Annotated in this window: 212 protein-coding genes, 1 tRNA gene and 2 pseudogenes (2 of these 215 cut by a window edge); 103 read left to right on the top strand and 112 right to left on the bottom strand. The window is 64.3% G+C overall.

All coding sequences use genetic code 11. The annotated features are described in order from the left end of the window. The 5 genes from AC5WEY_RS02790 to AC5WEY_RS02770 all read left to right on the top strand — a co-directional run. On the top strand, positions 1 to 517 hold the 3' portion of the coding sequence (locus AC5WEY_RS02790) for a L,D-transpeptidase (protein WP_057476893.1). Its footprint begins 392 nt before the window's first position; 517 of the gene's 909 nt are visible here — the last part of the coding sequence; its start codon lies beyond the left edge, outside the window; the stop codon is at positions 515 to 517. A 133-nt stretch (positions 518 to 650) separates the two neighbouring features. Further along, the gene (locus AC5WEY_RS02785) at positions 651 to 1583 is read left to right on the top strand and encodes a carbohydrate ABC transporter permease (protein ID WP_495644597.1); all 933 of its coding nucleotides are present in this window, start codon (positions 651 to 653) and stop codon (positions 1581 to 1583) included. Continuing rightward, positions 1580 to 2464: a carbohydrate ABC transporter permease gene (locus tag AC5WEY_RS02780; RefSeq protein ID WP_495644596.1), complete on the top strand. Its 885-nt coding sequence runs from the start codon at positions 1580 to 1582 to the stop codon at positions 2462 to 2464. Before AC5WEY_RS02785 ends, AC5WEY_RS02780 begins: the two co-directional genes overlap by 4 nt. A gap of 28 nt (positions 2465 to 2492) precedes the next feature. Further along, positions 2493 to 3821: an ABC transporter substrate-binding protein gene (locus AC5WEY_RS02775; protein WP_495644595.1), complete on the top strand. Its 1329-nt coding sequence runs from the start codon at positions 2493 to 2495 to the stop codon at positions 3819 to 3821. Then, the gene (locus AC5WEY_RS02770; RefSeq protein WP_495644594.1) at positions 3821 to 4900 is read left to right on the top strand and encodes an ABC transporter ATP-binding protein; all 1080 of its coding nucleotides are present in this window, start codon (positions 3821 to 3823) and stop codon (positions 4898 to 4900) included. The genes AC5WEY_RS02775 and AC5WEY_RS02770 overlap by 1 nt, the downstream gene beginning before the upstream one ends. On the opposite strand, the gene AC5WEY_RS02765 is transcribed toward AC5WEY_RS02770, so the two are convergent. Both AC5WEY_RS02765 and AC5WEY_RS02760 read right to left on the bottom strand, forming a co-directional pair. After that, on the bottom strand, positions 4878 to 6203 hold the full coding sequence (locus tag AC5WEY_RS02765; RefSeq protein WP_495644593.1) for a cytochrome P450: 1326 nt from the start codon (positions 6201 to 6203) through the stop codon (positions 4878 to 4880). The two genes, AC5WEY_RS02770 and AC5WEY_RS02765, sit on opposite strands and share 23 nt — an antisense overlap. A 31-nt stretch (positions 6204 to 6234) precedes the next feature. Then, positions 6235 to 8193 carry a M13 family metallopeptidase gene (locus AC5WEY_RS02760; RefSeq protein WP_495644592.1) on the bottom strand — a complete coding sequence of 653 codons (1959 nt, stop codon included), beginning with the start codon at positions 8191 to 8193 and terminating at the stop codon, positions 6235 to 6237. Between the two features lie 54 nt (positions 8194 to 8247). On the opposite strand from AC5WEY_RS02760, the gene AC5WEY_RS02755 reads away from it, so the two are divergent. The 4 genes from AC5WEY_RS02755 to AC5WEY_RS02740 all read left to right on the top strand — a co-directional run bounded on the left by AC5WEY_RS02755 (position 8248) and on the right by AC5WEY_RS02740 (position 12505). Further along, positions 8248 to 8862 carry a TetR/AcrR family transcriptional regulator gene (locus AC5WEY_RS02755; RefSeq protein ID WP_495644591.1) on the top strand — a complete coding sequence of 205 codons (615 nt, stop codon included), beginning with the start codon at positions 8248 to 8250 and terminating at the stop codon, positions 8860 to 8862. After that, the gene (locus AC5WEY_RS02750; RefSeq protein ID WP_495644590.1) at positions 8859 to 9737 is read left to right on the top strand and encodes an ABC transporter ATP-binding protein; all 879 of its coding nucleotides are present in this window, start codon (positions 8859 to 8861) and stop codon (positions 9735 to 9737) included. Before AC5WEY_RS02755 ends, AC5WEY_RS02750 begins: the two co-directional genes overlap by 4 nt. Beyond that, on the top strand, positions 9734 to 11308 hold the full coding sequence (locus tag AC5WEY_RS02745) for an ABC transporter permease (RefSeq protein ID WP_495644589.1): 1575 nt from the start codon (positions 9734 to 9736) through the stop codon (positions 11306 to 11308). Before AC5WEY_RS02750 ends, AC5WEY_RS02745 begins: the two co-directional genes overlap by 4 nt. Positions 11309 to 11401: 93 nt before the next feature. Beyond that, positions 11402 to 12505: a GGDEF domain-containing protein gene (locus AC5WEY_RS02740; protein WP_495644588.1), complete on the top strand. Its 1104-nt coding sequence runs from the start codon at positions 11402 to 11404 to the stop codon at positions 12503 to 12505. A gap of 50 nt (positions 12506 to 12555) precedes the next feature. On the opposite strand, the gene AC5WEY_RS02735 is transcribed toward AC5WEY_RS02740, so the two are convergent. Both AC5WEY_RS02735 and AC5WEY_RS02730 read right to left on the bottom strand, forming a co-directional pair. Further along, on the bottom strand, positions 12556 to 13050 hold the full coding sequence (locus AC5WEY_RS02735) for a DUF4190 domain-containing protein (RefSeq protein WP_235581612.1): 495 nt from the start codon (positions 13048 to 13050) through the stop codon (positions 12556 to 12558). 111 nt (positions 13051 to 13161) lie between these two features. Continuing rightward, a complete protein-coding gene (locus AC5WEY_RS02730; protein ID WP_057476902.1) occupies positions 13162 to 13926 on the bottom strand; it encodes a pirin family protein in 765 nt (254 codons plus the stop codon). Between the two features lie 149 nt (positions 13927 to 14075). Here AC5WEY_RS02730 and AC5WEY_RS02725 point away from each other — a divergent pair, with 149 nt between their 5' ends. The 5 genes from AC5WEY_RS02725 (at position 14076) to AC5WEY_RS02705 (ending at position 18114) form a co-directional block, all read left to right on the top strand. Next, entirely contained in the window at positions 14076 to 15461 is a 1386-nt protein-coding gene (locus AC5WEY_RS02725) for a maltokinase N-terminal cap-like domain-containing protein (protein WP_495644587.1), read from the top strand. Positions 15462 to 15535: 74 nt separating this feature from the next. Beyond that, positions 15536 to 15703, top strand: coding sequence for a hypothetical protein (locus AC5WEY_RS02720; RefSeq protein ID WP_155289282.1), 168 nt, complete (start codon positions 15536 to 15538; stop codon positions 15701 to 15703). Positions 15704 to 15867: 164 nt separating this feature from the next. Continuing rightward, a complete protein-coding gene (locus AC5WEY_RS02715; RefSeq protein WP_442970915.1) occupies positions 15868 to 16296 on the top strand; it encodes a GtrA family protein in 429 nt (142 codons plus the stop codon). A 128-nt stretch (positions 16297 to 16424) separates the two neighbouring features. Then, positions 16425 to 17381 carry an acyl-ACP desaturase gene (locus AC5WEY_RS02710; protein WP_495644586.1) on the top strand — a complete coding sequence of 319 codons (957 nt, stop codon included), beginning with the start codon at positions 16425 to 16427 and terminating at the stop codon, positions 17379 to 17381. 28 nt (positions 17382 to 17409) lie between these two features. Further along, positions 17410 to 18114 carry a M50 family metallopeptidase gene (locus tag AC5WEY_RS02705; protein ID WP_495644585.1) on the top strand — a complete coding sequence of 235 codons (705 nt, stop codon included), beginning with the start codon at positions 17410 to 17412 and terminating at the stop codon, positions 18112 to 18114. A gap of 32 nt (positions 18115 to 18146) precedes the next feature. Here the strand turns inward: AC5WEY_RS02705 and AC5WEY_RS02700 are convergent, their stop codons facing one another. Together AC5WEY_RS02700 and AC5WEY_RS02695 are read right to left on the bottom strand one after the other, a co-directional pair. After that, the gene (locus tag AC5WEY_RS02700) at positions 18147 to 19001 is read right to left on the bottom strand and encodes a PDDEXK-like endonuclease domain-containing protein (protein ID WP_495644584.1); all 855 of its coding nucleotides are present in this window, start codon (positions 18999 to 19001) and stop codon (positions 18147 to 18149) included. Positions 19002 to 19100: 99 nt separating this feature from the next. Then, the gene (locus AC5WEY_RS02695; RefSeq protein WP_057479560.1) at positions 19101 to 20504 is read right to left on the bottom strand and encodes a GntP family permease; all 1404 of its coding nucleotides are present in this window, start codon (positions 20502 to 20504) and stop codon (positions 19101 to 19103) included. Positions 20505 to 20641: 137 nt separating this feature from the next. On the opposite strand from AC5WEY_RS02695, the gene AC5WEY_RS02690 reads away from it, so the two are divergent. The 5 genes from AC5WEY_RS02690 (at position 20642) to AC5WEY_RS02670 (ending at position 25022) form a co-directional block, all read left to right on the top strand. Continuing rightward, positions 20642 to 21598 carry a lysophospholipid acyltransferase family protein gene (locus tag AC5WEY_RS02690; protein WP_495645512.1) on the top strand — a complete coding sequence of 319 codons (957 nt, stop codon included), beginning with the start codon at positions 20642 to 20644 and terminating at the stop codon, positions 21596 to 21598. A gap of 96 nt (positions 21599 to 21694) precedes the next feature. Beyond that, on the top strand, positions 21695 to 22690 hold the full coding sequence (locus tag AC5WEY_RS02685) for an ABC transporter ATP-binding protein (protein ID WP_495644583.1): 996 nt from the start codon (positions 21695 to 21697) through the stop codon (positions 22688 to 22690). Beyond that, positions 22687 to 23442 (top strand): ABC transporter permease, encoded by a 756-nt coding sequence (locus AC5WEY_RS02680; protein WP_495644582.1) that lies wholly within the window; start codon positions 22687 to 22689, stop codon positions 23440 to 23442. Before AC5WEY_RS02685 ends, AC5WEY_RS02680 begins: the two co-directional genes overlap by 4 nt. Positions 23443 to 23457: 15 nt before the next feature. Continuing rightward, positions 23458 to 24195 (top strand): lysophospholipid acyltransferase family protein, encoded by a 738-nt coding sequence (locus tag AC5WEY_RS02675; protein ID WP_495644581.1) that lies wholly within the window; start codon positions 23458 to 23460, stop codon positions 24193 to 24195. A gap of 68 nt (positions 24196 to 24263) precedes the next feature. After that, complete coding sequence (locus AC5WEY_RS02670) at positions 24264 to 25022, top strand: SDR family oxidoreductase (RefSeq protein ID WP_027495292.1); 759 nt, start codon at positions 24264 to 24266, stop codon at positions 25020 to 25022. A 77-nt stretch (positions 25023 to 25099) separates the two neighbouring features. On the opposite strand, the gene AC5WEY_RS02665 is transcribed toward AC5WEY_RS02670, so the two are convergent. The 4 genes from AC5WEY_RS02665 to AC5WEY_RS02650 all read right to left on the bottom strand — a co-directional run bounded on the left by AC5WEY_RS02665 (position 25100) and on the right by AC5WEY_RS02650 (position 29011). After that, positions 25100 to 25993, bottom strand: a complete 894-nt coding sequence (locus AC5WEY_RS02665; RefSeq protein WP_495644580.1) for a glucose 1-dehydrogenase — start codon at positions 25991 to 25993, stop codon at positions 25100 to 25102. 211 nt (positions 25994 to 26204) lie between these two features. Continuing rightward, on the bottom strand, positions 26205 to 27053 hold the full coding sequence (locus AC5WEY_RS02660) for a 3-hydroxybutyryl-CoA dehydrogenase (RefSeq protein ID WP_495645511.1): 849 nt from the start codon (positions 27051 to 27053) through the stop codon (positions 26205 to 26207). Positions 27054 to 27058: 5 nt separating this feature from the next. After that, positions 27059 to 28216 (bottom strand): acyl-CoA dehydrogenase, encoded by a 1158-nt coding sequence (locus AC5WEY_RS02655; protein WP_032378347.1) that lies wholly within the window; start codon positions 28214 to 28216, stop codon positions 27059 to 27061. 147 nt (positions 28217 to 28363) lie between these two features. Further along, positions 28364 to 29011, bottom strand: a complete 648-nt coding sequence (locus AC5WEY_RS02650) for a TetR family transcriptional regulator (RefSeq protein WP_495644579.1) — start codon at positions 29009 to 29011, stop codon at positions 28364 to 28366. Positions 29012 to 29125: 114 nt separating this feature from the next. Here AC5WEY_RS02650 and AC5WEY_RS02645 point away from each other — a divergent pair, with 114 nt between their 5' ends. From AC5WEY_RS02645 to AC5WEY_RS02635, 3 genes and pseudogenes are all read left to right on the top strand, one after another. Further along, positions 29126 to 29470, top strand: a complete 345-nt coding sequence (locus AC5WEY_RS02645) for an ArsR/SmtB family transcription factor (protein WP_495644578.1) — start codon at positions 29126 to 29128, stop codon at positions 29468 to 29470. Positions 29471 to 29478: 8 nt separating this feature from the next. Continuing rightward, positions 29479 to 30984, top strand: a pseudogene (locus tag AC5WEY_RS02640) (SulP family inorganic anion transporter); the annotation flags it as partial. A gap of 40 nt (positions 30985 to 31024) precedes the next feature. Continuing rightward, the gene (locus AC5WEY_RS02635) at positions 31025 to 32482 is read left to right on the top strand and encodes a xylulokinase (protein WP_495644577.1); all 1458 of its coding nucleotides are present in this window, start codon (positions 31025 to 31027) and stop codon (positions 32480 to 32482) included. On the opposite strand, the gene AC5WEY_RS02630 is transcribed toward AC5WEY_RS02635, so the two are convergent. Genes AC5WEY_RS02630 through AC5WEY_RS02600 form a run of 7 tightly spaced genes read right to left on the bottom strand, consistent with a single transcriptional unit; the run spans position 32479 to position 39839 of the window. Beyond that, entirely contained in the window at positions 32479 to 33552 is a 1074-nt protein-coding gene (locus tag AC5WEY_RS02630; RefSeq protein ID WP_495644576.1) for an SDR family oxidoreductase, read from the bottom strand. The genes AC5WEY_RS02635 and AC5WEY_RS02630 overlap by 4 nt on opposite strands. Before the next feature lie 46 nt (positions 33553 to 33598). After that, positions 33599 to 34336, bottom strand: coding sequence for a sulfite exporter TauE/SafE family protein (locus AC5WEY_RS02625; protein ID WP_495644575.1), 738 nt, complete (start codon positions 34334 to 34336; stop codon positions 33599 to 33601). Further along, positions 34336 to 35331: an ABC transporter ATP-binding protein gene (locus tag AC5WEY_RS02620; protein WP_495644574.1), complete on the bottom strand. Its 996-nt coding sequence runs from the start codon at positions 35329 to 35331 to the stop codon at positions 34336 to 34338. Before AC5WEY_RS02620 ends, AC5WEY_RS02625 begins: the two co-directional genes overlap by 1 nt. Further along, a complete protein-coding gene (locus AC5WEY_RS02615; protein WP_495644573.1) occupies positions 35324 to 36343 on the bottom strand; it encodes an ABC transporter ATP-binding protein in 1020 nt (339 codons plus the stop codon). Before AC5WEY_RS02615 ends, AC5WEY_RS02620 begins: the two co-directional genes overlap by 8 nt. Next, positions 36340 to 37326 (bottom strand): ABC transporter permease, encoded by a 987-nt coding sequence (locus AC5WEY_RS02610; RefSeq protein ID WP_057479572.1) that lies wholly within the window; start codon positions 37324 to 37326, stop codon positions 36340 to 36342. Before AC5WEY_RS02610 ends, AC5WEY_RS02615 begins: the two co-directional genes overlap by 4 nt. Positions 37327 to 37330: 4 nt before the next feature. Continuing rightward, complete coding sequence (locus tag AC5WEY_RS02605) at positions 37331 to 38260, bottom strand: ABC transporter permease (protein ID WP_495644572.1); 930 nt, start codon at positions 38258 to 38260, stop codon at positions 37331 to 37333. 1 nt (position 38261) lies between these two features. Then, on the bottom strand, positions 38262 to 39839 hold the full coding sequence (locus AC5WEY_RS02600) for an ABC transporter substrate-binding protein (RefSeq protein ID WP_495644571.1): 1578 nt from the start codon (positions 39837 to 39839) through the stop codon (positions 38262 to 38264). A 338-nt stretch (positions 39840 to 40177) separates the two neighbouring features. On the opposite strand from AC5WEY_RS02600, the gene AC5WEY_RS02595 reads away from it, so the two are divergent. The 4 genes from AC5WEY_RS02595 (at position 40178) to AC5WEY_RS02580 (ending at position 42360) form a co-directional block, all read left to right on the top strand. Beyond that, positions 40178 to 41173: a 2-hydroxyacid dehydrogenase gene (locus AC5WEY_RS02595; RefSeq protein WP_495644570.1), complete on the top strand. Its 996-nt coding sequence runs from the start codon at positions 40178 to 40180 to the stop codon at positions 41171 to 41173. Continuing rightward, positions 41170 to 41565, top strand: a complete 396-nt coding sequence (locus AC5WEY_RS02590) for a universal stress protein (RefSeq protein ID WP_495644569.1) — start codon at positions 41170 to 41172, stop codon at positions 41563 to 41565. Before AC5WEY_RS02595 ends, AC5WEY_RS02590 begins: the two co-directional genes overlap by 4 nt. A 298-nt stretch (positions 41566 to 41863) precedes the next feature. After that, on the top strand, positions 41864 to 42199 hold the full coding sequence (locus tag AC5WEY_RS02585) for a hypothetical protein (protein ID WP_057479575.1): 336 nt from the start codon (positions 41864 to 41866) through the stop codon (positions 42197 to 42199). Further along, positions 42196 to 42360: a hypothetical protein gene (locus AC5WEY_RS02580; RefSeq protein WP_156399697.1), complete on the top strand. Its 165-nt coding sequence runs from the start codon at positions 42196 to 42198 to the stop codon at positions 42358 to 42360. Before AC5WEY_RS02585 ends, AC5WEY_RS02580 begins: the two co-directional genes overlap by 4 nt. Positions 42361 to 42501: 141 nt before the next feature. Here the strand turns inward: AC5WEY_RS02580 and AC5WEY_RS02575 are convergent, their stop codons facing one another. Then, positions 42502 to 43395, bottom strand: coding sequence for a LysR family transcriptional regulator (locus tag AC5WEY_RS02575; protein ID WP_495644568.1), 894 nt, complete (start codon positions 43393 to 43395; stop codon positions 42502 to 42504). 170 nt (positions 43396 to 43565) lie between these two features. On the opposite strand from AC5WEY_RS02575, the gene AC5WEY_RS02570 reads away from it, so the two are divergent. Then, positions 43566 to 45074 carry a SulP family inorganic anion transporter gene (locus AC5WEY_RS02570; protein ID WP_495644567.1) on the top strand — a complete coding sequence of 503 codons (1509 nt, stop codon included), beginning with the start codon at positions 43566 to 43568 and terminating at the stop codon, positions 45072 to 45074. Positions 45075 to 45108: 34 nt separating this feature from the next. Beyond that, positions 45109 to 45516 (top strand): MerR family transcriptional regulator, encoded by a 408-nt coding sequence (locus tag AC5WEY_RS02565; protein WP_495644566.1) that lies wholly within the window; start codon positions 45109 to 45111, stop codon positions 45514 to 45516. An 8-nt stretch (positions 45517 to 45524) separates the two neighbouring features. On the opposite strand, the gene AC5WEY_RS02560 is transcribed toward AC5WEY_RS02565, so the two are convergent. The 3 genes from AC5WEY_RS02560 to AC5WEY_RS02550 all read right to left on the bottom strand — a co-directional run bounded on the left by AC5WEY_RS02560 (position 45525) and on the right by AC5WEY_RS02550 (position 49162). Then, positions 45525 to 46781: a lipase family protein gene (locus AC5WEY_RS02560; RefSeq protein WP_495644565.1), complete on the bottom strand. Its 1257-nt coding sequence runs from the start codon at positions 46779 to 46781 to the stop codon at positions 45525 to 45527. A gap of 143 nt (positions 46782 to 46924) precedes the next feature. Continuing rightward, positions 46925 to 48634, bottom strand: a complete 1710-nt coding sequence (locus AC5WEY_RS02555) for a ribonuclease J (protein ID WP_057479580.1) — start codon at positions 48632 to 48634, stop codon at positions 46925 to 46927. A gap of 141 nt (positions 48635 to 48775) precedes the next feature. After that, positions 48776 to 49162 (bottom strand): cupin domain-containing protein, encoded by a 387-nt coding sequence (locus AC5WEY_RS02550; protein WP_495644564.1) that lies wholly within the window; start codon positions 49160 to 49162, stop codon positions 48776 to 48778. Positions 49163 to 49332: 170 nt separating this feature from the next. On the opposite strand from AC5WEY_RS02550, the gene AC5WEY_RS02545 reads away from it, so the two are divergent. From AC5WEY_RS02545 to AC5WEY_RS02535, 3 genes are read left to right on the top strand one after another with little or no spacing between them, the layout of a single operon-like run. Then, positions 49333 to 50823: a flavin-containing monooxygenase gene (locus tag AC5WEY_RS02545; RefSeq protein WP_495644563.1), complete on the top strand. Its 1491-nt coding sequence runs from the start codon at positions 49333 to 49335 to the stop codon at positions 50821 to 50823. Further along, complete coding sequence (locus tag AC5WEY_RS02540; RefSeq protein ID WP_495644562.1) at positions 50820 to 51662, top strand: SDR family NAD(P)-dependent oxidoreductase; 843 nt, start codon at positions 50820 to 50822, stop codon at positions 51660 to 51662. Before AC5WEY_RS02545 ends, AC5WEY_RS02540 begins: the two co-directional genes overlap by 4 nt. Continuing rightward, the gene (locus AC5WEY_RS02535) at positions 51662 to 52309 is read left to right on the top strand and encodes a TetR/AcrR family transcriptional regulator (RefSeq protein WP_495644561.1); all 648 of its coding nucleotides are present in this window, start codon (positions 51662 to 51664) and stop codon (positions 52307 to 52309) included. The genes AC5WEY_RS02540 and AC5WEY_RS02535 overlap by 1 nt, the downstream gene beginning before the upstream one ends. Before the next feature lie 7 nt (positions 52310 to 52316). On the opposite strand, the gene AC5WEY_RS02530 is transcribed toward AC5WEY_RS02535, so the two are convergent. From AC5WEY_RS02530 to AC5WEY_RS02520, 3 genes are read right to left on the bottom strand one after another with little or no spacing between them, the layout of a single operon-like run. Continuing rightward, positions 52317 to 53585 (bottom strand): glucarate dehydratase family protein, encoded by a 1269-nt coding sequence (locus tag AC5WEY_RS02530; protein ID WP_495644560.1) that lies wholly within the window; start codon positions 53583 to 53585, stop codon positions 52317 to 52319. After that, positions 53585 to 54511: a 5-dehydro-4-deoxyglucarate dehydratase gene (locus tag AC5WEY_RS02525; RefSeq protein ID WP_495644559.1), complete on the bottom strand. Its 927-nt coding sequence runs from the start codon at positions 54509 to 54511 to the stop codon at positions 53585 to 53587. The genes AC5WEY_RS02530 and AC5WEY_RS02525 overlap by 1 nt, the downstream gene beginning before the upstream one ends. A gap of 31 nt (positions 54512 to 54542) precedes the next feature. After that, positions 54543 to 56141 (bottom strand): aldehyde dehydrogenase (NADP(+)), encoded by a 1599-nt coding sequence (locus AC5WEY_RS02520; RefSeq protein ID WP_495644558.1) that lies wholly within the window; start codon positions 56139 to 56141, stop codon positions 54543 to 54545. A gap of 286 nt (positions 56142 to 56427) precedes the next feature. Here AC5WEY_RS02520 and AC5WEY_RS02515 point away from each other — a divergent pair, with 286 nt between their 5' ends. From AC5WEY_RS02515 to AC5WEY_RS02505, 3 genes are all read left to right on the top strand, one after another. Then, positions 56428 to 57774 carry an enolase C-terminal domain-like protein gene (locus AC5WEY_RS02515; RefSeq protein ID WP_495644557.1) on the top strand — a complete coding sequence of 449 codons (1347 nt, stop codon included), beginning with the start codon at positions 56428 to 56430 and terminating at the stop codon, positions 57772 to 57774. Continuing rightward, positions 57774 to 58727, top strand: a complete 954-nt coding sequence (locus AC5WEY_RS02510; protein ID WP_495644556.1) for a 2-hydroxyacid dehydrogenase — start codon at positions 57774 to 57776, stop codon at positions 58725 to 58727. The genes AC5WEY_RS02515 and AC5WEY_RS02510 overlap by 1 nt, the downstream gene beginning before the upstream one ends. Before the next feature lie 128 nt (positions 58728 to 58855). Continuing rightward, a complete protein-coding gene (locus AC5WEY_RS02505) occupies positions 58856 to 59998 on the top strand; it encodes an L-talarate/galactarate dehydratase (RefSeq protein WP_495645510.1) in 1143 nt (380 codons plus the stop codon). Between the two features lie 16 nt (positions 59999 to 60014). On the opposite strand, the gene AC5WEY_RS02500 is transcribed toward AC5WEY_RS02505, so the two are convergent. Then, on the bottom strand, positions 60015 to 61283 hold the full coding sequence (locus AC5WEY_RS02500) for a sensor domain-containing phosphodiesterase (protein WP_495644555.1): 1269 nt from the start codon (positions 61281 to 61283) through the stop codon (positions 60015 to 60017). A gap of 287 nt (positions 61284 to 61570) precedes the next feature. Here AC5WEY_RS02500 and AC5WEY_RS02495 point away from each other — a divergent pair, with 287 nt between their 5' ends. Beyond that, positions 61571 to 62884, top strand: a complete 1314-nt coding sequence (locus tag AC5WEY_RS02495) for a TrkH family potassium uptake protein (RefSeq protein WP_495645509.1) — start codon at positions 61571 to 61573, stop codon at positions 62882 to 62884. After that, on the top strand, positions 62877 to 63542 hold the full coding sequence (locus AC5WEY_RS02490; protein ID WP_495644554.1) for a potassium channel family protein: 666 nt from the start codon (positions 62877 to 62879) through the stop codon (positions 63540 to 63542). The genes AC5WEY_RS02495 and AC5WEY_RS02490 overlap by 8 nt, the downstream gene beginning before the upstream one ends. Here the strand turns inward: AC5WEY_RS02490 and AC5WEY_RS02485 are convergent. Both AC5WEY_RS02485 and AC5WEY_RS02480 read right to left on the bottom strand, forming a co-directional pair. Continuing rightward, a complete protein-coding gene (locus AC5WEY_RS02485) occupies positions 63526 to 65001 on the bottom strand; it encodes a mannitol dehydrogenase family protein (RefSeq protein WP_495644553.1) in 1476 nt (491 codons plus the stop codon). The two genes, AC5WEY_RS02490 and AC5WEY_RS02485, sit on opposite strands and share 17 nt — an antisense overlap. Then, positions 64998 to 66020, bottom strand: a complete 1023-nt coding sequence (locus AC5WEY_RS02480; RefSeq protein ID WP_495645508.1) for an NAD(P)-dependent alcohol dehydrogenase — start codon at positions 66018 to 66020, stop codon at positions 64998 to 65000. The genes AC5WEY_RS02485 and AC5WEY_RS02480 overlap by 4 nt, the downstream gene beginning before the upstream one ends. 115 nt (positions 66021 to 66135) lie before the next feature. Here AC5WEY_RS02480 and AC5WEY_RS02475 point away from each other — a divergent pair, with 115 nt between their 5' ends. The 5 genes from AC5WEY_RS02475 to AC5WEY_RS02455 are packed head-to-tail and all read left to right on the top strand — an operon-like array spanning position 66136 to position 71444. Beyond that, positions 66136 to 67161: a sugar-binding transcriptional regulator gene (locus AC5WEY_RS02475; RefSeq protein ID WP_057479595.1), complete on the top strand. Its 1026-nt coding sequence runs from the start codon at positions 66136 to 66138 to the stop codon at positions 67159 to 67161. After that, the gene (locus AC5WEY_RS02470) at positions 67158 to 68510 is read left to right on the top strand and encodes an ABC transporter substrate-binding protein (protein ID WP_442971034.1); all 1353 of its coding nucleotides are present in this window, start codon (positions 67158 to 67160) and stop codon (positions 68508 to 68510) included. The genes AC5WEY_RS02475 and AC5WEY_RS02470 overlap by 4 nt, the downstream gene beginning before the upstream one ends. Next, entirely contained in the window at positions 68507 to 69457 is a 951-nt protein-coding gene (locus AC5WEY_RS02465) for a carbohydrate ABC transporter permease (RefSeq protein WP_057479597.1), read from the top strand. Before AC5WEY_RS02470 ends, AC5WEY_RS02465 begins: the two co-directional genes overlap by 4 nt. After that, complete coding sequence (locus AC5WEY_RS02460) at positions 69457 to 70326, top strand: carbohydrate ABC transporter permease (protein WP_037171082.1); 870 nt, start codon at positions 69457 to 69459, stop codon at positions 70324 to 70326. The genes AC5WEY_RS02465 and AC5WEY_RS02460 overlap by 1 nt, the downstream gene beginning before the upstream one ends. An 11-nt stretch (positions 70327 to 70337) precedes the next feature. After that, positions 70338 to 71444: an ABC transporter ATP-binding protein gene (locus AC5WEY_RS02455; protein WP_032374789.1), complete on the top strand. Its 1107-nt coding sequence runs from the start codon at positions 70338 to 70340 to the stop codon at positions 71442 to 71444. Here AC5WEY_RS02455 and AC5WEY_RS02450 read toward each other — a convergent pair. Further along, positions 71441 to 71914: a DUF3995 domain-containing protein gene (locus AC5WEY_RS02450; RefSeq protein ID WP_200936671.1), complete on the bottom strand. Its 474-nt coding sequence runs from the start codon at positions 71912 to 71914 to the stop codon at positions 71441 to 71443. The genes AC5WEY_RS02455 and AC5WEY_RS02450 overlap by 4 nt on opposite strands. 104 nt (positions 71915 to 72018) lie before the next feature. Between AC5WEY_RS02450 and AC5WEY_RS02445 the strand changes: the two genes are divergently transcribed. Beyond that, positions 72019 to 73707 (top strand): AMP-binding protein, encoded by a 1689-nt coding sequence (locus tag AC5WEY_RS02445; RefSeq protein WP_495644552.1) that lies wholly within the window; start codon positions 72019 to 72021, stop codon positions 73705 to 73707. Between the two features lie 177 nt (positions 73708 to 73884). Here AC5WEY_RS02445 and AC5WEY_RS02440 read toward each other — a convergent pair whose 3' ends face one another. The 3 genes from AC5WEY_RS02440 to abmR form a co-directional block, all read right to left on the bottom strand. Beyond that, complete coding sequence (locus AC5WEY_RS02440) at positions 73885 to 74670, bottom strand: alpha/beta fold hydrolase (protein ID WP_495644551.1); 786 nt, start codon at positions 74668 to 74670, stop codon at positions 73885 to 73887. Between the two features lie 64 nt (positions 74671 to 74734). Further along, complete coding sequence (locus AC5WEY_RS02435; RefSeq protein WP_495644550.1) at positions 74735 to 76309, bottom strand: ABC-F family ATP-binding cassette domain-containing protein; 1575 nt, start codon at positions 76307 to 76309, stop codon at positions 74735 to 74737. 133 nt (positions 76310 to 76442) lie between these two features. Beyond that, complete coding sequence (gene abmR / locus AC5WEY_RS02430) at positions 76443 to 76988, bottom strand: ATP-binding transcription factor AbmR (RefSeq protein WP_057479601.1); 546 nt, start codon at positions 76986 to 76988, stop codon at positions 76443 to 76445. A 91-nt stretch (positions 76989 to 77079) separates the two neighbouring features. On the opposite strand from abmR, the gene AC5WEY_RS02425 reads away from it, so the two are divergent. The 3 genes from AC5WEY_RS02425 (at position 77080) to AC5WEY_RS02415 (ending at position 81459) form a co-directional block, all read left to right on the top strand. Beyond that, entirely contained in the window at positions 77080 to 78909 is a 1830-nt protein-coding gene (locus tag AC5WEY_RS02425; protein WP_495644549.1) for a penicillin-binding transpeptidase domain-containing protein, read from the top strand. A 108-nt stretch (positions 78910 to 79017) separates the two neighbouring features. Next, positions 79018 to 80679 (top strand): NTF2-like N-terminal transpeptidase domain-containing protein, encoded by a 1662-nt coding sequence (locus AC5WEY_RS02420; protein ID WP_495645507.1) that lies wholly within the window; start codon positions 79018 to 79020, stop codon positions 80677 to 80679. 33 nt (positions 80680 to 80712) lie between these two features. Further along, a complete protein-coding gene (locus AC5WEY_RS02415) occupies positions 80713 to 81459 on the top strand; it encodes a sulfite exporter TauE/SafE family protein (RefSeq protein ID WP_495644548.1) in 747 nt (248 codons plus the stop codon). On the opposite strand, the gene AC5WEY_RS02410 is transcribed toward AC5WEY_RS02415, so the two are convergent. Continuing rightward, positions 81444 to 82172, bottom strand: coding sequence for a TetR/AcrR family transcriptional regulator (locus AC5WEY_RS02410; protein WP_495644547.1), 729 nt, complete (start codon positions 82170 to 82172; stop codon positions 81444 to 81446). The two genes, AC5WEY_RS02415 and AC5WEY_RS02410, sit on opposite strands and share 16 nt — an antisense overlap. Continuing rightward, a complete protein-coding gene (locus tag AC5WEY_RS02405; RefSeq protein ID WP_057479605.1) occupies positions 82169 to 83080 on the bottom strand; it encodes a fumarylacetoacetate hydrolase family protein in 912 nt (303 codons plus the stop codon). The genes AC5WEY_RS02410 and AC5WEY_RS02405 overlap by 4 nt, the downstream gene beginning before the upstream one ends. 94 nt (positions 83081 to 83174) lie before the next feature. Here AC5WEY_RS02405 and AC5WEY_RS02400 point away from each other — a divergent pair, with 94 nt between their 5' ends. Beyond that, on the top strand, positions 83175 to 84527 hold the full coding sequence (locus tag AC5WEY_RS02400; protein ID WP_495644546.1) for an alpha/beta hydrolase family protein: 1353 nt from the start codon (positions 83175 to 83177) through the stop codon (positions 84525 to 84527). 30 nt (positions 84528 to 84557) lie between these two features. Here AC5WEY_RS02400 and AC5WEY_RS02395 read toward each other — a convergent pair. The 13 genes and pseudogenes from AC5WEY_RS02395 to AC5WEY_RS02335 all read right to left on the bottom strand — a co-directional run bounded on the left by AC5WEY_RS02395 (position 84558) and on the right by AC5WEY_RS02335 (position 96962). After that, positions 84558 to 85873: pseudogene (locus AC5WEY_RS02395) on the bottom strand (FAD-dependent oxidoreductase). Beyond that, positions 85870 to 86925: an ArsO family NAD(P)H-dependent flavin-containing monooxygenase gene (locus AC5WEY_RS02390; protein WP_495644545.1), complete on the bottom strand. Its 1056-nt coding sequence runs from the start codon at positions 86923 to 86925 to the stop codon at positions 85870 to 85872. The pseudogene AC5WEY_RS02395 and the gene AC5WEY_RS02390 overlap by 4 nt, the downstream one beginning before the upstream one ends. Positions 86926 to 86930: 5 nt before the next feature. Then, positions 86931 to 87347 (bottom strand): arsenate-mycothiol transferase ArsC, encoded by a 417-nt coding sequence (locus tag AC5WEY_RS02385; protein WP_462662047.1) that lies wholly within the window; start codon positions 87345 to 87347, stop codon positions 86931 to 86933. Continuing rightward, positions 87344 to 87766 (bottom strand): arsenate reductase ArsC, encoded by a 423-nt coding sequence (locus tag AC5WEY_RS02380; protein WP_495644544.1) that lies wholly within the window; start codon positions 87764 to 87766, stop codon positions 87344 to 87346. Before AC5WEY_RS02380 ends, AC5WEY_RS02385 begins: the two co-directional genes overlap by 4 nt. Beyond that, a complete protein-coding gene (gene arsB, locus AC5WEY_RS02375) occupies positions 87766 to 88845 on the bottom strand; it encodes an ACR3 family arsenite efflux transporter (protein ID WP_057479611.1) in 1080 nt (359 codons plus the stop codon). Before arsB ends, AC5WEY_RS02380 begins: the two co-directional genes overlap by 1 nt. Beyond that, the gene (locus AC5WEY_RS02370) at positions 88842 to 89192 is read right to left on the bottom strand and encodes an ArsR/SmtB family transcription factor (RefSeq protein ID WP_495644543.1); all 351 of its coding nucleotides are present in this window, start codon (positions 89190 to 89192) and stop codon (positions 88842 to 88844) included. Before AC5WEY_RS02370 ends, arsB begins: the two co-directional genes overlap by 4 nt. Positions 89193 to 89223: 31 nt before the next feature. Then, positions 89224 to 90480: an APC family permease gene (locus AC5WEY_RS02365; RefSeq protein WP_495644542.1), complete on the bottom strand. Its 1257-nt coding sequence runs from the start codon at positions 90478 to 90480 to the stop codon at positions 89224 to 89226. 43 nt (positions 90481 to 90523) lie between these two features. After that, complete coding sequence (locus AC5WEY_RS02360) at positions 90524 to 91621, bottom strand: serine hydrolase domain-containing protein (protein ID WP_495644541.1); 1098 nt, start codon at positions 91619 to 91621, stop codon at positions 90524 to 90526. Positions 91622 to 91662: 41 nt separating this feature from the next. Next, entirely contained in the window at positions 91663 to 92910 is a 1248-nt protein-coding gene (nhaA, locus tag AC5WEY_RS02355) for a Na+/H+ antiporter NhaA (protein ID WP_442971036.1), read from the bottom strand. Positions 92911 to 93131: 221 nt separating this feature from the next. Then, positions 93132 to 93506 (bottom strand): DUF3054 domain-containing protein, encoded by a 375-nt coding sequence (locus AC5WEY_RS02350; RefSeq protein WP_082521226.1) that lies wholly within the window; start codon positions 93504 to 93506, stop codon positions 93132 to 93134. A gap of 179 nt (positions 93507 to 93685) precedes the next feature. After that, positions 93686 to 94237: a YceI family protein gene (locus AC5WEY_RS02345; protein WP_495644540.1), complete on the bottom strand. Its 552-nt coding sequence runs from the start codon at positions 94235 to 94237 to the stop codon at positions 93686 to 93688. Positions 94238 to 94346: 109 nt separating this feature from the next. After that, complete coding sequence (locus tag AC5WEY_RS02340) at positions 94347 to 95477, bottom strand: lysylphosphatidylglycerol synthase transmembrane domain-containing protein (RefSeq protein WP_495644539.1); 1131 nt, start codon at positions 95475 to 95477, stop codon at positions 94347 to 94349. A 9-nt stretch (positions 95478 to 95486) separates the two neighbouring features. After that, positions 95487 to 96962, bottom strand: coding sequence for an adenylate/guanylate cyclase domain-containing protein (locus tag AC5WEY_RS02335; protein WP_495645506.1), 1476 nt, complete (start codon positions 96960 to 96962; stop codon positions 95487 to 95489). A 103-nt stretch (positions 96963 to 97065) separates the two neighbouring features. Here AC5WEY_RS02335 and AC5WEY_RS02330 point away from each other — a divergent pair, with 103 nt between their 5' ends. The 4 genes from AC5WEY_RS02330 to AC5WEY_RS02315 are packed head-to-tail and all read left to right on the top strand — an operon-like array spanning position 97066 to position 100351. Continuing rightward, entirely contained in the window at positions 97066 to 98283 is a 1218-nt protein-coding gene (locus AC5WEY_RS02330) for an AI-2E family transporter (RefSeq protein ID WP_495645505.1), read from the top strand. Continuing rightward, the gene (gene macS / locus AC5WEY_RS02325) at positions 98270 to 99439 is read left to right on the top strand and encodes a MacS family sensor histidine kinase (RefSeq protein WP_495644538.1); all 1170 of its coding nucleotides are present in this window, start codon (positions 98270 to 98272) and stop codon (positions 99437 to 99439) included. The genes AC5WEY_RS02330 and macS overlap by 14 nt, the downstream gene beginning before the upstream one ends. Then, positions 99436 to 100095 (top strand): response regulator, encoded by a 660-nt coding sequence (locus AC5WEY_RS02320; protein WP_057479620.1) that lies wholly within the window; start codon positions 99436 to 99438, stop codon positions 100093 to 100095. Before macS ends, AC5WEY_RS02320 begins: the two co-directional genes overlap by 4 nt. Positions 100096 to 100132: 37 nt before the next feature. Beyond that, on the top strand, positions 100133 to 100351 hold the full coding sequence (locus AC5WEY_RS02315) for an autophagy-related protein 2 (RefSeq protein ID WP_495644537.1): 219 nt from the start codon (positions 100133 to 100135) through the stop codon (positions 100349 to 100351). A 2-nt stretch (positions 100352 to 100353) separates the two neighbouring features. Here the strand turns inward: AC5WEY_RS02315 and AC5WEY_RS02310 are convergent, their stop codons facing one another. Further along, positions 100354 to 100743: a MarR family transcriptional regulator gene (locus AC5WEY_RS02310; RefSeq protein ID WP_495644536.1), complete on the bottom strand. Its 390-nt coding sequence runs from the start codon at positions 100741 to 100743 to the stop codon at positions 100354 to 100356. A 110-nt stretch (positions 100744 to 100853) separates the two neighbouring features. On the opposite strand from AC5WEY_RS02310, the gene AC5WEY_RS02305 reads away from it, so the two are divergent. From AC5WEY_RS02305 to AC5WEY_RS02295, 3 genes are all read left to right on the top strand, one after another. Then, on the top strand, positions 100854 to 101966 hold the full coding sequence (locus AC5WEY_RS02305) for a glycosyltransferase (RefSeq protein WP_495644535.1): 1113 nt from the start codon (positions 100854 to 100856) through the stop codon (positions 101964 to 101966). 21 nt (positions 101967 to 101987) lie between these two features. After that, positions 101988 to 102626 carry a DUF1707 SHOCT-like domain-containing protein gene (locus AC5WEY_RS02300; protein ID WP_495644534.1) on the top strand — a complete coding sequence of 213 codons (639 nt, stop codon included), beginning with the start codon at positions 101988 to 101990 and terminating at the stop codon, positions 102624 to 102626. A 78-nt stretch (positions 102627 to 102704) separates the two neighbouring features. Continuing rightward, positions 102705 to 104600, top strand: a complete 1896-nt coding sequence (locus AC5WEY_RS02295; RefSeq protein WP_495644533.1) for a DUF2339 domain-containing protein — start codon at positions 102705 to 102707, stop codon at positions 104598 to 104600. A 157-nt stretch (positions 104601 to 104757) separates the two neighbouring features. On the opposite strand, the gene AC5WEY_RS02290 is transcribed toward AC5WEY_RS02295, so the two are convergent. From AC5WEY_RS02290 to trmB, 4 genes are all read right to left on the bottom strand, one after another. Next, positions 104758 to 106911, bottom strand: coding sequence for an MMPL family transporter (locus tag AC5WEY_RS02290; RefSeq protein WP_495644532.1), 2154 nt, complete (start codon positions 106909 to 106911; stop codon positions 104758 to 104760). Positions 106912 to 107045: 134 nt separating this feature from the next. Further along, positions 107046 to 110261, bottom strand: a complete 3216-nt coding sequence (locus AC5WEY_RS02285; RefSeq protein ID WP_495644531.1) for an MMPL family transporter — start codon at positions 110259 to 110261, stop codon at positions 107046 to 107048. After that, entirely contained in the window at positions 110262 to 110948 is a 687-nt protein-coding gene (locus tag AC5WEY_RS02280; protein ID WP_495645504.1) for an NYN domain-containing protein, read from the bottom strand. A 14-nt stretch (positions 110949 to 110962) separates the two neighbouring features. Beyond that, entirely contained in the window at positions 110963 to 111721 is a 759-nt protein-coding gene (trmB, locus tag AC5WEY_RS02275) for a tRNA (guanosine(46)-N7)-methyltransferase TrmB (RefSeq protein WP_495644530.1), read from the bottom strand. Positions 111722 to 111929: 208 nt separating this feature from the next. Here trmB and AC5WEY_RS02270 point away from each other — a divergent pair, with 208 nt between their 5' ends. The 4 genes from AC5WEY_RS02270 (at position 111930) to AC5WEY_RS02255 (ending at position 116945) form a co-directional block, all read left to right on the top strand. Continuing rightward, positions 111930 to 112994, top strand: a complete 1065-nt coding sequence (locus tag AC5WEY_RS02270) for a hypothetical protein (RefSeq protein ID WP_495644529.1) — start codon at positions 111930 to 111932, stop codon at positions 112992 to 112994. A 17-nt stretch (positions 112995 to 113011) separates the two neighbouring features. Further along, complete coding sequence (locus AC5WEY_RS02265; protein WP_495644528.1) at positions 113012 to 114469, top strand: P-loop NTPase family protein; 1458 nt, start codon at positions 113012 to 113014, stop codon at positions 114467 to 114469. A gap of 34 nt (positions 114470 to 114503) precedes the next feature. Continuing rightward, positions 114504 to 114806 (top strand): DUF6802 family protein, encoded by a 303-nt coding sequence (locus AC5WEY_RS02260; RefSeq protein WP_495644527.1) that lies wholly within the window; start codon positions 114504 to 114506, stop codon positions 114804 to 114806. A gap of 309 nt (positions 114807 to 115115) precedes the next feature. Continuing rightward, positions 115116 to 116945, top strand: a complete 1830-nt coding sequence (locus tag AC5WEY_RS02255) for a phosphoenolpyruvate carboxykinase (GTP) (protein ID WP_057479631.1) — start codon at positions 115116 to 115118, stop codon at positions 116943 to 116945. A 57-nt stretch (positions 116946 to 117002) separates the two neighbouring features. Here the strand turns inward: AC5WEY_RS02255 and AC5WEY_RS02250 are convergent, their stop codons facing one another. Together AC5WEY_RS02250 and AC5WEY_RS02245 are read right to left on the bottom strand one after the other, a co-directional pair. Further along, positions 117003 to 117881: an ROK family protein gene (locus tag AC5WEY_RS02250; protein ID WP_057479632.1), complete on the bottom strand. Its 879-nt coding sequence runs from the start codon at positions 117879 to 117881 to the stop codon at positions 117003 to 117005. A gap of 9 nt (positions 117882 to 117890) precedes the next feature. Then, the gene (locus AC5WEY_RS02245; RefSeq protein WP_235581834.1) at positions 117891 to 118661 is read right to left on the bottom strand and encodes a class I SAM-dependent methyltransferase; all 771 of its coding nucleotides are present in this window, start codon (positions 118659 to 118661) and stop codon (positions 117891 to 117893) included. 70 nt (positions 118662 to 118731) lie between these two features. Between AC5WEY_RS02245 and AC5WEY_RS02240 the strand changes: the two genes are divergently transcribed. Beyond that, complete coding sequence (locus AC5WEY_RS02240) at positions 118732 to 119946, top strand: glycosyltransferase family 4 protein (RefSeq protein ID WP_495645503.1); 1215 nt, start codon at positions 118732 to 118734, stop codon at positions 119944 to 119946. Here AC5WEY_RS02240 and AC5WEY_RS02235 read toward each other — a convergent pair. Continuing rightward, the gene (locus AC5WEY_RS02235) at positions 119893 to 121629 is read right to left on the bottom strand and encodes an MmpA family trehalose lipid delivery protein (RefSeq protein WP_495644526.1); all 1737 of its coding nucleotides are present in this window, start codon (positions 121627 to 121629) and stop codon (positions 119893 to 119895) included. The two genes, AC5WEY_RS02240 and AC5WEY_RS02235, sit on opposite strands and share 54 nt — an antisense overlap. Positions 121630 to 121654: 25 nt before the next feature. On the opposite strand from AC5WEY_RS02235, the gene AC5WEY_RS02230 reads away from it, so the two are divergent. After that, complete coding sequence (locus AC5WEY_RS02230) at positions 121655 to 122866, top strand: lipopolysaccharide biosynthesis protein (RefSeq protein WP_495644525.1); 1212 nt, start codon at positions 121655 to 121657, stop codon at positions 122864 to 122866. 51 nt (positions 122867 to 122917) lie between these two features. Here the strand turns inward: AC5WEY_RS02230 and AC5WEY_RS02225 are convergent, their stop codons facing one another. Next, positions 122918 to 123361, bottom strand: a complete 444-nt coding sequence (locus AC5WEY_RS02225) for a hypothetical protein (RefSeq protein ID WP_495644524.1) — start codon at positions 123359 to 123361, stop codon at positions 122918 to 122920. A gap of 113 nt (positions 123362 to 123474) precedes the next feature. Then, positions 123475 to 124608 (bottom strand): cell envelope lipid trafficking protein PgfA, encoded by a 1134-nt coding sequence (gene pgfA, locus AC5WEY_RS02220; RefSeq protein ID WP_495644523.1) that lies wholly within the window; start codon positions 124606 to 124608, stop codon positions 123475 to 123477. Between the two features lie 168 nt (positions 124609 to 124776). Here pgfA and AC5WEY_RS02215 point away from each other — a divergent pair, with 168 nt between their 5' ends. Then, positions 124777 to 125925 carry an acyltransferase family protein gene (locus tag AC5WEY_RS02215; RefSeq protein WP_495644522.1) on the top strand — a complete coding sequence of 383 codons (1149 nt, stop codon included), beginning with the start codon at positions 124777 to 124779 and terminating at the stop codon, positions 125923 to 125925. Here AC5WEY_RS02215 and AC5WEY_RS02210 read toward each other — a convergent pair. The 3 genes from AC5WEY_RS02210 to AC5WEY_RS02200 all read right to left on the bottom strand — a co-directional run bounded on the left by AC5WEY_RS02210 (position 125903) and on the right by AC5WEY_RS02200 (position 130914). Continuing rightward, positions 125903 to 130150 carry an alpha-(1->3)-arabinofuranosyltransferase domain-containing protein gene (locus AC5WEY_RS02210; RefSeq protein WP_495644521.1) on the bottom strand — a complete coding sequence of 1416 codons (4248 nt, stop codon included), beginning with the start codon at positions 130148 to 130150 and terminating at the stop codon, positions 125903 to 125905. The two genes, AC5WEY_RS02215 and AC5WEY_RS02210, sit on opposite strands and share 23 nt — an antisense overlap. A 22-nt stretch (positions 130151 to 130172) precedes the next feature. Then, positions 130173 to 130343 carry a DUF2613 domain-containing protein gene (locus tag AC5WEY_RS02205; RefSeq protein ID WP_080730504.1) on the bottom strand — a complete coding sequence of 57 codons (171 nt, stop codon included), beginning with the start codon at positions 130341 to 130343 and terminating at the stop codon, positions 130173 to 130175. A gap of 103 nt (positions 130344 to 130446) precedes the next feature. After that, the gene (locus AC5WEY_RS02200; protein ID WP_057479639.1) at positions 130447 to 130914 is read right to left on the bottom strand and encodes a universal stress protein; all 468 of its coding nucleotides are present in this window, start codon (positions 130912 to 130914) and stop codon (positions 130447 to 130449) included. 153 nt (positions 130915 to 131067) lie between these two features. Here AC5WEY_RS02200 and AC5WEY_RS02195 point away from each other — a divergent pair, with 153 nt between their 5' ends. Together AC5WEY_RS02195 and AC5WEY_RS02190 are read left to right on the top strand one after the other, a co-directional pair. Further along, a complete protein-coding gene (locus tag AC5WEY_RS02195) occupies positions 131068 to 132243 on the top strand; it encodes a glycoside hydrolase family 3 N-terminal domain-containing protein (RefSeq protein ID WP_495644520.1) in 1176 nt (391 codons plus the stop codon). A 62-nt stretch (positions 132244 to 132305) separates the two neighbouring features. Then, positions 132306 to 132908 carry a TetR/AcrR family transcriptional regulator gene (locus tag AC5WEY_RS02190; protein WP_495644519.1) on the top strand — a complete coding sequence of 201 codons (603 nt, stop codon included), beginning with the start codon at positions 132306 to 132308 and terminating at the stop codon, positions 132906 to 132908. A gap of 106 nt (positions 132909 to 133014) precedes the next feature. On the opposite strand, the gene AC5WEY_RS02185 is transcribed toward AC5WEY_RS02190, so the two are convergent. Continuing rightward, positions 133015 to 133872, bottom strand: coding sequence for a MaoC/PaaZ C-terminal domain-containing protein (locus tag AC5WEY_RS02185; protein WP_495644518.1), 858 nt, complete (start codon positions 133870 to 133872; stop codon positions 133015 to 133017). Next, positions 133869 to 135215, bottom strand: coding sequence for a 3-oxoacyl-ACP reductase (locus AC5WEY_RS02180; protein WP_495644517.1), 1347 nt, complete (start codon positions 135213 to 135215; stop codon positions 133869 to 133871). The genes AC5WEY_RS02185 and AC5WEY_RS02180 overlap by 4 nt, the downstream gene beginning before the upstream one ends. A 143-nt stretch (positions 135216 to 135358) precedes the next feature. On the opposite strand from AC5WEY_RS02180, the gene AC5WEY_RS02175 reads away from it, so the two are divergent. Beyond that, positions 135359 to 136657: an acetyl-CoA C-acetyltransferase gene (locus AC5WEY_RS02175; RefSeq protein ID WP_057479642.1), complete on the top strand. Its 1299-nt coding sequence runs from the start codon at positions 135359 to 135361 to the stop codon at positions 136655 to 136657. 134 nt (positions 136658 to 136791) lie between these two features. Here the strand turns inward: AC5WEY_RS02175 and AC5WEY_RS02170 are convergent, their stop codons facing one another. Genes AC5WEY_RS02170 through AC5WEY_RS02150 form a run of 5 tightly spaced genes read right to left on the bottom strand, consistent with a single transcriptional unit; the run spans position 136792 to position 141587 of the window. Continuing rightward, a complete protein-coding gene (locus tag AC5WEY_RS02170) occupies positions 136792 to 138111 on the bottom strand; it encodes an ABC transporter substrate-binding protein (RefSeq protein ID WP_495644516.1) in 1320 nt (439 codons plus the stop codon). Beyond that, entirely contained in the window at positions 138108 to 139151 is a 1044-nt protein-coding gene (locus AC5WEY_RS02165; protein WP_495644515.1) for a branched-chain amino acid ABC transporter permease, read from the bottom strand. Before AC5WEY_RS02165 ends, AC5WEY_RS02170 begins: the two co-directional genes overlap by 4 nt. Position 139152: 1 nt before the next feature. Beyond that, positions 139153 to 140031, bottom strand: a complete 879-nt coding sequence (locus tag AC5WEY_RS02160; protein ID WP_032405283.1) for a branched-chain amino acid ABC transporter permease — start codon at positions 140029 to 140031, stop codon at positions 139153 to 139155. Between the two features lie 22 nt (positions 140032 to 140053). Continuing rightward, positions 140054 to 140776 (bottom strand): ABC transporter ATP-binding protein, encoded by a 723-nt coding sequence (locus tag AC5WEY_RS02155; protein ID WP_057479645.1) that lies wholly within the window; start codon positions 140774 to 140776, stop codon positions 140054 to 140056. Continuing rightward, complete coding sequence (locus AC5WEY_RS02150) at positions 140766 to 141587, bottom strand: ABC transporter ATP-binding protein (protein ID WP_495644514.1); 822 nt, start codon at positions 141585 to 141587, stop codon at positions 140766 to 140768. The genes AC5WEY_RS02155 and AC5WEY_RS02150 overlap by 11 nt, the downstream gene beginning before the upstream one ends. Before the next feature lie 148 nt (positions 141588 to 141735). On the opposite strand from AC5WEY_RS02150, the gene AC5WEY_RS02145 reads away from it, so the two are divergent. From AC5WEY_RS02145 to AC5WEY_RS02135, 3 genes are all read left to right on the top strand, one after another. After that, on the top strand, positions 141736 to 143040 hold the full coding sequence (locus AC5WEY_RS02145) for a PucR family transcriptional regulator (protein WP_495644513.1): 1305 nt from the start codon (positions 141736 to 141738) through the stop codon (positions 143038 to 143040). A 229-nt stretch (positions 143041 to 143269) separates the two neighbouring features. Then, complete coding sequence (locus tag AC5WEY_RS02140) at positions 143270 to 145450, top strand: VanW family protein (RefSeq protein ID WP_495644512.1); 2181 nt, start codon at positions 143270 to 143272, stop codon at positions 145448 to 145450. Positions 145451 to 145610: 160 nt separating this feature from the next. Continuing rightward, positions 145611 to 146102 carry a flavin reductase family protein gene (locus AC5WEY_RS02135; RefSeq protein ID WP_495644511.1) on the top strand — a complete coding sequence of 164 codons (492 nt, stop codon included), beginning with the start codon at positions 145611 to 145613 and terminating at the stop codon, positions 146100 to 146102. A gap of 182 nt (positions 146103 to 146284) precedes the next feature. Here the strand turns inward: AC5WEY_RS02135 and AC5WEY_RS02130 are convergent, their stop codons facing one another. The 3 genes from AC5WEY_RS02130 to AC5WEY_RS02120 form a co-directional block, all read right to left on the bottom strand. Further along, the gene (locus AC5WEY_RS02130) at positions 146285 to 148120 is read right to left on the bottom strand and encodes an acyl-CoA dehydrogenase (RefSeq protein ID WP_495644510.1); all 1836 of its coding nucleotides are present in this window, start codon (positions 148118 to 148120) and stop codon (positions 146285 to 146287) included. A 79-nt stretch (positions 148121 to 148199) separates the two neighbouring features. Further along, on the bottom strand, positions 148200 to 148823 hold the full coding sequence (locus AC5WEY_RS02125; RefSeq protein ID WP_495644509.1) for a class I SAM-dependent methyltransferase: 624 nt from the start codon (positions 148821 to 148823) through the stop codon (positions 148200 to 148202). 23 nt (positions 148824 to 148846) lie between these two features. Further along, entirely contained in the window at positions 148847 to 149911 is a 1065-nt protein-coding gene (locus AC5WEY_RS02120) for a glycoside hydrolase family 183 protein (protein WP_495645502.1), read from the bottom strand. Positions 149912 to 150096: 185 nt separating this feature from the next. On the opposite strand from AC5WEY_RS02120, the gene AC5WEY_RS02115 reads away from it, so the two are divergent. Beyond that, complete coding sequence (locus tag AC5WEY_RS02115; RefSeq protein ID WP_495644508.1) at positions 150097 to 150531, top strand: MarR family winged helix-turn-helix transcriptional regulator; 435 nt, start codon at positions 150097 to 150099, stop codon at positions 150529 to 150531. Between the two features lie 6 nt (positions 150532 to 150537). On the opposite strand, the gene AC5WEY_RS02110 is transcribed toward AC5WEY_RS02115, so the two are convergent. From AC5WEY_RS02110 to AC5WEY_RS02090, 5 genes are all read right to left on the bottom strand, one after another. After that, positions 150538 to 150699, bottom strand: coding sequence for a hypothetical protein (locus tag AC5WEY_RS02110; protein ID WP_200936680.1), 162 nt, complete (start codon positions 150697 to 150699; stop codon positions 150538 to 150540). A gap of 181 nt (positions 150700 to 150880) precedes the next feature. Next, entirely contained in the window at positions 150881 to 151543 is a 663-nt protein-coding gene (locus tag AC5WEY_RS02105) for a TIGR04282 family arsenosugar biosynthesis glycosyltransferase (RefSeq protein ID WP_495644507.1), read from the bottom strand. Further along, positions 151540 to 152193: a glycosyltransferase family 2 protein gene (locus AC5WEY_RS02100; protein WP_495644506.1), complete on the bottom strand. Its 654-nt coding sequence runs from the start codon at positions 152191 to 152193 to the stop codon at positions 151540 to 151542. The genes AC5WEY_RS02105 and AC5WEY_RS02100 overlap by 4 nt, the downstream gene beginning before the upstream one ends. Next, a complete protein-coding gene (locus tag AC5WEY_RS02095) occupies positions 152186 to 153244 on the bottom strand; it encodes an NAD-dependent epimerase/dehydratase family protein (RefSeq protein WP_495644505.1) in 1059 nt (352 codons plus the stop codon). The genes AC5WEY_RS02100 and AC5WEY_RS02095 overlap by 8 nt, the downstream gene beginning before the upstream one ends. Beyond that, complete coding sequence (locus AC5WEY_RS02090) at positions 153241 to 154038, bottom strand: S-methyl-5'-thioadenosine phosphorylase (protein WP_495644504.1); 798 nt, start codon at positions 154036 to 154038, stop codon at positions 153241 to 153243. Before AC5WEY_RS02090 ends, AC5WEY_RS02095 begins: the two co-directional genes overlap by 4 nt. Here AC5WEY_RS02090 and AC5WEY_RS02085 point away from each other — a divergent pair. Further along, on the top strand, positions 153998 to 155434 hold the full coding sequence (locus tag AC5WEY_RS02085) for a hypothetical protein (RefSeq protein WP_495644503.1): 1437 nt from the start codon (positions 153998 to 154000) through the stop codon (positions 155432 to 155434). The genes AC5WEY_RS02090 and AC5WEY_RS02085 overlap by 41 nt on opposite strands. Here AC5WEY_RS02085 and AC5WEY_RS02080 read toward each other — a convergent pair. The 5 genes from AC5WEY_RS02080 to AC5WEY_RS02060 form a co-directional block, all read right to left on the bottom strand. Continuing rightward, positions 155421 to 156086 carry a methyltransferase domain-containing protein gene (locus AC5WEY_RS02080; RefSeq protein WP_495644502.1) on the bottom strand — a complete coding sequence of 222 codons (666 nt, stop codon included), beginning with the start codon at positions 156084 to 156086 and terminating at the stop codon, positions 155421 to 155423. The two genes, AC5WEY_RS02085 and AC5WEY_RS02080, sit on opposite strands and share 14 nt — an antisense overlap. Beyond that, complete coding sequence (locus AC5WEY_RS02075) at positions 156083 to 156553, bottom strand: hypothetical protein (RefSeq protein ID WP_057479656.1); 471 nt, start codon at positions 156551 to 156553, stop codon at positions 156083 to 156085. Before AC5WEY_RS02075 ends, AC5WEY_RS02080 begins: the two co-directional genes overlap by 4 nt. A gap of 89 nt (positions 156554 to 156642) precedes the next feature. After that, a complete protein-coding gene (locus tag AC5WEY_RS02070) occupies positions 156643 to 157338 on the bottom strand; it encodes an ABC transporter substrate-binding protein (RefSeq protein ID WP_057479738.1) in 696 nt (231 codons plus the stop codon). A gap of 160 nt (positions 157339 to 157498) precedes the next feature. Continuing rightward, on the bottom strand, positions 157499 to 159085 hold the full coding sequence (locus AC5WEY_RS02065) for a GMC family oxidoreductase (protein ID WP_495644501.1): 1587 nt from the start codon (positions 159083 to 159085) through the stop codon (positions 157499 to 157501). A 34-nt stretch (positions 159086 to 159119) separates the two neighbouring features. Beyond that, the gene (locus AC5WEY_RS02060; RefSeq protein WP_495645501.1) at positions 159120 to 160844 is read right to left on the bottom strand and encodes an aldehyde dehydrogenase family protein; all 1725 of its coding nucleotides are present in this window, start codon (positions 160842 to 160844) and stop codon (positions 159120 to 159122) included. 210 nt (positions 160845 to 161054) lie between these two features. Between AC5WEY_RS02060 and AC5WEY_RS02055 the strand changes: the two genes are divergently transcribed. After that, positions 161055 to 162230 (top strand): PucR family transcriptional regulator, encoded by a 1176-nt coding sequence (locus AC5WEY_RS02055; RefSeq protein WP_495645500.1) that lies wholly within the window; start codon positions 161055 to 161057, stop codon positions 162228 to 162230. A 4-nt stretch (positions 162231 to 162234) separates the two neighbouring features. Here the strand turns inward: AC5WEY_RS02055 and AC5WEY_RS02050 are convergent, their stop codons facing one another. The 6 genes from AC5WEY_RS02050 to AC5WEY_RS02025 all read right to left on the bottom strand — a co-directional run bounded on the left by AC5WEY_RS02050 (position 162235) and on the right by AC5WEY_RS02025 (position 169334). Next, the gene (locus AC5WEY_RS02050) at positions 162235 to 163194 is read right to left on the bottom strand and encodes an esterase/lipase family protein (RefSeq protein WP_495644500.1); all 960 of its coding nucleotides are present in this window, start codon (positions 163192 to 163194) and stop codon (positions 162235 to 162237) included. Positions 163195 to 163372: 178 nt separating this feature from the next. Then, positions 163373 to 164224, bottom strand: coding sequence for a glycoside hydrolase family 16 protein (locus tag AC5WEY_RS02045; protein WP_495644499.1), 852 nt, complete (start codon positions 164222 to 164224; stop codon positions 163373 to 163375). Between the two features lie 268 nt (positions 164225 to 164492). Further along, a tRNA-Gly gene (locus AC5WEY_RS02040) sits at positions 164493 to 164566 on the bottom strand. A gap of 32 nt (positions 164567 to 164598) precedes the next feature. Beyond that, a complete protein-coding gene (locus AC5WEY_RS02035; RefSeq protein WP_495644498.1) occupies positions 164599 to 166380 on the bottom strand; it encodes a putative bifunctional diguanylate cyclase/phosphodiesterase in 1782 nt (593 codons plus the stop codon). A 117-nt stretch (positions 166381 to 166497) separates the two neighbouring features. Continuing rightward, a complete protein-coding gene (locus AC5WEY_RS02030; protein ID WP_495644497.1) occupies positions 166498 to 168624 on the bottom strand; it encodes an Rv1355c family protein in 2127 nt (708 codons plus the stop codon). Continuing rightward, entirely contained in the window at positions 168621 to 169334 is a 714-nt protein-coding gene (locus tag AC5WEY_RS02025) for a hypothetical protein (protein WP_495644496.1), read from the bottom strand. The genes AC5WEY_RS02030 and AC5WEY_RS02025 overlap by 4 nt, the downstream gene beginning before the upstream one ends. Before the next feature lie 140 nt (positions 169335 to 169474). On the opposite strand from AC5WEY_RS02025, the gene dcd reads away from it, so the two are divergent. From dcd to AC5WEY_RS01990, 7 genes are all read left to right on the top strand, one after another. Next, positions 169475 to 170053, top strand: coding sequence for a dCTP deaminase (gene dcd, locus AC5WEY_RS02020; RefSeq protein WP_495644495.1), 579 nt, complete (start codon positions 169475 to 169477; stop codon positions 170051 to 170053). A 165-nt stretch (positions 170054 to 170218) separates the two neighbouring features. Next, positions 170219 to 171754, top strand: coding sequence for a DUF7159 family protein (locus AC5WEY_RS02015; protein ID WP_495644494.1), 1536 nt, complete (start codon positions 170219 to 170221; stop codon positions 171752 to 171754). Positions 171755 to 171808: 54 nt separating this feature from the next. Further along, on the top strand, positions 171809 to 173251 hold the full coding sequence (locus AC5WEY_RS02010; RefSeq protein WP_495644493.1) for a CYTH and CHAD domain-containing protein: 1443 nt from the start codon (positions 171809 to 171811) through the stop codon (positions 173249 to 173251). Between the two features lie 95 nt (positions 173252 to 173346). After that, positions 173347 to 174447, top strand: a complete 1101-nt coding sequence (locus AC5WEY_RS02005) for a hypothetical protein (RefSeq protein ID WP_495644492.1) — start codon at positions 173347 to 173349, stop codon at positions 174445 to 174447. A gap of 142 nt (positions 174448 to 174589) precedes the next feature. Next, on the top strand, positions 174590 to 174877 hold the full coding sequence (locus tag AC5WEY_RS02000; RefSeq protein WP_495644491.1) for an ANTAR domain-containing protein: 288 nt from the start codon (positions 174590 to 174592) through the stop codon (positions 174875 to 174877). 129 nt (positions 174878 to 175006) lie between these two features. Further along, entirely contained in the window at positions 175007 to 175975 is a 969-nt protein-coding gene (locus AC5WEY_RS01995) for an Hsp70 family protein (RefSeq protein WP_495644490.1), read from the top strand. 50 nt (positions 175976 to 176025) lie between these two features. After that, entirely contained in the window at positions 176026 to 177141 is a 1116-nt protein-coding gene (locus tag AC5WEY_RS01990; protein ID WP_495644489.1) for a fused (3R)-hydroxyacyl-ACP dehydratase subunits HadA/HadB, read from the top strand. Between the two features lie 171 nt (positions 177142 to 177312). Here AC5WEY_RS01990 and AC5WEY_RS01985 read toward each other — a convergent pair whose 3' ends face one another. After that, on the bottom strand, positions 177313 to 177708 hold the full coding sequence (locus AC5WEY_RS01985) for a VOC family protein (RefSeq protein ID WP_495644488.1): 396 nt from the start codon (positions 177706 to 177708) through the stop codon (positions 177313 to 177315). Further along, the gene (locus tag AC5WEY_RS01980) at positions 177705 to 178259 is read right to left on the bottom strand and encodes a CGNR zinc finger domain-containing protein (RefSeq protein WP_495644487.1); all 555 of its coding nucleotides are present in this window, start codon (positions 178257 to 178259) and stop codon (positions 177705 to 177707) included. The genes AC5WEY_RS01985 and AC5WEY_RS01980 overlap by 4 nt, the downstream gene beginning before the upstream one ends. A gap of 52 nt (positions 178260 to 178311) precedes the next feature. Here AC5WEY_RS01980 and AC5WEY_RS01975 point away from each other — a divergent pair, with 52 nt between their 5' ends. Further along, on the top strand, positions 178312 to 178902 hold the full coding sequence (locus tag AC5WEY_RS01975; protein ID WP_495644486.1) for a LysE family translocator: 591 nt from the start codon (positions 178312 to 178314) through the stop codon (positions 178900 to 178902). A gap of 23 nt (positions 178903 to 178925) precedes the next feature. Here AC5WEY_RS01975 and AC5WEY_RS01970 read toward each other — a convergent pair whose 3' ends face one another. Further along, positions 178926 to 179639 carry a GntR family transcriptional regulator gene (locus AC5WEY_RS01970; RefSeq protein ID WP_495644485.1) on the bottom strand — a complete coding sequence of 238 codons (714 nt, stop codon included), beginning with the start codon at positions 179637 to 179639 and terminating at the stop codon, positions 178926 to 178928. Between the two features lie 118 nt (positions 179640 to 179757). Here AC5WEY_RS01970 and AC5WEY_RS01965 point away from each other — a divergent pair, with 118 nt between their 5' ends. The 6 genes from AC5WEY_RS01965 (at position 179758) to AC5WEY_RS01940 (ending at position 186586) form a co-directional block, all read left to right on the top strand. Next, positions 179758 to 180804, top strand: a complete 1047-nt coding sequence (locus tag AC5WEY_RS01965) for an alcohol dehydrogenase catalytic domain-containing protein (RefSeq protein ID WP_495644484.1) — start codon at positions 179758 to 179760, stop codon at positions 180802 to 180804. Then, positions 180801 to 182006 (top strand): D-mannonate dehydratase ManD, encoded by a 1206-nt coding sequence (manD, locus tag AC5WEY_RS01960; RefSeq protein ID WP_495644483.1) that lies wholly within the window; start codon positions 180801 to 180803, stop codon positions 182004 to 182006. Before AC5WEY_RS01965 ends, manD begins: the two co-directional genes overlap by 4 nt. Positions 182007 to 182014: 8 nt before the next feature. Next, positions 182015 to 182965 carry a sugar kinase gene (locus tag AC5WEY_RS01955; RefSeq protein ID WP_495644482.1) on the top strand — a complete coding sequence of 317 codons (951 nt, stop codon included), beginning with the start codon at positions 182015 to 182017 and terminating at the stop codon, positions 182963 to 182965. Beyond that, positions 182962 to 184374 (top strand): mannitol dehydrogenase family protein, encoded by a 1413-nt coding sequence (locus AC5WEY_RS01950; RefSeq protein ID WP_495644481.1) that lies wholly within the window; start codon positions 182962 to 182964, stop codon positions 184372 to 184374. Before AC5WEY_RS01955 ends, AC5WEY_RS01950 begins: the two co-directional genes overlap by 4 nt. Continuing rightward, positions 184371 to 185030, top strand: a complete 660-nt coding sequence (gene eda, locus AC5WEY_RS01945; RefSeq protein ID WP_495644480.1) for a bifunctional 4-hydroxy-2-oxoglutarate aldolase/2-dehydro-3-deoxy-phosphogluconate aldolase — start codon at positions 184371 to 184373, stop codon at positions 185028 to 185030. The genes AC5WEY_RS01950 and eda overlap by 4 nt, the downstream gene beginning before the upstream one ends. Before the next feature lie 158 nt (positions 185031 to 185188). Continuing rightward, complete coding sequence (locus AC5WEY_RS01940; protein WP_495644479.1) at positions 185189 to 186586, top strand: MFS transporter; 1398 nt, start codon at positions 185189 to 185191, stop codon at positions 186584 to 186586. Between the two features lie 49 nt (positions 186587 to 186635). Here the strand turns inward: AC5WEY_RS01940 and AC5WEY_RS01935 are convergent, their stop codons facing one another. After that, on the bottom strand, positions 186636 to 187499 hold the full coding sequence (locus tag AC5WEY_RS01935; protein WP_495644478.1) for an alpha/beta fold hydrolase: 864 nt from the start codon (positions 187497 to 187499) through the stop codon (positions 186636 to 186638). Then, positions 187493 to 188695 carry an alpha/beta hydrolase family protein gene (locus AC5WEY_RS01930; RefSeq protein ID WP_495644477.1) on the bottom strand — a complete coding sequence of 401 codons (1203 nt, stop codon included), beginning with the start codon at positions 188693 to 188695 and terminating at the stop codon, positions 187493 to 187495. The genes AC5WEY_RS01935 and AC5WEY_RS01930 overlap by 7 nt, the downstream gene beginning before the upstream one ends. A 68-nt stretch (positions 188696 to 188763) precedes the next feature. Between AC5WEY_RS01930 and AC5WEY_RS01925 the strand changes: the two genes are divergently transcribed. Continuing rightward, positions 188764 to 189531, top strand: a complete 768-nt coding sequence (locus AC5WEY_RS01925; protein WP_495644476.1) for a TspO/MBR family protein — start codon at positions 188764 to 188766, stop codon at positions 189529 to 189531. Here the strand turns inward: AC5WEY_RS01925 and AC5WEY_RS01920 are convergent. The 6 genes from AC5WEY_RS01920 to AC5WEY_RS01895 all read right to left on the bottom strand — a co-directional run bounded on the left by AC5WEY_RS01920 (position 189513) and on the right by AC5WEY_RS01895 (position 195503). After that, the gene (locus AC5WEY_RS01920; RefSeq protein ID WP_495644475.1) at positions 189513 to 191291 is read right to left on the bottom strand and encodes an FAD-dependent monooxygenase; all 1779 of its coding nucleotides are present in this window, start codon (positions 191289 to 191291) and stop codon (positions 189513 to 189515) included. The genes AC5WEY_RS01925 and AC5WEY_RS01920 overlap by 19 nt on opposite strands. Continuing rightward, a complete protein-coding gene (locus AC5WEY_RS01915) occupies positions 191288 to 192214 on the bottom strand; it encodes a fumarylacetoacetate hydrolase family protein (RefSeq protein ID WP_495644474.1) in 927 nt (308 codons plus the stop codon). The genes AC5WEY_RS01920 and AC5WEY_RS01915 overlap by 4 nt, the downstream gene beginning before the upstream one ends. A gap of 14 nt (positions 192215 to 192228) precedes the next feature. Then, the gene (locus AC5WEY_RS01910; RefSeq protein ID WP_495644473.1) at positions 192229 to 192864 is read right to left on the bottom strand and encodes a VOC family protein; all 636 of its coding nucleotides are present in this window, start codon (positions 192862 to 192864) and stop codon (positions 192229 to 192231) included. A 147-nt stretch (positions 192865 to 193011) separates the two neighbouring features. Continuing rightward, entirely contained in the window at positions 193012 to 193728 is a 717-nt protein-coding gene (locus AC5WEY_RS01905) for a TetR family transcriptional regulator (RefSeq protein WP_495644472.1), read from the bottom strand. Between the two features lie 12 nt (positions 193729 to 193740). Then, positions 193741 to 194526 (bottom strand): SDR family NAD(P)-dependent oxidoreductase, encoded by a 786-nt coding sequence (locus tag AC5WEY_RS01900; protein ID WP_495644471.1) that lies wholly within the window; start codon positions 194524 to 194526, stop codon positions 193741 to 193743. Further along, entirely contained in the window at positions 194523 to 195503 is a 981-nt protein-coding gene (locus AC5WEY_RS01895; RefSeq protein WP_495644470.1) for an SDR family oxidoreductase, read from the bottom strand. Before AC5WEY_RS01895 ends, AC5WEY_RS01900 begins: the two co-directional genes overlap by 4 nt. 118 nt (positions 195504 to 195621) lie before the next feature. On the opposite strand from AC5WEY_RS01895, the gene AC5WEY_RS01890 reads away from it, so the two are divergent. Together AC5WEY_RS01890 and AC5WEY_RS01885 are read left to right on the top strand one after the other, a co-directional pair. Then, the gene (locus tag AC5WEY_RS01890; RefSeq protein ID WP_495644469.1) at positions 195622 to 196248 is read left to right on the top strand and encodes a TetR/AcrR family transcriptional regulator; all 627 of its coding nucleotides are present in this window, start codon (positions 195622 to 195624) and stop codon (positions 196246 to 196248) included. A 233-nt stretch (positions 196249 to 196481) separates the two neighbouring features. Beyond that, positions 196482 to 198839 (top strand): thiamine pyrophosphate-binding protein, encoded by a 2358-nt coding sequence (locus AC5WEY_RS01885; RefSeq protein WP_495644468.1) that lies wholly within the window; start codon positions 196482 to 196484, stop codon positions 198837 to 198839. Here the strand turns inward: AC5WEY_RS01885 and AC5WEY_RS01880 are convergent. Further along, positions 198833 to 199525: a TetR/AcrR family transcriptional regulator gene (locus tag AC5WEY_RS01880; RefSeq protein WP_495644467.1), complete on the bottom strand. Its 693-nt coding sequence runs from the start codon at positions 199523 to 199525 to the stop codon at positions 198833 to 198835. The genes AC5WEY_RS01885 and AC5WEY_RS01880 overlap by 7 nt on opposite strands. Before the next feature lie 164 nt (positions 199526 to 199689). On the opposite strand from AC5WEY_RS01880, the gene AC5WEY_RS01875 reads away from it, so the two are divergent. The 5 genes from AC5WEY_RS01875 to AC5WEY_RS01855 are packed head-to-tail and all read left to right on the top strand — an operon-like array spanning position 199690 to position 203388. Beyond that, a complete protein-coding gene (locus AC5WEY_RS01875) occupies positions 199690 to 200892 on the top strand; it encodes a cytochrome P450 (RefSeq protein WP_495644466.1) in 1203 nt (400 codons plus the stop codon). Continuing rightward, positions 200889 to 201086, top strand: coding sequence for a ferredoxin (locus AC5WEY_RS01870; RefSeq protein WP_037147192.1), 198 nt, complete (start codon positions 200889 to 200891; stop codon positions 201084 to 201086). The genes AC5WEY_RS01875 and AC5WEY_RS01870 overlap by 4 nt, the downstream gene beginning before the upstream one ends. After that, complete coding sequence (locus AC5WEY_RS01865) at positions 201083 to 202225, top strand: NAD(P)/FAD-dependent oxidoreductase (protein WP_495644465.1); 1143 nt, start codon at positions 201083 to 201085, stop codon at positions 202223 to 202225. The genes AC5WEY_RS01870 and AC5WEY_RS01865 overlap by 4 nt, the downstream gene beginning before the upstream one ends. Positions 202226 to 202236: 11 nt before the next feature. After that, positions 202237 to 202623, top strand: a complete 387-nt coding sequence (locus tag AC5WEY_RS01860; RefSeq protein ID WP_057479688.1) for a hypothetical protein — start codon at positions 202237 to 202239, stop codon at positions 202621 to 202623. Positions 202624 to 202629: 6 nt separating this feature from the next. Next, positions 202630 to 203388: a lysophospholipid acyltransferase family protein gene (locus AC5WEY_RS01855; protein ID WP_495644464.1), complete on the top strand. Its 759-nt coding sequence runs from the start codon at positions 202630 to 202632 to the stop codon at positions 203386 to 203388. 43 nt (positions 203389 to 203431) lie between these two features. Here the strand turns inward: AC5WEY_RS01855 and AC5WEY_RS01850 are convergent, their stop codons facing one another. Continuing rightward, the gene (locus AC5WEY_RS01850; RefSeq protein ID WP_495644463.1) at positions 203432 to 205057 is read right to left on the bottom strand and encodes an FAD-dependent monooxygenase; all 1626 of its coding nucleotides are present in this window, start codon (positions 205055 to 205057) and stop codon (positions 203432 to 203434) included. Positions 205058 to 205189: 132 nt separating this feature from the next. Here AC5WEY_RS01850 and AC5WEY_RS01845 point away from each other — a divergent pair, with 132 nt between their 5' ends. Further along, entirely contained in the window at positions 205190 to 206515 is a 1326-nt protein-coding gene (locus tag AC5WEY_RS01845) for an MCE family protein (protein WP_495644462.1), read from the top strand. A 7-nt stretch (positions 206516 to 206522) separates the two neighbouring features. Here AC5WEY_RS01845 and AC5WEY_RS01840 read toward each other — a convergent pair whose 3' ends face one another. Continuing rightward, on the bottom strand, positions 206523 to 207827 hold the full coding sequence (locus tag AC5WEY_RS01840; protein ID WP_495644461.1) for a carboxylesterase family protein: 1305 nt from the start codon (positions 207825 to 207827) through the stop codon (positions 206523 to 206525). 95 nt (positions 207828 to 207922) lie between these two features. On the opposite strand from AC5WEY_RS01840, the gene AC5WEY_RS01835 reads away from it, so the two are divergent. From AC5WEY_RS01835 to AC5WEY_RS01815, 5 genes are all read left to right on the top strand, one after another. Then, on the top strand, positions 207923 to 208474 hold the full coding sequence (locus AC5WEY_RS01835) for a TetR/AcrR family transcriptional regulator (RefSeq protein ID WP_495644460.1): 552 nt from the start codon (positions 207923 to 207925) through the stop codon (positions 208472 to 208474). 100 nt (positions 208475 to 208574) lie between these two features. Further along, positions 208575 to 210164, top strand: coding sequence for a GMC oxidoreductase (locus AC5WEY_RS01830; protein WP_495644459.1), 1590 nt, complete (start codon positions 208575 to 208577; stop codon positions 210162 to 210164). Between the two features lie 17 nt (positions 210165 to 210181). After that, entirely contained in the window at positions 210182 to 211474 is a 1293-nt protein-coding gene (locus tag AC5WEY_RS01825) for a lipase family protein (RefSeq protein WP_495644458.1), read from the top strand. Continuing rightward, on the top strand, positions 211475 to 212221 hold the full coding sequence (locus AC5WEY_RS01820; protein WP_495644457.1) for an EAL domain-containing protein: 747 nt from the start codon (positions 211475 to 211477) through the stop codon (positions 212219 to 212221). It abuts the gene before it with no gap. Positions 212222 to 212465: 244 nt separating this feature from the next. Continuing rightward, entirely contained in the window at positions 212466 to 212846 is a 381-nt protein-coding gene (locus AC5WEY_RS01815; RefSeq protein ID WP_495644456.1) for a VOC family protein, read from the top strand. Here the strand turns inward: AC5WEY_RS01815 and AC5WEY_RS01810 are convergent. Continuing rightward, the gene (locus AC5WEY_RS01810; protein ID WP_495644455.1) at positions 212833 to 213798 is read right to left on the bottom strand and encodes a bile acid:sodium symporter family protein; all 966 of its coding nucleotides are present in this window, start codon (positions 213796 to 213798) and stop codon (positions 212833 to 212835) included. The two genes, AC5WEY_RS01815 and AC5WEY_RS01810, sit on opposite strands and share 14 nt — an antisense overlap. Before the next feature lie 303 nt (positions 213799 to 214101). Between AC5WEY_RS01810 and AC5WEY_RS01805 the strand changes: the two genes are divergently transcribed. Beyond that, positions 214102 to 215172, top strand: coding sequence for an NAD-dependent epimerase/dehydratase family protein (locus AC5WEY_RS01805; protein WP_495644454.1), 1071 nt, complete (start codon positions 214102 to 214104; stop codon positions 215170 to 215172). A gap of 34 nt (positions 215173 to 215206) precedes the next feature. Here the strand turns inward: AC5WEY_RS01805 and AC5WEY_RS01800 are convergent, their stop codons facing one another. Next, positions 215207 to 215920, bottom strand: a complete 714-nt coding sequence (locus AC5WEY_RS01800; protein ID WP_495644453.1) for a GAF and ANTAR domain-containing protein — start codon at positions 215918 to 215920, stop codon at positions 215207 to 215209. 36 nt (positions 215921 to 215956) lie between these two features. Beyond that, on the bottom strand, positions 215957 to 216748 hold the full coding sequence (locus AC5WEY_RS01795) for a GAF domain-containing protein (protein WP_495644452.1): 792 nt from the start codon (positions 216746 to 216748) through the stop codon (positions 215957 to 215959). A 228-nt stretch (positions 216749 to 216976) separates the two neighbouring features. Between AC5WEY_RS01795 and AC5WEY_RS01790 the strand changes: the two genes are divergently transcribed. Then, entirely contained in the window at positions 216977 to 217384 is a 408-nt protein-coding gene (locus tag AC5WEY_RS01790; RefSeq protein ID WP_495644451.1) for a hypothetical protein, read from the top strand. A 251-nt stretch (positions 217385 to 217635) separates the two neighbouring features. Here the strand turns inward: AC5WEY_RS01790 and AC5WEY_RS01785 are convergent, their stop codons facing one another. Next, positions 217636 to 217920 carry a hypothetical protein gene (locus AC5WEY_RS01785; protein WP_495644450.1) on the bottom strand — a complete coding sequence of 95 codons (285 nt, stop codon included), beginning with the start codon at positions 217918 to 217920 and terminating at the stop codon, positions 217636 to 217638. 152 nt (positions 217921 to 218072) lie between these two features. Here AC5WEY_RS01785 and AC5WEY_RS01780 point away from each other — a divergent pair, with 152 nt between their 5' ends. Then, positions 218073 to 219236: a DUF6461 domain-containing protein gene (locus AC5WEY_RS01780; RefSeq protein WP_495644449.1), complete on the top strand. Its 1164-nt coding sequence runs from the start codon at positions 218073 to 218075 to the stop codon at positions 219234 to 219236. A 166-nt stretch (positions 219237 to 219402) separates the two neighbouring features. On the opposite strand, the gene AC5WEY_RS01775 is transcribed toward AC5WEY_RS01780, so the two are convergent. From AC5WEY_RS01775 to AC5WEY_RS01755, 5 genes are all read right to left on the bottom strand, one after another. Beyond that, entirely contained in the window at positions 219403 to 220557 is a 1155-nt protein-coding gene (locus tag AC5WEY_RS01775) for an FAD-dependent oxidoreductase (protein WP_495644448.1), read from the bottom strand. A 92-nt stretch (positions 220558 to 220649) separates the two neighbouring features. Continuing rightward, positions 220650 to 221312 carry a TetR/AcrR family transcriptional regulator gene (locus AC5WEY_RS01770; RefSeq protein WP_495644447.1) on the bottom strand — a complete coding sequence of 221 codons (663 nt, stop codon included), beginning with the start codon at positions 221310 to 221312 and terminating at the stop codon, positions 220650 to 220652. Positions 221313 to 221367: 55 nt separating this feature from the next. Then, positions 221368 to 221952 (bottom strand): TetR/AcrR family transcriptional regulator, encoded by a 585-nt coding sequence (locus AC5WEY_RS01765; RefSeq protein WP_495644446.1) that lies wholly within the window; start codon positions 221950 to 221952, stop codon positions 221368 to 221370. Then, on the bottom strand, positions 221945 to 222781 hold the full coding sequence (locus tag AC5WEY_RS01760) for an alpha/beta fold hydrolase (RefSeq protein WP_495644445.1): 837 nt from the start codon (positions 222779 to 222781) through the stop codon (positions 221945 to 221947). Before AC5WEY_RS01760 ends, AC5WEY_RS01765 begins: the two co-directional genes overlap by 8 nt. 130 nt (positions 222782 to 222911) lie before the next feature. Continuing rightward, positions 222912 to 223763: a CHAD domain-containing protein gene (locus AC5WEY_RS01755; protein WP_495644444.1), complete on the bottom strand. Its 852-nt coding sequence runs from the start codon at positions 223761 to 223763 to the stop codon at positions 222912 to 222914. Positions 223764 to 223921: 158 nt separating this feature from the next. Between AC5WEY_RS01755 and AC5WEY_RS01750 the strand changes: the two genes are divergently transcribed. The 3 genes from AC5WEY_RS01750 (at position 223922) to AC5WEY_RS01740 (ending at position 224802) form a co-directional block, all read left to right on the top strand. Further along, positions 223922 to 224194, top strand: a complete 273-nt coding sequence (locus AC5WEY_RS01750; RefSeq protein ID WP_495644443.1) for a DUF3263 domain-containing protein — start codon at positions 223922 to 223924, stop codon at positions 224192 to 224194. Positions 224195 to 224289: 95 nt separating this feature from the next. Further along, positions 224290 to 224532: a hypothetical protein gene (locus AC5WEY_RS01745; RefSeq protein ID WP_495644442.1), complete on the top strand. Its 243-nt coding sequence runs from the start codon at positions 224290 to 224292 to the stop codon at positions 224530 to 224532. Positions 224533 to 224604: 72 nt separating this feature from the next. Further along, positions 224605 to 224802: a three-helix bundle dimerization domain-containing protein gene (locus AC5WEY_RS01740; protein ID WP_495644441.1), complete on the top strand. Its 198-nt coding sequence runs from the start codon at positions 224605 to 224607 to the stop codon at positions 224800 to 224802. A gap of 304 nt (positions 224803 to 225106) precedes the next feature. Here AC5WEY_RS01740 and AC5WEY_RS01735 read toward each other — a convergent pair whose 3' ends face one another. The 4 genes in view from AC5WEY_RS01735 to AC5WEY_RS01720 are tightly spaced (at most 13 nt apart) and all read right to left on the bottom strand, a layout consistent with a single transcriptional unit that may run on beyond the window. Further along, a complete protein-coding gene (locus AC5WEY_RS01735; protein WP_495644440.1) occupies positions 225107 to 226135 on the bottom strand; it encodes a hypothetical protein in 1029 nt (342 codons plus the stop codon). Between the two features lie 5 nt (positions 226136 to 226140). Then, entirely contained in the window at positions 226141 to 227256 is a 1116-nt protein-coding gene (locus tag AC5WEY_RS01730; protein ID WP_057479707.1) for a glycosyltransferase, read from the bottom strand. Next, the gene (locus AC5WEY_RS01725; protein WP_495644439.1) at positions 227253 to 228398 is read right to left on the bottom strand and encodes a lipopolysaccharide biosynthesis protein; all 1146 of its coding nucleotides are present in this window, start codon (positions 228396 to 228398) and stop codon (positions 227253 to 227255) included. Before AC5WEY_RS01725 ends, AC5WEY_RS01730 begins: the two co-directional genes overlap by 4 nt. A 13-nt stretch (positions 228399 to 228411) precedes the next feature. Continuing rightward, positions 228412 to 228422 carry the final stretch of a glycosyltransferase gene (locus AC5WEY_RS01720; protein WP_495644438.1) on the bottom strand. The gene runs 1057 nt beyond the window's last position, so only the last 11 of its 1068 coding nucleotides appear in the window; the start codon falls outside the window, past its right edge; the stop codon is at positions 228412 to 228414.

Below are 228422 nucleotides of genomic sequence, written 5' to 3'. Positions count from 1 at the left end.
GCCGAACGAGTTCTACCCGGCGCATACCCAGGTGACCGTCGAAGCGGGCGGCGCGAAGGCGGAGTTCTCCACCGGCGACTCGATCATCACCACGGCCGACGACAACACCAAGCAGATCACCGTCACCCGCAACGGCGAGGTCGTCAAGACCATGCCCACCTCGATGGGCAAGGTCGACCACGAAACTCCGAACGGCACCTACATCGTCGGCGAGCGTTTCCGCGACATGTACATGGACTCGTCCACCTACGGCGTCCCGGTGGACTCCGAGGAGGGCTACCGCACGTACGTCGAGTACGCCACGCGCATTTCCTACAGCGGCATCTTCGTGCACGCAGCTCCGTGGTCGGAAGCGCAGCAGGGGTACTCCAACGAATCGCACGGCTGCCTGAACGTCAGCACCGAAGACGGCAAGTGGTTCTTCGAGAACGCCCAGAAGGGCGACCCCGTCATCGTCGTCAACACCGACGGCGGCACCTTGAGCGGATCCGACGGCCTGGGAGACTGGAACCGCTAGAGCGGCTTCGCCGCATGTGACCGGAACTTCGTAGCCCGCTACGAAGTTCCGCTCACATAGGTTGGTCTGCGCGACGGTGAGCGTTGGGGCTCCGTTCACCGTTCGTTAGCCGAGACTCAGCACAGTCCTCGCGGTGAGTGCAACAACCGAACGAGTGCTGCCCACGGCGCAGAAGAAGAGCTTCTTCTCGCGGCCGTGGACCGATTACGCACTGTTCCTGATTCTCGTGGGCCCCAATCTGGCCCTGCTGGCGGTGTTCACGTATCGGCCGCTGGTGGAGAACTTCCAGTTCTCGTTCTTCGACTGGAACCTGTCCTCACCCACGTCCACGTTCGTCGGCTTCGAGAACTACCGCGAGTGGGCCTCCCGCGACGACACCTGGCAGATCGTCGGCAACACCGTCGTGTTCACGGTCGCGGCCGTCGTCGGATCGCTGGTGCTCGGTCTGGTGCTCGCCCTGCTGCTGGATCGAAAGCTCAAGGGCCGCAACTTCGTTCGCTCCGCCGTGTTCGCCCCGTACGTCATCTCCGGTGCCGCCATCGGCATCGCATTCCAGTTCGTCTTCGACCCCAACTTCGGCCTGGTACAGGACCTGATGCGACGCTTCGGCCTCGGCGCGGTCCCGGATTTCTACCAGGACCCCAAGTGGGCGATGGTCATGATCACCGTGACGTACCTGTGGAAGAACTTGGGCTACACCTTCGTCATCTACTTGGCGGCTCTGCAGGGTGTGCGCAAGGAACTGATGGAAGCGGCCGAGATCGATCAGGCGAGCCGCTGGACCACGTTCCGGAAAGTGCTTCTACCGCAACTGCGTCCGACGACGTTCTTCCTGTCGATCACCGTGCTGCTCAACTCACTTCAGGTCTTCGACATCATCAATGTCATGACGCGCGGAGGTCCACTGGGCACCGGCACCACGACGATGGTCTATCAGGTCTACGAGGAGACGTTCCGCAACTTCCGGGCCGGCTACGGCGCGACCGTCGCGACGATCCTGTTCCTCGTGTTGTTGATCGTCACTCTTGTGCAGGTACGAATCATGGATCGGGACGATCAGCGATGACAGTGGTGGACAAGCCCGCGACGGCCACGGCGAAGAAGACCTCCGGCGACCCGCAGCGCACGCGCCGCAGCGCGAACATCCTCGGATACGCGGCCATGGTTGCCGTCCTGCTGATGATCGGGCTGCCGCTCTTCTGGATCCTGATCACCTCGTTCAAGGACCGCCCGGATATCTACGTGCAACCGGTCACCTGGTGGCCCAGCGTCTTTCACCCGCAGAACTACGACGAGGCGACGACGGAGGTGCCGTTCTTCACCTACCTACGTAACTCCATCATCATCACTACGGCCGTATCGTCCATCAAGTTCGTTCTCGGGGTACTCAGTGCCTACGGTCTGGTGTTCCTGCGGTTCCCGGGCAAGAACATCGTCTTTCTCGTCATCATCGCCGCGTTGATGGTGCCCAACCAGATCACCGTCATCTCGAACTACTCGCTCATCTCCGAGCTGGGTTGGCGAAACTCGTTCCAGGGCATCATTATTCCGCTGGCAGGTGTCGCCTTCGGTACCTTCCTGATGCGCAATCACTTCCTGTCGTTGCCGCCGGAGATCATCGAGGCCGCGCGCATGGACGGTGCCGGGCCGGTACGGCTGATGTTCCGGGTGATCCTGCCGTTGTCGGGTCCGACGATGGTTGCCTTCGCGATCATCACGATCGTCACCGAATGGAACGAATATCTCTGGCCGTTCCTGATGTCGGACGATTCGTCGGTCGCGCCGCTCCCGGTCGGCTTGACACTGCTGCAGAACAGCGAGGGCTACACCAACTGGGGCGCGGTCATGGCGGCGACGGTGCTGACCATTCTGCCGATTCTTCTCGTCTTCCTCGTCCTCCAGCGCCACATGATCAAGGGCCTCACCTCCGGTGCGGTCAAGGGCTGATTCACCTCACTATCAGGAGTCGAACACCATGGCACACATCATCAATCGGCGTGGCTTCCTCACGCTCACCGGTGCGGCTGCGGCCGCCGCAGCTCTCGCGGCGTGCAGCGGCCCCGGATCGGGCTCGTCCGGCGGCGGCGGCGGTGTCGAAGGCGATGCGAACACCATCAATTTCTGGTCGAACCACCCAGGCAAGTCGCAGGAGTTCGAGAAGGAACTGATCTCGCGGTTCCAGGCACAGAACCCGGGCCTGACGGTGAACCTCATCGACGGCGGCAAGAACTACGAGGAGGTGTCGCAGAAGTTCAACGCGGCACTCTCGGGCGACGATGTGCCCGACGTCGTCGTGCTCTCGGATGTCTGGTGGTTCAACTACGCGCTCACCGGTGCGATCGAGCCCCTCGACCAGCACTTCTCCGCGGCGGGAGTAGACCAGTCCGACTACGTGGATTCGCTTCTTGCCGACTACAACTGGAACGGCAACCACTGGGCTCTGCCGTATGCGCGCTCGACGCCGCTGTTCTACTACAACAAGGCCGTCTGGTCGGCCGCCGGACTGCCCGATCGCGGACCGGCCACCTGGGCCGAATTCGACGAGTGGGGCCCGCGCATCCAGGCGGTCGTCGGCAACGGCAAGCTCGCGCACGGGTGGGGCAACGCTGTCGACTACCTCGGGTGGACGTTCGAGGGACCGATCTGGACGTTCGACGGGGCGTACTCCGATCAGTTCCAGCTGAAGTTCGACGACCCCAATACCATTGCCGCAGGCAAGTTCCTGCAGGACATGATCCACACCAAGAAGTACGCGGCAGTCTCCAACGACATCGCCAACGACTTCGCCGCCGGTATCCTCGCCTCCACCATCGCGTCCACCGGCGATCTGTCCACGATCAAGGCAGGTGCCGCGTTCGAGTTCGGCACTGCGTTCCTGCCGGCCACCGCGGGAACACCGGGTTGCCCCACCGGTGGTGCGGGTCTGGCCATCCCGGCGAAGATCTCGGAAGAGCGAAAGGTGAACGCACTCAAATTCATCGACTTCGTCACCAACGGTGCCAATACCGCCTACTTCTCGCAGAACACCGGGTACATGCCGGTCCGCAAGTCGGCGCAGCAGGACCCGTCGGAGATCGCATTCCTCGAGGCCAACCCCAACGCCAAGACGGCCGTCGATCAGTTGGCATTGACCCGCTCGCAGGACTACGCCCGCGTCTTCGTTCCCGGTGGGGACAAGATCATCGGTAGTGGACTCGAGCAGATCGCACTGCAGAACGCCGATGTGGCAACGACATTCGCGTCCATCTCGGAGCAGCTGCAGCAGATCATCGACCGCCAGATCACCCCGAAGCTGCCGAAGTAGTGGCCGCCGTTCACTACGCCGGTGTCTCGCATCGGTATCCGGGAGCCGAGTCGCTCGCTGTGGACAGCCTGGAACTCGACATCGCGGACGGTGAATTCATCGTCCTGGTCGGGCCTTCGGGCTGTGGCAAGTCGACGAGTCTGCGGATGCTCGCCGGCCTCGAATCCGTCGAAAGCGGTCACATCGACATCGGCGGAGTGGACGTCACCTCGTTGGCACCGCGGGCCAGGGATGTCGCGATGGTGTTCCAGAACTACGCGCTGTATCCCAACATGACCGTCGGCGACAACATGGGCTTCGCACTGCGCAACGCCGGAATGAGCAAGGCGGACACTGCAGCACGGGTGCTCGACGCGGCGAAGATGCTCGAGCTCGAGCCGCTGCTGAATCGCAAACCCGGCAAGCTCTCCGGTGGCCAGCGCCAGCGAGTAGCGATGGGGCGCGCCATCGTGCGTCAGCCCAAGGTGTTCTGCATGGACGAGCCGCTGTCCAACCTCGATGCCAAGCTGCGCGTGTCGACCAGAGCCCAGATCGCCGGTCTACAGCGGCGATTGGGCACCACCACGGTCTACGTCACCCACGATCAGGTCGAGGCCATGACGATGGGTGACCGGGTCGCGGTGCTGCTCGACGGCACACTGCAGCAGATCGCGGCTCCGCGAGAGCTGTACGACAACCCCGTCAACACGTTCGTCGCGGGGTTCATCGGTTCCCCCGGAATGAACCTCGTCGACGCCCCCGTGCACGACGGCGCTGCCGTACTCGGCGAATTGCGCATCCCGGTCCCGTCCTCGGCACGCGAGCGCGTGGTCGTCGGGATTCGCCCCGAATCGTGGGATCTGGTGGGCGAAGGCAGCGGTCTGAGCCTCACCGTCGAGCTGATCGAGGAACTGGGTGCGGAGTCGTTCGTGTACGCATCCGCACCCAGCCCCGACGGTGGGTGGACGACGCCGTCCGGACGTATCTCGGTTCGCGTCGACCGCAAGCTGTCCATCGCCCTGGCCGAAACCGTTCGACTGGTGCCCAAGCTGGGCGAGTTGTTCTTCTTCGACGCCGCTACCGGCCTGCGGTTGTCGTAGCCGGCTCACCGAGAGCCGGTTCACCGAGATCGATAGGGAGAGTAGCCCATCCGTGTAGGACGCGGGTGTTGCGGCGGGTTCCCTCGCCTGCCGAGCGTAGGTGCGGGAACCTGTCGAACAGCGCTTTGAGGCCTACTTCCGATTCGGCTTTGGCCAGTGCTGCGCCCAGGCAGTAGTGGCGGCCGCCCGAGAACGACAGGTGCTTCCCTGCGTTGGCTCGGGTGACGTCGAATCTGTTCGGGTCCTCGAATACCAGTGGGTCTCGGTTGGCACCGGCGAGCACGAGGATCACCAGCGATCCCTCCCTGATCGGCACACCCTCGACCACGACGTCGTGTTTGGCGGCCCGTGCGGTCAGTTGCACCGGAGATTCCATCCGCAGCATTTCGTCGATGGCGGTGGGCCAGTGCGACGGATCTTCCTGCAGCACAGCGAGCTGATCGGGGTGATCGAGCAACAATCGAATTCCGCTGCCCAGCAGGTTGACGGTCGTCTCGAATCCTGCCGCCAACACCAATCCTGCAGTGGCTCTGAGCTCTTCGTCGTTCAGCCCGATGCCCTCGTCCTTCGCGGCGATCAGCTGACTCATCAGATCGTCGCCAGGATTACGGCGCAACTCGGTGACGTGCTTGGAGAGCCACGCATCGAACCCGATCAGCCCACGCTCGACCTGCTTGAACTGGCTCCAGGACAAGCCGATGTCGAGGCTCGGTGCGGCCATCTCACCGAATTCGAGCACCCGCTGGTTGTCCTCCACCGGAACACCCAGGATCCGCCCGATCACCGCGACCGGCAGGCGCGCGCAATAACGATCGACGATGTCGACAACCGGAGAACCGTCGGACAGCTCGTCGAGCAGTGCATCCGCGGTCTCCTGCACCTGATCACGCATCTGCGCCACGGCCCGAGCGGTGAACACCGAGGACACCAGTTTGCGGTACCGCGTGTGATCGGGCGGTTCGACGGAGAGGAGGGAGGGCGGCAGAATCGGGTGCAGTGCACCGGATCTGGTGTGTCGTTCGATCCACCGCAGCGGTGCGGGCAAGGTACCGCCCAGTTGCGTGACCCGGAAGTCGTCGGAGCGGAGCAAGTCGAATGCCACCCGATGGTGCACGGTGATGTTCGAGATGCGGGTCTTCACCAGCGGCGCCTTACGGCGCAGCATTTCGTAGACCGGCGTGGGATTGGCCCGCGTCGCCGGATCGGCGACCAGCATGGCCTGTGGGTCACCCGCCGCCGCCGCGCGCTTGGCCCCGAACCGGATGACCCCGTGCGCTGCGAGCCATCGTACGAATTCCCTCATCCGAACACCCTCCCCTTGTTCCTACGCGGTACTACCAGATCTTGACGCGCTGCCCCGGCTCCAAGTACAGCGCATCTCCGGGCTGTACGTCGAAGGCTTGGTGAAAACTGTCCAGATTGCGCACGACCCCGTTGCACCGGAACTCCGGCGGCGAGTGCGGATCGACGGCGAGACGACGGATCGCCTCGGCGTCTCGTGCCTTGGTGCGCCACACCTGCGACCAGCCGAAGAATACGCGCTGCAACCCGGTCAGGCCGTCGAGCACCGGTGCTTGTTTGCCTTCGAGCGAGATCTCGTAGGCGGCGACCGCGATGGACAGGCCACCCAGGTCACCGATGTTCTCACCGATGGTGAACTCGCCGTTGACCTTGTGTCCGGGCAGTGCCGCGGGCTCGAACTCGTTGTACTGCTCGATCAGGGCCGTGGTGCGCTTGCCGAACTCGGTTCGGTCGCTGTCGGTCCACCAATCGACCATGTTGCCGTCGCCGTCGTACTTGGCACCCTGGTCGTCGAATCCGTGGCCGATCTCGTGGCCGATCACCGCTCCGATGCCGCCGTAGTTGGCCGCGTCGTCGGCCTCCGGGTCGAAGAACGGTGGCTGCAGAATGGCTGCGGGAAAGACGATTTCGTTCATGCCGGGGTTGTAGTAGGCATTGACGGTCTGCGGCGTCATGAACCACTCGTCGCGATCGACCGGACCGCCGAGCTTGTCGAGATCGCGCTGGTGGTCTGCGGTATAGCCGCGGCGGTAGTTACCGAGCAGGTCATCGGCGCTGATCTCGACGCCCGAGTAGTCGCGCCAGCGATCGGGGTAGCCGATCTTCGGGGTGAACTTGTCGAGCTTGTCCAGAGCCTTCGTGCGTGTCTCCGGACTCATCCATTCGAGCTCGGAGATGTTGCGGCGGTACGCCTCGGTGAGGTTCTCGACCAGCACCTGCATCCGCGCCTTGGAGTCGGCGGGGAAGTGGCGTTCGACGTAGAGCTTGCCGACGGTCTCGCCGAGAACGTCCTGCACCAAGGAGACTCCGCGCTTCCAGCGCTCCCGGTTCTCCTCGGTGCCCGTCAGCGTGGTTCCGTAGAACGCGAAGTTCTCGTCGACGATCGCGCTCGTCAGGAACGGTGCGCGCGAATGGACGACGCGCCAGGCGAGCCACGCCTTCCAGGCCTCGATGTCCTCGGAGGCCCACAGTGCAACGAAAGTGTTGAGGAACGACGGCTGCCGCACGACGATCTCAGCGAACTGCTCGGTCGAGGCTCCGAGGCCGGAAATCCATGCTGCCCAATTGAATCCGGGTTCGTTCTCGACGAGGGTGTCGAATTGGACGAGGTTGTAGCTCTTCTCGGCATCACGCCTGGCGACGACATCCCAGTGGCCTGCCGCGATTTTCTTCTCCAGGTCGAACACCGTCTGGGCGTCGTACTCGATACCGCTGAGCGCGAACATCTTCGAGATGTGCGCGATGTAGCTCGTGCGAATCTCCGCGTAGTCGTCCTGGCGATAGTACGACTCGTCGGGTAGACCGATACCGGACTGGCTGAAGTGCACGAGGTAGCGGTCGGACTGCTTGGCGTCGGTGTCCACGTACTGGCCGATGCCACCGCCCACGCCGGTGCGCTGCAGCGAGCCGAGAACGCCTGCGAGCGTAACCGGATCGGCCGCGTCGGCGATGGCGGTGAGCTCGTCGGCGATAGGCGAGACGCCAAGCTGCTCGGCACGGTCGGCGTCCATGAAGCTAGAGAACAGGTCGCCGATCTTCTGTGCGTCGCTGCCCGCTGGAGGATTCGCGGCGGCGGACTCCTCGATGATGATCTGCACGTCGACCTCGGCGCGGTCGTACAACGTCCGGAAGGCTCCGTCGACGGCGCGGTCCGCGGGGATGTCGTAATCCTCGAGCCACTTGCCGTTGACGTGCACGAAGAGGTCGTCCTGCGCGCGTGTGTTCTCGTCCTGGTAGCTGAGGTCGATGCCCGAGTTCACTACTGAAGTCATGCGTCCATCTTTACACTCTTGCGCTCGATTGAACGGGTGTTTAATCTGCTGTACATGCGTACAGCAACGGAGGACCTCACGACGAGGGCGCGGATCCGCGATACCGCGATCGACGTATTCGGCGCACAGGGCTTCACCGCCGGGTTGCGGTCGATCGCCACGGCGGCAGGCGTCTCACCTGGGCTCGTCAACCATCATTTCGGATCCAAGGAGGGTCTGCGCACGGCTTGTGACGAGCACGTTCTGCGGGTGATCCGGGAGTCGAAGTCTGCGTCGGCCGGTCCCGCCGGGATGATGGAGCAGCTCGCGCGAATAGACGAGTACGCGCCGCTCGTTGCGTACATCGTGCGGAGCTTCTCGGCGGGCGGCGCACTGGCGCGAGAGTTGTTCGAGCACATGGTCGCCGACGCCGTTCGGTACATCGACGACGGTGTCCGCGACGGGCGGTTCACGCCCAGCCGCGACCCTGAGGCACGCGCTCGATTCATGACCCGACAGAACGTGGGCGGCCTACTGCTGTACGCGCAGATGGCCGGCCCCGACGTGGACTTCCGCGAGGCCCTCACTGCGCTGAGCGACGAGATCATGCTCCCTGCCCTCGAGCTATACACCGACGGATTCTTCACCGATTCTCACGCTTTGGACGCGTACCTGGAGGCAAAGAAATGACCGAGGCAATCGAAGTCGACGGATTGACGAAGACGTTCGGGTCGGTCCGGGCACTCGACGGACTCGACCTGCGCGTCGATACCGGCGAGGTACACGGCTTCCTCGGTCCGAACGGAGCCGGGAAATCCACGACGATTCGCGTCCTGCTCGGGCTCGTCCGCGCGACGTCCGGCACCGTGCGACTGCTCGGCGGGGACCCGTGGGCCGACACCGTGGCCTTGCACCGACGTCTGGCCTACGTCCCGGGCGACGTGACGCTGTGGCCGTCGTTGACCGGCGGTGAGGTGATCGATCTTCTCGGCCGGATGCGCGGCGGCATCGACACCACTCGCCGAGCCGAACTGCTCGAACGGTTCTCTCTCGACCCCGGCAAACGCAGCCGAACGTACTCCAAGGGCAATCGGCAGAAGGTTGCACTGATCTCGGCCCTGGCGTCGAACGTCGAGCTGCTGATTCTCGACGAACCCACCTCAGGACTCGATCCGCTGATGGAACAGCACTTCGCCGACTGCGTGAAAGATGCTGCTCGACGCGGAGTCACGGTGCTGCTGTCGTCGCACATCCTGTCCGAGGTCGACGCGCTGTGCAGTTCGGTGACCATCGTCAAGGACGGTCGAACGGTGGATACCGGCACGCTGGCATCGATGCGGCACCTCACCCGAACGACGGTGACCGCCACTGTCGATCGAGTGCCGCAAAATCTCGCAACATTGGCCGGGGTCTCTGCGGTCGACGTGGACGGTTCCACGATCACCTGCACAGTGGAGAACGACGCCCTCGCTGCGGTCATGCACGTCCTGGCCGACGCCGGAGTGCGGAGCTTGGTCAGCAGCGCTCCGACTCTCGAAGAGCTGTTCATGAGGTACTACGCATGAACGGCACGGGAGCACTGCTGCGGTTGTATCTACGCCGTGATCGCCTGGTAGCGCCCATCTGGGTCGTGCTGCTCGGAGCGCTGCCGCTGCTGTATGCGGTCAGCTTCGAGGGCCTGTATCCGACGGCGGCAGACCGACAAGCGTTCTATCTCGGCACCGTGGCGGTGCCGGCACAGGCGGCTCTCGTCGGGCCGATCTTCGGCAGCGACCTGGGTGCCCTGGTGTCCTGGCGCGCCGAACTGATGCTCACCCTCGTTCCGTTGGCCGCGATCCTCACCGTCGTTCGGCACACTCGCGCCGAGGAGGATGCGGGGCGGACCGAGCTGATCGGGTCGACTGCAGTGGGCAGATACGCAGGGCTGAGCGCGGCCGTGCTGCTTGCGGGCGGCAGCGTCGTGGCGACGGGAATGTTGTCGTTCGTTTCGCTGTGGGCATTCGGTCTGCCGGTGACCGGGAGCCTCGCGTTCGGGGCCTCGATTGTCGTCGTCGGCGCGGTGTTCGTCGGCTGCGCGGCGCTGGCGGCCCAGGTGGCGTCGGGGGCTCGGGTGGCTCGCGGCTACGCCCTCGGCGTGTTGGCCGCAGCATTCGTACTCAGGGCGATCGGCGACATCGGCTCGGGGACGCTGTCGTGGTTCTCACCGATCGGCTGGTCGGCGCAGGTGCGGCCGTTCGCCGACGAGAGGTGGTGGCCGCTGCTGCTGTCGCTGGTGACCGCAGCTGCGTTCTGTGCCGCGGCGTTCGTGGCAGCGAATCGACGCGATCTCGGCAGTGGTCTGCGGGCCGATCGCCGCGGCCGGCCGGCTGCCGTGCCGTCACTGTCCGGTCCCGTTGCCCTCGCGTGGCGACTCTCGCGCGGAACCATCGTCGCCTGGACCGTCGGGCTCGCTCTGTTCGGCATCGCGATCGGCTCGTCCACGGACGGGATAGGTGACCAACTCGGCAGCAGCACCGCCATCAGCGAGGCACTCGGAAAATTTGGCGGCACCACTCTCGAACAATCGTTCATTGCTGCCGTGCTGAGCATCGTCGGCATCATGGTGGCGGCCTACTCGGTGGCGGCGCTACTGCGGTTGCACGGCGAAGAAGAGGCAGGACTGGCCGAGATCGTGCTCGCCACCGGCGTCTCGCGTCTCCGATGGCTGGCCGGGCATCTCCTCCTGGCCGTCGTCGGCCCGGCGTGGCTGCTGCTGGTCGTCGGCCTCACCATCGGGCTGACGTACGGGTCGGCGACCGGCGATGTGACGGGCGAACTGTCGTCCGTCGTGGGCGGCGCGCTGGGGCAGCTCCCGGCCGTGTGGGTGGTGACGACCATCGGCGTCGCGCTGTTCGGCGCTGTACCTCGGTTCGCGACTCTTCTGTGGGCGGTCCTCGGCGGCTTCGTCGCCCTGGGCCAGATCGGTTCCGTGGTGGGCCTACCGCAGCCGTTGCTCGATCTCTCGCCCTTCACGCACACACCGCGATTGCCGGGGGATGCTGTGTCCCTTGCGCCGATCGGGTGGCTCGTCGTGATCGCTGCCGTCGTCGGCTTCGCGGGAATCGCAGCGTTCCGCCGAAGGGACATCCGCGGGTGACGTCGGTCGAATAGCATCACTCGTGGCCGATATGTCCGGACCGGTCCGACGAGTCCGGTCCGGCGATTCGGCCGACACGGGCTTGGAGGATACGTGCACTCGATATTTCTGCGCACGTGGTGGAACCAGCCTCACAGCTATGAATCGGTCGTCGATTACCTGCGTCTGCACGGTGCGCTCGCCCCGTATCGCCTCGCTGCAGCTCTGAGTACGTTCTCGTACGGACTCGGCGCGGCTGCGTTGCTGCTGCTCACCGACGCGTCTCCGACCTCGACCCTCGCCGAGCTCGTGTACGTCGTTGCGATCGTGTCGGCGCTCGTCGTCGGTATCGCCTGGCTGATGGCCCCGTGGCCGTCCAAAAGACTGTCTCTGTCGTTCGCTGCGTACGCGGATGTAGGAACAACGTTGGGGCTGCTGGCCTATGGATCACCCCAGACAGTCATCTTGGCGTGCGCCCTGCTCGCAGCCAACAGTGTCTACATACAGCTCTTCCACAGTCCGCGAGTGATGGCCCTGCATCTGCTCTGGGCCGCGGCGACAGTAGGGCTGATGTTCGGGCTCATCCTCTCGGAGCCCGATGCCGATCACGGCCTCGCCGTCGCGCAACTCGTCATGCTGGTACCCATCACCTTCATGGGCCCGACCTTCTTTCAGTACTTTCTGCTCAAACTGCAGGTTCAAGCGCAGGCGGCCAATCTCGACCCGCTCACCCAGATACGCAATCGTCGAGGACTCGAGGAGGCGCTGCCGGTCTATTTTCTCGGAGCCGGCGACATTGCAGTGATGGTGGTCGACGTGGACCGATTCAAGTCGATCAACGACCGATTCGGCCATCACCAGGGGGACGCAGCCCTGCAGCTCGTCGCGCGTCGACTGGAGAAGGACGGTGTGCTGCTGGCGAGGGTGGGCGGCGAGGAGTTTGCGGTGGTGACCAAGTTGGGCGTAGGCGAGGCGCACACACTGGCCGAGGAGTTTCTGGGTGCCGTCTACTCTGTGGGCGACCTCGCACCCCTGACCGTCAGCATCGGTGTGGCGCACTGCATGTACCCGAGTGCTCGCGACATCGGTGTCGACGCAGTCGAACTCACCGATCGACTGTTACGAGAGGCAGACGTGGCGATGTACGAAGCCAAGAAGCAGGGCGGTAATCAGGTGGTGGTGGCGGATCTGTCTGCGCGAGACGACTTGACCGGCTGAGGTGACCGGACCGGCCGATGCACCGAGGCGCCAGTGCATCGGCCGGCGGCTCAGTTCGGTGTCGAGTCGTCGTACTGGTTCTCCACGTTCTGCTGGAATTCGTCGGCGCATTGCTGTTGCGCTGCAGTATCGCTGCCTGCGTTGCTGATGCAGTCGGTGAAGTCCTGTCCACCGACTGCATTGAACAGGCCGACGCCGACGACGACGAGAACGATCGACAATGCTGCGGCCACGAAACCCAGGATGATCGCGATGAGGGACACGGTGCCGTTGGTGGCGACGCGCTTCTTGTACCTCGAGCGTCCTATGAAGCCGAGGACGATGGCGATAAGGCCGAGAACAACTCCACCGACGATGGTCCAGGAGAACAACACACCCAGAATCGCCAGGACCAGAGCAACCGTGCCGATGGTGTTCTTCGGTGCTACCGGCTGTTGCTGGTACCCGCCCTGCTGGGGGTATCCGCCCTGCTGGGGGTATTCACCAGGTGAAGGGTAGTTTCCGGGCGGGGGATAATCCCCGGGCGGCGGGTTCTGATTCGACACGTCGAGTACCTCCGATGTTGGCGTTCGTGAATGCTGGGAGTGTAAGCAGGTGTCTGCCGGGCCCACGCGCCCCACGTCTACCCGTGATCAACTTGTCATCGAACGTACATGTCAGCCGCCGAGCCGCGAATGCATCTCCCAGATCAGTACCTCGGCTGGTTCCGACGCTGTGATCTGTTGTCCGCCAGTCGAACTCAGGCGCACGGCATCGCCCTCGTACAGTTCACCGACGCCCTCCATCGAGACAGTGCCGCGGGCGACGAAAACATGGGCGAAGGGTGCGTCGGGCACCGTTACCGCGTTCCCCGGCAGCAACCTGGCTGCGTGCAGCGCCGCCGACTTCTGCGAGATGCCGATCGCGGCCTCCCCGCGGTGCTTCTCCATCCCCGACGCGACGGTGACCAGCCCACCGCGCAACAACTCGTCGCCGATCTCGAGCTGTTCGTATCCTGGTGTGGTGCCAGGACTGTCCGGCAAAACCCACATCTGCACGAAGCGAACGGGTTCGGTGTGCCGATTGCCGTCGATGCTCCAGGAGTCGTTCTTCTCCGAGTGCATGATGCCCTTGCCCGCGCTCATCCGTTGTGCGAGTCCGGGGTAGATGATTCCGGAGTGGCCGATGGAGTCCTGATGGACGAGTGAACCCTGCACCACCCAGGTGACGATCTCCATGTCTCGATGTGGATGAGTCTCGAAACCTTGACCGGCAGTGACGATGTCGTCGTTGTTGACCAGCAGCAGTCCGTGATGGGTGTTGTCGGGATCGTAGTGCTGGCCGAAGGAGAACGAATGCTTCGAGTCCAGCCAGGACACACGGGTTTTCAGTCGATCGCCGGCGCGGTGCACATCGATGTGGGCGGTCAGTGGAGCGGACATGTGACCACTGTACGAGCATGTCGGTGCACCGGGGCACGACCTCCGATAACGTTCGGGTGTCTTTGCTGTCGGGGTGTGAGCGTCGCTGTGAGTGGGTAGGTTCTGAGTCACTGCTCCGCAAACTCCGAAGAAGGCGGCGAGAGATTTTCATGGTCGGTTCCAGCTCGAGTGCGGCACGCACGGTCGAACCTCTGCTCACGGAGGCTTTGGCAACGTGGCTACCGGCCCAACGGTGGTTCGGTGCAAAGGGGTCGACCGTGGATTCGGTGCAGATCCTCGAACGCCAAGTTCTTCATGACGAACCACATTTCGCGGCCGAGCATGTACTGGTGGAGGTGCACTTGACGCAGGACGGCTCGGTGGTGACGCAGACCTACCAGGTGCCACTCGGCTTTCGCACCGAGCTGACCGACGACCTCCGCCCGTGGGTGCTTCCGGTAGCGGGCGAGGTTGCCGTGTTCGACGGGCTACGAGACCCGGAGATCATCGGCCTGTACGGCGACGCCTTCGCTTCCGGAAATTCCACGGGCAGCATCGAATTCAAGATCGTCGACGGTTCGAGTGTGCCGAGCGGTCTGCCCGGTCGGGTTCTGGGGGCAGAGCAGTCCAACACCTCGGTGATTCTCGGTGATCTGCTGTTACTCAAGCTGTTTCGACAGGTTCCGCCGGGAGTGAGCCCCGATGTGGAACTGCACCGCGCCCTGGCGGCGGCAGGCAGTGTCAATGTCGCACCGCTGCGGGGCTGGTTGGAAGCCGTCGTCGGCGGCGAGCCGACCACACTGGGCATGATTCAGGACTTCGCCGCGAACTCCACCGAGGGCTGGACCGCCGCTCTGGCAAGTGTTCGCGAGGTGTTCGATTCTCCCGATACACCGATCGAGGAACTGCCCGGCGATTTCGCCCGGGATGCTCATCGAATCGGAGCTGCCGTCGCGCACGTGCACCATGACCTGGCCTCGGTGTTGGGCACCGTCGAACGCTCGGTGGAATCGACCGCCGTCGAGGAGATTCTGGCTCGTATCTCGGGGGTAGCGCGGGTGGTGCCGGAGATCGCCCAGTTCATCCCGGCGGCCACGGCGCTCATTTCGCGCGCGGAGGCGTCGACGAGCACTACCGTGCAGCGCATTCACGGCGACCTGCATCTGGGACAGGTGCTGGGGACGCCCGAGCGGTGGCTGCTCATCGACTTCGAGGGTGAGCCCGCCAAGACCCTGGCCGAGCGCCGACAGATGGACAGCCCCTTGCGCGACGTCGCGGGAATGCTGCGCTCGTTCGATTACGCAGCCAACCATCTTTTGGTCGATCAGCCCGAGGACCCCTCGATGCGGGAGCGCGCCGACCAGTGGGCAGCGCGCAGCATCGCCGCGTTCTTCGACGGCTACGCCTCGGTGGCCGGGCACGATCCGCGCGACGAGGCCGATCTGCTGCGCGCCTACGAACTCGACAAGGCCGTCTACGAGGTTCTGTACGAGGCGCGCAACCGGCCGACCTGGTTGTCCTTGCCGATGCGTGCTGTCGAGCGTTTGGTCAGCTGATCGGTGAGCTGGGGGTGCACGTCGACGGGCCTGTCTACGACAAGTACCGTATTGCCTGACACGGGAGGCAGGACATGAACGGTATTTTGGCAATCTTCGGCATCGCGGTGGTCGTCATCACCATCCTCGTTGTGGTGGTGCTCGTTGCGGTGTTGTTCGTCGCGTCGATCAAGCCCAACAGCCTCAACATCGACCTGGACCGCAAGAAGCGTGCTCGGGAAGAAAGTTCCTCCAAAGCCTGAGATGTCCGTCACGTCCGAGACCGATTCGGTCGTGCTCGGAGTTGTATCGGATCGAAGCGCCGACTGACGCTTCCGGTTCTACAACTGGAGATCTCGTGAGTACCTCGCTGAAAGCCGCGGCCACGCCCGGGCCGTCGGGCTGTGCGCCCCGCATCAGGTCGAGGATGCTCGGGGAAAGTGTTCTCGCTCAGTTCACTCGCTTCGTGATCGTCGGCGTATCCAGCAACGGCGTATACGCCCTGCTGTTCGTCGCTCTCGCTTCGCTCGGATCGTTCACCGCCAATCTTGTGGGCGTCGCAGCCAGCACGGTCCTGGCCAACGAGCTGCATCGCCGTCATACCTTCCACGCGGCCGGCCGGGTGGGTTGGTTCCAGACACAGTGGGAAGCCGGTGGACTCGCCCTGATCGGGCTGGGTCTGAGTACCGCATCGCTGGCCGCGGTGCACATCCTGTTTCCAGGAACCGGCACGTACGTTCAGGTGCTCGTCGTCATTGCCGTGGGTGGGATGTTCGGAGCCGCTCGATTCCTCGCCCTCCGTGGTTGGGTGTTTCGTGCGCCAAACTTTTCGGGCCTCGAACCTGCCCAGCAGTGACCTGTGAGTTCGCACCACTCGGTATCGACGTCCGTTGCTACCTCTAACAGAATCTCGGCGAGGCTGCACACCCGTCTCGGTGTTGGCTCTAGGCTTGTCAGCTGACGTCGATGCGAGGAGACAAGCCAATGGCTAGGGATCTGACACAGCTCGAGCTTCTGCAGGAGCTGGCACCCACTGCCGAAGACAACGTGAACCGTCACATCACGATGGCGCGCGAATGGCATCCTCACGACTACGTGCCGTGGGACGAAGGCCGCAACTTCGCCGCCCTCGGCGGCCAGGACTACGACCCCGAGCAGTCCAAGCTCTCCGACGTCGCCCAGGCCGCGATGATCACCAACCTGCTCACCGAGGACAACCTGCCCTCCTACCACCGTGAGATCGCCGAGAACTTCTCTCGCGACGGTGCCTGGGGCACCTGGGTCGGTCGCTGGACCGCCGAAGAGAACCGCCACGGCATCGTCATGCGCGACTACCTCGTCGTCTCCCGCGGCGTCGACCCCGTCGCCCTCGAAGAAGCCCGCATGATCCACATGACCAACGGCTACGCCTCCCCCGCCGGATCACAGGTCGGGCTGCTGCACTCGGTCGCGTACGTCACTTTCCAGGAACTGGCCACCCGCGTCTCGCACCGCAACACCGGCAAGGTCTGCGACGACCCCATCGCCGACCGGATGCTCCAACGCATCGCCGCCGACGAGAACCTGCACATGATGTTCTACCGCAACATCACCGGCGCAGCGATGGACATCTCCCCCGATCAGACACTGCAGGCCGTCTCCGACATCGTCACCAACTTCGTCATGCCCGGTGCCGGGATGCCGAACTTCCGCCGCAACGGTGTGCTCATGGCCAAGCACGGCATCTACGACCTCCGTCAGCACCTCGAAGACGTCGTCTGGCCGGTCCTGCGTAAATGGAACGTCTTCGAGCGCACCGACTTCACCGCCCGCGGCGAGAACACACGCGAAGAACTCGCCGCATTCCTCGAAGACCTCGAACGCCAAGCCACCAAATTCGAGGAAATGCGAGACCGCTCCCTGGCCCGCGAACGCGCCAAGGCCGAAGCACGCGCGTCGTAGTGCCTGCGGCGAAGCCGCATACTTGGGTGTGAACGAATTCTGGGACCGCATCTCCGCGGTGAGTCCTGATCCACCAGTGTGGATCGTCCAAGTTGCGGCTCTGGTTGCGCTCGTCATCGTCGTGTTGCCGCAGACCTGGCGGATCGCGCGCAACGTGGTCACCATTGCGCACGAGGGCGCGCACTTGTTCATCGCGTTGATCACCGGCCGGCAGCTGATGGGGTTGCGTCTGCACTCGGACACCTCCGGCGTCGCGATCTCGAAGGGAAAGCCCACCGGCCTCGGCGTCATCGCGATGACCTTCGCCGGCTATGTGGGGCCGTCGCTACTCGGACTCGGTGCCGCCTTCGTGCTCGGGACTCAGCACGCGGTGGCGGTGCTGTGGATCGGCGTCATCTCGATTGCATTGATGCTGTTGATGATTCGCAACATCTACGGTTTGCTGTCACTCGTCGTCGTCGGTGCTGCCCTGTTCGTCGTGTCCTGGTGGGGCACCGGGGAGCAGCAGGTGGCCGCGGCGTACTTCATCACGTTCTTCCTGCTGATCGCCGGCCCGCGACCCGTTCTCGAACTGCAGAAATCGCGCAGCGCCGGACGGGCGCGGGACTCCGATGCCGATCAACTCGCCCGGCTGACTTTCCTGCCCGGCATCGTGTGGGTCGGGTTGTTCCTGCTGGTCACCGTCGGCTCATTGGCACTGGGCGCGTGGCGGATTCTCGTTCCGGTGCAGTAATTGTCGCGCTGTTCGGGTGCAAAATCCCTCGCTCAGTGAGGGATTCTGCACCGAATCTGGGCCAGGACAGACTCGGGCCGGTCCACCAGATCAGCCCAGGTATACCGCAACACCGTCCAGTCGCGGCTGAGCTCGTTCTGGCGGTGTCGGTCGCTCTGAAACGCGGTTGCGTCGCTGTGGAACGCCCACCCGTCGATCTCGATTGCCAACCGCACGGCGGGGAACGCGACATCGATGACGAAACTGCCATAGCGGAAGTTCGCCACCCAGCCGGTGATACCTGCGTCCGTCAGCAGCCGAACGATAATTCGCTCTGCCTCGGACCGAGCGCCACCTTCGGCTGCCTTCAGCAACCGGCCGGCGGCCGCTGAACCGCGCCGGCCCGAATTGCGAGCATGTGCGGCACGAAGCGCGCCGATGCTCGTGTGACGCCCGAGCGCCCGATCCATGACGCCGACGCCGCCCGCTGCACTGACCGCGGCCTCCAGGACGGTGAGCGCAATTGCCGTGACGCGTACGCCTTTCCGGACGATCACATCGGAGAATGCCAGGTTCCGTCGTCGCAAACAGGTGCCGGGTAGTGCGTGTGACCGTCCCCGACGTGGAGTGGTGACCTCGAGGATTCCGGGCAGTCTCGGTTCGAGGTCGAGCCAGAAGGCTGCGGTCATCCCGGACGCTGCGGCACCTGCTCCGGATCCCCACACCGCGCACCGCACTCGGGCGCGATCACTGAACTCACGATCGCAGACGAAGTAGACGTTCGGGGCTTTGCGTTCCCACGAGCCGGAGCGGACGCGTCGCTCCACCTGCTGCCGTGACAGTCCGCATGCGATCGCCTGGGTGCCGGTGATCACGCCGTCCTGGGCACTGAGAACATCGTTGAGCATGCGAGTATGACGGTGTAGTGGCCGCGACGGTTCCCTGACCGGAATTGGGTGCAGAAACCCTCGTTGATCGAAGGTTTTTGCACCGAAGATCCGAGTGGATTAGAACACCACCCACAGCAGTGATGCTACGGCGAAGATAGCCAGTCCCAGTGTCGTTTCCATGACGGTCCACGTCTTGAGGGTCGTCTTCTCGTCCATGCCGAAGAAGCGGCTGACGAGCCAGAAGCCGGAATCGTTGACGTGGGAGAGCACGGTGGCTCCGGCGGCCAGTGCGAACACCAGCAGCGCAATCTTGAAATTGCTCAGATCCAGTTCGGCCACCTGGGTCGAGATCAGTCCGGCGGTGGTGGTCAATGCGACGGTGGCGGATCCCTGTGCCACGCGCAGTGCAGTGGCAATCAGGAAGGCCTGCAGCAGAATCGGCAGTCCGAGGTCCGACAACGAGGCGGTCAGGGACTGCCCGATGCCGCTGGCCCGCAACACTCCACCGAACATGCCGCCGGCACCGGTGATCAGGATGATCGAGCAGATGGGCCCGAGGGCCTGATCCATGTATTTTGCACCGTCGGCCACCGGGAAGCGTCCGGGCGCGAGGATGAACAAGGCCAGCAGCAGGGTGATGAGCAGGGCGATGGGCGTCTGGCCGATAAGCGTCAGGGCAGCGGCCCAGGTCTCGTCCCCGGTCAGTACACCGGAGGTGGTCAGAGTGTTGACGACGGTGTTGAGCGAGATGAGTACCAGTGGTGTCAGCAGGATGAAGAGCACTGCGGCGAACTTCGGCGCCGGGTCGCGCAAAGCGGCCATCTCTTTGTCGTGTGCCTCGGAATCGGCCGCGCCGTCGGAGAACAGATCGGCGGGTACGGGATTGAATCTCTTCCCGAGTTGGGTACCGACGAGGTACGAGCCGACGAACCAGGACACGATGGCGACGGGAACGCCGACGAGAAGGACCGATCCGATGTCGCCGCCCAGCAATTCGGTGGCAGCGACCGGGCCCGGGTGCGGCGGGACGATGGCGTGCATCGCGGCAAAGGCACCGGCGGTGGGGAGGGCGTACAGCAGAACCGATCCGCCGAATCGTTTGGCAACGGTGAAGATGATCGGCAGAAAGACGACGAGACCGGCATCGAAGAAGATGGGAAAGCCGAAGATGAGCGCGGCCACGCCGAGCGCGAGAGGCGCGCGTTTCGCCCCGAAGCGATTGATCAGGGTATCGGCCAATACTTGAGCGCCACCGGTGATTTCGAGCAGTCTGCCGACCATGACACCGAGGGCGACCAGAAGTGCCACCGACCCGAGCGTGGAACTGAAGCCCGAGAGCAGCGCCGACGGTACATCTGCAAGTGGGATGCCCGCGGCGACGGCGGTGACGGCGCTGACGAGAACAAGCGAGACGAAGGCGTGCAGTTTCACCTTCATGATGAGGAAGAGCAGGATTGCTACGGCAGCGGCGGCGATCAGCAGTAGTGCCGTCGTGCCGTAGGCCGGTTCGATCGGATCCATCGGTGTACCTCGTTCGTTCGGCTCGAATTTCGACCATAACGGACAGGTAAGACGTCGCGTGGGGTAACGAGCGCTGGTTGTCGGTCGCCGGTGGGCGGGTGGAGTACCGTGCGGGTATGAGTGATGGGGATCACGTAATGGGTGGGGACGACACCGGAGGTTCGACGGAGGACCAGGCGAAGGTCCAATTGCGCGAGCAGGCACAGCGCTACGCGGCGGCGGCCCGGCTGAAGATGAAGGAACGTCGCGAGAAGACGTCCGGTGGCCTCGGGGCGGTCGTTGCCGAACGCGCGGGCGGCTGGGACCTCGACGATCAGAACACCGTCGCGATGGACCGTCAGCAAAAGCTCTGGAACGGGGTGATGGACCGTTATTTCCGGATGGAGATCGACGGGTGGGAGACCATTCCCGAGTCGCCGGTTCTCGTCGTCGGTGTGCATTCGGGTGCGCCGTTCGTGTGGGATGCGTGGACCGTCGGCGCGCAGTGGTGGCGACACTTCGGCGAGAAGCGCATTCTGCACGGCACCGCGCACGACGCTCTGATGGCGTTCCCGCTGATCGGCAAAGTCTTTCGATCCATGGGTGTGCTTCCTGCCGCCCCGGACTCGATGTCGACCGCATTGGCCGAGGGCCGGGACGTCATCGTGTGGCCGGGCGGTGAGGTCGATTCACTGCGGCCCTGGAGCAAGCGCGACGAGGCAACGCTCGGCGGGCGAACCGGCTTCATCAAGCTCGCCATTCGGATGGGCGTACCGATCGTGCCGGTGGCAACGGTGGGCGGTGCCGACGCCATGCCGGTACTCATTCGCGGCGACAAGCTGTCGAAAGCGTTGAAGCTGGACAAGATTGCGCGGTTGAAGGTCTTTCCCATCGCGATCTCGCTACCGTGGATCATTGCGCCCGCGGCGCTCCCGCAGATTCCGTTGCCCGCGAAGATCCGTACCCGATTCATGCCACCCGTCGAACTCGACCACGATCCGGCACGATGCGACGACGAGGCCTACATCGACGCGAAGTACGAGGAGGTGCGCGCGAGCATCCAGTCCGGAATGGACGAACTGGCGCGCAAACGTAAGTTCCCCGTCTTCGGCTGATTTCGGGAGTGATGGCAACGCGGACCGAAGCTGACCGCGATCGTTTTTAACGTCTTCGTCGTACGGATTCACCCAGTACGACGAGGGGCGTCACAGATGATCGAAACATCGGAACTGACCAAGACTTTTCGGCAGGGCAAGAAGACCGTCGAGGCGGTGCGCGGCATCGATCTGACGATCGGTGAGGGAGAGCTGGTGGCTCTGCTCGGACCGAACGGGGCCGGCAAGTCGACCACTCTGCGCATGCTGACCACGCTGCTCGAACCGACGTCGGGTTCGGCGCGTATTGCCGGATTCGATGTGGCGAAGGATCGGGACCGTGTTCGACGCAGTCTCGGCTATGTCGGCCAGGGCAACGGTGCGGGCCACAATCAGCGCGTAAGAGACGAACTGGTGGTGCAAGGTCAGTGCTACGGCATGACGCGTCGACGATCACGCACTCGCGCAGACGAATTGATCGAGGCACTCGAACTAGGCGAGCTCGCGGGCCGCACCGTGTCGACACTGTCCGGCGGGCAGCGGCGTCGACTCGACATCGCCTTGGGGTTGGTGCACCGCCCACCGTTGCTGTTTCTCGACGAACCGACCACCGGTATGGACCCGCAGAGCCGAGCGAATCTGTGGGATCACATTCTGCGGCTCAGGCGGGAGATGGGCACCACCATCGTGCTCACCACGCATTACCTCGACGAGGCCGATTCGATGGCCGAGCGGGTGATCGTCGTCGATCGAGGCACCGTCATCGCCGACGACACCGCCACTGCACTCAAATCGGAACTGGCCGGTGACCTGATCGTTCTCACCGTGTCCGACGCGTCGGCGCTGGGTGCGCTCCTCGGTAGTATCGAAGGGGTCAGAGACGTAACGGTTGCGGGTTCGCGATTGAACATTCGGGTCGACCGGGCCGAGGCGGTTCTTCCGGATCTACTGCGGCTGAGCGGGTCCCATGGAATCACGGTGCACACGGCGGACATGACGCGACCGACACTCGACGACGTGTTCCTCGGCCTCACCGGGCGCAGTCTTCGCGAGAGCGCCGCAGCGGACAGCTCTTCCCTCGAAACCGCAAGCGCAGCAGGAGAACTCCGATGAACGTACTCTCGGGGAGCGTTTTGGTGATGGGCCGGGAACTGCGTCCGATGGTGCGCGATCCGTTCACCGTCATATTCAGTCTCGTGCAGCCGCTGATACTGCTGGCCCTGTTCGGCCCGCTTCTCACCGAGGTGCCCGGTCTGGGTAGCGGAAGCGTGTGGGACTGGTTCGTTCCCGGGGTGCTTGCAATGATCACTATCTTCGGAACGTCGATGACGGGCTCGAATTTGCTGGCCGAACTGCAACAGGGTTCCCACGAACGGATGTTGGTGACGCCGTTACCGCGAGCGGCTCTGCTCGTCGGGCGCGCGTTCAAGGAAATGGTGCCGCTGGCTGCTCAGGCCGTCTTGATCATTCTGGTCGCATTGCCGCTCGGTCTGTCGGTGAACGCGATCGGCGCGGTCGTGGGGGTTGTGCTCCTCGGCGTGTTCGGCGTCGGGCTCGGCGCGTTGTCCTACACGCTGGCTTTGGCTGTGCGCGGTCAGGATTGGGTGTTCTGGTCGGTCCAACAGACCCTGATGTTTCCGCTGCTCATACTCTCGGGCACGATGCTTCCGCTCACGACTGCCCCCGGATGGATGCAGTTCTTGGTGAACATCAACCCACTCGGATATCTGGTCGATGCCGAACGTGCCCTGTTCGCGGGCGACTTCACGAGTTCGACGGTGACGGCCGGTGCCACTGCGGCCGTGGCTACCGCGGTGGTCGGACTCTGCGTCGGGATCCGGGCTATGGGATCCTCACGGGCGTGAGGCTAAGCTCGCGTCATGGAGCGGCCTGCGGTAATTCTCGAAAACGACGTGACCGTGTACGACTTCTACCTGCGTCACCAGCAGAATCGTCAGGTCGCGAGGCTGGCGTACGCCGCCCTCGCTCGACGGTTTCGCCCACGCGTGTCGTATCCCGACGGTGCCCGGGAGGAATTGCGTCGTCTGGTGTACGACAACACGCGATTGCTCATCGCGGTCAATCACCTCACCGAGAGTGATCCGTACACCCTCGCAGCGGCGGCCTGGGCATCGCCGCTGCGGCCGGTGATCGGGCGTACGAGGGTATTGGCCAAGGACGAGTTGTTCCAGGAACCCAAGCAGCGCAAGCGAATCGACATGATGGGTGGCATTCCCGTCTTTCGCGGCAAGAATCATGGAATGCGCGCCGTCAGCGCTGCGGGCAACCGCATGATGGATGTCAGTGCCGAGCGCATGAAGCGCGGCGACGACCTCGCAGTGTTCCCCGAGGGCACTTGCAACCTGGAGGACCCGACGACAGTGCAGCACGTCGGTAGCGGAATCGGTCATATCGCGATGCGAGCGCGGAAACTCGGCGTCGAACCGGTGCTGATCTGTATCGGATTGAGCTACGGCCCCGGCTCGGCGAAGGTGAAGCAGGCGAGCGTCTACATCGACACCCCCATCACCGATCTGCCCCAGAAGCCGATCGACATCACCCGGGTAGTGGCGGAAGGAATGCAGAAGGCACTCGACGGGGCGGTGGCTGCGTACTGACCGTGTCTTGTGTGTTGGTAGAAACAGATGACATGTTATTGGGTTCGGCGTCTTTTTAGGAGATATTCGTGAGTGATCAGATCAAGACGGCCATCGTCACCGGTAGTGCGCGTGGAATTGGCGCTGCGGTAGCGAAGCGGCTGGCCAAGGACGGTTTCGGCGTCGCGGTAGTGGATCTCGACGAGGCCGCCTGCAGCGACACCGTCGGCGCGATCGAGTCCGCAGGCGGGCAGGCAGTGGCCATCGGAGCCAACGTCGCCGACGAGGAATCGGTCCAGACCGCGGTCGATCGCATCGCGAGCGAGTTCGGTGCGCCGACAGTGTTGATCAACAACGCCGGCATCACTCGGGACAATCTGCTGTTCAAGATGACGGTGCAGGATTGGGACTCCGTTCTCGGCGTACACCTGCGTGGGTCGTTCCTGATGACCCGCGCGGTGCAGAAGCACATGATCGACGCCAAGTGGGGCCGAATCGTCAACCTGTCGAGCACGTCTGCCCTCGGAAACCGTGGCCAGGCCAACTACTCGGCCGCCAAGGCCGGCATGCAGGGATTCACCAAGACCCTGGCTATCGAACTCGGCAAGTTCGGCGTCACCGCGAATGCCATCGCCCCGGGATTCATCGAGACCGAAATGACGGCGGCGACCGCAGAACGCGTCGGAATGTCGTTCGATGACTTCAAAGCTGCTGCAGCATCACAGATTCCGGTCAATCGTGTCGGACACCCCGACGATATTGCGCACCTCGCCTCGTTCTTCGTGAGCGAGGGAGCCGGCTTCATCTCGGGCCAGGTCGTGTACGCCGCCGGTGGTCCGAAGGACTGATTTCTCCAGATGCGTGAATGGACCATTCACGAGCCCGGACGGGTGTGAACGGTCCATTCACGCAGAACGGGCGCCGACTACGGCGTCGGCATCCCGCCGTTGACGTTCAGTGTCTCGCCGGAGACGTAACCCGATTCGGCCGACGAGAGATACACGTAGGCACCGGCGATCTCGGCGGGTTGCCCCGCGCGTCCGAGCGGTGTCTCCTTGCCGAATTCCGGCAGTGCCGAGGTCGGCTGACCACCGGCTGCCTGCAGTGGCGTCCAGAAGGGGCCCGGCGCAACAACATTGACGCGAATTCCCTTGGGCGCCAATTGCTGCGCAAGGGCCTTGCTGATGGTGTTGATGGCCATCTTTGTCGTCGCATAGTCCACCAGACCGGGCGACGGTGTGTACGCCTGGATGGAACTGGTGTTCACGATCGTCGAACCGGCAGGCATGTGCGGCACAGCTTCCTGGATGATCCAGAACAGCGCGTACACATTGGTTTTGAATGTCTGGTCGAATTGTTCCGACGTCAGATCGGCCAGATCCTCGACGAACTGCTGCTTACCTGCAACGTTGATCAACAGGTCGAGGCCGCCGAGCTCGTCGACAGCGGTGCGCACAAGTCCGCGCGCTGCCTGCTCGTCGGTGATATCTGCCGGAGCCAGGACTGCGGTGCGTCCGGCGTCGCGTACCAGCTGAGCAACTTCCTGAGCGTCTTTTTCCTCCGACGGCAAGTAGTTGAGAACCACGTCTGCACCTTCGCGGGCGATGGCAATTGCAGCTGCTCGACCGATTCCGGAGTCGGCACCCGTGACGAGCGCTTTGCGGCCGGTGAGGCGACCGGAGCCGCGATAGCTGTCCTCACCGTGATCGGCGAGAGGTTGAAGGTCTGCGGCCAAACCGGGTGGATCCTGGTGCTGCTCGGGGAAGCCGTCCTGGCGGTACTGCGTGACGGGGTTGGTGAAAGTGTACTGATCGCTCACTGTCGAATCGTCTCCGAATGCGGTGAAATGCGTGAAGAACCTCTGCTCGATTCCGTGTCCTCCACGCATGCCCCGAACCGGTCGGCCACAAACTGTGACCGATCGAAGCTCCTGTTCACGCCACCCCACCAACGAATGAATGTGGCATTCAGCTTCTCCAAGAAGCTGAATGCCACTTTCATCCAAACGGGGGGGCTGGGGGCTGGGGCTGCTACGAATACGTGTAGAAACCCTTGCCGGTTTTGCGGCCCAGCATTCCTGCGTCCACCATGCGCTGCAGCAGCGGCGGCGGCGCGTAGTGCGGTTCCCGGAACTCGGCGTACAGCGACTCTGCCACCGCGAGGGTGACGTCGAGGCCGACGGTGTCGGTCAGGCGTAGCGGACCCATCGGATGAGCGCAGCCGTTGACCATGCCCTCGTCGATATCCTCTGCGCTGGCGAAGCCGGACTCGAGCATGCGGATGGCCGAGACCATGTACGGGATGAGCAGTGCGTTGACGATGAATCCGGCGCGATCGCCGGCGCGAATCGTCTTCTTGCCCAGGGTGTTGCCCGCGTAATCCGTCACCGCGGATACTGTCTCTTCGCTGGTGAGCAGGCTGACGACGATCTCCACCAACGGAAGCACCGGCACGGGGTTGAAGAAGTGCACGCCGACGACCCTGTCAGGACGCTTCGTCGCGTTGGCCATCTTGATGACCGGAATCGACGAGGTGTTCGTTGCCAGGATTCCCTCGGGTTTGACGATGGAATCGAGCTTGCCGAACAGATCGAGCTTGAGCGACTCGATCTCCGGTGCCGCCTCGACCACGAGGTCGCGGTCTGCGAAATCGTTGATGTCGAGCGTCAACGTGATTGCAGCGCGGGCCTTCTCGGCCGCGTCGGACTCGATGCGGCCGGATTTGACGGCGCGCGCGAACGACTTGTCGAGGCGAGCTTCGGCTGCGTCGGCCGTCGCCTGGCTCGTCTCGAGAATCAGTACGGAACTGCCGGAGCGAGCACACATCTCGGCGATACCGGCACCCATGGTGCCGCCGCCGATGACGCCTAAAAGTTGGATGTCGCTCATTTGAGTAGCGCCCGCGACATGACGACACGCTGAATCTGGTTGGTGCCCTCGTAGATCTGGGTGATCTTGGCGTCGCGCATCATGCGCTCGACCGGGAAGTCGGTGGTGTATCCGGCGCCGCCGAAGAGCTGCACGGCGTCGGTGGTGACCTCCATGGCCACGTCGGAGGCGAAGCACTTCGCTGCCGCGGAGATGAAGCCGAGGTTCTTCTCGCCGCGCTCGGCGCGGGCTGCGGAGCTGTAGACCATCAGGCGTGCGGCTTCGACCTTCATCGCCATGTCGGCGAGCATGAACTGCACGGCCTGGAAGCTCGAGATCGCGGTGCCGAACTGCTTGCGGTCCTTGGTGTACGCGATGGCTGCGTCGAGGGCACCCTGTGCCAGGCCGACGGCCTGCGCGCCGATGGTCGGACGGGTGTGATCAAGGGTTTCGAGAGCGGTCTTGAAGCCGGTGCCGGGCTCGCCGATGATGCGATCGCCGGGGACCTTGCAGTTCTCGAAGTACAGCTCGGCCGTCGGGGAGCCCTTGATGCCGAGCTTCTTCTCCTTGGGGCCGACGACGAATCCCTCGTCGTCCTTGTGCACGATGAATGCAGAGATGCCGTTGGCACCCTTGTCGGGATCGGTCACCGCCATGACGGTGTACCAATCGGACTTCCCGCCGTTGGTGATCCAACACTTGGAGCCGTTGAGGATCCAATCGTCACCGTCGGCCTTGGCGCGGGTACGCATGCCCGCTGCGTCGGATCCCGCTTCGCGCTCGGACAGGGCGTACGACGCCATCGCACCGCCGGCGAGGGACGGCAGGACCTGCTTCTTGAGCTCCTCGGAGCCCTTGAGGATCAGTCCCATGGTGCCGAGCTTGTTGACGGCGGGGATCAGCGAGGACGAGCCGCAGACGCGAGCGACCTCTTCGATGACGATGCAGGCGGCAACCGAGTCGGCACCCTGGCCGTCGTACTCCTCGGGAACGTGGATGGCGTTGAAGCCGGAGGCGTTGAGAGCCTTCAATGCCTCTTCCGGGAAGCGTGAGTCCTCGTCCACCTCTTTGGCGTAGGGAGCGATCTCCTTCTCCGACAGTGCCCGAATGGCTGCGCGCAGTTCGTCGTGCTCCTCGGGCGATTGATACAGATCGAAGTCGGGATTTCCGGCCATGTCGGCCACGCTCCTTGAATGTAGGGGGTTGGCACTACCCAATGAGGGCACTCAGTGCCAAGGATTACCCCATGGTACGTCCGTATCGCTCCTGGTTCAAGAGCGGGTTCTCGGAAAGCGGCACTGAGTGCCACGCCGTCGGGCGGGTCAGTCTGTTGTGTGATCGGCCAAGGCGTCGACGATTTTGGCGACGGACATGCCCCGGGGGAACGACGCGACGACGATCTCGCCGAGGAATTGCGCGCGTACCTGCGCCAACGCAGACCGCAGGTCGCTGACGGACGTGGGCAGGCCGTCACGAATCATCCGTCGGAGGATGTAGTTGTGCGTTGCGGTCACCGACGCCGAGAACTGCAGTATCTCCAGGTGGGAATGATCCGGCCGCACTCGCTGTAGATATTCGACGAAAAGTCGGTCGTACCGAAACACGGTGACGATCTCTCGATCGCGCAGCGCAGGGTTTCGGTGTACCACCTGGTAGCGCAGGCGTGACATCTCTGTCCAGTCGGAGAATCGCTCGTAGACCTGCTGCGCGGCGTCGCACACCGCCTGCCACGGATCGCCGTCGTTCGAGTCGAGAAATGCGCTTGCCTGTTCGAGCAGTATTTCGTGATCGGCGAACACGACGTCTTCCTTGGCGCGGAACTGGCGAAAGAATGTTCGCCGCGAGATTCCGGCTGCTCCGGCGATGTCGTCCACCGTCGTCGACTCGTAGCCCTTGACCGAGAAGAGGTCGAGAGCCGCCGTGGCCACGGTCAGCCGGAAGTCGGTGGATTCGTCGGGTTCTCCGCGCATGCCAGTGAAGGTAGCGGAGTTTCGGCGAGGCAGGGAGGTCACTCGACTCGTCAGCTGATTGCTAGTGTTCGCAAGTAGCCTGCTGCGCAGCGGCGGATGGCACGGAGGTAATTGATGGCCACGGATTCGAGTCGACCGCTGTACCGAATGAAGGCCGACTTCTTCAAGACGTTGGCTCATCCCGCACGCATTCGAGTGCTGGAGTTGTTGAGCGAACGCGAACATGCGGTGTCCGAGATGCTGCTCGAGGTGGGTATCGAACCGGCGAATCTGTCGCAGCAGTTGTCGATTCTGCGACGTGCGGGTCTCATCGAGGGGACGCGAGAGGGGTTGTCCGTGACGTACACGCTGACGTCACCGAAAGTCGCCGACCTGCTGTTGGTGGCCCGAGAGATACTTTCCGGGGTGGTGGCCAACCAGGTCGAACAGCTGGACGGTGAGTCCGGATCGCGTAGCTGACCCGACGGGCGGGATTGACCACCGCGATCATCGCGGGCGTCGTCGCCGCGATATTCGGTGGATCACGGTTCCAGGTGTCGGGTCCCACCGGTGCCATGACGGTGGTGCTGGTCCCGATCGTTGCCGAATACGGTCCGACGGGAGTGCTCGCAGTCGGGTTGATGGCCGGGGTCATCCTGCTGGCGCTCGCGGTAGCAGGCATCGGTAGGGCCGTGCGGTACATGCCGGCACCCGTCATCGAGGGCTTCACCGCAGGAATCGCCGTTGTCATTGCGCTGCAACAGTTTCCGGCAGCTCTGGGCATCGCCGACGCCGAGGGGGAGAAAGTGTGGCAATCGGCGTTCGACGCGGTGCGCTCGTTCGTCTCGCACGCCAGTGTTCTGACTCCCGCTGTCGCAGTCGCAGTAGCGGTTCTCATGCTCGTCGGCGGCCGCCTCGCACCGAAGGTTCCGTTCTCCTTGGTCGCTGTTGCTGCAGCGACGGTGGCTGCCCAACTGTTCGATTTCGATATCGCCCGTATCGGCACGATTCCGTCGTCGTTGTCCGCCCCGAGCCTGAGCTTCTTTCACCTCGGCGACATGACGGCGCTGGTGGCACCGGCGTTCGCCGTCGCTGCGCTGGCGGCCCTGGAATCGCTGCTGTCCGCGACCGCCGCGGACTCGATGGGCGTCGGCGCGCGGCACAACCCCGACCGGGAGTTGTTCGGACAAGGACTGGCAAACATCGCCGCTCCCTTGTTCGGCGGAATTCCCGCCACCGGGGCCATCGCGCGGACTGCGGTCAACGTTCGATCCGGGGCCCGCACCAGGCTCGCCGCCCTCACCCACGCCGTCATTCTCGCGGCGATCATGTACTCCGCTGCGGGCTTGGTGGCCTACATCCCGCTCGCCGCGCTGGCTGGGGTGCTGCTGGCGACCACGGTACGCATGGTCGAGACCGCGTCGATCCGAGCAATCTCCCGGGCCAGTCGAGGCGACACCGTGGTGATGGTGGCAACGTTCCTCGTCACGGTCGTCTTCGATCTGGTGACGGCAGTGGCCGTCGGGGTCGGGTTCGCTGCGGTGCTGGCACTACGGGCTGTTGCGCGATCGGCCAGGGTCGAGCAGGTTCCCCTTGACGCACTCGACGCGGTGTCGATGGAAGAAGAAAGCTTGCTACGCGAACACATCGTCGCTTATCGAATCGACGGAGCGTTGTTCTTCGGTGCCGCGCACAGCTTTCTGCTCGAACTCGCCGACGTCTCGGACGTCAAGGTGGTGATCCTGCGTATGTCACGGGTGACCACGATCGATGCCACCGGGGCCATCGTCCTCAAGGACACGATCACCGAACTCGAACACCGGCACATCACAGTCTTGATCTCCGCAGCGAAGACCGAGCATCTGCGCCCTCTCGAAGCGCTGGGTGTGTTCACCACCAAGGACGACGATGCTCGACGCGTCTTCGACACCACTCCGCAGGCCATCGCCTACGCGCGCACGCTGGTGGCCGAGGTAACCACACCCCGCGGGTAGGGTCGTAGATCACACTTGCGTAGGAAAGGACCAGCTCACCGTGGCTCTCGTTGCCGGAATCGACTCCTCCACTCAGTCGTGCAAAGTTTTCGTTCGTGATGCCGAGTCGGGGGAGTTGGTCCGCCAGGGCCGAGCCGGTCATCCCGACGGCACCGAGATCGATCCGCAGCGCTGGAAAGACGCGCTGGACGAGGCGGTTGCCGATGCAGGCGGGCTCGACGACGTGGACGCTGTGTCGGTCGGTGCGCAGCAGCACGGCATGGTCTGCCTGGACGACGCGGGGGCCGTGGTCCGTAAGGCGCTGCTGTGGAACGATACTCGGTCGGCTCAGGCCGCAGACGACCTGATTGCGGAATTGGGCGAACAGGCCGGCGGCGACGGCGGGCAGGCCTGGGCCGACGCCGTCGGAGTGGTTCCGTTGGCCTCGATCACGATTGCCAAATTGCGGTGGCTGGCCGACAACGAGCCCGACAACGCCGATCGCACTGCGGCAGTATGCCTTCCGCACGATTGGATCGGTTGGCAGCTCGGTGGCGCATCGGGGCTCGACGCGTTGACTACCGACCGCGGCGACGCCAGCGGCACCGGGTATTTCTCGGCGGCGTCCGGTGAGTATCGAACGGATCTGTTGCAGTTGGGCTTTCGTGGGCGTAACCCACTGCTGCCGCGCGTCGCTTCGCCGAACGAGGCGATCGGCCGTACACCGGCCGGGGCACTGATCGGACCCGGGACGGGGGACAACGCCGCGGCGGCGCTGGCTCTCGATGCGCAGCCCGGTGATGTGGTCGTCTCGATCGGTACGTCCGGTGTCGTCTCCGCGGTGACCTCCGTTGCCGCAGCGGATGGTTCGGGACTGGTCGCCGGATTCGCCGACGCCACGGGCCGTCAACTGCCGTTGGTGTGCACCCTCAACGCGGCGCGGGTGTTGGACGCTACGGCGCGTCTGCTCGGCGTCGACCACGACGAGTTGTCTCGGTTGGCACTGTCGACGGCAAGCGAAGGCCTGGTGTTGGTGCCCTACCTCGAAGGTGAGCGCACCCCCAACCGTCCCGATGCTTCCGGTGCGATTCACGGACTGCGGCTGAACAATTCGACGCCGGGTCATCTCGCGCGGGCGGCCGTCGAAGGTCTCCTGTGCGGTTTGGCGGACGGTATCGACCACCTGCGAGCGCAGGGGGTGGAAACGAAGCGGGTGCTGCTCATCGGCGGCGGCGCAAAATCGGCTGCGGTGCGCGAGCTGGCCCCGGCGATTCTCGGAGTTCCGGTAATCGTGCCCGAGCCGGGTGAGTACGTGGCCGACGGCGCAGCGCGTCAGGCGGCGTGGACCCTGGCCGGAACCAGCGAGCCGCCGACCTGGGCGCAGGCAGCGTCGAAGACATACGAGGCAGACCCCACCCCGGCGGTGCGAGAACGCTACGCCGAGGTGCGGGATCTGACCGAGGGCACCACCCCCCATGTGACACTCATAGGAGCATCACATGCGGCGCAGCCGCTCTAGGGAATCAGGCGCGCATCTCGGTACCGCTGAATCACCGAGGCGATGGCATCCGGCGTGGATCGGAAGCCGAGGAAGCCGGCCTTCTTCGACTTGTTCATGTCCGTCAGGCATTCCATGTCGCGGCCGAGGTCGCCGTCGGTGTGCCACCACGATGCCAGGCGGGAGACATCGCTCTCCACCAGATCGTGCTTTTCGGCGATGCGTTTCCACGCGGCAGCCGCGTCGGACATGCGGGGTTCGAGGGGACGCGGTTCGGTGTCGAAGCCCTCGGGCTCGACGCCGAAGTGCGCGGCGAGCTGCGGCCACAGCCAGCGCCAGCGGAAGACGTCACCGTTGGCGATGTTGAACGCTTCGTTGTGCGCATTGTCATCGGTTGCAGCCCAGAGCATCTGCTCGGCGAGCAAGTCGGCGTCGGTGAGATCGGTGAGTCCGTTCCACTGGGTCTCGGAACCGGGGAAGACGAACTTCTCGCCGAGTTCCTTGCAGATCGACGCGTACACGGACAGCGTCAGCATCATGTTCATTGCATTGCCGACTGCGAACCCCGAGATGGTGTGCGCGCGATGCACGCTCCAGCCGAATCCGAACTTCTCGGCACCGGCAAACAGTTCGTCTTCCTGCGCGTAGTAGAAGTTCGGGGTGTCGAGGCGGTCCTCGGTCTCGTGGAAGGGCGTCTCGGCCATCACTGCCTCACCGTAGGCGTCGAACGGCCCGAGGTAGTGCTTGAGTCCGGTCATCAGCGCGACGTGCTTCACCGAATCGAGGGGGCCGAGAACGTCCAACACATTGCGAAGGGTCGCCGAGTTGACCTCGATGTTCTCCTTCTCGGAGTCCTTCTTCATCCACGCCGTGAAGAACACGATCTCGGGTCGAATGTCGGTCAGGGCGTCCTGCAAGGATTTCGGGTCGAGTAGATCCGCAGCTACCGGCAGAACGCCGTCGACGGGGGTACTTCCGCTGCGACTCAGTCCATAGGTGGTCCAGCCTGCTTCGAGTGCGGCGTGGCACAGGGCCTGCCCGGAAATTCCGGTGGCACCGACGACCAACGCGCGCGTGGTGTTCGTAGTCATCGTCACCGTTTACCCATCGCGGCCGATGCAACACGTGACACGGCCCTCACATCAGGGTGAGTAACTGTTGACCGACGAGCACGAGCGCGCCGACGGCGGAGACGGTGATCGCGACGATGCGTAGGCGTCGACGGTCGAGAACGCGATTGACCACTCGCGAGAGCAGGAAACCGAGCACGGTCGCCGGGGCCAGGAACACGAACAGCGTCGCGGTATGGGCGTCCACTGCTCCGGCCACCGCCAGTACCGCCAGCGAGATCAACGAGCCGACGAGGAAGAAGCAACTCATCGTGCTGCGCAGCTCGGCTCCGGTGTTGCGCTGCCACACCAGAGCCATCGGCGGCCCGCCGATGGACGTGGCCGTCCCCAGAATTCCCGACGCGGCCCCGGCCACCACCAGATTTCGTCTGTGCGGCAACGGGACCCAGCCGAAGGAGGTCAGGGCGACGCCGCCCAACACCACGAGCGCGAGCAGGATGGCCAGCCCGCGCTCGGGCAACAGGACCAGCAGCAATGCTCCCACTGCCGAACCGGGTAGGCGACCGGCCAGCGCCCACCCCGCGCCCGAGAGGTCGAGAGCCGTGCGATCACGAACCAGAACGAGCACACTGACGACCACGGCGAGCATGATCAGCGTCGCGGGGATGAGGCCGGGGTCGACGATGGCCACGATGGGTGCGGCGAGCATGCCCATGCCGAATCCGATGGACGCCTGCATCGCCGATGCGAAGAAGATGGCCAGGGCGACGACGACAAATCCGGTGACGCTCAGGTGTGTCGCCATCACGTCCCGGCAGCAACGAGGCCGAGATTGCCTGCGACGAGCGGATAGTGGCATTCGGCGATGTGATCGGCCTCGTCGGCGTCGAGCGCCACCGGGGGTGCCTCACTGGCGCACAGCTCGGTTGCTTTCCAGCAGCGCGTGCGGAACCGGCATCCCGACGGTGGATTCAGCGGCGACGGTACCTCGCCCTTCAGCAGGATCTTCGTCCCGCGGGTCGACGCGTCGAGGGTGGGTGCGGCCGACATCAACGCCGCGGTGTACGGGTGCGCGGGACGGTCGAATACTGCTTCGGTAGCACCGGATTCGACGATCCGGCCAAGGTACATCACCGCGACTCGATCGGCGACGTGCCGCACGACCGACAGATCGTGCGAGATGAACACGTAGGAGATGCCGAGCTGCTTCTGGAGGTCGTTGAGTAGGTTGAGCACCTGCGCCTGAACCGAAAGATCGAGTGCCGACACCGGTTCGTCACAGATGATCACGTCGGGGTTCAATGCCAGGGCCCGGGCAATGCCGAGGCGTTGGCGTTGACCGCCGGAGAATTCCTGCGGGAATCGATTCTCGTCGCTCGGTCGAAGGCCCACCAGATGCAGCAGCTCACGCACTCGTGCGGAGCGATCGCGTCGAGTCTTGTACAGGCTCTTGTGTGTTCGCCACGGTTCGCCGATGATGTCCCCGGCCGTCATCCTCGAGTTCAACGAACCGTACGGGTCCTGGAACACCATCTGCACCCGCCGACGCCACGCGAGGAGTTCCTTGCCGCGCAGGGCGAACGGATCGATGCCGTCGAAGGCCACGGTGCCCGAGTCGGGTCGCTCGAGCATCATCAGCGTGCGTGCGAGAGTGGATTTACCGCACCCGGATTCCCCCACGAGGCCGAGGGTCTCGCCGCGTCGTAGATCGAGGTCGATGGCGTCGAGGGCGCGGAGCTTGCCGCGGCCGACGTCGAAGGTCTTGTTCAGGCCGCGCACGGTCAACAGTTGCTCAGACATGGCTGGATACCTCGTTCGGGAAGTGGCAGGCCGACATCCGGCCGTTGCCGACGGATTCGAGCGGCGGACGAGCACTGATGCAGATGTCGCGGGCGATCGGGCACCGGGCCTGATACACGCATCCGTCGGGGATCGAATGGAGGTCCGGCGGGGTGCCGCCGATCGACTTCAGATCCTCACCGCGGACGGCGTGGACGGGCACCGAGTCGAGCAAGCCCTTGGTGTACGGGTGGCGCGGTGACCCGAACACTTCGGACACCGGTCCGGTTTCCACGACGTTGCCCGCGTACATGATCGCGACCCGATCGGCCTCCTCCGCCACCAGGGCGAGGTCGTGGGTGATCAGGACGACGGCCATGTCGTGTTCGGTGCGTAACTCCTTCAGTAGAGCCATGATCTGGGCCTGCACGGTGACGTCGAGGGCGGTGGTGGGTTCGTCGGCGAGTAGTACCGACGGGCTCAGTGCCACGGCCATCGCGATCAACAGGCGCTGACGCATGCCTCCGGAGAACTGGTGTGGGTACGAGTCGGCTCGCGATTCGGGCTCGGGAATGCCCACTCGGGCCATCAGCGCGATTGCTTCGACTCGCGCCTGTTTCGCAGACATGCCGCGGTGGATCCGAAATGGTTCGGCCAGTTGCGTTCCCACGGTGTAGACGGGATTGAGTGCCGTCAGTGCATCCTGGAAGACGATGGCCAGTTCGGTGGCCGCGATGGTGCGCCGAACCTTGGTCTTGGCGGTGACCAAGTCCACCTCGCCCATTTCGACCGAGCCGCCGGTGATGTCGGCGATCGGTTCGAGCAACCCGACGATGGCCTGTGCCGTCATGGACTTTCCACAGCCGGATTCACCCAGCAACGCAAGGGTTTCCCCGCGACGGGCGCTGAAGGTGACGTTGTCGACGGCGCGGATGACGCCCGACGGCGTCCGCAGATCGACGGTCAGTCCGCGGACGTCCAAGGCGACACTGCCGGTATCGGGACGCTGAGGTGCAGTTGCCGGTGCGCTCATGAGACGACCTTTCGTGCGGGGAGCAGGCGAGACCGCTTGGAGCGGGGGACATTGAGCCGCCACCGCTGTGCCGGATCGGTGGCGATGCGCGCCCAGGCGGCGAGTACGGTGGCCGAGACCGTCGTCAACACGATGGCCAGGCCGGGGAAGAACGAGAGCCACCAGGCGGTCTGCAGGTAGGTACGGCCCTGCGACACCATCAGGCCCCAGGAGACGTCCGGTGGCTGAATGCCGATGCCCAGGAAGCTCAATGACGATTCGGCGAGAATGACGAAGCAGAAGTCGAGGGTGGCAACGGTGAGCAGGGTGGGCAGCAGGATCGGGGCCACGTGGCGTCGGATCACCGAGCCGCTCTTCGCGCCGAACGTACGGGCGGCATCGACGAACAACCGGCTCTGCAGTTCTGCGGACTCGGCGCGGGCGGTACGCAGGTAGATCGGGATGCGCGTGACCGTCAGGACCAGAACGATGTTGGCGGCACTGGGCGAGAAGACATAGAGCACCACGACGGCCATCAGGAGCGACGGGAAGCTGAGGATGACGTCGGCGACGCGCATCGCCGCGGTCTCGCGCCAACCGCGATGGAAGCCGGCCCACATGCCGATGAACGAGCCGATGATCGCCGAGAGGATCACGGCCGGAATGGCTACCGAGAGTGTGGTTCTGCTGGCCACGATCAACCGGGCCAACATGCTGCGACCCAGGGGATCTGTGCCGAGGATGTTCATCCAACCGGTGTCGAGCGTGAACGGCGGCAGGTTGGAGCGGTCGAGGTCCTGATCGGTGGCGGCGTCACCGACCAGCATCGGGCCGAAGATCGCGGTGAGGAAGACCAGCACCAGGATCGCGGCGGCTACGGTGGCCACCCTGTCTCGCAGGAGCAGCTTCCACAGTGGGGCCGACGCCTTGCGGGCTTCCACCGGAACCGTCGGTGGAACATCCTCGGGCTCGGATGTTTTCGGTGCTTCGAAGTCGAGTGACATGTTCTTAGACCTTCACCTTGTCGCGAACCCGGGCGTCGAGCAGTGCATAGCAGGCATCGATGACGATGTTGAGCACGAAGATGCTCACCGCCGTCAACAGCACGGCCGCCTGCAGAACGGCGAAGTCGCGCTGCAGGATGGCGTCGATCATCAGTTTTCCGATACCGGGCCAGCCGAAGATGGCCTCGACGACCACCGCGCCGTTGACGAGTCCGACCATGAGGTCGCCGGCGACGGTCAGCGCCGGTGCGGCGGCGTTGCGCAGAGCGTGGTGGGTGACGACCCGAAGATCGCCTGCCCCTTTGCTTCTCGCGAGTCGAACGTACGGTGCAGACAATGCCGAGACCATCGCACCTCGTACCACCTGGGTGAGGACCCCGAGCGGACGAATGAGCAGCGTGGCGATCGGCAACACCCAGGAGAGCATTCCGCTGTCCACGCCGGAGGTGGGCAGCCAGCCGAAGACGATGGCGAACACGTAGACGCCCATGATGGCGAACCAGAAGTCGGGGATCGATGCGGCCGTCATCGACAGCAGGCTCGAGATGCGATCGGCCATTGAGTTGGGCCGGTACGCAGCCCAGCAGCCGATGATCACGGCACCGAGGATGGCGAGGAACATCGTCGCAAAGGCGAGCTGCAGCGTTGCGGGGAAGGCGCGTAATGCCATCGCCGACGCGTCCTCACCGGTGCGGAGCGACTGCCCGAAGTCGAGTTGGACGACGCCCTTGAAGTAGTCCAGCAGCTGCGTCAGCACCGGCTGATCGAAGCCGTTGGTGGCGCGGAACGCCTCGCGTTGCGCCTGGGTGGCCGACTCGGGGAGGTACAGGCTGGTGGGGTCGCCGGTGAGCCGAGCGAGGAAGAACACGCCCAGCAGGACGACGAACAGCGGAATCAGGCTGGTGTAGATCCGTCGGCGCAGAAATCTGAACATGTCAGGGCCTCTCGGTATCGGCGCGCGTCATCGCGGCCAGGTGCATTTCGTCGACCGTGGCCGAGTCCGGCGTGTAGTCGACCGAGGCGGCCTTGGCGAGCACCCCGTTCATGTGTGCGATGTAGGCCATCTGCATGATGTCTTTCGGTTCGTCCGCGAACACCTGGGCGTACGCAGCCTGCCTGTCTTCACCGGTGAGGGCACCGGCTGCGGCAATCTCCTTGTCGAAGTCCGCTGTGCCGTAGGCACTCTGGAATCCGTCACTGGTGAAGTACTGGTCGACGGTGAACGCGGAGTCGCCGGCCTGGTTGCCGTGCTGAATCACCAGTAGATACGGCCCGACGTTCGGGAACGGACGTTCCTGGTATTCGGCGGTACCTGCGGCGTCCATCATCTCGATCTTGACGTTCATGCCGATCTTGGACAACGAGTTCTGAATGACTTCCACTGTCTCGTTGATCTTGGGGAACTGTCCGGTGCGACCGATCAGACGGATCTCGGTGTCCACCGGTACCCCGTCGGCCCGCGCCTCGTCGATCAGACTGCGGGCCTGGTCCATGTCGTAGGGCCACGGCGTCAGGTCCTCGTTGAATCCCACAACACCCTCGGAGATGAGTTGTGCTGCAGGCGAACCGAGTCCGCGGAAGAGTGCCTTGACGATTCCGTCGCGATTGATCGCGTAGTTGATCGCCTGCCGCACCCGCATATCGTCGAGTGGCGGTTGAGCGGCTTGGATGCGCAGCGCTGTTGTTTCGTTGTTGGGGTACGCCACCCCGAGGTCGCCCGCGCCGTCCTCCGGTCCGACCGACGTAGCGATCTCGGCCTCGCCGTTGGTCACCATCGACGCGCGGACGCTGCCCTCGCTGCGCCACTGGTACTCGGCCCGGGCGTACTCGGGCTTCGGGCCCCAGTAGGTCTCGTTCCGTACCAGGGAAAGCTTCTGGCCGTAGTCCCAGCGCTCTATCGCGAACGGTCCCGTTCCGATGGGCTCCCGTACCCGCTCGGTGTAGCTGGCAGTGCGCGGAACCATCTCCACGAACGACAGGCGAAGCGGCAGAATGGGATCGGGCTCCGGAGACTGCACGGTCAGCGTCATCGGGTCGACCGCCGTGACCACCAGGTTCGCGTCGCCGAACACATACCCCTCGACGTTGCATCCCAGCTCCGAATTGACCGTGCGGTCGATCGAGAACGCAGCGTCCTCCGCTTCGAAGGGGCTCCCATCGCTGAACGTCACGCCGGGTTGAATGGCGAAGGTCCACTCGGTGTCGGAGGTCTGCTCCCAGGCGTCGGCGAGCTTCGGTTCGAGATCACCGGTGCTGGGGTTGCGCTCCATGAGCGGCTCGGTGATGTTGGATCGAGTAACGACCCCGACCGACGTCAACGACACGTCGCAGGCTTCCAGGGTGGGCGGCTCCTGGGGAAGGACGATGCGAAGAGTATCTGCGCGAGCAGCTCCGCCGTTGTTGGAGTTGGCAACGGTGCAACCGCTGGCGATCAGTGAAAGTGACAGTGCGCCAACGGCAATTGCAGCGACGCGGTGGGTCCGTCCCTGCTGCACGGAGAGTGCAGGGCTCATGGTGGCCTCCAGTGGAAAAAGGATCCGCGTCTGCGAGTTGCAGCCGAATCTGTGACGGTAGACACACGGTATGAGCGTGCGATCTCTACCGTCAACCGGACGAAATCGACTTTCGAGCCAGTTTTGTGGGTCACGCCGGGCGCTTTGTTAGGGCTTGGATCACAGACGCAACAGGCTGACCAGGTCCGATGTCGGACGGGAGGGCCGAAGCAGCATCGGCAATGCGTTGTTCATGCCGTTTGGGTATCGGTCCATGTTATTTCCGTGTTGGACAGGTATCCGAGAGGCGGAATACCGTACAGGAAACGCGCACGTTCCACCATCTCGCGAGGAGAACAATGGTCACCGTCAGCTCAGAGAAACCGTCTGTGTCGCAGCAGGATTCGCGCGGGAACGGTCGGGTGCTCCGCGTGGGGCCGCTGAAGCCGTCGCTGACGGAGACCCTGGTCGCGGACTACGACGCGCTGGAACTGCCCGAAGGCGACGAGCGCGAGACCTTCCTCTCCGAGCACGGCGAGTCGATCACCGCGGTTGTCACCTCCGGCCGGACCGGCGTCGACGCCGCGTTGATGGAACGGTTGCCGCAGCTCGGAGCCGTGGTGAACTTCGGTGTCGGATACGACACCACCGATGTCGACGAGGCAGCCCGGCGGGGCATCGCGGTCAGCAACACCCCCGATGTGTTGACCGACTGTGTGGCGGACCTCGCCGTCGGTCTGGTGATCGACACCATGCGTGGGCTGCCGGCCGCCGAGAGATTCGTGCGCGCCGGGCGATGGCCGGCCGAGGGCAATACACCGCTGATGCGTCAGGTCACCGGCAAGCGCGTTGGAATCATCGGACTCGGTCGCATCGGTTCGGCAATTGCCGATCGGCTCAACGGGTTTCGTTGCGAAATCTCGTACCACAATCGCAACGAGATCGACGGTTCGCCGTACGTCTACGCGGCCGGCCCGACAGCGCTCGCCGAGAACGTCGACGTCTTGATCATCGCCGCGTCGGGCGGCTCGGGAACTGCCCATCTGGTCGATCGTGCAGTGCTCGAAGCGCTGGGACCGCAGGGGTATCTGATCAACGTCGCACGCGGAAGCGTCGTCGACGAGGAGGCGTTGATCGAGTTGCTTGCCGCCGGGCAGTTGGCCGGTGCCGGTCTGGACGTGTTCGCCCACGAACCGAACGTGCCCGACGCCCTGCTGGCGATGGACAACGTGGTGCTGCTGCCGCACGTGGGCAGTGCAACGGTGGAGACGCGGGCCGCGATGGAATCTCTCACGCTGGAGAATCTCGATCGCTTCCTGGCCGACGGCACCCTCGTCACTCCGGTGACGAAGTGACCGTCGTCGTCGGCTACTCGCCGACCACCGAAGGAAAAGGCGCGCTGCCCTTCGCTTTTAGCGAGGCCCAGATGCGCGGGACCGACCTGCTCATCGTCGCCGAGGACAACAGCGCGTCCGACGCCGAGTTCGGTGCCACCGTCGAATCTGCTCGCGAGGAGGCATCGGCCGCCGGTGTCACGACGAAGATCCACGACAACGAAGCCGGTCGTTCGCACGCCGACAATCTGATCGACCTGTCGTTCGACGAGCAGGCTCAGCTGGTCGTCATCGGTATCCGACGTCGATCACCCGTCGGAAAGCTGTTCATGGGCAGCATCTCTCAGCGTGTTCTCCTCGAGGCGCACTGCCCGGTGACGGCCGTCAAGCCGCCGGTGGGGACGCCGCGGTAGTTCGGTTGCGTGTGCGGCGGAGGATGTCGTTGAGGACGTTGCAGCACGCCGCCCAGAAACTCGTAGGCACGAAACTTCGGGCGGTTACGCGCTGATCCATCTCTCCAAGAATTTGGCGTAGCGGTTTCTAGAATTCAGTGGTGCTCGAACTGGCATGTCGATTTCGTGTCGGTGGGTCCGGCTACGGTTTCAATACTCGCGGGGGAAAGCATGGCGGGGGTGTCGGGCCGTCTGAGGCCAACCACTCGGCAAGGTCCCCACCCGCATGTCTCGACCGCACCCGAAAGGAACCCGGCCTGTGCCAGCAGAAGCCTGGATCACCCTCATCGTCGGTTTGATTGCCGTCGTCGGCGTTGTGGGAACCGTCAGCCAGCGCACTCGGGCGGACAACCGTTCTCAATCCTGGCAACGCATCACCTGGTGCCTCGAGAGGACCGTCAGCGAGAACGACGACGAAGCCGCACTCGGCTGGAAAGTGTTCGGCACCGTTGCCACGACTCCGTTCATCGCGCGCACCGATCGCGACACGCTGCAGGCGATCGCAGATCTCACCGTGAAGCCACAGGACGACCTGGCGGAACCTGCCGAAACCGGCGACAATGAAAACGACACAGAGACGGAGGACCCCCGATGACCACCACCGAGAACCGCCCCGCGGGCCGTGGACGCTCGATGAAAGTCCGGTCCGCAGCCGCCGAAGCATCCATCAAGCTCCGCGAGTACGACAATAAGCCCGTCCCGCAATGGCTCCGTGACGTCGCAGCTGGCAAAGACACCAAGCCGCCCAAAGATTGAGCAACCCACGAACCCGACAAGGCCCGCTCCCAACCAGGTGCGGGCCTTCGTCGGCCTTCGAGGCGCGCCGTATTCACACGAGCACTCGACCGAGACCGGCTTGGGGCACTGTCGAACCACGGCTCGATCAGCAGGAAAAAATCACGACCACTCCCGCGTCGGCAGCACATCGGTCATGAAGCGGTGCAATGCCGGGTTGTCGTTGTCCACGCGCCAGGCAGCGTCGAGTTCGACGGGGCGTTCCTTCACAGTCCGAACCGGCCGGAACACAACACCTTCCGGCCGCATCGTCGACGACGACTCCGGCACCAACGCCAATCCGATGCCGGAGCGAACGAGCACCAGCATCGTGTGCACCTGGGTCACGTACTGCACGTAACGCGGAGACACCCCGACGATGGTGAAGGTGCTGATCAGCAGCTCGTGGAAGTACCGGGCATCGACGGGTGAGTACATGATGATCGGCTGGTCTTCGAAGTCCTCCACCGACAGCTCGTCCTTCGCGGCCAGCGGGTGATCCTCCGGCATCGCCGCGATCAACGACTCGTGCAGCACTGGCCGCGACGCGATCCCCGGTCGCTTGAGAGGTGGCCTGGCCAACCCGAGATCGAGATCGCCGACGGCCAACGATTCCATCTGTACCGCCGAGACCATCTCGCGCAGAACGAGTTTCACGTCCGGGAGCTTCTCGCGCGCGGCGTCGAGCAACTGTCGCAGCACTGCATGCGCCGATGCGCCGGTGAATCCGACGACCACGGTCCCCAAGTCTCCGGTGGGAACGCGTCGCACCGTCAGCAATGCGCCCTCGGCGAGATCGAGGATGCGTCGGGCCTCGGGAAGGAACGCCAGTCCTGCGGCCGTCAGGGTCACCGACCGACTTGTGCGGTCGATCAGCTGCACGCCGACTTCGCTCTCGAGCTGTTGAATCTGCCTGCTCAGAGGGGGTTGCGTCATATGCAGCCGTTCGGCGGCACGGCCGAAGTGCAGCTCCTCCGCGACGGCGATGAAGCAGGACAATCTGTTGAGCGAGAACATCGATTCATTCCTTGCATCGCACGGACAGTCTCGTTGGCCTTTTGCGTATAAATCTAGCGCACGAGCCACCGCCCGACGATTGACAACCTTCTCTCCGGTAAGAGTAGAGTTGCTCGCGGAGTGGACGCCGCACCGGTCGCAGTCCCTCGCACCCATCGAACGGAGTCCTTGTGTCCAGAGCTGTCCAGGTGCCTGCCACCGCCGTCGAAGACGTCTCGGTGCTGGGTGCGTTGCGCTCGCCGAGGCGGCTCAAGACCGAGGTCCTGGCAGGCCTGGTCGTGGCGCTTGCGCTGATACCGGAGGCCATTTCGTTCTCGATCATCGCCGGAGTCGATCCGCGGGTCGGGCTTTTTGCATCGTTCACGATGGCCGTCACCATCTCCATCGTCGGTGGTCGACCGGCGATGATCTCCGCGGCGACCGGGGCGATCGCCCTGGTGGTCGCTCCCTTGGCGCGCGAGTACGGCCTCGACTACCTCATCGCAGCGGTGATTCTCGGCGGAGTACTACAGGTTGTGCTCAGCCTGTTCGGCGTCGCCAAACTGATGCGTTTCATCCCGCGCAGTGTCATGGTCGGATTCGTCAACGCGCTGGCGATCCTGATCTTCACCTCGCAGGTTCCGTATCTGATCGGGGTGCCGTGGTTGGTCTACCCGATGGTCGCCGTGGGCCTGGCCATCATGTTCTTCTTGCCCAAGCTCACCACCGTCGTGCCGGCTCCGTTGATCGCCATCGTGATACTCACCGGCGTCACACTCGTCTTCGCGCTGGCTGTGCCGGATGTGGGTGACGAAGGCGAACTACCGTCCTCGCTGCCGTCGTTCCTGATCCCGAATGTGCCGTTCACCGTCGACACACTGAGCATCATCGCGCCGTTCGCACTGGCCATTGCTCTGGTCGGTCTGCTCGAATCGCTGATGACCGCCAAGCTCGTCGACGACATCACCGACTCGCACTCCAACAAGACCCGCGAGGGTTGGGGACAGGGCGTGGCGAACCTGGTCACCGGATTCACCGGCGGCATGGGCGGCTGCGCGATGATCGGCCAGACCATGATCAACGTCAAGGTCTCCGGTGCCCGTACTCGAATCTCGACGTTCCTCGCCGGTGTCTTCCTACTGATTCTCGTGGTCGGTCTCGGCGACATCGTCGCGCTTATCCCGATGGCCGCGCTCGTCGCGGTGATGATCATGGTTTCCGTCGGGACGTTCGACTGGCACAGCATCCATCCGAAGACGTTGCGCCGCATGCCCAAGAGTGAAACTCTCGTCATGGTGGCCACGGTTGCGGTCACCGTCGTCACCCACAATCTCGCGTACGGAGTGGTCGTCGGAGTGATCACGGCGATGGTGCTGTTCGCTCGCCGGGTCGCCCATCTGACCGAGGTGATCGACGTGGCTCATCCCGACGACGACACCCGCATCTACGCGGTGAAGGGCGAGTTGTTCTTCGCGTCGAGCAACGACCTGATCTACCAATTCGACTACGTCGGAGACCCGAAGAACATCGTCATCGACATGTCCGAGTCCCACATCTGGGATGCGTCGACAGTGGCAACCCTCGACGCCATCACCACCAAGTACGCGGCCAAGGGAAAGACGGTGGAGATCATCGGCCTGAACGCGCCGTCGACCGAGCGGCACGATCGTCTCAGTGGAAACCTGGGCGGCGAGCACTGACTAGGGTGGTTGGTCGGGCGAAGAGAGGCGGCACATGGCAGACGACGGCGTACACATGCAGATCGGGCAGGTAGCTCAGAAAACCGAGCTGTCCATCCGCACCGTCCGTCATTATGACGACGTAGGCCTGGTCACGCCCTCTGCCCGCTCCGCAGGCGGATTTCGGCTGTACACCGAGAACGACGTCGAACGCCTGCTCGTCATTCGCCGGATGAAGCCACTCGACTTCACCCTGGCCGAGATGAAACAGCTACTGGAATCTCTCGACATTCTCGGCGACGAGAACGCGACCGACGACGCGAGGTCGTCAGCCGCGGCGTTCGTTCGCGAGTGCCACACCAAAGCCGAGGACAGCTGCCGCACGTTGCGGCGGCAGCTCGCCTACGCAGAAGAGCTGACCGAGGTGTTGTCGACTCGCGGAGCCTCAGCCCGGAGCGAGTAGGTTCGGCTCTAGCGGCCGAAGCTACTGCATCCGGGTCGAACCGGAATTCCCGCGAGGCGGTCGTCCAACCACGCGAACGCCGCGGGAGCTCCGCTGGCGGCAACGATGCTGTGCTCACCCAGATATTCCTCGAGGCGGACGTCGGCTCCGCGTGAACACCACTTGTCGAACACGGCCTCGGGACCTTCCTTGGGAATCCAGAACTCCTGCTGTCCGTGATACAGGAACACCGGTGCCGTCGGGGTTCCGCCGTCTCCCAATCGATTCTGATCGGCAACCGCGAGCGCCAGCGACGAATTGAACGCATCGGGAGTGATGGACAGTGACTCGATGCGGATCGGAGCAACCAGTCCGAACGGTGCAATCCCGACGATGCACAGGTCCTTCGACGTCTGTGCGAGCCGCCATCCGTCGTCGTTGTAGAGCGACAGCATCTCCGGGTACTCGCGCGCCACGCCCATCGCTGCCGCGAGGAACACCGCCGACGCCAAGTTGCCGTTCATGGACTGACGTAGCAGCGCGAAGTCGGTGGGCGTCCCGCCGAACGCTGCGCCGACAATGTTCAGTTCGGGGGCGTAGGCCGGAGCCTCCTGCACGGCCCAGCCCGATGCGATCGCCCCACCCGAATAGCCCGTAAGACCCAGGGGCGCAGTCGGATCGAGGCCGACCGCGGCGGTCGTGACCGCGCCGCGCAGACCGTCCAGTACGGCGTGCGCCGCCATCGGTCCGACGGCGTACGCATGGCGTGGCCCCTGATGGTCGGTGACGACGACGGCGTAGCCCCGAGCCAGAAGCAGCTGCACGGGCGCCAATTCCGGAGCGATACCGCGTTGCATGGTCCACGATGGCTCACACGTGGCGCCGAGCGAATCGATGGCCATGTTGTAGGCAACAACAGGGCGCGGACCCGGCGAGGTCCAGGGTGCGGTCGGGACGATGACGCTGGTGACGATGGCAGCGGGGCGGTCCTTCGCGTCGGTCGAGGCAACCAGCAGTTGGGTGGTGGTGACCGGGGTGACAAGTGGTCCGACGGTGACGCTGCGGGTCCGTAGAACTGTTCCGGGAGCGGCTGTTTCGTATCCAGGCGGCGGAACGACCCATGGATCGTCGAGCGGTGTCGCGGCGATCGATTCGGCGGTGCGCGGCGGATTCTGGAAATCGCCGAGTGGATCGGCACCCGCCGACCCCTGCCCGCCCGCCACTACCAATGACACCGCAGCGACCATCGCCGCATACCGACGGCCGAACTTCGCGTACTTCCCCATTTAGACCCCCCGGTCGAAGTTCCGGATCGTTACCGGAGCTTTCCAAACGACTCTAGGGGCCGGAACCATCTACAGGGGCCGAACGCAAAATTTGCTCGGATCGGGCGGGGACTGGCGACCCGGTACGACAAGCAAGCCAGGCTTTAGCCGTCGACGACCACCGGGACGATGAGGGGCTGACGGCCCAGGGTCTGCTTGGCCCAGCGGGCCGATTCCTGCACGATGCGCTTCTCGATGTTCTCGCGAGAAGCAACCTTGACGTCGCTCTCGCGCGTGAGGGTCTTACCGATCGCCTTGGCCAACGAGTCGAAAGCGTTGGCCTCGTGCGCGAATCCGCGTCCGATGAAGTCGACGTCGTCGACCAGCAGGCCGGTGTCGGGATCCACGATCGCAATGACGGTCAGTACACCCTCGTTCGCCAGCAGGCGACGGTCGGCCAGCGAATCCTCGGTAACACCGCCGACGGCACTGCCGTCGACGTAGACGAGCTCGATGGGGACGGAGCCGGTGATCTGCGCGACGCCGTCGAAAAGGTCGATGACGCTTCCGTTCTCGGCGATCAGGACGCGATCACGAGGAACGCCGGTCCTGATGGCCAAGTCGGCGTTGGCGCGCAGGTGTCGCGACTCACCGTGTACGGGAAGCACATTGGCGGGTTCGAGGATGTTGTAGCAGTAGACCAACTCGCCTGCACTGGCGTGGCCGGACACGTGCACCTTCGCATTTCCCTTGTGCACCACGCGTGCACCCTTGTCCACGAGACCGTTGATGACGCGGTAGATCGCGTTCTCGTTTCCGGGAATGAGGCTGCTGGCCATCAGCACGGTGTCGCCGTCGCCCACCTTGATCTGATGCTCACCCGACGCCATCCGCGACAGCGCCGCGAGGGGCTCGCCCTGCGAACCGGTGCAGATCAGCGTGATCTTGTTCGCCGGAAGCCTGTTGAGCTTCGGTAGATCGACCACGAGTCCGTCGGGTACATCGAGGTAGTTCAGATCTGTCGCGATCTTCATGTTGCGCACCATCGACCGCCCGACGAACGCCACTTTGCGTCCCTGCGCATGCGCGGCGTCGAGCACCTGCTGAATGCGGTGGACGTGACTGGCGAAGCTCGAGACGATCACGCGTCCCGTCGTTTCGCGGAACACCTTCTCGATGGCCGGGACCAGATCGCGTTCCGAGACCATGAAGCCGGGAACCTCGGCGTTGGTGGAGTCCACGAGGAGCAGGTCGAGCCCCTCCTCGCCGAGGCGTGCGAAGCTACGGAGGTCGGTGATCCGTCCGTCGAGCGGGAATTGGTCCATCTTGAAGTCGCCGGTGTGCAGCACCAGCCCGGCGTCGGTACGAATGGCGATGGCCAGACCGTCGGGAATCGAGTGGTTGACGGCGATGAACTCGAGCTCGAACGGGCCTTCCTGACGCGTCTGCCCCGCTTCGACCTCGATCAACTTCGTCGAGACCTTGAACTCCTCGAACTTGGCGGCCAGGAAATGCAGAGTCAGCCGCGACGAGATGACGGGAATGTCGCCACGCTCGCGGAGTAGGTACGGGACGCCGCCGATGTGGTCCTCGTGCCCGTGTGTAAGAACGATGGCGACAACGTCGTCGAGGCGATCCCGGATGCAGCTCCAGTCCGGCAGGATGACGTCGACGCCCGGCTGGTGCTCTTCGGGGAACAGCACGCCGCAGTCGACTATGAGCAATTTCCCGTCGAATTCGAAGACGGTCATGTTCCGGCCGATCTCGCCGAGACCGCCGGTTGCGATCACGCGAAGGTGCCCTGCCGACAGCGCTGAGGACGATCTCTTTCGAGGTGCGGCGGGGGATCGGCGTTGGCGCGGTGATCTAGACATGGTGTCAACGCTACGGGGGGTTCCCGACCAGGCATCGACCCGGTAGGAAAGTCTGGACTTCGCGTGGATTTCTTACCGTCCGGACGAGAGGGAAAACGGTCCGCGCGTGCTCGAGTTCCAGGTACCCGGTGCGGCCTGTCCCTATCGATCGGAACTCGCGAGGTATTCGGTTGTCCAGGGACCGATCGCGGTTCCGATAATGACAGTGTCTTCGTCGGCTCCATCGAAATGAGCGGCACCTGCGGGTACCCAGAGAAACGAACCCTGCGGGAAGCGGCGGGTTGCGCTGACATCGAGGGTGAGGCCGTAACCCAATCGCAGTTCTCCGGCCGCAACTACCAAGTGCACGTCCGAACGGTGGAAATGAGCTCCGTCGAACATCCCGGCAGGGACGAAGAATGCGTAGCTGAACATGACTCCGGGCTCTCTGGTGCCGACCAGAGTTGCCGACCGTGTGCCGTCGTCGTGAAAGGTATCCCACGCAATGGCTGCCACGTCGAACGCAATCGGATCGCTCTGAGTCGTCATGGCGACAAAGCTAGACACAATCCTTGGGTGAAGCTGGCGGCTTTCGGACGGAACATGTCGATGCTGGAAGCATGCGCACATACAGAACTCCATTGCGGAATCATGTGTCATCACTTTAAAGTGATGACGCGCGTCATCGGATCGCGTGTCGGCCGGGAGGGGTTCGAGAGATGCACATTCACACCGTGGTGATCATCGGAAGCGGGTTCGGTGGCCAGTGCGCCGCCAAAGCGATGCTCGACCGTGGGATCGAAGATTTCGTCATCCTCGAAAGACGTCCCTTCCTCGGAGGAACGTGGAAGCAAAACCGCTATCCGGGTGCTGCCGTCGACGTTCAGAGTCCGCTGTACTCGATCGCGTCGGAGCCTTTCGAGTGGTCGCGCATGTTCGCCGAACGCGAGGAACTCGAGCGGTACACCGACCACGTGCTCGAGTCGAACGGCCTGCCGGCACGCACTCATCTCGATACCGATGTCCAGAAGATCGAATGGGCCGGAGACCACTGGACCATCACCACCTCGCGGGGTGACTACGCGGCCACCTTCGTCGTCAACGCGTCCGGGCCACTCAGTACGCCGGTCATACCGCCGTTCCCCGGACGCGAGAAATTTCAGGGCACCCAGTTTCACACCAACGACTGGCACACCGATTACGACCACGCGGGTAAGCGCGTCGCCATCGTCGGCAGCGGTGCCAGTGCTGCGCAGGTGATTCCTGCGATCCAACCCGACGTGGAGCAGCTGCACGTCTTTCAGCGCACCCCGCACTGGGTGATGCCCCGACACGATCGCGAGTTCACTCCGCTGCAGCGCAGGCTGCTCCGAATGGAACCGATCCGCAGACTGGTTCGCGCGTGCATCTACTGGAGCCTCGAGACCCGCATCATCGGGTTCAAGTACTCGCGGAGAATGTTGAAGGCGGTGGCGCAGCGAACTGCTGTGAAGCACATCGAGTCTCAGGTGCCGGACGCCGAGCTTCGGGCGAAGGTCACCCCGAACTACACCATCGGATGCAAGCGGGTCCTGCTGTCCAACACGCTCTATCCCGCACTGGGGCAGGCGAATGTCACCCTGCACGACAAGAACGACGGCATCGCCGAGATCACCGAGACCGGAATCGTCACCACCACAGGCGAACACGTCGATGTCGACCTTCTGGTGTGGTCCACCGGATACGACGCGACCGACGGTGTCATCTCGTACCCGGTGATCGGCCGCGACGGCCGAGCACTGTCCGATGTCTGGGATCCCTACCCGCGCGCCTACCTCGGCACCACGATCCCCGGCTTCCCCAACCTGTTCGTCGTCACCGGACCGAACACCGGAATCGGGCACACCTCGGCCATTTTCCTCATCGAGGCGCAGATGGAGTACATCGTGCGAGCCGTGGACGCCGTTCGTAACTCGGGCGGGCTGGCTATCGAAGTCACAGAAGCCGCCGAGCAGGCGTACACCGAGAAGATTCACCGAGATATGGAGGGCACCGTCTGGAAGGACGGCGGCTGCCACAGCTGGTACCAATCGAAATCCGGGCACGTGGTGGCGATGTTCCCGGGATTCAGCTTCACGTTCCGCCGGTGGGCCAAGCGCTTTCGGCCGGAAGCCCATCACATCCACCGGTCATCCACCGAGGTGACGACGAAGAACGAGGTGTCGGCATGAGCAGGCACACCGGACAGGTAGCACTGATCACCGGAGCCGCAGGAGGAATCGGTTCCGCCGTGGCGACCGCACTGCATCGACGCGGTGCGTCGATCGTTCTGGTCGACATGGCGTCGACCGATCTCGAGTCCGTGGCCGCGAAGCTGGGCAACCAGCGTGTGGCGATCGCCTATGCCGACGTCACCGTGCGGGAACAGCTCGATGCGGCCGTCGCCACCGCGATCGACAGTTTCGGCACGCTCGACGTTGTGATGGCCAATGCCGGGATCTCCAGCGGTGCACAGGCATCGACCGTCCGTTCCATCGACGACGGAGTCTTCGAACGCGTCATCGGTGTCAACCTGATCGGCGTGTGGAACACGGTGCGTGCCGCGCTTCCTCACATCGTCGAGTCCGGGGGCTACGTGCTGATCACCTCGTCCACATACGCGTATCTCAACGGACTGGCGAATGCGCCGTACGCGGCATCGAAGGCAGCCGTCGAACAACTCGGCCGTGCACTGCGTTCGGAGCTGGCCGGCACGAAAGCGACTGCGGGAGTGCTGTATCCGGGGTGGGTTGCAACCCCGATCGCCGAAGTCGCATTCGGCGGCGATGACGTCGCGACGGCCATGATCGCCCGCGCCTTTCCCACTCCGCTGCTTCGCCCGATCACACCGGACAAGCTGGCCCGCGTGGCCGTTCGCGGTATCGGACGGCGAGCTGCGCGCATCGCTGTGCCCGGTCGCTGGATTCCGATCTCGATCTTGCGCGGCATCGTCAACCCGATCATGGATGCCATGATGGAGCGCGACGCCGAATTGATCCGGCTCACTGCCGAACTGGATGCCCGACGTTGATGAGTACAGTGTCCGAAGCCGCCGGCCGAGCCTACGGCGGTGAGACCGCGGCGGACCGCGACGACCGCAGGCGGCGGCAGCTGCTGGACGCCGGACTGCGAGTGTTCGGAAGCAGCGGGTACCGCGCCGCGACGGTCCGCGGACTGTGCCGCGAGGCCAAGATCGCCGATCGGCACTTCTATCAGTACTTCGACAAGACCGAAGATCTCCTGCTCGCGGTCTACGCCGAATGTATTGCCCACCTCACCGATTCGGTGTCCGAGGCGATTGTGCATGTGGACCGGGACGTTGATCTCAGGGAGGTTGCGAAGCAGTTGCTCGACCCGTTCTTTCAGGTCATCGAAGATCCGCACCTGGCCCGAGTGGTGTGGATGGAGGTGCTCGGGGTCAGTCCTCGCGTCGAGCAGACATACCTGACGGTGATGCAGGAATTCGGGACACTGCTGCTCGGCTACCTCCGCACGTTCGCCGGCGACGTACCGTCGGGCCCCGATCTGGATGCCGACCTGCTTGCCACCGCCGCGATCGGCGGAATAAGCCACACCGCGATGACCTGGTATCAGAGCGGCTACGCCGCGGAGCGACGCATGGTCGTCGCCACCATCGCGACCATGCTCGCCAACATCGTTGCCCCGCTGAATCCGTAGCGGCGAATCACCAGCGCGGGCAGGTGTTCTCGAAGCTCGGATCTATGCTCTGCATGTACCCCGTGTCGTCACGATCGCGAATACCGCAGTCGAGGTACTGCTGATGCAGCGCCGCGAGCGCGTCCTCGTCGATCTCGACGCCGAGGCCGGGCCCGGTGGGAACTGCCACCGCGCCGTCGACGAAGTTCAACACTCCTGGAACGACGACGTCCTCGTGCTTCCACGGCCAGTGCGTGTCGCAGGCGTAGGTCAGGTTCGGTGTTGCCGCGGCAAGGTGAACCATCGCGGCCAGACTGATGCCGAGGTGGCTGTTCGAGTGCATCGACAGTCCGAGCTCGAATGTGTCACAGATTCCGGCGAGCAACTTCGAGCGCTGCAGGCCGCCCCAGTAGTGATGATCGGACAGCACCACCTGCACCGAGTCCTTCACCACGGCAGGCTTCAGGTGATCGAATGCCACGACGCACATGTTGGTCGCCAGTGGCATCTTCGCCTCGCGCGCGACCTCGGCCATCCCGTCGAGTCCAGGTGTCGGGTCTTCGAGGTATTCCACGATGCCGTCCAGCTCGGAGGCGACTCGGATGGAGGTGTCGACAGTCCACGCGGCGTTGGGGTCGAGCCGCAACGGCAGCTCTGGGAACGCCTCCCGGAGCGCCTTGATTCCGGCGATCTCCTCATCGGGTGGAAAGACGCCACCCTTGACCTTGATGGCCTCGAAGCCGTACTCGTCGATCATCTTTCGGGCCTGCCGTACGAGGCCGGCCGGATCGATCGCCTCGCCCCACTCGTCCGGCTGCGCGCCGGGATGCGCTGCCCACTTGTAGAACAGATACGCACTGAACGGAACCGAATCGCGGACCTTGCCGCCGAGCAGATCCGACACCGGTCGTCCCAGCACTTTGCCCTGAACGTCCAGGCAGGCGATCTCGAAAGGCGAGAACACTCTGTCGGTGGTGCTGGCGGTGGTGATCATTCCTGCCACGCCGTCACCGCCGGTGATCGACAGCGTTCCCAGAACGGTATCGATGGCGTCTCGAATTGCGTTGAGGCCGAATACGTCCAGACCGGTGATGGCCTGAGCTGCCGCGTCGAGGCGTGCCAGATGAGCGGTGTCGGCGTAGGTTTCGCCGAGTCCGACGGCGCCGATAGCGGTGTCCAGTTGGATGATCGCTCTCAGCGCGTAGGGCTGATGCACCCCGACCGTGTTGAGCAACGGGGGATCGACGAAGGCGATCGGAGTGATCCGGGCACCGGTGATCAGAACCGGATCCTGCATCAGTGCACCGCGAGCTCGTCGGCCAGCACGGCCCGGCCGGCAGCAACGATGGCGGTGAGTTCCTCGAGATGCGGTGCGCTGATGTCCACCAGAGGCGGGCGAACAGGCCCTGCCTCGATACCCTCCATTGTCACGCCGGCCTTGATGAGGGAGACGGCGTAACCGGGCACCTTGTCGCGGAGGCGCACGAGCGGGTGGAAGAACTCGCGAAGCAATGCGGCAGTGAGCTTTTCGTTGTCACTGTCGAGAGAGTGGTAGAAGGCCAGTGCCAGTTCGGGTGCGAAGGCGAACGTCGCTGAGGAATACAGTGTGACGCCGATCGCTCGGTACGCCTGCTGCGAGACCTCGGCGGTGGGTAGTCCGTTGAAGAACTGGAAGGGCTTGCCCGACGGCTCCAGAGCATCCAGAACTGCACGGACGATGCGTCCGACCTGGTCGAGATCACCTGTGCCATCCTTGAACCCGACGACGGTGGGCAGCTGCGCCACCTCGACGGCGGACTCCTCGGTGAAGCGTGCGTTGCCGCGGTTGTAGACGATCAACGGCAGATCCGACGCGGCAGCCACGGCCTTGGTGTAGTTGACCAGACCGGCCTGCGGCATCGTCACCAGGTACGGCGGTAGCAACAGGATGCCGTCGGCTCCATTGGCCTTGGCAGCCATAGCGAACGCCTTTGCCTGCGCCACGGATCCGCCCGCACCGGCGTAGACCGGAACACGACCCGCGACGACGTCGACTGCGGTGCGGACGATCTTGCCGAACTCTTCGAGTTCGAGGGCGTGGAATTCGCCGGTGCCGCAGGCGATGAACACTCCACCGGGTCCGGCGTCGACACCCTTCGCGATATGAGCGGCCAGCAGGTCGTAATCGACCTCACCGGAAGCGGTGAACGGGGTGACGGGGAAGAACAGGACTCCGTCGAGCATGGGGATCTCCTCGAAAATTGGGCGGGGTGAGTCAGTCTTGGGTGAGCTGGCCGTCGATGCGGCGGAAGATCCCGTCGGGATTGCCGTCGGCAATTGCGCTGGGTAGCAACGATGTCGGCACGTCCTGGTAGGACACGGGACGCAGGAAGCGTTCGATGGCAAGTGATCCGACCGAGGTCGTGCGGGAGTTGGAGGTGGCGGGGAAGGGGCCGCCGTGCACCATCGCGTGACCGACCTCGACGCCGGTGGGCCAACCGTCGAACAGGATGCGGCCGGCCTTGAGTTCGAGTACCGACAGCAGCTTGCCGGCATCCGCGTGATCGGACTCGTCGGCATGGACGGTGGCGGTCAGCTGCCCTTCCAACAGCGTCGCGACGTCGCGAACCTGCTGTGTGTCGGTGCAGCGAACGATGAGACTCGATGCACCGAACACCTCGGCCTGCGCCGCCTCGGACGTGAGGAACGTATCGGCGTCGGTCTCGAACAACGCTGCGCGGCAGGCGTTCGGGCCCTCGGAGTCGGTGCCTCGGGCGATCTCGGTGACCGCGTCGGACAGCGTGGCGACGCCGTCCGCGTAACTCGACGCGATGTTCGGGGTCAGCATCGTGGTGGGGGCGGATTTCTGTACCGCTGTCGTCGCTGCCTCGGTGAAGGACCGCAGTCCGGGCCCGTCGACGGCGATGACGAGACCGGGGTTGGTGCAGAACTGACCCGAGCCCATCGTCAGCGATGCGACGAAAGCGCGGCCGAGTTCGGCTCCACGGGTGTCGAGAGCGCCGTCCATGACGAACACCGGGTTGATGGAGCTCATCTCCGCATACACCGGGATGGGCTCACGCCGACCGGCTGCTGCGGTGACCAGAGCTGTTCCACCCGAGCGTGATCCGGTGAATCCGACTGCCTTGATGCGAGGGTCGGTGACCAGAGCGGTGCCGAGTCCGCGGCCGGAGCCGAACAGCAGAGAGAATGTGCCCGAGGGCATTCCGGTGGAGGTGACGGCATCGGTGATGGCGCGTCCCACCAGTTCGGACGTTCCTGGATGCGCATCGTGCGCCTTGACGATCACCGGACACCCGGCAGCGAGAGCAGAGGCGGTGTCGCCGCCGGCGACGGAGAAGGCGAGCGGGAAGTTACTGGCTCCGAACACGGCAACCGGTCCCAACGGAATCTGCCGCTGGCGAATGTCGGCGCGGGGGAGTGGCGTGCGCTCGGGCTGGGCCGGATCGATGCGGGCACCGTTCCAACTACCCTCGCGCAGAACCGAAGCGAACAAGCGGAGCTGCCCGGTGGTGCGGCCCACCTCGCCGGTGATGCGAGCCAGCGGCAGTCCCGATTCGGCGACGGTGCGCTCGATCAGCGTGTCGCCGAGGGCCGCGATGTTGTCCGCGATGGTGTCGAGAAACTGTGCCCGGGTCTCCGATGAGGTCGCACGGTAGTCGGCGAATGCTTCGGCTGCGGCGGCGCAGGCCTTCTCGACGTCCGTATTGTCGCCGTGACCGTAGGCGGGTTCGAGCTTCGCGCCGGTGCTGGGGTCGATACCGTGAATCTGCGTGCCGCCACCGAAGACCGGCACACCGGCGATGATCATCCGGCCGGTGAGATTGGTGGACTGTGTCGTCGACGCTGTCATGCGGTCACTCCTAGGGCTGTGATGCGGTGCGTGCACTGACGCCAGGCCGTGACCTGGCTCATAGCTCACCACGGTAGAAGGCCCATCGATACATGTCCAAGTCAAAAGATGTCGCCTTTGATTCAGCATCGGTATCGATCTCACTGCCTGGGTCGATGAGCCCACGCTGACGCCAGCGATACCGTTACTGCATCACTCGATGCGTAGATGGTCTTGGACAGGAATCGACCAGGACTTCTACTGTCGTGTGAGCCGAGTCACCGATGGCGTACGAGAAAGGCCGGACATGAACGTCCACACCAGCACACCCGTCGTCACCGAGATGCGCGTGATTCCGATCGCGGGGCAGGACGACATGTTGCTGAACCTCAGCGGCGCTCACGCCCCGTATTTCACCCGCAACTTGGTGGTGCTCACCGACTCGGACGGGCGCATCGGCGTCGGCGAAGTGCCGGGCGGAGAGGCGATTCGGCAGACTCTCGAGGACGCTCGTTCGTTGGTCGAGGGCCAGGGGATCGGCCGCTACAACGCTGTGTTGGCCGAGATGCGTCGTGCGTTCGCCGACCGTGACTCCGGCGGCCGCGGAGCACAGACCTTCGATCTGCGGGTCGCGATCCATGCGGTGACCGCGGTGGAATCGGCCTTGCTCGACCTGTTGGGTCAACACCTCGGCGTCAGCGTCGCAGCGCTGTTGGGAGACGGTCAGCAGCGCGACAAGGTCCAAGCTCTCGGCTATCTGTTCTTCGTGGCCGATCGGAACAAGACCGACCTCGCCTACCGCGGTGCAGCCGACGAGGCCGCTGGGGCCGATGACTGGATGCGTATCAGGCACGAGGAGGCAATGGATCCCGAGTCGATCGTGCGCCTCGCCGAGGCTGCGCAGGCGCGCTACGGATTCCAGGACTTCAAACTGAAGGGTGGTGCGCTGCCGGCAGCCGAGGAGGCTGCCGCGGTGCGCGCTCTGGCCGAGCGATTCCCGGAGGCCCGAATCACGTTGGATCCCAACGGTGGTTGGCTGCTGAAGGACGCGATCGAGACGTGTCGTGGACTGCGCGACGTGCTGGCCTACGCCGAAGACCCCGTCGGGCCGGAGGGTGGCTTCTCCGGACGTGAGGTGATGACGGAATTCAAGCGCGCCACCGGATTGCAGACCGCCACCAACATGATCGCCACCGACTGGCGCGAGATGGGCCACACCATCCGGTCCGGTGCCGTGGACATCCCACTTGCCGACCCCCACTTCTGGACGATGGCCGGTTCGGTCCGCGTTGCTCAACTATGTGATGCGTGGGGTTTGACGTGGGGTTCGCACTCCAACAACCACTTCGATGTCTCACTGGCCATGTTCACCCACGTTGCGGCAGCCGCGCCCGGGACGATCACCGCCATCGACACTCACTGGATCTGGCAGGACGGGCAGCGAGTGACCAAGGAGCCGTTCGCGATCGAGGACGGCTACCTCACGGTGCCCGACAAACCGGGCCTGGGTGTCGAACTCGACTTCGAGCAGATAGATGCGGCGCACGAGCTTTACCAGAAGGAAGGTCTCGGCTCCCGTGACGATTCCATCGGTATGCAGTACTTGATCGAGGGATGGACGTTCGACAGCAAGCGGCCGGCCCTGGTGCGCTAGTGAAGATAGTCGTCGGAGACCGCAATGTGCTCCCGCATCGGGAGCAGTTCGAGGCGGGCCTGCCCGCCGAGGCTCAGGTGATCTGGTGCGTGCCGTTCGACGAGGGTCGGGTCTTAGAAGAACTTTGTGACGCGGACGTGTACGTCGGCGGCAAATTCAGTGCGGCGATGGGTGCCGCAGCGCCGAAATTGCGTATGGTGCACGTGGCCGGTGCCGGAACGGACAACGTCGATCGTTCTGGATTGGGCCCCGATGTGCAGGTGTGCAACACCTTTCATCACGAGCAGTCGATCGCCGAGTACGTCGTGGCGGCTACGGTCATGTTGCGACGTAAGTTCCTGGAGCAGGATCGCGCGCTCCGTACAGGGCTGTTCGCCACTGCTGTGTACGACCCGAGCATTCCGCAACCGTTGTCGCTGAGTGGTGCTCGCATCGGCTTCGTCGGGTTCGGTCACATAGGCCGGCGAACCTGGCAACTGTTTCAGGCGTACGGGGCCACCGGTGCTGCGGTCACCGGGAGCGGGCGGGCTCCGGACGAAGGGCTCGAGTGGGTCTCGGATACAGGGGATTTGAGGAAACTTGCCGAGTTCGCCGATGTACTGGTGGTGTCCGCGCCGCTGAACGAGCACACCAGCGGCATGATCGGTGCGGAAGAACTGGGCAGGCTCGGCGGCGACGGGGTGCTCGTGAACGTAGGTCGTGGACCCCTGGTGCAGGAACAAGCACTGTTCGACGCGTTGTCGCGCAACGAGATAGCCGCGGCAGCGATCGACGTCTGGTACCGCTACCCAAGCCCGGACGGGGTGGGGGAACCCAGTTCCTTACCCTTCCGCGACCTGGACAACGTGCTGATGACTCCTCACTCGTCGGGCGTCACGCATCACACGTTCGTGGGCCGGGTCGCCGATATTGCGTCGAACATCGATGCACTGGCGGCATCGATTCGCCGGTAAATGGTGTTGGACCGGCATTGGTGATCGAAATAGTCTGGGGGTCAACGTAACCGACGATTCAGGAGTTGCAGATGACCATCGGCACAGACAAACCGACCAGCGGCCTCACTGCCCCGAATGCAGCCATGATGGCACTCTCCCCCGGGGCTGCGAGCACCGACCGTATCGCCGAGGTCACGGTGTCCTCGATCGTGCTACCGCTGAAGAATCCGATCAGCGACGCCAAGGTGCTCACCGGCCGTCAGAAGCCGATGACCGAGGTGGTGTTCCTGTTTGCCGAAATACGTACCGAACAGGGGCATGAGGGAATCGGTTTCGGATACTCCAAGCGCGCAGGCGGTCCGGCTCAGTTCGCTCATGCCCAGGAAGTCGCCCCGGTTCTCATCGGCGAGGACCCGAACGATATCGGCAAGATCTGGACCAAGCTGGTGTGGGCCGGTGCCTCGGTCGGCCGCAGCGGCGTTGCGACGCAGGCGATTGCCGCGATCGACATCGCGCTGTGGGATCTCAAAGCCAAGCGGGCCGGGCTACCACTGGCTAAGCTGATCGGCTCTTCGCGCGATTCGGTGCAGACGTACAACACTTCCGGCGGCTTTCTGCACACCCCGATCGAGGAGGTCATCGAGAACGCTGCGATGTCGCTGTCGAACGGCATCGGGGGCATCAAAATCAAGGTGGGGCAGCCGGATTGGCGAACCGACATCGACCGCGTCACCGCGTTGCGCGAGTTTCTCGGCGACGACGTCCCGCTGATGGTGGACGCCAACCAGCAGTGGGACCGCCCGACGGCCCAGCGCATGGGTCGAATACTGGAGCAATTCGATCTCGTCTGGATCGAAGAACCCCTCGACGCCTACGACGCCGAGGGGCACGCACAGCTCGCTCGCAGCCTCGACACCTCCATCGCGACGGGGGAGATGCTGGCCAGTGTCGGCGAGCACGTGCGGCTCATCGAGGCCGGATCGGTCGACATCCTGCAGCCCGACGCTCCCCGCATCGGCGGCATCACGCAGTTCCTGAAGTTGGCCGCACTCGCCGAGCACCACAACCTGCAACTGGCCCCGCACTTTGCGATGGAAATTCACCTGCACCTCGCCGCGGTGTATCCCCTGCAGACGTGGGTGGAGCACTTCGATTGGTTGGACCCGCTGTTCGACGAGCACCTCGAGACCCGAGACGGCCGGATGCATCTGTCTGCGCGCCCGGGTCTGGGTTTCAGGTTGAGCGAGCAGGGACGTGCCTGGACCGTTGCGAAGGCTGTGGTGCGGTAGCCGATACCAACCCCGGTCACACGGGAATTATGCGGCGCATGAGCGATCTGGCTGCGGCGACGACGAGTTGCCGATTGTGCGTGTGCACGAACTCGAATCGACGGTCCGCGTCGGCGCAGTCCGTATCGCCCAGATCGCGGGCAATGAGCGCCGAGAAGTAGTGCTGACCTACCGCGGTGATCGTCCACTCTCGGGTGAACTCCTCCGTGGGGTCGAGATCTGCTCCGCGCACACCCGGCGCAGGTTCACCTCCCAAACCGACGCCCACGGCCGCGACGAATGCGTGCTTGGTGGCCAGCCGCGCGTACTGCTCGGCGACGGGCGGGCTGAACCATCGCGTGTGCTGGAAGGTGGACATGAGGGCCAGCGAATCGTTGGTATCGCGGGCGTGGTCCTCGATTTGGCGCGAAATGGCGCGGATGAAGGCTTTGGTACCGATCGACGGAGCCACGAGCTCGAACAGATCCGATGGCAGGTTCGGGACCAGACCGGAGTTCGCAACGGGCTCGCTCAGAATCGACAGTGCACCCGGTGCGGTCCGCACCGACTCGGGCAGCGGACCGGGCCTTCCGAACAGCCATCCCTGGCCCAATGCCGCCCCGAGCGAGTGAGCGCGGGCGAGGTGTTCGTCGTTTTCGATGCCCTCTGCCAGAACAGTTGCTCCGGTCGCCTCGGAATGCGCACGTACCGCGGCGATCACGCGCGCCTGCGCGCGATTCGGATCTTGCTGGACCAACGAACGGTCGAGCTTGATGATGTCCGGTGCGACGAACTCGAGCATGGTGACCGTGTCCGGATGCACGCTGATGTCGTCGAGAGCAATGCGGCATCCTGCCCGCCGGCCGTCGGCGACCACGGCCAACAACACTGCGGGATCGGCCAGCAGAGACCTCTCTGTCAACTCGAGCACCACGGAAAATCGGCCTTCGGCTGCTGCGAACGCGCGCTTGGCGGCGTCGGTCGGTCCGGTCGCGGTATGGGGTTCCACGTTGACGAACAAACAGAGTTCCTGTGCCATCCCTGCAGCGAGTGCTGCGTCGACCGCGCCGGTGCGACACGCCCAGTCGAGATCGTCCACCACACCCAGATCTGCGGCCGTCGAAAACACGGAATCCAGGTCCAGTAAGGGCCACTCGGGCCATCGCGCCAGAGCCTCGTATCCGAGGACTGTTCCGGTGCCGAGTTCGATCACGGGTTGGAACACCGGGCGGACGGCGTTCACATCGGCGAGGGCAGAGGAAATCGCCTCGTGCGAGGAACGCTCGCGCACAGCGTCGTCCGGCATGAAGGTGTCCTTCGTCGCGATCGAACAATCAGTTTCAGCTCGATTTCGACGGTACCCGCCTGGTGGCCGTTCGACCCGACGACGTGCAGATCACCACCGGGTGGGCTCGTGCCATAAGCAGTGGCGCGGTTGGGTGACCCTGGCGGCACCTAGGAGTGGAGCTTGCGGAACAACCCGCGGGTTTCGCCACACCACATCGCGGAGCGCACAGTACTGTCTCCCGAGTGACAGACGCTCTCCCGGCATCGCGATGGTCCGCGATCTTCAGACCGACGCCGCTCCGGGTCATGGCGACAGGTTTCGCACTCGCCATGGTCGCCGGTGCAGGCGTGCTGATGATTCCGGCGGCCACCATGCCCGGGTACGACACCGATATTCTGCAGGCGTTGTTCACCTCGACATCGGCCGTCAGTCTGACGGGACTGATCGTGGTGGACACCCCGGTGTACTGGTCGGGCTTCGGGCAGGGAGTGATACTCGGTCTGATTCAGATCGGTGGATTCGGGATCATGACGATCGCGTCGTTGGTCGGACTGATCTTGGCCGATCGAATCGGGTTGCGAGGCAGGCTCAACGCGGCCGCCGAGGTACGCACCTCGGGGCTGGGCGACGTCAGGAGTGTTGTCGTCGGGGTGTTCCGCACCAGTCTGATCATCGAGAGTGTGGTCGCGCTCTGTTTGGCGGCGCGCTTTGTCATCGGCTACGACGAGCCGCCCGGTCGCGCACTGTGGCTGGGGATCTTTCATGCCGTATCGGCGTTCAACAACGCCGGATTCGCTCTGTTCAGCGACAACATGATCGGGTTCGCCACGGACCCGTGGATCTGTGTGCCACTGCTGATCGCGGTCGTGTTGGGCGGCATCGGATTTCCGGTTCTCTTCGAGATCGCGCGTCACCTCCGCGCGCATGCCCGCGGCGTCCGGTCCCGCAAGCGCTGGACGCTGCATACCCGAATGACGCTGTCCGTCACCGGTGTTCTCCTGGTCGTCGGACCGACGGTGGTGCTGCTCTTCGAGTGGTCACGGACGCTGGGCGGATTCGGCTTCTGGGACAAGATGCTCGTCGCGACGTTCCAGGGGATCATGCCGCGCACTGCAGGATTCAACAGTGTCGACTATGCGGATGTGGACAACGCGACCCTGTTGGTCACCGACGTCCTCATGTTCATCGGTGGTGGCAGCGGCGGTACGGCGGGTGGCATCAAGGTCACGACGTTCGCACTGTTGCTGTTCGTCATCCTGGCCGAGATCCGGGGTGACCGGGAGGTGTCGGTGTTCGGTCGCCGAATCGATGCGCGCGTGCAGCGTCAGGCGCTGACCGTCGCATTGATCGGGGTCGCGTTGGTCATGCTGCCGGTGATGGCGCTGTTGGCCGGCACGAACTTCGATCTCGACGTGCTCCTGTTCGAGGTCGTCTCGGCATTCGCGACGGTAGGCCTGTCCACCGGAATCACTGCACAGTTGCCGGGCTGGGGCCAGGTGATTCTGATCGTCCTGATGTACCTGGGCCGCGTCGGTTCCATCACTCTGGTCAGTGCCCTCGCCGCCCGCGATCGCGGACGGCGCTACACGCTCCCCACGGAAAGGCCGTTCATTGGCTAGGAAACCGTCCTCCGATGTCGTCGTCGTACTCGGTCTCGGCCGCTTCGGAAAGTCTCTGGCCCTGGAGCTGATGGACCAGGGAGTCGAGGTGCTCGGTATCGACAGCGACGAGGCCGTCGTGCAGCGCGTCGCAGACCGATTGACGCACGCCGTGGTTGCCGATACCACCGACGAGGAGTCGCTTCGGCAACTGTCGGTGCACGAGTACGACCGCGCCGTCGTGGGTATCGGGTCCAATCTCGAAGCGAGCCTGCTCACCGCATCGGCTCTGGTGAACCTGTCGATGTCGACGATCTGGGCCAAGGCCCTGAGCAACGCGCACGCCAAGATTCTCGACCAGATCGGCGTCCACCACGTTGTCCGGCCCGAGCACGACATGGGTAAGCGAGTAGCTCACCTGGTACGTGGACGGATGATGGACTACATCGAATTCGACGACGGCTTCGCGATGGTCAAGACATCACCGCCCGAGGCGGTCATCGGTAAACCGTTGGGCGAAACGGTGATCCGCACCAAGTATCACGTCACAGTCGTGGCGATCAAACGACCGGGCGAAGGATTCACCTACGCCACGGCCGACACGGTCATCGCCGCGGGAGATACCGTCATCGTCTCCGGCCAAGTCCGCGACACCGAACGATTCAGTGAGCTGACCTGAGCGACTCGAGGGTTGCTCGAGCGCCCTTCTCCTGCAGTGATGCAAGCTGTGTCGTGTACTCGGCGACGAAGCGTTCGTTGTCGATCAGGTCTCCGAACACTGCGCGGTTGGCGATGAACGCCGTGGGGTTCTCGCGCTGACTCTGCGCGATCGGTACCAGTGAATCTTTCAGCTGATCGACGATCTCGATGGGCTCGCCGGACTCGTCGACGGCCTCGGCGTAGCGGGCCCAGCTCGCCACGACAGCGGTGGAGCGGGTGATCTCGCCGCCGGTCTCCAGATTCTTGCGGATGACGGGCAAGAGCCACTTGGGGATTCGATCCGAGGACTCGGCACACAGACGCGCGACGGTATCGCGGATCTCGGGGTTCGAGAACCGCTCGATCAGGGTGCGCTTGTAGTCGCCGAGATCGATGCCGGGGACCGGTTGCAGCGTCGGCGTCGCCTCGTTGTCCATGTATGCGAGCAGGAAATCCGAGAACAGCGAATCCTGGCATACCTCGTGGACGAGGCGATATCCGCTGAGGTAACCGAAGTACGCGAGCGCCTGATGACTGGCATTGAGCAACCGCAGCTTCATCAGCTCGTAGGGGGTGACGTCTTCCACCACCTGCACGCCCACGTCCTCCAACGGCGGACGACCGAGGGTGAAGTTGTCCTCGAGCACCCATTGTGTGAAGGGCTCACCGGCGACGGGCCACTGGTCGTCGATCGCGTATCGCAGTGAAAGCTGTTCGGTCACCTCCGGTGTCGTGACCGGCGTGATGCGATCGACCATCGAATTGGGGAACGCGCCTTCGGTCTCGATCCACTCGGCCAACGCCGGGTCCTTCAGGCGCGCGAACGTCGTGAACGTCGACTGCGCCATATGACCGTTACCCTCGATGTTGTCGCAGGACATGATGGTGAACGGCTTCAGTCCGCGATCCTTGCGTCGAGCCAGCGCCTCGATGACAAGTCCGAAAGTGGTTGCCGGAATGGCTCCGTCGGCAAGATCGGCGACGATGGCCGGATTGTTCGAGTCGAACTCGCCGGTGGTGGCGGAGAAGTTGTAGCCGCCCTCGGTGATGGTGAGCGAGACGATCTTCGTGGTGTCGGCCGCCATCTTCTCGATCACGGCCTCTGCGTCGTCCGGAGCGAAGAGGTACTCGACGATGGAACCGATGACGCGGGTGTCCCAGGTTCCGTCGGAATGCTTGAGCGCCAACGTGTACAGGCAGTCCTGTGCGTGCATGACGTCGTTCATGCGACGGTCTCCGGGCAGTACCCCGACACCACAGATTCCCCAGTCCATCGCTTGCCCTTGCTGCAGCAGACGGTCGACGTACATCGCCTGGTGCGCTCGATGGAAGCCGCCGACACCGAAATGCACTATGCCCACCGTCACCTCGGACCGATCGTACGTCGGAACCGCGACGTCCTCGATGAAGTCTGCGAGGTTCTGCGAGTTCAACTTCATGCGTTCGTCTCCTTCGAAAGTCCTGGAATGACCACGGCTTTGATGCTTCCGGGTTCTCTGTCGGCGTTCAACGCGTCCTCGACGCCGTCGAGTCCGAACCGCGCCGTCACCATCGCGTCGAGATCCACCATGCCCGACGCCACCAGCGACCGTGCGATCGGCCAGGTGTTGGCGTATCGAAATACGCCGGTGAGCACCAGTTCTCGGTTCTGAATCACCGAGATAGGCAGAGGGTAGTCGGATCCGCCCATGCCGACGAGGACGACTGTGCCGGCCGGCCGGACTGCGTGGATGCCGTCGAACACGGCGCGCGCGGCACCGGATGCGTCGACGAAGGCATCGACCGACAGGGCACGGACGTCCTCCGCGGCGGGGTCGACCACGCGCGTCGCTCCGAATCTTGTGGCGTTGGCCCGGCGGGACGCGTCGATGTCGGTGACGATCACCTCGGTGGCACCGAATGCGCGGGCCACCTGCGCAGTGACGATCCCGACGGGACCCGCGCCCGCGATGAGCACGCTCGAACCGGCCGAGATACGCGCCTTCTGCGCCGATGCGATGCCCACGGACAGGGGCTCGAAGAGCGCTGCGGCCTCGTCGGAGATGGTGTCGGGAACGTCGTGGGCGAAGGTCGATTGGATCAATGCGTACTCCGCGAGCGCGCCGTCGATGGGCGGGGTCGCGAAGAACTCCATGGCCGGGCACAGGTTGTAACGGCCTGCGCGGGATGGGGCGCTGGTGGGATCGGGTCGTTGCGGCTCGATGGAGACGCGCCGGCCGACGCGAGTGTCGGAGACGGCGGAGCCCACGGCCACGATGACGCCCGCAGCTTCGTGTCCGAGTACCAGGGGGCCGTTCACGACGTGGTCGCCGATCCGTCCTTCGCGGTAGTAGTGCGCATCGGAACCGCAGACTCCCACCGCCGTGACCTGCACGAGGACCTCGTCGGATGCAGGTGTGGGGACGGGTCGCTGTTCGAGTCGGATCTCGTGCACGCCGGTGAGCACGCTGGCCTGCATGGACTGTGGCACGGGTCGCTGATCGCGAGGGGGTGTTGTGTGGATCACACCTTAATGTTAGCTTAGTGAGCAGATGAACACGAGCTGAGCATCTGCTCACTATTCAGGAGGCGTCATGGACGGATCGGAGCCCGGCGGGGCGAAGTCCGCGCGGTCCGGAGAGGATCTTCGGCTGGCTCTGCGCGCCGCAACCATGTACCACCTCGAAGGTGCCACGCAGGCCGAGATCGCCGTGAAGCTCGGAGTTTCGCGCCCTACGGCAGGACGGCTGGTCGCTCGTGCCCGTTCCCAAGGGCTCGTGACGATCGAGATCAATGTCCCCGACGATCTGCAGGGCACCGTCCATGCTGACATCGAGCGAGAGCTCGAAGCGAAGTTCGGCCTGACCGAGGTTCTTGTCGTCTCGGACGTCATCGACGGTACGGACTCCGGTTATGGATCCCTCGGCCGCGCGGCAGCGACGTTGCTCTCCCGTCGGCTCAAGGATCGTGACGTTCTCGGGTTCACGTGGGGGCCCGAAACGGTGGCCGTCGCGAGTTCACTCAAGACCAGGTCCACCAAATGTGCTGCAGTGGTGCAACTCGACGGTTCCATCACCTCGGCCGACTATCAGACCGGTGTCGAGTACACGCTCGGCCGGTGCGCTGCCTACCTGCAGGCGACGCCGATCAGGCTCAACGCTCCGCTGTACGCCGATCAGGCGACAGTGGTTGCGTTGGAGCAGGATTCGGTGATCTCGCGCGCCCTCAAGTCCGGGACCGATGCCGATGTGATGATGTACGGCATCGGTCCCGTCTCCACGTCCACCACGCTGTTCGAGGGCAGCTTCATCGACCTCGAGGTGCTCGACGAACTGCGCCGCCTCGGTGCGGTCGGCGAGATCGGCGGACGGTTCTACGACGCAGACGGCAAAGACACCGGCGGATCGCTCCCCGGCCGAACCGTGTCGGTAGGACTCGATGCCATCAGAGCCTGCGATCGGGCCGTGCTCGTCACGGGCGGACAACGTAAACACGAAGCGCTGCTCGGTGCGTTGCGCGGTGGCCTGGCGTCGATCTTGGTCACCGATATCGAAAGTGCACGTTGGCTCGTTGCGCACGCTCCTGCAACGGCGACCTCCAATGGAAAGGTATTTCAGTGAGGGTTTTACCGAAAGTGGCTGTCGCGGCGTCGCTCGCGACAACCTTGGTGCTGTCCGGATGTGCCGGTGCCGGCTCGTTCGGTGGTGACGGTGATGGCAAGACGATCACCGTTGCGATCGTCTCGAATTCGCAGATGTCCGATGCCATTTCCCTCGCTCCGGAGTTCGAGGCGGAGAACCCGGGTATCAATCTGAAGTTCGTGTCGCTGTCGGAGAACGAGGCTCGTGCCAAGATCACGGCCTCGGTGGCGACCGGCGGCGGTGAGTTCGACGTGGTCATGATCAGCAACTTCGAGACTCCGCAGTGGGCCGAGAACGGTTGGTTGACCAACCTTTCCGAATATGCCGACGCCACTCCGGGATACGACGAGGACGATTTCATCCCGACGTTGAAGGAATCGCTGTCCTACGAGGGCAGCATGTACTCGGTGCCGTTCTACGGTGAGTCGTCGTTCCTGATGTACCGCAAGGATCTGATGGAGGCCGCAGGCATCACGATGCCCGAGGAGCCCACCTGGCAGCAGGTCGCCGACGCCGCAGCGAAGCTCGACAGCCCGGACGTCTCGGGTATCTGCCTGCGCGGAAAGCCCGGTTGGGGTGAGGTTCTGGCACCACTCGACACCGTCATCAACGCCTTCGGCGGACGGTGGTTCGACGAGAACTGGAACGCGCAGCTGAACAGCCCAGAGGTGGAACAGGCCGTGCAGTTCTACGTCGACCTGGTACGTGAGCACGGTCAAGCCGGTGCAGCGACAAGTGGTTTCAGCGAGTGCGGTACGCAGCTCTCGCAGGGAAACACCGCGATGTGGTACGACGCGACGTCGGCAGTGTCGGTCCTGGAGGACCCCACGTCGAGCAATGTCGTCGGCAAGATCGGCTACGCCAAGGCCCCGTCGGCGGTCAAGGGTGACAACGGGTGGCTGTACTCCTGGGCACTCGGTATCCCGAAGACGTCCGAAAACCCGGACGACGCATGGAAGTTCGTCTCGTGGATGACCAGCAAGGAGTACCTGAACAAGGTTGGCAACGAATTGGGTTGGGAGCGAGTGCCTCCCGGTAGCCGGCTGTCGACCTACGAGATTCCCGAGTACGAGGAAGCCTCCGCGGCCTACGGTCAGGTCACCCTCGATTCCATCAACGGCGCCGATCCCAACAATCCGACGGTCGATCCGGTTCCGTACACCGGAGTGCAGTTCCTGACCATTCCCGAGTTCCAGGACCTGGGGACCCGCGTCAGCCAGCAGATCAGCGCCGCAGTGGCAGGGCGAATCAGCGTCCAGGACGCGCTCGAACAAGCGCAGCAGTACGCCGAAGTGGTCGGCAAGACGTACCAGGAGGGCCAGGGATGACCACCACCGAAACACGATCGGCGCAGACCGATTCCGAGGAATTCGTACCGAGACCGAGAACGATCTCGAAGGCGGAAGGGTGGCGTCGCCGCGGCCCGCTGCTGCCGGCCATGGTGTTCGCCATTCTGGTCACCCAGGTCCCGTTCCTGTTCACGCTGTACTACTCGACGCAGTCGTGGAACCTCGTTCGACCGGGTTCGCAGAAGTTCAACTGGCTCAACAACTACGTCGCGGTATTCCAGGACAGCCAGTTCCGTGAGGTCGCCCTGAACACGGTGATCATGATCGTCGGAACCGTCATCATCTCGGTGGTTCTCGGGTTGTTCCTGGCGCTGCTTCTGGACCGTAAGTTCATCGGCCGCAGTCTGATCCGCACTTTGCTGATCACACCGTTCCTGATCACCCCGGTGGCCGGCGCACTGATCTGGAAGACCACGATGTTCGATCCAGTCTTCGGCCTGATCAACTTTGCGCTGAGCCCGTTCGGTGTCGATCAGATCGACTGGGTCTCGCGTTACCCGCTGCCTGCCGTCATGGCGAACCTTATCTGGCAGTGGACCCCGTTCATGATGCTGCTCATCCTCGCCGGCCTGCAGTCCATGCCGAAAGACATTGCCGAAGCAGCACGGGTCGACGGTGCGGGCCCGATCAAGCTCTTCCGTGAGCTCACCCTCCCGCACCTGCGCCGATTCATCGAGCTCGGTGCCGTTCTCGGGGCCATCTACCTCGTCAACACCTTCGACGCCGTCTACATGATGACCTCGGGCGGACCGGGTGTGGCCAGCGCGAACCTGCCCTTCTACATCTATCAGCGCGCGTTCCTCGGCTTCGACATCGGTCAGGCCGCGGCCATGGGCGTCGTCACTGTGGTCGCCACCATCATCGTCAGCACCCTGGCGCTGAGACTGATCTTCAAGAGCTTCAGCGGAACCGAGGAGGCTGCGTGATGAGCACCGCAACTGTAGACAAGAAGTCGACCGACGCCGCGCCGATCAAGCGCAAGAGCAAGTGGGGACCGGGTTCGATCTGGTCCTTCGTGGCCTGGGTCGCCGGCATAGCGTTCTTCTTCCCGGTGCTGTGGATGGTCCTCACGGGCTTCAAACAGGAGGCCGACGCATACTCCGATCCGCCGAAGCTGTTCTTCACCCCGACCCTCGATCAATACCGCGGGGTCCTCGAGAGCGGCATCGGCACCACGTTGCTGAACTCGGCATTCGCGACGGTCGTCTCGACGATCTTCGTTCTGCTGCTGGGTGTTCCGGCCGCCTTCGCGCTGTCGCTGCGTCCGGTCAAGAAGACGAAGGACGTGCTGTTCTTCTTCATCTCCACCAAGATGCTCCCGGTCGTCGCGGCGATTGTCCCGCTGTACGTCATCGTCGGCGACATCGGAATGTTGGACAACATCTGGACCTTGGTCGTGTTGTATACCGCGATGAATCTTCCCATCGCCGTGTGGATGATGCGCTCGTTCTTCCTCGAGGTGCCGAGCGAGCTGCTCGAGGCCGCGAGCATGGACGGAGCGTCGCTGTGGACCTCGGTGCGTGAGGTGATCCTGCCGCTCGTCTCGCCCGGCATCGCGGCGACGTCGCTCATCTGCGTGATCTTCTCGTGGAACGAGTTCTTCTTCGCCGTCAACCTCACTGCCGTTCAGGCCCAGACGATTCCGGTGTACCTCGTCGGATTCATCACCGGCCAGGGCCTGTACTGGGCCCAGCTTTCCGCTGCTGCGACGTTCGCAGCACTTCCCGTCGTCCTTGCCGGATGGTTCGCGCAGAACAAGCTCGTGCGCGGTCTGTCCTTCGGCGCAATCAAGTAGGAGAAAGTCTCATGGCTGCAATCACGTACAAGAAGGCATCCTGCGTCTACGAAGGTGCCGACAAGCTCGCCGTCGATTCACTCGACCTCGACATCCAGGACGGCGAATTCGTCGTGCTGGTCGGGCCTTCCGGCTCCGGCAAGTCCACCGCACTGCGGATGCTCGCCGGCCTCGAGGAGATCGACGGTGGTGCCATCGAGATCGGTGGCAAGAACATGGTGGGTGTGCCGTCGAAGGACCGCGACATCGCGATGGTGTTCCAGAACTACGCGCTCTACCCCAACAAGACCGTCGGGGAGAACATGGGATTCGCACTGAAGATGCGCGGTGTGTCCCTCGAGGAACGCACCAAGAAGGTGGCCGAGGCCGCGAAGATCCTCGATCTCACCGAGTACCTGGATCGCAAGCCCGGCAAGCTCTCGGGTGGCCAGCGTCAGCGAGTTGCCATGGGGCGCGCCATCGTTCGTGAACCGCAGGTGTTCTGCATGGACGAGCCGCTGTCCAACCTCGACGCGAAACTGCGCGTCCAGACGCGTACGCAGATCGCGGCGTTGCAGCGTCGGCTCGGCACCACGACGGTCTACGTCACTCACGACCAGGTCGAGGCCATGACCATGGGTGATCGAGTTGCCGTGCTGCGCGGCGGCAAATTGCAGCAGTTCGCCTCTCCCACAGACCTGTACGACAACCCCGTCAATGCGTTCGTGGCCGGCTTCATCGGTTCACCGGCAATGAACCTGATGACGGTGCCCATCGGCTCGGGCGGCGTGCAGATCGGCAGCTTCCTGCTGCCTCTCGAACGCGACGAGCTCACCAAGCTCGCGAGCCTCGGCCTCGACAACGTCACCGTCGGGCTACGACCGGAGCAGCTCGGCATCGTGCACGGCGGCGGTGAAGGCTTCGAGGGCAAGGTCGATCTGATCGAGGAACTCGGCAGCGAGTCCTATCTCTACGCCCACCTGGACGACCCGAAGGTCAAGGGTCTCGACGGGGGACCCGTGTCGTTGGTCGCGCGTTCGGCAGTGCGTGCGCCCGCCAAGATCGGCGAGAGCATCGGACTGACGCGACTCGACGGTGCGATCCATCTCTTCCACCCGGAGACGGGCGAACGGATCTAGCGCGGTTGGTACGCGGCTTTTCTGGACAGGATCAGTGCCGTCAGAAGCGCTGCGCCCCAGAGCAAAAAGATGCCGTCGAAGAACAGGTGACCGAATTTGACGCCTCGGTTCTCGTCCGAGACGACCAACCCGATCACCGCCCCGACGAACGATGCTCCGCCCCAGAGAATCAGCAGTACCGAACCGGGCCAGGATATGCCGAGAACCAACGACGGCACCCTGGCCCGGTTCTGTGCTGCCAGCCGTGGGCGGTTCATGTATGCGAGGGCCGGAAGAATGGCCGCGGCGAGTTTGACCAGTGCAAGGACCAGCAGTGCCGTTCGTGCCGTTGCCGGTTCGGAGTCGACCCACTCGGTGGCGAAGGCACCGACGGTGTCGAGCATCCAACGTCCACCTGCGGCCCAATAGCCGGAAAACGCGGCGTGGACTATCCCCAATGCGCATGCGATCGCGAAGTATCTGATGGCCACGGGAATCGAGGCTAGCGGAGTTGTTACCCCCGTTCAGGGGTAGCGATGGATTGTTCATCTCCCCTACCGTGGCGGTGATGGGCATCACAGGCGCAGGAGGAAACATGGCCGACACGGCATACACGGCATTCAGGAACGCTCGCGATCTACTGCTGGACGCGTACGGCGAGTACGACCGAGCCGTGTCGACCTTCGAGTGGCCGTCGTTCGGTGAGACGTTCAACTGGGCGATCGACTGGTTCGACGCGATCGCCCGCGGCAACGACGGCACTGCGCTGTGGATCGTCGAGGAAGACGGCAGCGAGGCCAAATACAGCTTCGACGACATCGCTCGTCGCTCCGACCAGGTGGCGCGATGGCTCGAGCAACAGGGAATCGGTCGCGGCGACTCGGTGATCCTGATGCTCGGTAACCAGGTGGAACTCTGGGAGTCGATGCTCGCAGTGATGAAACTCGGCGCCGTGCTGATGCCGACCACCACGGCCATCGGGCCCGCTGATCTGACCGATCGAGTGGTGCGCGGCACTGCCCGCGCCGTGATCGTGAACCCCTCGGACACCGGCAAATTCGACGGCGTTCCGGGCGACTACCTTCGCATCGCCACGTCGGCCTGTGAAGGTTGGATCGACTATGCCGAGGCTCGTTCTGTCGAGGCTCGGCCGTTCGAGTCCGTCACTGCGCCCGACGACCGCCTGTTGATGTACTTCACCTCCGGCACCACCAGCAAGCCCAAGCTCGTCGAACACACTCAGATCTCGTATCCCGTAGGACATCTGAGCACGATGTACTTCCTCGGGCTTCGCCCCGGCGATGTGCACCTGAACATCAGCTCTCCCGGTTGGGCCAAACACGCGTGGAGCTGCTTCTTTGCGCCGTGGATCGCCGAGGCCACCATCTTCATCTACAACTACGGCAAGTTCGACGCGAAGGCGCTGCTCGAGCAGATCCGCCGCGCCGAGGTGACGACCTTCTGTGCACCACCGACTGTGTGGCGCATGCTGATTCAAGCTGACCTCGCCGGTGGTGGCGGTTCACTCCGCGAGGCAATCGGTGCCGGTGAACCACTCAATCCCGAAGTGATCTCCACGGTGCAACGGGAGTGGGGTCTGAACATTCGCGACGGATTCGGACAGACGGAAACCACTGCGCTGGTGGCCAATACGCCCGGCGCGGTACTCAAGTCCGGTTCGATGGGCCGGCCACTGCCCGGCGTTCCCGTCGTGATCGTCGACCCCACCACCGGCGAACTCGCCGACGAGGGTGAGATCTGCCTCGACCTGGCACAGCGGCCGTTCAACCTGATGACCGGCTACCTCGGTGACCCCGAGCGCAACGCCGCCGTCATGGCCGACGGCTACTACCACACCGGCGACGTCGCCTCACGGGACTCCGAGGGGTACATCACCTACGTCGGCCGCACCGACGACGTCTTTAAAGCCTCCGATTACAAGATCTCGCCGTTCGAGCTCGAAAGTGTGCTCATCGAACACCCCGCAGTGGCCGAGGCGGCCGTCGTGCCGGCTCCCGACGAGACACGACTGGCCGTCCCCAAGGCGTATGTGGCATTGGCGTCGGGCTGGGAACCGAACGAGGACACGGCATTCGAGATCCTGAAGTATGCCCGCGAGCACCTGGCACCGTTCCTGCGCGTTCGGCGTATCGAGTTCTTCGAACTGCCGAAAACCATCTCGGGGAAGATCCGACGCGTCGAGTTGCGCGCCCGTGAGGACGCGGCCGTCGGACCGCTGGAAACCGAGTGGCGTGACGACCAGTTCCCCGCGCTGAAGAAGTGATGTGACTGTCCACTATTTGCCTGCGGAGGCGGGATCCTGCTTTTCGAGGCCAATTGTGGACGCTCAGGTGAGTTGGTGCGGGCGCGCGGGGTTCGGTTGCCGTAGGTGATGTGGCTGTCCACTATTTGCCTGCGGAGGCGGGATCCTGCTTTTCGAGGCGAATAGTGGACACTCAGGTCAGTGGCCCCAGAACCGTTCGAGGTGTGCGAGTACCTCGTCGGACGCAGCCATCGTGGTCGCGTGGTCGAACCCGCGAATGACGTGCAACTCGGAGTTCGGCACCAGAGCTGCGGCGGCTCGGGTGTCGTCGAGCCGGGTTCCGTCCTCGCTGCCGACGTAGAACAGCGACGGCTGAGTGAATCGCTGTAACGCCTCGTCGGGTAGTCCGGGATCGGCGTCGCACGCTCGGATGTACGCGGCCATGGCCTGAGCATCGTTGGCGGAGAACACCGCTCGTGTTCCGGGATCGATCGGGAACATGCGGTGTGCGTTCCACGCGTCGAGGAACCCGTTCATCCCGGCTTGCTCCAACACATCTGCGCACCCGGGAAAGAAGAGCCGGTCGAACGCGCCTGCCTGAGCGCCGTGACTACCGCCGCCGACGGCCAACGATCGCACTCGCTCGGGCGCTGCCGCCGTCAACGCCAACCCGGCCCGTGCCCCGAACGAATAGCCGAGATAGTCGACGGTCTGCGCACCCAACGCATCGAGTACCGCTGACAGATCGCCGACGATGTTGGCCATCGCATAGGCGTCGGGAGTATGTGGCTTGTCGCTGCGGCCGTGCCCGCGACTGTCGATCAGAATCAACTGCCGACTTCCGCGCAACGCCTTGACGTAGCCGAACGTCCGCCAAATCGTGTGCGTCAGAAAACTGCCGTGCACCATCAACAACGGCGGCCCGGACCCCACCACCGTGTATGCGATCCGTGTCCCATCGTCTGCATTCGAGGCGTACTCCACCCTCCGATTCTGACCCTGGAAGTCCACTCGACGTGACATTGACCCCCGAAAGGGCCACCAGATGTCACATTGACTCCCTAGGGGTGGGGGTGAGGTCGATGGTGCGGGTGGGACCGATGGCATCGAGGAACGGCCGATCGTGGCTCGCGACGATCAGTGCACCCTCGAATGTCGTCAGGGCTTCGATGAGGTGTTGGCGGCTGGCGATGTCGAGGTTGTTGGTCGGCTCGTCGAGCATCAGTAGCTTCGGAGCCGGCTCTGCCAGCAGAATTCGTGCCAGTGCAGCCCGCAGTCGTTCGCCTCCGGAGAGGGTGGCGACGACGGCATCGGCGTCGGATCCGCGGAACAGGAAGCGGGCGAGTTGTCCCCGGATCTGTTCGGCCGTGGCGTACGGTGCCACGTCGGCCACGTTCTCGGCGACGCTGCGGGATTCGTCGAAGACGTCGAGTCGCTGGGGCAGATACTTCCACGGCACCTCTGCTCCGGCAGCATGCAGTGTGCGCAACAGGGTGGTTTTGCCACTCCCGTTCGGCCCGATCAGGGCGATGCGCTCCGGTCCTACGATGCGCACGTCCTCGTGCACCAGAACCACCTGCCCGGGATGAACTTTCGTCGCCGGCAGGTCGACGCGTATCTCGCGATCGTCACGCAGGAGCTCCTCGGCGGCCGACAGGGATGACCGGGCGTCGTCGACGCGATCGGTGTGGGTGCCGCGTAGCTTTCCGGCCGATTCTTGTGCGGCGCGTTTTCGTGCACCCATGATTATCTTGGGTTCGCGCTTCTGCTCTTCCATCTTCTTGCCGTAGCGCAGACGTCGGTCGAGTTTGATTCGTGTGTCGATCAATTCGCGTTCCTGCTTGCGGACGTCGTTCTTCGCATCGCGGATGGTCGCCCGTGCCGCGTCCTGCTCGGCGTCGATCACTGCTCGATAGTGCTGGTAGTTTCCGCCGAACATGCGAAGTCGCGAGACGCCGCTGCGTTCTGCGCGCACCTCGGCGATGGAGTCGACCCGCTCGAGCAGCTCGAGGTCGTGCGTACAGACGATCAGCACACCCGCGTAGCCGTCGATGGCTGTGTACAGCCGTTCTCGCGCAACATGATCGAGGTTGTTCGTCGGCTCGTCCAGCATCAGAACATCGGGTTCGACCAACAACTGCGCGGTGAGAGCCAACAGCATGGCTTCGCCGCCCGACAAGGTGCCGACCGCCCGATCCAGGTCGCCGATCGAGCCGACGATGGTGCCGAGTCCGAGCTTGTCCAGCAGCGCCAGTGCGCGTTCCTCGACGTCCCAGGAAGACCCGACGACTACAAAATCCTCCTCGGTCGACGTCCCGGATTCGATGCGATGCAACGATTTTCGGATCGAATCGATAGCCAGCACGCGATCCACCGGGAGATCGGGATCGAGTGCGACGTCCTGACGCAGATGGCCCAGTACGCCGGGAAGCGAGATCGAACCGTGTTGCGGCGTCAGATCCCCGGCGAGCAACCGAAGCAGCGTCGACTTTCCGGCACCGTTGGAGCCGATGAGACCTGTTGTGCCACTTGGAAATGTAACCGACACGGCGTCGAACACGGGGTCGCCGTCGGGCCAGGTGAACGTCAGATTCGAGACAGAAAGGGAGGATGAATGAGGCATGGGCGCTCCAAAGGTAAGCGTGCGGACGATCAGCAGGCGTCTAGAACCTTTGGAAGAGCAATGGCCTCTCCGAATCTGTGGGCAACAGGGCGAATGCCACGCTAACCCCGAACCCGACGGGTACGCAATCGAATTAGATCGACGGGCCTTTCTTGCGTAGCTCGTCGACCGTCTCCATGGCCCCGCGGAGCTCGTCCAGCCATTCCTGAGTGTGTTCACCGACCAGCTTGACCGCCCAGGCCAAGGCGTCCGCGCGGGAGCGAGCGACGCCGGCATCGACGAGGGTGTCGAGGACGCGACGCTCGGGCTGACGCAGGCGTGTCATCACCGGAACCGCGAGATGGGTGAACAGGATGACCTCCGATTCGGTCCGAACGCCCCACGCGACCTTGCGGCCGTAGCGCTTCTCGGCCTCCGCGGCGATCTGCATGCGGTCACCGCGGGTGGTCTCGCGGAAGCGGGCGATGCGGCCCTCGAGGGCCGCGGGTGAACTGTCCTGTTCGGTGGGCAGGGTGCCGACGACGACGATCTCCTCACGATCGACCTCGACGGATGCGTCGCCGTCGAACCAGGAGTCGGGGAGTCGGCCGCCGAACCACTCGGCTGCGTCGGTGGCATTCGGGATGTCTGCGTGCTGCCAGCCGCCGGGGCGTCCGAACGAGCGTCCGTTGGGTTTCATGATGACTCCTCATGTTGTGTTGTAAGACTGATTACATAATTACACCTAGATCTGGAAACGCGCCACCAGCAGTTCGGCGGAGGGCTGAGGCATGATCGACTCCGTGCGCACAACGAGAAGACCGACGACTCTGGCCGCGATGGTGTCCGTACTGGCGATGGTGCTCGCTGCCTGCGGAAACAGTGGTCCCGATCAGCCGCAGACCGTTGCGGAGAAGTTCGCGGAGGCGGTCAACAGCTCCAACGTCGATCAGGCGGCTGCCCTCACCACCGATCCCGCCGGAGCGACCGCGGCGCTCACCGCGTTGTACGACGGGCTCTCGGGCGGCGGAACGGTGACGGCGACTCCTGATTTCGAGGCTGTCGACGCCAACGAGGATGCCGGTACGTTCACGCTGAACGCCGGCTGGCGTTTCTCGACGACCACCGACGGCACCGCCGAACCGGACGGTGAGCCGAAGGAGTGGAACTACACCACCTCGGCAACTGCCGCCGAGACCCAGCAGGGATGGAAGATCACCTGGGACCCGGCAATGCTGGTGCCCGGGCTGACGGCCGATTCCTCCGTGCGGTTCACCCCGACCGACGCGCTCGTCGCGCCTCGGATCTTCGATGCCAACGGCAGCGAGCTCATGTCGCAGCAGGTCGTCACCCTTGTCAACGTCGATGCGACGGCCGATCCGGTGGCCGTCGCAAATCTCGTCGGACCCGTCGTTCCGGGGATCACCGCGGAATCCATTGCGTCGAGTGTTGCTGCTGCACAGGGTAATTCAGCAACCATAGTCTCGCTCCGTCAGGCCGACATCGACCCCATCGGCGCGCAACTCGCGACGATCCCCGGAGTCACGCTCGCCCCGCAGACGCGACTGTTGGCCACCGATCGCAACCTCGTCTCGCCGGTGCTCAGTGACCTGACAACGCTGTGGGAGCAGGAGCAAGCCGCCAACCGTGGCTGGGCGATCCAAGCGGTCGCGGCCGATGGCACCGTCACCCAGCTCGCCGGACGTGATGCGAGCACCGGTGAGGACATCGCGACCACCGTCGATTCGGCGCTGCAACTCAAAGCCGAGGACGCCCTGGCGTCGGTGCCGCAGCAGGCGGCGATCGTTGCGCTTCGGCCGTCGACGGGAGATGTTCTGGCCGTAGCGCAGAACGCCGCCGCGGACGCCGAGGGTCCGATTGCCTTGACCGGCCTGTACCCGCCGGGGTCGACCTTCAAGACGGTCACCACCTCGGCTGCTCTGCAGTCCGGAGCCGTCACCCCCGACACGGTGTTGCCCTGCCCGGCGACCGAGAACATCGAAGGCAGGCAGATCCCGAACGACGACAACTTCGCTCTCGGCGACGTGCCGCTCCACACCGCCTTCGCCAAGTCCTGCAATACGACGATGGGCCGGCTCGGTGTCGCTCTCCCGCCGAACGGTCTGACCGACGCGGCTGCTCAGTACGGCCTCGGCGTCGACTACGTGACCCCGGGCCTGACCACCGTCACCGGCTCGGTGCCGTCGGCCGATACCCCGGCGCAGCGCGTCGAATCCGCCATCGGCCAAGGCCAGGTGACCGCGTCGCCGTTCGGTATGGCGCTGGTGGCGTCGTCCATTGCCAACAACGGATTGCGTGCGCCGACGGTCGTCGCCGGTGAGCCCGGCGTGGGCAACATGCAGCCGGCAGCGGTGAACCCGCAGGTCACCGAGCAGCTGAAGACGATGATGCGCGAGACCATCACCGGCGGCACGGCCACGGCGCTGAACGACATCCCCGGGTTGCTCGGCAAGACCGGCACCGCTGAATTCGGTGCCAACAACGAAGGCGCTCACGGTTGGTTCGTCGGGATTTCCGGCGATCTCGCGTTCGCGGTCTTCGTGAACAACGCGGGTAGCTCGGCACCCGCCATCGAGGCTGCGGGTCGCTTTCTGAGGTGACCGGCCTGCGGTCGACCGACCGCGACGTATCTCAATCGTGACCGGCTCGTATGAATACCGTGCTTGTTACTCGTGTGACTACAGTGAATATTGTGACTCATGAGTTCTATGAGTCGTCTCCGTCGTGGCCCGCGCAAGGTTCGCGGTCGCTACCTCGTCGCCGTGGCAGCCTCGGCGACATTGACGGTCTCGGCCGTGTTCTGGATGGTCGATCGGCCACCGAGCGAGGCCGAAGTGTTGGTCTCGAACTTCGTCGATGCGCTGGACAACCGCGATGTGGCAGCCGCCGCCGCGCTGACGACCTACCCGAACGCCGCGGCAGCGGCTCTGAACCAAATGTTCGACGGCTTGTCGGCCGGCGGCACGTCCACCGGCGATTTCGACCTGACCCAGTACATGGACCTCTCCGACGAGAGCGGCTTCTTCACTCTCGCGTCCGCGTGGAACTTCGGCGAGGGCAAGGATTGGAAGTACAGCGCACAGGGCTCGACCAAGAAACTCAGCGTGGGCTGGCGCATCGCGTGGGATCCGGCCACGCTCGTACCCGACCTCACCTCCGGTGGGTCGGTCCGCTACACCCGCACCGACGCTGCGCCCCCGTTGATCTTCGACGCCGCGAACAACGTGCTGATGAGTGAGCGGACCATCAACGCCATCTCCCTCGACCCGGCGCAGACCAGTGATCCGGTTGCGTCCACCCAGCAACTCGCCGACATCATCGATGTCGTCGCTCCGCTCATCACCTCCGAATCGATGATGGCAGAGCTGAATTCGGCCGGCGGTGCACCGATCACCGCAGTGACCCTGCGCGACGACGACTTCGCCGTTCTCGAGGACGATCTGCGGGCCGTGCCGGGTGTGGTGGTTGCCCCGCAGCCGAAGCTCATCGTCGACGACCGTCGTATCACGTCACCTGTGCTCGATTCTCTGCGTGCCGCATGGCAAGCCGGTCGCGACGCCACCGCGGGATGGGCCGTCGACACGTACACCGTCGACGGAACCGGCGAGCGCCGCGTCGGATTCCAGGGACCGGGTGGGCCGGATCTGCACGCCACGCTCGATCCGCGCGTGCAACTCGCGGCAGAGAACGCAGTGGTGATGGCAGGGACGTCCGCGTCGATCGTGGCCTTGTCCACCTCGACCGGCGCGATCATCGGTGCGGCACAGAACAGTTACGCGAACGAGCAAGGCGACGTGGCCTTCGGCGGTTCCTACCCGGCCGGCACCGCGTCGGATCTGATCAGGGCTGTGCAGTCCGATCGTGGTGACGACAGCGGCGAGGACGCAGCCGCGCGGCTCGGCCTGGGAATTCACTACTCGATGCCCGGTCTCGACGCCTACACCGGAACTCCCGCGGACAGTCGTACTGCAATCGACGGCATCCGCACCGTGTCCACGGCCTCCGGTGACGAAGCGACCGTGACGCCGTTCGGACTTGCCCAGATGGCGGCGGCAATCTCGCGGGGCAGCGCACCGATTCCCACCATCGTCGCCGGACAGACCGCCGTCGCCGACCGCGAGTCGGAGCCGATCGGAGCGGACGCGTCGAACCGGTTGCGCGGCATACTCGCCGACTCGTCGAGCAGCAGCGGCCTCGACACGTTCGACGGTGTCCAGGGTTTCGCCGGGGAAAGCGGCGACGATCGGTTCGTCCTCGCCACCAGTGGTGACGTCGCCTTCGCGGTGTACATCGAGGACGCAGACGGTGGGGATCAGGCAGTGCGGATGACGAGCCGGTTGCTGCAGGAGATGGCGAACCCCGTCGAATAGGGGCTCGATAGTTAGGCACGGTAGTTTCATTCGGTGACGGTGCTCGATTTCGGACTTCTGGTGGTGGCCGGGTTCTTCGCCGGGCTCATCGGGTTCGTCACCGGGCTCGCCTCGCTCGTCTCCTATCCGGCGCTGCTGGCGGTCGGCTTGCCCGCAGTGTCGGCAAACGTGACGAACACCGTGGCTCTGGTCGCTGCCGGCGTCGGAGCGACTGCGAGTTCCTCGGCCGAGCTGGCCAAGGACGGCAAGCAGTTGGTTCGGTACGCAATCTATTCCGCGCTGGGCGGTAGCACCGGCGCCGTTCTGTTGCTCGTCACCCCGGACGGATCGTTCGAGGCGGTTGTCCCGTTCCTGGTCGCGATGGCTGCGGTTGCGCTTTTGTTGCAGCCGAGAATTCGAAAGCTGTCCGGTGACAAGCAGTTTCCGACGCTCTATCCCCTGGCGCTGTTTGCCGTCGCGATCTACGGCGGCTATTTCGGTGCCGGAGCAGGCGTCATATTTCTTGCGCTGGCGTTGATCTGCACCGCAGATACCTTTTGGCGCGCAAGCGTTCTGAAGAGCTTCTTCCTGGGTATCGCCAATCTCATTGCCGCCATTATTTTTTCGTTTTCCGGCCAGGTCAATTGGCTGGCCGCCCTGGCGCTGGCGATCGGCTGCTTCGTCGGCGGAGCCTGCGGGCCACCGACCGTCAAAGTGATCTCGCCGATCGTCCTGCGCGTCGGAGTAGGGATTCTGGGGCTCGGTCTCGCCGGTTGGCTGGGGTATCAGGCTTTCGGCTGAGTGACTGCTTCGTCGCGGTACAACGGTGAGTCGGCGGCAGAACGAGTCACCGTCGCGGTGATGCCACCTTCGGCGAAGTGCAGCAACGCTCTATGGCGTTCGTCCATGTCGCGTGCATGCATTCGGCCCCCGGTGAGACTGTCGAGCCGGAGATTGTTGGAGTAGGTGTGCATCGCGGCGGCGACCAGATGCAGGTACGCGTCGTGAATTGCCACCTCGTTCGCGTGTGGGAACAGTGTGCGCATCTGGGTCATGAAATCGGTGGCGATGGCGTTGAAGTCGTCGACGATCAGGCGACCGATCGGGTTGCCCGAGTTCGAGAGTTGGGCGATGAGCCGAAAGTAGTTGTCCCATCCAGGGTCACCGGCACGGCGGCGCATCGGTTCGGTGAACGCGTCGATCAGTGCACGAAGACGTGCGGGCCGGGTTCCACGCGTCGGTAGCGCCGACAGATGAGCGCGTCGATCGTCGTTGAGAGGGCGGATGCGTCGCGCCAGCACGGCTTGAAAGAGCGCTTCTTTACCCCCGAATTGCTCACTGACCGAGGCCAATCGGGTGTGTGCGCGGTCGGTGATATCGCGGACACCGACACCGAAGTAGCCGCGGTCGGCGAAAAGTTCCTCGGCTGTGTCGAGCAAGCGGGTCTGCAATTCTGCGCGATTGGCGTCCCGTTTCGATCGAGCAGGCGGGTCTTCGGGGGCGGAGAACGTCACGAATCGAGTATGACGTGGCTGATGCTGCCGATCCCGTCGATGGCCAGTTCCACGGTGGATCCAGGTGTGAGCCAGTGTCCGGTTTCCATCCCGCTGCCGCCGGGCAGGGTGCCGGTGGCGAACAGTTCACCGGGCCGGAGTGTCTCACTGCGGGAGGCATGCGCCAGTACTTCCCCGATGGTGTGCTGCATCCCGGCGCTCGAGACGGTGGACACGATGGTGCCGTCGATGGTGACCGTTCCCCGCAAGGAGTCGATCGTGGGCAGGATCTCGTCGGCGGTGACGGCCACCTCCGAGAGCGAGGTCGCGAAGTGTTTGGACTTCTGTGGCCCGAATCCGCTGTCCATCTCGGAGCGCTGAACGTCGCGGGCACTGAAATCGTTGAGGACGACGAACGCTCCGATGGCGTCGAGAGCCTCGTCCACGGTGGCGTCGAACAAGCCCCGTGCCAGGACGAAGCCGATCTCGAGTTCGTAGTCCAGCGCTTTCGCATAGGACGGGGCGGCGAGCGCAGTCCCCGAGGGGACGAAGGTGAGCGCGTTGGACATGTAGTAGATGGGTTGGGTGTAGAAAAGCGGCTTGGGGCGCAGCAGCGGAAAAGGCCGTCGGGTGAGCGCCTCGACGCCGGCCACTGCCCGGCTCTGCTTCGGATGGAAACGCCGGAGCAAGCCCCGACTCGCGTCGAGTACATGTTGTTCGTAGAGCATGAAGTCCCGGAACGAAGCCGGCTGGAACGGCAGCACCAGCGCACTGTGCTGGAGGTGTTCATCGGCGCGGGCCAGTTCCCACTCTGGATCGAAAACGCGGCCGCCCAAGGCCGACCGGTCGAGTGTCGGTTGCCAGGACTCACCTGTGGTCGAGGTCTGTAACTGCAGCCCGTCCGCGGTCCGTATCCGTCGCAGTTTCACCGCACGATTCCTTTCGGTAACGGAACGAGTGTTCCGTGTAGCGTGGTTAGATGTTAGCGTCGGAACGATCGTTCCGAAAGGGTGGGAAGTCATCGTGCGCGAAGTAGGTTCCGAGGTGTCTGTGCTGCAGAAGATGTTCGTCACTGCCTGCGCCATCACGCGCACCACCGATGTTGCGGCGCGAGCGACCGGCGTCGCACCGTTTCTGCCCGCGCTGTTCGCCCTGCGCTACGCCAATATGGGTGGTCTCGACCGCACCGCATTCGCCCACCAGTTGAGTGGCATTCGCTCGTTCCGCGACGACCGCTGGTGTGGTTACTGGAACAGCATCGCGTCGAGCCATGCCGATCACGCCACCGGGCTGCTCCGCGACCTCGCCGTCGGAACCGTCCCGAATATCGGCGGACCCGCAACCGCGGCCGACGGTGAGGCCCTCGCTGATCTGATCGCTCCCGCAGCAGCACTGTTTGCCGACCACGGTCCACAACCGAGCGCAGGCGCAATCACCGACCTTGTCGCCGCCCACGCACCCGCGGCCGATCGACTCCGAGTGACGACCGCCTTCCGGGCACTCGACGCCTGGGTGAAGGCCATGACCTATTACCAGGTCAGCGCCTTTCCCGGCCACAGTGAGCAGCGCATGCAAGCCTATCGGCGCTCACGAGAACTGTTCGACGTCCTCATCGGCGCCGTGGCCCCACTGCTGAACCTCAACGTCGAGTTCGTCGAGATGGCAGTCTCCGGCGGCGAAACCGTGGCGGGCTATCTCGTTCTGCCGCCCGGACCGGGACCGCACCCGATTGTGCTGACCACCAATGGGCTCGAGGGCACCGCCCAGGAATTGGCGATACCGCAACTGCGATACCGCGACTCGGACATGGCGATGTTCCTGATGGAGATGCCCGGCAGCTACGCCTACACCAAGCCCATGGGCCCGGAATCCGAAGCGGTTTACCACGAGGTCATCGACCACCTGGTGGCCGACGATCGCCTGGACTCCCAACGGATCGCCATGGTGGGGGTCAGTTTCGGTGGATATTGGACGGCCCGCCTGGCCGCCACCGACCACCGGATCGCCGGTGCCATCGCGTGCGGCGCTCCAACGCACCGCTCTTTCACCGGTGGGGCGCTGGGAACCCCGCAGATCATTCTCCACGCCCTCGCCCAGACACTCGGCGCGCGACATCCGCTGGACCTCAAGCGCAAACTGTCCGCTCTGTCCATTCGGGACCGATACGCCGACATCTCGATACCTCTGCTGGTGATCAACGGCGACCACGACACTTTGATGAGCACCCAGGACAGTGTCGACCTCGCCGACGCCGCTCCAAACGGCACTGTGATCCTTTATCCGGACGACGATCATTGCGCGATGGGGCACTACCGCCAGTGGCTCGACGAATCACAACGCTGGCTCACCGAACTCTTTCTCTCCCAGAAGGTGTAGTCGATTGTTTCACCTCCCGGAGGGCTCGCGTCAGATCAGTTGCGCCACAGCTTCTCTGGGGGCACTGCAGCAACCGCCGGTCGACGGTGCGTCGGGCTCGTCGAACAGGCCTGCGCCACCGCAGACGCCGGTGTCGGGAAGCGTCAGCTCCACCTTCCGTGCGCCCTCGTGGTCGCCGGCGAGTTCGGCTGCGATGCTGCGTACCTGCTCGTATCCGGTCATCGCCAGGAACGTCGGCGCGCGGCCGTAGCTCTTCATGCCGACCAGGTAGAAGCCGGGCTCGGGCTGGGTGAGTTCGTCGACGCCGTGCGGGACACCGATCCGCACGAGTGCATGTTGGGGTCGACCAATTCCGCGACGAATCTCGGTGCCTGCAGGGTGGGGTCGAGATCGAGGCGAACCTCGGACAGCCAGGACAGATCGGGGCGGAACCCGGTAAGCGCGACGACGCGATCGACGTTCTCGATGCGGGCACCGGTGTCGCCGATCAGCACGAGCCAACCATCCTCCACCGCAACGGTTTCGGTACGGAATCCGGAGACGACGGTGAGGTATCCGTCGTCGACTGCCTTCTTCGCACGTTGGCCGAGTGCCCCGCGGGCAGCGAGTTCGTCCGCTTCGCCGCCGCCGAACACGTCCGCAGTGACGCCTCGGCGCACGGCCCAGGTGAGTGTCGTTCCTGGTTCCTCTGCGGCGAGTTCGGCGAAGGTGATGATGGCGGTGAGGGCGGAGTGGCCGCTACCGGCGATGACGACGTGCTTGCCCGCGAACCGAAGGCGGACCTTTGGATCGGTCAGATCGGGGACCCGGTAGTCGATCCGGTCAGCGGCGGCCTTCTCGCCGACGGCCGGAAGGCCCTCGCTGCCCAGTGGATTCGGTGATCCCCAGGTGCCCGACGCGTCGACGACCGCGCGGGCGAGGATGCGTTCCTCGGTCCCGTCGGAGTGGCGGATGTGCACGGACAGCGGCTCGGTGTCGCGGCCGGCATCGACCACGCGGTCGCGTCCGCGGCGGGCGACGCCGACCACCTCGGAGTCGACTCGGACGGCGTCGCCGAGGACAGCAGCGAGGGGCGCGAGATACTGCTCGACCCATTCGCGTCCGGTGGCGTAGGTGTCGCCGTTCGGTGCAGTCCAGCCGGTCGGCTCTAGCAATTGTGCGGCAGCGGGATCCACGACCTCGGACCACGGGGAGAACAATCGCACGTGGTTCCATTCGGACACTGCCGCGCCTGCGGACGGCCCGCGTTCGAGAACGACCACGGCAGAGCCGGTTTCGGTGAGATGCGCTGCGGCGGCGAGCCCGATGGGGCCTGCGCCGATCACTACTACGGGGTATGAGTTCATGACTGATCTACCTTTCCTCGTCGAGCGAGAGTGTCCACTGCTGCGCGTGCGGTACGGCCGACGCCGATGAGCGTTGCCGATGCCGGTCCGGTCCAGTCGCCGTAGCCGAGAAACAGCAGGTTCGGTTCGACTCGAACATGGTTGCCGTCCAGCACGATTCCCGGCCCGTCGGCGTGCAGGTGAAGTGGGCGCAGGTGACGAAGTGCTGGTCGAAAACCGGTGCACCACACGATGGCATCCAGCTTCTCTGTCGTGTGCCCGTCGGTGACGCCGTCGGAGGTGAGCGCGATGAACATCGGCCTGGCGTGCAGAACTCCACGATCGCGGGCCTCTCGCACCGGCGGGACCATCACGATGTCTCCCAAACCGGCAACCCCGCCGGAGTCCGATGTGCCCTCGGCAAGAGCGCGGGCCCGATCGCTGGCAACATCGAACAGCACCCGGCCGTCGACATCGTCGGGAAGGAAGCGTGGTTCACGGTTGGTGAACCACAGGACCTCGGCGACGGTGGACACCTCGGCGAGGATCTGCGCCGCTGAATTTCCGCCCCCGACGATGCCGACGCGCTTGCCCACGAACACATCCGGTGATCGGTAGTCGGCGGCATGCAGTTGGATCCCGCCGAAGTCACGCATGCCGGGATAGCTCGGCCAGAACGGCCGAGACCACGTTCCAGTGGCATTGATGACGGCTGCGGCAGAATAGGACGCGCCGTCGGTGTCGATTCGATAGCCGTCCTCGACACGATTCACGGACGTCACCTCGACGGGCCTACGCACCGGCAACTCGTACTTCTTCTCGTATGCCCGGAGGTAGTCCACGACGTGCGATGTCGAAGGAAAACCATTGGGCCACGGCGGCATCGGCCAGCCGGGTAGTCGCGAGTACTCGGCCGGCGAAAACAGGTGCAGCGACGGCCAGTAGTCCTGCCAGGACCCTCCGGCATGCGTCTGGTTGTCGAGTATGACGAAGTCGAGCCCGGCTCGTCGCAGGTAGTAACCGGCGGCCAGTCCTGCCTGACCGCCGCCGATCACCACCACCTCCGACGCCATTCGACTCAACCGTCGGTGCTGCGCATTCGGGTCGCGAGTTCATCGACACGAGCGGCAATATCGTCGCGTACCAAACGCATCCGTTCGATTCCGTCGATACCGCGTTCGGACGGCTCGTCGGTGTTCCAGTTCTCGAAGATCGGACCGTCGACTGGATCGACCTGTGCCTCGCTCCCGAGGGTGATGACGTAGTCGATGCGAGACAACAACTCCGGGTCGATCGGCTTCGGCTGCTCACCGGACAGGTCGACGCCGACTTCGAGAAGAGACTCGGCCGACAGTGCGTTGACAGCTCCGCCGGGTTTTGTTCCGGCAGAGTGCACGTCCACCGAATCGCCTGCGATCTTGCGCATCAGGCCGGCCGCCATCTGCGACTTGCCGCCGTTCTTGACGCAGACGAACAGCACGCTGGGTCTTGTCATGAGGCCGAACTCTGCTTCGCTGGAACCAGTTCGGCGATCAAGTCTTCGATTCGGCTCTTGATCTCGTCACGAATCGGGCGGACAGCTTCGACGCCCTTGCCGGCCGGATCGGCCAGTGCCCAGTCGCGGTAACTCACACCCGGGAACACCGGGCACGCGTCGCCGCAGCCCATGGTGATGACGACATCGGAAGTCTCGACGGCCTCCGGAGTCAGAATTTTCGGAGACTGCGTCGAGATGTCGATGCCGAGTTCGGCCATGGCCTCGACCGCCGCGGAATTGATGGTCTCTGCGGGTGCGCTACCGGCGGACCGCACTTCGACGGTATCGCCGGCGAGGTGGGACAGAAAACCGGCGGCCATCTGAGATCGACCGGCGTTGTGGACGCAGACGAAGAGAACGCTGGGTGTGTCGGACATCAGTTAACCTCTGTGGGTTCGGTTTTCGGAGAGAAGCGCTTACGCAGTGCGAGCGAGACGTAGACGAGGCCGACCAGTACCGGCACCTCGATGAGTGGTCCGACGACTCCGGCGAGCGCCTGCCCGGATGTCGCGCCGTAGGTGGCGATGGCGACGGCGATCGCAAGCTCGAAGTTGTTGCCTGCGGCGGTGAATGCGAGGGTGGTGGTGCGTTCGTAGCCCAGACCCATCGCAGCTCCGAGGGCATAGCCGCCACCCCACATCACTGCGAAGTACACCAGCAGTGGCAGCGCGATGCGCACCACGTCGAGTGGCTGTGAGGTGATCCGATCACCCTGCAGCGCAAAGAGAATAACGATGGTGAACAGCAGGCCGTAGAGCGCCCACGGGGCGATCCTGGGGATGAACTTCTCCTCGTACCACTCGCGGCCCTTGGCGCGTTCGCCGAAGAAGCGAGATGCGAATCCGGCTATCAGCGGGATTCCGAGGAAGATCAGCACCGATTTCGCGATCTGCCACGGCGAGGCTTCGATGGTGGTCTGCTCGAGTCCGAGCCAACCCGGAAGCACCGAGAGGTAGAACCATCCGAGCACCGCGAACATGAACACCTGGAACACCGAGTTGATCGCGACCAGAACCGCGGCGGCTTCTCGATCTCCGCAGGCGAGGTCGTTCCAGATGATGACCATCGCGATGCATCGAGCGAGTCCGACGATGATCAGGCCTGTTCGGTACTCGGGCAGATCGGGAAGGAAAAGCCATGCGAGAGCGAACATCAGGGCCGGACCGAGGATCCAGTTGAGGACCAGCGATCCGATCAGCAGTCGCTTGTCGCCGGTCACGGTGTCCAGGCGGTCGTAGCGCACCTTCGCCAGCACCGGGTACATCATGATCAGCAGTCCGATGGCGATCGGGAGCGACACCCCGTCGATGGAAATGGACGACAAGGCGTCGTTCAGTCCGGGGATCATGCGCCCCAGGAACAGACCGACGACCATCGCCACGCCGATCCAGACGGGCAGGAACCGGTCGAGGGTGGACAGCTTGCCGACCACGGCAGTATCGGTCGTCGTACTCATGCCATGACCTCCGTGGACTCCGCGGCGCTGAGCACTGCCGACAGTTGTTGCAGCGCAGCGGGAACGACCGAGTAGTAGACCCAGGTGCCGCGTCGTTCACAGTCGAGCAACCCCGCCTCGCGCAAGACCCTGAGGTGGTGGGAAATGGTGGGCTGCGACAAGTCGAAGGCGGGGGAAATATCGCAGACACATGCTTCGCCGCCTGCGTGGCTGGCCACGAGGCTGAGTAGGCGAAGGCGCACCGGATCGCCCAATGCTTTGAACATGCGGGCCAGATCTCCGGCCCAATCCGCGTTCAAGGGTTCGCGGATCAGCGGCGAGCAGCACTCCTGGTCTTGATTCGACATGCGTCTATATTGACGTTCATCGAATCAATCGTCAAGTGAACAGATGCCGAACTCGAAGAAGGCGGTACAGAACGCCGAGCACGACTACGACAGTTCCGACGGCGATGGACGAGGCAGGCAGCGTGGCAATCAGGACGACGCATCCGATGCTTCCGACGATCTGCAGAACCTTGGGGTACCGCCGGTTCTCGGGCCCCTGCGTACAGGCGCTCAGGTTCGCAACCAGGTAGTACAGCAATACCCCGAACGACGAGAATCCGATGGCGTTCCGCAGATCGACGAGGAGAACGAGGATGCAGACGATCGCGGCAAGAGTGATCTCGGCGCGATGCGGAACCGAGTAGCGGGGGTGGACGGCGGTCAGATACGACGGCAGATCGTCGTGCCTGGCCATTGCCAGTGACGTGCGGCCGATGCCTGCGATCAGCGCGAGCAATGCTCCCAGCGCCGCCAGTCCGGCGCCGACGCGCATCACCGGCGACGCCCACGAATGTCCCGATGCCACGACGAGATCGACCAACGGCGCAGTCGACGAGGCCAGTAGGTCGGGGCCGAGGATCGACAGCAGGGTCAGTGCAACCACTGTGTAGACGACAAGCGCGATACCGAGGGCGGACACGATGGCACGCGGAATGGTGCGTTCCGGTCGGGTGACTTCCTCGCCGAGCGTGGCGATGCGCGCATAGCCTGCGAAGGCGAAGAACAGCAGACCGGCCGATTGCAGAATGCCGTACCACCCCTTCGCGGTGAACTCTGCGAGGCCGCCGACGGGAGGCCCGGAAGATCCGGTCAGTCCCAGAACCACTCCCACGACGAGGACGGTCAGTACGGCAGCGACGAGGATCTTCGCCAGCAGCGCCGTGCGGGTGATGCCGAAGTAGTTCACAGCTGTCAATACAACAACAGCCAGGGCAGCAACGACTTTCGTGTATCCGGCAGGTGCGACGTAGGCGGCGAATACGAGTGCCATGGCCGCAGAGCTCGCAGTCTTGCCGATGACGAAGCTCCAGCCGGCCACGAATCCCGGCCACTCGCCGAGGCGCTCACGGCCGTAGACGTACGTGCCACCCGACGTCGGATACTGAGCCGCGAGCTGAGCCGACGAGGTGGCGTTGCAGAACGCGACCACCGCGGCAATGGCAAGACCGATCAGCAGACCCGCTCCCGCAACGGCCGACGCGGGGGCGAACGACGCGAACACTCCGGCGCCGACCATCGAGCCGACACCGATGACAACGGCATCGACGAGGCCGAGTCGACGGGCCAGCGGCTGTGTCACGCCGGACACCGGTTCTCGTTCACGGCGACCACTGTAGGTGCCGTCGTCGGAATCAGCTCAGTTCCTGGAACTCCGACAGCAGCGCGAAGGTGGCTTCGCTCAATTCGGTCTGCGTCAGCAGGATGCCGACCGTCCCGTCCGGGTCGACGAAGAAGTCGGTGCCCTGCCCGCCGGACCATCCGTAACGACCGAGGTGATGTCCTTCGGTGACGACGGAAACGCCGAATCCCCAGCCCGTTGCCGCCCAGAAACCCGGGTAGAAACTGTCGTCGGTCTTGATCGACGCGGGTACTTGGTCGTGAGTCATCAGGTTCAGGTGTTCGGTGGAGACCATCGTCGCGATCCCACGAAGAAAGCGGTGGAAATCGGCCACCGTGGACACCAACTCGCCGTGGCTGACGTCGACAGGGGGCGGTCCCGCGTAGGCCCCGCCTGCTGCGGGTTCGGTCTCGATCAACGACCCGTCATCCAACCGGTAGGCCGCCGTCAGGCGATGACACCGGTCGCTCGGAACCCACAGTCCGGTGTCGGGCATGTCGAGTGGCTCGAACAAATCGTCGCGGAGGTGATCCTGCAGAGGTCGACCGACGATGCGCGAGATGAGGACGCCGAGGATCGCAAAACCGTGGTGGTAGCGCCACCCGGCACCGGGCTGAAAAGCCAGAGGAAGTTCCGCTATCTTCGCCAGCCATTCGTCCGCGCCGAGGGGAGACGGTGCGGGACCGGCTTCGGTGTCGTTGGCCGTCATCGCGCGGGCGAGCGGTGTGTCTTCGATCTGAATTCCGTACCCACTGGTGTTGGTGAGCAAGTGCCGCAACGTGATCGGTTGGTCCTGCGGAACGGTGTCGTCGAGCTCGGCATCGGGGCGGGTGAGCACCGGGCGGGCGGCGAGCTCCGGAAGCCAGGGCACGACGTCGTCGTCCAGCGTCAGTCGGCCCGCCTCCACGAGTCGCAGAGCGCCCACGCTGGTGACGATCTTGGTCATCGACTGAATCCGGACGATGGCGTCGACTGTCATCGGTGGACCGCCCACCGCCGACGACCCGATCGCGATGGGTTTTGCATCGGGGCCACCCAGCAGCGCGATTGCCCCCGGCATCAGTCCGGCGTCGATGTGGCGCGCCAACAGCTCTCGCACGGTTTCGCTCACGGACCCATCGTGTCACCGAGCGGTCCGGATTCCAACGATCGTTACGTCTTCTTCTGCTGGTACACGTCCGGGATGCCGTCGTGATCGTCGTCGCGGGTCTCTTCGATGTAGAAGTCCCGGTACGCCTTGTTGCGGGTTCGCAGAATGATCGAGGCGATGGCGGCCGCAATGATCGAACCGGTCAGCACACCGACCTTGACGTGGTCGTCGCGCTCGGTTCCTTCACCGAACGCCAGGTCGCCGATGAGCAACGACACCGTGAAGCCGATACCGGCGAGCATTGCGACACCGAAGACGTCGAGCCATTTGAGTCCGGCGTCCAACGTCGCCCGGGTGAAGCGTGAAACCAGGTAGGTGGTGCCGAAGATTCCGATGGCCTTACCGATGACGAGCCCGGCGATGATGCCGATGGCGATCGGATCGGTGAGAGCGCTTCGCAGACCGGAGAATCCACCGACGGTCACGCCGGCCGCGCAGAAGGCGAAGAGCGGCACTGCGATACCCGCGGAGATGGGCCGAATCTTGTGCTCGAAGTGTTCGGCGAGTCCGGGTCCCGCATCGGGGCCGCCGTTGGCCTTGCTGCGGATCACCGGGACGGCGAAGCCGAGCAGAACGCCTGCGACGGTGGCGTGGACGCCGGACTCGTGCATGAGCACCCAGGTCACGACTGCGAGCGGGATGAGAATCCACCACGAGCGGACGCGCATCTGCACAGCGACGGCGAACAGCGCCAGCGGAATCAGCATCAGTCCGAGGGCGATGAAGTTGATGTCGTCGGTGTAGAAGATTGCGATGACGCTGACGGCCAGCAGGTCGTCGACCACTGCCAGGGTCAGCAGGAAGGTTCGCAACGCAGTCGGAAGGTGCGTGCTGATCACGGCGAGAACGGCGACGGCGAACGCGATATCGGTTGCGGTGGGAATGGCCCAGCCGAGCAGAGCGCCGTCGCCCGTGCCGAGATTGAACAGTACGAAAATGACTGCGGGGACTGCCATTCCGCCGACGGCCGCGGCCACCGGCAATGCGGCGCGTGCCGGATCGCGCAGATCGCCGGCAACGAATTCACGTTTGAGTTCGAGTCCGACGACGAAGAAGAAGATGGCCAGTAGCCCGTCGGCGGCCCACGTCGAGAGCGTCAGGTCCAGATGCAGTGCCGAGGGGCCGACGCGGGTGCTCATCAGCGTGTCGTATGCCGCGGACCAGGGTGAGTTGGCCCAGATCAACGCGACGAGAGTGGCGACGAGCAGCAGTGCGCCGCCGACGGTCTCCTTGCGCAGGATCTGCGCCATGCGGTCTGCTTCTGACCAGGAGCCGCGGGAGAACAGCGGCAATCGCGTTGTGGGAGTGGGTGAATCAGACACAGTGACAAGGCCTTTCGGTAGCAACGTTGTGCCGAGCGAACCCGTCGAATGGATGGGCATGTGCGCAGCACAGAACAGTTGCCGACCAGACTTCCCGGCGCACCGTGGATGATCCTATCGCGCCGAGGCCGTTCCCGACGAACTCGGCGTCAGCGGGCGCTGGGTACGAATTTCGCCAACGCGCGCCAGCCGAGCAGCAGAACCGCGGTGGCCAGGGTTGCCACGATGATGAAAGACCCAGCAGTTCCTTGCCCGGTCACCGCACGCAGGACCATGCCCAGAGCGACCGTCATCACCCACACGACGATGCCCGTCGGGACGATGAGAAAAGCGTCGAACTTGTTGCGGTACAGCGCGAACGTGACGACCCAGCCGATGGCGGCACCGACCACGAACGGCCAGGCTGTGTGGAACAGACCGGACAGTGCGGTGGCCTCGGCATGGCTGCGGCGACCGATCGCGGCGAACAGCACGACCATCAGCAGGTCGAGGACGGCAGCAACTGCGGGGGATCGAAACTTCACGCGCCCCACTGTAGACACCCACGGCGAACGGCCCGCACCGCGAATGCGATACGGGCCGTTCGGTGGTCCACCCCGGGCCGTTCGATGGTGCACCCCGGGCGGATCAATGTGGGTTTCAGTCGGTCAGAGTGCAAGAAAGCGACATTGATTCGGAATGGTGGGAGGGGGATGCGAAGGAATTACGCCTGCAGTCCGGCTTCGATTTCCAGGTTCAGCGTGATCTTGTCGCCGACGACTGCGCCGCCGCCTTCGAGGGGCATGTCGATGCTGATGCCGAAGTCCTTGCGGTTGATGACGGTGCTGGCCTCGAAGCCGGCGACTGGTCCGTTGCCCATACCGGCGTTGACGCCGTTGAACTCGAGCTTCAGGTCGATGGAGTTGGTGACGCCGTGGAGGGTGAAGTCACCGGTGACGATGAAGTCTCCGCCGTCGGCCTTGACCGAGGTGGACTTGAACGTTGCGGTGGGGAACTTCTCGACCTCGAAGAAGTCGGCGGTCTTGAGGTGGCCGTCACGCTGAGCGTTGTCGGTCGTGATCGAGGTGACGTCGATCTCGGCGTCGACGGACGGGGTGCCGTCGGCGTCGACGGTGATGGTGCCGGTGAATGCCTGGAAACGGCCGCGGACCTTGCTGACCACCAGGTGGCGGACGGTGAATCCGACGGTGGAGTGGGCCGGATCGATGGCCCAGGTGCCTGCGGTGAGCTCGGGGAGGGCGATGGCGCTGGTCATGGTGACTCCTAGTGGGTTGAAGTTTCAATGCTCATAGTACACAAGCGGACCGGGGTCCGTATATATTCCGGATGAACAGAAAGTGACGAGCGCCACTGAAGTCGGGCGTTTACGCCTGCTCCGGATCGCCCTTCGGGTCCCGGATGTTCTCGGTGCGTCGCAGCTCGGCGGTCTCCTGCTGTTCGAGCGCAATATCGAATTCGAGATCGGCGTGCTGATGCTTGCGAAAGAGCACCAGAAACACGATCCACCCGACGATTGCGACGAGAATGAAGCTGACCCCGCGATAGACCAGGGCCGACGCGACGGCCTGCGACGCGGTGATCGATGCAGCGCTGGTCAAGAACGCGATGAGGGTCGCGTCGACCACGACGAGCCCACCGGGTGCGAGTGGAACGGATCCGACGGCCTTGCCGGCCGCGAATGCGATGAGCAGACCGGACAGTCGTGGATCCGCGCCGACGGCAAAGCACGCGAAGGCCAGGCACGCCACGTCGCCGAGTCGATGCACCGCCGACCACGACAGCGTGAGTGCGCCGTCGCGTTTGCCGAGCTGAACGGATTGAATCTGACCGATGATCTTGTCGATGCCCTCTGCCCCGGCGTCGAGCTCGTGGTTACGGAACGCGTTGTATTTGCGCAGTCCCCAACGCGCGACTGTCTTGATCGACTGAGGATGATTCGAGATGTAGCGGACGGCGACGACGATCGCGATGACTCCGGCGATCGGTAGCACCACGGTGAACGTGTTGATCGAACCACCGACCACAAGTCCGCCTGCGACGCCCAGAACGGCCAGTCCCGCCGCGGCGATGACGCCGGAGATGGCGAGCTGCCACGAGGCCACCACCGGGCTCGCGCCCCAACGACGGGTCTCGCGGTAGGTGAACGCTGTCGAGAAGACCTGTCCGGCGGGAAGGGTGAGCGCCATCGCGGTACTGCCGTAGATGACGGCAACGGACTTTCGCTGACGTACTTTCACGCCGCCTGCATCGAGCAATTGTTTCTGGACTCGGCCGAATGCGCTCAGTGACACCGCTTGAGCAACAACGCAGGCCGCCAGCCAACCCCAGTGGATTTCGCGGACGGCGGTCCAGGACTCGTGCAGCCGCGGCCACAGGTAGATCGCCTCGCCCACCAGCAGTGCCACCAGGGCGATTCCAGCTATCCACTTGACCCACCGGAGTCGGTTTCGCGGACGCCGCTCTACCGGTCCGCGGGTGGAGCTGGGGTCGGGCACCTTGTCAGACTAACTGTGGCCGGGTGCGGCGTCGGGATACTCGACCGGCCAGGCCAGGTGGGTGGCCCGTCGTCGACCACGCAGTTGAACCTGGTCTCCCAACTCCCACTGTTCCTGTTCCTCGTCCTCGGCGAAGTACAGGGCCGAGGTCGACGCCAGGACGCGTCCAGGACGCAGTTTCGCCAGCTCGGTGAGTCGCGAGGCCTCGTTGACGGGGTCTCCGATGACGGTGTACTCGAAGCGTTCGGCCGCGCCGATGTTGCCGGCGACGGCCAGACCCGCCGACACGCCGATACCGATGTCCAGGCCGGTGATCTCGTTCAATGCGAATCGCAGTTCGCGGGCCGCGGCGAGCGCGGCGGTGGGGGCGTCCGGACGATCGAGAGGGGCTCCGAAGATCGCGAGGGCCGCGTCGCCCATGAATTTGTTGACGAAGCCGTGATGACGCCCGACGACATCGACGACGACGCGGAAGAACTCGTTGAGCAACACCACGACTTCGCTCGGCGGGCGCTCGGCGGCGGCGGCGGTGGAGCCGACCATGTCCACGAACAGCACCGCGACGAATCGTGTCTCGCCACCGAGTTCGGTTCCGAACTGCAGAGCGCGTCGCGCCACGTCCTCGCCGACGTGCTGGCCGAACAGCTCGCGCAACACGCGTCGTTCGGCCGATTCCTCCATCATGCGGTTGAAGCCGACCTGCAGGCGGCCGATCTCGGAACCGTCGAACACGTCGACCTCGACGTCGGTCTCGCCGCGCTGAACGCGTTCGATCGCGCGGTGCAGCTGGCTGATCGGGTCGGAGATCTGGCTGGCGGTGAGCATCGACAGGACGAAGGCCTGCACGATGGCCAGCACACTGAGCAGGATGATGGCGATGGCGAGTGCGTTGGGGGAGAACACCAGATCGGTGGTCAGCTGGGTGGCGCACAGCAGAATGATGCCGATGACGGGCATCAACGTGCCCAGTCCCCACGTCATGGCCATGCGCGTACCGACGCCGGGCGTCATCGTGCGATCGAAGCGGCCCTCGCTCAATGCCATGGCCGCGACCGGCCGCAGGATGCGCTCACCGAGCATGTAGGTGAACCCGAAGGTGACCGTGGCGGCCATGCCGACGGTGACGATCACCGCGATCGACAGGGACGGCATCTCTGCGATGGTCAGCAGCACGAAGATGATGCCGCCGATGATCCACAGAATCAGGTGCACGATTGCCTGACGCAACGGCGCGTGCAGCGTCGTCATCTGTTCCTTGCGGGTGGGCGGGCCACCGCGGAGCTGCCATCTGATGACCGAGCGGAGCAACGTGTACGCGTAGATCAGGCTGACCACCAGGGCAACACCCAGATACGCACCGAAGATGTACACGTTGCGGACGCGGTCGGCGACGATCGATTGCGATTCGGGGATGGGCAGACCGTACCGCACGAACGCGAAGACGAGCACGGCCCCGAAGACGTTCGCGATGAGCATCGAGAACATATAGAGCGGCCAGCGACTCTTCAGAGTGAGCGAGACCGCTCGGAAAGATGCCAGCACGGGTTAAATTTAGCGGGTGAGCACCGACGAGTTGCGGGCGCAAGGTATGGGGGCGTCCCCGGGCCCCACTTCGGCGGCAGATTCGGTGCACCCGCTGGTGCGGGTCGGGGCGGAATGGACGTGGCGAGTCCTTGTCCTGTTCGCCGGATTCATCACCTTTGCGTATGTGGTGGCGAAACTGAGCACTGTCGTCATTCCCCTGGGTCTCGCGCTGTTGGCGGCCGCGATGCTCGTGCCGGTCGTCGACTGGATGCATCGACGCGGAGTGCCGAGGGCCGTCGCGGTGATCATCGTCATCATCACCAGCCTCGGGGTTGTCGCCGGGATCATGACCTTCATCGTCGAGCAGTTCATCGAAGGTCTGCCACAGGTGGGCGATCAATTCACTCAATCCATCAACAGCGTCGAGGAGTGGCTCAGCAACGGACCGCTGCACATCAGCGAGGACCAGATTCGGCAGGCCACCGACAATCTCGTCAAGGTCATTCAGGACAACCAGGAAGCAGTCACCAGTGGGGCGCTCACCACGGCGACGGTGATCGGCGAAATTCTGACCGGAGCGTTGCTGACCCTGTTCACGCTGATCTTCTTCCTGTACGGCGGCGATCAGATCTGGCAGTTCATCACTCGGTTGGCTCCGACCAAGGCCCGCAGGAAGATTCGCACAGCAGGCATCCAAGGGTTCGGGTCGCTCGTGGGTTATGTCCGCGCGACGGTGGCCGTGGCCGCGGCCGACGCGGTGGGAATCGGCGCCGGGCTCGCCATTCTCGGTGTACCGCTGGCTCTTCCGCTGGCCTCGTTGGTCTTCATCGGTGCGTTCATCCCCATCATCGGTGCCGTGCTGACCGGATTCGTCGCCGTGTTCATCGCCCTGGTGACGAAGGGCCTGATCACCGCCGTCATCACCCTCGGCATCGTGGTCGCCGTCATGCAGCTCGAAGGACATGTGCTGCAACCGCTTCTGCTCGGACGGGCAGTACGGCTGCATCCACTGGCGGTGGTGCTGTCCATCACCGTCGGAATTCTGCTCGCCGGCATCGTCGGGGGCCTGCTCGCTGTACCGATCGTCGCAGTCCTCAACACCGCCGTGCGGTCGCTGCTGGCCGACGATCCGGAGGAGGTCTACGAGGAACCGGAACCGACCGACCCGCTGTACGCGGCCGAAGCGAGTGATCCGCACACCCCTCCCGGTGCCGACGAGCCTGATCGGCTTGCCAAGGGAGAGCTGAAGATTCCGGACCAGAAGAACGATGCAGACGGCTGATCGAGCGCGGACCACGCTCACCTCGTCCGATCCCGACACCCCGCTGTGGCGGGCCTCGCAGGCATTTCGCCTGATCACCCTCGTCTACGCCGTCAGCTACCAGGTAGCCACCGTCGACAACTACACCAACCCACGGTTGAGCTGGGTGTTCGTTTCACTGATGGCCGTGTGGTCCGGGGCATCGGCGTTGCTGCTCGCGCGCGCATCGCTTCCGCGCTGGCAGGTGGTACTCGCCGATCAGATCATCGTCGTCGCACTGATGGCGTCGACGCGACTGGTGGCCGATTACGACTGGTACAGCACCCGTCAGACCCTGCCGACCACGCTGTGGGCCACCAATGCCGTTATCTCCGCCGCAATCCTGTTGGGCCCCAGGGGCGGGATTGCATCGGGTGTCGTGATGTCGGTGGTCAGCGCGCTCGTTCGCGATCGCTTCGACTCCGACCTGTGGTCCGACGCCACCGCCCCGGTGTTGCTCTCGGCCGGGCTGGCACTGGGCATGGCGTCGAACACCGCTCGGCGCGCTCATGAGGAGCTGCGTCGCGCAGCCCGATCGGCCGCCATCACCGAAGAACGTGAACGACTCGCCCGGCAGGTGCACGACGGGGTGCTGCAGGTACTGGCCCTCGTACGCCGGCGGGGGCTCGAAATAGGTGGTCCCGCTGCCGAACTCGCGAACCTTGCCGGTGAGCAGGAAGTTGCTCTGCGGGTCCTGATCTCGGAACAGGCCGCTCCACGCGGCGATCACACCGGCTCGATCGTGGACGTGCGCGCGCTGCTGCGCACGCAGGCGAGTACCACTGTCTCCGTGTCGACTCCGGCGGATCCGGTGCTCGTCGAATCCGAGGTGGCCGAGGATCTCGCCGCGGTGGTGGCAACAGCCCTGTCCAACGTCGAACTCCATGCCGGTGCCGAGGCCAAGGCCTACGTGCTGCTCGAAGATGTCGACGGTGAGTTGATCGTCAGTATCCGCGACGACGGCCACGGAATTCCCGCCGGACGGCTCGCCGCCGCCGAAGCCGAGGGCCGGATGGGCGTCTCGAAATCGATACTCGGCCGCGTCGAATCCCTCGGTGGCACAGCCATACTCGATACCGCAGAGGGTGAGGGGACCGAATGGGAGATTCGTCTTCCTCGAACGAAAGGACCGGGATGACAGAGGAGACGAATGCCGAGATCTCGGTGATGGTCGTCGACGATCACCCGATGTGGCGTGACGGCGTCGCCCGCGATCTCGAGGCCGCCGGATTCGGAGTCGTCGCCACTGCGGACGGCGTCGCCGCTGCCGGACGCCGCGCCCGGGCCACCACTCCCGACGTCGTGCTGATGGACATGCATCTGCCCGACGGCAACGGGGCCGACGCCACCGTTGCCGTCCTGGAGGGCTCGCCCGAGACCAAGATCCTGGTTCTCTCGGCCTCTGCCGAACGCAGCGACGTGCTCGACGCGATCAAGGCGGGCGCGACGGGCTACCTGGTCAAGAGCGCGTCGGCGGAGGAACTGTTCGACGCCGTCCGCGCCACCGCAGCGGGACAAGCGGTGTTCACTCCCGGTCTCGCAGGCCTGGTCCTCGGGGAGTTCCGGCGGATGTCGTCGTCGCCCGAACCCGAGTCCGATACGCGCCCGACGCTGACCGATCGGGAAACCGAGGTGTTGCGGCTGGTGGCAAAGGGGCTCAGCGCCAAGCAGATTGCGACGCGATTGACGCTCAGTCACCGCACCGTCGAGAACCATGTGCAGGCGACGTTGCGGAAATTGCAGCTGGCCAACCGTGTCGAACTGACTCGCTATGCCATCGAGAAGGGGCTGTAGGGGTTTGCGTCACGGGCCGACGGGCACTCTTGATCCCATGACCGACAACGAAGCAGTGGACAGCACCATCGACCCGGCGAAGCACTCGAAAGGCGTCGACGCCGACCGCGACCAAACCGGTGCCGAGCGCGACGAGGCGATCGACGAGTTCGACGGCCATCTCGACGGATCGGGTGAGGAGCCTTCCCTACCGACGCCCGAACCGACTGACGTCGCCGACAAATCCGACGAGAAGACCGTCACGCGCTCCGAGTAGCGCTACTGCGCGCACAGTTTGCCGAGCGCGAACTTGGCGACCGGTACGTACGGCAGGACCAGGGGCAGCGGGCCGTCGATCGTCAGCCAGGCCCTGGTTCCGCTCGGCCGTGAGACGACCCCGTGCGTCAGGTCGACGCCGATCGCCTGGTTCTGAAACCACGCCGACCATGCCCAGGTCCACGAGCGCTCGTCGACCGCATGAACCCGAAAGTCGATCGGTAGTCCCAGCGGCCCCAACACTCGACCGGTGCTGTCCGCGGTGAGTCGCTCCCCGCGGTATTCGACGCCCATGATCTGGGGAGCCCAGGTCTTCCAGGCCGTCGGCTCCATGTAGCGCTCCCAGACCTCGGGCGCTGCGGCGTTTCCGGTGGATTGCAGTGTCACTCGCATTCGATGTGCCTACCCGCTGGTAGCGATCCCCACACAGAAATTTCGCGAGGGTTCGGCCACTGTCCATCGCTGCGGTGCCCGGCGGACGTTCGGGTGGGAAGACTGGTCGGGTGCGCATCGTGCAGGTGGCCAACTTCTACGGACCGAGGTCCGGCGGTTTGCGGACGGCCGTCGACCAACTGGGTTCGGGTTACGTGGCGGGCGGCCATGACGTGACGCTGATCGTGCCGGGAGCGCAGTGGAGCGAGGAACTGCTGCCCTCGGGGGTGATGCGCATTCAGGTGCCCGCTCCGCAGATCCCCTGTACCGGCGGCTACCGGGTTGCCGACCCGCGTCGAGTGTCGGCGGTGGCGTCCGGGCTGCGGCCGGATGTCATCGAGGTATCGGACCGTCTGACGCTGCGCGGCATGGGTAGCTGGGCCGCGCGGCGGGACGTACGCAGCGTGATGATCTCGCACGAACGCCTCGACCGGCTGCTGGCACAGACGATGCCGATGCGCTGTGCGCGCCCGATTGCGGACCTCGCCAACCGGCGTACCGCCGAGCAGTACGACGCCGTTGTGTGTACCACCGAATTCGCGCAACAGGAGTTCGAGCGCATCGGGGTCCGCAACGTGCACCGGGTACCCCTCGGGGTGGATCTCGACCTGTTTCATCCGCGGCGTCGGCATGTGGGTGATCGGTCGGCATGGATGGGCGACGCGGATCGTCTGCTGGTGCACTGCGGCCGGTTGTCGGTGGAGAAACATGTCGAGCGAAGTATCGATTCATTGGCTGCACTGAATGATTCGGGCATACGTGCTCGATTGGTCATCGCCGGTGACGGTCCCCGCCGGGCCGGCCTCGAACGGCGCGCCCGAGGCCTCCCGGTGGATTTCCTGGGCTTCGTCACCGGCCGGTCGACCGTCGCATCCCTACTCGCCTCGGCCGACATCGCACTTGCACCCGGTCCACACGAGACGTTCGGACTCGCGGCGCTGGAATCTCTCGCAGCAGGCACACCCGTCGTCGTCTCCGAGACCTCTGCGCTGGCGCAGATCGTCACCCCACACTGCGGTGGATCCTCCAAGAACACTGCCGACGGGTTCGCTGCGGAGATCGAGCGAGTGCTCGAACTGCCGGTGGACGGACGGCGCATCGCCGCCAGGTCGCGTGCCGAGGAGTTCGGCTGGCCCGCATCGGTGTCCGGAATGCTGTCGGTTCTCGGCGGTCGCGCAGCTTGAGATCTTCGCTACCCTGAGTGCATGGAGGCAAGGGATCTGCGAGTGTCCGATGCCGAACGTGAACACGTCGGGCAATTGCTGCAGCGAGCCGTGGGGCAGGGCATGCTCTCGCTCGGTGAGTTCACCGAGCGAATGGATACCGCTCTGGCGTCGAAGACCCGCGGTGAACTGAACTCCGTACTCGCCGACCTGCCCGGGATGCAGATCGCGGAGGAGCATCGCCCATCGGCAAAGCCTGTCGCCGGGCCGACCCCGCATCGTGTGGTTCAGGAGCATTGGGGCCACGGCGGTGGAACGTCGGACACACTGCGCGGCACCATGTCCACCGTCACGCGCAAGGGGCCGTGGAACGTACCGCCGAGCCTGCGCGTCTCCACCCGCATGTCGTCGGTCACGCTCGACTTCACCCAGGCAGTCATGTCGACGCAGGTGGTCGAGATACACGTCGACGACTACTGCAGCACCGTGACGCTGATCGTGCCCACCGAAGCGACCGTGGACGTCAACAGCGTCGAGACGGTGGCGGGCAGCGTCACCAACAAGGTCCGCACCGGCCCGCCCTACGGCCCGCTGCATCTTGTCGTGTCGGGCAAGGTCCGCTTGGGCTCGGTGACTGCCAAGCATCCCTTCGGCAGTTCGATCCGCAGGATGTTCGGCTAGAAGTTCGGCTGTTCTACTCGAGCGAACCGAGTAGCACTACTCACGCTTTTCGACGGCGATGCTCGCAGTATCTAACCCATGACTTTTCCCCAGAACTCCGCGCTGGATCCGCAACTGGTCGCGCGACTGTCCAGTCGATTCGATTCCCTGGGCGACCACATGCGTCAGGTGGCCGTCGATCTGCAGACCCTGCAGTCACAACTCGGTGCCGCTCGCCCGGCTCCTGCCGCGCCCGCTCCCTCTGCGGCGTCCTACGCACCGCCTCTCGTGCCGCATCAGCTTCCGCCACAGAACTACGGTCAGCCGCTGTACCGAACCATGGGACAGCCGGTGGGCCAGCCGATCGGTGGGAATCGGCCGACGGCCCCCGGTCCGGTCGCACCGCCGCGTGGGCCGGTCGTTGCGCCGCGTCCGCCCGCGCCGCCGAGGGCACCTTGGTGGCAGCGCGACGGGGTCATCAGTCGTCTGTTGGCCGTCGCCGGGGCCGGCGTCACTCTCGTCGGCGTCGTGATGCTGTTGGTGCTCGCGGCGCAGGCCGGGTGGTTCGGTCCGCCGCTGCGGGTCGCGGCCGGAGCCGTCTTCTCCCTCGCGCTGATCGGCGCGGGCGTTCGGGTGTTCGGGCGATCCGGTGGACGGGTCGGCGGAATTGCTCTCGCCGCCACCGGCATCGCGGGCCTGTACCTCGACGTGCTGGCGACGTCCGTTCTGTACGGCTGGCTCGATCCCGTGATCGGGCTGATCGTTGCGTTCGGAATTGCTGCTGCCGGAACAGCTCTGGCGGTGCAATGGAAGTCGCAGCCGATGGCAGTATTGATTCTGACCGGCGTTGCGGTGTGCGGCCCGGTACTGACCGAGGGCCTCACCCTGGCGTTGATCGCATTCTTCATCGCCACGTACGTCGCGAGCTTCCCCGCCCAGATCGGTCGGAATTGGCAGATCCTGCAGGTTGTTCGGACCGTTCCCCTCGTCGGCGCGGTGTCGGCTGCGGTCGCCACTGCCGACATGAACGGCTCGACCGATAACTACTGGCTGCTCCTGGCGATCGTGCTAACGGCAGTACTCGGTATCGGAATGTCACTGGAGCTGTTGCGCCGCAACGTCTCCGACGTGGTGGCGACCGTGATGATCGCCCTGCCGTCGTTGCCGGTCCTGCTCTCCGTCGATATCTTCGACCGCGGTGCCGCCGTCACCCTTCAGTTGGTCCTTGCCGCTGCGGCAGTGGCGATCGTGGCTGTGGTGCGCTGGTTGCCGGGACACGCTCGCATCACGGTTGCAATGATCGGTGCCCTCGCCACGTTGCAGGCTGCCGTCGAGTCGACGACACTCGAGATCCGTCCGGTCGTGCTGTTCGCTGTCGCCCTTGCTCTGCTGGCCGTGGCGCACAGCGCTCGGTCGACGCTGGCATACCTGATCGGTAGTGGATTCGGCGTGATCGGTGCACTGATGTTCGTCTCGGTCAGCCCACCCCAGGCCATGCTCGACTCCGATTTCGCCATCGGCAGTGCCGGTATCGTTATCGGCGGAATCCTGCTGGCAGCAACGGCTTTCGCCTTCGCCTCTGTTCTCGCCGAGTTGAAGCTGGTCGACGACGGAATGCAAACCCTCGCCATCGTCTCCGGTGTACTCGCCCTCTACGGACTGACGTCGGCAACGGTCACCCTCGGTATCGGAATAGGCGGCGAAACAACAGGATTCACTGCCGGCCACACTGCCGCGACGATCGAGTGGATGATCGCAGCCTTCGCGCTCCTGGCCTTCGGATTGCGTAGCGTCACGCACGCCCATGCGGCACTGGTGGGCGGGCTTGCCCTGACGGCGGCGGCCATCGCAAAACTGTTCCTGTTCGATCTGGTTGCGCTGGACGGGCTGTTCCGCGTCATCGCCTTCATCGCAGTCGGTCTGCTGCTGCTGATTGCGGGCACCCGATACGCCAAGGTGTTCGCCGATCGGGAGACTGCGGCAGTGTCTTCCTGACCCACTCTGCTGCGTGAATGGACCATTGCACACGTCTCGGCGGTGCAGTGGTTCATTGACGCGTCCGACCTGGGCCGGCCACACCGCGTGAATGCACCATTGCACACGTCTCGGCGGTGCAGTGGTTCATTGACGCGTCCGACCTGGGGGAGGTGCGTCAGGAGTCCTCGGGCACCGTTTCACCGAGTCCGAGCTTGCGCTGCATTCGCTTCATTCCCGCCGGTGCCCACCAGCTGGCGTCCCCGAGCAGTTTCATCGTCGCAGGGACCAGGAACATGCGGATGACGGTCGCGTCGATGATCAGAGCGGCGATCATGCCGTAGGCGATGTACTTCATCATCACCAGATCCGAGAACGCGAACGCCCCTGTCACGACGATGAGGATCAAGGCTGCAGCAGTGATGATGCGTCCGGTGTGAGAACTGCCGATATGGATGGCTTCGCTTGTGCTGGAGCCTTTTTCCCGTGCCTCGACCATCCGGGAGAGTAGGAACACCTCGTAGTCGGTCGAGAGTCCGAAGACGATCGCCGCGATCAGCAACAGAATCATCGCCATGATCGGTCCGGGTGTGAAATTCATCCACCCGGCTCCGTGGCCGTCGATGAATATCCACGTCAGTATGCCCATCGTGGACCCGAGTCCGAGTGTGGTCATCAGTACCGCCTTGATGGGCAGCACCAGCGATCCGAATGTCAGGAACATCAACACCGTGACGACGATGACGACCAGTACCGCCATCAGGGGTAGGCGGTCGACCATCGCATCGATCGAATCTCGTTCGATCGCAGGCGTTCCCGTCACCTGCAACGTCGTGCCGTCCGGAGTGTCTATGCTGCGGAGGAATTCGATGGCGGGCGCGCTGTCGTTCCGATCGATCAACCCGGCCTTGAACACGATGACGCCGTTCTTGCTGGCACCGACGGGGGTGAATTGCTCGATCAGACCGGGGGCGTTGTTCGCCTGAGTGGTGATGGCTCCGAGTGCGGCACCCTGCGCGTTCTGGATGACCAGCTCGAGGGGCTCGGTGCGCTGGCCGGGGAACAACTCGTCGAATCGTTCCTGCGCCACTCGCGTCGGATTGTCCGGTGGCAGATAGGTTTCGTTGATTCCGCCGAACGCGAGATTGCCGATGGGCACCGTCAGGGCCAGCAGTCCGAGAACGATGGTGACGACCACCTTGATGGGATTGCGCATCACCCAGTGCGTGAGCCTGCCCCACCTGCCGTTCTCGATCTCCTCCGAGGACTTCGTCTTGCGCATGAACGCGAGGCCGAGGGCATCGACACGTGGGCCGAGAATCGACAGAATGGCCGGCAGGATGGTGATCGCGTTCAGTGCCGCAAGAGCGACCGTCGCAATCGAACCCAGGGCGACCGACCGCAGGAATCCGTGCGGAAACAGCAGCAGGCCACCGAGGCACGCGACGATGATCGTCGCGGAGAACGCCACCGTGCGGCCGGCCGTCATCACTGTTCGACGCACCGCATCGGGCGTCGATCTGCCGTCGCCGAGCTCCTCTCGGAAACGGGAGACGATGAACAGGCCGTAGTCGATCGCCAAGCCGAGCCCCACCAGCGACACCACCGGTGCGACGAAGGTGTTGACCTCGGTGACGTGGGTGAACAGTTTCACGATGCCGTTGGCCCCGATGACCGTCAGCGCACCGACGATCAGGGGAAGCGCAGCAGCTACGACGCCGCCGAAGACGAAGAACAGCAGCACCGCGACGGCGGGGATGGCGAGGACCTCCATTCGATGGATGTCGTCGGTCATCGTCGACTGCAGGGAGGCCGCCACCGCCTGCTGCCCGGCGACCTGCACATCGACACCGTCGATGTAGAAGGCATTCCGGACGGCCTGGAAGTTCTCGGTCAGTTCGGTGTCGTTGCTCCCGACGATGGCGATGCTGGCGATCGCGTGCTGCTTGTCGGCGGTGCCGAGTGCCGCGAGCCGGGGTGCTTCCCTGGTTCCGAAATAGCTGCCGTTGATCTTCGCGATGCTGTCCGGGTGGTCGGCGACGAGTGAATCGAGGTTCTGCGTGATCGCGGCATCGAACGACGGATCGTCGATGTCAGAGCCCTCGGGGGCGGTGTAGAGAACGACGACATCGCCCTCGGTGTCACGCCCGAACGTCTCGTTCGCAAGATTGCTGGCCGCGGCCGACTGAGACGTCGGATCGTCGAATCCGCTCTGGCTCAGATGCTCCGGTAGGTCCCAGCCGTACGCCGCCAAGATCGCGAGCCCGGCAACCATGACCCCGAGAACGCTGTACCGAAGACGGTGGACGAAAATTCCCCATCGAACGAACACGTGTGTGTAACTCCCCCTCGGTGCACGCGGCGTCGTTGCCACGTGAGTGAACAACGACCCCCGCTACGGGCGAGAGTGTAGCTTGCGCAACGAGTTGGAGAGAGGGGTCTACTCGCCTGCGCGGCGGTGCAGCATCAGCGTGAACGGTTGCGTTCCCTCGCGAGCAACTCGCTGACACTGAGTACCTGCCCGTTCTCACCGCCGCGATGACGGCCACTGTCGCCGTTGTCGGCAGCGGGTGCTGCCCGACGACCCGACGGCTTGTCGGACTCGTTCGACGCCGATCCGTTGGTGCCGTTGGTGCCGTTGGAGCCGTTGCGTTCGGACCCAGTGTGCTCGGACCCGTCGCGCTCGGATCCACGGTGTTCGTAGCCGTTGCTGCCGTTGCGCTCGGTACCGTTGCTGCCGTTGCCATTTCGGGTCGAATAGCTCTCGCCGGACCCGTTCTGGCCGGACCCGTTCTGTGCGGATCCATTCTGGCCGGATCCATTCTGTGCGGACCCGTTCTGCGCAGATCCGTTTTGACCGGACCCGTTCTGTGCGGACCCGTTCGCTCCATGACCGTTGCGGGTCGAACCGTTCTCGCCATGACCGTTTCGGCTCGAACCGTTGACGGGCGTACTCGGCCGACTCGGGGGCGATGCGCTGGGCGCTCGCAGATCGGCCAGCCAGCTCTCGATGGACCGTGAATCCGGTTCCTCGGCTCGAGGTGCGCGAGCCGGGCGGGATCGGCTGGGCGGTGTGACCGGCGGGCGCGGTGCACTAGGTGCGCGTAGCGGCTCGACCGACGGCGCAGGACGAACCACCTCGGCGGCCTGGGTCGGTTCCGGCTCCACGGTCGGACGCGGCTCCACGGTCGGACGCGGCTCCACGGTCGGACGCGGCTCGACGGTCGGGCGGGGTCGGGGCGCTGCCGGCTGACTCGGGGCAGACCTCGGGGCGTGCTGCACCGGGGGAGTGGCCGGAGTGTCGCGGGTCGGCTCGGGTGGTGTGGCCGGACGTCCCGTCACGCTGCGCCTGGACTCTTCCTTCGCGGCGTGGGTCGCCCGGATGGGGCCCGAACCGTGCGGCGCAACAACAGGAATGGGCTCGGTGAGCGGTTCGCTCCGGCGCGGTGCCGGACGAAGCGGTGGCGCGACCGTGGTGGACGGTGCACCCCCGGCGAGGGCGAGCTCCGGCACGTCGGCAATGGGCAGGAGTTCGTCTTCGAGGATGGTCTCGCCGAGTCCGAGCTTGCGCTGAATTCGCTTCATCCACTGCGGAGCCCACCAGCAATCGTCACCGAGGAGCTTCATCGTGGCGGGCACGAGGAACATGCGGATGAGGGTGGCGTCGATGATGAGCGCAGCGATCATGCCGTAGGCGATGTACTTCATCATCACCAGATCGGAGAATGCGAACGCTCCGGTCACGACGATGAGGATCAGGGCCGCGGCGGTGATGATGCGTCCGGTATGCGAGGTTCCGATGCGGATGGCTTCGCTTGTGCTGGCACCCTTTTCGCGAGCCTCGACCATGCGGGAGAGAAGGAACACCTCGTAGTCGGTGGACAGACCGAACACAATCGAGATGATCAGCACCAACACGGGAGCCATGATCGGACCAGGGGTGAAATTCATCAGCCCCGCACCGTTACCGTCGATGAATATCCACGTCAGAATGCCCATGGTGGCACCGAGCCCGAGGACGGTCATGAGCACCGCCTTGATCGGCAACACCAACGATCCGAACGTCAGGAACATCAGCAGCGTCACGATGAACACCACGAGGACGGCCATCAGTGGCAGTTTGTCGATGAGCGCACTGATCGAGTCCTGCTCGATCGCAGGCGTGCCGCCGACGAGCATCGACGCTCCATCCGGCACGTCGATGCTGCGGAGGAAGTCGATTGCGGGCTTGGAGTCGTTGCGATCCACCAGTCCGGCCTTGAAGACGATGATGCCGTCCTTGCTGGCACCGACCGGGGAGAACGGCTCGACCAGTCCGGGAGCGTTGTTGGCCTGAGTGGTGATCGCGGCGAGGTTCGGCCCCTGCGCATTGCTGATCACGAGTTTGATCGGCTCGGTGCGCTGCCCCGGGAACAGCGTGTCGAACTCACCTTGCGCTTCGCGGGTGACGTTGTCGGGAGGTAGGTAGGTCTCGTTGATGCCACCGAATTTGATGTTGCCGACGGGCAGCGTCAGCAGCACCAGGCCGAGCACGATGGGCACGGTGACCTTGACCGGGTTGCGCATCACCCAGCGGGTGAGGCGGCCCCACATGCCGTTCTCGATTTCCTCGCTCGACTTGGTCTTGCGCATGAACTTCAGACCCAGCGCGTCCACGCGCGGGCCGAGGATCGCCAGCATGGCGGGCAGGATCGTGATGGCCGTCAGTGCCGCGAGTGCGACGGTGGCGATGGAGCCGTAGGCGACGGACTTGAGGAAGCCCTGCGGGAACAGCAGCAGCCCACCGAGGGACGCGACGATCATCGTCGCGGAGAACACCACGGTGCGACCGGCCGTCATGACGGTGCGACGCACGGCCTGAGGCGTCGTATAGCCGTCGCCGAGTTCTTCTCGGAACCGCGACACGATGAACAGCCCGTAGTCGATGGCCAGACCGAGGCCGACGAGCGAGACCACGGGTGCAACGAACGAGTTGACCTCGGTGAAGTTGGTGAACACCTTCACGATGCCGTTGGCTCCGACGACGGTCAGGCCACCGATGATCAGCGGAAGCGCGGCTGCGACGACGCCGCCGAAGATGAAGAACAGCAGCACCGCGACGGCGGGGATCGCCAGCAGCTCCATGCGGTGGATGTCGCCGGCCATGGTCGACTGCAGTGCGCCCGCGACGGCTTGCAGGCCGGTGACCTGGACGTCGACGCCGTCGACGTAGAAAGCGTCCTTGACGGCCTGGAAGTTGTTGGTGAGCTCGGTGTCGTTGGCTCCGTCGATGGCGACGCTGGCGATGGCGTGTTGCTTGTCGGTGGTGCCGAGCGCGGCGAGGTTCGGAGCCGTCGCCGTCCGGAAGTAGCTGCCGTTGACCTTCTCGATCCGGCCGGGGTGGTCGGCGGCGAGGGAGTCGAGATTGGCGATGATCTTGGACTGAAATTCCGGGTCGTCGATGGTCGATCCCGCCGGGGCGGTGTAGAGCAGAATGACGTCACCCTGCTTGTCGCGACCGAACGTGTTGTCCGCCAGACGGGCAGCCTGGGCCGATTCCGAGGTCGGATCGTCCCAACCGCTCTGACTGAGATGGCTGTTGAGATCGAGACCGTAGGCGGCGAAGCCCAACAGCCCGGCCACCATGACACCGATAACGGTGTACCGCAGCCGGTAGACGATGTCTCCCCATCTGGCGAACACTTAAGAAACTCCTTGGCGCCCGACGAGCAGGGCGGACAGCGGTCGGAAGGGCTGCAGCCACGCGCCCTCGTCGGGGAGGGAATCGAGACTCACCCGTGGCAGTGGCTCACGGAAGACGCCCGGAATATCCTCGAGATCGAGAAATTCCAGGATGTCCGACGTGACAGCCCAGCTTGCGTGCTCCCGGAAGCCCAGTACCTGGACCGGCACTCCGGTTGCTGCGATGGCCTCCAGTGGGCCCTTGAACGCTTGACCGTCGGCGGACGCGACCATGACTCCGGCGAGGCCGCCGTCACGGTTGCGGAAATCGATGTGGTCGAGCATGTCGGCGTCGACATCGCTGTCTTCGTCGACCTTGGGCTTGGCGAACACCGCGAACCCCACGTTACGCAATGCTTCGACCCAGGGTCGGACGACATCGGCGCTGCCGGGAGCAATATTGGTGAACACCGTCGCCTCGGGTTCGAGAGTCGCGGTGCCCGACACAGAGAGTTCCGCAGTGCGGCTGAGCAGCCAACGGCCCAGCGCATCGAAGCGCGGACGGTAGGCGGCGGTGGGTCTGCCACCCAGAATTGCACCCAGTCCCATGTCCAAGTTGGGGGCGTCCCAGACCAGCAGGACGCGCTTGCTGTGGCGCGATTCACCGATCGCGCCGAGTTCTGAGGGGTCGACCACGGTGTCGGGCATGTCCGTACTGACGCTCATGCTGTCTTCTTTCCCCAGATCAATTCCGTCACCGAACTACCGACCAGCTGTGCCTTGCCTTCGAACTTGGTCACCGGCCGCTCGTGCGTCATGGGCGATTCCCAATCGAGAACGGTCAAACCGGGTTCGGCGTTCCCGGCCTCGGCAATCCACTCAGCGTATTCGGCATGATCGGTGGCCACGTGCAGAACGCCGCCCGGCTTCAGTCGATCCGCGATCATCGCGAAGGTCGGCCCCTGCAGCAGGCGACGCTTGTGGTGGCGAACCTTGGGCCATGGATCGGGAAAGAAGACTCGGACTCCGGTCAACGACTCCGACGACAGCATGTTCTCGAGCACGTCCATTGCGTCACCGCGAAGCAGGCGAATGTTCTCGATGCCTTCTCGTTCGATCTGCTGCAGAGTCTGCGCCAGACCGGGGCGGTAGACCTCGACGGCCATGAGGTTGACGTGCGGCTCGGCCGAGGCCATCGCGGTGGTGGCCGTGCCGGTACCCGACCCGATTTCGAGAATCGCCGGGCCGCTGCGGCCGAACCAGGAGTCGATGTCGATCTGCTCGTCGGCGACATCTCGGCCGATGCGCGGCCATAGATGGTCCCAGGTGGTCTGCTGAGCCTCGGTCAGCGCTCCACGCCGAGAGCGGAAGCTCGTCACTCGTGGGTACAGCCGCGAGCCCCGTTCGTGGGTCCGCGCTGCGTTCTCCTCGGTGTCGACAGAGGTGTCCTGAGACTCGTTCACGGGTCCATTGTCGCGCATCGACGGGCCGTGTGACACGTGGGTCTCGAGTTGAAGTTGAGACTTGGCGTCCTACCGCTGATCAGGGGCAAGAAGTTCGCGACTAATTACATCGGTGCAATTCTCTGGGGCGGGTCGTACGCCTCACCGATGTGCCAGAATCGGTGCCGCAGCAGGGGGCTGTACGCCGCGTCAGGGGCAGACGGCGGTCGTTCTGGGGGGATCGAACATGGGCGTGGCGAGTTTCGGCCGACTGCGCGACCGCACCGCGGCGAGCTCGTGCGGGGTACCGGTGAGCGAAGACGCCCGCGAGGCCGTCGACACCGCGCTGCAGGACCGCCTGCGGCCGGTGATCGTGCGCGTGACGGGTCGAACCGGAGTGGGCAAATCCGCAATTGTCGCGATCATCGAGTCGATGCGCCTCGACGCGGACGGCCTCGAGGTGCGGGTGCGCGAAGACAGCGGCATCGACAGCATGGACTTCGACGTCCTCGTCTATGTGATCGCAGGCGCGGTGTCGCCGGTCGACACCGAGTTCTTGGCTTCCGGTCCCGGCGGCATGCCGAGCGGAACCGTCGTGGTGCTCACCAAGGCGGACACCCTCGACGATCCAGCGGCATCCGCAGCGTCGGCCTCCCGACAGCTCGTGCGGACGGTACTGCCGGTGATGGGCGCGACCGCAGCGGGATTGTGCGGCACGGAACTGGGTGACACAGGGCGGTCCGGGGCATCGCTCGTCATGCCCGACGCTCGCGCCGTCGCTGCGAGCGACGTCGGCCCGGCAGACCTGTTGACCGTGGACCGCTTTCTCGCGGCCGACATCGCCGTCTCGACGCGTCGCCGGGAGGCTCTGATCGAGTGCATCGAACTGCGCGGCGTGGCTCTGCTGATCGACGTGCTGCGGCAGCGAACCGCTCTGTCCGACGGCGATGCTCTGCGTGCGTTGGCCGAGGTCACCGGTGTCGACGAGGTGACGGCCTCGGTGTCGACGGCGGTGTCGATGGCCGCGGCGGGCCGCGACGCAGACCTGCACCGGAGCCTGCAGCAGATCTGCGCTCGGTATCGGCAGGTGCGCGGGGCTGTCGAGTCGTACCTGGCCTCGAATGAGGCCGTGGCTGCGGAAATGCGTTGCGCTGCGATGCATTTGGGAGTGCCGATCGAGACCGGTTCCGATCGGGTGGTAGTGGAGCAGGCAGCCCTGTGGAAGCAGCGTGCGGCCGCGGCCGAGGAGTCGGAAGTGCGTCGGTCTGCACTCGCGCTGTGTCGGGGCTACGTGCGGATGCTGGACAAGTGATGCCACTGTCCGAGGACATGAAAAGCGTTCTTCGGCGCTGGAACTCGGATGCACTCGACCGGATCGCACGGGCCCGCGAGAGCCGACCCGCCGGGGTGCACCTCACCGGCACGGCCGGATCGGGCAAGTCGGAGCTGCGGCGCGAGCTGTCGCGGCTCGGTGGCATCGAATTCTCGGATTCGGTGGCCGACGCAGCCGTCGTGGTGATCGTCGTCGACGCGTCGGCTCCGGTCGGTCGCTTCGAAATCGAGCGCTGGCGAGGGGCACTCGAATCCACGCCGGTGTTGTTCGTGGTGAACAAGATCGACGTGCACAGGCATTGGCGCGAGGTGGTGACAGCCGACAGTGACCTGGTGGCCGAGCGCGTTCCGCGAGCGGTGGAGTGCACGTTTCACCCGATCTCGGTCCGGCTGGCGCGGGTGGGGAGGGACACCGGCGACGCGGCACTGTGTGTCGAATCGGGCCTCGGGGCGGTGACGGACCGGCTCGGCGTGCTGCTGCTGGACGCCACGGCACTCGGAGCGCGGCGCAAATATGCTGCGGCGGTGCATGACTGCGCTGCCGGGGCCAGAGCGTCGATCGTGGCGAGAGCTCGCGACGTGACCGGGGGAAGCGATTCCGTCCCTCTTCGAGCGCGACGCGCCGCGCTCATCGGCGAACGAGAGAACCTAGGTGGTGATCGACGTGCGCAGTTGCACAATCGGATCCAGCGGGTCCGGGTGGAGTTGCTCCATGCCGCCGCCGAGGACCTTCGCGAACTGGGCGTCGAGGTGAGGCGGTCGATCGACGGGGCCCGACGGGCCGAGCTGAATCACCTGCCCGCGCACGTCGCCGAGTCGGCGCGCGGTGCGCAGAGTCGAGCCGACGCTGCGCTGACCGCGGGACTGCGAGCGGTGGAGTCCGATCTGGGGCTCGTCCCGACGGTGGCGCAGGCGCGCGCCGAGGACGCATCGCTCGACATCGGGGCACCGTCTCGGCGTCGCGGTATCGAGGACGCCATCATGATCGTGGTCGGGGCGTCGGCTGGTGTGGGCCTCGGACGCCTGATCGTCTCTCCGATGGCGCTGGTGCAGGCGTGGGCGGTGGCCAATACCGTGATCACCCTTGTTCTGGGCGGAGCGCTCGCATGGTGGTTGACGCGGTCGAGAGCGTTGGTGTCGGATCGTGCACACCTGCGGAGCTGGACGCAGGAATGCCTGGCCCGGGTGAAGTCCGTGGTGGAGCAGCGGCTGCTCTCGCGCATTCTCGAAGCCGAGTCCGCTCTCGCGGCCGCCGTCGCCGTCGCGGACCGGGAGGCTGCGGCCCGCATCGACGGGGACATCGCCGAGGTGGATGCCGAACTGCGCAGGCTCGCCGACCACCGGTCGGCATTGCTGTCGGCGTGCGATCGCGATCTCTCTGCACTCGAACGGGGGCTGGAGCGATTCCGCGGCCCGGTGGAACCGTTCGACGCGTCCGTGCGTCGGAGTCAGTAGGTGCAGTGTCGGTCGAACCAGGTGAGGGGTGTCGATGATCGCGGTGGATGGCTTCGCGGCGGAAGTAGTTTCCACGGATGACGTGGCGCAACACGAGTTCGATGCGGACGCGCCCGTCGTCGCGGCTGACCTTTTGGATCTCGACGGCGACGGTCACTACGAGACCACCGTGCGGCATACCGATGCCGGGATCACGGTGGCGACCGACGTCGACGGGGACGGTGTGACAGACAAGTTCACTGCCTTCGGACGTGACGGCCACTACCGAAGCTGGGAGATTTTTCGCGAAGCGAACGGTATTGGCCGGGGCGAAATGTCCGAATCAGGAGAGCTGTAGCGAGAAAGCGGGGACGCGGTATCGCCCCTGCTCGAGGGCTTCTTGCGCAGATCTTTCCCAATCTGAATCGGTCTTGTGACCAATCGGACAACACCCTGTTTCTGGATTCGCGTCGCTCGGCGTTAACCTGATGAACAGGACATCCGGCGCTCGGTCCTCGGCTTGCCGTACCCAGTAACATGGTGTACTGCAGCTCGAACGGTCGAGCAGCGCCCCGCCGAGAGGGGAAAACCGAGATCTACTCGTGCGTGCTTGCCCACAGCGATCGTGCGAATTCTTCCCGGTTCCGGCTAACCCCAGGAGAGTTAGATGACCTCAGCGACCATTCCCGGTTTGAGCGGCACCGACAGCGTGCCGACTCGACACAAAGAACTGCTTGCCTGGGTTGCTCAGGTAGCCGAACTGACCGAACCGGACTCCGTGGTGTTCGCTGACGGATCCGACGCCGAATGGGAGCGCCTGACCGACAAGCTGGTCGAGGCAGGCACCTTCACTCGTCTCAACGACGAGAAGAAGCCCAACTCGTTCCTCGGCAACTCCGATCCGTCGGACGTCGCCCGTGTCGAATCGCGCACGTACATCTGTTCCAAGGAAGAGATCGACGCCGGTCCCACCAACAACTGGATGGACCCGTCCGAGATGCGGACGCTGATGACCGATCTCTACCGCGGTTGCATGCGCGGACGCACCATGTACGTCGTTCCCTTCTGCATGGGCCCGCTCGACGCTGCGGATCCGAAGCTGGGCGTCGAGCTCACCGATTCCGAGTACGTCGTCATCTCCATGCGCGTGATGACCCGCATGGGCCAGGCTGCGTTGGACAAGATCGGCGAGGACGGGTTCTACGTCAAGGCGCTGCACTCGCTCGGCGCACCGCTCGCCGAGGGCCAGGCCGACGTGCCGTGGCCGTGCAACGACACCAAATACATCACGCACTTCCCCGAGGATCGCGAGATCTGGAGCTACGGATCCGGCTACGGCGGCAACGCTCTGCTGGGCAAGAAGTGCTACTCGCTGCGCATCGCCTCGGCGATGGCCCACGATGAGGGCTGGCTCGCCGAGCACATGCTGATCCTCAAGCTGATCTCGCCCGAGGACAAGGCCTACTACATTGCGGCGGCCTTCCCGTCCGCATGCGGCAAGACCAACCTCGCGATGATCCAGCCGACCATTCCGGGCTGGCGGGCCGAGACCATCGGCGACGACATCGCATGGATGCGCTTCGGTGAGGACGGTCGTCTCTACGCCGTCAACCCCGAGTTCGGTTTCTTCGGTGTCGCGCCCGGCACCAACTGGGACTCGAACCCGAATGCGATGAAGACCATCGATCAGGGCAACTCCGTCTTCACCAACGTCGGCATGACCGACGACGGAGACGTGTGGTGGGAAGGCCTCGAAGGCAAGCCCGATCACCTGATCGACTGGAAGGGCAACGACTGGACCCCCGAGTCCGGAACCGATGCCGCACATCCCAATTCGCGTTACTGCGTACCGATGGCGCAGTGCCCGTCCATGGCTCCGGAGTGGGACGACCCCAAGGGTGTGCCGATTTCGGCGATTCTCTTCGGTGGACGTCGCAAGACCACCGTTCCGCTGGTGACCGAAGCTCGCGATTGGCAGCACGGAGTGTTCATGGGAGCCACCGTCGGCTCCGAGCAGACCGCCGCCGCCGAGGGCACCGTCGGCACCGTCCGACGCGACCCGATGGCAATGTTGCCGTTCCTCGGTTACAACGTGGGCGATTACTTCCAGCACTGGATCGACCTCGGCAAGAACGCCGACGAGTCCAAGCTGCCGAAGGTGTTCTACGTCAACTGGTTCCGCCGCGGCGACGACAAGCGCTTCCTGTGGCCCGGATTCGGTGAGAACTCGCGTGTGCTCAAGTGGATCGTCGAGCGCATCGAGCACAAGGCAGCGGGCGTCGAAACACCGATCGGCGTGGTCCCCACCGCCGAGGCACTCGACATCGACGGTCTCGACACCACCGTCGACGACGTGGCCGAGGCACTCGCGGTGAACACCGAGGAGTGGAAGGCCGAGATCCCGCTGATCCAGGAGTGGTTCGACTTCGTCGGCGAGAAGCTGCCCACCGGAATTCAGGACGAATTCGACGCCCTGAAGCAGCGTTTGGGCGCGTAGTATTCACGACACGGAACGGGGCTCACCGAGGGGTGGGCCCCGTTCTGGCTGTGTGGGTCAGGCAGTGAGTGCGGCTGCCCCGGCCAGGGTTCCCAGGCCACCGAGCGCCGCGGGCACCACCTGTAGACCGTCGAGAAATTTCAACCGCGCGTGTAGTGCGATCGACTCTCGAATCGGGTCCCACAGCGGCGGGCCGGCCTGAGCAAAGCCGCCGCCGATCACCACCATGCGGACGTCCGTCAGCGCGACGGCCGAGGCAATCGCTTGGCCCAGAGCAACTCCGGCTCGTTGCAGCGCGGTGATGGCGCGCGTTTCGCCCGCGGCGGCGTCTGCGGCCAATTCGACACCGGTGCTCCCCGGCCACCCCTGTTCACGCGCCCACCGCACCGCGGAGGGCCCACTCGACACCGTTTCGACGCACCCGATTCCTCCGCACGCGCAGGGCGTCGTCGAGCCGGGAACGACGATGTGGCCGATGTGCCCGGCATTGCCGCTGGCACCGGCGACGATTTTTCCGCCCAGCACCAACCCACCGCCGATGCCGGTAGACACGACCAGGCTCAGCACGTCGGGCACACCCACGGCAGCACCGAAGCGGTACTCGCCCAGTGCCGCTGCGCTGCCGTCCATCGCCAGCCGTATGTCGGCGTCGGGAAGCACAGCGGAGATGTGATCGCGTAGACCGAAGCCGTTCTTCCACTCCTCGATGTTGATCGGTGCAACCGATCCGGTCTCGAGGTTCACCGGCCCGGAACATGCGACGCCGATGCGGTCGATGTGCTGTCCAGGAGCGATCTTCCGAAGCAGCGAAGCGCATGCCCGCCACACTCCGGACTCCGGGGTCGACGTCGTCACCGGGTTCTGCGGCCGACCGTCCTCGCCGACGAGTGCCGCTGTCATCTTGGTGCCGCCGATGTCGAGCGCGAGTGCCGTCATCGGCCCAGACTATCCAGTTGGTTTCAGAACGAGGACGAGGTTGCTGCCCAAGAACTCGCGGAGTATGGGAACGCGCATCATCCACCATGCCCAGCGCGGGTGATAGCGCGGAAAAGCCGCCAGTAACGTTGCGTTGGGAGTGCTTCGCGCCCAACGTAATCCGTCGGAGGCGCTGATGTCGAACAGTGATTCGCCGAAGCGATTCTTCGGTTCGTGTCCGGTGGTGCGAGCGTAGCGGCGGGCCGCGTATTCGCCGCCGAGGTAGTGCCACGGGCGGGTCTCGTGACCGCCGAACGGGCCGAACCAGATGGTGTACGAAAGGACTGTCAGGCCGCCGGGCTTGGTGACACGGAGCATCTCCTCGGCCATGGTCCAGGGCTCACGTACGTGTTCGGCGACGTTGGACGAGAAGCAGATGTCGACGCTGTCGTCGCGAAAGGGCAGTGCCATGCCGGAGCCGCGCACCGAACCGGGAATCTGCAGGCCCGCGGCGTGCATCTCCGAAGCATCGGGTTCGACGGGCAGGTAGCGCGCACAACTCGCGCCGAACACCTCGGCGAAGTAGCCGGGGCCGCCGCCGACGTCCAGTACCGTCGCCGCGGACATGTCCGTGCCCGTCAGACCTCGGTACAGGTCGCCGATCAGCTCGACGGAATCACGCGCCAAGGCCCCGTAGAAGATGTCCGGAGCGCTCTGTTCGTGGCCGAAGTCCTTCAGCAGACTCACCGAACGGCGCAAGGTCGCGCGGGAGGCGAACAGACGTGTCACGGCGGAAGTCACGAAAACGAACCCTAGCGGTTACTGTGGCAGCGGTAATCGACGAGCATGCGGAAATTGGGTGAAGCGAGCTGTGCGCGAGGTTCTGTTGCTGTGCTGGCGCGATACCGGGCACCCGCAGGGCGGCGGCAGTGAGCGTTACCTCGAGCAGGTCGGCGCCGGTCTGGCTCGACGCGGCGTACGCGTCACGCTGAGGACGGCGTCGTACCCCGGAGCTCCCGCCGAGGAGATCGTCGACGGCATTCGCATCAGCCGCGGTGGTGGCCGCCTGTCGGTGTATCCCCGCGCACTGGCCGCCATCGCAGCCGGGCGGCTCGGTTTCGGCCCGCTCAAGGGCATCGCGCCCGACGCCGTGATCGACACCCAGAACGGCATTCCCTTCTTCTCACGTGCCGCGCTGGGCGTACCGGTGACGTTGCTGGTGCACCACTGTCACCGTGAGCAATGGCCGGTCGCCGGCCCGATGATGGCCAAGCTCGGCTGGTGGCTCGAATCGACGGTCTCTCCCCGAGTGCACCGACGCAATCAGTACCTGACCGTGTCGCTGCCGTCCGCGGACGAGCTGATCGCGCTCGGCGTCGACCGCGAGCGCATCGCCGTGGTCCGCAACGGTGCCGACGAGATCCCGCAGTCGGTGCCGGAGGGCGACGAGAACACCCGCACCGCGCACCCGTCGCTCACCGTGTTGTCCAGGTTGGTTCCGCACAAGCAGATCGAGGACGCTCTCGACGTCGTCGCGGCGCTGCGAGGCCGAATTCCCGACATCCACCTCGACGTCATCGGTGGCGGCTGGTGGGAGCAGAACCTCCGCGATTACGTGAGTGAACTGGGGATCGAGCAGTACGTCACCTTCCACGGCCACGTCGACGAGGAGCGCAAGCACGAGTTGCTCGGCCGTTCGTGGGTGCACGTCATGCCCTCGCGCAAGGAGGGCTGGGGGCTCGCAGTCGTCGAAGCCGCTCAGCACGGCGTGCCGACCGTCGGCTACCGAAGCTCCAAGGGCCTCACCGATTCGGTCATCGACGGCGTGACCGGCATTCTGGTGGGCGGACAGTCGGTCGACGACCGGGACGTCTCCGGTCTCACCCAGGCCGTCTCGGAGCTGCTGCAGGACGCCGAGGCTCGCACTCGCCTGGGCGAGAAAGCGCGTGTGCGCGCGGTTGAGTTCTCGTGGGAGCAGTGCGCGGACGGTGTGTACTCGGTGCTCGACGCGACGACCCGTGGCGCGTGGTCGTCAGGGCTGGTGGGTGCGCCGCACTCGGAATCGGCCCAGCAGTCCTACCGCTAGTCCCCCGAGAAGCAGCAGTGCCCACGCGAGGTGGGCGACGACGACGGCCGTGTTCGAGCGGCTCTGGATGATTATTGGATCGGACACCCGATAGAGCGTGAGCTGCTCGTCCGAGTACACGGCATCCAACCGGTTCAGCGTCTGCGCGGAGTCGCCGAGCTCACCGGGGGTGGTGTTCTCCACCAACACCCACCCGACGCCCAATTCTGCGAGTGTCTCCGCGGATTCGCCTGCGAGCAAAGCATTCTGGACTTCGGTGGCCCGGGTTCCCTCGCCCCGCACCGTGCCGCCCGCGACGATGAGCTCGCCGGTCTGTAATACGTCCAGTGGCAGCATCCGCGGTGCCGGATCGAGAACCGGCGCAGTGCCGCTGTAGGGGAAGCGGCGAAACATGCCGGCCGGTAGAACTGCGACATCGCCTGTGCTGCCCTGCAATTGCGCTGCGACCGCCTGCCGGGACGCCGGGTACGTCACGGGCCGCATCGAGTTCCCGACGCCCCAGGCCAGGTCGGGTAATGCGATCAGCAGGGCCACAATCGCGACGGCGCTGCCGAATCGGGTGCGCTGAACCGCGCTCAGCGCGGTTGGCTGCACCGGATTCGGTCGACGCCGGGGAGTAAACGCGGCCGCGGCGGCCAACGCGTAGATCGGCATCGCCAGGGCCACCCACTTCTGAGTGTCGCGGAGCAGTCCGGCACCGGGAACGGTCTCGCCCACCGCTCGGGCGACTGCCAGCCCCGGTCCCGTTGCTGCCAACGCAGGGGCTGCGATGGCAAGCAACGCAACAACACCGAGTCCCAGAATCACCGGATTTCTTCGACGCCTGACCAAGGGGCGCACCCCCAACGCAACCACGGTCAGCAGCAGCGCCGTGCCCACGAACGCGAAAATGCCGGTACGAGAAGCGGGTACAGCATCGGAATTCCAGATCCCGCCGAGGCCGGCCACGCTACCGAGGGTGCCGAGACCAGGCTCCGCACGAGCCGCGAACGCTGCCCACCCGGCCGGATCCGCCTGCTCGACGCCACTGCCGGACACGGCTGTCGCCACCAGCCACGGCGCCGACGCCACCGCCGCCAGCACAAGAGCCGTGACCACGCGCAGGCCGCGTCGGGCACCCCCGGGGAGGGCAAGAATCACCAGGGCGACGGTTGCGGCAAGCAGCGCGCCGGTGGGAGTGAGGCCGGCGGCGGCGAGGCAGACGGCAAGGGCCCACCAGGAACGACCCTGTCTGACTGCGAGTGCGGCAACCACGGTCCAGGGGAGGGCGGCGTACCCGACGAGCAGGCTCCAATGTCCCTGCAGCAGACGCTCGGCGACGTACGGGTTCCACATCGCCACGGTCGACGCGACGAGCAGCGCCGGCAGCGGAGCCGTCGGTAACACCGTACGAGCCATGACGGCCGCGCCCCAACCGGCCAACCACAATCCGAGCAGCAGGATTGTCTTGACGATCAGGCCGCCGTCGAACACCGTCGTCAATGCTGCGATTGCGGCGTCCTGCGGGACGGCTCGCGCGGCCGCGTCGGCGATTCCCCATGCGGAGTCGGTGAAGTAGGAACGGGGAGTGCTGACGGCGTCGCGCAGCAAGAGGTAGCCGGGGCCGAGAAGAGGTCCGAGAATCACCAGTGCGAGCAGCAGAGAGTAGAGCGGTGGCGTCCACCTCGACCTCGACCGCGCCATGCTCGGCACCCTATACCGTGGGCTCATGTCTTTCCGCGCCTCGTCCGAGGCAGACCACACCGCGGGTGCGTCGGCCGCCGGGATGGGGATGGTGACGGCCGGTTCGATGTTCGCGAACGTGGCGGCGTATCTGCTGCAGGTACTCGCGAGTCGGATGCTCGGCGTCGAGGGGTACGGCGAGTTCGCGAGTCTGCTTGCTGCGCAACTGGTTCTCGCAGTCCCGGCGTTGGCGCTGCAGTCCGTCGTCGCGCGTGAAGTAGTGCGCGGGCGTAGTTCTCGAGAGTTGCGGACCGTCGGGTACCGATGTGCAGCGGTCGTGGGTGTGCTGGCGGTGGCGCTCGCTCCCGCACTGTCCGCGGCCATGAATGTCTCGATGACAGCAACCGTGTCCGCGGTCATCGCGGCACCGGTGCTGGTGCTGCTGGCCGCCGAACAAGGATTGTTGCAGGGGCGGGGGCGTTTCGGCGCTCTGAGTCTCGTGCTTGCTGCAGCCGGTTTCGGCAAGGTAGTGCCTGCAGTGGTGGTGCTCGCACTCGGCGGCGGACCCGGTTCGGTCCTGCTGGCCACGGCGGTCGGAATCGGCGCAGTGGCCATCGGTGCGCGATGGACGGCAGGCGTGCCGGAGAACTCGGTGTCGGAAACCAAGGTCACCGTCCTGGCCGTATTGCAGGCATCGCAGGTGCAGTTGGTGCTCATCGCAATGTCCGCGCTGGATCTGGTCCTTGCGCGCACTTTGCTGAGCAGCAACGAGGCCGGGCTGTACGCCGTCGGTGCCGTCGCGTCGAAAGCAGCGTTCTGGTTGCCGCAGGCCGTGGGGGTGGTGCTGTATCCGCGGATGGCGAACCCCGCGCATTCTGCTGCCGCGGTGCGCTCGGCCCTGGCCGTCGTCGCCGGTCTGGGCACGGTACTGGTGATCGGCGGGGCGCTGGCGTCGCCGTTGCTGCCGTTGGTGGTCGGCGATACGTATTCCGGTGTGCAGAACTATGTCTGGCTGTTCGTGCTGCAAGGCGCATGCCTGGCTGTGTTGCAGAGCGCGCTGCTGTGGGCCATCGCGGGTGAGCGCACCCACCTTGCCTTCGTCGCCTGGTTCGCCCTCGCCGCGGAGGTGTTGCTGTTGGTGTTCGTGGCCTCGACGCTGGCGCAGTTCGTCACCGTCGCCGCGGTCACCGCTGCAGTGACGATGGTCGTCGTGTGCGGATTGGTGTTGTGGGGCAACCGCGTCACGGCATCGTCGTGACATCACCGCTGCCACCCGATGATGTCGACGGCCGCTCATCTCGGTGATCGATCACGAGATGTGTACGGCACCGTCGGCCCGCCGTGTGCGGTGTCCCCACACCAGCAAGCCTGTTCGTAGATCTTCCTGCCAGTTCGAAAGGCACATGGCCACAATGGAATCAGGAGAATCCAGCGGAGAGCCGGAGAAGTCGTCCTCGGATCGAGGAAGCTGCAACGTCATCGCAAACATAGTTGGATTCTCTGCCCAACGAAAATAGACGCAGACCTGATCCTGCTCGACGTGGACGCGGATGGGGCGAAACCTGCTGGCGACTCGTCCGCGAACTCGCACCCTCCGAATCAGACTTCTCGCGGTAGCGGCCGCAGGCGGTGGCAGACTTTCTGTGTCGTCACCGGTGATGTGGAGACGCCATCCGCCATCGGCCTCGGTATTCGGATCGCGGATGGCGGCGGTCTCGAAGAACGGACCCACGGCCTCGAGATGCGCTGCCACAGCAGAGGATGTCCCCACACAGACGAGTGGCGTGGTTGCGTGCCTCACGGGCACTCAACCACGCCACTGTCATCTGGGTCGTTCCGCAGGCTCCACTCCTGCGCGTAGCGCATTTACTCCTTGTTGAGATTCGTCCTCGGAATCTCTTCCGTGCGATCCGTCGTCCAATCACGATTGCTCGAAGGAGCGGGAGCAGCTCCGCCGGCGGGGTTCGGTCGCGGAGCATTGTCGGCCCGTGCGGGCTGACGGTGTCCACCGTTTCCGCCGCGCAGGAGCAAGAACACTCCGGCGATCAGCGAGATGACACCGAGGATGCCGGCAACGATCGGAACGGTGCGGCCGAAGAGCGAGAGCTTGTCCTGGCCGTCCTTGGCCTGCTGGATCTGGTATTCGACGGTGTTCTCGTCGAAGGTGATCGGTGCGTTGAGCACGTCGACCTCGGGCTGGCCTGCCTCACGTGCGTAGTACTGGTGAATCTGCTCTTCGCCCTTGACGACGACCCCGGTCTCGGGCTCGACGTACAGGGTGCGGGTGTTCTCGTACCAGCGGGTCATCGTCACCGGCGCAGCTCCGCCTTCGACGCCCCAGGTGTCGGCGGGCAGGGTGACCTTGTTGGTCGGCAGGTTGACCACCGTCGACAGGTCCACCGGGCCGACGGTCTGCTGGTACTGGTACACCGGCGTGCCGTTGATCTCGGTGGCTTCGACGAAGTCGATGTCCTTGGACGCACGAGCGTTGACGTCGAAGTACGGGTAGCTCTTCTGCTCGGAGTTGAACGGGAACTTGTACTGCAGACCGGTGTGCGCAACTTCCTCGGCGGGCTTGTCGCCGGCCACCTGGATGGTGCCGATCGGGCTCTCGACGGGCATCGAGGTCACGCGATCGATGGTGACGCGGTCGACGCTGGCGGTCAGCAGTCCGGTGTCGGCCTGCTTGTCGCTGCGTCGCAGGGTCTGACCGGCCTGCAGCGTCATGATGTCTGCGTCGGCGGGATCCTCGACGGTGACGAATCGCTGGGAGACGAGCGGAACGTTCTGGTCGACGACCGCGCGACCGGCGGCGAGGGAGCTGGCGTTGAGCACACTGCCTTCGCCGGTGGAGACGGTGGTGACCTCGAGGTCCAACGGAGTCTTCTCGAGTGCCGAGACCGTATAGGTCGGAATGAGGATGGCGGCGACCACCAGAAATGCACCCAAGCCGATGAGTACAAGAGCCAATATCCGGCTCGGCCCTGAGCGCTCCGCCATGCTGATTCTCCTTGTTCGACCGCTTCACTGGAAGACACCGCAGGCGGGACCTACGTTCGCCCCCGACCCGATGCCCGATTTCTTACGACACGTCGCAGGTGACAGTAACAGTCGACAGTGGTGCCGGTCTCGTCCACGCCGGTTCGACACGGCACACTCGAGGGCACCATGAGTCAATCCACAGAACCGGCATCCGTCGTGCCGTTGCGCGGTTTCGTCCCTGCACTCGAGGGAATGCGCGCGCTGGCCGCGATCGGCATCGTCGTCACACACGTCGCGTTCCAGACCGGTGCGGCCAATTCGCCGCTCATGGGACGTATCTGGGGCAGGTTCGATCTCACGGTGGCGATCTTCTTCGCGCTCTCGGGATTCCTGCTGTGGCGTCCCCATGCCGCGCAGGCGCGCGGACTCGAGCAGGCTCAGCCCACTCGCCGGTACTTCTGGTCGCGTGCCGTGCGGATCCTGCCCGCCTACTGGGTGGTCACAGTGCTGGTGCTGCTGTTCCTGCCGCACGCGGGCGGGGACTACCGGGTGTGGTTGGCCAATCTCTCGCTCACGCAGGTGTTCGTACCGTTGACGCTGACCGAGGGTATGACACAGATGTGGTCGCTGTCGGTGGAAGTGGCCTTCTATCTGTTACTGCCGGTGTTCGCGTGGCTGATGGTCCGATTGCGCGGGGCCTCGGCCCGGCACCGAATCTCGGTACTGCTCGGTGCATCCGCGCTGACGCTGTCGTGGGCGTTCCTGCCGATCACGACCGCCGATGCCATTCACCACGACAACTGGCTGCCCGGGTACCTCCCCTGGTTCGCAGCCGGGATGGTGTTGGCCGAGGTATCCGTCGGACCGCAGACCTGGGTGCATCGGTGGGCTCGGCGCAGATGGGTGATGCCGTCGATCGCCGTGACGGCCTTCGTGCTGTCGGTTACTCCACTGGCGGGCCCGCAGGGATTGGTTCGGCCCGAGCCGTGGCAGTTCGAGCTCAAGATCGTCTTCGGTGCGGTTCTCGCATTCGCGATGCTCTCGCCCCTGGTACTCGCCGACACCGGCCGCAGGCACCGAGTGTTCGAGCATCCGGTGATGCTCACGCTGGGTCGTTGGTCGTACGGAATCTTCATCTGGCACTTGGCTGTTCTCGCGGTGGTGTTCCCGGTGTTCGGCATCGTTCCGTTCTCGGGCGGAATGTGGTTCGTGCTGACGGTGACACTTGCGCTGTCGATTCCGGTGGCCGCGGCCAGTTACGCACTGGTCGAAGAACCTGCTCGACGGCGATTCGCTCCGAAGAAGAAACCTCTCACGGTCGCCGTATCGCACTGATAGCAAGCGCGACGATTCCGATCAGCGCTGCGAGCTGAACTCCGTAGGATCCGCCCACGTACCCGTCGGGCGATCGCCATGGACCGAGCGACAGTAACGCAGGGCCGAGCATCGCGAATCCGCCTGCGATGCAGACCAATACACGTGACGACAGGGCGCGATCGAAACGGCGATCCAGATACACCGCACCTACTCCGATCACCGCGACAGTGACTGCGCCCGCAATTCCGGCCAGTACGGTCGTCGCTGCGAGCAGCGCCACGAATGCGACTGTGGTGCTGCGCCACGTGCGCGGCGGCGGGCCCGGATTAGAGACTGTGCGGGGCGCGCGGATCGCCGCGATCAGCAACGGGATCAACAGTAGTAGCCCACCGAAGATGCCCAGTCGATACCAGCGGTCGGTGGTGAAATCCAACGAGACCGTGCCCGACGCCCCCGCCGGAACCATCCAGGCCTGCTGCCAGCCGTCGACCACCACAGGAGAGAGTTCGACGCCACCGGGCATCGTTGCGTGCCAGCCGATGTTGTTGCTCTCCGGGATCACCAACAGTCGATCCTCGTCCCGCGAGGTGAGTGTCACCTCGCGGTGATCGGGGCTCCAGGCCGTGGTCCTCGCCGCCTGTGGTGCCGAGCTTTTCGGCCAATCGGCCGGAACAGGCATGGTGCGCAGTCGAATACCGTCGACGAAGAACGACGCTCCAGGCTCCACCACCACGTCCTGACGGCCCTCGGGCAGTGACACCGGGTTGACGAAGTTCTCGTTCACCGGGGTGGCGGCGTCGCACACCGACGCCTTCAGCGGCTCACCGGAGCGGAATCGGTCGGCGGTCGCGGTCACCGACGTGCGCACCGTCTGCCCGGCAATGGAGACGAGGGGACCGTTGAAACAGTCCACCGTGATCTCACGGTCGCCGTCGTACGGGGCACCGATCGGCTCGCCGGCGGACAGCGGAGTGACCTCTGCTAATCCGGGTGGTTGAGATTGGATGAAGCCCAACGAGTTTCGATCCAAGACGCCGTCCCAGTCCACGATGGACAGCACGATCCTGTCGGTCACCTGCGGTGCCAGCTCGAGTGTCGTCGAACCGTCGGTGTCGACGTCGCGGACCATCGGGCCGTTGCCGAGGTTGACCGCGACCCGGGTGGGGTGGGCCGGTAGTGCGCCGAGGCTGGGGCTGAGCTCGAGCCCGTCGACCAGTGTGGGAGTCGGCAATTGGATGGTCAGAGTGGGATTGGTGCCGGCACGATCGGTGATCGACTTCTCCGGTGCGGCCCAGGAGGTGCGCGGGTCACCGTCGGTGGCGGCGAAGGCGGAACCCTCCAGATCTGCGACGTCCGACGCCCCGCTGGCCAGCGGTCGACCCGGCTGAGCCAGCAGTGCCTCGAGCTCGGGTGACTGCCGTGTGCGTACCGTCAGATCGGGGATGACCGCGGTACCCATCGGCACCTCGATCGTGCGCGAGAAACGCCCGAGTTCCTCCGGAGCTTTGGACAATCCACTGCTGCAACGGATTCGATCGTCGGTGTCGAGGCATCCGGAGCGCCCGGGAAATTCCTGGCCGAGTTCCCACGCGTCGACGCGTGCCCCGGCCGGAGTGTCCGGCAACACGGCACGGTGCACGATCGGCACCGGCGTCGGGTTGTCTCGATCGGAATAGTCGTCCACCGAGACCTTGCTGATGCCGAATTGGCTTCCGCGGGTTCCGTCGACCGTGGACTTGGCGGTGATGCGCAGCCACGGCGTTTCGCCGCCCGGTAAGGACACCGTCATCGGGTCCCCGGGCTTGTCGACCCGAGCCGCCGTGGAACCGTTCGGGGTGGTGACCTCGACCCATTTCACCGGGTCGCCGATTGTCCCGGGGCTGGTGCGCAGGTGCAGCAGACCGCCGCGGACCGGGGTGTCGAAATCCAACTGAAGCCATTGCCCCACAGCGCGTTCGATGCCGTTGCTGATCCAACTGGTGGCCAGATCTCCGTCCACTGCCGCCGCGACACCGCTACCGGGGGCGCTGCCGCCGATCTGCGTTGCGTCCGATGCCGAGCTCGACGCCGTCAGCGTCGCACCCTCCCACTCGGCGTCCACGGTCTCCGCCCCGTACACCGGGTAGTCGGGAACCTCGTTCAGTGATCGCCGAGGCTCGTCCGCGGCCCGCAGTGCAGAGTTGTGATTGTCGACCTGGCCGAAGTCTGTCTCGCGGTTCATCGGGGTGTCCGTCACCGTCACCGCGTCCACGGGTAGGCCGGCGGCCGCTGCGTCCGACGCCAGCAAGGTCGGACCGGCGGGCACAGGAAGGCGAATCCCGTTGTTGCGCAGTTCGTTCGAGCGCAGAATCGACTCCGGTCCGCCCTGTACCACCGGGACTCGATCGAGATCGACCGTGTAAGGGCCCGACGCGGGGGTATCGGCCGCGCCGTTCACCGAATAGATCTCGACAGCGGGATACGGTGGCCGCAGATCACCGTCGAGCACAACGCCGTCGACCTGACCGGGAGCAACGTCGTCGCCGAACTGTGCCACTCGGGCCAGCCCCGGCGAACCGTCGAGCACCTGGTGCACCGATGCCGGGCGGGTGGACCGAGAATTCTCGGGGTCGAGGTCGTTGCGTACGACGACGTAGCTGATGCCCTGCCCTTGAAGGGTGTCGGCCAGTCCGCTGGACGGACGCCCGTCGGCAAAGAGGCGCTGCACGGAATCCAGGGCGCGAATGGCTCCGGGCGGGGTCAGCGGTACGGCGTCGCGGACGGCCCACGGCGTCGTGGCGAGAGCCTGCAACGGCTCGTCGCGGGTCAGTCCCCAGGTCTGCAAGGCGAACGGTGCACCGGGCACGATCAATGCGCGCTGCGCATCGGACCCGTCGGGACTCGACCCGGACGCGTGGGCGGTGAGCCAGTCCGCCGCGTCGTGCCAGTACTGCGGAACGGCCTCGTAAGCTCCGCGAGGCGCGAGCTTTCCCGTCCACGCCAGCGAGGTGGAGAGCGCCAACGCCACGAGAACGAGCGCGGTCACAGCCACCATCGGCTGCTTTTCCGGATGCGCGACGGCCGATCGCCACTGCGGCCGCGGCACCGACCCGGGCAGCGGAACGCGGCCCAACAGGTGAGCCAGGCCCAGTACCAACGGGATTCGAATGACCGGCTCGAGTTTGTGAATGTTGCGTAGCGGTGCGCCTGCCGAATCGAGGAACACCCGCACTGTTGCCGCGAACGGACCGTCCAGATCACCGACGAACCCGGCACCGAGCCCGACGAGACCGACGAACAACATGATCGTCAGCCGTCCTCGGGCGGGCATCGATCGCATCGCCAACCCAGCGATTCCGGCGGCCGCGATCAAACCCGTTGCGATGACGGCGGCAGGCTGGGTCACCAGAACGGCACCGGCGACGCGCTCGGGTGAGACGAACGGCGTCCAACTGCCGGTGCCGCGCAACACTTCCGTCAACGACGTCCACTGGGTGGTGGTGCCCGAGGACTCTATGTAGTCGAGAAATGGCGGAGAGACCCTACCCAGCAACAGCAGTGGAACAATCCACCACAGCGTTGCGAGCACGAGGAAGCCGGCCCACCAGGAGCCGAACACGAGCCAGCGCCTGTTCGGCCGATGGGACAACATCCAGATCACGGCCACCAGAACTGCGGCGGCGGTCGCGACCGCATTGACCGAACCCATGAGCGCCACGGCGAGTGCCGATTGCGCCGCCGATCGTCGAACCGTGTATCGCTCGGACTCTGTGTTCAGGCAACGAACGATGGGGATGAGCACCCATGGCGCGAGCATCATCGGCATCGTCTCGGACGAGATCGACGCGAGGGTGGTGATCACTCGCGGAGACAGAACGAATGCCGTTGCCGCGATCAGGCGAGAAGTGCGGCTGCCGATGCCGAGGGCCTCGGCGAGTCGGACGAGGCCCCAGAACCCGGCGATGAGCAGCAGTGCCCACCAGATGCGCTGCGTGATCCACGGAGGAATGGAGAGAAGGTCACCGCCGGCGAAGAACGCTCCGTGTGGGAAGAAGTAGCCGTAGGCCTGGTTCTGCACCTGACCCAACGGTGCCGCACTGTTCCATTGATGCGAGGCACGTGCGAGAAATCCGAGGGGGTTCTGCGCCAGGTCGTATTTGGTGTCGGCAACGGTGAAGCCGGGGACCTGCAGAAAAGTGAGAAGAAATGCCAGAGCCGAGACGCCGAGAAGCCATTTACGGCCGAGCGGCTCGGCCGAGATCATCGATCCACGAATGCGACCAGCGTCAGCGGCTGCCGTACTCAACCTGGTTCAGCAAGGACGAGTCGGCGTTTCCGGTGCGATCGATATCCGGACGAGAGTTGTCGGCTGCAGCGGCGGTGACTCCGAAGACGACGCCTGCACCCAGTACGGCTCCGACGACGGCGGCAATGACACCCGGGACAGCGAACTTCATCTCGGTTCTCCAGTCAGTCGGCTCACGGATCGAACAGGTGAGGTGGACCCCCACGCGGGCATCACGGTATCACCTGCGTGCAGGGAAACAGCCGCCGGACGCTCTACTTGCCGGGGGGAACGATAAGGACGGGGCGATGACTGTGTCGCAGCACGTGTTCGGCCACCGAACTCTGCAGTAGTGCACGCAGCCCGGTGGTGCCGCGGGTGCCGGTGACGATGATGTCGACGTCCATCTCGTCAGCTTTCTCGACGATCGCGCTCCAGATGGCGGCGGAGCATTCGGTGCACTGACCTTCCACCTTCAGGCCTGCGGCCTCGGCCAGCGCGACGCCTTCGCTGTTGGTGACTTTCGCATCGGTGAGCGCAACGTCCTCGGCCTCGTCGTCGGGTACCCATTCGGGCTGCATGACGCCGGACAGGCCGGACATTCGAGCTGCTTGACGCACCATCGGTTCCCACGCCGTGACGACGATCGCGCGGGAGGTGGTGAGAAACCGTCCCGCATAGTCGATGGCTCGTTTGGCGTTGTCGGAGCCGTCGTAGGCAATCAGGATGAGGTCTGCGGTCATGGTCGAGCTCCTCCTCATGTCGCTTTCGCCCAGATTACCCCGCCCCCTCCCCGGATCAATGTGGGTTTCAGTCGGTCAGAGTGCAACAAAGCGACATTGATCCGGACCGGAGGGGCGGCGGCAACACGGACTATCTCGGCTACCGTCGCTTCCATGCGACTTCGGTTTTCTGTTCGGTCCGCAGCGGTGGTGACGGTCGGTGTGGGGTTGTTGGTCTCGTGCTCGAGCGAGTCGACCCCGGTTGCGTCGACGCAGGCAGCGCCCCCTGCTTCTACGACGACGGCACCGGACACGACTGTCGCGCAACCGCTGCCGCCCGTCGACGGTTGCATCGCCTTCGTCGACGGTTTGACCGAGCGGCAGCGCTTGGCCCAGCTGCTCACTGTCGGAGTGACTGGGACGCAGGATGCGGTCCAGATCATGTCGACCGAACAGGTGGGTGGCATCTTCGTCGGCAGTTGGACCGACGAGTCGATGCTCGCCAATCGGGAGGTACCGCAGGTGCTCGACGCGTCCGCGGTGGCTCCGATGGTCACGATCGACGAGGAGGGCGGGCGGGTTTCTCGGGTCGCGGATCTGCTGGGGGAGGCACCGTCGGCGCGGGTCTTGGCCCAGACGATGACGGTGGACGAGGCGTACCAGGAGGCGTTGACGCGTGGCCGGGGACTGAAGGATCTGGGGGTCACGGTCGACTTCGCTCCGGTGGTCGATGTGAGTGCGCAGCCCGATGATTCCGTCATCGGCGATCGGTCGTTCTCCGACGACCCACAGGTCGTCATCGAGTACGCGGGGGCGTACGCGCGCGGCCTGGAAGATGCGGGAATCAAGCCTGTCATCAAGCACTTTCCCGGGCACGGCTCGGGCTCGGGCGATTCGCACACCGGTGCCGTCACCACTCCGTCGCTCGACGAGTTGAAGACCACGGATCTGCTCCCGTTCGCGGCGCTGAACACCACCGGAGTCGGCGTCATGGTCGGTCATCTGGACGTGCCAGGACTGACCGACCCCGGAGTCCCCGCCAGCATTAGCCCCGCGGCGATGGCGTTGTTGCGCGACGGCGTCGGATATGGGGCAGCTCCGTTCGACGGTCCGATTTTCACCGACGATCTCAGCGGCATGGCGGCGATCACGGCGCGGCTCGGAATCGTCGACGCGGTGGAGGCGGCATTGGTTGCGGGTGCCGATGTGGCGCTGTGGCTCACCACCGATCAGGTGCCCGCGGTGCTGGACAATCTCGAGGACGCGGTGGCAACGGGACGCCTGCCGGCGGCTCAGGTGGACGAGGCCGCAGCGACGGTGGCCCGGTTCAAGGGGGCGTGCGGAGCCTGATTGGGCGCTACTGGACCTTACTGTGGAGTAACGTCTAGTACTTCGTACGTATTGGAGGATCCATGGCTGGCGGCACCAAGAGATTGCCCCGCGCCGTCCGCGAGCAGCAGATGCTCGACGCGGCGGTGGATGTGTTCTCCGACAACGGTTTTCACGAGACATCGATGGATTCGATCGCCAAGAAGGCGGCCATCTCCAAACCGATGCTGTATTTGTACTACGGGTCGAAGGACGAGCTGTTCGCCGCGTGCATCCATCGCGAGGGCGTCAAATTCGTCGAAGCTCTGACTCCGGCCGCAGACCCGACTCTGACGCCGCGCGAGCAGTTGCGCAAAGCGCTGATCGGCTTCCTAGGATTTGTCGGCGAAAACCGGAAGTCGTGGATGGTGCTCTACCGTCAGGCCATCGGCCAACAGGCATTCGCCTCGCAGGTGCAGAGCAGCCGAGACCGGTTGATCGAATTGACGGCGGGTTTGCTGGCAATGAGCACCAGGGACCCGGATCAGTCACATAATTTCGGGCTCATGGCCGTGGCGCTGGTCGGTGCAGGCGAGGCCGTGGCTGACCGAGTGGCGGGCGGCGAGATCGAGGTCGACGCGGCGGCGGACCTGTTGGAAAATCTGGCGTGGCGCGGCCTGGCCGGCAAGAAGACCGCCGCAACGTAGTCGGCCGTCACGACCTAGCGCTTCGGAACCAGCGCTCCCGGACTCGAAGTTATGGACGAAAATCCGAGGAAATTCGTCCACAACTTCGAGCTCGGCGAAACAGTCGCTACCGCAGGGTTCCCGTCAGATGCGGGTAGCCCTTCTTCGGGTTCTTCAGCGACAGGTCCCATCCCGTACCGACGGCATCGGCGTAGGCGTTGATCGTCGCGGGCAGGATGATCGGCTTGCCGAAGCGGATGCTGTAGTTCACGGCTTCCGGGATTCGGCCCTCGACGGTCTGCAGTACTGCTGCCGCACTCCACATTCCGTGTGCGATGGTCTTCGGGAAGCCGAATGCCTTTGCGCCGAGCGAGGATACGTGGATCGGGTTGCGGTCTCCGGAGATCGCTGCGTACCGGCTGATGATCCGCTGATCGACGCGCAGGGTGCGGGTCGGGGGCGGCGGAACCTCGTCGGCAGGCGGTGTTTCACGAGGTCCACCCGATAGCGAGGTCTTCTGCAGGCTCAGGAAGCTGGACGTCTGCTTCCAGACCAGCTCGCGTCCTACCTTGACCTCACTGATCAGATCGACCAGCAACCCCTTGCGGTGCTCGCGCAGGTTCTCCGCGTGCACTCGGATGTCCAGTGGCTCCGACGCCGAGATGCCGCGGTACTGCTCGATGACGTTCTCGGCGTGTACCGATCCGATGGCTGCGAACGGAAAGCCCTTGGAGACCATCAGTTTCATCACCGTCGGGAAGACGAGCGTGAACGGGTAGGTCACCGGCAGCTGATCGCCGAAGCGCAGCCCGGTCGCGCGGCAGTACCCGGCGAGGTTGTCGGGGTCCACTCGCAGACCCTTGAGCTCGTACACCGTGCTGGGCACCGAAGACGACCTGGATCCGAAGAACGGCAGCGCTCCGAGCGCAGCCGAGGTGTAGATGTCGGATGTCTTCGGCTGCGCGGTGAGCGTGACGGTGCTCATGCGCCGAGCAGGCTCTGGCCGCACACGCGTACGACCTGGCCGGTGACGGCGTTGGATGCAGGAGATGCGAAGTACGAGACCAACTCTGCGACGTCGACGGTCTCGCCACCCTGCAGCAGCGAGCTCATGCGTCGTCCGGCCTCGCGGGTGGCGAACGGGATCGCCGCGGTCATCGCGGTCTCGATGAAGCCGGGCGCAACGGCGTTGATCGTGATGTTCTTCTTCGCCAGCACCGGTGCGGATGCGTGCACCAGGCCGATGACGCCGGCCTTGGAGGTGCCGTAGTTGGTCTGGCCACGGTTGCCCGCGATGCCGGCGATCGAGGAGACGTCGACGACGCGGCCGCCCTCCTTCAGCGCGCCGGAGGCCACAAGCTCGTCGGTGATGCGCTGCGGCGCAGCAAGGTTGACGCCGATGACCGAGTTCCAGCGGGCGTCGTCCATGTTGGCGAGAGTCTTGTCGCGGGTGATGCCGGCGTTGTGCACGATGATGTCGGCACCGCCGTGACGCTCGAGCAGGTGCTTCGAGAGGACCTCGCCGGCGTCGGGGGAGGTGACGTCGAGTGCGAGCGAGGTACCGCCGACCTTGTTGGCCGTCTGCGAGAGTGCTTCTCCGGCAGCGGGAATGTCGGCTGCGATGACGGTGGCTCCGTCGCGGGCGAGGACCTCGGCGATGGTGGCACCGATGCCGCGGGCAGCGCCGGTGACGACGGCTACCTTGCCGGCGAGCGGCTTGTCCCATGAGGCCGGTGCCTGCGAGTCGGCGTCACCGACGGCGATGACCTGGCCATCGACGAATGCGGACTTGGCCGAGAGCAGGAAGCGGAGGGTCGACTCCAGGCCGGAGAGGCCCGTCGATGCGTTGGGGGAGATGTAGACGAGCTGCGCCGTGGCGCCGCGCTTGACCTCTTTGCCGACGCTGCGTGTGAAGCCTTCGAGGGCGCGCTGAGCGATGTGCTCGTCGACGCTCGAGGTCTCCTCGGGGGTGGTGCCGATGACGACGACGCGAGCCGACGGTGCCAGGTTGCGGATGACCGGCTGGAAGAACTTGAAGAGCTGCTCGAGCTCGGCGACGTTGCCGATGCCGCTGGCGTCGAACACGAGTCCGCCGTGCTTGTCGTCGTGCGGCTGCGACTGCGGGTAGTCAGAGAGCAGCTCACGCAGAGGTTCGACGAGGCGGCCGCTGCCACCGATCAGGACCGGGCCGGCCAGTGCGGGCTCGCCTGCCTTGTAGCGACGCAGCTTCTCGGGCTGCGGCAGGCCTGCCTGCTTGGCGATGAAGGCTCCCGGCGCGGACGCGAGGAACGTTGAGTAGAGATCTGGGGCTCCCTTGGAGGCTGCCACTGTCGTACCTTTCATTCAGCGCTGCTCGCTCGAGGAGCGAGGCGCACGACCGGGTGTCGACATTCAACTTACTCGCCAGTAAGATGAAACTCCACCAGGGCCATTCCCCACGATGTTGGGGACCACGATGTTTGGAGACGTCAGTGACAAGCAAGCAGCTACGACCGGTCGCAATCGTCGGTGGCAACCGCATTCCTTTCGCGCGTTCGGACAAGAAGTACGCGCTGGCGTCCAACCAGGACATGCTCACTGCCACCATCGACGGTCTCGTATCGCGATTCGGTCTGCAGGGCGAGCGCCTCGGTCTCGTCGCCGCCGGTGCCGTGCTCAAGCACTCGCGCGATTTCAACCTCACCCGCGAGGTCGTTCTCGGTAGCGCGCTGAGCCCATACACCCCGGCCTTCGACATCCAGCAGGCCTGCGGCACCGGTCTGCAGTCGATCATCGCGGTCGGCGACGCCATCGCGTCGGGCCGTATCGATGCCGGCATCGGTGGCGGCGTCGACACCACCTCCGACGCACCGATCGGCGTCAACGACGAACTGCGCGAGTTTCTGCTCTCCCTGAACCGGGCCAAGAGCACCGGCGATCGCATCAAGCTCCTCGGCAACGTCCGTCCCGGCATGCTCGGCATCGAGATCCCGCGCAACGGCGAGCCGCGCACCGGCTTGTCGATGGGCGACCACGCTGCCATCACCGCCAAGGAATTCGGCGTCCGCCGCGAGGACCAGGACGAACTGGCCGCAGCGAGCCACAAGAACATGGCAGCCGCCTACGACCGCGGTTTCTTCGACGATCTGGTGACGCCGTTCCTCGGCCTCACGCGCGACGACAACCTGCGTCCGGGATCGACCGTCGAGAAGCTGGCCACGCTCAAGCCGGTCTTCGGAACCAAGCTGGGCGACGCCACCATGACGGCCGGTAACTCGACGCCTCTCACCGACGGCGCGTCGGCTGCACTGCTGTCGAGCGACGAGTGGGCTGCCGAGCGCAACCTCCCGGTGCTCGCGCACCTGGTCGATTCCGAGACTGCAGCGGTCGATTACGTACACGGCAACAGCTCGTTCAAGGACGGCCTGCTGATGGCTCCGACGTACGCGATCCCGCGTCTCCTCGCCCGTAACGGCCTCACGCTGCAGGACTTCGACTACTACGAGATCCACGAGGCGTTCGCCTCGGTGGTGCTCGCAACGCTGCAGGCGTTCGAGAGCGATGCGTACTGCAAGGAGCGTCTGGGACTGGACGGCGCGCTCGGTTCCATCGATCGCAGCAAGCTCAATGTCAACGGATCCTCGCTCGCCGCGGGCCACCCGTTCGCCGCGACCGGCGGCCGCATTGTCGCGTCGTTGGCGAAGATGCTGGCCGAGAAGGGCTCGGGCCGTGGCCTGATCTCGATCTGCGCTGCCGGTGGCCAGGGCGTCACGGCCATCATCGAGCGCTGATCACTGCAGCTTCGGCTGCTCACGATTCGGGGGACACAGGGTCGGCGGATCCGGCAATCGAGGGGTTTTCGGATCTGCCGACCACAACGTGAAAAAAAGGGGCACGCCACCGCGTGCCCCTTTTTCGTGTCCGATCAGCCGGGGATGCCACTCTCCGGCGGTGTCGATTCCTCACCGGTGTACTCCTCGACTGCCGAATCGCCGATGTCCGTCTGCAGCACCGGAGTCAGGTACTCGGGTACGCCGCCGCGGATCTGGAAGACACTGGCTCCGGAGATTCCGAGGTGACTCTCTTCCGAGTATCGGAACGGGGCGAGCTGAGGTCCCTCGAAGTCCTGTCCGCCGTCCTGAATTGCCGCGACGATGCCTTCGCGGGTGGGATTCTCGCCGGCCGCCTCCAGCGCCTGCACGAATGCGTATGCCTGGCTCAGACCGTAGATGCGGTAGTTGGTCAGTGGGTCACCGGTTCCGTTCTCCGCCCAGACCTTCTGCCACAGTTGGGTCCACGGATTCTCCGGGGAGTCGACGCCCGGGATGTACTCCAGCGAGATCATGCCTTCGAGCGACTGCGCGCCGTCGGTGACGGCACCCTGGGAGAAGCGTCCGAGCAGGGAGCCGACGAGGTCCACGTCGGAACCGATCGAGCTGTAGAACCACTCGGGGTCGTAGTTGAGTCGCATGGCGGTCAGTTGGCTCAGTGCGGTGTACGAGGGCACGTTGAAGCCGAGTATCAGATCGGCTCCGGCACCTTGTAGCGCCGCGATCTGAGGTGCGACGTCCGTGTTGCCGGAGGTGTAGCGCACGACCTCGACGATCTGGTCGTCGAGGTACTGCCGAACTGCTTCCTCGCTGTCTCGGCCGAGGTCGTCGTCCTGGAGAAACAGGCCGACCTTGGCGTCGGGCCGATTCTTCGTCACCCAGTCGCCGATGATCTTGCCCTCGACCTGGTAATCGGGCTGCCAGCCGAAGGTATTCGGGTACTTCTCGGGATCGTTGCCCCACATGATCGCGCCGGAGGAGACGAACAGATCCGGCACACCCTCTTCGTTCAGGAAGTCGATCACTGCGCTGTGAGTTGCCGTGCCGAGTCCACCCACGACGGCGAACACCTCGTCCTGCAAAACGAGTTCGTTGACGACCTGCGTGGTGGTGGTCGGATCGTACGAGTCGTCTCGAACGACGTACTCGATCTGCCTACCGTTGATGCCGCCCGCGGCGTTGACGTAGTCGAAGTACGCCTGTGCGCCTGTAGGGATTTCGCTGTAGCCGGGTGCTGCGACCCCGGTCAACGGAAAGTGGGCACCGATCTTCACCGAGGTGTCGGTGATGCCTACCGTCGAGCCTTCCGAGGATTCCGTCGCCTCGTCTCTACCGCCTGCGCCGCACGCTGCGGCCAACGAGACGACGGCGACGAGTGCGGTCGTTCTGACCGCCACCGATCCGAACTTCTTCATTTCATCTCTTTTCTGGTTGAACGCAACCTTCGATACGTGCCCACCAGACCCAGTGGGGCGAACAGGATGACCAGGACGGTGAAGATTCCGGTCACCAGTGGTGCGAGTTCGGCGGATTGCAGACTGCTCAGCCCCAGATCGAGACCGAGGTTGGTGACCACCGGCGGGATGTAGGTCAGCAGTATTGCTCCGATCAAGGCCCCGGACAGAGTTCCGAGCCCACCGATGACGACGGCCGAGAGCAGCGTCAGTGAGAGGGTCAGCGTGAATCCGCTCGGTGCCGCGATGCGTGCCGACATCGCCAGAACAGCGCCACCCGCGCCCGCGCAGGCCGCGCTGACGACGAACGCCAGAATGCGTGCGCGCCCGAGGTCGATGCCGGCCAGTTCCGCGGCGACCTCGTCGTCCCGGACGGCCCGCCAGCGGCGGCCGATCCGACTCGCGGAGACATTCGCCAACAGGAAGAACACGACGACGAGCAGTATCCAACTGACATAGGCGACGAATTTCGTTCCGCTGAGCTCGTTTCCGGTGACGAAGAACATCGCGTCATCGATCAGGTCCGGCACTTTCGGAGCCGGGACGACCAGGCCCTGTTCGCCGCCGAGGTAGTCCGAGAAGTACAGGGCCAGACCCGGGACGGCGACGGCGAGTGCCAGCGTGGCACCGGCCAGGTACGGCCCGTGCAACCGGGCGGCGGCCACTCCCACCACTACACCGACCACGGCCGAGATCACGGTGGCGGCGAGCAGTACCAGGGGTACCGACCATCCTGAATCGTTGGCGCGCAGCATCAGTGCCGCGGTGTAGGCGCCGACGGCCATGAACGCGCCGTGTCCGAGGGAAAGCTGGCCGCTCAATCCGGTCAGCACGGTCAGGCCACCGGCCGCGATCGCCAGGTAGGCGACCGAGGTCAGCTGGCTCTGGCGGAAGGTGCTCAGTGATTCGAGTGCGAGCACGATGACGACGAGTCCGATGACAGCACAGAGGAAGTGGCGTCGAACCGGCGTTGCCGTGAGGCGGGTGAGAGTCGCGTTCATGTCAGACCCTCCTGGCAGCTGCGCTGGCGAACAATCCGCTCGGGCGGACCAGAAGTACGACGATCAGGATCACCAATGCCGCGCTGGACACGAGATCCTGGCCGAGGTAGCCGCTGACGAAGCTGAGTCCGATGCCCATCAGCAAGCCGCCGACCACCGCTCCCGCCGGGCTGTCCAGGCCACCGAGAACTGCTGCGACGAAACCGAATACGACGATCGAGTCCATGTAGCCCGGATGCACCAGCGAGCCTCCTGCGATGAGCAGACCGGCCAGTGATCCGACGACTGCGGCCAGCGCCCAACCGAGGGTGAGCATGCGGCTCACGCGTACTCCCAGGAGCTTGGCAACCTCCTGCTCGAAGGCGCTCGCCCGCATCTTCAGCCCCAGATCGGTGAAGCGGAACAGCAGGATGAGCAGCGCCAGTACCACCAGGACGGCGATGATCTTGAAGATGTCGTAGCCGGTCAGTGCCACGTTGATCTCCCCGATTCGCTGGCCGGTGAGGCCGAACGGAGCTGGGAAGGAACGGAATTGGTTGCCGAAAATGATGGCTGCCACCGCGTGGATGATGATGAACAGCCCCAGCGTCAGGATCACCGGGTTGATGTGCGATGAGCTGTCGACGAACCGGATGACGAGTCGTTCGATCAACGCCCCCAGCAGTAGCCCGCTGAGGAGTGCGACTCCGAATCCGATCCAGTACGAGTACCCGGCGTCGATGACGACGAGTGCGACGTAGGTGGTGATCATGGCCATCGGAGCCTGGGCGAAGTTGACGATGCGTGTCGATCGCCAGATGAGTACCAGAGCGAGCGCGAAGGCGGCATAGATCATGCCGGTCGTCACGCCGTTGATGAGGATGGTGAGCAGTTGTTGCACTGTGGCAGGAGTCCTTTCGGCTCTAGAACCCGAGATAGGCGTGTCGGAGGGCATCGTCCCCGGCCAGGGTGTCGGCGGGGCCTTCCATCGCGACCTTGCCCAGATCCAGGACTACGGCGTGTTCGGCAATCGACAGTGCGCTGCGCGCGTTCTGTTCGACGAGCACGACGGTCATCGATTCGGAATCGACGAGTGCCCGGAGCGTCTCGAAGATCTGGGCGACGACTTTCGGTGCGAGCCCCAGAGACGGTTCGTCGAGCAGCAGGACCGACGGTGTCGCCATCAGAGCTCGGCCGATCACCAGCATCTGCCGTTCTCCGCCGGAGAGGGTGTGCGCGGACGAGGTTCGTCGGCCGGTCAGGGGTGGAAACATCTCGTAGATTCGGTCGAGGGTGACGGCGTCGTGACTTCTGTTGCGTCCCAACGCTCCGAGTCGGAGATTTTCGTCGACGGTGAGTTCGGCGATCACTCCACGACCCTCGGGGACGTGCGCGAGCCCTTTGCGGGACATGCGATCCGGTGCCACGCCGACAACATCGACACCGGCGAGCTCGATGCGTCCCGATACCGGCCGGATGAGGCCGGATACAGTGCGAAGCAACGTGGTCTTCCCTGCTCCGTTGGCCCCGAGCACGGCGGTGATCGCCCCGGCCGCGACGGTCATCGACACCGAATCGAGGGCGGTGACCGGCCCGTAACGCACAGTGAGGTCGGTGATCTTCAGGTGTGCCGCGTCAGTCGTCATGTGCCACTTCGTTTCCGAGGTATGCAGCGAGCACGGCGGGGTCCTCGCGGATCTGATCGGGCGTCCCCTGAGCGATGACCTTGCCGAAATCGAGTACGTAGATCCGGTCGCACACACTCATCACGAGGTCCATGTGATGCTCGACGAGCATGACCGACGTTGCCGGCCTTTCCGGTTCGGAATCCTTGGGTACTGCTGCAAGAGAACGGATCTCCTTACCGAGCTCGCTCATTTCGTCGCTGGACAGGCCCGAGGCGGGTTCGTCGAGCAGCAGCAGTGTCGGTTCGCTGACGAGAGCACGCGCGAGTGCGACTCTCTTGCGCACCGCGTACGGCAGGCTCGGCGGCAATCGGTGAGCGTGGTCGTCGATTCGCAATCGCTGCAGCATGGCCATGGCGATCGAGCGGACCGCGGCGTCGTCGGAGGAGCTCGACGGCAGCCCGAGGAGTCCCGCCAGGACTCCGGTTCGAGCCGTTCGGTCGGCACCGATCATGACGTTGTCCAGTACGGTCATTCGATCGAACAATCCGAGTCCCTGCAGGGTTCTGCTCATGCCGAGTCGGGGAAGGTCGTGCGGTCGGAGTCTGGGCAAGGTCTTGCCGTGTCGGCCGAGTGTTCCCGATTGCGGGCGCACGAGTCCGCAGGCAACGTTGAACAAGGTCGTCTTGCCGGCACCGTTGGGTCCGATGACGCCGAGGACTTCGCCGGGGCGGACGTCGAGGCTGACTCCGGAGAGCGCGACGATTCCGCCGAACGACACTTCGACGTCCTTCATGGTGAGAACCGGGTCCATCGTGTCGAGAGAGTTCAAGTGACGCACCTCACAATCTGTTGCGTTCACTATGGGGCGTCGCGCACAACGGGCGATATGGACGCTGCGCACAGAATTTTTGGGTCGCTGGGCACCAGTACCGGTCAAATCACCCTGTGATGTGGGCTCTGTGCGCAAAACTGTCAGGGTGGTTGCTCCTGGTGCTCGACGCGTATCGACGCGATCCGCTGCCCGCGGGGCGGTGACGGCCTCCGATCAGGAGAAGATCCGCAGCGCGTGGGCGGCGTTGACGCCGCGAGCCGACACGATCGCGGACTCCATCACGTTGGCACTTATCGAGCAGGAACCCGCCTACCTGGCGAGCTCCGCTCCGGACATCGCGGGCGAGATCAGGCGCAGTACCCGTGAGCACATCGGCCAGGGTCTTCGAACGCTGTCCGGCCTGCCTGCCGCGAACGACAACACCCGCGAGGTGTGGCGTCGAACGGGGCGGGAGCGCGCTCGCCAAGGAATTCCCATGGAGTTGGTTCTCAAGGCGTACACGCTCGGGAGCCGAACGCTCTGGGAAGAGTTGATGCTCGAGCGAGAACAATGCCGATCCAGCATCGACGAGCATCTGCTGCTGGTGGCGGGTCAGCAGTTGTGGCGTGCGCTGGACAGCCAGTACGAAACTCTCGTCGAGGCGTACCGGCAGGAGAGTGCCCGAATGCAGCAGCGAGACATCGCCAACGTCCTGGAGATCCTCGACGGGCTTCGATCGGGTCGTGGTGGCGATCCAGCGTTCGTCATCGAAGCTCGTGCCACACTGGGTCTTTCGGCTTCACAGCAAATTGCGTGCGTCGTCGGCCCACTCGACGATCAGGGATCTCCGCCGCTGCCCGCACCCGAGGATGCGTTGGATCAGATAGGCGCGGTATCGCATTGGAACACCAGGGACGGCCATCAATTCGCGCTCGTCGCGCTCGCCACCGGGTCGTGGAATTCTGTCGTCGATTCCCTCGCAGCGCAGGCGGTGGGGCCGGTCGGGGTCGCGCATTCACCCGAGGGTGTGTCGTCGTTCGCGGCGGCGTACCGATTGGCGGCGCTGACGGCCGAGACCATCACCGAGGGCAGCGGCGTGGCGCTGGCGACCGAGCGTCTGCCTCGGGTGATCATGGCTGCCGATCACCAATCGTCGGAGTTGCTCGTGCGGCACGCTCTCGGCAGCTTGTGGACGCATCCGGAGCCGCACCGCGGAACGCTGCTCGACACCCTGGCGCACATGCTTGCCTCCGACGGTTCGCCTACCAATGCCGCGAAGGCGCTCTACTGCCACCGAAACACGGTGATCTATCGGGTTCGACGGATCGAGGAGTTGACCGGGCACGATCTTACCGATCCCCGAGATCGGCTCCTGCTTACTCTCGCCCTGGTCAGGACGGGCCACTGGACCCGTGCCGTCGGTCAAGGGGACAGTTCGACGCCCCGCGGATCATTCAATCGAATGAATTGACGAGACATTTTTTTACTCGGTGTAACGAGCAGTCGAAGAGTGCATATATTCCAGATGGCTCCGTGCTGCTGCCTGACCCCCGACCCGGCAGCAGCGCGGAGCCTTTTTCGTTCGGATACCGAACATCGCCGAGTGAGCGTTGCCGTTCGGTTTGCGTAAGCTCGTGCGCGGGGTACTCGGTGCCCACAAGTGGAACTTTCATCGAACGGTGGTCCTGGAAGGGTCGAACGTGAGCGAGGGCAAGAGTAGGTCGGGCGACGCGCCGAAGGGCGACGAGCTCCCCGATGTACCGCCGTACGACGCTCCCACCGAGACATTCGGAGTGGTTGGGAACGGGCCCGAAGCATCGAAGCCCAGCTCCGACGCCGATCCTGGCGAGCAGCATGCTTCCGAGCCCGGTTCCGATGTCGAAGGTACGGACACCTCTTGTGGTGACGACGCGTCGACCGCTGAATCCTCTACTACCGAGGCTGTCGAATCTGCCGGTCCGACGGACGCAGTCGATTCCGATTCGCCGGCCTCGACCTCGCAACACACGCCGGTCGCGGACGAATCTCCTACCGTGGCACAGCCCGTTGTTACCGATCCGCCGGTAGCCGCCGATCAGTCCGACGCTCCTGCGGTACCGCCCTCGATTTCTCCGGACGACGGTAGTGCGCCGACCGATGTGCCCGGCGCTACGCCGCCGTGGCGGAAGATTGCCATCGGCACCGGTGCGGTATTCGCTGTTCTCACACTGCTGTACGCAGCGGATTGGTTCAGTTCGAGTGACCGTGTGCCTCGCGGTGTCACCGTTGCCGGCATCGACGTCGGCGGCAAGGCTCATTCCGACGCCGAAGCGACACTGCGCGCCGAACTCGGACCCCGAGCCGAGCAACCCGTTCAGGTCGACGTCGGCGATCGGCAGGTCGACGTCATTCCCGTCGCTGCCGGTCTCGGGGTGGATTGGAACGCGACGCTGGACCGCGCGGGATCTCAGCCCATCAATCCGATCACTCGGTTGACGTCGTTCTTCGGCAGCCGCGAGATCGGCGTCGTCTCGACCACGGACGAGCAGGCATTGACCGTCGCCATCGACGGACTTCGAGCCGAGACCGATCGCGCTCCCGTCGAAGGGGACGTCGTGTTCGAGGGTGTCACTCCTGTTGCTGTCGCACCAATGGAGGGTCGGGTGTTGGATGCCGACGGGACACGTCGAAATTTGCAGACCGAATGGGCTTCGGGGACAACGGAAGTGGCCTACGAATCCACCCCCGTCTCGGTGACGCAGGACGCGGTCGACCGAGCCCTCGCCGACGTTGCCGTTCCCGCGACGTCGGCTCCGGTGATCGTCGCGGGCAGGCAGAACGTCGACGCGACGCTGCCGACCGACCGCGTCGGCGAGGTTCTGCGCTTCGATCCGGACGGGCAGGGCGGGCTGACTCCGATCTACGACACCGATGCCGCCGCCGGCATTCTCGCTCCGCAACTCGTACGCACCGAGGTACCGCCGAAGGACGCGTCGTTCACGTTCTCCGGAGGTGCGCCGACCGTCGTACCCGGCGTGATGGGTGAGCTGGTCGAGTGGCGAAAGACTCTCGAGCAACTGCCCGCACTGTTGTCCGCGGACGGTCCCCGCACCACCGAGGCGATCTACGAACCGGCCCAGCCCGCACTTACCACCGAGGCCGCGCAGAATCTCGGTGTGCGAGAGGTGATCGCGGAATACACCACCGGCGGATTCGAGTATGCGTCGGGCGTCAACATCGGGCTCACTGCAGACATCGTCAACGGTGCGCTCGTGAAGCCGAAGGAGACGTTCTCGCTGAACGGATACACCGGTCCACGGGGAACTGCGCAAGGTTTCGTCGAGTCGGGGATCATCGACAACGGTCGACCCGATCGCGCAGTGGGCGGTGGCATCAGCCAGTTCGCGACGACGCTGTACAACGCGTCCTACTTCGCGGGCATGGAAGACACCGATCACACCGAGCACAGCTACTACATCAGCCGATACCCGGAGGCCCGCGAAGCAACGGTCTTCGAGGGTGCCATCGACCTGAAGTTCACCAATCCGAACGACACCGGCGTGGTCATCGAATCGTTTGCCAATTCGTCCAGCGTCACCGTTCGGCTGTGGGGAACGAAGACCGTCGACGTCGAATCGATAACCGGGCCGCGGACTCGGCCCACCTCGCCGGATACCGTGACCCTGCCTGCCGGTGCCGGCTGCGTCGCGTCCGGTGGAGGACCGGGCTTCACCGCAAGTGATACACGGATCATCAGCGACGCCGCATCCGGCCGGGAGATTTCGCGCAACACCAGAACGGTGAAGTACGACCCGATTCCGATCGTGAAGTGCGTCCAGCCCGATCGGCCGGATCCTTCGCCGGCACCTCGACCCGACCCCGCGCCGGAGCCGGATGAGTGACGCCCGAGCTGATTCGAATCACCTCGAGTCGGACTGTGGCGTCGACGCCCGATCGGGTGTTTGCTGGTAACAGGGACCTGCTGGAAATGATTGTGTCCGTGCGGGGGTTGCACTGCACAGGCGCTTCACTGCGCACGACCACCGAAAGGGAGCATCGCCCATGACGCTCACACGTACCGTCCTCGATCAACAGACGCTGCGTGAGGCGTACGCGCAATTCCCCAGCGGCGTAGTGGCAATCGCCGCGAAGATCGACGGCGTGCTGGTGGGATTGGCGGCGAGTAGCTTCGTCTCGGTATCCATCGATCCGCCCCTGGTGGCCGTGTGTATGCAGAACACGTCGACGACGTGGCCCAAGCTCGAATCGGCGCCCAACATCGGCGTCAGCGTTCTCGGTGAGGCGCACAACGATGCTGTTCGTACTCTTGCGGCCAAAACCGGCGATCGATTCGCCGGCCTCGAACTCACCGTCACCGACGGGGGAGCCGCCTTCATCGTGGGTGCAACGGCGTGGCTCGACACCACCATCGACCAGCAGATCCCCGCGGGCGACCACACAATCGTGTTGCTGCGCATTCATTCCCTGGACGTGCAGAGTGAAGTGAACCCAATCGTGTTCCACGGCAGCAAGTTCCGCAAACTTCAGCAGTAGTTGCTCCCGCTCCACCTGCCTCCCGCGGTGCGCTCAGTGTCCACAATTCGCTTCGCCAGGCGGGATCCCGTCGTCGACGGCAAATAGTGGACAGTCACCGCACTTCGCCCGAACCACCACCCAGCGCACACACAACAACGGCCGCACCCGTGAACAGGTGCGGCCGTTGCAATGTCAGTGGATCAGAACGCTGCTTCGTCCAGTTCCATGATGTCGTTGTCGATGTTGGTCAGGATTGCACGCGTCGAGGTGAGCTGCGGCAGGATGTTCTTGGCGAAGAACGAGGCCACTGCGATCTTGCCCTCGTAGAACGCCTTGTCCTTGCCCTCTGCACCGTTGTCGAGTGCGGTGATGGCGATTTCGGACTGACGCAGCAGCAGCCAGCCGATGAGCAGGTCGCCGAAGCCCATCAGGAAGCGCACCGATGCCAGGCCGACCTTGTACAGCTCGGTGGGCTGGTCCTGTGCGCCCATGAGATGCTGGGTCATCGATGTGACGATGGCCTGCACGTCTTCTAGCGCGGTGGCGAGCAGTGCGCGCTCGGCCTTGAGTCGGCCGTTACCGGCTTCGCTGTCGATGAACGACTTGATCTGTCCGGCAACGTGAGCCAGCGCAACGCCACGGTCGCGGGCGATCTTGCGGAAGAAGAAGTCCTGCGCCTGGATGGCGGTGGTGCCCTCGTACAGCGAGTCGATCTTGGCGTCGCGGATGTACTGCTCGAGCGGGTAGTCCTGGAGGAAGCCGGAGCCTCCGAGGGTCTGCAGCGATTCGGCCAGCACCTGGTAGGCGATCTCCGAGCCGACGCCCTTGACGATGGGCAGCAGGAGGTCGTTGACGCGGTAGGCGATGTCTTCGTCGGCGTCCGAGACCTGCTTGGCGGTGATCGGATCCTGGTGGGCGGCGGTGTAGAGGTACACCGCACGCAGGCCCTCCGAGTACGCCTTCTGCATCATGAGGCTGCGACGGACGTCGGGGTGGTGCGTGATGGTGACACGCGGTGCGGTCTTGTCGGTCATCTGCGTCAGGTCGGCTCCCTGGACGCGCTCCTTGGCGTACTCGAGTGCATTGAGGTAGCCGGTGGAGAGGGTGCCGATTGCCTTGGTGCCGACCATCATTCGTGCGTGCTCAATGACGTCGAACATCTGCGCGATGCCCTTGTGGACCTCGCCGACGAGCCAGCCCTTGGCGGGAACTCCGTGGCCACCGAAGGTGAGTTCGCAGGTGGCGGAGGCCTTGAGGCCCATCTTGTGCTCGACGCCGGTGACGAAGGCACCGTTGCGCTCGCCCAATTCGCCCTTCTCGAAGTCGAAGAGGACGGACGGTACGAAGAACAGGCTCAGACCCTTGGTGCCCGGTCCGGCACCTTCGGGGCGGGCGAGCACGAGGTGGAAGATGTTCTCGAACAGGTCGTCGGAGACGGCCGAGGTGATGAAGCGCTTGACGCCCTCGATGTGCCAGGAACCGTCGTCCTGCTTGATCGCCTTGGTGCGTCCGGCACCGACGTCGGATCCGGCGTCGGGCTCGGTGAGGACCATCGTGGCACCCCACTGGCGCTCGACGGCGACCTTGGCCCATTCCTTCTGCTCGTCGGTTCCGTTGTGGAACAGGATGTTCGCGAAGCCGGGGCCTGCGGAGTACATGAAGGCTGCGGGCTGCGAGCCGAGGAGCATCTCGTTGATGCCCCACAGGAGGTTGCGCGGGGCAGGCATGCCGCCGATCTCCTCGTCGAGGCCGACGCGCCACCACTCACCGTCGGCGAGGGCCTTGTAGGACTTCTTGAAGGATTCGGGAAGCTTGAGGCTGTGGGTTTCCGGATCGAAGACCGGGGGGTTGCGGTCGGCGTCCGCGAAGGACTCGGCCAGCGGGCCCTCGGCCAGGCGTACTACCTCGCGCAGCATGTCACGGGCTACTTCACCGTCCATGTCGCCGAAGTTGTCGCCTTCGAGTGTCTCGTCGAGTCCGAACATCTCGAAGAGATTGAATTCGAGGTCCCGGAGGTTGCTCTTGTAATGGCCCATTGCTCGTTCGCTCTCCAGTCGGTGGTGCGGTCTCGTGAGTACCGCCCAAGTTAGCTACTCGTCGGTAACTTAAGGGATGTTACCCCCGATCCGCGTCGCTGCCAAGGGCAGACCTACTCGCCAGTAGCAGTGCATCGATCGCGGTGCCGTCGCTCACGTCTCGATACCGATTCTCGGCCGTCACGATGGTCAGGCGGGAGTCGATGTCGGACACCAAATCCTCTGGTGTGTATAGGATTTCGGGTTCCTGTGGTCCCCCGACGCCGTGCTCGATGTTCGCAGAGTGGTGTCCCAGAATCATGAGGATTCCATCAGGTTTCAGCGCTGAAACTGCGGTCGACACGGCTCGGCGTCGCTCCTCCGGCGGCAGATGAAGGTAAAACATGAGAACCAGGTCATAGTTCGGCGAGGGTGACAAATGCGTCACATCAGCACGTACCCAGGTCAGGCGTTTGCGCACCGACTTGGGTGCAGAGGCTGCCACATCATTGGCCCGTGTCAGGGCCACCGAGGAGAAGTCGACGGCGTCGACGATCCATCCCCGGGTTGCCAACCAGATGGCGTTTCGACCCTGGCCCGACGCGAGATCCAGTGCGCGACCACGTTTCAGCGTGGTCGCGAGCTCGACCAACGTTGCATTCGGTGCCTCGCCGTACACGAGTTCTCGGCGGTCGTACTTGCGATCCCACTCTGCGGCGTCCACCTGCGGCAGCCTAGTGGGGGTAACTACAACGTGGCGCGCAGCAGCAGAACGTTGTAGTTCTGGTAGACGGTCGCCAGGAAGTACAGGTCTCGTCCCGTCGAGAACGGGTGGATGTACGGCGCGTAGATCGAGCTGACCTCGCGAGTGTCGACCAGAACCTCCGGTGGGCTCCACGGACCGACCGGCGACGGTGAGCGACGCAGCACGATCGAGTTGGCATTGTCGGTCGTCATCATCAGGTACTGCCCGAGAGTGGCGTTGTACGCGACGGAGAGTTCTCCCACCCCGCCGACGATGGGTGCCGCCGCGGCCGGGTCGCCCTTCTTCCAGTCCTGGCCGGTCCAGTACTCGTATTCGCCCAGCTTCGCGATGTCCTGCTCTTTGACCCGGGCAACGTGACCGAGGTTGAACCGGCCGGGCGGGGTGCCGTATTGGTAGACGTAACCGCCGTCCTTCAGGTACGCGCTCTGCTGGAAGTTACGGTCGCCGCCGACGCTGGGACGCTGGGTCTCCGGCAGCGGTGCCCAGTTCTCCCCGTTGTCGTTCGAGACTGCCAGTCCGGAGAAGTTGGTCTCCCAGGTTCCGGCCGGACCCCAGTTCTTCACCGACATCAGGTTCAGATACTGAGTGTCACCGACGGCCACGCCTGCCGTCGGGATCCGACTGATCTCGACGAACGGGATCTTGGGGCTGGGTACGACCTCTTTCGTCTGACCCAGCGGATCGCGCACGATGCTGTCGAAGTTCATGCCGTCGGCGAGGTTGCGGTCGGCGCTACGGACGATGGCATTGCTACGCCACGACCACAGGCTGCCCTGCAACAGATTGGGAATGCCGAGTCCGGCGGTGTCGCCGAATGCCGTCAACACCTCTCCGCGGCCGTTGTCCCACATGATGCCGAGATCGGTGCCGATCATGTTGACGTTCTGCGTGTTGTTGGGGCTCGACATGCCGGTCACCTGGGCGACGGCCTGGGCTCGGCCGTGCAGCTGCGGCAGCCCGAATGTGCCGTTGAGCCCCGCTATGGGATTGACCGCATTGGGATTCGCGAGGGCATTGGGGCCGGTGACCAGCAGTGATGCCGCCATGGTCAGTGTAGCGACGGTCAATGCTCTGGAACCTACGCGACTCAAGACGTTCCCCCGATTTCGATTCCACACCCCGATAACGTCAGGAACCATATCAGCGGTTTGTTCATGGGGGTAATACATCGACTGATCCGCTGTTTCGGGGTATTCGGGCGATTAGACCTCGATGTCGTAATCTGGACATCGTGAGTGATCTACCCGATTCCGGGCTGGCCAGGGATTTGTCCGTCAGTGCGATGCGGCTGAATCGGAGGCTGCGTCTGCGCCATTCCAGCGACAGATTGCCCGTCGCTCAGCTGTCGATTCTGACGACTCTGCTGCGCGAGGGGCCGATGACGACGGGTGAATTGGCGGCGCGGGAGCGAATCAAGCCACCGTCGGTGTCGAGGTCCTCGCACACGTTGGTGGAGTCGGGTCTGATCTCTCGGGCACCGCACCCGACGGACGGTAGACAAGTTGTTCTGCAGCTGACCGAGACCGGGACCGCTGCCGCGCGCGAAGAGGTTGCGTCTCGGGAAATCGCACTGGCCGAGCAGTTGGAGAACCTGACGGCTCAGGAGCGCGAGACGTTGGCGGCCGCGGCCGGGATTCTCGCCGAGATCGTCGAACAGGTCGACTGAGATCTGTCAGTTGTCGTTGCGGACTTGGTGATCGAGGGTGTCGATGTCCCATTCGAGAGTCGAGCCCAATTCTTCGGAATCGCCCCGGCGTGCGACGCGACCGAGGACGGTGGCGACAACTACCGCGCACACCATCCATACGGTCACGACTATCCACAACCCGGTCATGACACACTTTCTAGCACCCGTGTCTGTGAAATCGCCGAGAAACGGTGATTCGGCTTTGTTGCGATTCGATATTGGTCGTCGACGGCCCGCAATCAGGACATATCGAACGCGCTGCTCCACAACAGATGTGGAGATTCCCGAGTGTCATTCGATTCGAGCGAAACAAACCCAACGTAACGTACTAGATATCCCGTTTCGATCGAATTCGGTCGACGGCAATGCGGAATCGACTATCCGGTCCGCACCTGCGCGATACCGGGTCCAGATCGGATTCGAAATCGACGTCCCGTAATTCCTCGAGCATTGTCAACGACGCCCCCGCGGCCGACAATGCGGCGTGTGTGTCGGTGCCCGTCGACGGTGCGGACATGGGCACGTCGAGCAGGGCTCGTGCCATGGCGGGGTCACGCAGGCCCAGCACCCACCAGCCGCCGTCCTCGGCGGTGCCGAGCACGTCGCCATCGACGAGCCGCGCGGCTGCGTCGGACAGTATCTGTGCGGTCACCTGGGGCGTGTCCATACCGATCTGCAGTACGGCTCCATCGGTGGCCGCGTCGGCATGTGCATTCGCCAGCCGTTCCCCCAGTCCGTCGCCGCGTTGCGTGATCACCGTGAACGACGCCAGAGCCCGGATGAGTTCGTCGGCGCGGGCCGCGTCGGCAAGGGTGCCGGTGAGAGCTACGACGCGGTGGTCGACGTCGGCCGCGGCGACGGCATCGAGGGTGTCCAGTAGTGAGGCTGCGGCCAGCTCGGCCGCAGCAGCATCGCCGATCGTGGCGGCAAGGCGCGTCTTGGCCAGGCCGGGTACAGGAGCTTTGGCAACAACGAGAGCGGTGACGATCACGACAGGACCTTCCAGAAATCTCGTACGGCGACGATCGTTCCCTTCACAGAGCCCGAAACCTTGGATGTACCAGCGGTTCTCGGACGGTAGTCCACGTCATGTTCGGCAACGGTCCACCCGGCCTGGGCCGCCAACACGAGCAGTTGCAGCGGGTAACCGGAGCGTCGGTCGGTGACGTCGAGGTCGAGCAGTGCCTGGCGGCGGACCGCGCGGATGGCACCGAGATCGTGTACCGGAAGCTTGTACTTGGTCCGGAGTCGAAGGGACAGAACGGCATTGCCGATTCGGGCGTGCAGTGGTGAGCTTCCCTTGGCCGGTCGTCGACGGCCGACGGCGAGATCGGCGTGATCCAATGCGGCCACGAGGGTCGGCAGATCACCCGGGTCCATCGACCCGTCTCCGTCGAGGACGCAGACGATCTCGGTGTCGGCGGCGAGGACGCCGGCGTGCACGGCGGCACCGTAACCGGGCACGGACTCCGACACCACGGTGGCTCCGTGGGCCGCAGCGACGGCGGCGGTGTTGTCGGTGGAGTTGTTGTCCACCACTATCGTCCGATACCCCGCCGGCATCGAATCGAGCACTGCAGGAAGCGATTCAGCCTCGTTCATGCAGGGAACGACGACAGTGACCGAGCCCGGTTCAGACACGAGGTGGCCCCGTACCTTCGGCGTCGCGCAACGGTGCGTCGGCGAATGCGGTGAGGCCCTCGCGAGGCATGACCTTCGCGCGGAATCCCAGGGTCCGTTCGGCGAGTTCGGAACTGGCGACGATGTGCCGAACATCGCCGGCTCGGTACTGTCCGGTGATTTCGGGTGTCGGACCGCCACGTGCGTCGGCGAGGATACCGGCGACCTCACCGATGGTGATCGGTTGTCCCGAACACACGTTGAGCGCGGTGAAGCCGTCCAGCGCGGCGGAGATCGACGCGATGTTGGCCGCCGCTACGTCGTGCACGTGGACGAAATCACGGGCCTGCTTGCCGTCCTCGTAGACCGTCGGAGCCTGTCCTCGTTCGAGCGACGATCGAAACATCGCTGCGACACCGGAATACGGCGTATTACGCGGCATGTGCGGGCCGTACACGTTGTGGTAGCGCAGCGCTACCACCGATCCGCCGGTGGCGATTGCCCAGGCGGAGGCGTAGTTCTCCTGAGCAAGTTTGCTGGCGGCGTAGGTGCTCCTGGGTTCGAGCCTCGAATCCTCCTCGACCAGAAGCCAATCGAGTGGCTCACCGGACTGTGGATCGCGGTTGTCGAACAGGCCTGCGTCGAGGTCGGCTCGGGTGCGGGGAGGCGGAACGACGGTTTCGCCCGACGAATTGAGATAGCGTCCTTCGCCGTAGACGACCATCGACGAGGCGAGAACCAGCCGGGTGCACCCCGCCTCGTACATGGCCGCGAGCAGGACTGCCGTCCCGTAGTCGTTGTGGCTCGCGTAGGCCGGGGCATCTGCGGCGTCGACGCCCGCTCCGACGACGGCTGCCTGATGGCACACCACGTCCACTCCGCGGAGGGCCTCGACGAGTGCGTCCTTGTCTCGCACATCGAGGTCGGCGATCCCGTCGGCATGCGCGCCGGGGCCGTGAGCGGATGCGAGCATCGCGTCGACGGCCACTACGTCGAGGTCGGCGGCACGTGCGGCGTCGAGGATGTGGCCGCCGATGAAACCGGCTGCGCCGGTGAGGAGTACGCGTGTCATGGCAGCTCGATCGGCAGGGTGACGCCGGCGTGGACTCGGCAATCGGAGCACTCGCCCGTGGGTGCGTCCCGTACCGCGGAGCGGACCAGCGTCTTGAGCGGCTCGATGTTCTTCTGGAACTCCGCGAACACGTCCACCGCCTTGACTCCCTGACCGGATTCGATGCCGGCATCGAGGTCGGTCACCAATGCTATCGGTGCATAACAGAGTTCGAGCTCCCGCGCGAGAACGGCCTCGGGATGACCGGTCATGTTCACCAGTGTCCAACCCTGACGAGCGAACCACTGGCTCTCCGCGCGAGTGGAGAAGCGCGGACCCTCGACCACCACCATGACTCCGCCGTCGATCGCGGTGTCCTGGACGGCCGCCCTGCGTAACTCCCCGCAATAGGGGTCCGCGAACTCGACGTGGATTCCGCCCTCGTCGAAGTAGGTCTGCGTACGCCCGGACGTTCGATCGACGAGCTGATCGGGGATCACCACGGTGCCGGGACCGTACTCGGCCACCAACGATCCGACGGCGCACGGCGCGAAGACTCGGTTCACCCCGAGCATCCGGAGCGCCCACATGTTCGCGCGGTACGGCAACGTGTGCGGGGAGTATTCGTGCTTCCTGCCGTGTCGGGGCAGGAACGCGACCTGCCGACCCTCCACCTCGCCCAACGTGATCGGAGCGCTCGGCGGTCCATAGGGCGTATCGAGCTCGATCTGCTCGGCGTCGTCGGCGAAGAACGAGTAGAAGCCGCTACCGCCGATGACGGCGATCTCGGCCCGTCCCTGCCCGTCCTTGTTCATCTGTTCATCCTCCATCACGATCGGTCGATATGCTGTTCGGAAGTCGTGTTCGTCTCGAGGTCCGCAGGGAGAAAACACTATCCGTTACTGGAGAGAAGCCGTCGCCGGTGTGCTCGCCGTCGCGCTCGTCGTGGTCGCGTTCATCGTGCCGTATCTGGGAAACGAACTCGTCACTCCGATCATCAACCGAACGCCGCGGCAGGTGCGCGATTTCGCGGACGCGGCACCGCTGTTCGGATTCCGTGAGATTCACGTCGGCTGGGGCACCCCGTTCGCCGTACTCATCGCCGTGGCCACCGTGCTGTGGGGCCCTACGGTGGCCCGCCGGTTGTCCTGGACGCGACTGTTGTTCGTCGTATGGGGCGCGTCGGCAGCGTGGACGATGTCGTTGGCAATGGTCGACGGGTGGAAGCGCGGGTTCGTCGACCGACTGGCGTCGACGGACGAGTACCTGCACGAGGTACCGGGGATCACCGACATTCCCGAGACTCTGCGCGGATTCTCCGAGAGAATCCTGGACTACCAGGCGGATTCGTGGACGACGCACGTCTCGGGGCACCCGCCGGGGGCGTTGTTGACGTTCGTGTGGCTCGATCGCCTCGGCCTCGGCGGTGGGGCGTGGGCGGCCACGCTGTGTGTGCTGGTCGGAACCAGCGCCGCGGTCGCGGTGGTAGTCACGATCAAAATGCTGGGCGACGAGAACATGGCAAGGCGCGCTGCACCGTTCGTGGCCATCGCCCCGGCGGCAATCTGGATCGCCGTGTCGGCGGACGCATTCTATGCCGGTGTCGCGGCGTGGGGTATTGCGCTGCTGGCGATCTCCACGAAGCGGTACCTGTGGCCCGCGTCGATCGGTGCGGGAGTGCTGCTCGGTTTCGGTATCTACCTGAACTACGGGCTGGTGCTGATGGGCTTGCCCGCGGTGGCCGTACTGATTGCCGGTCGAAAGATACTGCCGTTCGTGGGCGCGCTGGTCGGAGCGTTGATCGTCGCGGGCATCTTCACGGCGTACGGATTCTGGTGGTACGACGGCTACGAGCTGGTGCAAGAGCGTTACTACCAGGGCATCGCCAAGGATCGTCCGTTCGAGTACTGGGGTTGGGCGAACTTCGCGGCGCTGTTCTGCGCGCTGGGTGTGGCTGTGCCAGCAGCGTTTCCGCGGATACTCACGCGAGTGCAGCCGATCAACCTGCTGGTGATCGGCGGCGTGGCGGCGGTGGTGATGGCAGATCTGAGTCAGTTGAGCAAGGCCGAGACCGAACGAATCTGGTTGCCGTTCGCGATGTGGATGCTCATTGCGCCGGCGGTGTTGCCGATCCGTTCGCATCGGTTCTGGTTGGCACTGCAGGTGATCGGCGCGTTGGCGATCAATCATCTGCTGTTCACCAATTGGTGAGCGGCGCAGGCGTCATCTGAGCGAACCAGCGCCCGTCGATCGGTGCCACGTCGACCACCTGAAGGCCTGCTGCACGCGCGAGATCGGCGGTGGCGTCGGCGCTGACACTGGACCACGCGAACCAGTCTCCCACCATCGTGTCGGTTTCCCAGCGGACGGTGCGATGCCGAATTCCATAGTCGCTGGGTGCATCCACCTCGGCGATGACGGCTCCGTGCGGTGCCAGCAGATCGGCAGCGCGGCGCAGCAGTCGAACAGGGTCGCCGCCGATGCCGATGTTTCCGTCCGCGAGCAGTACACAGGACCACTGGCCGGTGTCGGGCAGTGGCTCGAAGATGTCTTTCAGAACGGCGTTGCCGCCACGACCGATGGTCAGGTCGACGGCTGCTCTGGAGGTGTCGACGCCGAGGGCCGACACTCCTCGACGGGCCAGTGCCTCGGTGAGGCGACCGGGTCCGCAGCCGAGGTCGAGGGTGGGTCCGGTACATCGGCTGATCATTGCGTGATCGGCGCGACGATCCTCCGCGGACGAGGCATCCCCGCCCATCCAGCGGGCAGTGGGCAGCCGCTCCCGGGAGCCGTCGGAATCGCCTATCCAACAGGGCAATCCGGCTGCTGCGCGGTGAAAGAGTGTATCTGCGGTGACGCTCATGCTCGGCTCCGTACGAGGATCAATCGAATGAAGTAAGCGGCTGCGCTCACGGTGAACAACGCGGTGGTGAGTACGAGCCAACGTCCGAGAAAGGGCTCCTGCGTCAAACCGGTTGCGGCGCGATACGACTCCGCACCCTGCGTGAGTATCCCGGGAAAGAACAAGAGAAACGTCAGCCCGGCTCCGAGTGCGGGAATGCGAACGTAATTGACGGGAGACAGCGTCCAGTGGCGGCGCGTCGATCCGGTCAGAAGTCGGTCGGCCAGCGAGTAGAGGGGATAGAGCACGGCGTCGTGCAGTAGTACCGAACCGAAGAACCACACGACGATCGACTTCCACCACACGTCGCTGTTCCACAGCGTCTGCGGACCTGCGATCGCAACGACGTAGCCGACGAGTACGAACGACAGCAACAGGCCGACTGCGTGCAGTGGATGTCCACCGTAGATTTTCGTGAACGCTCTCATCCGAGGCTCCTGACCGTGCGATACAAACACCCGTGCGCGGGAGCCACCGGTGTTGCTCGGTAGCTCCCGCGCACGGGGTCAGAAAACTGTTACGAGGCGGTGTTGATGGTGATGGTTGCAACGCCCACGAGCAGTCCGGCGGTGACAGCATCGGTGTTGAAGGTGCTGTTCAGCAGTCCGGCAGCGGTCTCCGAGATCTTCACCTGGGTGCCCTGCAGGATTGCGGTGTTGTTGGGTCCGGTTGCCAGCGGCTGCAGGGTGCGTCCGTCGAGGTCGAACAGGACCGCGTCTGCGGCAGCTTCTTCGCCGTTGACCATGACGTCACCGGTGAGAAGCGAGGTGCCGGGATCGATGTCGAAGTTGACGAGCTCGACAACGGTGTCACCGGCGGTCAGCGAGAGGCCGCTGCCGTCGTGATTGATCTCGCCCTGGACGTAGGGGTCGACCGTGCCGGGCTCCCAGTACTTGACGTCTCCGCCGGTGATCGGGAAGCGGATGGAACCGTCTGCGAGAGTGGCGGTTCCGACAACTCCGGGCGTGAGGCCCAGGGTGGTCAGTGCGCCGGTGAAGCCGGGATCGAGAGCGACTGCGGTGTCGACACCGGTGAGGTTGTCGACTGCGGCGGCAGGCTCGGGGGTGCTCTCGGTGGTCTCCATGGCGGACGCTGCGGACGACGTGGCTTCGTCGACGGCGCTGGAGGCGTCGTCACTGGAGCATGCGGCAAGCGGGACAATTGTCATTGCACCGATTGCGGTGGCGGCCAAAGCTTTACGAACAGTGAACATGTCGGTCAACCTTCCGTGCTCGTCTCTCGAGCGTTGTGGGTCATTCGGCGCTGCTTGCCGAGCGGATGGGTTCCATCTCGATCCCTGGTGGGAGCGTGACAACCTGTTACCCGACAAACCGGACTGCCAAACGGAAAGCATCCTGAGAGTCACCTGAGGGTCAACGAAGAATCAAATCCGCAGCCCGTTCTCCGATCACCACCGACGGTGCATGGGTGTGTCCGCGGATGATGCTCGGCATGATCGATGCATCGGCCACGCGAAGGCGATCCACTCCCCGCACTCGGAGCTCGGAATCGACGACGCTGCCCGCGTCGTTGCCCATCCGGGCGGTGCCCACGGGGTGGTACAGAGTGTGCGCATTCTGCTCGAGCGCCTCGGTGAGCAGATCCGCCGGGGAGATGTTCGACGCCACCCTGGGGCGGATGATGTCACCGAGTTCGCCCTTCATCGAGGGGGTTTCGGCGATCGAGACGCAGGCCCGTAGCCCTTCGATCATGGCGCGGCGGTCGAGTCCGCCGGGGTCGCTGAGATAGCGCGGCTCCACGATGGGCTTGGCCAAGGGGTCGGTGGAGCGGAGGGTGATCTCGCCGTGGCTCTCGGGCTTGACGAGTACCGCGCCGATGACGGCGGCGTGTGAATCCTGGCCGACGAGTCCCTCGTCGAAGAACGGTGCCGGTCCGAAGATGAGTTCGACGTCGGGCAGGGCGAGGTCTTCTCGGCTCTTGATGAATCCGTACGCCTCGGCGACGTTGGAGGTGAGCATGCCGCGTCGGCGCGTGAGGTAGTTGACCAGCTCGGGGATCTTCTCGGCGTGGAAGAGGGAGTCTCGTTCGGTTTTCCAGCCGATGAGGGCGGCCAGATGGTCGAGGAGATTCTGTCCGACGCCCGGTGAGTGATGCTGAACGGTGATGCCGTGCGATTTCAGTTGTTCCTGGTCGCCGATGCCCGAGAGCATGAGCAGCTGTGGGGTGTTGATCGCTCCACCGGAGAGGATCACTTCCTTGTGTGCGCGCACGGTGTGTGTCTCGCCGCCGGAGATGTATTCGACGCCCACGGCCGCAGTGCCCTCGAATAGGACGCGAGTGGCGTGTGCCTCGGTGAGGATGGTGAGGTTCTTACGCTTCTTCGCCGGTCGCAGGTATCCATCCGCGGTGCTCCACCGTGCGCCGCGCTTCTGGTTGACCATCGTGCGGGTGAAGCCCTTGGGCTCGGGCAGGTTGGCGGTTTCCAGCGGGTAGCCCGCTTCTTCGACGCCGTCGAGGAACGACGACGTCAGGTCGCGGGGGCTGCGCTGGTGCGAGACGATGAGTGGGCCGTCGGTGCCCGCGTCGAGTGCTGTTGTGCCCTCGATGTTCTCGATCTTGCGGAAGTAACCGACGAGGTTCCGGAAAGACCATGAGTCATCGGACGCCGCCGCCCAATCGTCGTAGTCGGCGGCGAATCCGCGCACCCACATCATGGCGTTCATCGACGACGAACCACCGAGCATCTTGCCGCGCGGCCAGTAGATGCTGCGATCTCGCAGCTCCGGCTGCGGTTCGGTCAGATAATCCCAATCGACCTCGCTACGAAAGAGTTTGGAGAACGCAGCCGGGATGTGGGCGAACTTGTTCTTGTCCTCGGGGCCGGCTTCGAGCAGGATCACCTCGTTGCGTGGGTCAGCGCTGAGGCGATTGGCCACCACTGCGCCGGCGGAACCTGCGCCCACCACGATGTAGTCGGCAGTCTTGTGCTGTGAGCTCATCTTTGTCCTTGAAGTCGGTGCGGGCGCAGGGGTGTCAGCCGCGCAGGGCGGAGGCGAAGATCGCAGGCAGTTTGGACCAGGACGGCGCACCTGCGAATGCGGTGAGCAACTTGCCGGTCGATGCTGCGGTCTTGTTGGTGACGAACCACGGTGGCTTCGGGGAGATGGAGAGTTCCCCGTTGATCAGCGAACGAGACAGGGGACGGAACGGACCGCGCACCACTGTTCGCTCGGCACCGTCGATCAGCAATGCGTTGTGCACGATGCCGATTCCGCTCTGCACGTCGTCGACGGTGTGCCCGGGGTATGCACCCCAGGTGGCCGACGCAGTGAGGAATCCGAGCGCTGTCCAGGCGTTCACGGCGATGGTGCCGTAGCGCAGTTCGGCGAGCATGGTGTCGAACTTCTCGCCGAGTCCCTTCATCGTGGCGGGGGAGCCGATGATGTTGATGCCGAGAGTGCCGGTGAATTCCTCGTTCGCCGCCTGGACGGCTTTGGCGGCGAATGCGGCACCGCTGTAGGGCAATTCGATGACACCCATGACCGGAGCGAAGTACTCGGTTTGCAGCAGGGGTGCGTATTCGCCGGGGTTCAGGTCGGTGATGAGCACGCGGCCACCACCGTCGCCCAGTCGTTCGGCGGCCGGGTAGGTGGCGGTGGCGTCGGCCACCCTCCTGTCGCTGCCGGGGTAGTAGGGAGTTCGTGCCGGTGCACGGTCGAGTGCCGCGCGCAGTGCGGCGATGAATTCGTCGCGCTGCTTCCATTCGGAGGACAGCACGACGACCTGTGATGCGACACAGTTGTAGCCACTGTTGTGCAGGCGTTGGGTGGCAACGTGTTCGGCCTGGAACAAGATGTCGGCGCGGCTCCACTCGCCCGGCAGCACGATGGTGGGCGAGACGCCGCCGAGTTCGCTGGAGATCTCCTTGGTGAGAATCGGGTCGTTGGCGGCCTTGCGGGCGGCTCCGTCGTTGCCCGTGCCGAACACGATCGCGTCGTGTGTGAGGGAACTTCCGGTCATGTGCACGTGGTCGACGGACAAGTGCCGAACCAGGTATGTGCCCACATCGGCTCCGCCGGTCAGCAGGCGTAGTGCGCCGATGTCGACGAGGGGTGCGAGCACCTTCTGGAACACCGGCAGCAGCGGATCCATGATGGGGTTCAGCTTGAGTGCGACCACCCGATTGAACGCCAGCAATTCGTAGAGAGCGTCGAGCGGCGCGATCGAGGTGATATTGCCTGCGCCGAGTACCACTCCGATGCCCGCGGTGTGGGCGGGATCGAGTTGGGCGAGCCCCGCGGTGCGCTGTGCGGTTGCACGATCGATTCCCGGCTTCAGCCACACCTCGCCGGTGAACCCGTTGAGCAGCAGGCGGTCGAAGATGTTGAGCGGCAGGACCGACACCGTTGTCCGTCCGCCTGGTGCCGTCCCGAACTTCACCTCGGCCAGCGGACTGGTGCCGGCTTCCAGAGCGGTGAGTGTGTGGGTGAGCGCGCCGAGTGCGCCGAGGAACGAGTAGGGGCCGGACAGCCATTCCTCGCCGACGAGGCTGGACGAGCTGTCGAGACCCTTGATCGACGAGGCTGCTGTCACCCATTCCTGGGCGTGTGTGGACGTCAGCGCGTGCATGCGTTCGAGCAGTGCCCGCCGATCGGCCAGGGTGAGCTGTCCCCAGTTCTTCTCACCCTCGGACAGATCGGCGAGGGCGGCATCGACGGCCGGCTGGGGGTCGGAGCCGGTGGTCGGGACGGGATGCAGGTGCGGGGCGGCTTCGCTGGTCAACTTCTCGGCTCCAGTCGTTGTTCGGATACACGGCTTCGAGTGTGATTGTCGTCGCATTCCTTGCGTCGACGCTATGGGCCGCTGCTCTCAATCGAGTCCCTCCGTTTGTGCCGCTGCACAGTCGAGGTGTGGCGTGGCTTACAGCTGTGCGGCTAGAGTTCTGTCATGACCGCGACCGACGCCGAGCTGTATCCGTCACCGACTGTGCATCCGTCACCGACCGATCTGGCTGCGACGATGCTCGACGGCGTCGACGATCTGGCGAGCGAACTGGTGCGCCGGATCCTGGGGGCCGAGCACGCTTATCTCGAATCGACGCTGCTCACCCCCGAGCAGCTGCACGAGGCGGCGCGCAGCAATCTGGCGTCGATGCTGGGCAAGCTGTCCGGTCGTGCGCCCATGCGACTCGAGTCGGCACAGGCTGCAGGCCGGCTCAAGGCCGAGCAGGGCGTACCGCTGGCAGCATTGCTCCACGCTTTCCGGCTCGGTGGCAGGTTGGTCTGGGACGAGTTGATGCGTCGATCGGACGGCCGAGCGAGTCACGCCCTTCTGGACATGGCCGCACAGGTGTGGGCTCTGGTCGACGTGTATTCCGACGAGGCTGCGGAGGCCTATCGGGAGAGCGCAGACATGCGTGCCCGCGAGAGTGCCGAGGCCCGTGGCCGACTCATTCGGGTGCTCTTCGCCGATCACACGGCGAACCCGTCCGCGGCTGCCGATGCGCTGCGGGCATTTCGCATTCCCGACCACGGTTACTTCGCGGTGGTCTCGCAGGAGCCGCTGACCACGGCGGTAGGGGTGGACGGGTTGATCGCGCGACTTCGGGCGGTGGGTACCGAGTCCGTGTGGGATGCGGAGGTGGACGGTAGCGTCGGATTGATTTGCGCCGCAACCGAATCGGAAATCGATTCGGCGCTGGTCACGCTCGGTGAACTGTGTGCGGGGCGGGTGGGGGTGAGTTCGGTCTTTCGGTCCCCTTCGGGTATCGGGGACGCCGTGGGTCAAGCGCGGTTGGCGAGGTCGTGCAGCGCTGCCGAGTCGACGCCGGTGCGATACGACTCGGTGCCGGTTCCGCTGTTGTTGGTCCGCGATCCGAAGTCGGGTCGCATCGCCTCGCGTCAGATCCTCGGCGATCTCCTGGCGTTACCACGCGCCGAGCGGCAGAGCCTGCTGGCCACACTCGACGCGTGGTTCTCGTGCGGCGGATCGACCAAGGATGCTGCCGAATCTCTGCACTACCACCGCAATACGGTGCTGTATCGGCTACGCCGTATCGCCGAGCTGACCGGGCGCGATTTTCGTGACCCTGCGCAGGCTGCCGAACTGTACGTCGGGCTCAGAGCGCATCAACTGCTCACCTGAGACATCAATTGCTGGCAAGCACGACGTCGAGGATTCCCGATCCCAGGGCTACCGGGACGCATGTCGGGGGTCGTGCGTTCGCCGGATCCAGGGCGTTGAGTGCCAAGCGCAGTGCGGTGGGATCGTACGTGAAGGTGAAGTGAGCTACCTCGGTGTCGGGACAGACGTCCTGCACCACGATGTTCCGAGCTCCTGGATCCCGAAGTAGCGCATTGGTATACGGCTGAATCACTTCGTCGACCCTGGTGGCGATGGAGGTGTATTCGACGCCGGGCACGGTGTCGCCCCCTGCATTGAGGCCATCGAGAAAGTCGGATCCAGCCATCAGCTGCGTCAATCCGGGGCCGAACTCGCTTGCCACCAGAGTGGTTGCACCGGGCACGGCCTGCACGACGGGGGTCGCTCCGTACATGGTGCCGCCGTAGGTCGGCGATGCGATTCCCACCCAGCGACGGACCATGGCATCGCCGCCGAGTCGATTGACGAAGTATCGTGCGACCGCAGCACCCTGGGAGTAGCCGACCACATCGACCGCCGCGGCTCCGGTCGCGTCCAGAATGGATTGTGTCATCGATTTCAGTTGTGCCGCACTGTCTTCGATGGCACCGTAACCGTTGCTGGTGCCGTCGGGAGAGGCACCGTAGTTGATGGCGAACACACAGAATCCGGCTGCTCGGAGTATGGGGGAGAAGCCGGCCCAATCGGAGTACGCAGTGGAGTCGGTGCCGTGCACGAGGATGACGGGGTCGGGGTGCTCTGCGGTGGGTGCGCAGGTCATGTCGTTGGATCCGGGCGGGGCAGCGTTGCGGTTGGTCGCCGCGTAACGGATGGCCTCGGCATGGTCGGGTTGTTCGGGCGCAGCCGCAATGGGCATGAGAGGGGCCGCCTGTGCGGTCGGTATGACGACGGCGACCGCGGCAGCGGCGATGACGAGGGCGATCAGGCTCCGGTGTGGTCCGCGCATGTACAGACGGTATTCCCGAAATTGTGAGATGTCCCTACGAGTGGCTCATCGGGCGCGTAAAAGTCATAAATATTGTTCTGCTACAAAAATCGAGCGCACAGCGCAGAAGTGATGAACACACGACGAGGGGCCCGGCCGATATGGCCGGGCCCCTCGATCGATCGAGATTACCTGCAGTTCAGAGGCGACTCACGCGAAGCCAGTCGACGCTCATGGTCTGTGGGTACGGCGTGCTGGTGGGTGTCTTGCCGACCCAATTGTTGCCCACTGCCACGTTCAGCAGGATGTAGTGCGGCCAGGCGCCCGAGAATGCCTTCCAGTTGCCACCCTTCGCCTCGTACTGAGCCTTGGTCAGGGAGTATCGCGAAACTCCGTCGACGAACCACGTGATGCTGGTCGGTAGCCAGTCGATCCGGTAGGTGTGAAAACCGTTTCCGACGGGACCCATGCCTCCGCCGGCTTTCACATCCTGGCTCGAATTCCATCTCGAAGGTCCGTGCAAATTGAACGAGGGCCCGTTCAAACCGGGAATTTCGACTGCATCTATTTCACCTTGACTGGGCCACGAATACTCACCGCCGGGCTGAAGGCCCAGCGTCCAGAATGCGGGTAACAAGCCCTGCGCACTCGGCATCTTGATCGACGCCTCGATGCGTACCGGCGGGCTTGCCGACTGCTTGCCCATACTGACCACACGAGCGCTGGTGAAGTTGTTCGGTGCCCCCTTGCGATCCGGCGGGGTTTCGCGTCGGGCGGTGATGTTCAGGGTTCCGTTGAACTGGTTCGCGTTGTTCCAGGAGTTCGTATAGTACTGCTGCTCACCGGAACTCGCTCCCCACCGACCGGTCTGGAACCCCCACTTCGAGGGGTCGGGTCCGCCGTATCCGTTGAACTGATCTTCCCAGAGAAGGGTTCCTGCTCCGCCTTGGGTTCGCGGGGGCGCGGTGAGGGCCGGGGCTGCGGTGGCCGACGAGACGGCAACGGCCATCGTAGTCAAGGTGACCGCAGCAATGGTCAGGAGTGAACGCATGAGGGGATTCCTGTCAGGTCATATGTCGTTGAAAGAAAGTCGACATTCGATTTCTAGCACGCCGAAGAAGGCGGAAGAAGACTCTTTTGAAATGCAGGAATTCTTGCGAATACAATGAATGAATTCGCATATGCTATCGGTCTTTTGCAGGGGTACAGACCGATCGACCCGTTGGTCGGTTTGTTTCAGGAGTGAATGTAGTGACTCAGGATGGTCGCCGAGTTCGGACGCGTTTCCGAGGTGAGGGTGAGACCGAAGGGACGGTCCGTGGAGCCGGTGACGGGAATCGAACCCGCCTCTCAACCTTGGGAAGGTCGCGTTCTACCAATGAACTACACCGGCGTGGTGCTGCGGTGTTCAGGTTAGCAGGGCGCTCAGACGTCGATTCGCACACCGTGCAGCAGGATCAGAGCGTCTTCGGCGGCTACCGGTCTGGAGAACAGGTATCCCTGCGCGCGAGTGCAGCCCAGTTCTATGAGGGTGTTTCTGGCGCTCTGCGTTTCGACGCCTTCGGCGATGATGCTGAGCCCGAACGCGTCGGCGAGTCCGATGATGGACTGAACGATGGCGAGGTCGCCGGTGGTTCCGTTGCCGAGTTCGGAGACGAAGGCGCGATCGATCTTGAGCGCGTCGACGGGCAGTTCCTTCAGATGCGACAGTGAGCTGTAGCCGGTGCCGAAATCGTCGATCGCTACTTGCACGCCCAGTTCGCGAAGTTCGCGAAGCGTCACGCGAGTACGTGAAAGGTCCTGTACCACCGCTACTTCGGTGATTTCCAGGCAGAGTTTGGGGCCTGCTATCGAGAACGCTTCCAGCGCTCTGGCGACCGCACCCACAAAACCGTTGGTGACGAGTTGGACCGGCGATATGTTGACGCGCATCGAGACGTCGAGTTCGGGAATGTCCCGCTGCCACTCGCTCAGCGTGCGGCAGGCGTGCTCGAGAACCCAGCGACCGAGCTCGCCGGCGAGGTTCGTTTCCTCTGCGACCGGGATGAACGCGGACGGGGGTAGCAGTCCACGGGTTGGATGCTGCCATCGAACCAGAGCTTCGACTGCGGTGATCCGTCCCGAGACGAGGTCCACCTCGGGCTGAAAATGCAGGATCAGCGAGTCGCCTGCGATGGCGTCGCGCAGGTGGATCTCGACGTCGTTGCGCAGTTCGGAATCGGCATGCATTTCGTCGGTGAACAGAGCGATGTCGTGACCACCTGCACGTTTGGCGACCAATGCTGCTCTATCTGCCTGTCGTAGCAGTGATTCCGCGGTGTGCCGGCCGGGTTGGCCGAAGGCGATGCCCACGCTCGCGCTGCGGCTGATCCGTTCGACACCGAGGGTGACGGGTGCATTCACGGCGTCGGCGATGACTTCGGCGTGGTGTCTCGCGACGCGGGCCGAGCACGGTCCGGCGAGTACGACGACGAATTCGTCGCCCCCCAGACGCGCGACGATGCCGGCCGACTCACCGACGAAGCTCTGCAATCGGTCGGCGATGGTTTCGAGGAAGTGGTCTCCGGCGAGATGCCCGAGAAAGTCGTTCAGTGCTTTGAGTCGATCGAGGTCGATGTGCAGTACTGCCACGGGGCCGGGCATGGATGGGTCGAGTCGTTCGCGGAGGTGCTGCGCCAGGGCCGTGCGGTTCGGCAGTGAGGTCAGCGGGTCGTGTAGTGCCGCGAATCGCAGTTGTTCCTCGGCGACCACTCGTGCTTGGAGTTGGGAGAGCAGCGCCGCAATTGCTGTGAGAGCGTTGAGCTCTATCTCGGACCAGGAGCGGTCGCCGATCTTGATCAGGCCCAGGATGCCGATGGTTCGTCCTGTGTGCAGCAGCGGCACCACGGCCATCGACGTCTCCGAAAATCCTGATCCCTGCTCGACGCGTCGGCGATAGCTCTCCTGCTGCGGGTCCGGCCGAAACACTGCCGGTTCGGTCAGTGTTTCGGCCAGTGCGAACACCGAATCGGCGTCTTCGAATTTCACGACGGCCAGCGGATCCGGATCGGGCTTGCTCAGTCGCGGGGGCCATTCCGCGGTCAGCACAGTGGCTCTGGCCTCGACATCGTTGTGTCTGAGAAAACTGAAGTCGATACCGAGGTGGTCCACCAGTTGCCGCAGCACGGATTCGTACGCCTCGTGCACCGTCGCCGCATCGACTCCCATGAGTGCGGTTGCGACGCCGGTGACGAGAACCTCGAGCGTCCGTGTGTGCGCCAGTGCCCCGCTCCTGCCTCTTCTCAGACGCAGTGCAGGACTGTTCCCCCTGGTCTTTGCCGGACTCTACCCCGATCCGAGGGCCGAAACAGGCACTCTGCGACTGTATATCCCGGTTTTCGGGGCGCAACCGATCCGCAACACCAGCGCCACCGATTCGATATCGGTGATGTCGAGGAGCGCGCGGAACCGCGAGTTCAACTCCTGCAACGCTTCTCCGCGGTGCGTCGACAGCTCTCGGTGTTCTTCCGGAGTGCGTGCATACAGGAACGCGGGAGAAACCGGCTGTACGGCCAGGCCGCGCAAATGTGCAGTTACCCAGACGTTCTCCGTTGCAAATCCTCCTCGGATGTAATGGTGTGCAGTCGATCCGGGTACGACGATCACCACCAATGCTGAGCTCGACAGCACCCGATCACGCATATCGGACCCCAATGCCGCGCCGGCGTCCCAGGCATCGACGAGCGCCATGACGTCCGGCCGCTTGACTATCTCGAGCTTGGACAGATCCGCATCGTCGATCCCGAGGCTCGATACCTCGATGCCTCGATTCGGGTCCGGATCTCCCGGCCACCTCAGCTCGGAGAACATATCTTCGTGCAAATGCGTTGTGAGATAACGAATTCGGTCCGCATCGGCGAGGACGTCCGCAGCCGCGGAAATGGAATCGCGTGCCGTCAGCAGCACGGCTCGCCCACCTTCCGCCGCGGCCGCAGCAACGAGGTCTGCTGCGACACCCGCGTCGAGAGGCTCGGCGGTGCCCAACTCCCGATTGGTGCAGCGCCCGACAACGCCGTCGAGGAGGCGTCGGTCGGTGATCGGTTCGGGGGCAGGGTCACCCAACGAGATCTCGACTCCGTGGTCGGTGATCCGCTCGCCGAGAAATCTGCCCTGGGCGGCGGCGGCCACGCGAGCATTGAACGCCGCGGCACCCACTGCCACGTAGCTGCCGCGGAAAGCGATGTCGAGTGTCGAGGTGCGGGAGCGGTCGACGGCTATGGCCACCGTGCGTCCGTCGGTCGACAGCGTCCACGGCTGACTGTTGCCGCCGGACGGTGCGCGTCGGGCAGCGTCGAGAACGGCCTCGTCGGGATCGGAGACAGTGGGATCGAAGGAACTGGGCGGCGAACCGCCTGCATCATCGGCCGAGGACATGTCGTCCGTCCGAGTCGGACGCAGAGACTCGACCGCATCCAGATGGGTGTCGAGGTCGATTCGGATTCGCCCGGACGGCAGGTGGCCTCCGGTGCCGAAGCGTCGAACAGCGGCCGCGACGGTGGCGCCACCGAGCTGGACGTCGCCGCCCAGCTGCGGCCACGTCTCGATCGTCTCGCTCACCTCCACCATCGAGGCGGCCATGCGCGGCGAGAGCAAGGCGGCGTCCAGCTGGTCGAGCACTATCGGAATCTTGTCGCGCGTGCCCAGGCCGCGGAGGCTCGTCGAGTCGATCTGTCCGAGTACGCCGTGGAACACCGGGCGCTCGGGTTCGAGGTCGAAGCGTTCGACGTCGAGCAACCCACGGTCGGACGTCTCCATCAACACCGGGATACGGCGCGATCTGGCTGCTTCGCGGGCTAGAACCTTGACATCGAGGGAGTCGCATTCCTCGACGAGCAGGTCCAGTCCGTCGAAGAACTCGTCAATCGTGTTCTCGGTGATTCCGTCCTCGACTATTTCGATGCGCAGATACGGATCGATTTCTGCAATGCGTCTCGCGGCGACGACCGCTTTGTTGACACCAAGATCGAGGATGGATGCCGGAATTCTGTTGAGATTGGATAGCTCGATGTCGTCGAAATCTGCGAGGCGCAGGGTTCCGCAGATTCCTTCGAGTGCCAACGTGTGGGCAATCGCATGCCCGACGCTGAGGCCGATGATTCCGATGGTGAGATCTCCCAATAAATCCTGTTCGGAACGGGTTATCTTGTTCCTGTTTCTGTCGAGTCTGAGGTGTCGAAATGCTGTGGGTCCGAGAACGGCGACCACCGTTTTCCTCCACGGGAAGTACACCCACCGATCGTTCTCGTCGAGAATGCTCTGCTCAGGCGTGGGAAGGAGGGTGCGCAAGCCGTTTCTCTGCGTCTCGCGCTCGTCGAGAAATGTCAGGCTCGTATCCCGCTCGAGTTCGGTCAGGGCGGCTCGCTGAGCGGCGTCCGTCTTGTCGAATATCACAGGCTGCCATACGTCGTTCATGATGCCACTGCTTCCGAGAGTTCGATGGACGATCGACGGTGTGCGAGCAACGTGACGGTGTTGCGACGCATCCGTCGCCAGGTGGACAGTTCGGCGTCGTACGCGAGAGTTCTTCTGTCCCACCAGAAAACCTCTGTTCGGTATCTCTCGTCGGGATAGGGAATCGGCTCGATCTGGGTGGCGATGATCGCGCCGGTGTCGAGCCATGCACTGCGGACGTGGGATGCCGCGGTGGCCAGCGCGTACCGCGCGCCCAGTAGCGCGGTGCTGTACGCGGGCGATTCTGCGATCATTGCCGTGACGGCGCGGCCGTGGGGTGCGTCCCGCGCGACCCATGCCGACTTGAGTTCGACCACCCCCTGTGTGAGGCGCTCGTCGAGCATGGCGTGAACGCGGCGGCGGCCGGTCGGATACCCGTCGAATTCGACGAGGGCGTGTGATTGATCCACGGAGGAATACGGACCTTGCACCCGCACTCCTCCGACCATCGTTTCGGTGGTATCGAGTGCCGCGAAGAACATCGTGGTGGTGTTGCCGTCTCGAATGGTCGACATTTCGAGCGCCGAAGCAACACCGTGTCTCGTATAGCTTTCCTCTGCGCCGTCGAGGAATTGTTCCCACAACGCCGGATTCTCTCCGGGTGTCGCGGCAACGATGCGGCACAGAGATCGATCGTCTTGATACGACGGAACGTCGAATGGAATTGTCATGTCTGTCTTTCTGATAGGAGTCGGCCGAATGTGAGTGGTGGTGCCGCTCGATTGTCCGGTCTTTCTTTTGCAGAGCTACATGTCAGAACCGGGGCTCGGGTGTGTCGCGAGGGGCCGTCGTGGACCAGTAGCCTGCAGAGGTGCTGCTCTCCGACCGTGACATCCGTGCCGAAGTGACCCTGGGCAACCTGGCGATCGAACCGTTCGACCCGTCGATGGTTCAGCCGTCGAGCGTCGATGTACGGCTCGACAAGCTGTTTCGTGTGTTCAACAACACTCGGTACACGCACATCGATCCGGCGTTGCAGCAGGACGAGTTGACGACTCTGGTCGAGCCCGAGGCCGGCGAACCCTTCGTTCTGCATCCGGGCGAATTCGTTCTCGGCTCCACTCTGGAACTGACGACGCTGCCGGACTATCTGGCCGGTCGACTCGAAGGCAAGAGCTCACTCGGACGGCTCGGTCTGCTCACCCACTCGACGGCGGGGTTCATCGATCCGGGCTTCAGCGGCCACATCACGTTGGAGCTGTCCAACGTCGCCAACCTGCCGATCACGCTGTGGCCGGGAATGAAGATCGGCCAGTTGTGCCTCTTCCGGTTGTCGTCGCCGGCCGAGAACCCCTACGGAAGCGACGCCGTCGGGTCGAAGTACCAGGGCCAGCGCGGACCCACCCCGTCCAAGGCATACCTCAACTTCAATCAGTCGCGCATCGACTGACCACTAGGTTTGTTTCGCGGCCACGAAACATGACGAATGGCCGGTTGTAGCGGTACTCTGGTGACCGAACGTGGGTTGGGGCCTACCAGAGCGAGGTTTCTTGTGTCCGCGGTTGACGGTGCGTCTGTACTCGGTGCATCACTGGGTTCGAGCGGTGTTCGTAGCGTGATCAGCAACAACGCTCGCCCTGGTTCCGTCCTGGAAGTACACGAGCCGGTGGCGTCACAGCCTGCACCCAACGGTCTTGCGCCCGATCCCTGGGACGCCGTCGTCGCCTCGGTGCACAATCTGGCCTCCGAGCATGCGTCCACAGACTTCTATCCGGTGCTCGCGCTTCGTGAGAGCGATCCCAGAACGGCCTTCGACCAGGATTTCTCCGACGGCGTGGTGCTCGTCTCGGAGCTCGGTGCCCAGCTGGGTGTACTCCGCGAGACGGGTGTGCTGGCCGGGGAACGCTGTGTCGCGTTGTTCGACGTCGGTGCGTCCGGCACGTCGGTGTCCGTGGTGGATGTCCACAGCGGCCGGGTACTCGCCGCATCTCGCACCGATGAACTCGGTGGTGATGCCTGCGACCGCGTCCTGTGCGATCACCTCATCGCCACGTTCGGGGCAGCCGAGGCCCTGACCGTCGAGTCCCGTCGACGGCTCGTCCACGACGTTCGAGTCGGCAAACACGAACTGTCGTTGTTGCGCAGCGTCTCGGTTCTCGGACCCTTCGTCGGCGGTAACGCGACTTTGTGGCGTGGCACTCTCGACGAGCTCATCGGCGACTCGGTGCACCGAGCCGTCTCGATGGCAGTCGATGTACTCGACGCCGTCGGTGCGCGGGGCATCCGCGTCGACGCCGTTGTCGCCGTGGGTGGTGGTGCCAACATGCAGATCGTTCGGCAGGTCCTGTTCGACGCGGTGTCGATACCGGTATTCGTACCCGAAGAGCCCGAACTGTTGGCGGCCCGCGGTGCCGCCGGAATTGCTCGGACAGTGGGCCTGCGGCCCGCGCCGAGGACGGACGAGCCACGCACCGATCGGGAGATGACTGCCGTTGCCCCTGTGGGTGCGGTGGTCTCCAAACGCCCGCGTCACAGCGATACCTCATCGAAGCGGATGACCAGAGCCAACAAGTCCCGGCATCTAGGACGCGCGGTCGCGGCTCTGGTTGCAGTGTGTGCGGCCGGTACCGTCGTTTCCGCCGCAGCGCGCACCGGCACCGAGGATCCGGCTCCGGCCGTCGGTAGCTCGCAGGATTCCTCGCAGACCGCCCGCTCCCGGTCGGTGGTGCCTGCATCGGCCGGTTCGCCTGCAGATCAGTCGTCTGTGCCGCTCGCGACCACGACGGCGGAGATCGCTCCGTCCACGGACGGCTCGTCCCCGGTGTCCACTGCCACGACGTCGGTTCCGGCCGCAACCACGACTTCCGATGCGGCCGCGACGCCCGATCCGGCTCGTGCAACCGCGCCGCGGCGGACATCGGCCCCGACCGATGCGTCCTCCGACAACGACGAGTCGACGGCTCCCGTCAGGCCCACTTCGGAGCAGCCCACGCAGGCTCCGAGTACGACGGTTGCACCGCCCACCACGACACGGCCCCCGGCCACCACCACGACGCCGCGCCCGACGACGACAACCCAACCGCCGACGACCACCCGCACGACCAGGACGTTCGACTTTCCGTTCCCGACGCTGGATATGCCGCGAGGCTGACGGGTCTGCGACTTCCGCCGCCGTCGCCCCGGGTACTCGAGGCAGGATGGTTCCATGGAGTCGATTCAGATCGAGCGCGAAGACAAATTCGACGTCGATGCACACTTCGAAATGCCCAGTCTCGCTTCGCTGGTGCCCACCGGCGGGGTGCTGGCGTCGAGCGAGACCGATCTGATCAGCGAGTACTTCGATACCGTTGGGCACGACCTGTTGCGGCGGGGAATCACGTTGCGGCGGCGTACCGGTGATTCCGACAACGGCTGGCATGCGAAGGTGCCGGCCGAGAAGGCGCGAACGGAAATTCGCCTTCCTCTCGGCAGCGGTGCCGACGACGCGGTTCCGGACGAGCTGGCCGACGTTCTGCGCGGTGCCGTGATGGGTGGGCAGTTGTCCGCGGTCGCGACCCTGACGACGCGCCGAACCGTGCATTCGGTGTCCGACGCCGACGGGGCTGTGGTTGCGGAGGTCGCCGACGACGAGGTCTCGGTGGTCTTGATCGGCGGCGCGACGGGGCCGCGGTGGCGGGAGGTCGAGGTCGAACTCGGCCCCGCCGGCTCCGAGTCGTTCTTGAAGAAGGCCGGAAAGCTGTTGCGCGGTGCCGGCGCTCGCCCGTCGGCGCACCCGTCGAAGTTGGATCGAGCGCTCTCCGTGGTGCGCGAGGTGCCGGCCGATGCAGGAGTTCGGTTGTTGTCGGAGTACCTCGACGAGCAGGTGCAGGCAATCGTCGCGGGCGATGTGTACCTCCGCCGGGGGTTGGATCCGATTCATTCCACCCGGGTGGCCATCAGGCGGTACCGCAGCACTCTTCGAGTGTTCGCGAGCGTGTTCGAGGATGAGCCCGCGGCTCGACTCGAGGCCGAACTCTCCTGGTACGCAAGCCTTCTGGGGGAGGTTCGAGACCGTCAGGTGCAGCGCGCCCGGTTCGCGGCTGCGCTGCGAGAACTGCCATCCGAGTGGGTGCTGGGGCCGGTGGCCTCGCGTATCGAGAACGATCTGCTGGCCGAGCAGATTCGGCATCGCGAAATCGCAATGACCGAACTCGACGGCGACCGCTACCGCGCGCTGCTGACGCAGTTGTCGGCATGGTCGAGGGGGCTGCCGATCGACGGAGAGGTCAACGATCGCCTGCTGGTCAAGCTTGCACGCAAGGCTGGGAAGAAGGCGATCGATCGAACGCAGAGTGCGGTGCGCGGCACCGACGACGAGGCGTTGCATCGCGCTCGCAAGGCGTCGAAGCGTGCCCGGTACGCCGCCGAGTTGGTCGCACCGGTGGTGGACAAGAAGGTCTCGAAGGCAAACATCAAGCGTTTCAAAACGATTCAGGAAGTGCTCGGCGAGCATCAGGATGCGGTGATCGCGGCGGGCATTCTGCGGACGCTGGGTGCGCGAGCGGGAACGACGGCAGGGGAGAACGGTTTCACGTTCGGTCTGCTCTTCGAGCGCGAACGCCACGCGGCAGAATCGGCCCGCGAGGAAGCCGGCAAGCTGGAGTTCTGATCGCCTTCCCTCGATCACCGAAAACAAGTTTTTTCCCCGTTTGACGTTCTGAGGGGGTACTCTCTGTCGGAATTGAGTTCAGGGGAGTCTCCACTATGTCCATAGCGCTAGGCATACACGTCGGTGTCGAAGAAGTGTCGGCTGTGTTGGTCGAGGCCGATCTGCCCGAGCTCGGGCCGGTGTCCACCCGCGTCGTCTCGGTTGCATCGGCTCCCGGCGGTGTCGGTGACGCCGTCACCACCATGCTCGGAATCATGAGGGTGCAGGCGGCTCAGAACGATCTGCACATTGTGGGTTCCGCCGTGGTCTGCGACAGCATCGCCCTCTGCGGAATCGTTCGCGACGCCCTGGCTGCCCACCGCGTTCGCGACGTCGTTGTGGTGGATGCCGGAGATCCTCGGTTGGACGCCGAGGCTCCGATGGGGATCGCCGCAGCACTGTTCGGTGCCGCGACTGTCCCCGCAGCCCGGAGTGGCGAGGCGTCGGCCGACGGGCATATGAGTGACGACGACGACGGCTGGAGTTTCTCGGGTGGCGATCGGTCGGACACCCCGCGCGGTGCTCGCCTGACGATGATCGGCCTGGGTGTTGCAGTTCTCGCGGCGCTCAGCGGTGCGACGGTCTGGGCAATGACCGCGAACGGACCGGAGCAGAGCCCGGCGGTGAGCACCGCCGACGCCGTCGTCGACCTGCCGTCGTCGGTCACTGTGGTGGCCGATCCCACGGGTGCACCAACCGGTGCGCCGAGTGCTCCTACCGCTGATACGCAGACCCTCGAGGCCTCCCAGTTCGGGCCGCTGGCGGTCGGGGAATGGAGCGAGCAACCATCGGCGAGCTTGGTTCCGACTCCGGTAGCCGAGGAGGCGTCGAGCACCGGTGGTTCGGGCGGCGGGGGAAGGCCCGATCGAGTAGTCGTCGGTGGCGGCGACAACTCGTCCGATGTCCCCGACGGTGCACAGACGGGTGGCGGCCGAACTCCGACCGACAATCCGAAACCACAGCCCGAACCGCAGCCGCAGCCGCAACCAGAGCCGCAGCCGCAGCCGCAACCAGAGCCGCAGCCGCAACCAGAGCCGCAGCCCGAACCGGAGCCGGAACCCGAGATCCCGGTTACGGACGCGCCCCCAGTGGAAAGCCCGACGGCCACCGAGCCCTCATTCGTTCCGGACGAGTCTGCAGCGGAAGCAGCCGAATAACTGCTGTTCCGTTGCGAGCGAGCGTGTTTGATTCTCGGACAAGTCCGCCTCATGACGGCTGTGTGAATTCCTTTTGGACACCTGAACTTCTGCTCGAGCGTCGCTACCATCGGGTGATCGACCAGTAGACGGTGAGTATCCGATGACCGACAATCCCGCATCAGACGTGGTGACCCGCACGACGATCGACAGGGCAGTGGGTGTTCTCATCGCACTGCGTGGCTGTAGTCCCGACGATGCGTTCGCGGAGTTGGCGGCGCACAGCTTCCGTTTCGACGTGTCTCTCGTGCAGTCGGCCCGTTCCATCGTGGCCGCCGCTCGCGGGATGGACTCGGCCAACGGAGTCGCCGGCGCGGCCATGATGTCGGCCCGAGAAGACTGGGGACCTCTGCTGGCCGACCGGCGCGATCCCTTCGATCATGTCGCCTGACGCCAGTGGGCGTACCACCGGATCGTAGAAAACAAACTCGAAGTTCACATAGTTCGCCGTTTTACTGTCCAGACGGCGGTTCGAGGGCTACTATCGGCAGGTCGGAGTAGCTATTCGAGTCGAGGGAACATGAGAACAGTCCTTGGTGTCTCGGTGGGTTCTGCCACTGCCCGAGGGGTCGCAGTCGATGCGATCGACGAGTCGGTGCGGTCGGCCCACATCGTGCATTCGTTCGACCCCGGAGACCATCTGCAGGTCGCCCTCGATCTGCTCGACTCGATGTCGCGCGATCAGATGGTCGAGCGAACAGACATCGTGCTGGCCGTTCCCGACGATCCCGGGGCCCGAGGCCGGACGTCGGCGTACTCCACGTACGAGGCAGATCGCCTGCTCGTCGCGTCGGAGCTCGGTGCGCAGTTGCGGTATCTACGCGGCACGGGTCAGCTCGAGGGCGCGCGTACCGTCGCGATCTGCGACATCGGCGCGTCCGGCACCACGATGTCGATCGCAGATCCGGCCACCGGCACGGTGTTCAGCTCGGTGCGCACCACGCTGTTCGGCGGTATCGGTTGCGACGAGCAGATTTCGCGATACCTGCTCTCCACGTTCGGAGCCCACGAGTTGACGTCCGATCGCGCACGAGCGGATCTGCTGGTCGCCATTCGCACGGCTCGGGAACAACTGTCCAGGTTGCGGGTGGCCGAGGTTGCCGGACCGTTCGTCGGTGGACCGGTTCGGTTGTGGCGCAACACCTTCGACGATGTACTCGAGCGAAGCATCGGTTCGTTGGAGGATTGGGTGGCCAGCGTCATCGTCGATGCTCCCTGTGCAGTGAATGCGTTGGTGATGGTCGGCGGCTGCGCCAACCTTCCGTCACTTCGTCGGCTGTTTCGTCGCGACCTGATGTTGCCGGTCATCGCGCCCGCGAATCCGGAGTCACTCACCGCTCACGGCGCTGCGCTGATGGCCGTCGATGCTGTTGCGTCGCGCCGGCACCACCCGCGTGGGGCGATGAACCGAGCCGGTGGGCTGTCGTCACTGGACGGGATGGTGGGGGTAGTGGGGTACAACGACGCCGCGCGACACCGTTCTGCTTGAACGCCCCAGCCTGGCCAACCAGCGCCGTTGTTGGGTAGGTTGCTCGGGTAATGATGAACAGCAGGGGACGAGACGGTGGGTCAACAGTGGCAGAGCAGGTAGCGGAGTCGGGCGCGGTAGCGAGCGACGAACAGGCATTCGACCCGGCGGAGCACGCGCGGAGCATGGTCGGTTATCACTACCGCACCGAGGACTACTACGAGGTGGGTCGCGAGAAGATTCGTGAGTACGCCCGCGCGGTCCAGGACTTCCACCCCGCCCACTGGGACGGCGATGCCGCGGCTGCGCTGGGGCACAGCGCTCTGGTTGCGCCTCTGACATTCATGTCGTTGGTCGGCACCCTCGCACAGAAGAAGCTCCTCGAGTCCATTGCCGAGGGTTATGACCTGAGCCAGATTCTGCAGACCGACCAGGTGTTGGTGTTCCAGAAGCCCATCCTGGCCGGCGATCAGCTGACGTGCGACGTCTCGCTCGACTCCTTCAAGACGGTCATGGGCAGAGACATGATGGTCACCAAGAACGTCGTGTCCAACCAGAAGAACGAACTGGTGCAGACCACCTACACCACCCTGCTCGTCGGACGGTCCGGTGAAATCGATCCGGCCATCGCCGACGCCGCCCGCAACCTGGTGATGTTCGGCGCGTCGATGGACGCAGCAGTAGCAGCCGCGAGCGAGCACGACACCCTGTCCACCCCGCAGGAGCACGAGCCGCTCATCGTCGAGGAGTACCGGGGACAGCCGACGCAGAAGTTCGACGAGGTGAACGTCGGCGACGAGTTGCCTCCGCGCACCGTGCGTCTGACTCGCGGCGACCTGGTCAACTACGCAGGCGTCGCCGGTGATGCGAACCCGATTCACTGGGACGAGAAGTTCGCCAAGATGATCGACCTCGAGAACGTCCTCGCGCACGGCATGCTCACGATGGGCGTCGGCGGCGGATACATCAGCGAGTGGCTCGGCGATCCGGGTGCCGTCAAGGACTACACCGTCCGCTTCACCACCCCGATCCCGGTGGACACGCACAAGCCGGCCGAGATCGTCTTCAGCGGCAAGATCAAGTCGAAGGACGACGCGACTCGCACCGCTGTGGTGTCCATCGGTGCGACATTCGAGGGCAAGCGGATCTTCGGTCACCGCGCGACGGCTACGGTGCAATTGGGCTGATCCTGTTGCGGCGGATCAGCTCCCCAGTTTTGAATTTCTGACTCCGATCGGCGTCGGGTTTCCAAATGTGGGGAGCTGATCTGTATGTGTGTCCGGATCTACGCCCCCTTTCGGAATCCGCACCGCGTACAGGGGGTGCGAATTGCAACGCGGGGCGTAGATGTGTGACGCTCAGGCCCCCACGAAGATGCAGAAGGGGTGGCCGGCCGGGTCTGCGTAGATTCGGATCGGCTCTTCCGGGTCATCGTGCAGATCTCGCAGCAGTCGTGCGCCCAATTCCATTGCGCGCGAGTGCTCCTCGTCGAGTTCGGCGACGGTGCCTACCACGAAGTCGAGGTGTGCCATCTGCGGGTGTTCGCCGTCCGGCCACGTTGCTTCGGGGAGAGTGTCGATCTGCTGGAACGCGATGCGCCACGAGCCGTCGGGAGCAGTGATGGCGAGCCAGTCCGGGTTCATCGGTTCGGCGTCACCGGGAACGTACTCGAATCCCAGGAGTTGCCGGTAGAACTCGGCGAGTCGACGGGTGTCGGTGCAGTCGAGTACCACCTGGTGTACCGATATGTTCATGATCCGCGCTTCTCCTTCGCGTGGTGTCGCGCCGCACGTGCTCGATTTCCGCACGCGCTGCAACACCATTGCTGATTGGGCCGATCCTGCAGAAACAGTTGACCGCATCGCGGAGCGTCGCACAAGGCCAACCGTGCGCGATCCTGCCCGTTGAGTAGATCGATGACGGCGGACGCCGCACGCGCGCAGAGTGATTCGATCGGATCATCGGTTCCCACAACATGTCCGACGCCACTGCCGTCTCCGAGATCGAGCCGTCGGGTCACCGGATGGCGTCGGGCAATCTCGTCGATATGTTCGACGCTTTCCCGCGGAACTTCCATGTTCGACGCCACCGCGCGCAGTAGCGACAGCAGGTGATCGCGCGTCGCTGTGAATGTGTCGATGTCGGCGTCGGCGGGGATGACCTCGGGGACTCGGGTTCCCTGCAGTTGGGCCCAGTGCTGGAGCTCGGCGACCGAGTCGATCAATTCTACGTAGATGCCGCGCTGCAACTGCACGGTGTTGACCACGTCGAGTGCGAAGTGGTCGCCGAGCCAGTTCCAATCCATACCCTGATTCTAACGGTTTACGAATCGAAAAGCGTGAGATACCGTCGAAGCAATGGCGGACATACGATGGCTACCGTTCCTCGGCGTGGTGCTCTTGGCCTACGCGATACCCGGTCCTGACTTCGCGGTGGTGGCCCGAGCGGCGGCGAGCAGCCGGGCCGCGGGGTGGCGAGCGGGCCTCGGCGCGCAGACCGGATTGTGCGTCCACATGGTTGCAGCGGTGGTGGGGCTGTCGCTGCTCATCTCTCGATCACCGGCCGCGCTGAGCATCATTCAGATCCTCGGGGGCCTGTACCTGGTGTGGCTGGGTGTCTCGGCGCTGCGGCAGTCGTCGTCGGAGGGCGGTGCGACGTCCGACGTGCGCTGGTTTCGCATGGGTCTGGTGACGAACCTGCTCAATCCCAAGGCCGTACTGTTCTTCGTTGCGCTCCTGCCGCAGTTCGTCGATGCCGACGGAGCACTTCCCCTTCAGATCGGTCTACTCGGAATCGTCGATGTGGCAATCGGATTGGCAGTCTGGGCAGTGGTCACCGCCGCAGTGGGCCGCCTGGCCGGCGGTTCGTCGAACTCGACATCCTGGAACCGAGTGGTCGGGGTGTTGTTCGTCGGTATCGGAATGGCGCTCGCCGTCGAGGCGGTGTGACTTGTAGTGCGGCGGAGCCGCACTCACTCCCAGCTGGAGACGACCTTGCGGGTCGGGCGCTCGTTGCTGTTGGAGAACAGATGTGGACTCTTGCTCTTGATGTATTCCACATCGGCGAACACGGCCCGCAGATGCGCACGCATCGAACGGGCGGCGGCCTCGAAGTCTCGAGCTTCGAGGCCGTCGACTATTGCGGTGTGTTGTTCGATGAGGTCGGGAATGGGGCGAGTGTCACGCAACCCGAGTCGCCGTGCTCGGTCCAGATGAGCCTTCGCGGATTCGACGGATCGCCACGCGGCAGAGTGTCCTCCCGCTGCGAGGAGCAGTTGATGGAATTGCTCGTCCAACTCGAAGAATTGATCCATGTCGATCCCGGGCTCGGCCTGCGCTGCAAGATTGGCGCGCAAGGCAGCGAGGTCCTGGTCCGAGCGAGACGTGACTGCATCCTTCAAAGACGCGGTTTCTATTGCCTCCCGGACGAATTGCGCGTCGGCAACACGTTCGGTGTCGACGCGTGAGACGAAGGTGCCGAGTTGTGGAAACACCTGAACCAGGCCCTCTTCGGCCAACAGGATCAAGCTCTCGCGGACGGGAGTGCGGCTCACGGACATCTGCTCGGCGAGGTCGTTCTCCGACAGCGGGCTACCCGGGGGGAGCGTCAAGGACACGATGCGTAGGCGTAATTCTCGGTACGCCCGCTCTCGTGCGGTGACTTTCCTGCTGCTCTGTGTGCTCACCGGACAAGACTAACGCGAGGTGCCGAGTGACCCGCAGCGCCGAACCCTTGACGAAGTGCCGTCCGTCACTAGTATGGTAGTACTGATATTCAAGGAACGACGGCGGAGGCACCACAGCATGGCAGTGATCAGCGGCAACGACGAGGCGGCCGTTCTGCACGGTCCACGTGACCTGCGGATCGAGAAGATCGATCGTATGCAGGTCGGTGACGGCCAGGTCAGGGTCGAGGTACACGGCGTGAGCCTGTGTGGCTCGGACCTGCACTACTACGCCGACGGCCGCAACGGCTCCAACTCACTGACGCAGCCCACCGTATTGGGGCACGAGGGATTCGGAGTGATCACCGAGGTCGGTGCCGGAGTGTCCCAGGACCGCGTCGGCCAGCGTGTGGCCATCGAGCCCGCGGTTCCGAACGGCACCTCGCCACTGAGCCTGAGCGGTCACTACAACGTCTGCCCCAGCGTCGTCTGCTTCGGATCCCCACCGAATCACGGACTGCTACGGCAGTCCGTTGTTCTCGCCGCCGAATTCGCGCACCCACTCCCGGATTCGATCGACGACGGCGTCGCTGCGCTGATCGAACCCCTGGCCGTCGCTGCGTGGGCCGCCGCCCGGGTCGGCTCGGTATTGGGCAAGCGCATCGCGATCACCGGTGCCGGTCCTATCGGCCTGCTGGTTCTGCAGACGGTCATCGCCCTGGGCGCGTCGGAGACGACCATCACCGACGTCGCACCCGCACGGCTCGAGGTCGCGGCAGCGCTGGGTGCCACGACGACATTGCTGTCGGGCGAAAACGCACTGCCCGAGGGCACTTTCGACATCGCCTTCGACTGCTCGGGCCATCCTGGAGCCATCGCCGACGCTGCCCGCTCCCTCGGCCCGGCGGGCATCCTGGCTCTCGTCGGCGTGCCGGGACGCGCAGTCGCCGAATTTCCTATCGGAGCAGTGCAACGCTGGGAGCTAGACATCCGCGGGTGCTTCCGTTACGGCCCTTCGGCATTCGCCGATGCGATCGCGCTCGCCGGATCGGCGCGAGTGGACCTCGCCGCACTGGTCACGTCGACGTATCCCTTGGCCGAATCTGCCGCAGCGCTCGAGGCCGCGCTCACCGACCTCACCCAGCTCAAGATCGTCATCGACACCACTTCGCAAGGATCGCAATGAAAATCATCGACGCGACCGTCATCGTGACGGCTCCCGGCCGCAACTACGTCACGCTCAAGATCACCACCGACGAGGGCATCGTAGGGTGGGGTGACGCGACGCTGAACGGACGCGAGCTCGCGGTCGAGTCGTATCTGAAGGACCACATTGCGCCGCTCCTGATCGGACGCGATCCTCATAGGATCGAGGACATCTGGCAGTACCTGTACAAGGGCGCATACTGGCGGCGTGGTCCGGTGACGATGACGGCCATCGCAGCGGTTGACGTCGCACTGTGGGACATCAAGGGCAAGGCCGCCGATATGCCGGTCTACCAGCTCCTCGGTGGTGCTGCGCGAGACGGGATCATGGTCTACGGTCACGCCAGCGGCGGCAGTATCGACGAGATGCTCGACGACGTCCAAGCGCATCTCGACAAGGGCTACAAAGCAATTCGTGCCCAGTCGGCCATTCCCGGTCTCAAGAAGACCTATGGAATCCCGGTCGACGGTTTCTACGAACCAGCCTCCGGCACTGCGCCGCAGGAGGATTCGTGGGATACCGCCCCGTACATGCGGTTCGCGCCGCAGATGCTCGGTGCCGTCCGAGAACGTCACGGGTTCGACTTCCATCTCTTGCACGACGTGCATCACCGCCTGAGTCCGATCGAGGCCGGCCGCCTCGGGCGTGATCTCGAAGAGATGCGGATGTTCTGGATCGAAGATCCCACCCCCGCCGAGGATCAGAGCGCCTTCGCCGTCATTCGTCAGCACACCACCACCCCGATTGCCGTCGGAGAGATCTTCAACTCGATCTGGGACTGCCAGGATCTCATCACCAACCGGTGGATCGACTACATCCGTGCGTCGGTCTCACACGCCGGCGGTATCACCCATCTGCGCAGAATCTTCTCGCTGGCCGATCTGTACGGCGTTCGATCGGGATCTCATGGTGCGGGCGATCTTTCGCCCGTATCCCTCGCTGCCGCGCTACACGTTGATCTGTCGATTCCCAACTTCGGAGTGCAGGAGTACATGGGGCACGTCGACCCGACGGGCGACGTGTTCCAGACGAGCTACACCTTCACCGACGGCTTCATGCATCCGGGAAACCAGCCGGGCATCGGAGTCGAGGTCGACGAAGAAGCCGCTGCGAAGTACCCGTACAACCCCAAGTACCTGCCCGTCAACCGCCGTCTCGACGGCAGTATGCACGATTGGTGAAGCGCCACATGGCCACAACGCAGTTCGATGTAGTCCTGCTCGGCGAGCCCCTCGTCGAAGTCTCGACCACCGAGACCTTCCGGCACGGAGCAGACGGTGTGCTCGGAGTATCGGGAGACGTCGTCAATGCTGGTGCCGCGGCCGCTGCCGCGGGTGCATCGGTTGCCCTGATCGCGCGGGTATCCGACGACGAACTCGGTGACGCAGTGTGCCGCCGAATTCGTGAGCTCGGCATCGACGACGCCTACATTCGGCGAGTCCCCGGCCAGCAGGGTGTCTACTTCCTGCACATCGATCCGGAGGGCAATCGCCAGTTCTCCTATGCTCGAGCCGGTTCGGTGGGCAGCCAGCTCGACGTGGCGGACCTGCCCGAGGGCGTGGTCGAGCATGCGGGTGCTGTCTTGGGCGGCGGAATCGCTGCGGCACTGTCGCCGACCCTCGCCCGCACGATGCTGCACGTGGCGCAGCGCTCGGGCAGATTCGTCTACGACCCCAACTTCCGGCCCAGGTTGACGACGGCCGATCAGGCCCGCGCTTTCCTGCAGGAGATCGCCCCCTACTGCGAGGTGATGGTGCCGTCGGCACCGAGTGAGATCGAATTGCTTCTCGGCACAGACGATCCGGCGAATGCTGGGGCGTCCCTGATGGGCTGGGGTGCACGCTCTGTGGTGGTCACTCAGGGTTCCGAAGGCTCGAGTATCTTTACCGAGCAGGGACGATCCCATCAGCCGGTGATTCCCGCCCCCCAGGTGATCGATCAGACCGGTGCCGGTGACGTGTTCGCCGGCACCCTGACGGCGCGTCTCGCTCTCGGCGACGATCTTCGCGAGGCGGCGGTCATGGCTGCGGCAGCGGCATCGCTGAGCGTCGGCGGACGCGGCGGCACCGGTCTCATTGCACCGCTCGACGAGATACGCCGTCACAGTGAGCGATGCCTCAGCGAGGGAGTAGCGACGTGACGGCGTCCACACGGTTGTCCGACGCGACGGCCACGGTCACCCGTCCCACCTCCAGTGGAATCGTGCATCTCGGCGTCGGCGCGTTCCACCGGGCGCATCAGGCAGCGTTCACCTACGAGGCCGCACTGTTGACCGGGGAAACCAACTGGGGTATAACAGGTTTCACTCAGCGAAGCAATACCGTGGTGGAGCAGCTCGCCCCGCAGGACGGGTTGTTCACCCTGGTGCAGAAGGGGATCGAGCAGACCACGGACACGGTCATCGGCTCGATGCTCGACGTACGGAACTCAGCCGCGAACCCCGACGCGGTTGTCGAGGCCATCGCCGATCCGGCAACGCATATCGTCACGCTGACGGTCACCGAGAAGGGCTATCGGCTCGACCCTGCCGCCGGCAGTCTGCGTCTGAACGATCCGGAGATCGCGGCTGATCTGAGCGGTAGGCCGCCGCGTACGGTGGTCGGGCAGTTGGTAGCGGGGTTGGCTCGTCGCATGGCAAGCGATTCGCCTGTCACGGTGCTGTGCTGCGACAACCTGCCGTCGAACGGTCGGATTCTGTCCGAGCTGGTGCACACTTTCGTCGCTGCCGGTGTCCACGACGACGGCTTGGCCGAATGGATCACGCGTCGAGTCACGTTCCCCAGCAGTATGGTCGATCGAATCGTGCCGGCCACCACTGACGACGACAGGGCGGACAACGAGCGAAGAACGGGCCTGCGCGACGACGCGCTGGTGGTGTGCGAACCGTTTCGGCAGTGGGTGATCGAGGACGATTTCGCAGGTCCTCGTCCAGCGTGGGAACGGGTGGGTGTGCAGTTCGTCGACGACGTGGAGCCCTGGGAGACGATGAAGCTACGCGTCCTCAATGCCACTCACTCGGTGCTGGCGTACCTCGGAATTCTGCACGGGCACAGCACGATCGCCGAGGCGGTCGGGGATCCGGTGCTCGACGAGATATGCCGAACGATGGTCCTTCGAGATGTTGCGCCGACGACGACAGGCGGAATGGACGCAGTCGGGTACGGCAACGAGGTCCGCGCACGATTCGCCAACCCGGCGCTGAAACACACCACCCGACAGGTGGCAATGGACGGATCGCAGAAGCTCGGACCGCGACTACTGGGAACCGTGCGTGACGCCACGGCCGCCGGTGGTTCGACGGACATGCTCGCGCTGGCCGTCGCGGCCTGGTGCGCCTACGTGCTGGCCGAGACGGAAGCCGGACGTGCACTGGACGATCCGTTGTCGGCGCAGCTGGCTCGGGCTGGATCGGCGTCGGGCCTGCTCGCGGTCGAGTCCATCTTCGGGCCCGATCTCGGGCCCACTTCACCGTTCGGCACGCAGGTCGTTGCGTGGACCGACTTCCTACTGACCGACTCGCTCAGCGAGTGGAAACGAGTGCTGGTATGACCGTCGAACACGATGCATCGATCGATGTCCTCAGCGCCCTCGATGTACTGCGCGTGAGTCCGGTGATTCCTGTCGTCGTCATCGATAGGGTCGAGGATGCAGTTCCGCTGGCGCGGGCTCTGTATGCCGGCGGTATCGGCATCATCGAGATGACGCTGCGTTCGGAGGCCGCCCTCGGTGCCATCGCAGCAATTGCAGCGAACGTGCCGGAAGTAGTCATCGGGGCGGGAACGGTACTGACTCGCGAGGACGCACTGAGATCGATGGATGCCGGCTCGCGATTTCTTGTCTCGCCCGGATCCCCGAGTGGCCTGCTCGACGCGGCCCGCGCGCTGCCGGTTCCGCTGCTGGCGGGAGTGTCGACTGCGACCGAAGCGATGACGCTTGCCGAGGGCGGATCGACCGAGATGAAGTTCTTCCCGGCTGAATCGTCGGGAGGTGCATCGGCGCTGGGTGCTCTGGCGGGTCCGTTGCCGCACTTGACGTTCTGCCCTACCGGCGGGATCACTCCGCAGAACGCCGTCGACTACCTGGCGTTGCCGAACGTGGTGTGCGTCGGCGGTAGCTGGCTCACGCCGCGCTCGCTGGTGCGGGCGGGCGAGTGGGCCGCGATCGAGGAACTGGCCCGTTCGGCGAGTGCACTCGCCACCGCGTAGTTCGGTTCGCGAAGGGTCATTGACCTATTGGTATAACAGTGCTTGTATATCAGTGTGGCGAGCGCCACCAACCTCCCTCGATGAGGTGCCGGTCTCACCGAGGCCTCGGCGAACTCGCATCATGAACTCATCGATCATCACCAGCAATGGAGCTTCGGATGTCACAGGACACCAACGAATCGACGGACGATCGCGGTAACACCGCTGTCCCGACTCGCAGCACGAAAGACCTCACCAAGGCGGCGATGTCCGGTTGGCTGGGTACGGCAATGGAGTTCATGGACTTTCAGCTGTATTCGCTCGCCGCTGCGATCGTCTTCAATCGCATCTTCTTCCCCGACGTCAGCCCGGCAATCGGCTTGATCGCCGCCATGGCCACGTACGGCGTCGGCTACGTCGCGCGCCTGGTCGGTGCCATCTACTTCGGGCGCATGGGCGATCGCATCGGTCGAAAGAAGGTCCTGTTCATCACCATCGCGATGATGGGTGCCTCCACTACCCTCATCGGTGCGCTCCCGACCTACGACGCGATCGGCATCATGGCCCCGATCCTGCTCGTCGCCCTCCGCCTCATCCAGGGATTCGGAGCCGGAGCCGAGATTGCCGGTGCCACGGTCATGTTGGTCGAGTACGCACCGGACAAGCGTCGAGGCCTCATCGCGTCGCTCGTCTCCCTGGGCACCAACTCGGGAACCCTTGCTGCGTCGGCCATCTGGGCCTTGCTGCTCGCGGTGCTGTCCGAGGATCAGTTGCTCAGCTGGGGCTGGCGCGTGCCGTTCCTCGCGAGCTTCTTCCTGATGATCTTCGCGGTGTGGTTGCGCTCCAACCTGAGGGAAAGCCCGGTCTTCGAGGAGCGCGCCGATGTGGTCGACGGTGTGGCCCTCTCGCGCGACGAGATCGAGAAGACCGACGAAGAAGTGAAGGTCAGTGTTCTCGAGTCCGGCCTCAAGCAGAAGAAGGGGCGCGCGTTCTTCATCGCGCTGGGTCTGCGCTTCGGTCAGGCCGGCAACTCCGGACTCATCCAGACGTTCCTGGTCGGCTACATCGCGTCGACCCTGCTGATCGATCGTTCCATTGCCACCAGTGCAATCGTGTACGGCTCGCTCATCGGATTCGCCACCATTCCGATCATCGGCATCCTGGGAGACAAGTTCGGCCGTCGGCCGATGTACATGGCGCTCAGTGCGCTCACCATGATTCTGGCGTTCCCGTTGATGCTGATGGTCACCAGCGGCAACACCGTAGCCCTCGTTATCGCGATGGTGCTGGCCCTCAATCTCGGTGTGCTCGGCTTGTTCTCGCTCGAAAGCGTGACGATGGCGGAGCTGTTCGGTGCACGCACTCGCTTCACCCAGCTTGCCTTGTCGAAGGAGATCGGTGGCATCCTGGCTACCGCAATCGGACCGTTGCTCGCGGCCAGCCTCACCGCATGGACCGGTAGCTGGTGGCCCATCGCGGCGATGCTCGTGATCTACTCCGCGATCACCCTGGTGTCGTCGTACCTGGCCCCAGAAACCAAGGGCCGCGATCTCGTCAGACTCGCCGACGCAGCCTGAGTGCCGCGCATCGAACTCGCAGTTACGTAGTCGAATTGGGCAGAATCGCCTACATAACTGCGAGTTCGGCGTTCGTGAGGATCGCAGCTGCAGCAGCTCGCGACGCGTGCGTCGGAATCCAATGCGAGATGCCGGGCAGCACTGTCAGCGTGTAGGCCGCATCGATGTACCTCTGGGTCGTGTCGACGGCAGCACGGCCGATGAAGGTGTCGCCGTCACTCCACACCATCGCGGTCGGCACGGTGATGCGCATGAGGCCGATGCCCGGGCTCGAGAAGGGTATTCCGCGGTACCAGGTGACGGCGAACGGCAGTGCGCCGTAGTCGACGATCTCCTCCTTCGTGCGCTCGAGGTCTTCTTCGGTCATCCCGCTTGCCCTGTACCACTTTTCGGCTCTTTCACCGGGCCGCGTCATCCACTTCTCGGGCAGTATCGGCAGTTGGAAGAACGCGAAGTACCAGGAGTGCAGGATCTGCTTCGAGTTGAAGAAGCCGTTCATGAACGCACCGGGGTGGGGGACCGAGAAAGCCGTCAGCGACGACACCAGGTCGGGGCGTCGGCCTGCGGTGACCCACGCGATCATCGCTCCCCAGTCGTGTCCGACGAGATGGACGGGGCGTCCGAGGGCATCGATCAGGGCGACGATATCGCCCATCAGTAGTCCGACTCGATAGTCGCGACGCCGCGTCGGCCGGGCGCGAGGTGAGTACCCACGCTGATCCGGTGCAACGGTGCGGAATCCGGCGTCGTTCAGAAATGCCATCACTGCAGACCACGACGACGCACGCTCGGGAAAGCCGTGCAGCAGCAACACGACCGGGCCGTCGAGAGGTCCCTGATCGAGGACGTCGAACACCAGGCCGTCGTGGGTGTACTCGGTGATTCGCTCCCCCGTGGAGCCATTGGTCAGCATGTGCTGGGTACCGTCTGGCCTGCGAACACGGCGGCCAGGAATTGCATGGCTGCTTCGTCGCTGACGTCGTGACCCTGCTCGGGCTGTTCCTGCGCTACGACCGAATCGCCCAGGGCGCAGGCTCTTTCGACGCCGTCGGCGGTCCATTGCGGCAATACGATGTCGTCCTTCGCACCATAGGCCACGAACATCGGCACATCGGTCTTCACTTGCGGCAATGTGTAGCGTCCGATGACGTCGAGGAGCGTGCGCTCCGATTCTGCCGAGTCGGCGGCGAACTCATCGGGTGCCATCGCCTGCACGGCCCGAGCCTTGCCGTCCGTGTCCCCGCCCTGGCAGGTGAGCAGCAGTTCGTTGTTGGCCTCTGCGACGCTGCCGCTGTAACTCTTCGGGTCGATTGCGGGGTCCACTTGCTGTGCGCCGTAGAGCAAGTACGGCAACAGCTCCTTCTGCGGTGTGGTGAGAGTTCCGTCCATACCGGATCGAACCAGGGGCGTCAGGTCGGTCGGCGGGGAGAGCGACACCGAGGCCACCAGATCCATGCCTTGACCGTAGGATGCGGCGAGTTCGTTTGCAGCCCAGGCGGCTTGGCCGCCCTGCGACAAGCCGACCGCGGCCCAGCGAGTGGACACGTCGGGCAGTGCGGTGTGCGCGGCGCGGGCGGCGTCGATCATGTTGTTGCCGGAGGTTCGCGGTTCCAGGTACGGATGCGTTCCACCACCGGTGCCCAGACCTTGGTAGTCGGGCAGCACCGTCACGTAGCCGAGTGCGGTGAAGTCCTGCACCGCAAATTGGTAACCGAGCAGGTCCGGATACAGGGTGGGTCCGCAGTCGGCCTGCACGCCGGTGGTGCCGTGCCCGTAGACGACGATCGGCCAGCCGCCCGCGGGTGCGGTGCCTGCCGGAACGGCAGCCACACCGGAGACGGCAGTCGGTGAACCGTCGACACCCGACGTCGACTCGTAGACGAAGCGATACAGCGTGGCATCGGTTGCGGACAGCTCGGTCGACCGCTCGCCGAAGTCCTCGGACTCGAGCACGGTGCCGGGTACACCCGTCATGTTGTATCGAGGAACGGATGTAGTCGTCGATGCGGCGGGTGTGGCCTCGGACTCGGATGCGGAACTGCACCCCAGCGTCACGGTCATCGCGAGGCAGCAGACTGCAGCGGAGGTCAAGGGGGCGGGTCTGTGCACTCCGTGTGTCTACCAGAATCGGGAGGCAAGCGGTTTGCGCCGGACCCTATTCGGGGATCTGTCCAGCTATGAAGATCGTTGTTGTAGTCAGTGCGGTCGTTGCGGTGGTCGTGTCGTTTCTCGGCTCGGGTGCGTGGATCGGGACGCCCATCGCCGAGGCGGCGGGCGGGGCACTCAGTGCAACCTCGACGTTGGTGGCCCCGGCCGGCCCCGCGTTCTCGATCTGGTCGGTCATCTACACCGGCCTCATCGCCTATGCCGTCTGGCAGTTCCTGCCCGGTCGAACTGCACGTCACGACGCCTTGCGAGTACCCATCATCGCGTCGATGTTGCTGAATCCGGCGTGGATTCTGACGATCCAGCTGGGTCAGGTGTGGCTCAGTGTCATCGTCATCGTCGCGCTGCTGGCAGTCCTCGTTCGCATCTTCGTACTGATGCAACAGCACCGACCCGAAAGCGTCGCCGACGTGGTGATCACCGACGGGACCTTCGGCCTCTATCTCGGTTGGGTATGTGTGGCCACCATCGCCAACATCTCGGCATGGCTGGTGAGCCTCGGGATCACCGCCGGTGCGACGACGTGGGCGGTCGTCGTGCTCGCCATCGCAGCACTCGTCGGGGTGACGCTGGCGCGTTACTCGAACGGCGCGATCGCTCCGATGCTCGCCATCGTGTGGGGTCTGGGCTGGCTGGCACAGGGCCGCCTCGGGGGCGAGCTGACCAACACGACTGTCGGGTGGACAGCAGTGGTCGCGGCAGTCATCGTGGCCGTCGCTACGGTGGGAATCAGACTGCGATCGCGGCAAGCGACCGGACCTCAGACCGTCTCGGCGTAGTAGCTTCCCCACTGCGTGCGGAGGAACGTCGACAGCGAGGTCTGCGCTTCCAGAGTCGAATCGGCGGCGCGCCAGGCAACATGGCCGTCGGGTCGGACGAGAATCGCGCCGGTCTCGCCTACCTCGTACAGCGACATCAGCTCGGAGCGATCGACGCCGACGGGTGCGTCCATCACGACGAGTGCGATACCGGGCCGGACGCCGCCGAGTGCCGGTACCCATTCCGAGCCCGCGAAGGTGAACAGCGACAACATGTTCGGATCCAACACATCGTGCGGAGACACGAGTCGACCGTCGACGCACAGAGGGGCGTGCGGCATCCGCGCACCGGGGTACGTGGTGGGAACGTAGTCGACCACGTCCTCTACGGGTTTCGCCGACGCGTCCCGGGCAATCAGCGGACTGTCGTAGAGATAGCCGAATTGCAGACCGGTGGAGACGAAATGCTCCAACTGCAGTGGGATTGCCGCCGCGATTTCGGCACGCAGTTCCGTCGACCCTGCGACGTCCGGGCGCAGGCTCCGCGACCGGCTCATCTGCTTGCGTGTTGCCGCGGCCGCGAGGGGCGCGATCAGTCGACCCGGAATCTTGTTCAGTGGTGCCCGCCCCATGGCTTGAGTTGCCTTGGCCAGCATGGCGTTGGTGATTCCCACCCGCTTGCCGATGTCGTCCATGCGGAAGTGGTTGGCGACGCTCTGCTCGGCGAACTTCTCCACCACCGGCCGACGTTCGGTGTCGTAGGTGTCGAGCAGCGCCGAATCTGCCGCACCCGACAGCACGGCGTCGAGCTTCCATGCCAGGTTGTGGGCATCCTGAACCCCGGAATTGAGCCCGAAGCCGCCGGTGTGCGGAAAACGGTGGGCGGCATCGCCCAGCAACAGCAGACGATCGCGTCGGAAACTGTCGGCGGTCTGTGAGGTCATCACCCACGTGCCCGTCGATTCGAGCTCGAAGTCGTTCGTTCCCAACACCTTCGGCAGTGTCTTCTCCCAGTAGCGCCGACCGTTCCTGGCGATCTCCTGCGCGGGGTGCAGATACGCCGTCATCAGGATGTAGCGGTGATCGGCATGCGAGATGAGCACCCCGCACAGGTCCGGCGTGTAGACCCAACTCAGCAGCGGACGCGCGTCATCGGGAAACAGCGTGGTCGAGGTGAAGAACGCACTGCCCATATTGGCGAGCACCGGCCCGGTCAGCGATATGCAGGCCGCGTCCCGGGTGGCGCTGTTGGCACCGTCGCAGGCGAGGACGTAGGGCGCACGTACCTCGGAGACGTCCTCGGTTACGGTTCGGAAGGCGACACGCGCATCACTGGAACTGGATTCGACCGATTCGACGGTGACTCCGCGGCGAAATTCGATCAACGGTTCGGCGTCGACCGCGTTCCACAGCGTGGGCATCAGGATGTGCTGTCCGATGTGCGAGACCATGTACGGACTCTGGCTTTCCACCACGGCCTTGCGTTCGGGGTCGGACAGCAGGTCGATCGACCCGATGGCGTCCCCGGCCAGGTCGCCGTACCAGCTGATGAGGTTCACCTGGTCGTGTGGAGGCGACATCGCCGCTATCGACTCGGCCAAGTGGGGGCTGTATTCGTTCCAGATTTCCAGCGTTCGAGCATTGATGACGTGGGCCGCCGGATGGAACAGCGGGGCCCTCCGACGTTCGAGCAGTACGGTGCGAATCCCTCTGCGCGCCAGCAGAAGTGCTGCGGTGGTTCCCGCAGGGCCGGCGCCGATGATGACGATCGGGCTGCTCATCGGACGATGGTCTCCTGGGTACCCAGATCGATCGATCCGTCCGGGGTGCGGATGGTGGCCGTGACGACGTCGTCGACCGAGAGGTACTTGGGGTTCTTGGCCTGGCGCGCGAAGAAGAACTTCCACTTCAGCGCCGGCGGAATGAGTTCGCCGATCTTCTGAATCGCTTTGGGTGGGGCCGAGATCGCAGTGCCGATCGGCGTGCCGGTCAGGAGGACGTCGCCTGCGGTCATGTTCTGGAAGCGGGCGAGCCTGGTGAAGGCCTCGGCGGGAGGGGTGATGAGATCGTCTCCGATGGTCTGATCCTGGCGGGTCTCGCCGTTGACCGCCAGCGTCATCCGTAGCTCCGGCAGTCGACGCAGCTCCTCGTTGTCGAGCAGCACCAACCGTGGGCCGAGCGGAGTGAAGGTGGGATACGACTTGCTCTCGTACACCTGCACTTTCGTCAGCTGAATCTCCCGTGCGGACACGTCGTTGGCCACAACGAAACCCGCCACGTACGACGCAAGGTTGTCGTCGGTGACCGTTGTCCCGATGGGAATATCGGCACCGACCACCACACCCAGTTCGATCTCGTAGTCGAGCAGCGCTACCTCCGGTGGCTGCCGAATGGGATCGTTCGGGCCACTGATCGATGCGGAGGACTTCCGGAAGAACGTCGGCTGCAGCGTCTTCGGGTCCGAGCCGGCATCGATCGCGTGCGAACGGTAGTTGAGCAACTGCGCCACCACCCGACACGGGGCGGTGATGGGTGAGATCGGTTCGAGCTCGGAGACGTCGGTCCCGGTACCCGACGCGGCATCGATCGCCCGCCGATCGGCCAGTAGTTCACCGGTGGTCCGGGCAGTGGTGTCGATCCGAACGGCCCGGTCGCCGTCGAGACGCCACCAGCCGTCCGCAGTTCGAATGATGTTGACAGACATGCTTTTCGCTCCCCCTACAGAGTCTTCGGTGTGATGGTCTTCTTGTTGGCGACCACCGGCCGGCCCGGCCTGGTTCCTGCTTCGCGCGGCCGCAGTTCCTCGTGGGTCGCCCCATTGCGGAGCCGGCTGAGGAGGTAATCGGGGTCGATGTTCACGCCGATGGGATTGCGGGCGAATTCCTCGGTGAAGAAGAAGGCCGCCGTGTTGTCGGGGTCGAAGTTCTCCACCTGGAACTCGAGCCGAATACCGTCGGGATCCTCGTAGTACAGCGAGATCGTGGGGCCGTGGTTGATGGACCACACCGGAAGGATGCCCTGGCGCTTGAGTCGCACGTAGTTCTCCAGCAGTCGTTCCAGCGACCGGAAGGTCAACGCGATGTGGTCGATGCCGTAGGCCTTGCGCCGCAGCTTGGCGAAGGGGAACAGGAACTTCACCGGCTTGGGCACCGCGATGATCGCGAGCCGATGCGACTCGTCGTCCCAGGTCAAGAACGTGATCTCGCTGTCCTGATAGGCGATCTCGGCACCGAATACCGAGCCGTACCAGCGCACCATCTCCTCGGTTCTTGCAGATTTGACGACCCAGTGCGCGATGTAGTCGGGCGCAACCCGTTGCGTCTGGATCGTCGTTGCATCGTCCGTTGCGCTCATGAATCGACCTTTCGTCGTGATCGCGGATTGTGGTCCAGATTAGGCACAGTTTGACTGTCAGTCAATAATTTGACTGACAGTCAGTGGAAGTACCCCAGCGTCAGGCCCCAGGTGGGATCAGGCGGGGTGGGATCAGGCGGGGTGGGATCAGGCAGGTGGGATGAGCAGGTGCACCCTGCCGACGAGTTCCACGGCGGTGTCGGTATCTGCCCCGTCGAATACTGCGGTGTGGATGCCCCGCATGGCCCCGGTGAGCAGTCGGGCTGCGGCCGACACGTCGGTGGTGCTGTCGATTTGTCCGGCTTCGGCAGCGGAGCGAAGTAATTCGGCGATGGCGGCGACGAAGCTGTCGTGCCAATGCTCGGCCGTGCCTTCGGATTTCGGGACGCCGAGATTGCGGAACAGCACGTGTGTGCGCGGTGTCTCGTAGATGCTCTCGGCGGCGATTCGGAGGAACGTCTGCAGCTGCTGCAGTGGGGTTTCCGGCCAGATGGCGTCGGTCGATCGCTCGTTGATGCGTTCGATCAACACGGTGGCGGCGTCGTCCACCGCGGCCTGGAAGAGTTCACGCTTGGTCGGGAAATGGTGGAATGCCGTTCGCGGTGCGAGACCGCATCGGGCAGCGACACTTTCGATCGTGATGTCCGCGTAGTCGGCGTGCCGAAGCAGCTCCTGGGTGGCCTCGACGAGTCGTGTCGGGGCGGGTCCGGGTTCGTCCGTGGTCGACGAGCCGGCCCAGCGGTACAGCGTGGTGGTGTGGATGCCCAGCGATTCCGCGACGGCCGCTGGGCTTTCCGAGCCCTCGAACGCCCGCGCCACCGCCTCGCGGCGATCGGCGAGTGTGAATCTGGAGACCCTGGCCATGATCGTGCCAGTCTAGTGCAGCATTCGGGCGAGGGCCGGTAGTAGGACTCGTGCGGGGACGATGCCTACCATCGCCGCTTGCAGTGAATTGCGACGACCCGAAATGATGTGCGGCCGCGAGCGTTTGGCGTCGAGTGCCGTCATGGCGGTGGTGACGACGTCGGCTGGTGTCTGGTAGGTACCGGTGGCTGTGGCCGAATCGCCGATGACGTCGAAGAATTCGGTGTGGGTTGGGCCGGGATTGAGCGCGAACACTCGGACTCCGTGTCGGGCCGATTCGTACCACAGCGACTGGGTGAAGCTCAGCACGAATGCCTTGGCAGCCGCGTACACCGCCAGGGTCGGAACAGGTTGGAATGCCGTCGTGCTGGCGACGTTGACTACGGTGCCGGATCTGCGGGTGATCATGTCGGGCATGAACGCCGAGCAGATGTCCACCACGGCCCGGATGTCGACGGCGACGAGTCGCTCGAAGTCGTCGGCGTCGCCGTCGGCGAAAGGCCCTTGGACGGCGAATCCCGCGTTGTTCACCACCAGATCTATGTGTTCGGGGACGATGGAGCGCAGCCGTCGCCCGCTCGCCTCCTCGGACAGGTCCCAGGGCACTGTTCTACAGCGAACGCCGTACGTCGATTCGAGTTCGTCGGCCAGTTCTTTCAGACGATCTTCCCGGCGCGCGACGAGGACCAAATCGGACCCACGGGCGGCCAGCGCCCGTGCGAACTCGGCACCGATTCCGGAACTCGCGCCGGTGACCAACGAGCGGCCCGGACAATATCGAAAACCTCTGCGGCTCATCGGTTCACGCGCCCCAGCTCGGCGACGGAGCGGCGCGCGAACTCCTCGTACGAGGTGGGTGCGTGTCCGAGCAGTGCAGGCAGGACGGTCAGGTCTCCTGCCGGCAGGCCGTGCCCGTCGTAGTGGGTCATCATCGTGCGATAGGCCTCCCGTGCATCGGCCGGCCAATTCTTCATGTCGCGGGGGTTGGACGCGGCCTGCGCACCGCGTACGAGGTGCCCGACCGAGTTCAGTTTCGTCGATCGCACTGCATGTCCGACGACCGAGGCGAGCGCGGGCAGCACGTTCAGTGAGTTCGTCAGCGACGACGGTGGGATGCGGATGGCGGTCACCGGATGGCCCAACACGCGTGACCAGATCTGTGCCATCTCGTGACGGGTGAGTTCGACCGTCGACAGGTCGTAGGTGCGTCCGGTGTGCGAGGACGGGTCGATCAACACTTGTGCGGCAGCCTCGGCGACGTCGGCGAGATCGACAACACCCATGACGCTGTCCGGCGAGACCGGGTACGGCATGACTCCCGCCTGCAGAAATTCCCACACTTCGAGGTAGTTCTGCATGTAGTGCGACGGCCTGAGCACCGTGGTGGGAATTCCGCTGTCGCGCAGCAGTCCCTCGGCGATATCTTTCTGATGATGGTGCGTCAGCTGATGCAGGTCGGGATGGATGACGGAATGGAAGACGATGTGCTGCAGTCCCTTTGACGGTGCCGTTGCGATCAGATGTTCGATGATCGGTCGCTCGTCGATGATCTGCGTCGGCGCGGCGTGATACAGCACATCTGCACCCGTGAGTGCGCTGTCGAGGGTGGAGGTCGACCGTAGATCGCCGACGACGACCTCGGTTGCTCCGTCCCGACGGGTGGTCGCGGCCTGGCTCTCGTTCTTCACGACCGCGCGAATGGGCACCTTCCGATCGGCCAGTTGTCGGACGAGCAGTCGTCCGACTCCGCCGGCAGCGCTGGTGACTGTGATCATCGGACCTCCTTGGCGAGGAGCACGGCGAACCCGGCTCTTTTGCGAATATTGCATATTGACTGCATATAACGCAAGAGGTCGACGCAAGACGAGACTCGATCTGCATTACTCTCGGACGGTGCCCTCGAACGACGTCGACGATGCTGAGCAGTCACGGCGCGCCCGTCCGCGCCGTGATCGACGCCAGGCGCTGATCGACGCCGCGATCGAGCTGATCTCCGAGGGTGCCAGTGCAGACATCAGTGCGGCGGCGATCTCGCGCAGAGCCGGTGTGGCACACGGGTTGCTGTTCTACTACTTCACCGACAAGCAGGGCCTGGTGGACGCCGCTCTGGCCGATGTGCTGGGCAGGTTGTCCGACGCCCAAGGCCCGCAGCCCGAGGAGCAGACGGTCCGGAGGCGGCTCGAGGGTTTCGTCCGGCGACACATCGAATTCCTGCGGGATCACCGCGCGCTCTACCTGCGGGTGGTGCGTGAGGAGGAATTCGGCGAGGCCGGTGTCGAGAGTGCACTGCGACAGGCTCGCGCCGAGGGGGAGCGGCAGGTGGCGGCCCTGGCCGAACTCCAGGATCCGTTGCCACCGCTGGTCGGTGCTGCGATCTCCGGGTGGACCGGATTTCTCGACCGAACAGCCGACACGTTCTTCGACAACCCGGACATCGACCTCGACGAGTTGGTTGCGCTGATCGTCGATGCGTTCGAGGCGGTCACCGATTCTGCAACGCGCCGAAGCAACCCCACCTAGATGATCAGAATTCTCGGCTGCCGGACCATGAAACTGCGCAGAATGCCCAGATCTGCCGACCTCTATTGCGCAGTCGGTCGGCCTCTGGTCGACTGAGGCCGGTTGCATCACAGACGCGACTGACTCGGCGCTTCGCAATCCGAACGCTTGCCTCATGGAGTGACGGGGCCCTATCAGGTCCCGCCACTTCCACTCGACGCAACCTTTCGTCGCCTACCTCAGGAGTGTCCGCCATGACCAGCCTCAGTCCGACCACCGGCAATTCGACCGACGGTGATTCGGTCACCGGCGGGCGCGAGACTCTGCACGACATCTCCGAGCGGGTCTTGTGGTTGTCGACATCGATGATTCACCACGCCAACCGAATCCGGCCCAATCCGACGGGTCTCAAAGTCGGCGGACACCAGGCCTCGTGCGCGTCGATGGTCACCATCATGACCTCGCTGTGGTTCGAGCAGCTCGAGGCCGGCGACCGAGTGTCGGTCAAGCCGCACGCGTCGCCGGTGCTGCACGCCATCAACTACCTACTCGGTGAGCTGGACGAGAAGTACCTGACGACCCTGCGTTCGTACGGCGGTCTGCAGTCCTACCCGTCACGCGCAAAGGATCCCGATACCGTCGACTACTCGACGGGTTCGGTGGGTATCGGTGCAACAGCTCCTATTTGGGGTGCGATGTCGCGTCGGTTCGTCGACTCCGCATTTTCCGGAGAAGCCCCGAGTGGGTTTCGCGGACGGCAGTACTCCCTCGTCGGAGACGCCGAGCTCGACGAAGGCGCTGTATGGGAAGCCGTCATCGATCCCGGCATCGGTGAGTTGGGCGAGATCGTCTGGATCGTCGACCTCAATCGCCAGTCGCTCGACCGAGTCGTGCCGAACATCGCCGCGGGTCGCCTCGAGAAGATGTTCGATGCCGCCGGGTGGCAGGTCATCACCGTCAGGTTCGGGCGGTTGCTCGAGAACCTCTTTGCCCGCACAGGCGGTGACGCGCTGCGTCGACGCATCCTCGACATGCCCAATCCCGAGTATCAGCGGTTGTTGCGCTGCTCGGCGTCCGAGCTACGAGATCGGCTGCCCGGCAGCGGATCCGATGCCTCAGCGATCAGCGAGCTCATCGGTGACCTCGACGACGTGATGCTCACCGAGTCCATTCGCAATCTCGGTGGCCACGATCTCGACGCCCTGCGCGACGCCTACGCACAGATCGACGACACCCGTCCCACAGTCATCATCGCCTACACCGTCAAAGGCTTCGGTCTCCCCACTCAGGGGCACCCACAGAACCATTCCTCTCTGTTGACGGTCGAGGAATACGCCTCTCTTGCAGACACTCTCGGTACGGACGCGGGATCGCCCTGGGGCCGCTTCGACGACGCCAGTGCGGCCGGCCGGTTGTGCACCGAGGTTGCCGAACGTCTTCGCCGCGAGCCGGTCTCCATCAGTCGGCCGCCCGCAGTTCCCACCGACATCGGCCGTACTCCGAAGGGCACGGCCACCACACAGGCCGCGCTCGGCCGCACCTTGATCGACCTCACCCGTGAGGCACCCGAGGCAGCCCGACGCGTCGTCACGGTCAGTCCCGACGTCAGCTCGACCACCAACCTCGGTGGCTGGGTCAACAAGGTCGGTGTCTGGTCCTCGGCCGAACGCCACGATTGGTTCGGCGACGACGCCGAGACGATCATGCATTGGCGCGAAGGACCCACAGGTCAACACATGGAACTCGGTATCGCAGAGACCAATCTGGTCGGTCTGATGGGCGAACTCGGAGCGACCTGGAGTCGTTGGGGTGAGCCGCTGTTCCCGATCGGGGTGATGTACGACCCGTTCGTCGAACGCGCCCTCGAGCCGTGGTCGTACGGCATCTATGCCGGCGGTCAATCCATCCTCGTCGGCACACCGTCCGGGGTGACACTGGCCGCGGAAGGTGGTGCGCACCAGTCGATCAAGACTCCGTCGATCGGTCTGGAGCAACCGGGATGCATCTCGTACGAGCCTGCGTTCGCCATCGATGTGGAGTGGACATTGCTCGCCAGCATCGCCAAGTTGGGACGTCCCGACGGCACCTCGGCGTACCTGCGCCTGTCGACCCGTCCGGTGGATCAGACGTTGGCCGACGTGCCGAGCGATCCGGCGGCCCGTGAGCGCAGACGCAAACAGGTGGTGGCCGGTGGCTACCCTCTCGTGCGACGTGACGGTGCCACCGTCACGATCGCGGCAATGGGTGCGCTGATGTCCGAAGCCCTCGATGCGGCAACACGTTTGGAGCAGATCGGTATTGTCGCGGACGTCCTGTGCATCACCAGTCCAGGCCAGCTCTATCGTGCCGTTCAGGCGCGGCAAGGGCACGGCGACGCGGAGTCGTGGATTCTCGATCAGCTACTGCCGGCCGATCGAGCGACACCGATGGTGACGGTGCTCGACGGCCATCCGCACACCCTGGCGTTCATGGCCACCGTGAACCGCGTGGCGTCGACCTCGTTGGGCGTCAGCAATTTCGGTCAGGTGGGATCGCTGGACGAGGTGTACAAGCACCATCACATCGACACCGATTCGATCGTCGGCGCTGCGTTGGACGTCACCGGTCATTGACCTGGAGGATCGACCTGCTGGGTGAGAGGCTGGGATGTGGGGTCGAGCGCTGCGTGTACCCCGCCGCTGTAAGACGTCGGAAGTGCTCGGCTGCACAGCGTTTCGGCTTCAGTGGCGGAGATTCCGAGTGCGCGGAGGACGCGCCTCGTCGTGTCGTCCACGGTGGCGGTCTCGTCCCGTTCGGGTTGGGCGAGCAGTAGGCGCCCGAGTGACAGCAGGGAACCGGCCACGATGGCGAGTGCGACATCGGCGTCGTCCACATCGAATCGTCCTTCGGCAGCCGCGGATTCGATATCGCGGCGTGATCGCGGTGCCAAGCCCCCCGCGGCCGCGAAGGCCGCAGCCTCGGAGTTCAGCAGGACGCGGCTCAGTTGCGGTTCGAGACGGAAGAGGCGTCCGGACAACCGAAACGACTGAGTGAATTTCTCGACCGGATCGTCCAGGCCGACGGTGAGCGAGTCGAGGTAGTCGCCTGCAGATTCGAGGGCCGAGTCGATGGCCGCCTGCCACAGCTCTTCCTTGGTCTCGAAGTAGTTGTAGAAGGATCCGTTGCTGACGTCGGCGGCTTGCGTGATCTCGAGAACGGGCGCGTTCGTGTTACCGCGCGCCAGGAACCCCTGCGCGGCCTTGATGAGGGCGGCTCTGGTGCGCGCTTTTCGGCGCTCGACACGGTTGCCTTCGGTCACGGTCTGCTCCTGCTCGACGGGTTCGTGAGGTCAGCCTATCGCCAAACGATGATGACGAATTCGTCAAAAAGCTTGACTGGCGACACCCTCATGGGTGACGATATCGTCACAAACTTAGTGGGCGAGCGCTGGCGGACCCCTACACGGCGGCACCGGAGGACCTCATGACGACAAACACGACGATCCCGCAGTACCGCACCGACATCTACTCCACCGATGCGATCCTCGACCCGTATCCGCACTACGCGAAGTTGCGTGAGCTCGGCCCGGTGGTGTGGCTCCCACGGCAGCAGGTGTTCGCCATCCCGCGCTACGCGGAGTGCAAGGCGGTGCTGCTCGATGACGAGACCTTCATCTCGGGCGACGGTGTGGCCCTCAATCCTGTTGCCAATCGGTTGGGCCGCGGGACGACGCTCAACAGTGACGGTGACGAGCACGCAACCAAGCGTTCGGTGCTGGCGCATCGGCTCACCCCCAAGGCCGTGCGAAAAATGAAGGCCGCCGTGGAGGAGAAGGCCGAAAGTATCGTCGACGCGGCCCTGCGCCGAAAGTCGGTCGATGGTGTGGACGATCTTGCGACAGCCCTCCCGATGTCGATCGTGCCGGATCTCGTCGGCTGGCCGGAGGACGGCCGTGAGGATCTGCTTCGATGGGCGGGAGCGACATTCGACTCGCTCGGTCCCGTCAATCGTCACTCGATCGCGGCCGCGAAGGGTGCCACGGAGATGCTTGCGTTCTCCCGGAGGGTGGTGCGAGAACGGTCGGTGATACCAGGGAGCATGGGCGACGACGTTCTCAAAGCCGCCGACGACAACAAGATTCAGCAGTCTGCGTGCCCGGCTTTGATGATCGACTATCTCGGCCCATCGTTGGACACCACCATCGGAGCGATCTCCGGTGCCCTCGATCTGTTTGCGCGGCATCCCGATCAATGGCAGGCAATTCGGCAGGATCCGGACTTGATTCCCAATGCGATCAACGAGGTGGTTCGTTACGAGTCGCCGATCAGAGCGTTCTCGCGTCGAGCCGTTCGTGACGTCGAGTTCGACGGATCGCGGATCCCGAGGGGTGCCCGCGTCCTGGTGGTCTACGCATCGGCCAATCGTGATGAGCGGGAATGGGATCGGCCCGACGAGTTCGACATCACCCGCGATGCGTCGCGTCAACTCGGCTTCGGTTCCGGCGTACACGGTTGCGCCGGGCAGGGGCTCGCGCGACTCGAAGCGCAGACCATGCTGCGAGTCCTCGCGCGGCGAGTCGACCGAATCGTCGCTACCGGGGCTCCGAAACGGGCCGTCAACAACGTTATTCATCGGTACGAGAAGTTGCCACTGGAATTGGTGGCGGCAGAAGGGACACAGCAATGAGAGTCGACGTCGACTGGGATCGGTGCGAGGGCCATGGCATCTGCGCCGAACAGGCACCGAAGGTATTCAGCCTCGATGACGAGGGCGAACTGCATTATGCGTTCGACGACAACGATATTCCCGACGACCTGGCGGCCTCGGCTCGCTCTGCAATTGGCGTGTGTCCGGTCGCGGCGCTTCGAGAACAGGCGTGAGCTCGCTCGACAGCAAGATCGTCGTCGTCGGAGATTCGATCGCCGGCTGCACAGCTGCTCGTGAGTTGCGGGCCCGCGGACACGTAGGTTCGATCGTCATGATCGGCGCGGACGTCGACGGCTGCTATGCGAAACCACCGTTGTCGAAGCACGTGCTCAAAGGTGAGGCAACTGCGGCCGAAACCTGGGACCTGTCGGATCTGGACATCACGTCGATCGTCGATCCCGCGGTGTCGTTGGACGCCGAGCGTCGAGTGGTCACTACGACAGCGGGAATCGACGTTCCCTACGACGCACTCATCGTGGCCACCGGAGCGGTGGCCCGCCGCATCGCCGGTCCGGGGCAGGAGGGCGAGACGGTGCTGCGGACCTTCGCCGACGTCCATGCACTCCGTCCGAAGCTGGACTCCGCCCGTACCGCCATCGTGGTCGGTGCAGGATTCCTCGGCATGGAGGTCGCCAGTGCCTGTGCTGCGCGCGGTATCGCAGTGACCGTCGTCGATGTGGATCCTCCGCTGCAACGGCTTCTGGGTCCTTTCCTGTCCGACGCGATAGTGGCGCGAGCCGAGGCGGCCGCGGTGCAGTTCGTTCGGACGAATGCTCCCGTCGCGTTGGTCGGTGAGCCCGTCACGGGTGTCGAGTTCGCAGATACGAAGCTGACTGCCGACCTGGTCGTCACCTGCGCCGGTGATGTGCCGCAGACGGATTGGCTGGACGGTGCCGGTATCGCGGATAGTACCGGGATCGGCATCGACTACCGTTGCGCTACCGCGGTTCCTGGAATATTCGCTGCTGGGGACGTCGCCTACGCGCGTGCTGCGTCCCGTCGAGCACCGTTCTGGTCCAATGCCGTTGCGCAAGGGAAAGTTGCTGCGGCGTCTGCGCTCGGTCTCGAACCCACGTGCGCCCCAGCAGACGACTACTTCTGGACCGAGATTCTGGGACTGTCCATCAAGGTCGTCGGTCCACTTCCACTGCAGGGCGAACCGATCGTCCTCGAAGGTTCGGTGGAGGACGGATCTGCTCTGTTGCAGTGGAACCACGATGACGGCCGCACCACCATCGTCGCTTACGGCATCAAGAAGGCCGTCGGGCTGCTCCGACGGCTCGCCCGCGACTCCGCTGTTCCCACTACCTGAGGAATCGATTCATGGCTACTGTCTCCACACTCGTTCGACGTCTCCCCGAGGCGGTCGGTCTCGCCCGCGCGGCGATCGGCGTCGCCCACATGGTGGCACCCACCCGCGCGAACGAACTCCTCGCCGGGCCTGACGCCGCGGTGGCGACCACCCGAGCTGCGGCCCGCACCTTCGGCATTCGTGAGATCTACATCGGCGGCGGACTCTACGCAGCAACTCGGTATGCCCCGAGGGCAGTGCGGACACTGCTGCGCGCGGGTGTGGCGGTCGACGTCTGGGATACGGCGGCGTTCGCGCTCACCGCTCACCTGCCACAACGAACGAGAACAGCGGGCTGCGCAATCGCCGGAGGCTTCGTGATCGCCGGCGCGCTTGCCGATCTGCAACTGGATCGTTAGTCGACGATGGACAACATCGCGCGTACCTTGCGAGCGGCGAGCATCAATGCCGTGCGCTTCTACAACCGGCTGGAAGTGACCGCGGCGCAGCCGGTTCCGGACACTCCGGTGTTGTTCGTTGCCAACCATGGGTTCGGCGGCATCATCGATCTCAACGTGTTCGCGTTCGCGGCCGCCTACGACGAACTGGGTGTCGATCGTGAATTGATCACGCTGACGCACCAGATCGCCTGGACGCTGCACGCCGAGAAATTGATCGAGCCGTTCGGTGCCAGGCCTGCGAGCAAGCAGACGGCCCTCGATGCGTTCGAGGAGGGCAATAACGTCTTGGTGTTTCCTGGTGGCGATGTCGATGCGCTCAAGGCCTGGAAACACCGTAACGAGATTCTCTTCGACGGGCGCACCGGCTACGCCCGGTTGGCGATGGAGGCCGGGGTGCCGATTGTCCCCGTGGTCACTGCCGGGGCCGGGGAGTCCCTGCTCGTGCTCGGGAGCGGCAAGCGTCTAGCGAAGGCGCTCAGGTTGGACAAGGCGCTGCGGCTGAAGACCCTGCCGTTGTCGGTGTCGATTCCCTGGGGCGTGAATCTCGGTATGGTCGGGCTGCTTCCGTATCTGCCGCTGCCCACCAAGCTCGAGACGTCGGTCCTCGCTCCTATGCGCCCCGATGCCGGCGAGACGGCAGAGGAGTTCGCGGACCGGGTTCATGCGGCGATGCAAGCCGAGCTCGACGTATTGACGAAGGATCGACGGCCGATCGTCGGATGATGCTTGGATGCAACGTCATCCGACGACGGCCGCTCCGACCGAGCTATACGGACTTCAGCAGCGGCGCTCTTCCGACTACCGACGCCACGCGGGCGCAGTCGTCTGCCGTGATGTCGCGATCGCTGCAGTAGATGAACCTGTCGGGTCGAACCAGAAATCCCTCTGCGCGGGATCGACGCATCTGGCGCTCCACGTCGCCTTCGCTGTCCACGTAGTGCCCTGGTGCAACGGTGTGAGTTGCTATGGCAGAGGAGTATTCGAGCTTCACCTCGTGCACGCCGGCCTCGGCCAAGGCGCGAGGGATGGGTGCGGACGGAAATCCGACCCACGTCCAGCTGTTGTCCAATACCGTGTCCAACCTGACCGGAGCCAGATCGGATCCCACGACCCAGGGTTGGCAGATGAAGGTTCCGCGAGGGCTGCGTCGACGGGTATTGCGGCCGAAGAATCCACCCTTGGTCCCCAGCTCGTAGCGAGGCTTGAGCCCGTTCTTGGTGATGATCGGACCGAGGCCCGGCGCCTTCATGGCGGCTCGAATCACGCTGTCGCGCACACGCACAGCAGTAGGGTTGCCGAGCATCACGAGCTTGCCGATGCGCAGTGAGAACGCGGTCAATTGGGCGACGTTCGGTCTGCGCTCGGGTTCGTAGGTGGACAGCAAGCTCGGGTCGGCATGTGCCTCGAGCACTGCGTCGAGCTTCCAACACAGGTTGGCCACATCGCGTACCCCGGACGACACGCCCTGCCCGGCGAAGGGGGGCATGATGTGCGCGGCGTCCCCGGCGAGAAATGCTCGGCCCTTGCTCCATTGTTCGGCCTGGCGAATGTGGAAGGTGTAGCCCCAGCTTCGGTAGATCTCTACCTGGTCGTAGTCGATTCCGCGCTCGGCCAGCAAGCCGCGTAGGCCCTCCTCGGTTTGCAGCTGCTCGACGGTCTCGCCCTTGTTGACTCTGAATTCGACACGGTGATAGCCCATCGGGCACGGGCAGTCGACGCCTGGGCGTCGTGGATCGGAAATAAAGGTGAAGTCCAGCGGCGCGTCGACGGGCAGGTCGTACCAGGCCCGCAATTGAATGTCGAACCACGGTTCTTCGATGTGCCTGCCGGGCAGACCAATCCCGAGCAGTTTGCGGATCGAGCTGGATCCGCCGTCGCACGCGATCAGGTATCGGCCGGTGATCTGTCGATCTTGTCCACCGTCGGCCGCTCGGAGGGTGACCGTCACGGACTTCTCGTCCTGTACCAGGTCCACCGCGTCGTATCCCGGCATCAGGGTGACGGTCGGGAAGCGCTCGATCCCCTGTCGCAGAACGCGTTCGAGCTCGGGTTGGTGGTAGTAGCACATTCCGGGAACGCCTTGACCGTGGCTCTCCGACGACGTCATGGAGAGAAACGTCCGATCGCCGTTCTTGAAATGCACTCGAACGTCAGCAGACATCGTGGCAAGCATGTCGTCGAACAACCCCAAGCCCTGCCACACCCGATGCGCATCCTCGTCGGACGCAATTGCCCGTTGGCGCGGATAGATGGAGATATCGCGTTCGACCACAACCGTCTTGATGCCGCGTTGACCCAGCAGATTGGCGGCGGTGGCACCGGTGGGACCGAGCCCGATGACGATGACGTCCACGTCGAGCGTGTGAGGGTCGGCGGCGTTGCTGCTGGTCATGTGGTTCCTCGAAGTAGGCAGGAGCGTGGAGCTCGGAGTCGACGGGACTTGACTGACGGTACCGCCATGCATGACGATAACGTCATTACTTAAGGAGTATGGCATGGATCACTCGAGTCGCAAGCACCGAACATGATCGAGCCTCGTCACAGATCGACGACCATTCCGCTCGGTGCCGCTTTCTGCGCGCTTGTGATGCTGTTCTTGGGGTGGAGCGTCACGCGCTACGACGGAACATTCGACGAGGTTGTCGATGTAGACGTAATTCTGGACTCGGCGGGCAATTCACTGCCGGTTCGTGCCGATGTGAAAGTCCGTGGGGTTCTGGTCGGTCACGTCGACTCGATGTCCGTACGCGACGGTTCGGTCGTTGCTCATTTGGCCATCACGCCGTCGTTCGCCTCTGTCATCTCCGCAGATACCACCGCACGGCTGCTACCGAAAACCCTGTTCGGCGAGCGCTATGTGGCCTTGAGTGTGCCTACCGGACCGGCGGAACCGATTGTGGAAGGGACCGTTCTCACGCAGGATGTCAGCGGCAATGCGATCGAGGTCGGTATCTTGCTCGATGGCCTGCAACCCCTGCTCGAAGCGGTGCCTCCGCAGGATCTGGCCAACACTCTCGGGGCGTTGGCGCAAGGACTGTCCGGGCGCGGCGAGCAGATCGGCACAACAATAGATCGGCTGGAGAACATCTTCGAGCAGGTGAACGCCGAGATGCCTGCGCTGCAGCGGGATATCCGCGGCGTTGCCGACTTGGCGGACACCTATGCAGACGCACTCCCGTCCTTGGTCGACGCACTGGACAACTTCCGCGCCACGGGAAACACGGTGGTCGAACGACGGCCCGCTGTGGACACGCTGATCGCGTCGCTGACGTCGAGTGCCTCGACCACTGCGGACTTCCTGGAAGCCAATTCCGAGGACATCATCAGTCTGGCCAGTGATTCACGTGAATTGCTCGAAACTCTGCGTGACTACAACCCGACTCTCGTCTGTTTCCTCGACCAGATCGCCGCGGTAGATCCGCAGATTCCCGAGGTGCTCGAAACGGATAGTGAGTTCCCCGGCATTCAGGGAACAGCAGAGTTCGTCAACCCCAAGGGGCGGTACCTACCCAACCAGGACGAACCGCGATTCCTGGACGACCGACCGCCCAGGTGCCTCCCGAGTGCTCCCGAAGGTGAGAACACCCCGCAATATGCCGGCGGTTCCTACAACGACGGTGCGTATCAGGTGCCGTCGCGTAATCCTGGGCCTCAGAACGACGCCGCAACCACCTTCGGCAACCGCGTGTTCCCCGCCGCGCCGGCGTCGTATGCCGGGTCCGATGTCGAGCGGGCTGCCCTCGCTGTCGTCTACGCCAATCGATCAGGTCTCGAATCCGCGGAAATTCCCTCCTGGGCAGCGCTATTGGGGGCACCGGCTATGAGAGGCAGCCAAATCGAGCTGAAATAGCCGTCGGTCAGAACACCATCGAACGCCCAGGCAGCCCGGCCACTCCTTCTCTGGCGAACGCAGCCCATGTCTGCCGCACCTCGGCGGCCAACGCCTCCGGCGGAGTATTGCCGGCCAACATCGGCGCGTCCCACCATGCGTCTCCGAACAGCAACGGTAATTCGATGCTGTGGCACGCCCCCAACGGTGCGCCTTTCGGTGCCCAATCGATTCGGTACGACGCGACCTGACCGCCGGCGCGGTGCCACATCTTCACCATGCCGTCGACGCCGAACAACAGGTTGGTTACGATGCGGACGACCGGTGCGGTCAGCACCGAACTGACGATGCCGAACCGATTCAGCCACAACATGTTCGATACGACATTCACGAACGGTGAAGCATCGTCTCTCGTGTGACCGATCAGAAGTTCGACGCGAGGTGCAGTTCTGCGTAGGGCGGCATCGGGGTCACCGGACAGGGGGTCGAGGTGAGCGACCGGCCCGAACGGCATTCCGCCTGCAGCACCGAACCTGCGCACGGCCTGCGTCACGGCACGCTCTGCACCGAGCACATCCGTCGCGGGTGCGGTGGCCGGGTCCGTACGAAAGTGCGCTGCGAAGGCCTTTCGGGCTGTCTCGTACAGAGCCGATCGGCCCGAACGCAACCCGAGAGGCGCGCTCTGCACGATTGCCCTCGAGAACAACCCTACGGCCGACTCGCACGCCATCAGCGCGAGGACGGCATCGCCGCCCGCAGACTGCCCGAACAACGTCACGTTGTGCGGGTCACCGCCGAATCGAGCGATGTTGGTCGACACCCAGCGTAGTGCCGCGATTTGATCCTGCACACCGATATTGCTGTCTCCGTGGCCTTTCGGGGTCAGATAACCGAACCCGCCGAGTCTGAAGGTGACGCTGACGACCACGACGCCCTCGCGGACCAGTAGGTCGGCGTCGAATCTCTCGGCTTCCCCGCCGCCGGAGACGTAGCCACCGCCGTGCAGCCACACCATCACCGGAAGTCCTTCTGCCTCGGTGGGAGCGGTCACCGACAACACGAGGCAGTCCTCGCTCTGTTCGAGCCCGTCGACCATCGGGCCCGTGACATTGTCGAGCCGGGAGGGCAGCTGGATGCACACGGGGCCGCGTCGGGTTGCGTCGCGGGTCGCACCCGGGGTGTCGACCGGTTCGGGTCTACGAAATCGCGCGGCGGTGGCGTAGGGAATTCCCCGAGCGTGGATGAGCCCATCGGCGTCGACTGCTTCGAGGTCTCCGCTGGTGGTATCGGTGATCGTCCGCAGGGTCGCCCCGGGTGTCGTCTCGTCGTTCACGTGTGAACCCCCATTCGATGAACAGGTGCGAGCTTATCGTCTACGGCCCGTCATCGGATGAGGCCGTAGCGCCGGAATGCCGTCATAATCGGACCATGCGGTCGAAGCAGAAGATTCTCGACGCCACGCTCGGGCTCATTGCCGAGGGTGGTTTCGAGGACGTCACCATCGCGGCGGTGGCGCGCGCGTCGGGCGTCACCCGCCAGACCGTGTATTCGATTTTCACCACGCGCGAGGACATGATCTCCGAGGCGATGGTGGGACTTGTCGTCGACGTCATCGGCGGCATCAGGGCAAAGGCAGATCAGGCGGAAACGCCGGCGGAGTTCGTCATCGAGACAATTGTGGCGGCGCGCAACCTGATTCGCCGCGAGCCGGTGCTCAATTCGTTGTTGCGCTCGGGCAACGCGAACCCGTTGTTCGATCCGGACATGATGGATCGAGCAGAGCCTGTCGTGCGTCAATTTCTCGACGGCTACAGCGAACGACATCCCGAATTCGATTCGACGCGGTTCGACGGCATCGACGCTGTGCTCGTACGCAACGGGCTGTCGGTCATTCTGTTCGACGACGAGGCGATTCGCGACGACGACGGCTTGCGGGCGTACCTCCGGCGCTGGTTGGTTCCGCTTCTACCCCTGGGCTGATCGCGTAAAACTTGACACTACGAACCCCTTCTGTCTAGTTTTGCATCGCACGCCCACGTGACACAGGTCTCATGGGCGCTGCAGCACCTTTGGGGGGTACGTGTCGAACTTGAATCGCCGATCGTTTCTCGGTGCCAGCGCTGTTGCAGGCTTGGCCGCACTGTCGGGCACCGGGGTGGCGCGAGCGGCCGGTGGGCGCCGCGTCCAGACTCCGCTGACCCGTGAAGATCATCGCGTGGTGGTCATCGGATCGGGGTTCGGCGGCGGTGTGGCGGCCTTGCGCCTCGCCGAGGCAGGCATTCCCGTTCTGGTACTCGAGCGCGGAAGACGTTGGAACACAGGGCCGAACGCCACGACATTCCCCAACGCCACGTCGCCGGACAAGCGCATGCTCTGGCACGGCTCCAGCCCCAACCTGTTCGGTAGGCCGGTTCCGTTCGATCCGTACGTCGGCCTGCTCGAGGCGGTGTCCGGGGACAACATGACCGCGTTGTGTGCAGCCGGTGTCGGCGGCGGATCCCTCATCTATCAGGGGATGAGCCTGCAGCCGTCGCAGTCGGTCTTCGAGGAGTACTTTCCGGTCGGCCTCGACTGGACAACGTTGAACAGCGTGCACTACCCGCGAGTAGCGCGAATGTTGCAGCTCGCGCAGGCTCCCGACGAGTTGATCGATACTCCCAATTATCAAGCGGCTCGGGTGTTTGCGGCCAATGCGCGGCGAGCGGGCCTGCCGGTGTCGAAGATCCCCATGCCGATCGACTGGAACTTCGCCCTCGACGAGACGCGCGGAGTGATGACGCCGTCGTACACCGACGGCTCCGGGGCGTTCGGAGTCAACAACGGCGGCAAGCATTCCGTGGACGTCACCTACATCGCAGCCGCCGAGGCGACGGGTCTGGCGACGGTGGCGACGCAACACAATGTCACCCACGTCGAACGTTCCGCCGATGGCCGGTGGACGGTATACGTCGATCGAATCGATTCCGATGGAACGGTTCTGGAGAACAAGATCCTCACCACCGGTGCGCTGATCATGGCCGCCGGAAGTCTGAACACCACCAGGCTGCTCGTTCGCGCCGGAGCGACCGGTGCCATTACCGATCTACCGGACGAACTCGGGCAGGGCTGGGGTACCAATGCCGATCGCATCTACGTGTGGTCGAGCATCGAGCAGCAATTCGGTACACCCCAGGGAGGTCCGGTGGTGTTCGGCAGCCTCGAGTGGGATGACCCGAACACCGCGCACACCGTCATCCAGGCATCGATACCGCCGTTGTCCTTCGACGCCCACAGCACCATGCTGGTGGGGTACGGAGTCAGTCGTGGACGCGGTTTCTTCGGCTACGACTCCGCGTCCGACCAAGCCCGGCTGCACTGGCCGGCCAACGGCGACAGCGTCATTCAGGACGGATCCATCGATCCGACGGTCCGTCGCATAGCCGGTGCGGGCAGCATTCTCACCGATACCAACGCGGTGTTCCCGTCCACCTGGCATGCGTTGGGTGGGGCGAACATGGGCGCGGTGTGTGATCTCGACGGTCGCGTGTACGGCCAGCGCGGTTTGTACGTCCTCGACGGGGCGCTCATGCCGGGCACCACCGCCGCGTGCAATCCGTCCATGACCATCGCCGCACTGGCCGAACGTGCGCTGGACACTATCGTCGCCGACGATGTCGGCTCCATCATCTGACCACCGGAAAGAGACCGATGCATCTGTATCGCACCATGATCGGCGTCGCCGTGACCGCCGTGCTTGTGTCCTCGGCGACTGTGTTCGGAGCTTCGGCTGCGCACGCCGATGCCGTGGACGACTTCTACCTCCCACCGGCCCAGGTCGCCGACGAACCCGGTGCAGTGTTGCGGACGCAGCCGATGTCGCTGTTCGCGGCGCTGCCCGGTGCGGACGGTGTCTATCCCGTTCAAGCGAAGCGGGTGCTGTACACGTCACGGACGCAGGACGATACGCCGGTGGGTGTATCGGGCACGTTCATCGAGACGGAGGTGCCGTGGCGTGGGGCCGGTCCTCGGCCGACCATCGTCGTCGCGCCGGGCACGGTGGGCCAAGCAGATCAGTGCGCTCCTTCCCGCGCGTTCCCGACGTCGATCAACGCTGTGACGCAACCGCTGTCGATTTCGTTCAATCAGGAGTTGTTGTCGTCCACACTGTGGGGGTCGATGGGTGCGAACGTCTTCGTCACCGACTACATCGGTTTGGGAACTCCCGGCGTGCATACCTATGTCAACCGGGTCGAGCAGGCTCATGCTGTTCTCGACGGTGCCCGCGCCGCAAACGAACTGCTCGGTGACGCCGACGCGCCGGTCGGCATCTGGGGTTATTCACAGGGTGGTGGAGCGGCGGCCGCGGCGGCCGAACTCGCCGCGGAGTACGCACCGGGGCTGAATGTGAAGGGCACTTGGGCGGGAGCGCCCACCGCCGATCTGCTCGAGGTGCTGAAGACCGTCGACGGAACGCTGATCGGCGGAGTGATCGGCCACGCCCTCAACGGTTTCGTCGAACGCGACCCGAGCTTGCTGCCACTTGTCGACGAACGGCTCACCGATCACGGCAAGGCGGTGCTGAGTGATCTGTCGACGCAGTGCATCGGAGACACCATCCTGAAGTACCCGTTCCTGCGCACCGAATCGCTGACCGTGGACGGTAAGTCGATGCTCGAGAATCTGGGGACCATTCCGCAGGCGGGCCGCATTCTCGAGGCTCAGCGGATCGGTCGCAGTACCCCGAACGCGCCGGTGATGATCACCAGCGGGATCAACGACGACACCGTGCCGTACGGTCAGGCCCGGCAGCTGGCCCAGGATTGGTGTGAGCGAGGTGCCTCGGTGGAGTTCCGAAGCAATCCGTTGCCGCCGATTCTGACGGGTGCGGTGTTGCCCAACCACTTCGGACCGCAACTGATCGACGGGTACGGCGGCGGCGCCGCAACGTTCCTGATGGATCGGTTCGCCGACGTGCCCATGCCGACGTGCTCGCTCGATTGAGTGGCGACCGCAGAGAGGGCCGCCTCGACTCCGCTGCACTCGACGCTGCTTCGGTCGCGGCGTCGGGTGGAGGCGGTGATCGCCGGCGGTGGACCGGATATCGTCTTTCAACCGATCGTCCGGGCACGCGATGGTGTGATCGAGGGATACGAGGCCCTGTCACGTTTCCCAACGGGTGGCGGTGACACCGAGGCGTGGTTCGCCGATGCAGCGCAGTGTGGTCTCGGCCCTGCTCTGGACAGGTCGGCCGGCATGAAGGCCCTGGCCGAATCGGATCGTCTGCCGGGAGGCTGCTTCGTAGCGGTCAACCTCAGTGCTGCAACGCTACTGGTGGATTCTGCTCTGGTGGACGTGCTGCTCGATCACGGCTGGCGTCGGCCACTTGTTGTCGAGATCACCGAGCATGCCGCCCTCGACGACGAGGTAGCGGTGGTGGCTGTTCTTGCGAAACTGCGTCGCGGCGGGGTAGCGGTTGCAGTCGACGATGTGGGATCCGGTTATGCCGGTATGCGGCACCTCGTCGTGCTCGGGCCGCAGATCATCAAGCTCGACGCGTTCGTCGTGCACGGCATGAAAGGTAATCGAGCGAAGTCGGCCCTGGCCGAGCTGATACTCGAGTTCGCGCGAAAGACCGAGGCCAGGTGCGTGTTCGAGGGTATCGAGACCGATGACGACCTCGATGCGGCCACCCTGATCGGGGCCGACTTGCTGCAGGGCTACCGAGTCGGTCGCCCAGCCGCGGTGTAACGGACGCCGGATGCCCTCCCGCGACTCGATCGGCCCGGCCGTGCAGGGCATTCCGGTCGGTATTGCTGTGCACTTTTTGCTCCACTCGACGCTTCGGTGCCGGGGATTCTGCAACTCAGGGCTCAGAGTGGAGCAACCGTTGCTGTCGAACCGACGTAGATCCGGTCGAGACTCGACCGAGTACTCCTTCGTTCTCGGCATCAACTCATTTTCCGACGCGGATGTCAGGTGTAAATTCACCCACATGGCATGTCGAATCAGTGAACTCGTACTCGATTGTCGGGATCCCGAGGCCTTGGCGACGTTCTGGTGTGAGGTCTTGGACTTCGTCGTCTTGGACAGGGAGGACGACGGTTCGGTGGAGATCGGTGCGCGCGACGGGTTCGGCGGCGCACAGCCGACCATCATCCTCAGTCGCAGCGAGAATCCGGAGAAGGCGAAGCCGCGACTGCACATCGACGTGAGTGCGACCGATCGGGATCAGGACGCCGAGCTCGAACGACTGCTCGCCCTCGGTGCTCGACGAGTGGAGATCGGTCAGACCGGTCAGGAGTCATGGCATGTGCTGGCGGATCCCGAAGGTAACGAATTCTGTTTGCTGCGAGCAAGACTCAACCCGGTGTGACTGCGTTGTCCTGTTTGCTATCGGACCCGGTGGACCGTCTGGACCAGTAGCTGGCCAGTAGGGACCCGGTCACGTTGTGCCACACCGAGAAGATTGCCGCGGGCAGAGCAGCTGCAGGACTGAAATGTACCGACGCCAGCGCTGCCGCCAGGCCGGAGTTCTGCATTCCCACTTCGATGCTGATGGCACGGCGGCTGGCGACATCGAGTCCGCAGGCTTTGCCGATGCCGTAGCCCACGGCGAGTCCGAGCGAGTTGTGCAGCACGACGGCCAGGACTATCAGGGCACCGATCGACAGCAAGGTCGGCGCGCTGGCGGCCACGACGAGGACGACCACGGCGGTGATGCCGGCGACCGAGATCAGCGGCAGGGCGTCGAGCATGCGGTCGATGATCTTCGGAAACAGCAGGCGCAGCACAACTCCCAGCACGACTGGCACCAGCACAATCTGCAGGATCGAGACGAACAGCCCACCTGCGTCGACCGGTAGGTACTCACCGGCGAGCCAGAGCACGAGCAGTGGTGTGAGTATCGGTGCGAGCAAGGTCGACACCGAGGTCATCGCCACCGACAGTGCGGTGTCACCTTTCGCGAGATAGACCATCACGTTCGACGCGGTACCACCTGGGGCGGATCCGACCAACACCATGCCGGCAGTGAGCGCAGCGGAGAGTCCGAGCACGTTGGCAATGCCCAACCCGAGTAGCGGCATTGCGATGAACTGCGCGGCAACGCCGAGCAGCAGCGCCCACGGTCGCCGGGCCACCACCGCGAAGTCGGAGAGCCGCAACGTCATTCCCATGCCGAGCATGATGATCGACAACAACCACGGCACGGCAGGCGTGCCGCCGCTGAAGGTGTCGGGGGTGATCAGGGCAAGCGCACCCGCCGCAACGACGATCAGGGCGAACCATTTGCCGGTGAATTCGCTGACGGTCTTCAGCTGGGGCATGGGCAGACTCCAAAGATGGTTGGGCACGGCGTCGCGAAGTCTAGCCCTTTAGCTGAGCTCACTGTTCCGGGTTGTGTTCCTTCCGCTGGAGAAGTTCGCGACCTAGAAGCCGAAGGTGACGGGCCAGAATCCACGCGATGATGCCCACCGCAGCTGATCGCGTTCGCGAGGTCGGTGCACCGGTCTGGGGAAACTCACATTATCGTCGGAAACCGGCAAGTAAGACCGGGGAACGAGAACGCCCCGGGGTTTCGATGGATGTAGAGCGGGCATTTCGATGGTTGCCAACATCGGAGGTAGACGATGCGAACGGTCGTGATCGGCGCAACCGGAAATGTCGGAACAGCACTCTTGCGTACACTCGTGCGTGCACGTCCCGGCGATTCGATTCTCGCCATTGCGCGTCGCCCTCCAGAACTGAATTCGCATGCGGAGCAGGTCGATTGGGTTGCGTTGGACCTGACATCGAACAGCGCGTCGTACGAGCTCCGTGCGTTGTTTCGCGGGGCGGACGCAGTTGTCCACTTGGCCATTGCGTTTCAACCGATGCGAAATCGCGAGTATCTGCGGTCGGTCAACGTCGATGCAGTGAAAACGGTTGCCGGGGCATGCGCGGAAGCGGCAGTTCCACATTTGGTACACATGTCGTCCGGTGGCGTCTACGCACCCGGTTCGTACGGCGTCGAGGTCGACGAAACATGGCCGAGAACCGGCGTGCCGTCGTCGACCTACAGTGTGGACAAGGCTGCGGCCGAGAACGTACTCGACGAGTTCGAGGCAACTCACCCCGATGTCTCGGTCGCTCGTATTCGTCCCGGGCTCATCGGGCAGTACGAGTTCGGTAGCGCCTTGCTGCGATATGCATTGCCGGACGTCGTGCCCTCAGGAATCGTCGACCATCTCCCGATCCTGCCCATCGACAGATCGTTCGCAGTCCCCGCTGTGCACAGTGACGACGTCGCGGATGTGATTGTGCGAGTGCTCGATCGACGTGCCACCGGGCCCTTCAACCTCGGTGGTCCGACACCTGTTCGCGCGGCCGATGTGGCCGAGGCGTTCGAGTCCCGCGTCATCCCGGTTCCGTACCGGGTGCTGTCTGCAGCTGCGCGAGTAGGTTTCGAGACCCACCTGTCGGCCGTCCATCACGGCTGGATCGACCTCGCGTTCAACACTCCCATGTTGAACACCGACAGGGCTCGACGACATCTGGACTGGGTTCCTCGCATGGACGGTCCCGACGTCGCCCGAGAGGTCATCGGCGGTATGCGCGACAACGCCGGTGCTGCCAGCGGTGTCCTCCGAGCGCGCACTGCGAAGGATCGTCTCCGAGCCTTCGGTCGTCGGGGATTCATCGCCAACGCGAAGCGGCCGTGACCCTCGAACCCGTCGGGCGGCCGGTCGAGTCCCGTCAGCTCTCGAAATCGAAATCAGCGGTTCGATTGACGATGTCGTGGGCGATCGACGAAATCGATGTGGACCGTGCGTACGCGTGGGCGCGGAGAGATGCAGCCGCATCGTTCATCGTCACCGACAGACGCGTCGAGAGCATTCCGATGGCGACGTTGATGTCGCCGCGGGCTTGTCGGTAGTTCCCTGCGGGTGGCCCCGGCGACGGTGTTCTGCCCGGACCGATGGGGACGAGTTCGGACAGAATCACAGGTCCGAGGGCGGTCGCGATGGCACGCGCGGCCTCGACCTGGATGAGGCTGTACGGGCCGGGAGTCCGGCGGTGCAATTCGAGCACTCCGACCGCAGCGCCGTGTGCGGTGATGGGCAACGCCAGTAAGGAGTGCGCACCGAGTTCGTCGACGACGTCGGAGGCGAAAGTCGGCCAGTGATGTGTGCCGGCAGGATCGCTGAGGTCGGGTACCGCAACGGTGGTATCGGTGTTGAACGCGTCCAGACACGGGCCTTCACCCACCGTGAATTGCAGTTCGTCGATGCGTACCGCATCGGAGTCTGTGGCGTACAACAGGTCTCGGGCCACTGCACCGTCTACGAGCAGACTCACCGCGCCGCCGTCGACTCCGGCCACATCCACCGCAGCACGGGTCAACGCTGCGGTGGCGGGAAACTCCACGGGATCGTCCGCGATGTCGAGCGGATCGATGTCATCGGCCATGCCTGGCTCCTCGGGTTCGAGGGGCAGCGCACGTCGTCACTGGTTTCCTCCTGACGTGTTGCTGATGGATGCGATCAAGTTGGTAGCGATGTCGGCGACTTTGATGTTGCGACTCTGCGATTGCTCGGAGAGAAACTCGAAGGCTTCGTCGGCGGCGACACCGCGCATCGCCATGATGATGCCCTTGGCCTGTTCGATCTGGGCGCGTGTTTTCATCGCGGTCAGAAGTCCATCGACTTCCTCTTCTGCGTTTCGGGCCCTGCGAGAGACGATTACGGCAGTTTCGATCGAGCTGACGAAGAGCCCCAGCAGAGCTTGGTCGATGTCGTTGAATCCGTGCGGGTCGAAACTGTAGATGTTCAATGCCCCGAGGTGATGGTCATCGACGACGAGTGGTGCCGAGAGGTAGCTCCGGACACCGAGATCGGACACGTTCTTTGCAAATCGCGGCCAACGGTCTTCGACGTCACTGACCAGGACGCGGACCATCTTCTGGGTTCGCGCCGCCTCCAGGCATGGTCCTTCGTTACTCCGATACTGGTCCTCGTCGACGTCGTTGACGCGCGGATCCGTCGACGCCACCGTCTGCGGCAGTTCACCGTCCTGGTCGACAAGTGTGATTCCGGCCAGGTCTGCAGTGTTCAGCGCCTCGACCACCTCGGTGGCCATGGCCTGCAGTATTACGGACAGGTCCAATCTCGCAAGCAACTTCGATCTCAGATTTTCGAGCGCACGTGCATAACTGGACACGTCGGCCGAGACGGCTTCGGTATCGGCGGCCGAAGCGGATGCGGTGCCGCTGTCACGATCTATCGGTTCGGTGTTCATGCAGGCACCACTCACTTCCACAGACCGACGCCACCCAGGGGGTGACGCAGTGAGAAGCGGCGCGGGCTTGGCCGACATCGTCGAATCTACCGGAGATGGCCGGTGTGACGTCGTTTCGGGGTTGCACAATTACTACAGATAGAACAAGACCGATCAGACTTGTTCTGGCAGAATCAACGGCTACGTACGACTGTCACAAGCGAAGGACGACGAACCCATGACGTCACCGTGAACAAGCTCTCGACGGTGGCGCTGCTGATCTTGTTGGGTGCAGCCGGCATGTTCAACGGGGTGTCCTTGACCTCCGACCCGACCGGTCGGTCACTTGGCCTGGACGTCGGGATGCTCCCCTCGTGGCATACCTGGGACTACCGCATCTCCGGGATGTTCGTGCTGATCTTTCTCGGACTCGGACCGTTGATCTGCGTCGCAGCGGTTCTCGTCGACGCCTCCGAAGCCCCGGTGTATGTCACGTGCGCCGGGCTGGTGACCATCGGGTGGGTGGTGTGGCAGATTCTCGTCCTCGACATCGACGCCCCCCTCGCCCAAATTCCCCTCACTCTTCTGGGGGTCGCGTTGATCCTTCTCGCAGTCGGCCAGTTCCGCGCGCGTGCCCGCGAACGCAGTCGGCAATAGAGTCACAAGCCGTTAGCGCCGAGCAGGGCTTCTCCCGGGTCGGCGGCGGCGACAATAGCAGCGCCATTGTTATCACCGCGCCGGCACTGGTTGGCTCACGGGGGAGAGTCGATCACCGGGTAGTCGAGAGCGCACCGATCCGAAGCACTACATCGTCTCTGACGAGCCGCAGTGGTTGCACGGGATGCTCCACTCGACGCTTCGATCAGGGGCATTCACTGACTTACTTCGACGAGTGGAGCACCAGTTGCTCAGGAGTCGACGTCCGATCGGTGGGTGCGCCGGACTCTGGCGACAGTCACGGCCGCCAGGATCAACCCCGCGACTGTGAGAAAGTCCGATTCGGTCAGACCTCTGTCCGCGTCGATCACGTACAACACCGCGCCTTCGATGGGGGTGTTGAAGAACAACCACAGAATCGACACAACACCCAGCGAGATTGCTGCAGGCCACGACGGCTTGGCCAATGACCATGCTGCTGAGGCGAACACTGCGTTCATCAGAACGAGCGCGTGGAACGGATCGGTAGTCGGCACGGGTACATCATTGCCGACTGTCGTGTCAGCGCCGCATCGGAGCGACGCCCTGAGGCGACCCCTGACATGTCGGTCCGACGGCTTCTCGAATGTCCGATGGCCCCGACTCAAAATTTGTGAGACCGTGCGGTATGCGATCGCACGAGGAGTACATGTTCATCCCGGACCTGTACGAAGGCTGGATCGGAAACGGATACGTCTCAACCATCATCTGCGAGGCGTCGACCGCTGAGGTACTGCAGGCTTTCGGTGCGGACAACACCGAACACGTGACTGCAGAGGGCATCACCGATCTGTTGCCCGCAGAGGACGATCTGGATGCAGCGGGCAAGCTCGACGGCCTCGATGCTCAAATCATTGCAGTCATGGATCTCGGTGATGACAAAGCGCTCCTCGTGCAACAGAACTCGCAGTACGTGGGAGCAACGGAATCATACTTGCAGCCGCTGTTCGCAGGCCGAGACATCCTGTCACACAGCAGTCTCGGCTCGGGGGAGCGGTTCGTATGGTGGTCAGACGGAAAGGTCGTCGCCGATTTCGATCCCTATCACTACGACTCCGAGGAACGCGGTGCACCGAAATCTGTGATCGAAGCAGCCCGTGCGATCGGCGGGATCGGTATCGACGGTCCACCACCGCAGAACGACGGATACCCCTCGGTAGCAGGCTCGTTCGCGTTGGCCGATCATCTGACTCAGTCTCACGTCAGCCCTGATGTGTTGAGCCGCGGGATCTTTGCCGTCGCAGTGGTTCGGACAGGGCCCGCGCTTCCCGTCGAGCCGCCACGCACTTTCGAGTCCGAATCTTCGTGGGGTGCCGTCATGGATCGGTACCATAAGTCTTCCCGGCTGTCCCGGTACGGACGGGCCGTCGAGACCAGGGGAGATCGGGTAGCGAATATTCGGTTCTGGTACCGCCCATATCGGTCGTACCGGATGGCAGACCGAGAAGGGCTCCGGCACATCATCAACCGGCGCGGCGACTACTGGTCCAGAGTGGACGGCGTTCTGCAGAAAGGCGCTCCGCCAATAGGTCTCGAGGTACACCCTGACACCCTGGTCGAGGTGCAGAAGAACTGGGACGTCGAGTTCAGCACTCTGATTGCCGACAACACCGAAGGAACTGCTGTCGAGGTCGGCGGTAGGGCGGCATGGGAGTTCGAGCTACCGCCGGGGTGGCAGGGCTTTCCGAGCGCCGTGGCGTTCGATGCGAAGTGGGGTATAGCTTTGCGCCGGAACATGCCGTACATCAGCATCGAGTTCAGCGAAATCGTCGTCGGGGTGGATTTGTCCGACGATCTGTTCGACGGTGATTGACCTGAGGGGTGCACCTAACGCTCCATTGGACGCCTCTGTCAGGGGCATCCCCGTACATGGACCTCGGAGCGGAGCAGAAATTGCACTCGGCTTCACATACTGCGTTTCCGGCATAGGTGGCTACTTGCAGCCCTAGTGCTCGATAGTGCGTCGGACAGTGAATCTGTCACTGCGAGAGACGATCACCCGAGCCGACGGGAGTGACGCCGGAGATCAGGTCGATCAGCCCGAACGGGGATCGTTCCCCGAGACACAGGTCGAGCGTTTCGTGTGCCTGAACGGCCACCGCTTCACTTCGCGTGAACATGGCCTTCTCGAAGACCGACACCGCTGCGTCGATGTCGCCGCGGTGATCGGAAAGCGCGCGCGCGAGTTCGGCCCCGTCGAACATCGCCAGATTGGCACCGTCACCGGAGGGAGGCATGAGATGTGCGGCATCGCCCACCAGGGTTACTCCCCGCGTGGAATCCCAGCGGTGGTCGTTGGGGAGCGTGAAGATCTTGCGGGGTACCAGCGCGGTGGTCCCGTCGGTGATCAACGCTGTCAATTCCGTTGCCCACCCTTCGAATTCGGCTGCGACAGCGGCTTTGGCGGAGGCAGTATCGGTGAAGTCGATCGCGTCGATCCAGTCGGCGCTACGGTTGAGCTGAACGTACGTGTGCAGAATGTCGCCGGCCTCGCGGTGTACGGAGATTCCCTTGCCCGGTGTGAGTGCGAACATCGCACCACTACCGACTGCGCGAGCGGTGGCGGGGTGGCGTACGTCGACATCATGGAGGTAGGTCTCCACGAAGACGGTACCCACGTAGTCGGGTACGGCGGCCGAGAGCAGCGATCGAACTCGTGACCATGCGCCGTCGGCACCGACGAGCAGATCGCTGACCGTGGTAGTTCCGTTCTCGAACTCGAGTGCGCGTTGCCCGTCGCCCAGTGGGCGCACGGAGGTGAGCTTGTGACCCCACTGGACGGTGTCGGCCGGCAGTGAGTCGAGCAGAATTTGTCGGAGGTCGCCGCGCAGCACCTCTGGTCGACCGCCGGTGCCGTCGTCGGGTTCATCGAACAGAACCTCGCCGTCGGGGCGTAGGACGCGAGTCGCTTCGCCTCCCTCGTGGATGATGGCGCGGAACTGCTCGGTGAGCCCGGCCGCGGCGAGAGCGACCTGCCCGTCGTTCTCGTGAATGTCGAGCTGCCCGCCCTGGGTGCGCGCGTCAGCCGTGGTGTCGGCCTCGTACACCGTGGCGGCGATTCCCTGAACGTGCAGTACTCGCGCCAGCACCAGGCCGCCCAGTCCTGCACCGATGATCGAAATGGATGTACCCATGAGAAGTCTCCGCCTGTTGTTGGAACACTGTTCCATTCAAGGATGGAACAGCGTTCCAAAACTGTCAAGCGGGGTAGGTTCCAGAGAATGGTTTAACCGCGGTCGATGCCGGCGAGGATGATGTCGACCCCGGCCTGGAATTGCTCTCTGTCGTCGTGGCCGGCGAACTGCGACGCGATCCGCGTCAGGAACGGATAGTCGCCGGTGTCGGTCACCGCCGAGCGCGTGGAGTCGAGAAATGCCGCTCGGTCCGTCACCGTGGCGGCCAGTTGCCGTCCGGCATCGCGCTGACTCGCAGCCCCGAGGGCGTGGTACATGAGCACGGAAGCGGCGTCGAACTGTGCATTTTCCGGAACTCCGCGTGCGTCCAACTCGGTTCCGATGCGGTCGAAGAGATGCATGACCGCCGGCTGCCACGGCGCACCGGCGAGTTGCGTTGCCACCCACGGCCGTGTGGTGATCATGTCGAACACCCGCATCATCAGACCGCGAACACCCAGCTCGGTCTTTTCGTTCTCGGGTGAGGATTCGAAGATCGATGCCATAACGGCTTCGGCCGCTGCTGCGAGAAGATCATCCCTGTTGCCGACGTGGTGATACAGCGCGCCGGGGCCCGTGGACAGGTGTGCGGCGAGGGTGCGAAACGTCAGAGCATCGGTGCCACCCTCACCGAGCATCTCGATCGCTGCCTGCACGATGCGCTCCTTCGACAGGGCATCGGAACGTCGCGCGGGTGTCGGCCTAGTGTTCGTCATGCGCAGATCCTGTCACAGCTGGAACGTTGTTCCATGTCTGGACGCGCGACGCGCATCATCGTCTCTGTTCGGGAATCGAAGCGCGACTGAGGGATTGGTCGACGAAGTCGATCATCCAGTCGAAACTGTCGTCGAGGTCGGTACCGAGTTGAAAGCTACCCGCGGTTTCGAGGGTGGCGAATCCGTGCAGCAGGCTTCGCAGCATTCGTAGAGCATGTGTCTGCTGTGCCGGGTCGATGCGGTAGCCGTGCAACATGGCGGCCCAGGAATCCATGACGCGGTTGGCTGCGGCCATGAGGGGGTCGTCGGGCCCGGTGATCTGGGCGGCGTTGCCTGCGGCATAGCGGCCGGGATGGGCGATGACGTACTCGCGCATGGCGCGCGTTCCGGCGACGAGGGCATCGCGACCTGCGCGGCCCTGGGTGGCGTCGCGGATTGCGTCGCCCAGTTCGTTCATGGCCAGCACGCCGACGCGATGCACCAGATCGGCCAAATTATCGACATGCTTGTAGAGCGAGGGTGTCTTTACTCCGAGTCGTTCGGCCACCAGTCCCATGGACATCCGGTCGATGCCGATCTCGTCGGCCAGGTCGGCACCGGCTTCGGTGACCGACGCGGGAGCGAGGCCGGCCCTAGGCATGGGTGTGTGTGCGCGAGAGAAACGGAAGTGTCACGGCAAGAAGCTCATTGGGAGTCTGAGCGTGCGGATAGTGACCGACGCCGTCGAGGACGACTACCTCACCGATGCCGGTGGGGAGATCGGCGACGATGCGGTCGCCCTCGGCGCGGGGGTCGGCAAAATCGGGATCGGCACCACCTTCGACGATGAGCACCGGGCACTGCACGTTGCTCAACTGTGCACCGGCGTCGGTGGGTGCCGACTTGCACATGGCCTGAACGGCTTTCATCCGGCCGGGCCCGCGCAGGACCGTGGTGATGCGGGCCAACTCGTCGTCCCAGTCGACGGGCTTCGTCGGGTACGCAAGATCGAGGTACTTTTGCCAGGCGCTGAGGCTGCCGGTCATCACGGTTCGACCCAGCAGTACTGTCGCGCTTCGGTACCGCTTGTTCGTCAACAGCGCGCCCATGGAGTAGGTGACGGCGCGAGTGAAGGGTGCCAGCTCGACGAGGCCCACGATCGATTCGGGGGCGGTGGCGGCAGCGATGGTCGCGGCACCGCCGCTGATCGAATGTCCGATGATCACAGCCGGCCCACCGAGATGGCGAACGAGGGCGACGAGGTCGCCGGCGATGTCGGTCCGGCTGTAGCCGTCCCACCCGAGGCTGGACTCACCGCAGCCGCGAATGTCGAGATTCGCTACCCGGTAACCGGCCTCGACCAGGGCCGGGGCGAGGAAGCGGTATGCGTGCCGACTGTCTCCGATGCCGTGGGCCAGGACGACGAGGGGCCCGTCGCCGATCACGTCGTATGCGAGGGTGTTGTCGCCGATGGTAAGTAGTTCGGTCATGGTGGGCTCCGGGATCGATGAGGCTAACTGATGTAGCTAAAAGCTAATCCGATTAGCCAACCGTGTCAACCCCGCATTCGTTGCGACGAGCGCTGAGTCGTTCCAGCGCGCGGCGCAGCCCGCGCCGCAGTCAGAGCTTCAGCGCTCTAGCGCGCCGCACAGCCGCGGCGGCGGCCTGCTGTTCGTAGGCGAACAACAAGCCGTACGTGAAACCGTTCTCCGCGGGTCGGGTTCCCGCCGATGCCCCGAGGCGGCGAAGGAACTCTGCAGCGACCAAGCTGTCCTGGTGTTCTCCGAGGACTTCCTGAACGTGCTTGTAACGCCGAATCGTCTTCTTGGAGTGCTTCTTACCGGTCAGCGGTGCCGCCAGCTCCGAGGCGTACCGCGCACGCTTGAACGCTTTACGGGCTCGGTGAAACACCTCGTCGTTGCCGGGTTCGCTCATGATTGCGGACTTCAGCCGGGTGCGGGCCTTCTTCCCGGCTTTGTTCTCCAGTGATGTCACCTTTCGGTGGGACAACGAAAGCACCGCAGAGTCCAGGGTGGCGAGTGCGCTGATCAGCGCGGCATAGCGGTCGCCGGAGAGAACGGTATCGACATCGGCCCGGTAGTTGCGTTGCTCGGCAGCGAGTGTGGTCTCGATGTCGGCCGCCACGGGTCCGAGTACCCATTCGTCGGGGAGATCGGCCACCGCGTGCGCGAAACGATCCCGCTGCACTTCGCGATCGCGAACGTGACCAAGAATGCCTGCGTACCAGGATAATTCCTGGTCCAGATGGGTAGCGACACCTGCATCGAAGGCATCGGTGAATATACGCAGAGTGCTGCGAAGTCGCCGAATGGCGACGCGGGTGGCGTGGATCGGATCCTCACCGCGCCGAAGCGCGGCATCGCCCTCTCGAATTGCGCTCGTCTGTTCTCGTACGTACGCGGCAACCGGTGCCCGGTCAGTGTCCTGATGCGATGTCGAAGATGTCGTCATCGGTGAGGATGCCCCGAGTCCGCACCGATCGAAACCACCGCGATCGAAACCGATGATGGCAGCAACTGAAAGTTCTGTCGTCCACTGTTCACTTTCCGGCTTCCTTGTGGATGCGTACGGAGACTGCGTAGGTCGATGGGTGGGTCGATACTGCATTCATGCCAGCGACACCAGACAACCCGAGCGAACGTGGTCGGATGCTCGCCTTCGCTGTCCAGTGGACGCCCTACGGCGGCGGAGATCCCGAAGACATCATGGTCGCATTCGGAGTTCCGCCGGAGACGTATTTCCGCAGGTTGCGGAACCTGCTGGCTGATCCGGCGCAGCCCGTTGAGCTCGACGCACGCACCGTGGATGCGGTACTCCGGGTGTGCCGTCGACGGCTCGAATTCGCTGCCGGATCGGCAGGGGCAGCGAGAGTCGGGCAATGACAGCGCTCCGTACTCCGAACACGGGCACCAGTGCTGCCCACTTCATCGCGCGTTCACCTGGGACGAGTTTCTCCTCGCGGTCCAGTGACCGGAGCATGAACACCCCTGGCCCCTGCACTCCCGATCGTGCACAAGCGCAAGTCTTCGCCGCCATGTTGACCGCCGAGATCGAGACCGTCGAAGAAGCGGAAAGATTCGCTCGCCAGGCCGGACAAAACGGCCAGGGCGCGGCCCGGTTGTGGCACCAGGAAGAAGCTCGGTCGCACCGACGTTCGTTGTACGAAGTGCACCGTCAACTAGATGTTCTCACCAGGCGTTTCCCCGACTTGCCTGCCTGATTCACCGTACCGACCGGTCGATTTCGGTGGCCAGTATTGACGCTTAGCCTAATGAAGTGGATTCTTTCACGCATGACCACCACATCCACCGAACACGAGCACATCGATGCAGTACGCGATCGTCTTGCAGCACTTTTTCCGAACGTGCCACGCTCTGTGATCGACGAGACCATCGCCGCCGAGCACGCCCGTTTCGAGGGCAATTCCATCCGCGATTTTGTGCCACTGTTCGTCGAGCGTAAGGCGCGCCAGGCGCTCCAGGACCGCTGACCGACCGACTCCGACGACGACGGCTGCGCCGCGCTCCGAATACGGTCGATCAAGGACGCGCGGTGCCACGTCAGGGCCGGGCTTTGCCGAGGATGCGCGCGACGACCCCGGACCCGAGGGTTCAGTATCGAGTCGAATGTGCGGGATGCCGCGTATGGGGAGCGATCGTGAACCGTGAGGTCCGCTCGCCGGGCTGAGCAACCTCACACCCCTGCTGCAGGGTGCGCGCCCCTTCTATGACCTGAACTCGGGCGCGCGGTCGGGAAAAAGGGTGTGAGGTCCCGAACCCGAACCCTCGCAGAGCCTACGAACCCCGCACCACGTCGTATGCCGGCTTGGCGCTGAAGTCCGAGCGCAGCAGTCCGTAGTTCTGCTCCGAATCGGCGGGGTCGGTTCCCGAGTCACGCAGTGAGTGCACGAATACGGGGCCGACGTACGGCAGCGACGACGCCATGGCCAGGCTCGACCCGATGATCGCGGCCTGTGCGTCCTCGGTGACGGCCATCGGACCGTTGCCGGTAGGTGCGCCCAGTTCGGTGATCCAGATCTTCTTGCCGCCGTCGCCATTGGCCGCCATCGTGCCGTAGGCCTGATCCACCTGTGCCCATTGTCCGTTGGGATCGTTCTCGACGGTGAAGGGGAACGTATAGGGATGCAGCGCAACGGCATCCATGAACCCGCCCGCTCCGGCTGCGTACATCTGCTGCAGGAAGGTCACCGGCGCAACGGTCCAGGCTCCGAGGTTCACGGTGGTGGCCAATCCGGCGCTGAGCACGGTGGCTCCGGCATCGGCGTTGTGGATCGCGGGATACGCGGCGCGCAACAGTCCGGTGTAGCGGGCGGCGTCGACGGGCGCGAAGAAGGTGGGGATGTTGGGCTCGTTCCACACCTCGTAGCTGTCGACGCGATCGCCGAGGTGCGCGGCCGCAGCACCAGCGAACGCGCCGAAAGCATTGGGATCCAACGGAACTGCGCCGGGCAGCGGGGAAGCGATGCCACCCTGCGCCCATCCGGGGGTTCCGCCCAGCACGGCCAGTACCGAATAGCCCTGTGCCGTCGCGGCATTGATCACGCGATCGGTGTTGCCCCAGTCGAACACTCCCGGTGCTGTCTCGATGGCCGCCCAGTTCACGACCACCCGCACCCACGAGGCACCGATTTCACGTCCGGCCCCGAGCTCGTTGTTCAGCGTGGCGTCGTCGAGCGTCAGGAACGGCGCTCCACCGGTGAAACCGAGCCCCGCAGGTGGTGCCGCATGCGCCACCGGTGACGAGAGTCCGACGGCGATTGCGGCGGCTGCGGCCACGGTGAGCAGGCGTGAGCGGAGGGTCATGGCGATCATCCTAAGGTGCGGGTCAGCGGAGCACCGATCAGTGACTCCACGGTGGAGTGGGGGATGCGATCGTGCCAACGTGCGGTGTTCAGTTCGTAGATGCGTTCGCCCGCCTTGACGGCTGCGGTGCGATCGAGCAGGTAGCGTCGGCATTCCGCGACGAACTGTTCCTTGTCGTCGAAGGTGGGCAGCTCGAAGATCGAGTCGAGGGATCCGACGGCCGCGGAGGTTCCGACGACGGGTAGGCCTTTGCTGGCGGCGTCGAGGATCTTGACGCGTACGCCGCCGCCGGTGGCGACGGGTGCGATGAGTGCGCGGCAGGTGCCGAGGAACTCCTGCAGATCGTCGACGAAGCCGAGGTCGCGCACTCCAGCAGGATAGACGGGATCCTTGGCCCCTGGGGCCTTTGCGCCGATGATGCACAGCTCTGCACCGTCGATGCCCGCGGAGATCTCGGGCCAGTACTCCAGCGCGATCTTGAAGGCCTCCTGGTTCGGCGGCCAATCGCGAGTGCCCATGAACACCAGGCGTTTCGCGGTCTCCGCCAGATTCAGCTGCGGCGCGGGTTCGAGGGTGAGGTCGATCCAGCGAGCGTCACGCACACCGTTGTCTCGGTACATCTGCGCCTCGTCGGCGTCGTACGTCCCGACGGCATCCGCCGCGCGGGCGACGCGAATCTCGTCTCGCAGGATGCGTGGTGCCTCGATGCGGCCGATCAACCCGCGCGTCACCTTCCACACCTGCGATTCGGTGTTGACGGTGTTGATCGCGAACGGGGACCCCAGTTTGGTCGAACGTAGAAACGACTCGGCCATGTAACTGTGTTCGGCCACATACACATCCGAGGTGGAGGCGTCGATGGCATCACGGAAGGCGTCGACGTCGTAGCGTCCGTGCACTACCGAGCGGGTCGGCCGCAGGGACTTCGTCAGCAACCCCACATCGACTTTCGGCTTGGGGACGCGGACGACGTCGGGAGCTACACCTGTCTCCTTGGACAGGCAGATCGAGCGCACCTCGAAGGCCTCACGGGCCAGCTGCATCATCAAGCGGGACAATGCGATATCGCCACCGTGTTCGGTGACGGGGTCTTTGGACAGCAGGAAAGTCGCGCGTCTCATTGTGTCACTTCTTCTTTCACCGGATCGTGGTACAAGGCGCGCATGAACCAGACGAGGAGCACGGCATCGGTGATCACCGACGCCACCGCCGCGCCGACGGCACCGAAGGGGAACAGGCACAGCACGAGCACCATCTTGAGCGGCGCGAGCGTCGCGGCGGCGAGCACTCGCGTGCGGTCGCGATGTTGGAGGTAGAGCACGGTGGTGAACACGTGGTTCATCACCCGCATCACCACGAAGAGGGACATCACCACCAGAGCGCCGGCAACCTGCGGGGATGCCGGAGTGAAGAACAGAACGATTCCGGCTGCCAGCAGTAGAGATCCAGCGGCACCGCCGAGAATCGCCGTGTGCTTCAAGGCCGGGCCGGCAGTGACCAATCCGTCTGCTGCACGGAGCTTCTCGTGGAAGGTGTTGCCGAAAGCCTGGCCGATGAAGGCCACGGCCCAGGCCGTCACGGCAGCGACGGAGTAGTAGCCGGCGATCGTGGAGTCGGTGAGGAAGCCGAGCAGCAGCACGTCGCCCTGGATGTAGACGGCGTTGGCGAGGTTCTCCGAGAACAGCATCGACATCTCGCGCCACGATCCGGGGACGCGCGGCGCCGCGACCCGGGTCTGCAGCGCGGCCAACAGCGCGATGACGAAATACGGTGCCGCGTAGAGCAGGCTGGCCGTCGTCAGCGACGGGTCAGGAACGGCGAACAGATACGCCGTCGCCAGCGCGATCGAGGTCGCCTGCCGGGTGGTGTCCAGGCGCTGGGTCAGATCAGGACGGCCGTCGCGCAATGCCCTGCTCTTGTAGGCATTGAAGACCAACTCGCCGCCGCCGATGACGAGAGCGAACCAGGCTATGTAGCTCACCTGTAGCAGACAGAGCCCGCCGACGATCAGTACCGCACCGGCCAGGACCCGGGTGGTGCGCTCGCCCAGAAACTCTCGCTCGCTCACCCGGATGGAGCGGACGGTGAACGGGTGATCCAGTGGCGCTGCAACTATCGCGGCGAGCGCGAAGGCCATGGCGTATTGACCGTAGTCACTGATCCCGAGCTTGGCGATCAGCGCGACGGTCCACAGCAGACCGATACCTCGACCCCCGTAGGTCCACAGGGCGGCGACCCCGGCCTTGATCAGATTGCCGTTCATTTCGACCACCGCATCATTTCGACC

The sequence above is a fragment of the Rhodococcoides sp. S146-33 genome (assembly GCF_059489205.1).
The sequence above is the reverse complement of the archived record's forward strand: the minus strand, read 5'-3'. Positions and strand labels throughout refer to the sequence as shown.

Bases quoted from the DNA above. Each gene is read 5' to 3' on its own strand.
- AC5WEY_RS02780 (WP_495644596.1), top strand. From the start codon at position 1,580: ATGACAGTGGTGGACAAGCCCGCGACGGCCACGGCGAAGAAGACCTCC.
- AC5WEY_RS02775 (WP_495644595.1), top strand. From the start codon at position 2,493: ATGGCACACATCATCAATCGGCGTGGCTTCCTCACGCTCACCGGTGCG.
- AC5WEY_RS02765 (WP_495644593.1), bottom strand. From the start codon at position 6,203: ATGAGGGAATTCGTACGATGGCTCGCAGCGCACGGGGTCATCCGGTTC.
- AC5WEY_RS02760 (WP_495644592.1), bottom strand. From the start codon at position 8,193: ATGACTTCAGTAGTGAACTCGGGCATCGACCTCAGCTACCAGGACGAG.
- AC5WEY_RS02755 (WP_495644591.1), top strand. From the start codon at position 8,248: ATGCGTACAGCAACGGAGGACCTCACGACGAGGGCGCGGATCCGCGAT.
- AC5WEY_RS02750 (WP_495644590.1), top strand. From the start codon at position 8,859: ATGACCGAGGCAATCGAAGTCGACGGATTGACGAAGACGTTCGGGTCG.
- AC5WEY_RS02745 (WP_495644589.1), top strand. From the start codon at position 9,734: ATGAACGGCACGGGAGCACTGCTGCGGTTGTATCTACGCCGTGATCGC.
- AC5WEY_RS02730 (WP_057476902.1), bottom strand. From the start codon at position 13,926: ATGTCCGCTCCACTGACCGCCCACATCGATGTGCACCGCGCCGGCGAT.
- AC5WEY_RS02725 (WP_495644587.1), top strand. From the start codon at position 14,076: ATGGTCGGTTCCAGCTCGAGTGCGGCACGCACGGTCGAACCTCTGCTC.
- AC5WEY_RS02720 (WP_155289282.1), top strand. From the start codon at position 15,536: ATGAACGGTATTTTGGCAATCTTCGGCATCGCGGTGGTCGTCATCACC.
- AC5WEY_RS02715 (WP_442970915.1), top strand. From the start codon at position 15,868: ATGCTCGGGGAAAGTGTTCTCGCTCAGTTCACTCGCTTCGTGATCGTC.
- AC5WEY_RS02710 (WP_495644586.1), top strand. From the start codon at position 16,425: ATGGCTAGGGATCTGACACAGCTCGAGCTTCTGCAGGAGCTGGCACCC.
- AC5WEY_RS02700 (WP_495644584.1), bottom strand. From the start codon at position 19,001: ATGCTCAACGATGTTCTCAGTGCCCAGGACGGCGTGATCACCGGCACC.
- AC5WEY_RS02695 (WP_057479560.1), bottom strand. From the start codon at position 20,504: ATGGATCCGATCGAACCGGCCTACGGCACGACGGCACTACTGCTGATC.
- AC5WEY_RS02690 (WP_495645512.1), top strand. From the start codon at position 20,642: ATGGGTGGGGACGACACCGGAGGTTCGACGGAGGACCAGGCGAAGGTC.
- AC5WEY_RS02685 (WP_495644583.1), top strand. From the start codon at position 21,695: ATGATCGAAACATCGGAACTGACCAAGACTTTTCGGCAGGGCAAGAAG.
- AC5WEY_RS02680 (WP_495644582.1), top strand. From the start codon at position 22,687: ATGAACGTACTCTCGGGGAGCGTTTTGGTGATGGGCCGGGAACTGCGT.
- AC5WEY_RS02675 (WP_495644581.1), top strand. From the start codon at position 23,458: ATGGAGCGGCCTGCGGTAATTCTCGAAAACGACGTGACCGTGTACGAC.
- AC5WEY_RS02655 (WP_032378347.1), bottom strand. From the start codon at position 28,216: ATGGCCGGAAATCCCGACTTCGATCTGTATCAATCGCCCGAGGAGCAC.
- AC5WEY_RS02650 (WP_495644579.1), bottom strand. From the start codon at position 29,011: ATGCGCGGAGAACCCGACGAATCCACCGACTTCCGGCTGACCGTGGCC.
- AC5WEY_RS02645 (WP_495644578.1), top strand. From the start codon at position 29,126: ATGGCCACGGATTCGAGTCGACCGCTGTACCGAATGAAGGCCGACTTC.
- AC5WEY_RS02630 (WP_495644576.1), bottom strand. From the start codon at position 33,552: ATGACTACGAACACCACGCGCGCGTTGGTCGTCGGTGCCACCGGAATT.
- AC5WEY_RS02625 (WP_495644575.1), bottom strand. From the start codon at position 34,336: ATGGCGACACACCTGAGCGTCACCGGATTTGTCGTCGTCGCCCTGGCC.
- AC5WEY_RS02620 (WP_495644574.1), bottom strand. From the start codon at position 35,331: ATGTCTGAGCAACTGTTGACCGTGCGCGGCCTGAACAAGACCTTCGAC.
- AC5WEY_RS02615 (WP_495644573.1), bottom strand. From the start codon at position 36,343: ATGAGCGCACCGGCAACTGCACCTCAGCGTCCCGATACCGGCAGTGTC.
- AC5WEY_RS02610 (WP_057479572.1), bottom strand. From the start codon at position 37,326: ATGTCACTCGACTTCGAAGCACCGAAAACATCCGAGCCCGAGGATGTT.
- AC5WEY_RS02605 (WP_495644572.1), bottom strand. From the start codon at position 38,260: ATGTTCAGATTTCTGCGCCGACGGATCTACACCAGCCTGATTCCGCTG.
- AC5WEY_RS02600 (WP_495644571.1), bottom strand. From the start codon at position 39,839: ATGAGCCCTGCACTCTCCGTGCAGCAGGGACGGACCCACCGCGTCGCT.
- AC5WEY_RS02595 (WP_495644570.1), top strand. From the start codon at position 40,178: ATGGTCACCGTCAGCTCAGAGAAACCGTCTGTGTCGCAGCAGGATTCG.
- AC5WEY_RS02580 (WP_156399697.1), top strand. From the start codon at position 42,196: ATGACCACCACCGAGAACCGCCCCGCGGGCCGTGGACGCTCGATGAAA.
- AC5WEY_RS02575 (WP_495644568.1), bottom strand. From the start codon at position 43,395: ATGTTCTCGCTCAACAGATTGTCCTGCTTCATCGCCGTCGCGGAGGAG.
- AC5WEY_RS02565 (WP_495644566.1), top strand. From the start codon at position 45,109: ATGGCAGACGACGGCGTACACATGCAGATCGGGCAGGTAGCTCAGAAA.
- AC5WEY_RS02560 (WP_495644565.1), bottom strand. From the start codon at position 46,781: ATGGGGAAGTACGCGAAGTTCGGCCGTCGGTATGCGGCGATGGTCGCT.
- AC5WEY_RS02555 (WP_057479580.1), bottom strand. From the start codon at position 48,634: ATGTCTAGATCACCGCGCCAACGCCGATCCCCCGCCGCACCTCGAAAG.
- AC5WEY_RS02550 (WP_495644564.1), bottom strand. From the start codon at position 49,162: ATGACGACTCAGAGCGATCCGATTGCGTTCGACGTGGCAGCCATTGCG.
- AC5WEY_RS02545 (WP_495644563.1), top strand. From the start codon at position 49,333: ATGCACATTCACACCGTGGTGATCATCGGAAGCGGGTTCGGTGGCCAG.
- AC5WEY_RS02540 (WP_495644562.1), top strand. From the start codon at position 50,820: ATGAGCAGGCACACCGGACAGGTAGCACTGATCACCGGAGCCGCAGGA.
- AC5WEY_RS02535 (WP_495644561.1), top strand. From the start codon at position 51,662: ATGAGTACAGTGTCCGAAGCCGCCGGCCGAGCCTACGGCGGTGAGACC.
- AC5WEY_RS02530 (WP_495644560.1), bottom strand. From the start codon at position 53,585: ATGCAGGATCCGGTTCTGATCACCGGTGCCCGGATCACTCCGATCGCC.
- AC5WEY_RS02525 (WP_495644559.1), bottom strand. From the start codon at position 54,511: ATGCTCGACGGAGTCCTGTTCTTCCCCGTCACCCCGTTCACCGCTTCC.
- AC5WEY_RS02520 (WP_495644558.1), bottom strand. From the start codon at position 56,141: ATGACAGCGTCGACGACACAGTCCACCAATCTCACCGGCCGGATGATC.
- AC5WEY_RS02515 (WP_495644557.1), top strand. From the start codon at position 56,428: ATGAACGTCCACACCAGCACACCCGTCGTCACCGAGATGCGCGTGATT.
- AC5WEY_RS02505 (WP_495645510.1), top strand. From the start codon at position 58,856: ATGGCACTCTCCCCCGGGGCTGCGAGCACCGACCGTATCGCCGAGGTC.
- AC5WEY_RS02500 (WP_495644555.1), bottom strand. From the start codon at position 61,283: ATGCCGGACGACGCTGTGCGCGAGCGTTCCTCGCACGAGGCGATTTCC.
- AC5WEY_RS02495 (WP_495645509.1), top strand. From the start codon at position 61,571: ATGGCGACAGGTTTCGCACTCGCCATGGTCGCCGGTGCAGGCGTGCTG.
- AC5WEY_RS02485 (WP_495644553.1), bottom strand. From the start codon at position 65,001: ATGAAGTTGAACTCGCAGAACCTCGCAGACTTCATCGAGGACGTCGCG.
- AC5WEY_RS02480 (WP_495645508.1), bottom strand. From the start codon at position 66,020: ATGCAGGCCAGCGTGCTCACCGGCGTGCACGAGATCCGACTCGAACAG.
- AC5WEY_RS02475 (WP_057479595.1), top strand. From the start codon at position 66,136: ATGGACGGATCGGAGCCCGGCGGGGCGAAGTCCGCGCGGTCCGGAGAG.
- AC5WEY_RS02465 (WP_057479597.1), top strand. From the start codon at position 68,507: ATGACCACCACCGAAACACGATCGGCGCAGACCGATTCCGAGGAATTC.
- AC5WEY_RS02460 (WP_037171082.1), top strand. From the start codon at position 69,457: ATGAGCACCGCAACTGTAGACAAGAAGTCGACCGACGCCGCGCCGATC.
- AC5WEY_RS02455 (WP_032374789.1), top strand. From the start codon at position 70,338: ATGGCTGCAATCACGTACAAGAAGGCATCCTGCGTCTACGAAGGTGCC.
- AC5WEY_RS02445 (WP_495644552.1), top strand. From the start codon at position 72,019: ATGGCCGACACGGCATACACGGCATTCAGGAACGCTCGCGATCTACTG.
- AC5WEY_RS02435 (WP_495644550.1), bottom strand. From the start codon at position 76,309: ATGCCTCATTCATCCTCCCTTTCTGTCTCGAATCTGACGTTCACCTGG.
- abmR (WP_057479601.1), bottom strand. From the start codon at position 76,988: ATGAAACCCAACGGACGCTCGTTCGGACGCCCCGGCGGCTGGCAGCAC.
- AC5WEY_RS02425 (WP_495644549.1), top strand. From the start codon at position 77,080: ATGATCGACTCCGTGCGCACAACGAGAAGACCGACGACTCTGGCCGCG.
- AC5WEY_RS02420 (WP_495645507.1), top strand. From the start codon at position 79,018: ATGAGTCGTCTCCGTCGTGGCCCGCGCAAGGTTCGCGGTCGCTACCTC.
- AC5WEY_RS02390 (WP_495644545.1), bottom strand. From the start codon at position 86,925: ATGGCGTCGGAGGTGGTGGTGATCGGCGGCGGTCAGGCAGGACTGGCC.
- AC5WEY_RS02385 (WP_462662047.1), bottom strand. From the start codon at position 87,347: ATGACAAGACCCAGCGTGCTGTTCGTCTGCGTCAAGAACGGCGGCAAG.
- AC5WEY_RS02380 (WP_495644544.1), bottom strand. From the start codon at position 87,766: ATGTCCGACACACCCAGCGTTCTCTTCGTCTGCGTCCACAACGCCGGT.
- arsB (WP_057479611.1), bottom strand. From the start codon at position 88,845: ATGAGTACGACGACCGATACTGCCGTGGTCGGCAAGCTGTCCACCCTC.
- AC5WEY_RS02370 (WP_495644543.1), bottom strand. From the start codon at position 89,192: ATGTCGAATCAAGACCAGGAGTGCTGCTCGCCGCTGATCCGCGAACCC.
- nhaA (WP_442971036.1), bottom strand. From the start codon at position 92,910: ATGGCGCAGATCCTGCGCAAGGAGACCGTCGGCGGCGCACTGCTGCTC.
- AC5WEY_RS02345 (WP_495644540.1), bottom strand. From the start codon at position 94,237: ATGACCAGCGCCATCGCCCTCCCCGAGCTCACCGCAGGCACCTGGGCC.
- AC5WEY_RS02335 (WP_495645506.1), bottom strand. From the start codon at position 96,962: ATGTTCTCGATGCTCATCGCGAACGTCTTCGGGGCCGTGCTCGTCTTC.
- AC5WEY_RS02330 (WP_495645505.1), top strand. From the start codon at position 97,066: ATGGGGGCGTCCCCGGGCCCCACTTCGGCGGCAGATTCGGTGCACCCG.
- macS (WP_495644538.1), top strand. From the start codon at position 98,270: ATGCAGACGGCTGATCGAGCGCGGACCACGCTCACCTCGTCCGATCCC.
- AC5WEY_RS02320 (WP_057479620.1), top strand. From the start codon at position 99,436: ATGACAGAGGAGACGAATGCCGAGATCTCGGTGATGGTCGTCGACGAT.
- AC5WEY_RS02315 (WP_495644537.1), top strand. From the start codon at position 100,133: ATGACCGACAACGAAGCAGTGGACAGCACCATCGACCCGGCGAAGCAC.
- AC5WEY_RS02310 (WP_495644536.1), bottom strand. From the start codon at position 100,743: ATGCGAGTGACACTGCAATCCACCGGAAACGCCGCAGCGCCCGAGGTC.
- AC5WEY_RS02300 (WP_495644534.1), top strand. From the start codon at position 101,988: ATGGAGGCAAGGGATCTGCGAGTGTCCGATGCCGAACGTGAACACGTC.
- AC5WEY_RS02295 (WP_495644533.1), top strand. From the start codon at position 102,705: ATGACTTTTCCCCAGAACTCCGCGCTGGATCCGCAACTGGTCGCGCGA.
- AC5WEY_RS02280 (WP_495645504.1), bottom strand. From the start codon at position 110,948: ATGCCCGACACCGTGGTCGACCCCTCAGAACTCGGCGCGATCGGTGAA.
- trmB (WP_495644530.1), bottom strand. From the start codon at position 111,721: ATGCGCGACAATGGACCCGTGAACGAGTCTCAGGACACCTCTGTCGAC.
- AC5WEY_RS02270 (WP_495644529.1), top strand. From the start codon at position 111,930: ATGGGCGTGGCGAGTTTCGGCCGACTGCGCGACCGCACCGCGGCGAGC.
- AC5WEY_RS02265 (WP_495644528.1), top strand. From the start codon at position 113,012: ATGAAAAGCGTTCTTCGGCGCTGGAACTCGGATGCACTCGACCGGATC.
- AC5WEY_RS02260 (WP_495644527.1), top strand. From the start codon at position 114,504: ATGATCGCGGTGGATGGCTTCGCGGCGGAAGTAGTTTCCACGGATGAC.
- AC5WEY_RS02255 (WP_057479631.1), top strand. From the start codon at position 115,116: ATGACCTCAGCGACCATTCCCGGTTTGAGCGGCACCGACAGCGTGCCG.
- AC5WEY_RS02250 (WP_057479632.1), bottom strand. From the start codon at position 117,881: ATGACGGCACTCGCGCTCGACATCGGCGGCACCAAGATGACAGCGGCA.
- AC5WEY_RS02235 (WP_495644526.1), bottom strand. From the start codon at position 121,629: ATGGCGCGGTCGAGGTCGAGGTGGACGCCACCGCTCTACTCTCTGCTG.
- AC5WEY_RS02230 (WP_495644525.1), top strand. From the start codon at position 121,655: ATGTCTTTCCGCGCCTCGTCCGAGGCAGACCACACCGCGGGTGCGTCG.
- pgfA (WP_495644523.1), bottom strand. From the start codon at position 124,608: ATGGCGGAGCGCTCAGGGCCGAGCCGGATATTGGCTCTTGTACTCATC.
- AC5WEY_RS02215 (WP_495644522.1), top strand. From the start codon at position 124,777: ATGAGTCAATCCACAGAACCGGCATCCGTCGTGCCGTTGCGCGGTTTC.
- AC5WEY_RS02210 (WP_495644521.1), bottom strand. From the start codon at position 130,150: ATGATCTCGGCCGAGCCGCTCGGCCGTAAATGGCTTCTCGGCGTCTCG.
- AC5WEY_RS02205 (WP_080730504.1), bottom strand. From the start codon at position 130,343: ATGAAGTTCGCTGTCCCGGGTGTCATTGCCGCCGTCGTCGGAGCCGTA.
- AC5WEY_RS02200 (WP_057479639.1), bottom strand. From the start codon at position 130,914: ATGACCGCAGACCTCATCCTGATTGCCTACGACGGCTCCGACAACGCC.
- AC5WEY_RS02195 (WP_495644520.1), top strand. From the start codon at position 131,068: ATGCGACTTCGGTTTTCTGTTCGGTCCGCAGCGGTGGTGACGGTCGGT.
- AC5WEY_RS02190 (WP_495644519.1), top strand. From the start codon at position 132,306: ATGGCTGGCGGCACCAAGAGATTGCCCCGCGCCGTCCGCGAGCAGCAG.
- AC5WEY_RS02185 (WP_495644518.1), bottom strand. From the start codon at position 133,872: ATGAGCACCGTCACGCTCACCGCGCAGCCGAAGACATCCGACATCTAC.
- AC5WEY_RS02170 (WP_495644516.1), bottom strand. From the start codon at position 138,111: ATGAAGAAGTTCGGATCGGTGGCGGTCAGAACGACCGCACTCGTCGCC.
- AC5WEY_RS02165 (WP_495644515.1), bottom strand. From the start codon at position 139,151: ATGAACGCGACTCTCACCCGCCTCACGGCAACGCCGGTTCGACGCCAC.
- AC5WEY_RS02155 (WP_057479645.1), bottom strand. From the start codon at position 140,776: ATGACGACTGACGCGGCACACCTGAAGATCACCGACCTCACTGTGCGT.
- AC5WEY_RS02135 (WP_495644511.1), top strand. From the start codon at position 145,611: ATGACGCTCACACGTACCGTCCTCGATCAACAGACGCTGCGTGAGGCG.
- AC5WEY_RS02130 (WP_495644510.1), bottom strand. From the start codon at position 148,120: ATGGGCCATTACAAGAGCAACCTCCGGGACCTCGAATTCAATCTCTTC.
- AC5WEY_RS02120 (WP_495645502.1), bottom strand. From the start codon at position 149,911: ATGGCGGCATCACTGCTGGTCACCGGCCCCAATGCCCTCGCGAATCCC.
- AC5WEY_RS02110 (WP_200936680.1), bottom strand. From the start codon at position 150,699: ATGACCGGGTTGTGGATAGTCGTGACCGTATGGATGGTGTGCGCGGTA.
- AC5WEY_RS02095 (WP_495644505.1), bottom strand. From the start codon at position 153,244: ATGACACGCGTACTCCTCACCGGCGCAGCCGGTTTCATCGGCGGCCAC.
- AC5WEY_RS02085 (WP_495644503.1), top strand. From the start codon at position 153,998: ATGACGGCGATCTCGGCCCGTCCCTGCCCGTCCTTGTTCATCTGTTCA.
- AC5WEY_RS02090 (WP_495644504.1), bottom strand. From the start codon at position 154,038: ATGAACAAGGACGGGCAGGGACGGGCCGAGATCGCCGTCATCGGCGGT.
- AC5WEY_RS02080 (WP_495644502.1), bottom strand. From the start codon at position 156,086: ATGAGCGTCACCGCAGATACACTCTTTCACCGCGCAGCAGCCGGATTG.
- AC5WEY_RS02075 (WP_057479656.1), bottom strand. From the start codon at position 156,553: ATGAGAGCGTTCACGAAAATCTACGGTGGACATCCACTGCACGCAGTC.
- AC5WEY_RS02070 (WP_057479738.1), bottom strand. From the start codon at position 157,338: ATGTTCACTGTTCGTAAAGCTTTGGCCGCCACCGCAATCGGTGCAATG.
- AC5WEY_RS02065 (WP_495644501.1), bottom strand. From the start codon at position 159,085: ATGAGCTCACAGCACAAGACTGCCGACTACATCGTGGTGGGCGCAGGT.
- AC5WEY_RS02050 (WP_495644500.1), bottom strand. From the start codon at position 163,194: ATGCGCGGACCACACCGGAGCCTGATCGCCCTCGTCATCGCCGCTGCC.
- AC5WEY_RS02045 (WP_495644499.1), bottom strand. From the start codon at position 164,224: ATGCGTTCACTCCTGACCATTGCTGCGGTCACCTTGACTACGATGGCC.
- AC5WEY_RS02035 (WP_495644498.1), bottom strand. From the start codon at position 166,380: ATGGGAGTCGATGCGGCGACGGTGCACGAGGCGTACGAATCCGTGCTG.
- AC5WEY_RS02030 (WP_495644497.1), bottom strand. From the start codon at position 168,624: ATGAACGACGTATGGCAGCCTGTGATATTCGACAAGACGGACGCCGCT.
- AC5WEY_RS02025 (WP_495644496.1), bottom strand. From the start codon at position 169,334: ATGACAATTCCATTCGACGTTCCGTCGTATCAAGACGATCGATCTCTG.
- AC5WEY_RS02010 (WP_495644493.1), top strand. From the start codon at position 171,809: ATGGAGTCGATTCAGATCGAGCGCGAAGACAAATTCGACGTCGATGCA.
- AC5WEY_RS02005 (WP_495644492.1), top strand. From the start codon at position 173,347: ATGTCCATAGCGCTAGGCATACACGTCGGTGTCGAAGAAGTGTCGGCT.
- AC5WEY_RS02000 (WP_495644491.1), top strand. From the start codon at position 174,590: ATGACCGACAATCCCGCATCAGACGTGGTGACCCGCACGACGATCGAC.
- AC5WEY_RS01995 (WP_495644490.1), top strand. From the start codon at position 175,007: ATGAGAACAGTCCTTGGTGTCTCGGTGGGTTCTGCCACTGCCCGAGGG.
- AC5WEY_RS01990 (WP_495644489.1), top strand. From the start codon at position 176,026: ATGATGAACAGCAGGGGACGAGACGGTGGGTCAACAGTGGCAGAGCAG.
- AC5WEY_RS01985 (WP_495644488.1), bottom strand. From the start codon at position 177,708: ATGAACATATCGGTACACCAGGTGGTACTCGACTGCACCGACACCCGT.
- AC5WEY_RS01980 (WP_495644487.1), bottom strand. From the start codon at position 178,259: ATGGATTGGAACTGGCTCGGCGACCACTTCGCACTCGACGTGGTCAAC.
- AC5WEY_RS01975 (WP_495644486.1), top strand. From the start codon at position 178,312: ATGGCGGACATACGATGGCTACCGTTCCTCGGCGTGGTGCTCTTGGCC.
- AC5WEY_RS01965 (WP_495644484.1), top strand. From the start codon at position 179,758: ATGGCAGTGATCAGCGGCAACGACGAGGCGGCCGTTCTGCACGGTCCA.
- manD (WP_495644483.1), top strand. From the start codon at position 180,801: ATGAAAATCATCGACGCGACCGTCATCGTGACGGCTCCCGGCCGCAAC.
- AC5WEY_RS01955 (WP_495644482.1), top strand. From the start codon at position 182,015: ATGGCCACAACGCAGTTCGATGTAGTCCTGCTCGGCGAGCCCCTCGTC.
- eda (WP_495644480.1), top strand. From the start codon at position 184,371: ATGACCGTCGAACACGATGCATCGATCGATGTCCTCAGCGCCCTCGAT.
- AC5WEY_RS01940 (WP_495644479.1), top strand. From the start codon at position 185,189: ATGTCACAGGACACCAACGAATCGACGGACGATCGCGGTAACACCGCT.
- AC5WEY_RS01935 (WP_495644478.1), bottom strand. From the start codon at position 187,499: ATGCTGACCAATGGCTCCACGGGGGAGCGAATCACCGAGTACACCCAC.
- AC5WEY_RS01925 (WP_495644476.1), top strand. From the start codon at position 188,764: ATGAAGATCGTTGTTGTAGTCAGTGCGGTCGTTGCGGTGGTCGTGTCG.
- AC5WEY_RS01920 (WP_495644475.1), bottom strand. From the start codon at position 191,291: ATGAGCAGCCCGATCGTCATCATCGGCGCCGGCCCTGCGGGAACCACC.
- AC5WEY_RS01915 (WP_495644474.1), bottom strand. From the start codon at position 192,214: ATGTCTGTCAACATCATTCGAACTGCGGACGGCTGGTGGCGTCTCGAC.
- AC5WEY_RS01910 (WP_495644473.1), bottom strand. From the start codon at position 192,864: ATGAGCGCAACGGACGATGCAACGACGATCCAGACGCAACGGGTTGCG.
- AC5WEY_RS01905 (WP_495644472.1), bottom strand. From the start codon at position 193,728: ATGGCCAGGGTCTCCAGATTCACACTCGCCGATCGCCGCGAGGCGGTG.
- AC5WEY_RS01900 (WP_495644471.1), bottom strand. From the start codon at position 194,526: ATGAGCCGCAGAGGTTTTCGATATTGTCCGGGCCGCTCGTTGGTCACC.
- AC5WEY_RS01895 (WP_495644470.1), bottom strand. From the start codon at position 195,503: ATGATCACAGTCACCAGCGCTGCCGGCGGAGTCGGACGACTGCTCGTC.
- AC5WEY_RS01885 (WP_495644468.1), top strand. From the start codon at position 196,482: ATGACCAGCCTCAGTCCGACCACCGGCAATTCGACCGACGGTGATTCG.
- AC5WEY_RS01875 (WP_495644466.1), top strand. From the start codon at position 199,690: ATGACGACAAACACGACGATCCCGCAGTACCGCACCGACATCTACTCC.
- AC5WEY_RS01870 (WP_037147192.1), top strand. From the start codon at position 200,889: ATGAGAGTCGACGTCGACTGGGATCGGTGCGAGGGCCATGGCATCTGC.
- AC5WEY_RS01860 (WP_057479688.1), top strand. From the start codon at position 202,237: ATGGCTACTGTCTCCACACTCGTTCGACGTCTCCCCGAGGCGGTCGGT.
- AC5WEY_RS01855 (WP_495644464.1), top strand. From the start codon at position 202,630: ATGGACAACATCGCGCGTACCTTGCGAGCGGCGAGCATCAATGCCGTG.
- AC5WEY_RS01850 (WP_495644463.1), bottom strand. From the start codon at position 205,057: ATGACCAGCAGCAACGCCGCCGACCCTCACACGCTCGACGTGGACGTC.
- AC5WEY_RS01845 (WP_495644462.1), top strand. From the start codon at position 205,190: ATGATCGAGCCTCGTCACAGATCGACGACCATTCCGCTCGGTGCCGCT.
- AC5WEY_RS01835 (WP_495644460.1), top strand. From the start codon at position 207,923: ATGCGGTCGAAGCAGAAGATTCTCGACGCCACGCTCGGGCTCATTGCC.
- AC5WEY_RS01825 (WP_495644458.1), top strand. From the start codon at position 210,182: ATGCATCTGTATCGCACCATGATCGGCGTCGCCGTGACCGCCGTGCTT.
- AC5WEY_RS01815 (WP_495644456.1), top strand. From the start codon at position 212,466: ATGGCATGTCGAATCAGTGAACTCGTACTCGATTGTCGGGATCCCGAG.
- AC5WEY_RS01810 (WP_495644455.1), bottom strand. From the start codon at position 213,798: ATGCCCCAGCTGAAGACCGTCAGCGAATTCACCGGCAAATGGTTCGCC.
- AC5WEY_RS01805 (WP_495644454.1), top strand. From the start codon at position 214,102: ATGCGAACGGTCGTGATCGGCGCAACCGGAAATGTCGGAACAGCACTC.
- AC5WEY_RS01800 (WP_495644453.1), bottom strand. From the start codon at position 215,920: ATGGCCGATGACATCGATCCGCTCGACATCGCGGACGATCCCGTGGAG.
- AC5WEY_RS01795 (WP_495644452.1), bottom strand. From the start codon at position 216,748: ATGAACACCGAACCGATAGATCGTGACAGCGGCACCGCATCCGCTTCG.
- AC5WEY_RS01780 (WP_495644449.1), top strand. From the start codon at position 218,073: ATGTTCATCCCGGACCTGTACGAAGGCTGGATCGGAAACGGATACGTC.
- AC5WEY_RS01775 (WP_495644448.1), bottom strand. From the start codon at position 220,557: ATGGGTACATCCATTTCGATCATCGGTGCAGGACTGGGCGGCCTGGTG.
- AC5WEY_RS01770 (WP_495644447.1), bottom strand. From the start codon at position 221,312: ATGACGAACACTAGGCCGACACCCGCGCGACGTTCCGATGCCCTGTCG.
- AC5WEY_RS01765 (WP_495644446.1), bottom strand. From the start codon at position 221,952: ATGCCTAGGGCCGGCCTCGCTCCCGCGTCGGTCACCGAAGCCGGTGCC.
- AC5WEY_RS01760 (WP_495644445.1), bottom strand. From the start codon at position 222,781: ATGACCGAACTACTTACCATCGGCGACAACACCCTCGCATACGACGTG.
- AC5WEY_RS01755 (WP_495644444.1), bottom strand. From the start codon at position 223,763: ATGACGACATCTTCGACATCGCATCAGGACACTGACCGGGCACCGGTT.
- AC5WEY_RS01750 (WP_495644443.1), top strand. From the start codon at position 223,922: ATGCCAGCGACACCAGACAACCCGAGCGAACGTGGTCGGATGCTCGCC.
- AC5WEY_RS01745 (WP_495644442.1), top strand. From the start codon at position 224,290: ATGAACACCCCTGGCCCCTGCACTCCCGATCGTGCACAAGCGCAAGTC.
- AC5WEY_RS01740 (WP_495644441.1), top strand. From the start codon at position 224,605: ATGACCACCACATCCACCGAACACGAGCACATCGATGCAGTACGCGAT.
- AC5WEY_RS01735 (WP_495644440.1), bottom strand. From the start codon at position 226,135: ATGACCCTCCGCTCACGCCTGCTCACCGTGGCCGCAGCCGCCGCAATC.
- AC5WEY_RS01730 (WP_057479707.1), bottom strand. From the start codon at position 227,256: ATGAGACGCGCGACTTTCCTGCTGTCCAAAGACCCCGTCACCGAACAC.
- AC5WEY_RS01725 (WP_495644439.1), bottom strand. From the start codon at position 228,398: ATGAACGGCAATCTGATCAAGGCCGGGGTCGCCGCCCTGTGGACCTAC.